The organism is Bacillus sp. LQ01 (assembly GCF_057624735.1).
In genome coordinates, this window is sequence record NZ_JBYEZL010000002.1 from 170,018 (window position 1) to 400,703 (window position 230,686).

General features: G+C 36.5%; 237 protein-coding genes, 2 tRNA genes, 5 pseudogenes and 6 other annotated features (2 of these 250 cut by a window edge). Of the genes and pseudogenes, 182 read left to right on the forward strand and 62 right to left on the reverse strand.

The genetic code is table 11. The annotated features are described in order from the left end of the window. From AC22L0_RS13225 to AC22L0_RS13255, 7 genes are all read left to right on the forward strand, one after another. Window positions 1-5, forward strand: partial view of an N-acetylmuramoyl-L-alanine amidase gene (locus AC22L0_RS13225; protein ID WP_000874039.1) — the 3' end only. It extends 949 nt beyond the left edge of the window; 5 of the gene's 954 nt are visible here — the last part of the coding sequence; the start codon falls outside the window, past its left edge; it ends in the stop codon at window positions 3-5. A gap of 154 nt (window positions 6-159) precedes the next feature. Next, window positions 160-4,023, forward strand: coding sequence for a DNA translocase FtsK (locus tag AC22L0_RS13230; RefSeq protein ID WP_487272291.1), 3,864 nt, complete (start codon window positions 160-162; stop codon window positions 4,021-4,023). Window positions 4,024-4,084: 61 nt separating this feature from the next. Next, a complete protein-coding gene (locus AC22L0_RS13235; protein WP_000658370.1) occupies window positions 4,085-5,203 on the forward strand; it encodes a nicotinate phosphoribosyltransferase in 1,119 nt (372 codons plus the stop codon). 251 nt (window positions 5,204-5,454) lie between these two features. Then, entirely contained in the window at window positions 5,455-6,765 is a 1,311-nt protein-coding gene (murC, locus tag AC22L0_RS13240) for a UDP-N-acetylmuramate--L-alanine ligase (RefSeq protein ID WP_000219468.1), read from the forward strand. A gap of 154 nt (window positions 6,766-6,919) precedes the next feature. After that, a complete protein-coding gene (locus tag AC22L0_RS13245; protein ID WP_087967221.1) occupies window positions 6,920-7,468 on the forward strand; it encodes a GNAT family N-acetyltransferase in 549 nt (182 codons plus the stop codon). After that, window positions 7,465-7,956, forward strand: coding sequence for a GNAT family N-acetyltransferase (locus AC22L0_RS13250; RefSeq protein ID WP_087967223.1), 492 nt, complete (start codon window positions 7,465-7,467; stop codon window positions 7,954-7,956). Before AC22L0_RS13245 ends, AC22L0_RS13250 begins: the two co-directional genes overlap by 4 nt. Before the next feature lie 76 nt (window positions 7,957-8,032). Continuing rightward, window positions 8,033-8,437 (forward strand): PH domain-containing protein, encoded by a 405-nt coding sequence (locus AC22L0_RS13255; protein WP_001010627.1) that lies wholly within the window; start codon window positions 8,033-8,035, stop codon window positions 8,435-8,437. A 34-nt stretch (window positions 8,438-8,471) separates the two neighbouring features. Here AC22L0_RS13255 and AC22L0_RS13260 read toward each other — a convergent pair whose 3' ends face one another. Continuing rightward, window positions 8,472-9,587 carry an aminopeptidase gene (locus AC22L0_RS13260; RefSeq protein ID WP_000654731.1) on the reverse strand — a complete coding sequence of 372 codons (1,116 nt, stop codon included), beginning with the start codon at window positions 9,585-9,587 and terminating at the stop codon, window positions 8,472-8,474. A 187-nt stretch (window positions 9,588-9,774) separates the two neighbouring features. Here AC22L0_RS13260 and AC22L0_RS13265 point away from each other — a divergent pair, with 187 nt between their 5' ends. The 5 genes from AC22L0_RS13265 to ccpA all read left to right on the forward strand — a co-directional run bounded on the left by AC22L0_RS13265 (window position 9,775) and on the right by ccpA (window position 14,481). Next, on the forward strand, window positions 9,775-10,287 hold the full coding sequence (locus AC22L0_RS13265) for a DUF948 domain-containing protein (protein ID WP_001197720.1): 513 nt from the start codon (window positions 9,775-9,777) through the stop codon (window positions 10,285-10,287). After that, window positions 10,287-10,613 (forward strand): bacillithiol system redox-active protein YtxJ, encoded by a 327-nt coding sequence (ytxJ, locus tag AC22L0_RS13270; protein WP_001057469.1) that lies wholly within the window; start codon window positions 10,287-10,289, stop codon window positions 10,611-10,613. The genes AC22L0_RS13265 and ytxJ overlap by 1 nt, the downstream gene beginning before the upstream one ends. 117 nt (window positions 10,614-10,730) lie before the next feature. After that, window positions 10,731-11,753, forward strand: coding sequence for a CamS family sex pheromone protein (locus AC22L0_RS13275; protein WP_000738025.1), 1,023 nt, complete (start codon window positions 10,731-10,733; stop codon window positions 11,751-11,753). A 164-nt stretch (window positions 11,754-11,917) separates the two neighbouring features. Further along, the gene (locus tag AC22L0_RS13280) at window positions 11,918-12,991 is read left to right on the forward strand and encodes a bifunctional 3-deoxy-7-phosphoheptulonate synthase/chorismate mutase (RefSeq protein ID WP_016110801.1); all 1,074 of its coding nucleotides are present in this window, start codon (window positions 11,918-11,920) and stop codon (window positions 12,989-12,991) included. Between the two features lie 491 nt (window positions 12,992-13,482). Next, window positions 13,483-14,481 carry a catabolite control protein A gene (gene ccpA / locus AC22L0_RS13285; RefSeq protein WP_001103297.1) on the forward strand — a complete coding sequence of 333 codons (999 nt, stop codon included), beginning with the start codon at window positions 13,483-13,485 and terminating at the stop codon, window positions 14,479-14,481. A gap of 34 nt (window positions 14,482-14,515) precedes the next feature. Here ccpA and AC22L0_RS13290 read toward each other — a convergent pair whose 3' ends face one another. The 3 genes from AC22L0_RS13290 to dhp61 form a co-directional block, all read right to left on the reverse strand. Further along, window positions 14,516-14,878 (reverse strand): DUF4288 domain-containing protein, encoded by a 363-nt coding sequence (locus AC22L0_RS13290; protein ID WP_002103708.1) that lies wholly within the window; start codon window positions 14,876-14,878, stop codon window positions 14,516-14,518. A gap of 1 nt (window position 14,879) precedes the next feature. After that, window positions 14,880-15,116 (reverse strand): DUF3949 domain-containing protein, encoded by a 237-nt coding sequence (locus AC22L0_RS13295; protein ID WP_000637899.1) that lies wholly within the window; start codon window positions 15,114-15,116, stop codon window positions 14,880-14,882. An 82-nt stretch (window positions 15,117-15,198) separates the two neighbouring features. Then, the gene (gene dhp61 / locus AC22L0_RS13300) at window positions 15,199-15,495 is read right to left on the reverse strand and encodes a protein Dhp61 (protein WP_000386756.1); all 297 of its coding nucleotides are present in this window, start codon (window positions 15,493-15,495) and stop codon (window positions 15,199-15,201) included. Between the two features lie 152 nt (window positions 15,496-15,647). Between dhp61 and AC22L0_RS13305 the strand changes: the two genes are divergently transcribed. Beyond that, window positions 15,648-15,920: a DUF3917 domain-containing protein gene (locus AC22L0_RS13305; protein WP_000636589.1), complete on the forward strand. Its 273-nt coding sequence runs from the start codon at window positions 15,648-15,650 to the stop codon at window positions 15,918-15,920. 48 nt (window positions 15,921-15,968) lie between these two features. Here the strand turns inward: AC22L0_RS13305 and mscL are convergent, their stop codons facing one another. The 3 genes from mscL to AC22L0_RS13320 all read right to left on the reverse strand — a co-directional run bounded on the left by mscL (window position 15,969) and on the right by AC22L0_RS13320 (window position 18,613). Next, window positions 15,969-16,370, reverse strand: coding sequence for a large conductance mechanosensitive channel protein MscL (mscL, locus tag AC22L0_RS13310; RefSeq protein WP_000267010.1), 402 nt, complete (start codon window positions 16,368-16,370; stop codon window positions 15,969-15,971). 128 nt (window positions 16,371-16,498) lie between these two features. Then, on the reverse strand, window positions 16,499-17,425 hold the full coding sequence (locus tag AC22L0_RS13315) for a Gfo/Idh/MocA family protein (RefSeq protein ID WP_001025050.1): 927 nt from the start codon (window positions 17,423-17,425) through the stop codon (window positions 16,499-16,501). Between the two features lie 99 nt (window positions 17,426-17,524). Further along, window positions 17,525-18,613 carry a response regulator gene (locus AC22L0_RS13320; protein WP_087967225.1) on the reverse strand — a complete coding sequence of 363 codons (1,089 nt, stop codon included), beginning with the start codon at window positions 18,611-18,613 and terminating at the stop codon, window positions 17,525-17,527. Window positions 18,614-18,932: 319 nt separating this feature from the next. On the opposite strand from AC22L0_RS13320, the gene AC22L0_RS13325 reads away from it, so the two are divergent. From AC22L0_RS13325 to AC22L0_RS13340, 4 genes are all read left to right on the forward strand, one after another. Then, the gene (locus tag AC22L0_RS13325; protein WP_087967227.1) at window positions 18,933-21,926 is read left to right on the forward strand and encodes an isopeptide-forming domain-containing fimbrial protein; all 2,994 of its coding nucleotides are present in this window, start codon (window positions 18,933-18,935) and stop codon (window positions 21,924-21,926) included. Between the two features lie 32 nt (window positions 21,927-21,958). Next, complete coding sequence (locus AC22L0_RS13330) at window positions 21,959-23,623, forward strand: SpaH/EbpB family LPXTG-anchored major pilin (RefSeq protein WP_058839720.1); 1,665 nt, start codon at window positions 21,959-21,961, stop codon at window positions 23,621-23,623. A gap of 141 nt (window positions 23,624-23,764) precedes the next feature. After that, entirely contained in the window at window positions 23,765-24,580 is an 816-nt protein-coding gene (locus tag AC22L0_RS13335) for a class C sortase (RefSeq protein WP_087967229.1), read from the forward strand. Window positions 24,581-24,697: 117 nt separating this feature from the next. Next, on the forward strand, window positions 24,698-27,754 hold the full coding sequence (locus tag AC22L0_RS13340; protein WP_000044276.1) for a hybrid sensor histidine kinase/response regulator: 3,057 nt from the start codon (window positions 24,698-24,700) through the stop codon (window positions 27,752-27,754). A 52-nt stretch (window positions 27,755-27,806) separates the two neighbouring features. On the opposite strand, the gene AC22L0_RS13345 is transcribed toward AC22L0_RS13340, so the two are convergent. Beyond that, on the reverse strand, window positions 27,807-28,487 hold the full coding sequence (locus tag AC22L0_RS13345) for an ankyrin repeat domain-containing protein (RefSeq protein WP_087967234.1): 681 nt from the start codon (window positions 28,485-28,487) through the stop codon (window positions 27,807-27,809). A gap of 149 nt (window positions 28,488-28,636) precedes the next feature. Here AC22L0_RS13345 and AC22L0_RS13350 point away from each other — a divergent pair, with 149 nt between their 5' ends. The 3 genes from AC22L0_RS13350 to AC22L0_RS13360 all read left to right on the forward strand — a co-directional run bounded on the left by AC22L0_RS13350 (window position 28,637) and on the right by AC22L0_RS13360 (window position 31,191). Further along, on the forward strand, window positions 28,637-30,091 hold the full coding sequence (locus tag AC22L0_RS13350) for a sensor histidine kinase (protein WP_000023889.1): 1,455 nt from the start codon (window positions 28,637-28,639) through the stop codon (window positions 30,089-30,091). A 1-nt stretch (window position 30,092) separates the two neighbouring features. Continuing rightward, a complete protein-coding gene (locus AC22L0_RS13355) occupies window positions 30,093-30,782 on the forward strand; it encodes a response regulator transcription factor (protein ID WP_087967478.1) in 690 nt (229 codons plus the stop codon). Window positions 30,783-30,903: 121 nt separating this feature from the next. After that, window positions 30,904-31,191 carry a hypothetical protein gene (locus AC22L0_RS13360; protein WP_000502934.1) on the forward strand — a complete coding sequence of 96 codons (288 nt, stop codon included), beginning with the start codon at window positions 30,904-30,906 and terminating at the stop codon, window positions 31,189-31,191. A 39-nt stretch (window positions 31,192-31,230) separates the two neighbouring features. Here the strand turns inward: AC22L0_RS13360 and AC22L0_RS13365 are convergent, their stop codons facing one another. From AC22L0_RS13365 to acuA, 4 genes are all read right to left on the reverse strand, one after another. Further along, window positions 31,231-32,106: an alpha/beta fold hydrolase gene (locus tag AC22L0_RS13365; protein WP_100240194.1), complete on the reverse strand. Its 876-nt coding sequence runs from the start codon at window positions 32,104-32,106 to the stop codon at window positions 31,231-31,233. Window positions 32,107-32,321: 215 nt separating this feature from the next. Then, entirely contained in the window at window positions 32,322-33,488 is a 1,167-nt protein-coding gene (gene acuC / locus AC22L0_RS13370; RefSeq protein ID WP_087967236.1) for an acetoin utilization protein AcuC, read from the reverse strand. Next, the gene (locus AC22L0_RS13375; RefSeq protein ID WP_000634578.1) at window positions 33,485-34,129 is read right to left on the reverse strand and encodes an acetoin utilization AcuB family protein; all 645 of its coding nucleotides are present in this window, start codon (window positions 34,127-34,129) and stop codon (window positions 33,485-33,487) included. The genes acuC and AC22L0_RS13375 overlap by 4 nt, the downstream gene beginning before the upstream one ends. Window positions 34,130-34,146: 17 nt before the next feature. Next, window positions 34,147-34,779 carry an acetoin utilization protein acetyltransferase AcuA gene (gene acuA / locus AC22L0_RS13380; RefSeq protein WP_000581388.1) on the reverse strand — a complete coding sequence of 211 codons (633 nt, stop codon included), beginning with the start codon at window positions 34,777-34,779 and terminating at the stop codon, window positions 34,147-34,149. Between the two features lie 176 nt (window positions 34,780-34,955). On the opposite strand from acuA, the gene acsA reads away from it, so the two are divergent. The 7 genes from acsA (at window position 34,956) to AC22L0_RS13415 (ending at window position 40,481) form a co-directional block, all read left to right on the forward strand. After that, window positions 34,956-36,674: an acetate--CoA ligase gene (gene acsA, locus AC22L0_RS13385; RefSeq protein WP_000862049.1), complete on the forward strand. Its 1,719-nt coding sequence runs from the start codon at window positions 34,956-34,958 to the stop codon at window positions 36,672-36,674. 84 nt (window positions 36,675-36,758) lie between these two features. Continuing rightward, window positions 36,759-37,319, forward strand: coding sequence for a maltose acetyltransferase domain-containing protein (locus AC22L0_RS13390; protein ID WP_016099034.1), 561 nt, complete (start codon window positions 36,759-36,761; stop codon window positions 37,317-37,319). A 66-nt stretch (window positions 37,320-37,385) separates the two neighbouring features. Then, a complete protein-coding gene (locus AC22L0_RS13395; RefSeq protein ID WP_000066457.1) occupies window positions 37,386-37,841 on the forward strand; it encodes a hypothetical protein in 456 nt (151 codons plus the stop codon). Continuing rightward, entirely contained in the window at window positions 37,822-38,367 is a 546-nt protein-coding gene (locus tag AC22L0_RS13400; protein WP_000057201.1) for an RNA polymerase sigma factor, read from the forward strand. The genes AC22L0_RS13395 and AC22L0_RS13400 overlap by 20 nt, the downstream gene beginning before the upstream one ends. Next, window positions 38,348-38,593 carry a hypothetical protein gene (locus AC22L0_RS13405; protein ID WP_001293778.1) on the forward strand — a complete coding sequence of 82 codons (246 nt, stop codon included), beginning with the start codon at window positions 38,348-38,350 and terminating at the stop codon, window positions 38,591-38,593. Before AC22L0_RS13400 ends, AC22L0_RS13405 begins: the two co-directional genes overlap by 20 nt. Before the next feature lie 77 nt (window positions 38,594-38,670). Further along, window positions 38,671-38,898: a binding site (T-box leader), on the forward strand. 70 nt (window positions 38,899-38,968) lie between these two features. After that, a complete protein-coding gene (gene tyrS, locus AC22L0_RS13410; protein ID WP_000512092.1) occupies window positions 38,969-40,225 on the forward strand; it encodes a tyrosine--tRNA ligase in 1,257 nt (418 codons plus the stop codon). Window positions 40,226-40,352: 127 nt separating this feature from the next. Further along, complete coding sequence (locus tag AC22L0_RS13415) at window positions 40,353-40,481, forward strand: hypothetical protein (RefSeq protein WP_000050940.1); 129 nt, start codon at window positions 40,353-40,355, stop codon at window positions 40,479-40,481. Window positions 40,482-40,546: 65 nt separating this feature from the next. On the opposite strand, the gene AC22L0_RS13420 is transcribed toward AC22L0_RS13415, so the two are convergent. The 5 genes from AC22L0_RS13420 to rpsD all read right to left on the reverse strand — a co-directional run bounded on the left by AC22L0_RS13420 (window position 40,547) and on the right by rpsD (window position 44,004). Then, complete coding sequence (locus tag AC22L0_RS13420) at window positions 40,547-41,011, reverse strand: hypothetical protein (protein WP_063245311.1); 465 nt, start codon at window positions 41,009-41,011, stop codon at window positions 40,547-40,549. A 285-nt stretch (window positions 41,012-41,296) separates the two neighbouring features. Further along, a complete protein-coding gene (locus AC22L0_RS13425) occupies window positions 41,297-41,584 on the reverse strand; it encodes a hypothetical protein (protein ID WP_000780767.1) in 288 nt (95 codons plus the stop codon). Window positions 41,585-41,833: 249 nt separating this feature from the next. Beyond that, window positions 41,834-42,307: a hypothetical protein gene (locus tag AC22L0_RS13430; protein ID WP_063245309.1), complete on the reverse strand. Its 474-nt coding sequence runs from the start codon at window positions 42,305-42,307 to the stop codon at window positions 41,834-41,836. Between the two features lie 71 nt (window positions 42,308-42,378). Continuing rightward, window positions 42,379-42,843 (reverse strand): hypothetical protein, encoded by a 465-nt coding sequence (locus AC22L0_RS13435; RefSeq protein WP_000312820.1) that lies wholly within the window; start codon window positions 42,841-42,843, stop codon window positions 42,379-42,381. Between the two features lie 558 nt (window positions 42,844-43,401). Then, window positions 43,402-44,004, reverse strand: coding sequence for a 30S ribosomal protein S4 (rpsD, locus tag AC22L0_RS13440; protein ID WP_000135317.1), 603 nt, complete (start codon window positions 44,002-44,004; stop codon window positions 43,402-43,404). 399 nt (window positions 44,005-44,403) lie between these two features. On the opposite strand from rpsD, the gene megL reads away from it, so the two are divergent. Next, entirely contained in the window at window positions 44,404-45,579 is a 1,176-nt protein-coding gene (gene megL, locus AC22L0_RS13445) for a methionine gamma-lyase (RefSeq protein ID WP_000726572.1), read from the forward strand. Window positions 45,580-45,641: 62 nt separating this feature from the next. Here megL and AC22L0_RS13450 read toward each other — a convergent pair whose 3' ends face one another. Further along, on the reverse strand, window positions 45,642-46,121 hold the full coding sequence (locus tag AC22L0_RS13450; protein WP_000494340.1) for a GAF domain-containing protein: 480 nt from the start codon (window positions 46,119-46,121) through the stop codon (window positions 45,642-45,644). Window positions 46,122-46,268: 147 nt separating this feature from the next. Between AC22L0_RS13450 and refZ the strand changes: the two genes are divergently transcribed. Further along, window positions 46,269-46,907, forward strand: coding sequence for a forespore capture DNA-binding protein RefZ (refZ, locus tag AC22L0_RS13455; RefSeq protein WP_000814921.1), 639 nt, complete (start codon window positions 46,269-46,271; stop codon window positions 46,905-46,907). Between the two features lie 11 nt (window positions 46,908-46,918). Here the strand turns inward: refZ and AC22L0_RS13460 are convergent, their stop codons facing one another. Continuing rightward, window positions 46,919-47,863 (reverse strand): DMT family transporter, encoded by a 945-nt coding sequence (locus AC22L0_RS13460; RefSeq protein WP_061138918.1) that lies wholly within the window; start codon window positions 47,861-47,863, stop codon window positions 46,919-46,921. A 124-nt stretch (window positions 47,864-47,987) separates the two neighbouring features. Between AC22L0_RS13460 and AC22L0_RS13465 the strand changes: the two genes are divergently transcribed. From AC22L0_RS13465 to AC22L0_RS13500, 8 genes are all read left to right on the forward strand, one after another. After that, a complete protein-coding gene (locus AC22L0_RS13465; protein WP_000362527.1) occupies window positions 47,988-48,827 on the forward strand; it encodes a LysR family transcriptional regulator in 840 nt (279 codons plus the stop codon). A gap of 210 nt (window positions 48,828-49,037) precedes the next feature. Continuing rightward, window positions 49,038-50,750 carry a septation ring formation regulator EzrA gene (gene ezrA / locus AC22L0_RS13470; RefSeq protein ID WP_000377303.1) on the forward strand — a complete coding sequence of 571 codons (1,713 nt, stop codon included), beginning with the start codon at window positions 49,038-49,040 and terminating at the stop codon, window positions 50,748-50,750. Window positions 50,751-51,128: 378 nt separating this feature from the next. Beyond that, window positions 51,129-52,271: a cysteine desulfurase family protein gene (locus AC22L0_RS13475; protein ID WP_000638992.1), complete on the forward strand. Its 1,143-nt coding sequence runs from the start codon at window positions 51,129-51,131 to the stop codon at window positions 52,269-52,271. Window positions 52,272-52,278: 7 nt separating this feature from the next. Continuing rightward, complete coding sequence (gene thiI, locus AC22L0_RS13480) at window positions 52,279-53,493, forward strand: tRNA uracil 4-sulfurtransferase ThiI (RefSeq protein ID WP_000922341.1); 1,215 nt, start codon at window positions 52,279-52,281, stop codon at window positions 53,491-53,493. A gap of 80 nt (window positions 53,494-53,573) precedes the next feature. Continuing rightward, window positions 53,574-53,771, forward strand: a complete 198-nt coding sequence (locus AC22L0_RS13485; protein WP_000091640.1) for an alpha/beta-type small acid-soluble spore protein — start codon at window positions 53,574-53,576, stop codon at window positions 53,769-53,771. Window positions 53,772-53,962: 191 nt separating this feature from the next. Then, window positions 53,963-55,549 (forward strand): acyl-CoA synthetase MbcS, encoded by a 1,587-nt coding sequence (gene mbcS / locus AC22L0_RS13490; RefSeq protein ID WP_000817757.1) that lies wholly within the window; start codon window positions 53,963-53,965, stop codon window positions 55,547-55,549. A 102-nt stretch (window positions 55,550-55,651) separates the two neighbouring features. Further along, window positions 55,652-56,083: a VOC family protein gene (locus tag AC22L0_RS13495; RefSeq protein WP_000600350.1), complete on the forward strand. Its 432-nt coding sequence runs from the start codon at window positions 55,652-55,654 to the stop codon at window positions 56,081-56,083. A 71-nt stretch (window positions 56,084-56,154) separates the two neighbouring features. Continuing rightward, window positions 56,155-57,723, forward strand: coding sequence for an amidohydrolase (locus AC22L0_RS13500; RefSeq protein ID WP_000503989.1), 1,569 nt, complete (start codon window positions 56,155-56,157; stop codon window positions 57,721-57,723). Window positions 57,724-57,957: 234 nt separating this feature from the next. Here AC22L0_RS13500 and AC22L0_RS13505 read toward each other — a convergent pair whose 3' ends face one another. Next, window positions 57,958-58,761 (reverse strand): NAD kinase, encoded by an 804-nt coding sequence (locus AC22L0_RS13505; RefSeq protein ID WP_000785187.1) that lies wholly within the window; start codon window positions 58,759-58,761, stop codon window positions 57,958-57,960. A 205-nt stretch (window positions 58,762-58,966) separates the two neighbouring features. Between AC22L0_RS13505 and AC22L0_RS13510 the strand changes: the two genes are divergently transcribed. The 5 genes from AC22L0_RS13510 to ackA all read left to right on the forward strand — a co-directional run bounded on the left by AC22L0_RS13510 (window position 58,967) and on the right by ackA (window position 63,326). Beyond that, a complete protein-coding gene (locus AC22L0_RS13510; RefSeq protein ID WP_002101410.1) occupies window positions 58,967-59,605 on the forward strand; it encodes a DUF2953 domain-containing protein in 639 nt (212 codons plus the stop codon). A 12-nt stretch (window positions 59,606-59,617) separates the two neighbouring features. Then, window positions 59,618-60,013 carry a GerW family sporulation protein gene (gene ytfJ / locus AC22L0_RS13515; RefSeq protein WP_000400935.1) on the forward strand — a complete coding sequence of 132 codons (396 nt, stop codon included), beginning with the start codon at window positions 59,618-59,620 and terminating at the stop codon, window positions 60,011-60,013. Between the two features lie 134 nt (window positions 60,014-60,147). Beyond that, window positions 60,148-60,648: a thiol peroxidase gene (gene tpx, locus AC22L0_RS13520; RefSeq protein WP_000024529.1), complete on the forward strand. Its 501-nt coding sequence runs from the start codon at window positions 60,148-60,150 to the stop codon at window positions 60,646-60,648. Window positions 60,649-60,846: 198 nt separating this feature from the next. Next, on the forward strand, window positions 60,847-61,833 hold the full coding sequence (locus tag AC22L0_RS13525) for a class I SAM-dependent methyltransferase (protein WP_000084367.1): 987 nt from the start codon (window positions 60,847-60,849) through the stop codon (window positions 61,831-61,833). 299 nt (window positions 61,834-62,132) lie between these two features. Then, on the forward strand, window positions 62,133-63,326 hold the full coding sequence (ackA, locus tag AC22L0_RS13530; RefSeq protein WP_000034575.1) for an acetate kinase: 1,194 nt from the start codon (window positions 62,133-62,135) through the stop codon (window positions 63,324-63,326). Between the two features lie 23 nt (window positions 63,327-63,349). Here the strand turns inward: ackA and AC22L0_RS13535 are convergent, their stop codons facing one another. Beyond that, on the reverse strand, window positions 63,350-63,784 hold the full coding sequence (locus AC22L0_RS13535; RefSeq protein ID WP_000283468.1) for an NUDIX hydrolase: 435 nt from the start codon (window positions 63,782-63,784) through the stop codon (window positions 63,350-63,352). A 69-nt stretch (window positions 63,785-63,853) separates the two neighbouring features. Further along, window positions 63,854-64,489: a DUF1796 family putative cysteine peptidase gene (locus AC22L0_RS13540; RefSeq protein ID WP_016110791.1), complete on the reverse strand. Its 636-nt coding sequence runs from the start codon at window positions 64,487-64,489 to the stop codon at window positions 63,854-63,856. Window positions 64,490-64,626: 137 nt separating this feature from the next. On the opposite strand from AC22L0_RS13540, the gene AC22L0_RS13545 reads away from it, so the two are divergent. After that, a complete protein-coding gene (locus tag AC22L0_RS13545) occupies window positions 64,627-65,460 on the forward strand; it encodes an EcsC family protein (RefSeq protein WP_001256853.1) in 834 nt (277 codons plus the stop codon). A gap of 31 nt (window positions 65,461-65,491) precedes the next feature. Here AC22L0_RS13545 and AC22L0_RS13550 read toward each other — a convergent pair whose 3' ends face one another. Continuing rightward, window positions 65,492-66,154, reverse strand: coding sequence for a YitT family protein (locus tag AC22L0_RS13550; protein WP_001244515.1), 663 nt, complete (start codon window positions 66,152-66,154; stop codon window positions 65,492-65,494). An 853-nt stretch (window positions 66,155-67,007) separates the two neighbouring features. On the opposite strand from AC22L0_RS13550, the gene AC22L0_RS13555 reads away from it, so the two are divergent. Beyond that, window positions 67,008-67,217, forward strand: coding sequence for a hypothetical protein (locus AC22L0_RS13555; protein WP_000911986.1), 210 nt, complete (start codon window positions 67,008-67,010; stop codon window positions 67,215-67,217). A gap of 14 nt (window positions 67,218-67,231) precedes the next feature. On the opposite strand, the gene AC22L0_RS13560 is transcribed toward AC22L0_RS13555, so the two are convergent. Continuing rightward, window positions 67,232-67,549 carry a hypothetical protein gene (locus tag AC22L0_RS13560; RefSeq protein ID WP_000417216.1) on the reverse strand — a complete coding sequence of 106 codons (318 nt, stop codon included), beginning with the start codon at window positions 67,547-67,549 and terminating at the stop codon, window positions 67,232-67,234. A 166-nt stretch (window positions 67,550-67,715) separates the two neighbouring features. On the opposite strand from AC22L0_RS13560, the gene AC22L0_RS13565 reads away from it, so the two are divergent. The 3 genes from AC22L0_RS13565 to AC22L0_RS13575 all read left to right on the forward strand — a co-directional run bounded on the left by AC22L0_RS13565 (window position 67,716) and on the right by AC22L0_RS13575 (window position 70,758). Beyond that, window positions 67,716-68,921 (forward strand): argininosuccinate synthase, encoded by a 1,206-nt coding sequence (locus AC22L0_RS13565; RefSeq protein WP_000412315.1) that lies wholly within the window; start codon window positions 67,716-67,718, stop codon window positions 68,919-68,921. After that, entirely contained in the window at window positions 68,918-70,306 is a 1,389-nt protein-coding gene (gene argH / locus AC22L0_RS13570; protein ID WP_000041281.1) for an argininosuccinate lyase, read from the forward strand. Before AC22L0_RS13565 ends, argH begins: the two co-directional genes overlap by 4 nt. 98 nt (window positions 70,307-70,404) lie before the next feature. Beyond that, window positions 70,405-70,758 carry a DUF3139 domain-containing protein gene (locus AC22L0_RS13575; protein ID WP_000724675.1) on the forward strand — a complete coding sequence of 118 codons (354 nt, stop codon included), beginning with the start codon at window positions 70,405-70,407 and terminating at the stop codon, window positions 70,756-70,758. Window positions 70,759-70,802: 44 nt separating this feature from the next. On the opposite strand, the gene AC22L0_RS13580 is transcribed toward AC22L0_RS13575, so the two are convergent. Further along, a complete protein-coding gene (locus AC22L0_RS13580) occupies window positions 70,803-70,982 on the reverse strand; it encodes a hypothetical protein (protein WP_000342765.1) in 180 nt (59 codons plus the stop codon). 95 nt (window positions 70,983-71,077) lie between these two features. Between AC22L0_RS13580 and AC22L0_RS13585 the strand changes: the two genes are divergently transcribed. Then, complete coding sequence (locus tag AC22L0_RS13585) at window positions 71,078-71,773, forward strand: hypothetical protein (RefSeq protein WP_001252890.1); 696 nt, start codon at window positions 71,078-71,080, stop codon at window positions 71,771-71,773. Between the two features lie 41 nt (window positions 71,774-71,814). On the opposite strand, the gene AC22L0_RS13590 is transcribed toward AC22L0_RS13585, so the two are convergent. Further along, window positions 71,815-72,273, reverse strand: a complete 459-nt coding sequence (locus tag AC22L0_RS13590; protein WP_001066673.1) for a universal stress protein — start codon at window positions 72,271-72,273, stop codon at window positions 71,815-71,817. A gap of 147 nt (window positions 72,274-72,420) precedes the next feature. On the opposite strand from AC22L0_RS13590, the gene AC22L0_RS13595 reads away from it, so the two are divergent. From AC22L0_RS13595 to AC22L0_RS13635, 9 genes and pseudogenes are all read left to right on the forward strand, one after another. After that, window positions 72,421-73,212, forward strand: coding sequence for an SDR family oxidoreductase (locus AC22L0_RS13595; protein WP_002062486.1), 792 nt, complete (start codon window positions 72,421-72,423; stop codon window positions 73,210-73,212). Between the two features lie 215 nt (window positions 73,213-73,427). Continuing rightward, complete coding sequence (gene ald / locus AC22L0_RS13600) at window positions 73,428-74,561, forward strand: alanine dehydrogenase (protein WP_001219402.1); 1,134 nt, start codon at window positions 73,428-73,430, stop codon at window positions 74,559-74,561. Between the two features lie 139 nt (window positions 74,562-74,700). Beyond that, window positions 74,701-75,135, forward strand: coding sequence for a hypothetical protein (locus AC22L0_RS13605; RefSeq protein WP_087967238.1), 435 nt, complete (start codon window positions 74,701-74,703; stop codon window positions 75,133-75,135). A 44-nt stretch (window positions 75,136-75,179) separates the two neighbouring features. Then, a complete protein-coding gene (locus AC22L0_RS13610) occupies window positions 75,180-75,512 on the forward strand; it encodes a cupin domain-containing protein (protein ID WP_000450931.1) in 333 nt (110 codons plus the stop codon). Then, window positions 75,509-76,297 carry a GNAT family N-acetyltransferase gene (locus tag AC22L0_RS13615; RefSeq protein WP_000736729.1) on the forward strand — a complete coding sequence of 263 codons (789 nt, stop codon included), beginning with the start codon at window positions 75,509-75,511 and terminating at the stop codon, window positions 76,295-76,297. Before AC22L0_RS13610 ends, AC22L0_RS13615 begins: the two co-directional genes overlap by 4 nt. 2 nt (window positions 76,298-76,299) lie before the next feature. Then, entirely contained in the window at window positions 76,300-76,644 is a 345-nt protein-coding gene (locus AC22L0_RS13620) for a DUF6176 family protein (RefSeq protein ID WP_001100208.1), read from the forward strand. Window positions 76,645-76,717: 73 nt separating this feature from the next. Next, window positions 76,718-77,173 (forward strand): GNAT family N-acetyltransferase, encoded by a 456-nt coding sequence (locus tag AC22L0_RS13625; protein WP_001222923.1) that lies wholly within the window; start codon window positions 76,718-76,720, stop codon window positions 77,171-77,173. A gap of 335 nt (window positions 77,174-77,508) precedes the next feature. After that, window positions 77,509-77,648: pseudogene (locus tag AC22L0_RS13630) on the forward strand (anti sigma factor C-terminal domain-containing protein); the annotation flags it as partial. 63 nt (window positions 77,649-77,711) lie between these two features. Beyond that, complete coding sequence (locus AC22L0_RS13635; protein WP_001248905.1) at window positions 77,712-77,918, forward strand: hypothetical protein; 207 nt, start codon at window positions 77,712-77,714, stop codon at window positions 77,916-77,918. Between the two features lie 14 nt (window positions 77,919-77,932). On the opposite strand, the gene AC22L0_RS13640 is transcribed toward AC22L0_RS13635, so the two are convergent. Next, on the reverse strand, window positions 77,933-78,757 hold the full coding sequence (locus tag AC22L0_RS13640) for a DUF2785 domain-containing protein (protein WP_000941455.1): 825 nt from the start codon (window positions 78,755-78,757) through the stop codon (window positions 77,933-77,935). A gap of 95 nt (window positions 78,758-78,852) precedes the next feature. Here AC22L0_RS13640 and AC22L0_RS13645 point away from each other — a divergent pair, with 95 nt between their 5' ends. Continuing rightward, window positions 78,853-79,227, forward strand: coding sequence for a hypothetical protein (locus tag AC22L0_RS13645; RefSeq protein WP_000816708.1), 375 nt, complete (start codon window positions 78,853-78,855; stop codon window positions 79,225-79,227). Window positions 79,228-79,268: 41 nt separating this feature from the next. Here AC22L0_RS13645 and pepQ read toward each other — a convergent pair whose 3' ends face one another. Continuing rightward, window positions 79,269-80,366, reverse strand: a complete 1,098-nt coding sequence (gene pepQ, locus AC22L0_RS13650) for a Xaa-Pro dipeptidase (protein WP_000994032.1) — start codon at window positions 80,364-80,366, stop codon at window positions 79,269-79,271. Window positions 80,367-80,515: 149 nt separating this feature from the next. On the opposite strand from pepQ, the gene AC22L0_RS13655 reads away from it, so the two are divergent. Then, the gene (locus tag AC22L0_RS13655; protein WP_000868920.1) at window positions 80,516-81,199 is read left to right on the forward strand and encodes a metal-dependent hydrolase; all 684 of its coding nucleotides are present in this window, start codon (window positions 80,516-80,518) and stop codon (window positions 81,197-81,199) included. 39 nt (window positions 81,200-81,238) lie between these two features. On the opposite strand, the gene AC22L0_RS13660 is transcribed toward AC22L0_RS13655, so the two are convergent. Further along, the gene (locus tag AC22L0_RS13660; protein WP_000976306.1) at window positions 81,239-81,400 is read right to left on the reverse strand and encodes a hypothetical protein; all 162 of its coding nucleotides are present in this window, start codon (window positions 81,398-81,400) and stop codon (window positions 81,239-81,241) included. Between the two features lie 244 nt (window positions 81,401-81,644). Between AC22L0_RS13660 and AC22L0_RS13665 the strand changes: the two genes are divergently transcribed. Next, the gene (locus AC22L0_RS13665; protein ID WP_000201590.1) at window positions 81,645-82,958 is read left to right on the forward strand and encodes a CBS domain-containing protein; all 1,314 of its coding nucleotides are present in this window, start codon (window positions 81,645-81,647) and stop codon (window positions 82,956-82,958) included. 210 nt (window positions 82,959-83,168) lie between these two features. Beyond that, window positions 83,169-83,432 (forward strand): DUF3949 domain-containing protein, encoded by a 264-nt coding sequence (locus AC22L0_RS13670; protein ID WP_000093045.1) that lies wholly within the window; start codon window positions 83,169-83,171, stop codon window positions 83,430-83,432. 7 nt (window positions 83,433-83,439) lie between these two features. On the opposite strand, the gene AC22L0_RS13675 is transcribed toward AC22L0_RS13670, so the two are convergent. Then, window positions 83,440-83,745 (reverse strand): YtpI family protein, encoded by a 306-nt coding sequence (locus tag AC22L0_RS13675; RefSeq protein ID WP_001144776.1) that lies wholly within the window; start codon window positions 83,743-83,745, stop codon window positions 83,440-83,442. Between the two features lie 159 nt (window positions 83,746-83,904). Between AC22L0_RS13675 and AC22L0_RS13680 the strand changes: the two genes are divergently transcribed. After that, window positions 83,905-84,837, forward strand: coding sequence for a DHH family phosphoesterase (locus AC22L0_RS13680; RefSeq protein ID WP_000545136.1), 933 nt, complete (start codon window positions 83,905-83,907; stop codon window positions 84,835-84,837). A 51-nt stretch (window positions 84,838-84,888) separates the two neighbouring features. On the opposite strand, the gene ytrI is transcribed toward AC22L0_RS13680, so the two are convergent. Beyond that, complete coding sequence (gene ytrI / locus AC22L0_RS13685) at window positions 84,889-85,392, reverse strand: sporulation membrane protein YtrI (RefSeq protein ID WP_001265740.1); 504 nt, start codon at window positions 85,390-85,392, stop codon at window positions 84,889-84,891. Continuing rightward, entirely contained in the window at window positions 85,389-85,802 is a 414-nt protein-coding gene (locus AC22L0_RS13690) for a YtrH family sporulation protein (protein WP_002005839.1), read from the reverse strand. Before AC22L0_RS13690 ends, ytrI begins: the two co-directional genes overlap by 4 nt. 42 nt (window positions 85,803-85,844) lie before the next feature. Here AC22L0_RS13690 and dnaE point away from each other — a divergent pair, with 42 nt between their 5' ends. The 8 genes from dnaE to AC22L0_RS13730 all read left to right on the forward strand — a co-directional run bounded on the left by dnaE (window position 85,845) and on the right by AC22L0_RS13730 (window position 96,673). Then, complete coding sequence (gene dnaE, locus AC22L0_RS13695; protein ID WP_000673729.1) at window positions 85,845-89,171, forward strand: DNA polymerase III subunit alpha; 3,327 nt, start codon at window positions 85,845-85,847, stop codon at window positions 89,169-89,171. 133 nt (window positions 89,172-89,304) lie between these two features. Next, window positions 89,305-90,513: an NADP-dependent malic enzyme gene (gene ystJ, locus AC22L0_RS13700; RefSeq protein WP_161508111.1), complete on the forward strand. Its 1,209-nt coding sequence runs from the start codon at window positions 89,305-89,307 to the stop codon at window positions 90,511-90,513. A gap of 14 nt (window positions 90,514-90,527) precedes the next feature. Continuing rightward, window positions 90,528-91,172 carry a FadR/GntR family transcriptional regulator gene (locus AC22L0_RS13705; protein WP_000204440.1) on the forward strand — a complete coding sequence of 215 codons (645 nt, stop codon included), beginning with the start codon at window positions 90,528-90,530 and terminating at the stop codon, window positions 91,170-91,172. A gap of 185 nt (window positions 91,173-91,357) precedes the next feature. Beyond that, the gene (gene accD / locus AC22L0_RS13710) at window positions 91,358-92,227 is read left to right on the forward strand and encodes an acetyl-CoA carboxylase, carboxyltransferase subunit beta (RefSeq protein WP_000942857.1); all 870 of its coding nucleotides are present in this window, start codon (window positions 91,358-91,360) and stop codon (window positions 92,225-92,227) included. After that, on the forward strand, window positions 92,215-93,189 hold the full coding sequence (accA, locus tag AC22L0_RS13715; protein ID WP_000818807.1) for an acetyl-CoA carboxylase carboxyl transferase subunit alpha: 975 nt from the start codon (window positions 92,215-92,217) through the stop codon (window positions 93,187-93,189). The genes accD and accA overlap by 13 nt, the downstream gene beginning before the upstream one ends. A 128-nt stretch (window positions 93,190-93,317) precedes the next feature. Next, the gene (gene pfkA / locus AC22L0_RS13720; protein ID WP_000821156.1) at window positions 93,318-94,277 is read left to right on the forward strand and encodes a 6-phosphofructokinase; all 960 of its coding nucleotides are present in this window, start codon (window positions 93,318-93,320) and stop codon (window positions 94,275-94,277) included. Window positions 94,278-94,330: 53 nt separating this feature from the next. Next, entirely contained in the window at window positions 94,331-96,088 is a 1,758-nt protein-coding gene (gene pyk, locus AC22L0_RS13725; RefSeq protein WP_087967240.1) for a pyruvate kinase, read from the forward strand. 195 nt (window positions 96,089-96,283) lie between these two features. After that, window positions 96,284-96,673 (forward strand): FxsA family protein, encoded by a 390-nt coding sequence (locus AC22L0_RS13730; RefSeq protein WP_000871631.1) that lies wholly within the window; start codon window positions 96,284-96,286, stop codon window positions 96,671-96,673. A 632-nt stretch (window positions 96,674-97,305) separates the two neighbouring features. Here the strand turns inward: AC22L0_RS13730 and ytvI are convergent. Continuing rightward, entirely contained in the window at window positions 97,306-98,424 is a 1,119-nt protein-coding gene (gene ytvI / locus AC22L0_RS13735) for a sporulation integral membrane protein YtvI (RefSeq protein ID WP_001081388.1), read from the reverse strand. A gap of 562 nt (window positions 98,425-98,986) precedes the next feature. On the opposite strand from ytvI, the gene AC22L0_RS13740 reads away from it, so the two are divergent. The 5 genes from AC22L0_RS13740 to AC22L0_RS13760 all read left to right on the forward strand — a co-directional run bounded on the left by AC22L0_RS13740 (window position 98,987) and on the right by AC22L0_RS13760 (window position 104,084). Beyond that, the gene (locus AC22L0_RS13740; protein ID WP_087875801.1) at window positions 98,987-99,448 is read left to right on the forward strand and encodes a DUF441 domain-containing protein; all 462 of its coding nucleotides are present in this window, start codon (window positions 98,987-98,989) and stop codon (window positions 99,446-99,448) included. A gap of 387 nt (window positions 99,449-99,835) precedes the next feature. Beyond that, window positions 99,836-100,984: a citrate synthase gene (gene citZ, locus AC22L0_RS13745; protein WP_487272292.1), complete on the forward strand. Its 1,149-nt coding sequence runs from the start codon at window positions 99,836-99,838 to the stop codon at window positions 100,982-100,984. 160 nt (window positions 100,985-101,144) lie between these two features. Continuing rightward, window positions 101,145-102,437: an NADP-dependent isocitrate dehydrogenase gene (gene icd / locus AC22L0_RS13750; RefSeq protein WP_016086002.1), complete on the forward strand. Its 1,293-nt coding sequence runs from the start codon at window positions 101,145-101,147 to the stop codon at window positions 102,435-102,437. Window positions 102,438-102,456: 19 nt separating this feature from the next. Next, window positions 102,457-103,395: a malate dehydrogenase gene (mdh, locus tag AC22L0_RS13755; RefSeq protein ID WP_000153232.1), complete on the forward strand. Its 939-nt coding sequence runs from the start codon at window positions 102,457-102,459 to the stop codon at window positions 103,393-103,395. A gap of 215 nt (window positions 103,396-103,610) precedes the next feature. After that, the gene (locus tag AC22L0_RS13760; RefSeq protein ID WP_087967242.1) at window positions 103,611-104,084 is read left to right on the forward strand and encodes a MaoC family dehydratase; all 474 of its coding nucleotides are present in this window, start codon (window positions 103,611-103,613) and stop codon (window positions 104,082-104,084) included. Between the two features lie 56 nt (window positions 104,085-104,140). On the opposite strand, the gene AC22L0_RS13765 is transcribed toward AC22L0_RS13760, so the two are convergent. Continuing rightward, window positions 104,141-104,272: a hypothetical protein gene (locus AC22L0_RS13765; RefSeq protein WP_001237022.1), complete on the reverse strand. Its 132-nt coding sequence runs from the start codon at window positions 104,270-104,272 to the stop codon at window positions 104,141-104,143. Between the two features lie 89 nt (window positions 104,273-104,361). On the opposite strand from AC22L0_RS13765, the pseudogene AC22L0_RS13770 reads away from it, so the two are divergent. The 12 genes and pseudogenes from AC22L0_RS13770 (at window position 104,362) to dnaI (ending at window position 117,543) form a co-directional block, all read left to right on the forward strand. Further along, window positions 104,362-104,600: pseudogene (locus tag AC22L0_RS13770) on the forward strand (hypothetical protein). Window positions 104,601-104,755: 155 nt separating this feature from the next. After that, window positions 104,756-105,475 (forward strand): two-component system response regulator PhoP, encoded by a 720-nt coding sequence (phoP, locus tag AC22L0_RS13775; protein ID WP_001065220.1) that lies wholly within the window; start codon window positions 104,756-104,758, stop codon window positions 105,473-105,475. After that, complete coding sequence (gene phoR / locus AC22L0_RS13780) at window positions 105,468-107,231, forward strand: sensory box histidine kinase PhoR (RefSeq protein WP_087967244.1); 1,764 nt, start codon at window positions 105,468-105,470, stop codon at window positions 107,229-107,231. The genes phoP and phoR overlap by 8 nt, the downstream gene beginning before the upstream one ends. 285 nt (window positions 107,232-107,516) lie before the next feature. Beyond that, on the forward strand, window positions 107,517-110,150 hold the full coding sequence (gene polA / locus AC22L0_RS13785) for a DNA polymerase I (protein ID WP_000412804.1): 2,634 nt from the start codon (window positions 107,517-107,519) through the stop codon (window positions 110,148-110,150). 12 nt (window positions 110,151-110,162) lie between these two features. Beyond that, a complete protein-coding gene (gene mutM / locus AC22L0_RS13790; RefSeq protein ID WP_001114478.1) occupies window positions 110,163-110,993 on the forward strand; it encodes a DNA-formamidopyrimidine glycosylase in 831 nt (276 codons plus the stop codon). A gap of 72 nt (window positions 110,994-111,065) precedes the next feature. Further along, the gene (gene ytaF, locus AC22L0_RS13795) at window positions 111,066-111,698 is read left to right on the forward strand and encodes a sporulation membrane protein YtaF (protein ID WP_000281743.1); all 633 of its coding nucleotides are present in this window, start codon (window positions 111,066-111,068) and stop codon (window positions 111,696-111,698) included. 51 nt (window positions 111,699-111,749) lie between these two features. Then, window positions 111,750-112,352: a dephospho-CoA kinase gene (gene coaE, locus AC22L0_RS13800; RefSeq protein WP_000219315.1), complete on the forward strand. Its 603-nt coding sequence runs from the start codon at window positions 111,750-111,752 to the stop codon at window positions 112,350-112,352. Window positions 112,353-112,461: 109 nt separating this feature from the next. Continuing rightward, on the forward strand, window positions 112,462-113,490 hold the full coding sequence (locus AC22L0_RS13805) for a glyceraldehyde-3-phosphate dehydrogenase (protein WP_000198974.1): 1,029 nt from the start codon (window positions 112,462-112,464) through the stop codon (window positions 113,488-113,490). 390 nt (window positions 113,491-113,880) lie between these two features. After that, window positions 113,881-114,264 carry an adenosylmethionine decarboxylase gene (speD, locus tag AC22L0_RS13810; protein ID WP_098413228.1) on the forward strand — a complete coding sequence of 128 codons (384 nt, stop codon included), beginning with the start codon at window positions 113,881-113,883 and terminating at the stop codon, window positions 114,262-114,264. A 283-nt stretch (window positions 114,265-114,547) separates the two neighbouring features. Next, a complete protein-coding gene (nrdR, locus tag AC22L0_RS13815; RefSeq protein WP_001203687.1) occupies window positions 114,548-115,009 on the forward strand; it encodes a transcriptional regulator NrdR in 462 nt (153 codons plus the stop codon). Between the two features lie 152 nt (window positions 115,010-115,161). Then, window positions 115,162-116,571 (forward strand): replication initiation and membrane attachment family protein, encoded by a 1,410-nt coding sequence (locus tag AC22L0_RS13820; protein WP_000415029.1) that lies wholly within the window; start codon window positions 115,162-115,164, stop codon window positions 116,569-116,571. Between the two features lie 33 nt (window positions 116,572-116,604). Then, window positions 116,605-117,543, forward strand: coding sequence for a primosomal protein DnaI (gene dnaI / locus AC22L0_RS13825; RefSeq protein ID WP_087967246.1), 939 nt, complete (start codon window positions 116,605-116,607; stop codon window positions 117,541-117,543). Window positions 117,544-117,577: 34 nt separating this feature from the next. Here the strand turns inward: dnaI and AC22L0_RS13830 are convergent, their stop codons facing one another. Then, a complete protein-coding gene (locus AC22L0_RS13830; RefSeq protein ID WP_000464456.1) occupies window positions 117,578-117,775 on the reverse strand; it encodes a DUF4177 domain-containing protein in 198 nt (65 codons plus the stop codon). Window positions 117,776-118,009: 234 nt separating this feature from the next. On the opposite strand from AC22L0_RS13830, the gene ytxC reads away from it, so the two are divergent. The 7 genes from ytxC to AC22L0_RS13865 all read left to right on the forward strand — a co-directional run bounded on the left by ytxC (window position 118,010) and on the right by AC22L0_RS13865 (window position 124,740). Beyond that, window positions 118,010-118,891: a putative sporulation protein YtxC gene (gene ytxC / locus AC22L0_RS13835; RefSeq protein WP_000569629.1), complete on the forward strand. Its 882-nt coding sequence runs from the start codon at window positions 118,010-118,012 to the stop codon at window positions 118,889-118,891. 31 nt (window positions 118,892-118,922) lie between these two features. Continuing rightward, window positions 118,923-119,151: a binding site (T-box leader), on the forward strand. A 48-nt stretch (window positions 119,152-119,199) separates the two neighbouring features. Beyond that, on the forward strand, window positions 119,200-121,137 hold the full coding sequence (gene thrS, locus AC22L0_RS13840; RefSeq protein ID WP_000786083.1) for a threonine--tRNA ligase: 1,938 nt from the start codon (window positions 119,200-119,202) through the stop codon (window positions 121,135-121,137). 210 nt (window positions 121,138-121,347) lie between these two features. Beyond that, window positions 121,348-121,468: a sequence feature (ribosomal protein L20 leader region), on the forward strand. Between the two features lie 63 nt (window positions 121,469-121,531). Continuing rightward, a complete protein-coding gene (gene infC / locus AC22L0_RS13845; RefSeq protein WP_000973215.1) occupies window positions 121,532-122,035 on the forward strand; it encodes a translation initiation factor IF-3 in 504 nt (167 codons plus the stop codon). Between the two features lie 21 nt (window positions 122,036-122,056). Then, window positions 122,057-122,257, forward strand: a complete 201-nt coding sequence (gene rpmI / locus AC22L0_RS13850; protein ID WP_001125945.1) for a 50S ribosomal protein L35 — start codon at window positions 122,057-122,059, stop codon at window positions 122,255-122,257. 37 nt (window positions 122,258-122,294) lie between these two features. Next, window positions 122,295-122,651, forward strand: coding sequence for a 50S ribosomal protein L20 (gene rplT, locus AC22L0_RS13855; protein ID WP_001138362.1), 357 nt, complete (start codon window positions 122,295-122,297; stop codon window positions 122,649-122,651). Between the two features lie 441 nt (window positions 122,652-123,092). Continuing rightward, the gene (locus AC22L0_RS13860; RefSeq protein WP_000365050.1) at window positions 123,093-123,584 is read left to right on the forward strand and encodes a dUTP diphosphatase; all 492 of its coding nucleotides are present in this window, start codon (window positions 123,093-123,095) and stop codon (window positions 123,582-123,584) included. Window positions 123,585-123,654: 70 nt separating this feature from the next. Next, window positions 123,655-124,740 carry a M42 family metallopeptidase gene (locus AC22L0_RS13865; protein ID WP_000163555.1) on the forward strand — a complete coding sequence of 362 codons (1,086 nt, stop codon included), beginning with the start codon at window positions 123,655-123,657 and terminating at the stop codon, window positions 124,738-124,740. 40 nt (window positions 124,741-124,780) lie between these two features. Here the strand turns inward: AC22L0_RS13865 and AC22L0_RS13870 are convergent, their stop codons facing one another. Further along, window positions 124,781-125,398, reverse strand: coding sequence for a TetR/AcrR family transcriptional regulator (locus AC22L0_RS13870; protein ID WP_000023672.1), 618 nt, complete (start codon window positions 125,396-125,398; stop codon window positions 124,781-124,783). Between the two features lie 297 nt (window positions 125,399-125,695). On the opposite strand from AC22L0_RS13870, the gene AC22L0_RS13875 reads away from it, so the two are divergent. Both AC22L0_RS13875 and AC22L0_RS13880 read left to right on the forward strand, forming a co-directional pair. Then, window positions 125,696-126,349 carry an HlyD family secretion protein gene (locus AC22L0_RS13875; protein ID WP_001071419.1) on the forward strand — a complete coding sequence of 218 codons (654 nt, stop codon included), beginning with the start codon at window positions 125,696-125,698 and terminating at the stop codon, window positions 126,347-126,349. A gap of 12 nt (window positions 126,350-126,361) precedes the next feature. After that, window positions 126,362-128,161 carry a DHA2 family efflux MFS transporter permease subunit gene (locus AC22L0_RS13880; RefSeq protein ID WP_000095274.1) on the forward strand — a complete coding sequence of 600 codons (1,800 nt, stop codon included), beginning with the start codon at window positions 126,362-126,364 and terminating at the stop codon, window positions 128,159-128,161. 22 nt (window positions 128,162-128,183) lie between these two features. Here the strand turns inward: AC22L0_RS13880 and AC22L0_RS13885 are convergent, their stop codons facing one another. The 5 genes from AC22L0_RS13885 to sspI form a co-directional block, all read right to left on the reverse strand. Next, window positions 128,184-128,540 carry an ammonia permease gene (locus AC22L0_RS13885; protein WP_065222750.1) on the reverse strand — a complete coding sequence of 119 codons (357 nt, stop codon included), beginning with the start codon at window positions 128,538-128,540 and terminating at the stop codon, window positions 128,184-128,186. A gap of 37 nt (window positions 128,541-128,577) precedes the next feature. Next, window positions 128,578-128,949 (reverse strand): DNA-binding protein, encoded by a 372-nt coding sequence (locus tag AC22L0_RS13890; RefSeq protein ID WP_070179522.1) that lies wholly within the window; start codon window positions 128,947-128,949, stop codon window positions 128,578-128,580. Between the two features lie 142 nt (window positions 128,950-129,091). Next, the gene (locus AC22L0_RS13895; RefSeq protein ID WP_001182122.1) at window positions 129,092-129,805 is read right to left on the reverse strand and encodes a CPBP family intramembrane glutamic endopeptidase; all 714 of its coding nucleotides are present in this window, start codon (window positions 129,803-129,805) and stop codon (window positions 129,092-129,094) included. A gap of 139 nt (window positions 129,806-129,944) precedes the next feature. Then, window positions 129,945-130,502 (reverse strand): HD domain-containing protein, encoded by a 558-nt coding sequence (locus AC22L0_RS13900; RefSeq protein WP_000554786.1) that lies wholly within the window; start codon window positions 130,500-130,502, stop codon window positions 129,945-129,947. 176 nt (window positions 130,503-130,678) lie between these two features. Beyond that, window positions 130,679-130,888 carry a small acid-soluble spore protein SspI gene (gene sspI / locus AC22L0_RS13905; protein WP_000009509.1) on the reverse strand — a complete coding sequence of 70 codons (210 nt, stop codon included), beginning with the start codon at window positions 130,886-130,888 and terminating at the stop codon, window positions 130,679-130,681. 82 nt (window positions 130,889-130,970) lie between these two features. Here sspI and AC22L0_RS13910 point away from each other — a divergent pair, with 82 nt between their 5' ends. The 5 genes from AC22L0_RS13910 (at window position 130,971) to AC22L0_RS13930 (ending at window position 137,648) form a co-directional block, all read left to right on the forward strand. After that, window positions 130,971-131,768 (forward strand): TrmH family RNA methyltransferase, encoded by a 798-nt coding sequence (locus tag AC22L0_RS13910; protein ID WP_001986644.1) that lies wholly within the window; start codon window positions 130,971-130,973, stop codon window positions 131,766-131,768. Between the two features lie 48 nt (window positions 131,769-131,816). Next, window positions 131,817-132,045: a binding site (T-box leader), on the forward strand. A gap of 44 nt (window positions 132,046-132,089) precedes the next feature. After that, the gene (gene pheS, locus AC22L0_RS13915; RefSeq protein ID WP_000388219.1) at window positions 132,090-133,124 is read left to right on the forward strand and encodes a phenylalanine--tRNA ligase subunit alpha; all 1,035 of its coding nucleotides are present in this window, start codon (window positions 132,090-132,092) and stop codon (window positions 133,122-133,124) included. Between the two features lie 18 nt (window positions 133,125-133,142). Next, entirely contained in the window at window positions 133,143-135,563 is a 2,421-nt protein-coding gene (pheT, locus tag AC22L0_RS13920) for a phenylalanine--tRNA ligase subunit beta (protein WP_487272293.1), read from the forward strand. A gap of 154 nt (window positions 135,564-135,717) precedes the next feature. Then, window positions 135,718-135,969, forward strand: a binding site (T-box leader). Between the two features lie 52 nt (window positions 135,970-136,021). Further along, window positions 136,022-137,413 (forward strand): asparagine--tRNA ligase, encoded by a 1,392-nt coding sequence (gene asnS, locus AC22L0_RS13925; protein WP_000432177.1) that lies wholly within the window; start codon window positions 136,022-136,024, stop codon window positions 137,411-137,413. A 100-nt stretch (window positions 137,414-137,513) separates the two neighbouring features. After that, window positions 137,514-137,648: a YuzL family protein gene (locus AC22L0_RS13930; protein WP_000039590.1), complete on the forward strand. Its 135-nt coding sequence runs from the start codon at window positions 137,514-137,516 to the stop codon at window positions 137,646-137,648. 41 nt (window positions 137,649-137,689) lie between these two features. Here AC22L0_RS13930 and AC22L0_RS13935 read toward each other — a convergent pair whose 3' ends face one another. The 3 genes from AC22L0_RS13935 to rnhC all read right to left on the reverse strand — a co-directional run bounded on the left by AC22L0_RS13935 (window position 137,690) and on the right by rnhC (window position 139,259). Beyond that, the gene (locus AC22L0_RS13935) at window positions 137,690-137,941 is read right to left on the reverse strand and encodes a hypothetical protein (RefSeq protein ID WP_000994758.1); all 252 of its coding nucleotides are present in this window, start codon (window positions 137,939-137,941) and stop codon (window positions 137,690-137,692) included. Then, a complete protein-coding gene (locus AC22L0_RS13940; protein ID WP_000925537.1) occupies window positions 137,938-138,207 on the reverse strand; it encodes a hypothetical protein in 270 nt (89 codons plus the stop codon). The genes AC22L0_RS13935 and AC22L0_RS13940 overlap by 4 nt, the downstream gene beginning before the upstream one ends. A 116-nt stretch (window positions 138,208-138,323) precedes the next feature. Beyond that, entirely contained in the window at window positions 138,324-139,259 is a 936-nt protein-coding gene (rnhC, locus tag AC22L0_RS13945) for a ribonuclease HIII (RefSeq protein WP_087875798.1), read from the reverse strand. Window positions 139,260-139,383: 124 nt separating this feature from the next. Here rnhC and zapA point away from each other — a divergent pair, with 124 nt between their 5' ends. From zapA to srtB, 13 genes are all read left to right on the forward strand, one after another. Next, window positions 139,384-139,653: a cell division protein ZapA gene (gene zapA / locus AC22L0_RS13950; RefSeq protein ID WP_000082701.1), complete on the forward strand. Its 270-nt coding sequence runs from the start codon at window positions 139,384-139,386 to the stop codon at window positions 139,651-139,653. Between the two features lies 1 nt (window position 139,654). Further along, window positions 139,655-140,194 (forward strand): CvpA family protein, encoded by a 540-nt coding sequence (locus AC22L0_RS13955; RefSeq protein WP_000565412.1) that lies wholly within the window; start codon window positions 139,655-139,657, stop codon window positions 140,192-140,194. A gap of 55 nt (window positions 140,195-140,249) precedes the next feature. After that, window positions 140,250-141,968 (forward strand): DNA polymerase/3'-5' exonuclease PolX, encoded by a 1,719-nt coding sequence (gene polX / locus AC22L0_RS13960; protein ID WP_087967250.1) that lies wholly within the window; start codon window positions 140,250-140,252, stop codon window positions 141,966-141,968. 19 nt (window positions 141,969-141,987) lie between these two features. Further along, window positions 141,988-144,348 carry an endonuclease MutS2 gene (locus AC22L0_RS13965; protein WP_000893716.1) on the forward strand — a complete coding sequence of 787 codons (2,361 nt, stop codon included), beginning with the start codon at window positions 141,988-141,990 and terminating at the stop codon, window positions 144,346-144,348. Window positions 144,349-144,543: 195 nt separating this feature from the next. After that, window positions 144,544-145,233: a 23S rRNA pseudouridine(2604) synthase RluF gene (locus AC22L0_RS13970; protein WP_000700746.1), complete on the forward strand. Its 690-nt coding sequence runs from the start codon at window positions 144,544-144,546 to the stop codon at window positions 145,231-145,233. A gap of 109 nt (window positions 145,234-145,342) precedes the next feature. After that, window positions 145,343-145,598 (forward strand) — a binding site (T-box leader). A 115-nt stretch (window positions 145,599-145,713) separates the two neighbouring features. Next, complete coding sequence (gene brnQ6 / locus AC22L0_RS13975; protein ID WP_000842650.1) at window positions 145,714-147,039, forward strand: branched-chain amino acid transport system II carrier protein BrnQ6; 1,326 nt, start codon at window positions 145,714-145,716, stop codon at window positions 147,037-147,039. A gap of 490 nt (window positions 147,040-147,529) precedes the next feature. Then, window positions 147,530-148,243, forward strand: coding sequence for a heme uptake protein IsdC (isdC, locus tag AC22L0_RS13980; protein ID WP_000757952.1), 714 nt, complete (start codon window positions 147,530-147,532; stop codon window positions 148,241-148,243). 23 nt (window positions 148,244-148,266) lie between these two features. After that, a complete protein-coding gene (locus tag AC22L0_RS13985; protein ID WP_000476163.1) occupies window positions 148,267-148,725 on the forward strand; it encodes an NEAT domain-containing protein in 459 nt (152 codons plus the stop codon). A 24-nt stretch (window positions 148,726-148,749) separates the two neighbouring features. Then, window positions 148,750-150,990 (forward strand): NEAT domain-containing protein, encoded by a 2,241-nt coding sequence (locus AC22L0_RS13990; protein ID WP_487272294.1) that lies wholly within the window; start codon window positions 148,750-148,752, stop codon window positions 150,988-150,990. A gap of 69 nt (window positions 150,991-151,059) precedes the next feature. Continuing rightward, window positions 151,060-151,941, forward strand: coding sequence for a heme ABC transporter substrate-binding protein IsdE (gene isdE / locus AC22L0_RS13995; RefSeq protein WP_002098036.1), 882 nt, complete (start codon window positions 151,060-151,062; stop codon window positions 151,939-151,941). A gap of 27 nt (window positions 151,942-151,968) precedes the next feature. Beyond that, window positions 151,969-152,952 carry a FecCD family ABC transporter permease gene (locus tag AC22L0_RS14000; protein WP_001036848.1) on the forward strand — a complete coding sequence of 328 codons (984 nt, stop codon included), beginning with the start codon at window positions 151,969-151,971 and terminating at the stop codon, window positions 152,950-152,952. After that, the gene (locus AC22L0_RS14005) at window positions 152,942-153,712 is read left to right on the forward strand and encodes an ABC transporter ATP-binding protein (protein WP_044306745.1); all 771 of its coding nucleotides are present in this window, start codon (window positions 152,942-152,944) and stop codon (window positions 153,710-153,712) included. The genes AC22L0_RS14000 and AC22L0_RS14005 overlap by 11 nt, the downstream gene beginning before the upstream one ends. Window positions 153,713-153,744: 32 nt before the next feature. Further along, the gene (srtB, locus tag AC22L0_RS14010) at window positions 153,745-154,509 is read left to right on the forward strand and encodes a class B sortase (RefSeq protein WP_001086123.1); all 765 of its coding nucleotides are present in this window, start codon (window positions 153,745-153,747) and stop codon (window positions 154,507-154,509) included. 72 nt (window positions 154,510-154,581) lie between these two features. Here the strand turns inward: srtB and isdG are convergent, their stop codons facing one another. Beyond that, complete coding sequence (isdG, locus tag AC22L0_RS14015; RefSeq protein WP_000587818.1) at window positions 154,582-154,905, reverse strand: heme oxygenase; 324 nt, start codon at window positions 154,903-154,905, stop codon at window positions 154,582-154,584. Between the two features lie 294 nt (window positions 154,906-155,199). On the opposite strand from isdG, the gene AC22L0_RS14020 reads away from it, so the two are divergent. After that, the gene (locus tag AC22L0_RS14020) at window positions 155,200-156,399 is read left to right on the forward strand and encodes a class I SAM-dependent rRNA methyltransferase (RefSeq protein ID WP_087875794.1); all 1,200 of its coding nucleotides are present in this window, start codon (window positions 155,200-155,202) and stop codon (window positions 156,397-156,399) included. Window positions 156,400-156,437: 38 nt separating this feature from the next. Here AC22L0_RS14020 and AC22L0_RS14025 read toward each other — a convergent pair whose 3' ends face one another. After that, window positions 156,438-156,632, reverse strand: coding sequence for a YwbE family protein (locus AC22L0_RS14025; RefSeq protein WP_001014310.1), 195 nt, complete (start codon window positions 156,630-156,632; stop codon window positions 156,438-156,440). Beyond that, a complete protein-coding gene (locus AC22L0_RS14030) occupies window positions 156,633-156,806 on the reverse strand; it encodes a hypothetical protein (protein ID WP_001293578.1) in 174 nt (57 codons plus the stop codon). A 168-nt stretch (window positions 156,807-156,974) separates the two neighbouring features. On the opposite strand from AC22L0_RS14030, the gene AC22L0_RS14035 reads away from it, so the two are divergent. The 7 genes from AC22L0_RS14035 to AC22L0_RS14065 all read left to right on the forward strand — a co-directional run bounded on the left by AC22L0_RS14035 (window position 156,975) and on the right by AC22L0_RS14065 (window position 162,173). Next, window positions 156,975-157,667, forward strand: coding sequence for a response regulator transcription factor (locus tag AC22L0_RS14035; RefSeq protein ID WP_000018029.1), 693 nt, complete (start codon window positions 156,975-156,977; stop codon window positions 157,665-157,667). A 1-nt stretch (window position 157,668) separates the two neighbouring features. Continuing rightward, a complete protein-coding gene (locus AC22L0_RS14040) occupies window positions 157,669-158,604 on the forward strand; it encodes a HAMP domain-containing histidine kinase (RefSeq protein WP_049107067.1) in 936 nt (311 codons plus the stop codon). Window positions 158,605-158,729: 125 nt separating this feature from the next. Beyond that, window positions 158,730-159,653: an ABC transporter ATP-binding protein gene (locus AC22L0_RS14045; protein WP_000221066.1), complete on the forward strand. Its 924-nt coding sequence runs from the start codon at window positions 158,730-158,732 to the stop codon at window positions 159,651-159,653. Continuing rightward, complete coding sequence (locus AC22L0_RS14050) at window positions 159,646-159,807, forward strand: hypothetical protein (protein WP_000931811.1); 162 nt, start codon at window positions 159,646-159,648, stop codon at window positions 159,805-159,807. The genes AC22L0_RS14045 and AC22L0_RS14050 overlap by 8 nt, the downstream gene beginning before the upstream one ends. Before the next feature lie 34 nt (window positions 159,808-159,841). Further along, complete coding sequence (locus AC22L0_RS14055; protein ID WP_000475530.1) at window positions 159,842-160,546, forward strand: ABC transporter permease; 705 nt, start codon at window positions 159,842-159,844, stop codon at window positions 160,544-160,546. Between the two features lie 34 nt (window positions 160,547-160,580). Beyond that, complete coding sequence (locus AC22L0_RS14060; RefSeq protein ID WP_002103665.1) at window positions 160,581-161,453, forward strand: DUF4097 family beta strand repeat-containing protein; 873 nt, start codon at window positions 160,581-160,583, stop codon at window positions 161,451-161,453. 24 nt (window positions 161,454-161,477) lie between these two features. Further along, entirely contained in the window at window positions 161,478-162,173 is a 696-nt protein-coding gene (locus AC22L0_RS14065) for an ABC transporter permease (protein ID WP_000945178.1), read from the forward strand. 61 nt (window positions 162,174-162,234) lie between these two features. Here AC22L0_RS14065 and AC22L0_RS14070 read toward each other — a convergent pair whose 3' ends face one another. Together AC22L0_RS14070 and AC22L0_RS14075 are read right to left on the reverse strand one after the other, a co-directional pair. After that, window positions 162,235-162,567: a YfjL-like protein gene (locus AC22L0_RS14070; RefSeq protein ID WP_001093293.1), complete on the reverse strand. Its 333-nt coding sequence runs from the start codon at window positions 162,565-162,567 to the stop codon at window positions 162,235-162,237. Between the two features lie 136 nt (window positions 162,568-162,703). Beyond that, complete coding sequence (locus AC22L0_RS14075) at window positions 162,704-163,207, reverse strand: DinB family protein (RefSeq protein WP_087967254.1); 504 nt, start codon at window positions 163,205-163,207, stop codon at window positions 162,704-162,706. Between the two features lie 94 nt (window positions 163,208-163,301). Here AC22L0_RS14075 and AC22L0_RS14080 point away from each other — a divergent pair. Next, window positions 163,302-163,574 (forward strand): annotated as a pseudogene (locus AC22L0_RS14080) (septation ring formation regulator EzrA); the annotation flags it as partial. A 78-nt stretch (window positions 163,575-163,652) separates the two neighbouring features. Here the strand turns inward: AC22L0_RS14080 and AC22L0_RS14085 are convergent. Next, window positions 163,653-163,839, reverse strand: a pseudogene (locus AC22L0_RS14085) (ABC transporter substrate-binding protein); the annotation flags it as partial. A 312-nt stretch (window positions 163,840-164,151) separates the two neighbouring features. Between AC22L0_RS14085 and AC22L0_RS14090 the strand changes: the two are divergent. The 8 genes from AC22L0_RS14090 to uvrC all read left to right on the forward strand — a co-directional run bounded on the left by AC22L0_RS14090 (window position 164,152) and on the right by uvrC (window position 173,375). Continuing rightward, the gene (locus AC22L0_RS14090) at window positions 164,152-165,693 is read left to right on the forward strand and encodes a BclA C-terminal domain-containing protein (protein WP_487272295.1); all 1,542 of its coding nucleotides are present in this window, start codon (window positions 164,152-164,154) and stop codon (window positions 165,691-165,693) included. 188 nt (window positions 165,694-165,881) lie between these two features. After that, on the forward strand, window positions 165,882-167,567 hold the full coding sequence (locus tag AC22L0_RS14095) for a long-chain-fatty-acid--CoA ligase (protein ID WP_000414742.1): 1,686 nt from the start codon (window positions 165,882-165,884) through the stop codon (window positions 167,565-167,567). A 106-nt stretch (window positions 167,568-167,673) separates the two neighbouring features. Then, window positions 167,674-168,261 (forward strand): fatty acid metabolism transcriptional regulator FadR, encoded by a 588-nt coding sequence (gene fadR / locus AC22L0_RS14100; RefSeq protein WP_000742223.1) that lies wholly within the window; start codon window positions 167,674-167,676, stop codon window positions 168,259-168,261. Between the two features lie 11 nt (window positions 168,262-168,272). Next, a complete protein-coding gene (locus AC22L0_RS14105; RefSeq protein ID WP_000911292.1) occupies window positions 168,273-169,049 on the forward strand; it encodes an enoyl-CoA hydratase in 777 nt (258 codons plus the stop codon). 78 nt (window positions 169,050-169,127) lie between these two features. After that, window positions 169,128-169,901, forward strand: a complete 774-nt coding sequence (etfB, locus tag AC22L0_RS14110) for an electron transfer flavoprotein subunit beta (RefSeq protein ID WP_001029028.1) — start codon at window positions 169,128-169,130, stop codon at window positions 169,899-169,901. Between the two features lie 36 nt (window positions 169,902-169,937). Next, a complete protein-coding gene (gene etfA, locus AC22L0_RS14115) occupies window positions 169,938-170,915 on the forward strand; it encodes an electron transfer flavoprotein subunit alpha (RefSeq protein ID WP_000101943.1) in 978 nt (325 codons plus the stop codon). Window positions 170,916-171,126: 211 nt separating this feature from the next. Beyond that, window positions 171,127-171,441 (forward strand): thioredoxin, encoded by a 315-nt coding sequence (gene trxA, locus AC22L0_RS14120; RefSeq protein WP_001018943.1) that lies wholly within the window; start codon window positions 171,127-171,129, stop codon window positions 171,439-171,441. 149 nt (window positions 171,442-171,590) lie between these two features. Further along, on the forward strand, window positions 171,591-173,375 hold the full coding sequence (uvrC, locus tag AC22L0_RS14125) for an excinuclease ABC subunit C (protein ID WP_000544296.1): 1,785 nt from the start codon (window positions 171,591-171,593) through the stop codon (window positions 173,373-173,375). A gap of 115 nt (window positions 173,376-173,490) precedes the next feature. Here uvrC and AC22L0_RS14130 read toward each other — a convergent pair whose 3' ends face one another. Continuing rightward, complete coding sequence (locus AC22L0_RS14130) at window positions 173,491-173,940, reverse strand: YslB family protein (RefSeq protein ID WP_000042226.1); 450 nt, start codon at window positions 173,938-173,940, stop codon at window positions 173,491-173,493. A 300-nt stretch (window positions 173,941-174,240) separates the two neighbouring features. Between AC22L0_RS14130 and sdhC the strand changes: the two genes are divergently transcribed. The 4 genes from sdhC (at window position 174,241) to AC22L0_RS14150 (ending at window position 177,967) form a co-directional block, all read left to right on the forward strand. Then, the gene (gene sdhC / locus AC22L0_RS14135) at window positions 174,241-174,867 is read left to right on the forward strand and encodes a succinate dehydrogenase cytochrome B558 (protein ID WP_000678354.1); all 627 of its coding nucleotides are present in this window, start codon (window positions 174,241-174,243) and stop codon (window positions 174,865-174,867) included. Window positions 174,868-174,880: 13 nt separating this feature from the next. Beyond that, window positions 174,881-176,674: a succinate dehydrogenase flavoprotein subunit gene (gene sdhA, locus AC22L0_RS14140; RefSeq protein WP_000676750.1), complete on the forward strand. Its 1,794-nt coding sequence runs from the start codon at window positions 174,881-174,883 to the stop codon at window positions 176,672-176,674. Beyond that, entirely contained in the window at window positions 176,667-177,428 is a 762-nt protein-coding gene (sdhB, locus tag AC22L0_RS14145) for a succinate dehydrogenase iron-sulfur subunit (RefSeq protein WP_001291827.1), read from the forward strand. Before sdhA ends, sdhB begins: the two co-directional genes overlap by 8 nt. A 92-nt stretch (window positions 177,429-177,520) precedes the next feature. Continuing rightward, on the forward strand, window positions 177,521-177,967 hold the full coding sequence (locus AC22L0_RS14150; protein ID WP_087875792.1) for an acyl-CoA thioesterase: 447 nt from the start codon (window positions 177,521-177,523) through the stop codon (window positions 177,965-177,967). 36 nt (window positions 177,968-178,003) lie between these two features. Here the strand turns inward: AC22L0_RS14150 and AC22L0_RS14155 are convergent, their stop codons facing one another. After that, entirely contained in the window at window positions 178,004-178,783 is a 780-nt protein-coding gene (locus tag AC22L0_RS14155; protein WP_000720201.1) for a M15 family metallopeptidase, read from the reverse strand. 267 nt (window positions 178,784-179,050) lie between these two features. Between AC22L0_RS14155 and motA the strand changes: the two genes are divergently transcribed. Continuing rightward, the gene (gene motA, locus AC22L0_RS14160) at window positions 179,051-179,845 is read left to right on the forward strand and encodes a flagellar motor stator protein MotA (RefSeq protein WP_000344853.1); all 795 of its coding nucleotides are present in this window, start codon (window positions 179,051-179,053) and stop codon (window positions 179,843-179,845) included. Then, window positions 179,835-180,623, forward strand: a complete 789-nt coding sequence (gene motB, locus AC22L0_RS14165; RefSeq protein WP_001256735.1) for a flagellar motor protein MotB — start codon at window positions 179,835-179,837, stop codon at window positions 180,621-180,623. Before motA ends, motB begins: the two co-directional genes overlap by 11 nt. Window positions 180,624-180,649: 26 nt before the next feature. Here the strand turns inward: motB and AC22L0_RS14170 are convergent, their stop codons facing one another. After that, window positions 180,650-181,477 carry a 5'-nucleotidase, lipoprotein e(P4) family gene (locus AC22L0_RS14170; protein ID WP_000782768.1) on the reverse strand — a complete coding sequence of 276 codons (828 nt, stop codon included), beginning with the start codon at window positions 181,475-181,477 and terminating at the stop codon, window positions 180,650-180,652. A gap of 342 nt (window positions 181,478-181,819) precedes the next feature. Between AC22L0_RS14170 and AC22L0_RS14175 the strand changes: the two genes are divergently transcribed. The 3 genes from AC22L0_RS14175 (at window position 181,820) to AC22L0_RS14185 (ending at window position 184,483) form a co-directional block, all read left to right on the forward strand. Beyond that, window positions 181,820-182,704, forward strand: a complete 885-nt coding sequence (locus AC22L0_RS14175) for an ABC transporter ATP-binding protein (RefSeq protein WP_053514512.1) — start codon at window positions 181,820-181,822, stop codon at window positions 182,702-182,704. Window positions 182,705-182,706: 2 nt separating this feature from the next. Next, entirely contained in the window at window positions 182,707-183,933 is a 1,227-nt protein-coding gene (locus AC22L0_RS14180; protein ID WP_087967258.1) for an ABC transporter permease, read from the forward strand. Between the two features lie 118 nt (window positions 183,934-184,051). Next, window positions 184,052-184,483 carry an Rrf2 family transcriptional regulator gene (locus AC22L0_RS14185; protein WP_000512998.1) on the forward strand — a complete coding sequence of 144 codons (432 nt, stop codon included), beginning with the start codon at window positions 184,052-184,054 and terminating at the stop codon, window positions 184,481-184,483. 60 nt (window positions 184,484-184,543) lie between these two features. Here AC22L0_RS14185 and AC22L0_RS14190 read toward each other — a convergent pair whose 3' ends face one another. Further along, window positions 184,544-185,209 carry an aquaporin gene (locus tag AC22L0_RS14190; RefSeq protein WP_000913213.1) on the reverse strand — a complete coding sequence of 222 codons (666 nt, stop codon included), beginning with the start codon at window positions 185,207-185,209 and terminating at the stop codon, window positions 184,544-184,546. A 143-nt stretch (window positions 185,210-185,352) separates the two neighbouring features. Continuing rightward, a complete protein-coding gene (locus tag AC22L0_RS14195) occupies window positions 185,353-186,318 on the reverse strand; it encodes a DMT family transporter (RefSeq protein ID WP_001201627.1) in 966 nt (321 codons plus the stop codon). A 100-nt stretch (window positions 186,319-186,418) separates the two neighbouring features. Between AC22L0_RS14195 and AC22L0_RS14200 the strand changes: the two genes are divergently transcribed. Next, the gene (locus AC22L0_RS14200) at window positions 186,419-186,991 is read left to right on the forward strand and encodes a helix-turn-helix domain-containing protein (RefSeq protein ID WP_000661924.1); all 573 of its coding nucleotides are present in this window, start codon (window positions 186,419-186,421) and stop codon (window positions 186,989-186,991) included. Between the two features lie 61 nt (window positions 186,992-187,052). On the opposite strand, the gene AC22L0_RS14205 is transcribed toward AC22L0_RS14200, so the two are convergent. Beyond that, window positions 187,053-187,238 carry a PspC domain-containing protein gene (locus AC22L0_RS14205; protein ID WP_000038411.1) on the reverse strand — a complete coding sequence of 62 codons (186 nt, stop codon included), beginning with the start codon at window positions 187,236-187,238 and terminating at the stop codon, window positions 187,053-187,055. Window positions 187,239-187,421: 183 nt separating this feature from the next. On the opposite strand from AC22L0_RS14205, the gene AC22L0_RS14210 reads away from it, so the two are divergent. The 17 genes from AC22L0_RS14210 to AC22L0_RS14290 all read left to right on the forward strand — a co-directional run bounded on the left by AC22L0_RS14210 (window position 187,422) and on the right by AC22L0_RS14290 (window position 200,390). Then, window positions 187,422-188,663, forward strand: coding sequence for an amidohydrolase family protein (locus AC22L0_RS14210; protein WP_000219559.1), 1,242 nt, complete (start codon window positions 187,422-187,424; stop codon window positions 188,661-188,663). Between the two features lie 97 nt (window positions 188,664-188,760). Continuing rightward, window positions 188,761-190,056, forward strand: a complete 1,296-nt coding sequence (locus AC22L0_RS14215) for a purine/pyrimidine permease (RefSeq protein ID WP_002062437.1) — start codon at window positions 188,761-188,763, stop codon at window positions 190,054-190,056. 165 nt (window positions 190,057-190,221) lie between these two features. Continuing rightward, a complete protein-coding gene (gene gerE / locus AC22L0_RS14220; RefSeq protein ID WP_000659484.1) occupies window positions 190,222-190,446 on the forward strand; it encodes a spore germination transcription factor GerE in 225 nt (74 codons plus the stop codon). A 105-nt stretch (window positions 190,447-190,551) separates the two neighbouring features. Further along, complete coding sequence (locus AC22L0_RS14225; RefSeq protein ID WP_000919606.1) at window positions 190,552-191,223, forward strand: type 1 glutamine amidotransferase domain-containing protein; 672 nt, start codon at window positions 190,552-190,554, stop codon at window positions 191,221-191,223. A 275-nt stretch (window positions 191,224-191,498) separates the two neighbouring features. Continuing rightward, the gene (gene racE, locus AC22L0_RS14230) at window positions 191,499-192,308 is read left to right on the forward strand and encodes a glutamate racemase (RefSeq protein WP_000774005.1); all 810 of its coding nucleotides are present in this window, start codon (window positions 191,499-191,501) and stop codon (window positions 192,306-192,308) included. A 181-nt stretch (window positions 192,309-192,489) separates the two neighbouring features. Then, window positions 192,490-193,539, forward strand: coding sequence for a spore germination protein GerM (gene gerM, locus AC22L0_RS14235; protein WP_001126746.1), 1,050 nt, complete (start codon window positions 192,490-192,492; stop codon window positions 193,537-193,539). A gap of 131 nt (window positions 193,540-193,670) precedes the next feature. Next, the gene (gene rph, locus AC22L0_RS14240; RefSeq protein WP_001261765.1) at window positions 193,671-194,408 is read left to right on the forward strand and encodes a ribonuclease PH; all 738 of its coding nucleotides are present in this window, start codon (window positions 193,671-193,673) and stop codon (window positions 194,406-194,408) included. Between the two features lie 11 nt (window positions 194,409-194,419). After that, on the forward strand, window positions 194,420-195,028 hold the full coding sequence (locus tag AC22L0_RS14245) for an XTP/dITP diphosphatase (RefSeq protein ID WP_140160746.1): 609 nt from the start codon (window positions 194,420-194,422) through the stop codon (window positions 195,026-195,028). Window positions 195,029-195,041: 13 nt separating this feature from the next. Next, complete coding sequence (locus AC22L0_RS14250; RefSeq protein ID WP_000645505.1) at window positions 195,042-195,545, forward strand: metallophosphoesterase; 504 nt, start codon at window positions 195,042-195,044, stop codon at window positions 195,543-195,545. Between the two features lie 108 nt (window positions 195,546-195,653). Then, window positions 195,654-195,727: transfer RNA gene (locus AC22L0_RS14255), tRNA-Gly, on the forward strand. 1 nt (window position 195,728) lies between these two features. Next, window positions 195,729-195,802 (forward strand) — tRNA-Arg (locus AC22L0_RS14260). Window positions 195,803-195,913: 111 nt separating this feature from the next. Next, on the forward strand, window positions 195,914-196,912 hold the full coding sequence (locus AC22L0_RS14265) for a tyrosine-type recombinase/integrase (RefSeq protein ID WP_048656474.1): 999 nt from the start codon (window positions 195,914-195,916) through the stop codon (window positions 196,910-196,912). Between the two features lie 703 nt (window positions 196,913-197,615). Further along, a complete protein-coding gene (locus tag AC22L0_RS14270) occupies window positions 197,616-198,299 on the forward strand; it encodes a hypothetical protein (protein ID WP_048656473.1) in 684 nt (227 codons plus the stop codon). Next, entirely contained in the window at window positions 198,296-198,496 is a 201-nt protein-coding gene (locus tag AC22L0_RS14275; protein ID WP_048656472.1) for a hypothetical protein, read from the forward strand. The genes AC22L0_RS14270 and AC22L0_RS14275 overlap by 4 nt, the downstream gene beginning before the upstream one ends. A gap of 29 nt (window positions 198,497-198,525) precedes the next feature. Then, complete coding sequence (locus AC22L0_RS14280; RefSeq protein WP_001244914.1) at window positions 198,526-198,714, forward strand: hypothetical protein; 189 nt, start codon at window positions 198,526-198,528, stop codon at window positions 198,712-198,714. A 161-nt stretch (window positions 198,715-198,875) separates the two neighbouring features. Beyond that, the gene (locus tag AC22L0_RS14285; protein ID WP_048656471.1) at window positions 198,876-199,727 is read left to right on the forward strand and encodes a hypothetical protein; all 852 of its coding nucleotides are present in this window, start codon (window positions 198,876-198,878) and stop codon (window positions 199,725-199,727) included. A 294-nt stretch (window positions 199,728-200,021) separates the two neighbouring features. Beyond that, window positions 200,022-200,390, forward strand: a complete 369-nt coding sequence (locus AC22L0_RS14290; protein ID WP_487272296.1) for a hypothetical protein — start codon at window positions 200,022-200,024, stop codon at window positions 200,388-200,390. Window positions 200,391-201,369: 979 nt separating this feature from the next. On the opposite strand, the gene AC22L0_RS14295 is transcribed toward AC22L0_RS14290, so the two are convergent. Beyond that, window positions 201,370-201,582 carry a helix-turn-helix transcriptional regulator gene (locus AC22L0_RS14295; protein WP_000472089.1) on the reverse strand — a complete coding sequence of 71 codons (213 nt, stop codon included), beginning with the start codon at window positions 201,580-201,582 and terminating at the stop codon, window positions 201,370-201,372. 945 nt (window positions 201,583-202,527) lie between these two features. Beyond that, window positions 202,528-203,109: a recombinase family protein gene (locus AC22L0_RS14300; RefSeq protein WP_048656468.1), complete on the reverse strand. Its 582-nt coding sequence runs from the start codon at window positions 203,107-203,109 to the stop codon at window positions 202,528-202,530. Window positions 203,110-203,228: 119 nt separating this feature from the next. Here AC22L0_RS14300 and AC22L0_RS14305 point away from each other — a divergent pair, with 119 nt between their 5' ends. From AC22L0_RS14305 to AC22L0_RS14340, 8 genes are all read left to right on the forward strand, one after another. Continuing rightward, the gene (locus tag AC22L0_RS14305; protein ID WP_229699495.1) at window positions 203,229-203,423 is read left to right on the forward strand and encodes a hypothetical protein; all 195 of its coding nucleotides are present in this window, start codon (window positions 203,229-203,231) and stop codon (window positions 203,421-203,423) included. A gap of 1,551 nt (window positions 203,424-204,974) precedes the next feature. Further along, window positions 204,975-205,652 carry a helix-turn-helix domain-containing protein gene (locus AC22L0_RS14310; RefSeq protein ID WP_173601236.1) on the forward strand — a complete coding sequence of 226 codons (678 nt, stop codon included), beginning with the start codon at window positions 204,975-204,977 and terminating at the stop codon, window positions 205,650-205,652. A 678-nt stretch (window positions 205,653-206,330) separates the two neighbouring features. Next, complete coding sequence (locus tag AC22L0_RS14315; RefSeq protein ID WP_252206311.1) at window positions 206,331-207,023, forward strand: phage antirepressor KilAC domain-containing protein; 693 nt, start codon at window positions 206,331-206,333, stop codon at window positions 207,021-207,023. A gap of 274 nt (window positions 207,024-207,297) precedes the next feature. Then, window positions 207,298-207,567, forward strand: coding sequence for a helix-turn-helix domain-containing protein (locus tag AC22L0_RS14320; protein ID WP_000501236.1), 270 nt, complete (start codon window positions 207,298-207,300; stop codon window positions 207,565-207,567). 127 nt (window positions 207,568-207,694) lie between these two features. Further along, window positions 207,695-208,489, forward strand: a complete 795-nt coding sequence (locus tag AC22L0_RS14325) for a hypothetical protein (protein WP_254520509.1) — start codon at window positions 207,695-207,697, stop codon at window positions 208,487-208,489. 290 nt (window positions 208,490-208,779) lie between these two features. After that, window positions 208,780-209,031: a hypothetical protein gene (locus AC22L0_RS14330; protein ID WP_044584839.1), complete on the forward strand. Its 252-nt coding sequence runs from the start codon at window positions 208,780-208,782 to the stop codon at window positions 209,029-209,031. A 34-nt stretch (window positions 209,032-209,065) separates the two neighbouring features. Continuing rightward, complete coding sequence (locus tag AC22L0_RS14335; protein WP_487272297.1) at window positions 209,066-209,299, forward strand: hypothetical protein; 234 nt, start codon at window positions 209,066-209,068, stop codon at window positions 209,297-209,299. Window positions 209,300-209,758: 459 nt separating this feature from the next. Then, on the forward strand, window positions 209,759-210,256 hold the full coding sequence (locus AC22L0_RS14340) for a hypothetical protein (protein ID WP_001100287.1): 498 nt from the start codon (window positions 209,759-209,761) through the stop codon (window positions 210,254-210,256). A 503-nt stretch (window positions 210,257-210,759) separates the two neighbouring features. Here the strand turns inward: AC22L0_RS14340 and AC22L0_RS14345 are convergent. Further along, window positions 210,760-210,852, reverse strand: a pseudogene (locus tag AC22L0_RS14345) (DUF6572 domain-containing protein); the annotation flags it as partial. Window positions 210,853-211,004: 152 nt separating this feature from the next. Between AC22L0_RS14345 and AC22L0_RS14350 the strand changes: the two are divergent. Then, entirely contained in the window at window positions 211,005-211,205 is a 201-nt protein-coding gene (locus AC22L0_RS14350; protein WP_000124460.1) for a hypothetical protein, read from the forward strand. Window positions 211,206-211,299: 94 nt separating this feature from the next. Here the strand turns inward: AC22L0_RS14350 and AC22L0_RS14355 are convergent, their stop codons facing one another. Continuing rightward, the gene (locus tag AC22L0_RS14355; RefSeq protein ID WP_000473866.1) at window positions 211,300-211,914 is read right to left on the reverse strand and encodes a PH domain-containing protein; all 615 of its coding nucleotides are present in this window, start codon (window positions 211,912-211,914) and stop codon (window positions 211,300-211,302) included. Between the two features lie 519 nt (window positions 211,915-212,433). Between AC22L0_RS14355 and AC22L0_RS14360 the strand changes: the two genes are divergently transcribed. The 7 genes from AC22L0_RS14360 to ysxC all read left to right on the forward strand — a co-directional run bounded on the left by AC22L0_RS14360 (window position 212,434) and on the right by ysxC (window position 221,871). Beyond that, window positions 212,434-212,682, forward strand: a complete 249-nt coding sequence (locus AC22L0_RS14360) for a hypothetical protein (protein WP_001983650.1) — start codon at window positions 212,434-212,436, stop codon at window positions 212,680-212,682. 197 nt (window positions 212,683-212,879) lie between these two features. Then, window positions 212,880-213,878 (forward strand): hypothetical protein, encoded by a 999-nt coding sequence (locus tag AC22L0_RS14365; protein ID WP_087967270.1) that lies wholly within the window; start codon window positions 212,880-212,882, stop codon window positions 213,876-213,878. 309 nt (window positions 213,879-214,187) lie between these two features. Then, entirely contained in the window at window positions 214,188-215,465 is a 1,278-nt protein-coding gene (gene tig, locus AC22L0_RS14370) for a trigger factor (RefSeq protein ID WP_000105215.1), read from the forward strand. Between the two features lie 264 nt (window positions 215,466-215,729). Next, window positions 215,730-216,989, forward strand: a complete 1,260-nt coding sequence (gene clpX, locus AC22L0_RS14375) for an ATP-dependent protease ATP-binding subunit ClpX (RefSeq protein ID WP_000472289.1) — start codon at window positions 215,730-215,732, stop codon at window positions 216,987-216,989. A 106-nt stretch (window positions 216,990-217,095) separates the two neighbouring features. Beyond that, a complete protein-coding gene (gene lonB, locus AC22L0_RS14380; RefSeq protein WP_000119180.1) occupies window positions 217,096-218,766 on the forward strand; it encodes an ATP-dependent protease LonB in 1,671 nt (556 codons plus the stop codon). A gap of 181 nt (window positions 218,767-218,947) precedes the next feature. Further along, window positions 218,948-221,278: an endopeptidase La gene (gene lon, locus AC22L0_RS14385; RefSeq protein WP_000097285.1), complete on the forward strand. Its 2,331-nt coding sequence runs from the start codon at window positions 218,948-218,950 to the stop codon at window positions 221,276-221,278. Beyond that, a complete protein-coding gene (ysxC, locus tag AC22L0_RS14390) occupies window positions 221,275-221,871 on the forward strand; it encodes a ribosome biogenesis GTP-binding protein YsxC (RefSeq protein WP_000869116.1) in 597 nt (198 codons plus the stop codon). Before lon ends, ysxC begins: the two co-directional genes overlap by 4 nt. A 33-nt stretch (window positions 221,872-221,904) precedes the next feature. On the opposite strand, the gene AC22L0_RS14395 is transcribed toward ysxC, so the two are convergent. Then, window positions 221,905-222,321 (reverse strand): organic hydroperoxide resistance protein, encoded by a 417-nt coding sequence (locus AC22L0_RS14395; RefSeq protein ID WP_000359781.1) that lies wholly within the window; start codon window positions 222,319-222,321, stop codon window positions 221,905-221,907. A 2-nt stretch (window positions 222,322-222,323) separates the two neighbouring features. Then, window positions 222,324-222,776 carry a MarR family winged helix-turn-helix transcriptional regulator gene (locus tag AC22L0_RS14400; RefSeq protein ID WP_000133917.1) on the reverse strand — a complete coding sequence of 151 codons (453 nt, stop codon included), beginning with the start codon at window positions 222,774-222,776 and terminating at the stop codon, window positions 222,324-222,326. Window positions 222,777-223,192: 416 nt separating this feature from the next. On the opposite strand from AC22L0_RS14400, the gene hemA reads away from it, so the two are divergent. The 8 genes from hemA to ysxE all read left to right on the forward strand — a co-directional run. Next, window positions 223,193-224,527: a glutamyl-tRNA reductase gene (gene hemA, locus AC22L0_RS14405; protein ID WP_000547867.1), complete on the forward strand. Its 1,335-nt coding sequence runs from the start codon at window positions 223,193-223,195 to the stop codon at window positions 224,525-224,527. Between the two features lie 17 nt (window positions 224,528-224,544). Further along, on the forward strand, window positions 224,545-225,378 hold the full coding sequence (locus tag AC22L0_RS14410; RefSeq protein WP_000008991.1) for a cytochrome c biogenesis protein: 834 nt from the start codon (window positions 224,545-224,547) through the stop codon (window positions 225,376-225,378). A 15-nt stretch (window positions 225,379-225,393) separates the two neighbouring features. After that, window positions 225,394-226,323 (forward strand): hydroxymethylbilane synthase, encoded by a 930-nt coding sequence (gene hemC / locus AC22L0_RS14415; RefSeq protein WP_001226396.1) that lies wholly within the window; start codon window positions 225,394-225,396, stop codon window positions 226,321-226,323. A gap of 2 nt (window positions 226,324-226,325) precedes the next feature. Beyond that, window positions 226,326-227,078, forward strand: coding sequence for a uroporphyrinogen-III synthase (gene hemD / locus AC22L0_RS14420; RefSeq protein ID WP_000992342.1), 753 nt, complete (start codon window positions 226,326-226,328; stop codon window positions 227,076-227,078). Between the two features lie 20 nt (window positions 227,079-227,098). Further along, window positions 227,099-228,088, forward strand: a complete 990-nt coding sequence (gene hemB / locus AC22L0_RS14425) for a porphobilinogen synthase (protein WP_001087065.1) — start codon at window positions 227,099-227,101, stop codon at window positions 228,086-228,088. Further along, window positions 228,088-229,377 (forward strand): glutamate-1-semialdehyde 2,1-aminomutase, encoded by a 1,290-nt coding sequence (gene hemL, locus AC22L0_RS14430; protein ID WP_000712943.1) that lies wholly within the window; start codon window positions 228,088-228,090, stop codon window positions 229,375-229,377. The genes hemB and hemL overlap by 1 nt, the downstream gene beginning before the upstream one ends. A 79-nt stretch (window positions 229,378-229,456) precedes the next feature. Continuing rightward, entirely contained in the window at window positions 229,457-230,473 is a 1,017-nt protein-coding gene (gene spoVID, locus AC22L0_RS14435; RefSeq protein WP_002062448.1) for a stage VI sporulation protein D, read from the forward strand. A 66-nt stretch (window positions 230,474-230,539) separates the two neighbouring features. Continuing rightward, window positions 230,540-230,686 carry the beginning of a spore coat protein YsxE gene (ysxE, locus tag AC22L0_RS14440; RefSeq protein WP_000350658.1) on the forward strand. It continues 879 nt past the right edge of the window, so 147 of the gene's 1,026 nt are visible here — the first part of the coding sequence; its start codon is at window positions 230,540-230,542; its stop codon lies beyond the right edge, outside the window.

The window sequence follows — 230,686 nt, forward strand, 5'->3', positions numbered from 1 at the left end:
CTTAAGCGCAGTCTTATATGAAAGGCTGCGTTTTTTCATATGAAACACTCGTAAATTAGAATATTGTGGATAAATATGACATGCTTAATTTTACCTGCACTTTTTGCCGAATGCTGATACAATAAAGGATGTTACTATTTAGTAGAAAGAGTGGTAAGCATGTTAGATTGGATGAAAAAGCTGTTTAACAAAGAGGAAGAACAAACAGCGATGAATAAAGAAGTACCAAAGCAAATTGAAAGTCAGCCGAAAATTCCTCGTGTAAACCACTACACTGAAGCAAGAGAAGCACAAATGGCAAGTAGGAATGCAGGTAAATGCCGTTTTCCTTTAGTACCGGATAATGGGTTCGATGAAGAGGATGAAAGCGAAGTAAATCGCTTCGAAGAACAACCTGTTCAAGGAGTAACATATGAAGAACCGACTGCCCAAAGAGGAATAAAGGTGGAAAGAAGCAGACGACCGTATGTGGAAAAGGTAGTTTCTACATATGAAGAGCCGGAAGTGCAATATGAACCGGTGCGGGAGTCTGTCGTTAAAAAGGCATCTGTACCTTCGCAAGAGAGTAACCGTAGACCATTTCGTCCAACAGAAATGATTTCGCCAATTTATGGATATAATCGTCCTTCAGTAGAGAAAAAGGAAGAAAAGCAGGAGGAAGTAAAGGAAAGAGAAGACCTTGAAATATCTGTAGAGGGTAAATCAGTCGTTGATGCATGGTTAGAGAAAAAAGGATATACATTATCTGATTTCTCAGAAGGACAAGCACCAACTTCTTCTAGTCATAGAGCTGCTAACCAGCAAGGGGAGCAACAATATGAAGAGAATAAAAAGGAAGAAAAGTCAGTAGTTGATCAATGGCTAGAGAAAAACGGTTATGAAATTGAACGCCAAGTGCCTTTAGTAGAAGAAAAAGAAGTGATTCAAGAAATGAGTACACCGCAGGAAGTTTCAGCGGATGAATTACTTCATAAAACAGTAGCTGAGCAGATGGAAAGTGCTAAGCTAGAAAAAGATGTAGTGGTGTTAAACAAAAACAATCTACAAGAAGAATTAGTAGCTTCTAAAGTAGAGCACGAGGATACAATATTATCAGAAGAAATTAAACGTAATACAGAAATAAAACAACCTACTATTGAAGTAGAAAAGCAAGCTCCAGAAGAATCAGTGATTGTCAAAGCAGAAGAAAAACTTGAAGAAACAATCATTGTGGAAATACTAGAAGAAGTGTCAAAAGTAGAAGTAATTGCAGAAACGGAAGAGTTTGAAGAAGTAGTTATGGAAACAGAGGCACCTGAAGAAGTGGAAGTAATTACAGAAACAGAAGAGTCAGAAGAAGCTGAAGTAATTGCGGAAGCAGAAGAGTCAGAAGAAGTGGAAGTAATTGCAGAAGCGGAAGAGTCAGAAGAAGTAGAAGTAATTACAGAAACAGAAGAGCTAGAAGAAGCTGAAGTAATTGCGGAAACAGAAGAGTCAGAAGAAGTGGAAGTAATTGCAGAAGCGGAAGAGTCAGAAGAAGTAGAAGTAATTACAGAAACAGAAGAGCTAGAAGAAGTAGAAGTAATTGCGGAAACAGAAGAGCTAGAAGAAGTAGAAGTAATTGCGGAAGCAGAAGAGTCAGAAGAAGTGGAAGTAATTGCGGAAGCAGAAGAGTCAGAAGAAGCTGAAGTAATTGCAGAAATAAACGCGCCTGTAGTAGAGACATTTGTAGCACTTGAGGAAATTCAGCAAGAAGATGAAGCAATTGAACAAAAGAGTGAATTCATATATGTTGCTGAGGCTGATGAACAAACGAAGAAAGATGTTCAAAGCTTTGCGGATGTTTTAATTGCAGAAGAACAACGAGTTGTAGAAGAAGCGCCAGTCGCAGAAGAGCAACAAGTTGTAGAAGAAGCACCGGTCGTAGAAGAGCAATCAGTTGTAGAAGAAGCGCCAGTCGTAGAAGAACAACCAGTTGCCGAGGAAACACCAGTCGCAGAAGAACAACCAGTTGTACAAAAAGAAGAACCAAAACGTGAGAAAAAGCGTCATGTACCATTTAATGTTGTTATGTTGAAACAAGATAGAACACGATTAATGGAAAGACATGCAGCTAGAGCAAATGCAATGCAGCCTTCTGCTAATGTACGAGTAGAGAATAAGCCAGTGCAACAAGAGGTAGCAGAACCACAAGTGGAAGAACGCCCAGTGCAGCAAGTAGTAGCAGAGCCACAAGTGGAAGAACGCCCAGTACAGCAAGAGGTAGCAGAACCACAAGTGGAAGAGCAACCAATGCAGCAGGTGGTAGCAGAACCACAAGTGGAAGAACGCCCAGTGCAGCAAGTAGTAGCAGAACCACAAGTGGAAGAGCAACCAATGCAGCAGGTGGTAGCAGAACCACAAGTGGAAGAACGCCCAGTGCAGCAAGTAGTAGCAGAACCACAAGTGGAAGAGCACCCAGTGCAGCAAGTAGTAGCAGAGCCACAAGTGGAAGAACAACCAATACAGCAAGTAGTGGTAGAGCAAGTACAAAAGCCAATTTCAAGTACGGAAGTACAAGAGAAAGCATATGTTGTAAATCAAAGAGAGAACGATATGCGAAATGTATTGCACACACCACCGACATACACTGTTCCGCCATTAGCGCTGTTGTCGATTCCACAGCAATCAGCGTTAGATAATACAGAATGGTTAGAGGAGCAGAAAGAATTATTAGATACAACGTTTAATAATTTTCACGTTGGAGCACATGTTATTAATGTATCGCAAGGGCCAGCAGTAACTCGTTTTGAGGTGCAGCCAGACCCAGGTGTGAAAGTAAATAAAATTACAAATTTAAGTGATGATATTAAGTTAAGCTTAGCTGCGAAAGATATTCGTATTGAAGCACCGATTCCAGGGAAGAGTGCGATTGGAATTGAAGTTCCAAATAAAGAAAGTAAGCCAGTATTTCTTCGCGAAATTTTAAGAAGTCCTGTATTCACAAAGAGTGAATCACCGCTTACTGTTGCGCTTGGACTTGATATTTCAGGGGATCCAATTGTAACGGATATTCGAAAAATGCCGCACGGACTTATTGCGGGTGCAACGGGTTCAGGTAAAAGTGTGTGTATTAACGCGATTTTAACGAGTATTTTATATAAAGCGAAACCACATGAAGTGAAGTTAATGTTAATTGATCCGAAGATGGTTGAGCTTGCACCATACAATGCTGTTCCACATCTTGTAGCACCTGTTATTACGGATGTAAAAGCAGCAACAGCTGCATTAAAATGGGCAGTTGAGGAAATGGAACGTCGTTATGAATTGTTTGCGCACGCAGGTGCTCGTGATTTAACTCGTTATAATACGATTGTAAGTGAGCGAGAAATTCCGGGAGAAACATTACCTTATATCGTTATTGTCATTGACGAGTTAGCCGACTTAATGATGGTAGCACCTGGTGATGTTGAAGAAGCGATTTGTCGTATTGCGCAAAAAGCACGTGCTTGTGGTATTCATTTATTAGTAGCGACGCAGCGTCCATCTGTAGATGTTATTACAGGTTTAATTAAGTCAAACATTCCAACGCGTATTGCGTTTACTGTATCATCTCAAGTTGATTCGCGTACGATTATCGATATTGGTGGCGCGGAGAAATTACTTGGCCGTGGTGATATGTTATTCTTAGGGAACGGTACATCTAAGCCTGTTCGTGTACAAGGTGTATATGTATCAGATGATGAGATTGAAAAGACAGTTGATCATGTGAAAAAGCAAATGAAGCCGAATTACTTATTTAAGCAAGAGGATTTATTAGCGAAAACAGAACAAGCTGAGTCGGAAGACGAATTGTTCTTCGAAGCATGTCAATTTGTTGTAGAACAAGGGGGAGCGTCCACATCTTCTGTACAGCGAAAATTCCGCATCGGTTATAATCGCGCAGCACGTCTCATTGAAGAGATGCAATCGCAAGGAATTATTTCTGAAGCAAGAGGAACGAAGCCAAGAGATGTCCTTATTTCTGAGGATGAATTCGCTGCTATGCAGGAAACAAATGTATAGTAAACGGTTATGCTGTATACTAAGAGAAAATGTTGGATAGTAAAGTAGGGAGTAAAGCGACATGAAAGAAATTGAATTAAAATTAAAAGGTGAAATAAATAGACTAACAAATAAAACATTTAAATTTGACGAACGTGTTGGAGAAGGGTGGTTCTCTGCCGTTTACTTTTTAAAGACTAGAGAAATCATCGAAGAATTTCGCCCGAAAAGTGTTGTAACGATGCAATTTTTCCAAAAGGAAAATGCAGTTCTTTGCGGAACGGATGAAGTAATTGCGTTGCTACAAACATTCGCTAAAAATCCTGAGGAACTTGAGATTAACTCTTTAAAAGATGGCGATAAAATTAGTCCATTTGAAACAGTGTTAACAATTCATGGTCCTTATGAAAATTTCGGATTTTTAGAAGGTGTCATTGATGGGATTTTAGCTCGTCGTACATCGGTTGCGACAAACGTATATAACGTTGTCCAAGCTGCGCGTAGCGTAGATAAAGAAAAACCAGTTATTTTCATGGGAGATCGTGACGATCATTATACACAACAAGCTGGTGACGGTTATGCAGCATACATCGGAGGTATGAGCGCACAAGCGACGCATGCGATGAATGAATGGTGGGGCAAAAGTGGTATGGGGACGATGCCTCACGCATTAATTCAAATGTTTAATGGTGATGTTGTAGAAGCGGCAAAAGCATATCATAAGAAATTCCCAGAAGATGAATTAGTTGTATTAATTGATTACAACAATGATGTCATTACAGATGCACTTCGCGTAGCGCGTGAATTTGGATCAACATTAAAAGGTGTACGTGTAGATACGTCCCGCACGATGATTGATCAATACTTCATTCGCCACCCAGAAGTACTTGGAACATTCGATCCACGTGGTGTAAACCCATCGCTTGTATTCGCACTTCGTAAAGCACTTGATGAAGAAGGATTCCAGCATGTAGACATCGTTGTAACTGGTGGATTTGATGAGAAGCGTATTCGTGAATTTGAAGCTCAAAACGTACCTGTTGACATATACGGGGTAGGAAGTAGCTTATTAAAAATGAATATTGGCTTTACTGGTGATAATGTAGAATTAAATGGGAAACCAGAAGCAAAAGCTGGTCGTAAATATCGTCCAAACCCACGTTTAGAGCGTGTTCAATTAGAAAAAAGAGAAGAGATGTAAAAGAGAGAAAAACTGATAGGTGATTGACCCTATCAGTTTTTCTGTTATCATAGTATAGCGGCTTCTTTTTTGCTATAATGGACTTGTTATGGATATATAAAGAAGTACGTACGAGTTTATCCTGATAAGTGAAGGGAAGAATAACTTCACTACATCAAAAATGTATGATGATTACCAAAATAAGAAAAGATTCATATACTGTCTTATAGATAGGCCGTTGTATTAGTTCGAAATGTTGGAGGTTCTTTAAGATGACAGTTTACCATTTTGTAGGAATTAAAGGAACAGGAATGAGTTCATTAGCGCAAATTCTTCATGATATGAAGCATACTGTTCAAGGGTCTGATTATGAAAAGCGTTTCTTTACACAAACAGCGTTGGAAAAGCGTAGTATCTCGATCCTTCCTTTTGATAAGAATAATGTAGAAGAAGGACAAGTGATTATTGCAGGAAATGCATTTCCTGATACGCATGAAGAAATCGTAGCAGCAAAAGAATTAAACATCCCAGTCCATCGTTACCATCATTTCTTAGGTGACCTGATGAGCCAATACACAAGTGTTGCTGTAACTGGTGCACACGGAAAAACATCAACAACAGGTTTGTTAGCCCATGTAATGCAAGGTGCACACCCAACATCTTACCTTATTGGAGATGGAACAGGGCATGGGGTAGAAAATAGTAAGTATTTTGTATTTGAAGCTTGTGAGTATCGTCGTCATTTCTTGTCTTATAATCCAGACTATGCAATTATGACGAATATTGATTTTGATCATCCAGATTATTTTGCAGACATCAATGATGTATTCAGTGCATTCCAAGAGATGGCATTGCAAGTGAAAAAAGGCATTATTGCATGTGGAGATGATGAAGAACTTCAAAAAATTCAAGCGAAAGTACCTGTTATTTTCTATGGATTTGGAGAAGATAATGATTTCCAAGCACGCAACATCCAAAAGAGAACAGATGGCACGATATTCGATGTATTCGTTCGTAACACGTACTATGATACGTTCAAAATTACAGGATACGGCAATCACAGCGTATTAAATGCGTTAGCAGTAATCGCGCTTTGCCATTATGAAAATGTTGATGTAGAAGCAGTAAAACATCAATTAACAACTTTTGAAGGCGTAAAACGTCGCTTTAATGAAAAGCCGATGGGAGAGCAAGTAATCATCGATGACTACGCACACCATCCGACAGAGATTAATGCAACGATTGAAGCTGCTCGTCAAAAACATCCAGAGCGTGAAATTGTCGCTGTATTCCAGCCACACACATTCTCACGTACAGAAAAGTTCTTAGATGAGTTCGCAGAAAGCCTAAGCAAAGCTGATCAAGTATACTTATGTGATATTTTCGGATCAGCACGCGAAAACAAAGGTGAATTAACAATCGAAGATCTGCAAAAGCGTATTGACGGTGCAGAACTAATTACAGATACAACAACGGATGTATTAAAGAAACATAAAAACGGCGTTCTAATTTTCATGGGCGCAGGAGACATCCAAAAATTCGAAGCAGCTTACGTAAAAGAAGTTCAAGTTGCAGAGAAGTAATAGGAAAGACGCATAGCTTGGCTATGCGTCTTTTTTGTGTGCTATGTTGGCATATATGATTCTTGAGGTTAGTCGATAAGTCGATATATTAGCGTGTATTTCTTTAGTTATAAATGTTAGAATAATAAGAAAAATAAAAAGGGGACCAAAAAACATGTTCACACTTCGAGTAGACGATGAAATCGAATTACAGTTATTAGAGAAGCATCATAAGGAGGAACTATATCAATTAATAGATCAAAACCGTAATCATTTACGAAAATGGCTCCCTTGGGTAGATGGGACGAAATCTGCTGATGCTTATGATGAGATTTTTCCGATGTGGTTAAAGAAATTTGCAGAGGGAGATGGTTTTGAAAGTGGCATACGTTACAAAGGAAAGCTCGTTGGGATGGTAGGTATTCATCCAGTGAGCTGGGGGAAGAAAGCGACGAGTCTTGGGTATTATCTTGCAGAAGATGCTGGCGGGAAAGGTATTATGACGCGTAGTGTGAAGGCTGTACTTCACTATGCATTTGAGAATTTAAAATTAAATAAAATGGAAATTAGATGCGGTGTTGAAAATGTGAAAAGCCGCGCTATTCCAGAACGTTTAGGATTTAAGTTAGATGGCATTTTAAGAGATGATGAATGGCTATATGATCATTTTCACGATATCGCTGTATATAGTTTACTAGCTTCAGAGTGGAAGGAGATTCGATGAACGAGAAGATACGCATTATTCCGTATGAAAGTACGTTTCAAGAGGAAGTAGTAGATCTTATCGTTCATATTCAGCAAAAAGAGTATAATGTTTCAATTACGAAAGAAGAGCAACCTGATTTACTTGAAATAGAAACATTCTATCAAAAGGATTACGGAAACTTTTGGATAGCAATTTATGATGGTAAAGTAGTTGGAACAGTAGCTTTATTAGATATTGAGAATCATCAAGTAGCGTTAAGAAAAATGTTCGTGAAGAAAGAGTTTCGCGGAAAAGAATGGGGCGCATCACATATGTTGCTTCAAACAGCAATTTCATGGGCTGAGGATAAAAAATTGAAAGATATTTACTTAGGAACAACAGTAAAATTTTTAGCGGCACATCGTTTTTATGAAAAGAATGGTTTTGAAAGTGTGAGTATAGACGAGTTGCCGAAAAACTTTCCGGTGCTACAGGTAGATAAGAAATTTTATAGGTACATTTTGTAAAAGGTCATTTAGAAATGGCCTTTTTCTATGAAGCAAAATGGAAATAGTGGTATAATTTGGGTTAGGGGGTGTAGGTATGAACTTTCCAATTCAAAGAAGTAAGTCAGTAGTCATTTTCGTTTGTCTTACGTTAGCGTTTATGTTTATATATCCAATTGTCATGCTTTTCACCAATAAAGCGCATTGGATGTCAGCGTTGATTGGGATGGGTTTATGCTTCATTGTAAATGTACCACTCGTTTGGGAAGTATTTATTAAAAAACATAAAGTAGAAAATGGCGTATTAAAGTACGGTATTTTAAATGATGATATTGTATTAAAAGATGTGAGAATTATACGTCAGGTCGGAAAGTCTCTTGAAATTACGACGAATGCATATAAAGTACATATCGTTGCGATGCCGCAAAATATGGATGAATTCTTGGGGCTTATAGAGAAAGAAAATCCACATGTGAAAATAGAAATGGTAGGAAAGAAATAAAAACGCTCGGCGAAAATTCCGAGCGTTTTTATTATTATTTTAAGTTCTCTGGGTTTAAAGCTTCTAGTTCAGGTACAACGAAGCGTCCGTCTTTACGGATTAGTACGTCGTCGAAGTAAATTTCGCCGCCGCCGTATTCAGGGCGTTGGATGCATACTAAATCCCAGTGGATGTTCGAGTTGTTGCCGTTCCATGCATCGTCGTAAGCTTGTCCAGGAGTGAAGTGGAAGCTGCCATCGATTTTTTCATCGAATAGGATGTCTCCCATTGGATGTAAGATGTATGGGTTTACGCCAATTGCGAACTCACCAACGTAGCGTGCGCCTTCGTCTGTATCGAAGATTTTGTTAATGCGCTCTGTATCGTTTGCAGTTGCTTCAACGATTTGACCGTTCTCAAACTTAAGTTGTACATTTTCAAATGTATAACCGTTGTAAGGAGATGGTGTGTTGTAAGAAACTGTACCGTTAACAGAATCACGAACTGGTGCAGAGTATACTTCACCGTCTGGAATGTTTAAATGACCTGAGCATTTAATTGCTGGAATGTCTTTAATAGAGAATGTTAAGTCAGTTCCAGGACCAGTTAAACGAACTTTATCTGTTTTATTCATTAATGTAACAAGGCTATCCATTGCCTTATCCATTTTACCGTAGTCTAAGTTACATACTTCGAAGTAGAAGTCTTCGAAAGCTTCTGTACTCATTTTAGCAAGCTGTGCCATAGAAGCATTTGGGTAGCGAAGAACAACCCAGCGTGTTTTTGGAACGCGAATGTCTCTATGAACTTTTTTACCAACTGTTTGGCCATGAACTTTCATACGCTCACTTGGAACGTCAGCTTGTTCATTAATATTATCACCAGAGCGAAGGCCGATATAAGCGTCCATGTCTTTCATTACGCTTGCTTCATATGCAGCGATTTGTTCGAAATGTTCTTCAGTAGCACCCATTAATAAAGAGCGATCTACTTGATGATCTTTTAAAGAGACGAATGGGAAACCACCAGCTGCATATGCTTCTTTTACAAGTGCAGTTACAAGTTCTTTTTGTAAGCCAAAGTTTTCAATTAATACTTTTTCACCTTTTTGTAAGCGGATAGAGTAGTTAATTAAATTGTATGCTAACTTTTCAATACGTGGATCTTTCATATGTAAAGCCTCCCTACTAATTATGTATCCTCTCCTATTGTAACCTACTTAGTGGAATTTGTTGAATGATTTATGTTACAGTTAACGAATAAGTATGAAAATTCTAATGATGAGATAGGGATTAGAATGAAACGGAAAATGATTGTATAATAGGGGAAAGTATGAAAAAGATAAAGGAAGTGATGAAATGCAAGTTCTTTTATATGTAAGTGCGGCTATTATCGCGGTTGCTTTCGCAGTATTAGTAGTGTATGTATGCAGAACGTTGTTATCGGTTCAGAAGACGTTGGAAAACGTTGCAAGCACGTTAGAAGGTTTAGAAAAGCAAATGCAAGGAATTAGCGTAGAGACAGAGCAATTATTACATAAAACGAATGCGTTAGCTGATGATATTCAACAGAAGTCACAGTCATTAAATAAAGTGGTAGCGGGTGTAGATGGGATTGGAACGACAATCCAATCTTTAAATACGAAGCTTCGTAATGTATCGGACTCTGTAACGGACGAAATTGAAAATAACGCTGATAAAGTAGCGCAAGTTGTACAGTGGAGCAGTGCGGCGATTGAAGTATACAATCATTACCGTGCGTCGAGACAAGAGAAGAAGGTTGAAAAAGAAGAGCGTAAATTAGAAAGAATTGAGAAAAAAGCTGAAAAGAAAGAGAAGCGCTCTAGATTTCGTATGAGAGGTGAATCGTGATGAATATGACAAAACTTGAAACAATTGAAGAGCTTGAAGTCTTAGTAGAAAAGAACGAACCGTATGTGCTTTTTAAACATAGTACGACATGCCCGATTAGTCACGGTGCATACACAGAATTTCAAGCGTATTGCAGCGAAGAAAGAGAAGTGCCAGCGTATTACTTATACGTACAAGATGCGAGAGATGTGTCAAATCGTGTTGCAGAACAATACAGTATTAGACATGAATCACCGCAAGTGCTATACATAAAAGATGGGATGGTAGTATGGAATACATCTCATTGGAATATTAAAAAAGATGCTTTAGAAGAGAATATAAAGTAAAAAGAAGCAAGCTAAAGGTGCTTGCTTCTTTTTTTTGTTTTTGTTGAAATATATTTAGTGGTACACTATTAATAGTTCAAACTAAATAACTAGATTGTTGAAAGTAGGTTTTAAGTAATGAAGAAAATGGCATTATCCTTCGCAGTCGTAAGTTTATTACTGGGAGCTTGTAGTAACAATAGTAATACGATTAGTAAGAAGGATGAAGTTATACAAAAAGATACAAAAGAAAAAAGTATGATTCCGAGAACTGCTGTTTCTAAAGATTATTATAGAACTGTTATTCCTTTAAAAGAACAAAAGGTTATTAATACAGCTAATATAAAAACAAATTCTAAATTAGATTTAGCAGAGTATGAAAATGGTTTAATAAATATTGCAACGCAGCAATTTGATACAGAGAGTCACGTACTGCAATTAAACCAGTATATTCCAGAGAAACTAATTGATGAACTAGTTGCGAAAGTAGAAGCGCCAGTTTTGACGAATATTATAGAACAAGACTATTTCGGAAAACAGAATTCAAATGAACTAAGTTTATCTGGTGTTATGATAGGTTTAGCTATGTCTTCAAGTGTATCGAATGAAGAAGCTATGTCTAAAGGGACTGAAGTTGCTAAACAACTTATTGAAGCTATTAACAAAAATGATAAGTATAACAAATCTCCAATTACGTTTGCTATCTTTAAGCAAGAAAGTACTAGTTCTTTAAAAAATGGTACGTATATTGCTAGTGCTACTGTTCAAAAGAATGATACGAACCTTGGAAATTGGAGTACAATTGATGAAAAGTCGTATTCATATCCTTCTGATGAATTTACACAAGCACATGGAGAAGATAATACAAAAATAAATAACTTTGCTAAGGAAATAAAAGGTTTTTCTAATGGAGATTTTATTCCAGTCAACGCTAAAGTTTCTTATAAGAAAGATCAAATGGATACATTAAATATGAATATTGTTATTAAATATAACGGTAAAACAGAATTAATGGCTCTTACCCAATTAGCTGCGCAAGGTATGTTAGACAAATTGCCTAAAGATGCGAAAGTACAATTACAGATCAAGTCCGAGAGTAAAATCGAGGCTGTGATTATAAAAGAGAAAAACAGTGATAAACCGTTTGTTTCCTTCTTGTAAAAAAGACAGTATGTAAACTGTCTTTTTTTATTTTAAATGAAAATATACAACGTTTTTTGATAGTAATTCATTGCTGTATATCGTGTGACAATCGTATATGTATCAGCTATAATAAGTTATCTTAAAAAAGTAACATATAGGAATTTGAAAGAGGTGGCTTTCTTATGGCATCACAACAATTAGGTCGTTTACGTTCTGAAATTGATCAACTTAATTTACAAATATTAGAGTTACTAAACGAAAGAGGTCGTCTCGTACAAGAAGTTGGTAATTTAAAAGAAGTACAAGGTGTGAAACGTTTTGATCCTGTACGTGAAAGAAATATGCTGGATTTAATTGCAGAGAATAATAATGGTCCATTTGAAACTTCGACTTTACAACATATTTTCAAACAAATTTTTCAAGCTGGTTTAGAATTACAAGAAGATGATCATCGTAAAGCATTACTTGTTTCTCGTAAGAAAAAAACAGAAAATACGATTGTTGAAATTAATGGTGAAAAAATTGGTGACGGAAATCAGCATTTTATTATGGGGCCGTGTGCAGTGGAAAGTTATGAACAAGTACGTCAAGTTGCTGAAGCAATGAAAGAACAAGGTCTGAAATTAATGCGTGGTGGTGCGTTCAAACCACGTACTTCACCGTATGATTTTCAAGGTCTTGGATTAGAGGGATTACAAATTTTGCGCCAGGTAGCAGATGAATATGATTTGGCTGTTATTAGTGAAATTTTAAATCCGAATGATATTGAGATGTCATTAGATTACGTTGATGTTATTCAAATTGGCGCTCGCAATATGCAAAACTTTGATTTGCTAAGGGCAGCTGGTGCTGTAAATAAACCAGTATTATTAAAACGTGGTCTATCAGCAACGATTGAAGAATTCATTAATGCGGCAGAATATATTATGGCAAAGGGAAATGGGAACATTATTTTATGTGAACGAGGTATTCGCACGTATGAAAGAGCGACGCGTAATACGCTTGATATTTCCGCTGTGCCGATTTTAAAGAAAGAAACACATTTACCTGTCGTTGTCGATGTAACGCATTCTACAGGGCGACGTGACCTTCTTTTACCAACTGCAAAAGCAGCGATGGCAATTGGTGCAGACGCAATTATGGCTGAAGTACATCCAGATCCAGCTGTAGCTTTATCTGATGCAGCGCAACAAATGAATATACCGCAGTTCAATGATTTTATGAATGAATTAAAATCATTTGGAAGTAAATTATAAAAACTTTTAATGGGCTGTTCCAAAAGGCATTTTGGAACAGCTTTCTCTTATTGTATAGCGACTGTCATTGTCGATTTTTGTTGGTAAGTTGATATATTTAAAAAATCGCTGATATAATTAGAGTTGCGGTCGATATATTTGGAAAATCGCTGATATATTTCGAGTTACAGTCGATATATTCGAAAAATCGCCGATATAAATTTCATTTACTATCGTACTGCTTAAAATAAGATTTCTACTTAGGAAACATCTATTTTTTTACAAAAAATGCCCTTTTTTCATAAAAAATACGAAAATACGAGAAAAGAAGCGAATTTTTTCGAAACTTTTGCGGGAAAATATTGTATGAGTCTGCGTTTTTATCGTATCATTAGTAAAAGGAAGAACTCGGGACGATTGGTGGCATCTGCAAATAGAGTTGATGTCTTTTTTTCATTCAAGTAACCGATACATAAAAATAGATAACAAAAATAGAAGGAGTGTGCGATGAGATGAACGTAACAATCTATGATGTAGCGCGCGAAGCAAACGTTTCAATGGCTACCGTATCTCGTGTTGTGAACGGTAACCCAAATGTAAAGCCTACAACAAGAAAGAAAGTATTAGAAGCAATTGATCGTTTAGGATACCGCCCAAATGCGGTAGCACGTGGACTAGCAAGTAAGAAGACAACTACAGTAGGTGTTATTATTCCTGATATCTCAAATACGTTTTATGCAGAACTTGCACGTGGAATTGAAGATATCGCAACAATGTACAAATATAACATTATTTTAAGTAACTCTGACCAAAACAAAGAGAAAGAGTTCCATTTATTAAATACGATGCTTGGAAAACAAGTGGACGGAATTGTTTTCATGGGTGAAGATATTACAGACATTCACATTGAAGAATTTAAAAAATCTCCAGTACCAATTGTATTAGCAGCGTCATTTGATGAGCAAAATGAAACGCCATCAGTAAATATTGATTATACACAAGCAGCTTATGATGCAATGAAGCATTTTATCGAGCAAGGACATAAACGTATCGGTTTCGTCTCTGGTCCTTTCATTGATAAAGCGGGAAGTGCGAAGAAGTTACAAGGTTATAAAAAAGCTTTAGAAGAAGCTGGTATTTCATATGATGAAAATCTTGTAATCGATGGAGATTACACATATGACTCAGGTATCGAAGCATTCGAAAAGCTTTGGAGCAATGATGAAAAGCCAACAGCAATCTTCGTGTCTTCTGATGAAATGGCACTAGGTGTAATCCATGCAGCACAAGACGCTGGATTAAACGTACCAACTGACGTAGAAGTACTTGGTTTCGATAATACACGTCTTGCATTAATGGTTCGTCCGCAGCTTTCAACAGTTGTTCAACCGATGTATGATATCGGTGCAGTAGCAATGCGTCTATTAACAAAGTATATGAACAAAGAAAAAGTGGAAGATCACACTGTTATCTTACCTCACCGTATCCAATTTAGAGATTCAACGAAGTAAGTATAAAAAAGCTCACAGCGATTGCTGTGAGCTTTTATTCGGATTCAGGATAGTATTTTTGTACGACTGCATTTACCATTTCGTCTTTCTTAATGTGTAAAAATCTTGCGTACAGTTCTTTTCCGGTTTCAAATGGTGTATCGTCTAATTCAAACACATGCAACACTTTTCGGAACTTCCACGTTATTTGCTCACCGTACACATTATCGTACGTATCTTCAGATTGCATAGCAATTTTTTTACCAAGTTCGTGAGCATCTTCTAAATTGTTTGCTTTAACAAGAATAATACTTTCTTCAAAAAGTGTATCGTGATTCTCTTCATAATGCTCATCAATTTTCGTAGGATCAGGCTCACTACAATGAACAGATTCAAACAATAATTTTACAGCGTACATATTATGCTGCATGTTTCACTTTATAAATAATACTTGCGACAAGCGAAGCAGGTATTGTAAATACGTTACTTTGATAATGGTAATGTACTTGGGATTCTTCATAAGACATATTGTCATATAGTTCGTTTTGTGAGACATTCATTTTTTTCTGTTTTTCTTTGAGCATTTTAATGTAGTTGTACTGTATTGGGACGAGAATGATGAAATAAGCTAATACGATTAGTGAAATCCAAATCATTATGAACACTCCCCTATAAAGAATATTTCTATATAACAATTATATCAATAAAAAGAAAAAATAACCATTTTTTTTGTTGGAGCTAATTTTCTTCTAAAAATGCGAACAGTTCCTTTTGGTTTTTTAAATTGTGATCAATACATGTTCGAGCAACATATTTCAATCCTTGTAATAATGCATCTACGTGAAAAGTATCATAATGAATTATATTTCCCTCTACCATCGTTTCGTCTTTTTGCAAGTTAATTGATATTTTTAGTACAGTTATATTACTTTGTAAATTTACAACTTCGATGTAAAAAAACTGTTTGTCTAAGTCAATCGTAACATAATCGAATCGTTCGGATAGCTCTAATTTATATGTAGTAGTATAGTCCAAATGAAAGCCTCCTTATTGTATAAGTGTATGTTATAATGCCTTCGCTATAGATGGGGCTATTCCTTGTTATATGTCACATAAGTGCAAATTTAACTATTATAGGGCAATGTCATGTATAATAGAAAGAAAAGGCTTGTGAGGGGGGAAAAGAGATGATCGTTCTTTGGATAATTACGCTTTGTATGACTGCTATTTTTGCATATATGACGTTAAAACAAAATGGTTTAAAGCGATTTGTTCCAGGAAGTATTCTTGCAGGAATTGCCCTTATCACGTATGTAATTTCTATTTTTATTGAAAGTGTATCAGTAGATATGAGCACAAGTTTAATGTTTATTGGTATTACACTATTTGCAGGTAGCATTATGGTACTTATGGTTGCTGGTATTATTTTATTTATTCATATGAATTCGGAAACGTTATAGCATATAGAAAAGGCATGTCCCGAGGGACATGCCTTTTTATCCGTTCAATTATGCTCTATCTTTAGAAGAGTTTTGCTGTTTTAGTAAGTCGCGAATTTCGCCAAGAAGAACTTCTTCTTTTGTTGGTTCTGGAATTTCTTCCTCTTTTTCTTCTTCTTCTTTTTTAGATGTTAGTTTGTTGAAAACTTTAACAAACATAAAGATAGAAGCTGCGATAATTAAGAAGTCAAAAATTGTTTGGATGAAGTTACCATACATAACAGCAGATTTACCGTATCCAAAGTGTAAATCTGTAAAGTCAACGCCACCTAATACCATACCAAGTAATGGTGTGATGATATCTTTTACTAAAGAACTAACGATTTTACCGAATGCAGCACCGATTACAACCCCGACAGCTAAATCAACGACATTCCCTTTGAAAGCGAATTTTTTAAACTCGTTCCACATGTGTTAATCCCATCCTTTCCACGATTCATTATGAAATTTATAATTCCTATCAACATATTCTATAGAAATTTATGAGAGAAATAAAGAGGGAATGGGAATGAAAGTAAATTCTGAAAAATGTATCCGTTTTAATTTTTGTTTACATCATCTAGTAAAGATTGTAGCATTTGCTGTGTTTTTAATCCTTCTAATCCATCTACAACGGGCTTTGTATCGCCTTGTACACACTCAATAAAATGATGAACAGCATCTTCAAAACCACGTTGTTTTAACGTCGTATCCCATGATGGGGAACCACTTTGTGAAACTGAGTTTTCCTGTTCAATTTCAAATGTATTCATATTTTTTACGCGAATGATTTTCCCTGGCGTTACAAGTTCAATTTGTTCTAAATTAGTACCGGCATGGCGATGCATTGCAGTAGAAAGTAACAGTCCACTTGGAGTTGTATATGTATGATGTCCGTAAAGAAGTTCATTCTTTTCATTGATTTGCATCATATTGTGAACGGCGTTAAGGTCATCATTAGCTAACCAGCGAGCGGTATCTACAATGTGTAAATAATCATCTAACATAGTGAAGTCGTACGTATATGGCCCGACTTTATTTGTACGATGCTTTTCAATTCGAATCCATGAAATATCATTAGCCTGTTCTTTGGCAGCGACATACATAGGAACGAATCTGCGATTAAATCCGACCATTAATTTTCGGTTATACTTCTCGCTCAACTCGACTAGTTGCTCAGCTTGTTCCACTGTAGCTGCTAGCGGTTTATCAACATAAACGTCGATCCCTTTTTTTAGAAGTTCGGAAACGATTTCATAATGCGATGCAGTTGAACTATGAACGAAGATTGCATCGCATTCCGAAGCTAACATTTCAATAGAATGAAAGTCTTGAATTCGGTATTGCTGGCAAACTTGTTTTCTTTTCTCTGCATTAGGTGTAAACGCCCCTACAAAATTCCAATCAGTTTCTTTTGTAAGTGTTGGAAGATAGGCCTTTTGCGCAATACTTCCAAGTCCAATCATTCCGATTTTAGGTATATTCATTTTATCTCCGCCTTATTATTCAATATTTATATGCCGGAATAAATGTAGCATAGGATAGCTGAGAATGGCAAAAATGAAGAATCTATATTGAGAGATTCTTTATATCATAGTAAGTTCGCTGTCGCTTAATAATTTGTGTAGCATTTTTTCTTGATTTTGTTTAGCTGTTTTATTCCCTGTTTTAGCGTATAAGGAAATTAAATGGTGATACGTATTTTCTTCAAATGGATTCATAGATTGCATACGCATGCAAATATCAATTGCTTCAGTGTAACTCGCGCTTTCTATATAAAAACGAATAAGGGAAAAGGCGTGTTGAAAATATAAGTTTTGTAATCTTGTTCTTTCTCCTTCGCTCCACCAATAGTCCATATCAATAAGGTAATCTCCAGTATATAAAGAGAGGCATGCAATGTATTTATCTAATGTATCGCTACATATTTCTTTTGGAAGAGCGGCTGCTGCTTGTTCGAATAGATCAACATCAATCAAAATGTTTTGTAAATCGAGTTTATATCCGTCATTCACTCGAGTAATGTTTACATTCATTTCGTAAGCATGGATGGTTCTTCGAATTTGATATATGGCTGAATGTAGATTTACTCTTGCTTGTTCTAAATCAGTATTTGACCAGAGTAATTCAATTAAAGTATCTCTATTAATAACTTTATTTCGATTATGAACTAAAAATAAAAATAGTTCTTTCGCTTTTTTTGTGCGCCATTTTTCTAGGGGGATTTTTTTGTCTTTTTCATGATCTACATAATATAACTCACCAAGGCAATTGAGTATCGAAGTTTCTATTGTAGAGGAATTAGTTGTTTCAATCGTCATGCTTTGCATAAGACGTTGAATAGTGTTATGCAATCTTTCCCTCGTAATAGGTTTCATAATGTAATCCAATGCATAAATTTCAAATGCTTCAACCGCATAACGGTCGTGTCCTGTAATGAAAACTATTTTTATATTTTTATGTTTTGATTGTAGTTCGCGGGCTAACATAACGCCATTTTTTTCAGGTATCTCAATATCAAGAAATGCGACATCAATTGTATGATCTTTACTATAAAAACTAAGAGATTCACAATCATCAAAGCAAACGATATCTTTAAAAATTTGAAGTTCTTTTAACATCTTTTCAAGTCTTTGGAGTATTAATGGTTCATCATCAACAATAATTGCCCTCATAGTTCATTACCTCTTTCTTACAATCTTGTTTAATGATTTAACTCAAGTCATATCATCAATAAATATTTAGACAAAATAGGACATTTTTCATTCCTCCATAAATAACCATAAATATTCCATGGTAATTATTTGTAATTACTATTATAAATGATTCTTATTAATTGTTATATACGATAAATTATTTAAATATTTATATTTTTTGATTTTTTTGTTCAGTTTTTGTTCAGTGTCCCAATTTATACTTTGAGCGTAAAAGTAATTTAGCGAAAAAGGGGGAAATGAGGCGAGATAAATTTATGTTAAGTGAGAGGATGGAACGATGAAGAAGAACGTCACATTATTTATGTTGCTTCTACTCGTATTTCAAGTGATTAGCCCAGGGATAATAGCGGTTGCTGCTAATACGGTGGAAGCGGTGCAGCATAAGGTAACAACTAAATCGACAGGGAATATGTGTTTAAGGGAGCATGAAGGGGAGCTAAGTTTTAAGTGGCCAGCACCAAAACAAAAGAAAGTTGATTTTGTTATTGTGCAAGATGCAAGTGGAAGTTTCAAAGGCACAATGCCAAATGTGAAAAAAGCATTGAGCAATATCGTAGATGAACTAAATCCTGCGACGGATCGGATTATGGTAACGAGTTATCAAGATTATAAGGGATATAAAGCTAGTGACGGTCGTGTACTTGAAAGTAGAGGTAATGGGATTAAAACAACCTTGCAAGCAGGATTAACTAATAACTTTACCTCAGCAAAGAATGGCATCAATAAAATAACTCCAGATAGCGGTACACCAACTGCCAGTGGTCTTCAGTTTGCGTTAGCTGAGTATGAGAAAGCGAAGGGACAAAATGATCCAGACCGAGAAACAGTTTTTCTGCTTGTTACAGATGGTGTTGCTAACATTCGAAAGGATGGCTATATTTACAAATTAACAAATCAACTAACGGATCAGGGCACAGGTTATAGGTCGAATGAATATGGGCAAGATTATGTAGGTGCTTTGAAGGAAGTAACTACAGAGGCTCAAAATATAAAAAACGCGGGATATAAACTTGTTACAGCTTTTTGGGAAGATAAAAGTATACTAGCAGCATCTGACCAATATTATACTAAGTACGATAAAGAAGTAGGTCCATATGCAAGGCAAGAGTTAAAAAAGATGGCAACAAAACCGGAATGGTTTGTACTGGCAAATGATATTGAAGAGTTTACAAAAAATTTAATTGAAACCGTTACAAAAGTGACAAAAAAAGAAAAAGATAAGTTGATTTTAAATATTAATAATGATTTGCTCGTAACAGGTGTGCAAGGGTCTGGTCCAAATGGTGTTAATACAAAGCCTGTTATACAAGGGAATCAGATCATTTGGGATTTAGACGGACAGCCAGAAGGAACTTATAAAGTCACTTATAAGGTGAAGGAAAAAACACCGCAATCGAAAGAATTTAATGTTGCGGATGGATATTTTATGTTCTTTGATCAAAAGTTTGATATTCAAGCCGTCAAGGCACTTCCGAATGAAAATGCTACTAAGTGTAATACGGCGGTAACGAAAAAAGTTTCTGATTCAGATCAAAAACTGGTCGATGAGGCATTGTTAAATTCATTGCATGAAGAATTTGTATATGATGTCAATTACAACTTTGGATTTGATATGGAGTCAAAACAAGAAATCGTTATACAAGATGATTTGGAAGATATTTTAGAAGTTTTAGAGACGAAATTAGTAAATGAAAAAGGCGAAGTTGTAAATATAGCGCCAGTTATAGATAAAGAAAAGTCAATTGTAACGTATAAGTTGCCAAAGCAAAATGATTCGTACGCGTATTTAGCTGGTGGACAATATCGATTAACGATTAAAGCGAAGATAAAGATTGGTACAAATATCGATGTGATCAAAGGGTACCTAGATAAAGGTGGCGTTCCGAATACGGCAAAGCTCATTATAGATAACAATCCAGTTGTTTCTAATAAAGTCATTGTGAAGCCACCAATTGAAGAACCGAAATTACGCAAGACTGTATCGGATGATGATGAAAAGAACGTGGAAAAGGCTACATTATCCAATGTAAAAGAGAAGTTTGTTTGGAATGTGCAGTATGAATTTGGAAGTTCACCAAGTGGATACGATTCTATCGTATTACAAGATGATTTAGAAGATGTTTTAGACATATTAGATGTGAAGGTCATCAATAAAAAAGGTGAAGTCGTAAATATAAAACCAAAAATTGATACTGCTAAGAAACAGGTAATGATTGAAGTACTGAAGCAAGAAGGAAGTTATGTGTATTTAACAGGTGAAGTATATACGGTGCAAATTACATCTAAAATTGCTGATGGTGTAAATCAATCAGAATTAGCACGTTATATAGTAAAAGGTGGAATCCCAAATACAGCAGAGTTAGTACTAAATAATAAGTCAGTGAAATCTAACGAAGTGTATGTGGTTCCTCCGAAGGAAAAACCGAAAGTAACAAAAACCGTTTCTACTCAAAATGAGAAAGAAGTGGAAAAGGGTACATTGCAAGAGAGAAATGAAGAGCTTACTTGGAATGTAGCATATCAATTTGGTAATGATACAGCAAATTTAGAGAAGGTTACCTTACAAGATGACTTAGAGGATATTCTAGATATTTTAGATGTGAAGCTTATGAATGAAAAAGGTGAAGTTGTAAAAGTAACACCGAACATTGATAAGCAAACAAAGAAAGTGACAATTGAGTTAGAGAAGAAAGATGGTTCATATGCGTATTTAGCTGGTTTAAAGTACACGATGCATATTAAAAGCAAGATAGCAGAAGGTACACCAGTAGAGGTGTTAGCGAAATATATTGCAAATGGCGGCGTGCCAAATATAGCAGAGCTCATATTTGATAATACGCCAATTAGTTCGAATAAAGTAGTTGTTATTCCGCCATCTATAGGTAAGATCGAAATTGAAAAGGTAGATGCAGCTGATGAAAATATTAAGTTGCAACATGCGGAATTTCAAGTTTTTAACCAAGAAGGAAAAGAAGTTGGAAAGTTAATTACAGATGAAAATGGCAAGGCTAGCTTAGAGAAACTACCGTTTGGAAAATATACGATTAAAGAAGTGAAAGCGCCGAATGGATATATGTTGCTCCGTGATCCAATTGAGGTCGAGGTAACGGCAGCGACACCTACACAAACGTTAAAAGTAGAAAACAAAAAAAGCGAGTGGGAAATTCCAAACACAGGCGGTGCTGGAACAAATGTATTTTATTTAATTGGTACTTTTTTAATGATTGTAGTTGTATTTTTGTTTTTCCATAAGAGAAATAGTAATTACTAGAATATTAAATTGGTAGAAGAGGAGAACGAGAAATGAAAAAATTTTTAAGTATGTTTTTAATCTTTTTGCTAGCATTTGCTTCATTGCCAAGTATGTTAATAAAAGCGGAATCGAAAAGTGAAAAAAAAGGCACGTTAACAATCCATAAATTTGAACAAGAGCCGCTTAATAATCCAGCTTTAAAAGAAAGTAGCTCTAAAGGAGTAGAAATTCCTAAAGATGCGAAGCCTTTAGCAGGAGTTGTGTATCAAATTAAACAAGTTGAATCATTTGGAACAATTTCAAACGATGGGAAAATTGTTAAAGAAGACATCAAACCAGTAAATGGAGTTCCAATTGAAGTTGAAACGAATGCGGATGGGATTGCATTTTTTGGCGATTTACCACTAGGTCGTTACGAAGTGAAAGAAATTTCTGGACCACCACATGTAAATATAGACACAAAAACATACAAAGTTGATATCCCGATGACAAGTGAAGATGGGAAAGTATTAACATATGATGTTAAAATTTATCCGAAAAATGAAACGAAACGTGGTGCAGTAGAATTAACAAAAATTGGTGTGGAAAATAAAGCGTTAAAGGGTGTTCAATTCTCTTTATATAAAGAAGATGGAACAGAGTTAGAAAAAGGTTTGGAGACAGATGGAAATGGTAAAATTCGTGTCGGTAACTTATCGTACGGGAAGTATTACTTTTTAGAAACGAAAGCGCTAGATGGTTATGTGTTGGATCCGAAAAAATATGAATTCTTCATTAAAGAATCTGGTGTAATTAATAAAGATGGTACAGTTACTTCTGGTGAAGTAGTTAAAGTTGATGTGAAAAACTATGAAGAACCAACAATTGATAAGAAGATTAATGGAGATTTAAACAATTTACCAATTAATACGAAGACGGATTATAACTATGATATTAAAACACTAATTCCAGAAGATATTAAGGATTATAAACATTATGTCGTAACAGATGTATTAGATAGTCGATTAGAAATTCAAGATCAACCAGTTGTAAAAATTGATGGTAAAGTAGTAGATGCAAGTGTTGTAGAAGTAGTTGTAGACGGTCAAAAAGTAACGGCTACTGTAAAAGATTTCTCTAAATTAGATAACAAAAAAGAGTTTCATTTGCAAATTAAAGCACAAATTAGAGATGGCGTAGAAACAGGAGTAGAGATTCCGAATACGGCAACAATTACATTTAAAAACAAAGATGATGTAACAGGTGAGAAGGCAACAAAACCAGTTATCGTTACTCCAACGACTGGTGGTATTACATTAACGAAAGTTGATGGGAAGGATGGTAAGAAATTAGAAGGTGCAGAATTTGCGCTGCAAGATACAAAAGGAAATCCAGTAGAAATCGATGGAAAGAAAGTAGTAGGTACATCTGATAAAAATGGTGTAATTACATGGAATAAGCTACCTTACGGTGAGTATCAAGTTGTGGAAACGAAAGCTCCAACTTATGAAAAAGAAGATGGTACAACAGGTAGTTATCAACAATTAAGAGAGCCAATTCATGTAAAGATTGATGCTGATCATAAAACAGTTACACTTACTGTAGAAAATAATAAGAGTGGATGGATTTTACCTTCAACAGGTGGTATCGGTACAATCTTATTTACTGTAGTAGGTCTTGTATTAATGATAATAGCAGCATTTGTTTTCTTTAGAAAAAAAGCAACAAATAATTAATAAGCGATTTAAACGGTAATGAAAAGAGGAGAGGGAGGCCTTTCCTCTTTTTCGGCATTTTAGCCCGTTATTTGAGGGCTAACAATCAGTGGGATGAACAAAACCTACACTGATTAAAGTTTCACTTTATAGGAGGATATGATGAAACGTAACATTATATTTGGTGCTATTTTTTTATTGGGACTTTGTATTTTCTTATATCCAACAGTTAGTAATTGGTTAGCAACACGAGCTCATTATTCAGCGGTTAGTTCGTATGATAAAAAAGTAAAAGAGTTACAGCAAAAAGAAATTGAACGTAGGGAGAAAGAAGCGAATGAATATAATAAAAATGTCCAGACGACGTCACAGTCATTTTCGGATCCATTTAATGAAAAAGGGGGCGACGAGAGTGGACGTTCATATGCAGATGTATTAAATGTAGGTGAGAGTATGGGGTATATTGAAATTCCTACAATTGATGTAAAGCTTCCAATTTATGCTGGCACATCTGAAAATGTTTTGAGCCGAGGAGTAGGACATATTAATGCTTCTTCTTTGCCAGTAGGGGGAGAAAGTACGCATGCTGTTTTAACGGGGCATCGTGGTTTGCCTTCTGCTTTATTATTTACGGACTTGGATAAGGTGAAGAAGGGAGATACTTTTTACATACATTCATTAAATAAAGTGCTTGCTTATAAGGTGGATCAAATAAAAGTTGTATTACCAAATGAAACGAATGCTTTATTAGTTGTGAAAAATAAAGATTACGTTACGTTAGTTACATGCACACCTTATGGAGTAAATACACATAGATTGATAGTTCGAGGGGAACGGGTTCCTTTTGAAGTGAAAGAAAAGGAAGCAGTTGTGGCTCAAGTGAATCCATTTGTAGTAGAAAAGTGGATGATTGGAATAGTAATTGTTCTATTATTTTTCATTGGAATGTTTCTTTATTTTAAAGTGAAAAAACGTTAAAGTACGAGTGATGGAAATATTTTTAGAATATAGTTATTATTCACTCGATAAAGAAAGTGTGATATGTTATGGTAAAGATTTGAAAAGATTCCGTAATTTTATAAAGAGGGAATAAGTATGTCTAAAAGAAAAATATTGATAGTAGTATTCTTATTTATCCTTTGTATTGTCGGTTTTCGTTCCATTTGGTTTAAACAATCTCTTTATATAAATCAACCACATGCTGAAGAAGGGATAGTAAATTTATCAGATATAACATTTGGCGAAAAAAATTTAGTTACGTTAAATGGTGAATGGAAATTTTATCCGAATGTTTTACTTACCCCGGATCAAATGAAGGAAAATAATAAAGATTATGAATATATTAATGTTCCGGGGAACTGGAAAGAAAGAGTTGATCGTACTCATCAAAAAGAATATGGCACGTATGCGCTATCTATCAAAGTGAAGAATTCGAATGAAAATTACGGCTTAAAAATACAGCGTGTTCATAATCAGTTCGATTTGTATGTAAATGGAGAACTTGTACAGGAAAGAGGAAGTATTTTTAAACCGAATGATGTACATAAAACTTCACTTACACCAACTGTCATAAAGGTAAAAGCGAATGAACAAGGGGTAATTAATCTTCTTATTCCTGTTACGAAAACGACACAAGAATCGAAACATGGCGGGATTACAGGTGGAGTGCGTTTTGGCAGTGAAAATGCTATTGTACAGGATAGCTTTAACAATCTTATGATGCAAATTATTGCAACGACAATAGTGTTTTTACATGGTATATATGCATTTATCATTTTTGTGATGAAGCCGAAAAATGTTGAGATTCTATATTTTTCACTTGGTAGTATATTTGCAGGTATTATATTTTTAATTACGGATGAACGTTTTTTGTTCTCTTTGTATGAATTTGAATTTTCAACATATATGAAAATTATATATACATCGTTTGTAGGTTTCGCTTTATTTATTTTACTGTATATGAAAAGGTTTTTACGAGGTTATGGGGACAATAAATTTATTTTATTTACCATCGTATTATGTGGAATTTATGTTTTCGTAGTATTGTTTTCTTCACCTAGACTAGTGCAAGATTTTGGATTTATATTATTTTTTACAATTATTATTCCATTCATTTTAACAGCAATTATTGTTTTACGAGTGGTGGAAAGTGGAAAGTATGATTTAATCTTTTTACTTTTTACAGTGATTAGTGCTACTTCTGGAGTATTGTGTGCGAGTTTTAAAGAGTTTGCGTTCATGTATAGCATAGGGTTTGCGAGGATATTTGATGCGGATTTTTATCCATTTGATATTTTTTTAGCAATGGTATCATTTTCGACTTTTTGGTTTATCCGATTCTTTCGCACGAGTGATGAGAATAGTGAACTGGTTGGAAAATTAAAAGAAGAGCATCATAAGAAAGATCAATTTTTAGCAAATACAGCGCACGAACTTAGAAATCCGTTACATGGGATGATGAATATTGCACAAAGTGTAATGGATGAAGAGAAAGCGATAAATGGTGAAAGTAAACAACATCTAAAACTATTAATGACAATAGGAAGGCGTATGTCGTATTTGTTGAACGATTTAATAGATGTTACAAGAATGGAGCAGAAAGGGATACCGATTCATAAGAGACCGGTTGATTTGCAACCAATTATTACAATGGTGATTGATATGCAAAAGTTTATTGGAGAAGAAAAGAAATTACAAATTATCGCGAATATCCCTGAACGGTTTCCATTTGTATTAGCTGACCAAAATCGTCTTATTCAAATTTTATTTAACCTACTTCATAATGCAGTTAAATTTACGGATGAAGGGGCTATTACAATTGATGTTGAAAAACGAAAAAATTACGCGGCTATTCAGGTTACAGATACTGGTATTGGAATTGATAAAGAAGCGCAAAAGCGAATCTTCCTTCCATATGAACAAGGTAGTGATTCATATGGTGAAAGTGGAGGATTTGGACTTGGGCTAAGTATTTGTAAACAATTAGTGGAAATGCACGGGGGAACACTTACTGTTACATCCGTTTTACATAAAGGCTCTACTTTTACATTCACATTACCACTTGCTGAAAGAGAAGAGATGCTAATTGTGTCAAAAGAAACAATTGAAAAAGTAGTGGAATTAAAACAAGTTGAAATGAAGGATAATCGAGTCGGTAATAGAAGGAGAATTCTTGCTGTTGATGATGATCCTATAAATTTAAAAGTATTAAAGAGTATATTACCACAAGATGAATATGAACTTGAAACGGTAACAACCGGAAGAGAGGTTTTGGAGCGGTTAAATATGGAGTGGGATATGATATTAGTAGATGTGATGATGCCGAAAATGTCAGGTTATGAATTAACAAAAATGATTCGTACCCAATATTCTATTGCAGAGTTGCCTATTGTACTGTTAACCGCTAGGTCGCAGCCAGAAGATATTTATACAGGATTTCTTGCTGGGGCGAATGATTACATTGTAAAGCCTATAGATGCACTGGAATTAAAAGTGAGAATTAATGCATTAACAGAGTTAAAGCAATCAATTCATGAGCGAATAAGAATGGAAGGTGCTTGGCTTCAGGCGCAAATTCAGCCGCATTTTCTTTTTAATACACTAAATACGATTGCTGCATTAGGTGAAATTGATATTGTTAGGATGGAGAAATTAATTGTTGAGTTTGGAACGTATTTAAGAGCCAGTTTTGGTGAAGAAGTGTTAGCGGAAACCGTACCTATACAGCATGAATTAGATTTACTTCAATCATACCTTTATATTGAAAGAGAGCGATTTGGAAAGAGAATACAGAGCGTGCTGGAAGTCGAAGATGGAATAGAATGTGTAGTACCACCGTTTTCTATTCAAACATTAGTAGAGAATGCTGTGCGTCATGGTATATTAAAAAAAGCAAAGGGTGGAAGCATTCATATAAAAATAGAGAGTGTGAGTGGATTTATAAACATTTCGATTGCGGATGATGGGATAGGCATGTCAGATGAAAAAATAAAAGAAATATTAGTGAAAAAACCGAATCAAAAACAGGGAATAGGTTTATTGAATACGGATGCACGATTAAAACAGTTATACGGAACTGGATTAGAAATAAAAAGTGAACTTGGAAAAGGAACGATTGTTTCATTCCAGCTTCCTGTTGTTATGGATAAATAAGGTTGTTAAAAAATCCGAAGTGATGAGCGCTTCGGATTTTTTAGTACATTTTTTACTTATTCCCCTCTAACAAAATCTTCTCTATCTCCTCAAAGTGATGAGCGCGAGCATGCTCTAGCGGAGTAACACCATCATTGTCTGGAATATTTACATCTGCACCGTGCTCAATAAGAAGGCGAATGACTTGTTGCTGTGTTTCGTTTCCGTTACTTAGTACGATGGCTTCCATTAAAGCTGTCCATCCCAGGTTATTTACATGATTTACATCAATATTTGTTCGAGTGAGGAGTTCTTTTATAACGTCAATATAGCCATGTTCTGAGGCTGGGATAAGAGCTGTTCCGCCGTAACGATTTGTAATCGTAGGATCTGCACCAGCATCAATTGTTAGTTTTAAAATGTCTAAGTAACCTTCCGCACCGGCATATAGAAAGGGATTATTTTTCATGTTATCTTGGATATTTACGTCAGCACCAGCTTCGATAAGTGCCTTTGCGGTTTTTACATCATTTTTGTATGTAGCAATCATAAGCGGAGTGTGTCCTTGACTATCCGTCGCATTTATATTTGCGCCTTGTTTTAGTAAAGATATAACAGTATTCGTTTCATTTTTTTCAGTAGCTGCTAGTAGTGCAGTCTCCATGTTTATCATCTCCTTTTTTACTTCTTGTTCTTGCGAGCATCCTTGTAAAAAAATTACGCAACATATCATACTGAATGTTTTTTTGAACATGGAATTTCAACCTCCTAATTTCAACTGTAAAATAGGAACATTAAATTTTTATAAACTGACGCTAAAATTACTATAAAATTGCTTGAGTAATTGAACATATATTTTTATGCTTATAAATAATAAGGTTTGATAAAGTGAGGATTTAAGATATGTCTATTAAAACAAGGTTTTTATTTTCTTATATTGCTGTTATCCTCGTTTCCATTACGCTTATATTAGTCACGGGATTTTTAATCGTTTTTTCGATAACAGGTGACTTGGAAGCAGTGAAAAATTTCTATAAAAGTTCTTACATTCAAAAGCCGCTTACACCAGAAGAAGAGAATGCCTATCTTGAGTTGAAGTCAGCAGCGAAACAGCATCAATCTCAATTGTTAGATGAGTCGTTTGTCTCAGCAATAGAAAAAGAGGGTGTGAAAATAGTAGTAAGAAAAGGAGAAACACTTTCATATGCTTCAAACGTATTTGAAAGTGTATCTTTAAAAGAAGCCCTTCCGAAATTTGAATCAGCAAATATTAATAGTCGTGGTACAACGGAACTAGGCGATACATTTTATCGATATGTAAAGTTTGATTTTTATTTTCCTCAGGAAGAAGAGGGAAGTATATTTGTATTAAAAAAGCAAAGTTCATTTGTAGATCTTACACAAAAATTATTTCCAATCTTATTCGTATCGCTTTTACTACTAGCCATTTTACTCATTGGATTATTAAGTTACCTCGTTTCAAGAAGTGTAATAAAACCAATTTTTGTATTGAAAGGCGCAACGGAGAAAATTAAAGAAGGAAATTTAGATTTTCAAATACCAATTACATCACACGACGAAATAGGGCAATTAAATCAAGGGTTTGAGGAAATGAGGAAGAGATTAAAAGAATCGATAGAGATGCAAACACAGTATGAAGAAAATCGAAAAGAGCTTATTTCAAACATCTCTCATGACTTAAAAACACCGATTACATCAATTATAGGATATGTAGAAGGAATAAAGGACGGGGTAGCAAATACGCCAGAAAAAATGGATAAGTATTTAACAACTATCCATACGAAGGCAAAACATATGGACACACTCATTGATGAACTATTTTTATTTTCGAAGCTCGATTTGAATCGAGTTCCATTCCAGTTTGAAACAGTTGAATTGAATACGTTTATGCAAGAATTAATAGAAGAGATGCAGATGGATTTAAGTGAAGAAGGTATAGAAGTGCGCCTACAGTTACATGCATCACCACTATATGTAACGGCTGATTGCGAAAAAATCAATAGAGTGATATCAAATTTAATTCATAATAGTGTGAAATACATGGATAAAGAAGAGAAGAAAATTACTGTAACAGTATCGAGTGATAATAATAAAATTATTGTGAAAGTGATGGACAACGGATCAGGTATAGAATCTGATACATTGCCGTATATCTTTGAACGTTTTTATCGTGCAGAGCAATCGCGGAATTCTAGCACAGGTGGAAGTGGACTTGGTTTAGCAATAGCGAAGCAAATTGTTGAAGAACATGGCGGGGAAATTTGGGCGGAAAGCGAGCTTGGTAAAGGCACAAGCATTTTCTTCTCATTGGAAAAAGTAGAGGAATGTGGTGAGTAAATTGAAAAGAATTTTATTAATAGAAGATGAAGTAAGTATTGCAGAATTACAGCGAGATTATTTAGAAATTAATGATTTCCAAGTTGATGTAGAGCATTCAGGAGAAATAGGTTTACAAACAGCCTTGCAAGAAGACTATGATTTAATTATTTTAGATATTATGCTTCCGAAAATGAACGGATTCGAAATTTGTAAACAAATACGTGCTGTAAAAGATATTCCGATTCTACTTGTTTCAGCAAAAAAAGAAGATATAGATAAAATTCGCGGACTCGGATTAGGAGCGGATGATTATATAACGAAACCGTTTAGCCCGAGTGAATTAGTCGCAAGAGTAAAAGCACATATTGCCCGTTATGAAAGATTATTAGGAAATGTAAGTAAGCAACGTGATACGTTATATATTCACGGAATTTCTATCAATCAACGAGCGAGAAAAGTTTTTATAAACAATGAAGAAGTTGCGTTTACAACGAAGGAATTTGATTTATTAACATTCTTTGTCACACATCCAAACCAAGTATTAAATAAAGAACAGTTATTTGAACGCATTTGGGGATTAGATTCCGCTGGTGATTTAGCCACTGTTGTCGTCCACATTAGAAAGCTACGTGAAAAAATTGAAAGAGATCCTGCTCACCCGCAATATATTGAAACAGTATGGGGAGCTGGTTATCGTTTTAACGTGTAATATACCTGCCGAGTAATTGGCAGGTTTTTTATGTTATTTGTTAAAAGGAAATAATAGGTAATTCGTGTTAAGATATAAAGAGAGATAAAACATAGTAGAGCATGAGAGGGTGTGCTACATTTTGGGAGATACATTACAAGATAATAAATCAAACAAGGTCTTAAGGATTGGAACTAATATTATAATTATTTTATTAATTATTGGTGCAATACAAATGTTTTATGATAAAGATTATACAAATGATCATTTCGGCTGGTTATTTTTAGTATTAGGTTGGATAGTTAGAAGCATTTTTAATATTACGATAGGTTTAAAAGAAGGAGATAAAAAGTCAGTGTTGTTTGATGTAGGTTTGGTGCTCTTTTCCTTTTATCTTTTATTTTTATATAGTACGAAATATTTCTTCTGAAAATTTAGCTCATAGTCTTATAGAGACTGTGAGCTTTCCTTAATAATAACGGTACTGGCGTAACGATTTATAAAATATTTGAGTAGTAGAAGTAAACAGGGTCGCTTCTTCTAAAAAAGGATAATGGTTGCTGTTTTCGAATGGAATGAAGATAGAATTACGTATCCCATCATGTATCTCGATAGAATATTGAACTGGACACTGCACATCATATCTTCCGCATATAATAAGTGTCTTTGTTTGGATGAAAGGTAAATACTCTCTTAAATCAAATGAAGGATATTCATTGGCGAAAGCGTTCATCCGGCTAACGGACATTGTTTTATTGATTGGTTTACAAAAATAAGAGTTGTAGTTTTCTGGTTTATACAATGATAATTTTGTTCTCTCAGTAGATAGTTCTTTTCGTTCTTTACTTGTAAGGTGAGGGCTTTTTAAGTTTTCGATGAGTTTTTGCATATAATGAAACTGTGGATGTGCTGGGTGATAAATGCAAAATGGTGTTTCGGTATAGTTACTTGCTGCAGCTCCTGCTACGACTAATGATTGTAAGGAATTTGGATATGTAATCGCATATAAAAGTCCAAGCATACCACCTGTTGAATGACCGGCGAAATGCCATGTTGGAAGTTGTAATGCTTCTCGTATTGCTTCTAAGTCGTGGATTGTTTCAATCATGCTTAATTCGTTTTCTGACTGGGCGGTTACAGAGCGACCAGTATCTCGTAAATTAATGAGAAATACACGATGCGTAGCAGTAAAAACATCCGCAAAGTAATCACCAGTTTCATTAAATTGTGAATAGTGATGTGTAATACAAAGCGATTCGCCATTTCCTTTTGTAAAGAGTTCAAATGTACCGCGTTTCGTGTTGATTATTTGTTGTGTCCACATAATATCACGACCTTTTCTCATAAAAGTTGGGCCAGACTGTTATAAAATGAAAATATATCAGCGATTATTAGAATATATCGGCGCAACTCGGAATATATCAGCGATTATCAAAATATATCGGCGTAACTCGGAATATATCAGCGATTATTAAAATATATCGACTTACCGACAGAAAACGACAATAATAGCAAGCTTTAAATAAAAGGAGGCTATTCAAAAACGAGCCTCCTTTTCTTTTAGTATAAAGATTTTGTCATATTATTCCGAATAATTTCAAGGGATTTCGCTACAGTTAATGCGTTTTTTTCTTCAATTTCTGGTTTACGGGGGATAGGTTTATACATGTTGTCTGGATCTTCCCATGTGAGGGGAAGTTCTGTTTCTGCTTGTCCTTTCCAAGCTTCAATCCATTCTGGAGGGAGATAACCTGAGATGTTTTGGATGTTGTTCATTTCGAGCCAAATGAGTGCCCATGCTCTTGGTACGACACGCCAATGGTCATAGCCGCCACCGCCGACAGCGATCCAGCGACCTTCGCAATATTCATTAGCAATTTCACGAGCGAGCTTCGGTATTTGGCGGTAAATATTCATTGTCGCACAAAGATGTGTAAGTGGGTCATAATAATGTGCGTCAGCACCATTTTGCGTTAAAATAATATCCGGTTTAAAGTACGCTGCAACTTCTTTTACAACAGTTCGATATGATTCTAAGAACGATTCATCTTCTGTAAAAGCATCGAGTGGAACATTAAAAGAATAACTATAACCATTACCTTGGCCACGTTCGTTTACAGCGCCAGTTCCAGGGAATAAATAACGACCAGTTTCATGCAGTGAAATGGTGCATACGTTAGGGTCATCATAAAACGACCACTGTACGCCATCACCGTGATGAGCATCTGTATCAATATATAAGACGCGTAAACCGTATTTCTTTTGAATATATTTCATTGCTATGGAGCTATCGTTATAAATACAAAAGCCAGATGCTTTACCACGGAAGCCATGATGTAAGCCGCCTCCTAAGTTAAGCGCGTGTTTTACTTTTCCGGAAAGAACAGCATCGACAGCTGTTAACGTACCGCCAACGAGCAATGCGCTTGCTTCGTGCATATTTGGGAACATCGGTGTATCTTCTGTTCCGAGTCCATATGTCATTGCAATTGATTTTTCTAACTTTCCTTCTCCAGCACGTTTTACCGCATTTATGTACTCCTCTGTATGAACGTAGGCGATCTCTTCATCTGTAGCCATCCGTGGTGAGATGATTTGAGAGGGAGAGATGAAACCGCCCTTTTGTAATAAATCATACGTAAGTGTGACGCGCAGTTGGTTAAAAGGATGATCAGGGCTAAATGAATAGCCCCGAAAGTCATCCGAATAAATAAACGCGCTACTCATGCCTGCATCCCCATGATGTTTGGCCATAATACGCGGTAACCTTCTGCTTCAAGTGCATCAATCACTTTTAGAGGATTCATCGTTTGAATGCGGAAAACGAGTACTTTATCATTCTCGTCTTTTGCTGGGTAGACGAGAACGCTCACGATATTTATTTGTAAATCACTAAAAATAGCAACGACTTTTCCAAGAATACCAGGTTCGTTTTTTACTTGAATTTCAATTTGCGAACTTGGTTGATGTGCTCCTGTTAATTTTACTAATGTGTGCAGTACTGTAGATTCAGAAATGATTCCAACTAACTTCCCAGCCTTTGTAACAGGAAGACAGCCAATTTTATTTTCAAAAAATAAAGTAGCAATTTCCTCAACGAAATCGAGAGGATGGCAAGTCATAACAGGATGTTTCATAATAAGTTCGAGCGGTTGCTGTAGCATATCGATTGAAACTTGTTCATCTAGAATAGACGGACTTGCATCTCTTACATCCCGATCAGAAATAATGCCTACGACGTGATTATTTTGATCGACAATTGGAATGTGCCGAATGCCTTTCGTGCGTATCGTTCGGATTGCTGTTTCGATTGTATCGTTTGGATGCAATGTAACTACATTTTGATTCATAATTTCTTCTACAATCATTCCAGTTGCCCCCTTTATTAATACATAAAACGATTGTGAAAACGTAGACGATCAAAAGCTTGAATAGAATCCGTATCAACGCGTTTACCGATGCGGACCATTAAACAGTTGGCAGGATGTGAACAAATTTCAGGATCGTCTGTAGCCATCCATTGTAACCCGCCAGCATTCATCATCTTCTCCATTACTTTTCGGTATTCCCACACATTCAATCCTGTTTGTTTCAAATCCCAGTGCCAATAATATTCAGTCGTCAATATAATGTAATCTTCCATATAATCGTCCATCATAGAAACCTCTAGTAAGTTCTTTCCGACAGAACTCCCGCGGAAGGCTGGGACTACTTCAATTGCCCCAAGCTCAATTAAGTTTTCCATTTTTCCTTCTGACCATCGTTCAAGTGGATCAGGATACAAGTATGTAACATATCCAACAATTGTTTGGTCATGTCTAGCAATAATGAGACGAGCTTCTGGTAATTTAGAAATTTCGACAATTGCTTTATATTGTTGCTCGGCAGGACGAAACGCAATTAAGTCTGGATGAAACTCATACATTTCTAAGTTATGTGTAGAGACAGGACCTTCAATAATTAAAGTGCCTTTCGCTGTTTTTAAGTTTCTAGCATTATATATTTTTTTATGAATCAATGTATTGCTCACCACCTTGAGGGTTTGTGAATCTATTAATATCGTACTTTATAATATATGCGATGTGAATCGAAATTTGTCATTAAAAATTTGTCTAAAAATCAACAAATATACTGAAAATTTTAAATAATGTCATTATAATAGATAATAGAATACATAGGAGGGGGATGTAAAGTATGAAAGTAGAAACGCTTCCTGTCATTAAAGGAGAAAATAATTTGCCGAATTATGATGAGGCATACGCGAATTTTAACTGGGAAGAGGTTAATAAAAACTTTACTTGGAATGAAACAGGCCGAGTAAATATGGCGTATGAGGCAATTGATAAGCATGCGAAATCCGATCGAAAGAATAAAGTAGCTCTTTATTATCAAGATGGATCGCGAAAAGAGAAATATACATTTAAGGAAATGAAGGATTTTTCTAATAAAGCAGGAAACGTCCTTAAGAATTATGGCGATGTAGAAAAAGGCGATCGCGTTTTTATTTTTATGCCACGTTCTCCAGAGTTATATTTCGCACTTTTAGGTGCAGTGAAATTAGGAGCAATTGTTGGACCGCTATTTGAAGCATTTATGGAAGGCGCAGTTCGCGATCGCTTAGAAGATAGCGAAGCAAAGGTGTTAATTACAACGCCTGAATTGTTAGAGCGCGTACCATTAAATGATTTACCGGCTTTAAAAACAGTTTTCCTTGTTGGAGATAATGTAGAAGAAGGCGGTAAAACGGTAGCGTTCAATCCTTTATTTGAACAAGCTTCAAAAGAATTACATATTGAATGGTTAGGCCGTGAAGACGGCTTGATTCTACATTACACGTCTGGTTCTACTGGTAAGCCAAAAGGTGTGCTTCATGCGCAAAACGCAATGGTTCAGCACTATCAAACGGCGAAGTGGGTATTAGATTTAAAAGAAGACGATGTATATTGGTGTACTGCTGACCCGGGCTGGGTAACTGGAACAGCTTACGGTATTTTCGCACCGTGGTTAGTTGGAGCGTCAAACGTTATTTTAGGTGGACGCTTTAGTCCAGAAGCTTGGTATGAAGCACTGCAAGATTACGGTGTGACGGTTTGGTACAGCGCACCAACAGCATTCCGTATGTTAATGGGAGCTGGACAAGACGCAATTAAAAAATATGACTTATCACAAGTGCGCCACGTATTAAGCGTTGGTGAGCCGTTAAATCCAGAAGTAATTCGTTGGGGTATGAACGCATTTGGACTTCGTATTCATGATACGTGGTGGATGACAGAAACAGGTGGACAAGTTATTTGTAACTACCCTTGTATGGAAATCCGTCCAGGCTCAATGGGTAAACCAATTCCAGGTGTGAAAGCAGCGATTGTTGATAATGAAGGAAATGAAGTGCCTCCTTACACAATGGGTAACTTAGCAATTGCGAAAGGTTGGCCATCTATGATGCGTGGGATCTGGAATAACCAGCAAAAATATGAATCTTATTTCATGCCGGGAGATTGGTACGTATCAGGTGACTCTGCCTATATGGATGAAGATGGATACTTCTGGTTCCAAGGGCGTATTGACGATGTAATTATGACGTCAGGTGAGCGCGTTGGTCCGTTTGAAGTAGAAAGTAAATTAATTGAGCACGCTGCTGTTGCAGAAGCTGGTGTAATTGGTATTCCTGATCCGGTGCGCGGCGAAATTATTAAAGCATTTATCGCACTTCGAGCAGGATACGAACCATCTGATGAATTAAAAGAAGAAATTCGTCAATTTGTAAAGAAAGGCCTAGCAGCTCATGCAGCGCCACGACAAATTGAATTTAGAGATAAATTACCGAAAACGAGAAGTGGTAAAATTATGCGCCGCGTATTAAAAGCGTGGGAGTTAAACTTACCAACAGGTGACTTATCAACGATGGAAGATTAAGAGAGAAAGGTCTGAACGAAAAATGTTCAGGCCTTTCTTTTTTATGATATCATGAACTTATATATATAAGTTAAAGGGGATAGTATGATGAAAACAGAAAAGGAAAAGATGATACTAGGAGAAATGTACATACCGGCTGATCCAGTTTTAGTACAAGAAAGAGAGCAAGCACGTATATTAACGAGAAAATTAAATGATACGCCAGAAGAGCAATTGAAAGAGCGTAGCGAAATCGTAAAAGAATTATTCGGAACGACAGGAGATAATATTCATCTTGAATCTTCTTTTAGATGTGATTACGGCTATAACATTCATGTCGGTGAAAATTTTTACGCGAACTTTGACTGTACGATTCTAGACGTATGCCCGGTAACAATCGGAGTGAACTGTATGTTAGCTCCAGGTGTTCACATTTATACAGCAACGCACCCACTTGATCCAATTGAGCGTATAAGCGGATCAGAATACGGAAAACCAGTTACAATTGGCGATAACGTATGGATTGGCGGAAGAGCAATTATTAATCCAGGTGTAACAATTGGAGACAATGCGGTGATCGCATCTGGTGCTGTCGTAACGAAAGATGTGCCTAATAATGTAGTAGTTGGCGGGAATCCTGCAAAGATTATAAAAAAACTAAAATAATATTTGAACGAAGTGCCTTCCTCGTCTGTATACAGTTATAAAAGAATAGATGAGGGAGGCTTTTTTATGTCTAATAAATTACTTCTTACTTTTGCTGTAATTGGAATTATAGTTGTATTTTCTTGTGGTCTTTTCTTACCGATACCAATTGGATATAGAGTATCAATGCTTACAGCTGGAGTTATAATGGGTGTTATGTTTTCAATCATTATTCCATTTGATAGAAAACATATAGTACGGAAAAATGGATATAAAATTGATTTTACAAAAACAAAAGTGTATTTTCGCTGGAATGTATTTGACACTATTTCTATCTGCCTTGCGTTGTATGCATGCATATGTGTGCAAGCGTTAAATACTTTAGTTACAATGGGATTTACGATTCAAAACCCATATGTGCAATTTTTTACAAATCAATCACAATTGTGGATTTTTATTGCGATTGCATATTTAATTTCCCGTATTTCATTAACGTTAAAAGGAATAAAGGAGATCAAAAATCATGGCGCAGATTGGGATTGAGGAGGAGCTCATGCTTGCGTATCAAAGTGGAGATAAACAAGCGGGAGAAAGACTATATGTTTTAATCAAACCAGCGCTATACACATTTTTATATCGATTTAACCGAGATGAACAATTAAGTATCGATCTTGTGCAAGATACGTTTTTGACGCTAGAGCGTAAGAAACATATGTATGAACTTGAAAAAGGTAAAATAAAAACGTATTTATTTCAAATTGGTTATCGTCTTATGATTAATAAATTAAATAGGAGAAAAAAGTGGCGTACGCTTTTGCCATTTTTAGTGCCGATTCCGGAAAAAGAATTTTCTCACGAAGATCGGCTCACAGTAAGAGAAGCAATTTTGAAAGTTCCAGAAGAGCAAAGAGCGGTCCTAATCCTTTCTTATTATCATGACATGCAGCAAAAAGAAATTGCAGAGATATTAAACATTCCGATTGGAACGGTGAAATCGAGACTTCATAACGGGATAAAGAAATTGAAACAATTGCTGGAGGTGGACGAAATTGAGCGAAAATCCCTTTAAGAGTGAATATAAGTTAAAGCAACATTTAGATAGTGATCATGTAGAAATACCAGACTTTCCAAAAACGGTAAGTCGATTCGATCGATTAATCGGGTTTCTTGGTTCCCCAGCGAAAGATCCTGTGGAGGCGACCATTGGGAATGATTTATCGATTGTGTTTCATGTATCGTTATTAGTTGGGGTTCCAATTCTTTCTCTTATTACGATACTCTTTATGGTGTTGTAAAGGATTGACAAGAAGGGAAACCTGACCTCTATTTGACACGCCTATATAAATGATGGTATAAAGAAAAGTATATGAATAATTGAGCGTGGAAAGGGAGAAGTAGTGATCATTTCCCTGTTTTAGAGAGCTGATGGCCGGTGAAAATCAGCACATAGATGATCGCGAATTACGCCCCTAGAGCATCTTTTTTCGATTGAATTGTATTCAAAAGGGAAAAGACGGTGCTAAGCCGTTATGTAAATAAGGTGGTAGGCTTTTTTGCCTGCAACTAGGGTGGTAACGCGATAATCAAAATCGTCCCTTATTTGAAGGGACGATTTTTTTATGTTTTCAACCTTCACGCCAGTAATGAACTTAAAGGAGAGTATGTAGGATATGGGTATTTTACAAGATCTTGAATTTCGCGGTCTAATTAATCAGCAAACAGATGCTGAGGGCCTTGAGCAATTATTAGAAAAAGAAAGCGTTAAATTATACTGTGGTTTTGACCCGACAGCGGATAGCTTACACATTGGTCATATGTTACCAGTATTAATGTTACGTCGTTTCCAATTAGCTGGTCACCAACCAATCGCACTTGTTGGCGGTGGTACTGGTATGATCGGTGACCCGAGTGGTAAAAAAGCAGAACGTACATTAAATACGAAAGATACAGTTGCTTACTACACAGAAAGCATTAAAAACCAACTTTCAAACTTCTTAGAGTTTGAAAACGTGGACAACCCAGCAACGATGGCTAACAACTACGACTGGCTTGGTAGCTTAGATGTAATTTCATTCTTACGCGATATCGGTAAAAACTTCGGTTTAAACTATATGTTAGCAAAAGATACAGTAGCATCTCGTTTAGAAACTGGTATTTCATTCACTGAGTTCAGTTACATGATTTTACAATCATACGACTTCTTAAACTTATACCAACAACATAATTGCCGTCTGCAAATCGGTGGTAGTGACCAATGGGGTAACATTACAGCTGGTCTTGAATTAATCCGTAAATCAGAAGAAGATGCGAAAGCATTCGGTTTAACAATTCCACTTGTTACAAAATCTGACGGTACGAAGTTTGGTAAAACAGAAGGCGGCGCAATTTGGTTAGACCCAGAGAAAACAACTCCTTACGAGTTCTACCAATTCTGGATTAACACAGATGACCGCGACGTTGTTAAATACTTAAAATACTTCACATTCTTATCTCATGAAGAAATTCTTGAGCTTGAAAAGCAAGTAGCTGAAGCGCCAGAAAAACGTGCAGCACAAAAAGCATTAGGTTCTGAAATGACAAAACTTGTTCACGGCGAAGAAGCATTAGAGCAAGCGATTAAAATTTCAGCTGCATTATTCAGCGGTTCTGTAGCAGAACTGACTGCAAGCGAAATCGAGCAAGGATTCAAAGACGTACCATCTGTAGAACGTACTGCAGAAGATACAGTATTAATCGACTTACTTGTAGAAAGCAAAATCTCTCCATCAAAACGTCAAGCACGTGAAGATGTAACGAACGGCGCAATCTACGTGAACGGTGAGCGTACACAAGCATTAGACTACGTTGTAACAGAAAACGACCGCATCGAAGGTAAATTCACAATCATTCGCCGCGGTAAGAAGAAATATTTCTTAATTCGTTACTAATAAATAAAAAGCTTTGAGGAATTTCCTCAAAGCTTTTTTGTTTTAATCTCCTTTTCGAGTTCATACGGAAATCACATGTAAGCGGTATGATAAACGTATAACAATTAGAAAGGAGTGGTAAAACGAAATGTCACTAGAAGCGTTGATTATTTTTTCTTTGCTAAACGCGGGTCAACTTGCAGAGAATTCGAAAGTTGATATACATAAAGAGCAGAAAGATGCTTATGTATATGTTCAAAAAGAGGAAAATAAATAACTTTAATATATATAAATAAAAGCTACTCGAAGTAACTGTTTTGGTGTCTTCGGTAGCTTTTTACATTATGAATAAATAGGAATCAATTCTCGCTTAAAATCTTCGTACATTTCAAAGGCAATTTTCATGATTTCTTTGAGTTCATCGTAACTGTGGAAATATAACATGGGTACTTTTCCCATGTCATTTGATAACAATCTTATAAATACGTCCCAAGGGTCTCCAACTCTAACTTCATCATTATGCCATGCTTCCCAAATTAATTCAGCAACACCATATTTTAAGCTGATGTTAAATCTAAAGGCGTAGCTATCTTTGTTTTTTACTTCACCTACAATAAAAAAGTCTGCTTTTTTATTGTAACGAGCTTTATAGCCAAGAGTCTCGAATACTTCAAATACTTTTTCATTTTCATAGTTTTCAAATGTATTTTCACTATTAGAAAATTTTTCTGATAAAGCTTTATATCTTTCTACAAAGTTAATTTTCTCAAGTACCTCTTTTATTTCAAGTTCTAAATCATATGCCATCAATTATTCCTCCCTAAATCTAATCCTAATAGCATATTTACCTTTCATTTCTTTCAAATACGTCTCAAAATTTTCCCTGAATTTGTTTCTTTTTTCGTACGTGAAATTGAAGTCTTTACAAATGTATAATTTGCTTGATACAGTTCATTTTGAAGTATCTTAGTTATAATATTTTCACCAGTAAAATCAAATATTCCTTTTCCATGATATTTGATTCGAAACAAAGGAAAAGCTAGCGTAAACGTTAGTTTAAATATTAATCAGGCGTTCTTCTTTGTGTGATTTTTATCTCCATCGCCATGCAATCGTGGTATCTTCAATGTGGATTGCTGGAATGCCGATTCCTAAATATTTCTCTTCGTTTTCATCGAAAACGGACCAATTTTCATCGTCTAGAAATTCAGGGTCAATACTTTCAAAGCCAAAAGTACTGTCTTCGTCTACCATTTCACGAAAATATTCTTGATAGGGTTTACTATTATCATTTAAATGTATTGTTCCATACATCCATGGTGTTTCTGCAAAAATGTCTCTGATTTCACCTATTTCAGTATCTTTAAAGTATAATTTCATATTTGCACCCTCTTATTCATGAATTTTGAAATAGTCTTTTGGTATCTCGCCTTTTATCAAATACTCATTATCTCTTTTTGTCTTAGAGCGAGTTTTTCCAATGAGGTGTTGTTAGTCTATCCTGCTCAATTAAACGTTCGAAATCGAATAGAACGGTATAAATTTTAGTTAAATGAAGAAATCCGGCTCTTGTGAGTCGGATTTTCTTTTTTTATATATAAGATAAGATTGCCTTTCTTATATATAAAATTATGAATAGATAGGAATTAATTCTTGTTTAAAATCTTCATACATACCTAAAGCAATTTTTAAAATTTTTTCTAAGCTGTCATAATCGCTAAATAGTACGGGCTTAATTCTAGTATCTGGAGAAATTAAAAGTCTTGAATATAGACTCCATGGACTACCTAATCTTAGTTCATCATTATGATAAACTACCCAAGTAAAATTCAGAACGTTTACTTTAATACCAATATGAAAATAAAATAAATTTTCTTTTTTATCACCTAGTTCTCCAACTTTTAAAAACTTTTCTTTTTTATCATAAACTGATTTATAACCTAGCTTTTCAAGTATTTGTTGAATTTCTTCAATATTGGGATTAGGAATGATTTCTTCGGCATCATAATTTTCTCTCGAAAAAGAAGAAAGTTCTGTGTATCTATTAACAAAGTCAATTTTTTTAAGTGCTGTTTCTATTTCTGGTTTTAATCTTAAGTTCATAATTAATTCTCCTAAAACCTTAAGTCTGTCCTTGTTTTTTAGTCATTACTTCATGTATTTTTAAGGTGAAATTATGAATAAATAGGAATTAATTCTCGCTTGAAATCTTCGTACATTTCAAAGGCGATTTTCATGATTTCTTTGAGTTCATCGTAACTGTGGAAGCATGGACGAAGTATTTTTTTTGTATCATTTGATAATATTGCTACAAACATAGCCCATGGATCTCCAGCTCTTATTGCACCATTATGTCGTGCAGACCAAATAAACTCAACAAGGCCATGTTTTAAACTAATATTAAATCTAAAAGTATAGATGTTTTTATTCTTGACCTCACCAACAATAAAAAAGTTTTCTTTTTTCATGAAACGAGCTTTATAGCCAAGAGACTCAAATACTGCAATTACTTTTTCGTTTTCATAGTTTTCAAATGTGTTTTCTCTATCTGGAAATTGTTTTGATAATGCTTTATATCTCTGAATAAAATCAATTTTCTCAAGTACCTCTTTAATTTCGGGTTCTAAATCATACGCCATCAATTATTCCTCCCTAAATCTAATATCAATATCATATTTTTCTTTTGCTAGCTTGATATATTCATCTATTTTTTTGAATTTTTTATTAGATGTTGGAATCTCTGAAATATGTCTTCCTTCTAGTAACTTTCCCTCCCCTTACAAGAAAATAATACCAATTTAAGGAAGGGGTTGTAAATTGAATATTCTAATAATTTGACAGTTAAAGAGATACTTGTTCATTAAGTTTTTTTAATCTTATTCAGATGCTCGGGTGATGAAGAGGTTTTTAAGTTGAATGTGAATAGAAAAAGGGAAGGTATAGATTATGTACAAATAAATACGTTGTAAAAATAATGTTAACAAAAGGAGAGTACAGCAAAGAAAAATGAATTATGGGGTAGGTTTTTATTAATGTGGATAAAAATGGATGAAATTTTAGAGAGAGGGCTAAGTTTTATTTTGTTACATTGTTCCGTTTTTATACATATACAGGCTATATTTAATAAAAAAAGCCCAGGTCCCTTGATAAACAAGGTTCCTAAGGCTTTTAATAATACTCTTTGCAGAGTACCGAGATTAACGAGAGTAGAACTCTACGATTAATGCTTCGTTGATTTCAGCTGGTAACTCAGAACGCTCAGCGTGACGAGTGTAAGTAGCTTCTAATTTGTCAGCATCGAAAGTTAAGTATTCTGGTACGAAGTTGTTAACTTCGATCGCTTCTTTAACAACAACAAGGCTGTTAGATTTTTCGCGAACGCTGATAGTTTGACCAGGTTTTACACGGTAAGATGGGATATCTACGCGAGCGCCATCAACCATGATGTGACCGTGGTTTACTAATTGGCGAGCTGCACGACGAGTGCGAGCTAAGCCCATACGGTAAACTAAGTTGTCAAGACGAGCTTCAAGAAGGATCATGAAGTTTTCGCCGTGCTTACCAGGCATTTTACCTGCTTGGTCAAATGTGCGACGGAATTGACGCTCAGTCATGCCGTACATGTGACGAAGTTTTTGTTTCTCTTGTAATTGTAAACCGTATTCTGAAAGTTTCTTACGTTGGTTAGGACCGTGAGGACCTGGTGCGTAAGGGCGTTTTTCTAATTCTTTTCCTGTGCCGCTTAGAGAGATTCCAAGACGACGAGACAGTTTCCAAGCTGGACCTGTATAACGAGCCATAGTTGACTCCTCCTTTAAAAATGTTTTTATTTACGTAAAATAAAAACAGACGTAATCGATATTTACGGGCATTTTGTTTTCATGTACCTTCGCTCCAGCAGCAGGGAGTTACGAGATACACCTCCGTAGAGGAACAAAATACAAACGATAAACTCACATTACAAGGCTGCCTTTTTATTTTACACAAACGCTATTATATCTTTTACCCAGAGTTTCGTCAAGCGAGTACGTTTTTGTTTTATGCATATAAATTTTGGAAATTAATATAAGAAGGAATTTAAAACAATATAGAAGAAGAGATAGAAACACAAATAAAACGTTTACATAAAATGAAGGAAAACGTTCATCAAATTTTTATGGATGAATATGCGGCAATAAAAACATAAGGGGGATGTTTTTATGAAAAAGAAGCATATGGAGACAGCGTTAATTCATCACGGTTATACACCTGAGGAACATAAAGGAAGTTTAACACCACCTTTATTTCAAACTTCTACATTTACATTTGAGACTGCGCAGCAAGGAGAGGCGAGTTTTGCGGGAGTGGATCCATCTTATATTTACTCACGGCTTGGAAATCCAACTGTGAAATTATTTGAAGAACGTATGGCGGTGTTAGAAGGAGGAGAAGAGGCACTTGCCTTCGGATCTGGTATGGCAGCTATTTCAGCGACTTTAATCGGTTTTTTAAAGGCTGGAGATCATATTATTTGTTCAAATGGATTATACGGATGCACGTACGGTTTTTTAGAAGTGTTAGAAGAAAAATTTATGATTACGCATTCGTTTTGTGATATGGAGACAGAGGTTGATATTGAAAATAAAATTCGCCCAAATACAAAGCTTATTTTCGTTGAAACACCAATTAATCCGACAATGAAATTAATTGATTTAAAACAAGTGATTCGGGTTGCGAAGCGAAAAGGCTTACTTGTTATTGTTGATAATACGTTTTGTTCACCTTATTTACAAAGGCCGCTTGAGCTTGGCTGTGACGCTGTTGTGCATAGTGCGACAAAATATATTGGTGGTCACGGTGACGTTGTAGCAGGTGTAACAATTTGTAAAACGAAAGCATTAGCTGAAAAGATTCGCCCGATGCGAAAGGATATCGGCGGTATTATGGCGCCGTTTGATGCGTGGTTATTATTACGTGGGTTAAAGACGTTAGCAGTAAGAATGGATCGTCATTGTGATAATGCAGAAAAAATTGTATCGTTCTTAAGAAAACATGATGCGGTAGAAGGTGTTTGGTATCCAGAAGGGGAGTTAGCATCTCGTCAAATGAAACGCGGGGGCGGTGTTATTTCTTTTTCAGTAAAAGGCGGAAAAGAAGAGACGCAAGCGTTTATTAATGATCTTCACTTTATTACAATTGCGGTGAGTTTAGGAGATACAGAAACGTTAATTCAGCATCCAGCAACGATGACGCACGCTGCGATTCCAGCGGAACTAAGAAAAGAAATGGGCATTTTCGATAATTTAATACGCTTATCGGTCGGTTTAGAATCGTGGGAGGATATCGTTTCTGATTTAGAGCAGGCATTAAAGAAAATATCTACTGTTAATCAATGAAAAAAGAGTGAGCTATCGGTTTTGTACAGGACGTACTAAATCGATAACTCGCTCTTTTCTTTTTACATATGTTTTAGGAGTGTTTCCACAAACTTTTCTAAATAGCGCTGATCTACTTCATCAAAACGATTTTTTTCAGGACTATCAATGTCCAGTACACCAATGACAGCTCCTTCTTTCACAATCGGTACAACGATTTCCGAATTAGAAGCACTATCGCAAGCGATGTGACCTGGGAATTGGTGAACGTCCGCTACAAGCTGCGTTGTTTTCGTTTCAGCTGCTACGCCGCAAACGCCTCGTCCAAATGGAATGCGTACGCAAGCAGGCATTCCTTGGAACGGTCCAAGGACAAGCTGATTTCCTTCTGTTACGTAAAAGCCAACCCAATTAACGCGATCTAAAAATTGGTTTAATAATGCGGACGCATTTGATAAGTTTGCGACTACGTTTGATTCGCCAGTTAATAACGCATCCAGTTGTTTAATTACTGTCTCATATTGCTGCACGCGAGATCCTGCATAACTTTCTTTAGTAAACATGGAAACAGCTCCTTTTTTATCGAGATGTGTAAAATATTAGCAAAATACGATGTATTTCACATGACTTTGTCGATAGAAAATTAAAGGAATTTGTCTTAAAAGTCAAGAAATTTAAACTATAGCTGTTCATTGAAGGGAAGTGAGCGCATGAAGCAGACGAAACAAAAAGTAATTGATGCGGCAATATCGTTGTTTAATACGAAAGGTTATGATGGAACGTCGGTGCGAGACATTGCAAAGCGAGCGGATGTGAATGTAGCGAATATTTCATATTATTTTGCTGGGAAGCAAGGTTTATTAGAACAGCTTATTACTGATTTTTTAGAAGGATATATTCATGTGATTGAAATGTCGTTTGAACAGAGAGAGTATTTGTCGGCTAAAGATGTGATGGTGCAAATGGTGCGAGGGATTTTACGATATCAATTTGAAAATAGAGAACTAACACGTTTCTTCTACCGAGAGCTTTCGCTTGATACGACATTAATTCGTGAAGTGATGACCGTTTATTTTTCTAAAGAAAGATATTATATAGAACAAATGATTAGACAAGGACAAATGAAACAAGAATTTCAGAAAGTATCATTTACAATGTTTATGACGCAATTAAAAGGTATGATAAATATGCCGTTTTTATATCCACAATATATATCAGAAGTACTGCATTCTTTCCCGTCTGAGACATTTTTTATAGAGATGTACACGAAAGAGATTGAGCAATGGATGGAACAAGCATTATGTAAAGCGAATATGTACCATGAATGGCCAAGAGCTGTTCATATGTGAAGAATCCCCACCTAACGAACTGAGGTGGGGATTTTTATGTTTACTTTTCTTTGCCATAAATTGTTACATAATAGTGCGATAATTGTTAATGCAGCTCCAGCGATTTCAATTTTATCGACTGTATAACCTCGAAAGATAGAACCAATCAGTGCAAGGATAGGAACTAAATTCATAAATAATATGCCGTTAATAGATGAAATATAGCGATTTCCCATATTCCAGCAAAATACAGCGATAACGCCTGCGATAATCGACATATAAAAGAGTTCAAAACGAACGCTCACAACTGTACGCAGTGACGGCATAGTAACTATATTTGTGTACGTTAAGAAAGTAACAATAACGATGAGTGAAATGGAGCCAAATAAACAAGTTAATGTCGTGTACCTAAGTGGTGACCAAGATTGAAAACGAGCACCCCCGTTTGTATAAATGACCCAGCAAGTAACGCCGCATAGCATCAATATATTTGTTGATAAGTGGCTTGCAGCTCCAAATAGTAATTCAATATTTCCTTTTGAAATGACAAGCATAACACCAAGTAATGCAACGAACATACAAAGGAATGTATAGTTTTGTGGGCGGCGATTTTTCGTTATCCATTGCAGTGATAAGGCAATTAGTGGCATAAGGGATTGAATCATAGCTGCATGGATTGCTCCGGAAGGTCCGGCAAGTTGTTGTCCGTAGAAAACGAGAAAACCATACCCCGCGAAACCGACTGTCCCGTAAAAGAATAGAGAAAGTGTTCTTTTTTCTAAGCGGAGTGAAGTCTTTCCTTCAGTAATTAATAGCAAAATAAGAAAAATAATAGCTGCTGATCCATAGCGAATCGTTGTGAAGAAGAATGGATCGATAAATTGCAGAGCATTTGCCATTACAGGAAACATAAATCCCCAGGCAGTGACGGCGAGTAAGCATAGAAAGGATCCGAGTAGCATTTGTTTTTTGTTCAAGAGTATCTTTCCCCTTTACATTTCGTTATAGTAAGTTGATGAAATAAGTATAAAGAGTAATTGTTTATAGGAGGAAATATCGATTTCTTATAACGGTTATAACTTTTTGTTAGAGGTGTGTACGATGGATTTGGAGGCAGTACGATCGTTTATTGAAGTGAAGCATACGCGAAGTTTATCAAAGGCAAGTAAGATTTTACATATATCGCAACCAGCGCTTAGTAAACAAATTCAAAAGTTAGAAGCGGATTTAGAGGTTACTTTACTTAAACGTTCTGCGCAAGGAGTAGAGTTAACGGAGGCAGGAGAGTTATTTATAAAAAGAATGTTACCGATTTTGGAACAAATAAATGAAGTGAAAACAGAAATGAGGGGGTATCAAGAGAACCGGAAGTTTTCAATTGGTATACTACCGAGTTTAGCGGAGCATTACATATCAGAATGTAAAGATATATTAGGTGATGAGTGCGAAGTGGAATGGCAAATCGGACATACGGAAGTATTAAGAGAGTTATTTAAAGCGCGGGAGATTGACGCGATGTTCATCGATTCAGTAGTAGAAGGTGCTACGTATATAAAAGAAGTGCAACAAGAAAAAATTGTTTGTGCCGTTTCAAATAATCATCCGTACAAAGAGAAGATAGTCATTCAAATAGAAGAGCTGCACAATGAAAAATTAATTGTATATCCAGAAATATGTGATGTAAGGAAAATGATTATGAACATGTTTCATGAAATAGGTGTAAAACCAACTATAGCTGTGGAAACATCTTACGCAGAACCGATGCTTGCAATGGTAAAAGCTGGCCTTGGTATCACGTTACTTCCAGAAAGGGCAGTAGAGCAGTCTGTAAGGCAAGGAAATGTACATGTAATTTCTGTTGAACCACCACTCATGCGGAAAATTTATTTCGTATCCCATACGAAAGATTGTTTGTTATTACAATCATTTGAGGATAGGTAGTGAGGTAGGCGGAATATTGAGAAAGATTACAATCACATTGAAAGGAACATGAAATTTTTAAAAAAACTAGGTCAAAAACAAACCATTACATGGTATGATTAGTACATTGTTAGTTGTTAAATATAGGGGAATTCCCTTTTTATACATAATGCCTTCCATTTCATAAACGGAACGGACAAAAAAAGAGATATAACTAGGAGGCTTTTTTGCATGGATTCTATCCTGACGATCGTTATCATTGTAGTAAGCTCTATTCTAGTGCTGCTCATGATAGAGCTTGTGATAAGAAATCGTTCATATAAAGATATTGAAGCACTGGAGCAGTGGAAACAAGAGATAAAAGATAAACCTGTGGCAGATGAACTAAAACGGGTAAAAGATTTAAACATGACGGGTCAAACAGAAGAACTGTTTGGTAAATGGCGTGAAGAATGGGATGAAATTGTATCAACAACCCTTCCGAAAGCTGACAAAGATTTAGCGCAAGCGCGAAAATTCGCCTCGCAATTCTCCTTCCGAAAAGCAAAGCATGCGATGAACGAATCCATAAGTGGTTTAGATGACGCTGATAATCGTATTACGGACATTTTAAATGAATTACAGCAATTGTTAGAAAGCCATGAGAAAAATAGCTCGGAAATTGAAGGGTTACGTGATACATATCGTAGTATGAAAAAGAGTGTTCTTGCTCATAGACATATGTATGGAGCAGCAGAGCAGAAAATCGAAGAGATGCTAGACGCTGAATCTGAGAAATTTAAAACCTTTGAAGAAGCAACAAACAATGGCGACTATTTAAAAGCGAGAGAAATTGTTATTAGTTTGGAAGAAGGTTTAGCAGATTTAGAAATCATTATTCACCAAATTCCAGATTTATTGGTAGAGTGCCAAGCGACGTTACCAGTTCAGCTGGAAGATTTATTACACGGACATAATGATATGGTAAGACAAGGTTATGTATTAGATTATTTGGAAGTCCCTAAAGAAGTTCGCGATATGACGAAACAACTACAAACATGTTTAATGGATATACAGGAGCTTCATATAACAGAAGCGGCTGAAAAAGTAGAAAACTTAAAAACACGTTTAGATGGCTTCTACGATCAATTGGAACAAGAAGTACATGCGAGACATTATGTGGAGCAAAAAACACTTTCTGTTTACGATGACTTAGAAGAAATGCGTATCGAAACGATTGAAACGAAAACAGAAACACAACTTGTGAAACAAAGCTATCAGTTACAAGATAAAGACATTGAGTCTCAAAAAGTAATTGAAAAGCAAATGCACATTTTAACGAAACGTTTTGAAATGCTGCAATTACGCGTTGCAGAACAAGATATTGCCTTCTCTATTATTCGTGAGGAACTAGAAGAGGTTTATGAGCAATGTGAAACGTTAAAAGTACTTCATGCAGAATACAAAGAAATGCTGCAAGCGATGCGCAAAGAAGAATTTGAAGCACGTGAGAAGTTACAAGAAATGCGAAATACTATTTTCGAAACGAAACGGTTTATGCAAAAGTCGAATTTGCCAGGTCTTCCAGAGAGTATTATGGAAGATTTAAAAAGAGGGCAAATGGCAATGCAAGCTGTATATGAACAATTAGAAGTGAAGCCGTTAAATATGAACGCTGTAAATAGCAGTTTAGAAGAAGCATACACAACTGTGAACGGTGTAGCTGAAATGACAGAAGAGTTAATTGGACAAGCATATTTAGTGGAAAAATTAATTCAGTACGGTAACCGTTACCGTAGTCATGATGAAAACCTAGCAGAAAGTTTAAATTATGCTGAGAAATTATTCCGTGAATACCAATACGATGCAGCTTTAGAACAAGCGGCTTCAGTGTTAGAGCAACTTGAACCTGGCGTTGTTCAAAAAATAGCTGAATATGTAGACAATGAACAAACCCTTTCATAAAAGGGTTTGTTTTTTTATGTAATTTTGCAGGCGATGTTGCTATAATGAATAGCGGAATACAGCAAGGTTATTCGTTTCAAAATATAGTGAAACTGTAATCGGTGGGAGGATTCATCCCCACTGATTACTAGCCTTCACCAATCGGACATTTACGGGCAGTTAATCTCTCATCTAACTTCTTTGCTCTAACTGGATTTTGAGGTGAGAGTCTTATTGCCCGTTAACGCGGGATAAAGTGAAACTGTAATGGGAGGGCATCCTCGCCAATTATTAGCCTTCACCAATCGAGATAAAACGGAACCTTTGCGTAGTCTTAGCGTAATGACACGTATTTATGATATGATTATACGATGTGATAGCGCTGAAAGGGGAAGAACGATGATCTATTTTGATAATAGTGCGACGACGAAGCCATATCCAGAAGCTCTTCAATCGTACGTGACGGTTGCTGGGAAATATTTTGGTAATCCTTCTTCTATTCATTCGCTTGGAGGAGAGGCAGAGCGTCTATTAACACAATCAAGAACGATTGCAGCGCAGCTTCTTCGTGTTAAACCTTCTGAAATTATTTTTACATCAGGTGGAACGGAAGGAAATAACCTTGCGATTAAAGGGATAGCGATGAGGAATCGTTCGCGTGGCAAACATATCATTACAACAAATATTGAACACGCGTCTGTGTTTGAAGCATATAAGCAATTAGAAGAACTCGGGTTTGATGTAACATATTTACCGGTTAACGAGCATGGTGTTGTATCGGTAGAAGATGTGAAACGAGCGCTTCGTGAAGATACGATTCTTGTGTCAATTATTCATGTGAACAACGAAACTGGAGCAATTCAACCCGTTGCTGAAATTGGAACGTTATTATCGAATCATCCGAAAATAAGATTCCATGTAGATCATGTACAAGGGATAGGAAAAGTACCGCTTGATTTATATGCTTCTCATATTGATCTTTGCTCAATATCTGGACATAAATTCCACAGTGTAAAAGGAACAGGTCTTCTTTATGTACGCGATGGCGTAAGATTAGATCCGATTTTATCAGGTGGTCAACAAGAGCTTAAGTATCGCTCTGGTACAGAGAATTTACCTGGCATTGTAGCGATGGTGAAAGCACTTCGCATGACAATGGAACAAGTGAAAGAAAAGGTAGCTCATTTGCAAAGTTTACAAGCAGAGCTTGTTCGTTTCTTTAAAGAGATGGAAGATGTAACGATTAACACGTCGCTTGCATATGCAGCACCGCACATTTTAAATGTATCATTTGTTGGTTTAAAACCAGAAGTAGTCGTTCATGCTTTAGAAGAACACGGTGTATATGTGTCAACGAAATCTGCTTGTTCTTCAAAAGCAAATGAAGTGAGCAGAGTGTTAGTGTCAATGGGAGTGCCGCATGCAGCAGCTGCAAGCGCTATTCGTATTAGTTTGGCACCAGAAAACACAATGGAAGAAGTAAAACAATTTGAAGGTATTGTAAAAGAGACGATGCCAAAATTATATGAAGTGATGAGGTAAAGAAATTATGTTGAAATATGAATATATTTTAGTGCGTTATGGAGAAATGACGACAAAAGGTAAGAACCGTTCTAAATTTGTAAGCACATTAAAAGATAACGTGAAGTTCAAACTGAAAAAATTCCCAAATATTAAAATCGATGCAACACATGACCGTATGTACATCCAATTAAATGGCGAAGATCATGAAGCGGTATCTGAAAGATTGAAAGATGTATTTGGTATTCATAAGTTTAACTTAGCGATGAAAGTACCATCAGAATTAGAAGACATTAAAAAAGGTGCATTAGCAGCTTTCTTACAAGTAAAAGGCGATGTGAAAACATTTAAAATTACTGTACACCGTTCTTATAAGCATTTCCCAATGAGAACGATGGAATTATTACCTGAGATTGGTGGACACATTCTAGAAAATACAGAAGATATTACTGTAGATGTTCATAATCCAGATGTAAATGTACGTGTAGAAATTCGCAGTGGTTATAGCTACATTATGTGTGATGAGCGTATGGGAGCTGGCGGTTTACCAGTTGGCGTTGGCGGAAAAGTAATGGTACTTCTTTCTGGTGGCATTGATAGCCCAGTAGCAGCTTACTTAACGATGAAACGTGGCGTATCTGTGGAAGCAGTTCACTTCCATAGTCCACCTTTCACAAGTGAGCGTGCAAAACAAAAAGTAATCGATTTAGCGCAAGAGTTAACGAAGTATTGTAAACGAGTAACGCTTCACCTTGTTCCGTTTACAGAAGTGCAAAAAACGATTAATAAAGAAATCCCATCTAGCTATTCAATGACGGTTATGCGCCGTATGATGATGCGTATTACAGAGCGTATTGCTGAGGAGCGTAACGCACTTGCAATTACGACTGGTGAAAGTCTTGGGCAAGTAGCAAGCCAAACGTTAGATAGTATGCATACGATTAACGAAGTAACAAACTACCCAGTTATTCGTCCGCTTATTACGATGGATAAATTAGAGATTATTAAAATCGCTGAAGAAATCGGCACGTATGATATTTCAATTCGTCCATATGAAGATTGCTGTACTGTATTTACACCAGCAAGCCCAGCGACGAAGCCGAAACGTGAAAAAGCAAATCGCTTTGAAGCGAAATACGATTTCACGCCATTAATCGATGAAGCTGTAGCGAACAAAGAAACAATGGTATTACAAACGGTAGAAGTAGTGGCGGAAGAAGAAAAATTTGAAGAACTTTTCTAAAACCATAAATTACCATATCTAAAACGTGTATGAAGTCATGTTATTTATCACACTCTATACTCACAAGGAGGTGATATAACATGTCACGTAGCACAAATAAATTAGCGGTTCCTGGTGCTGAATCAGCATTAGACCAAATGAAATACGAAATCGCTCAAGAGTTTGGTGTTCAACTTGGAGCTGATGCAACAGCTCGCGCTAACGGTTCTGTTGGTGGTGAAATCACTAAACGTCTAGTTTCACTAGCTGAGCAACAATTAGGCGGTTACCAAAAATAATCCCATATGATGGCTTAGAAAGAGCGGGTTCTCCCGCTCTTTCTTTTTTGTGTTGCCATTTGTCGGTAAGTTGATGTAATTTCATTTAGTAATTCGACAGAACTGAAAAATTTGTCAAAAGAAGAGGGTTCAAAATTAACAGAAAATTCTTTATTATATAAAGGAGGCATAAAGAAAAGGGAGGATATTTTATGAAGAGAGAAGAATTGTTGGCGCCACCGTCTTATAATTTAGTTTCTGAAATAGAGAAATATACAGGTGATAAAGAGAAGTTAGCTTTAATTTGGCAAGATGATAAAGGGAATCGAAGGGAAGTTACATACGCTGAATTAATGCAAGGTGCGAATAAAATTGGAAACGCTTTTATAAAAAGTGGTTTGCAAAAAGGGGACAAGCTTCTCATTATGATGCCGCGTTTAATTGAAGCGTACATGACGTATATTGCTGCTATTAAAGCAGGATTTGTCGTAATTCCAAGCTCGGAAATGTTACGTAAAAAAGATATAGAATATCGAATTGGACATGGAGAAGTAAAAGCGATAGTAAGCTATGAGCCGTACATTAGGCAGTTTGATGATATAAAAGCGATGGAATCTCTTCAAAAATTTGTCCTGAGCGAGCAGTCAGTAGATGGATGGATTAATTTAAAAACAGCATTAGAAACAGAGAGTGACATGTTAGAAATGGCGAAGACAGATAAAGAAGATATGGTCTTTTTATCTTACACGTCAGGAACGACAGGAAATCCGAAAGGTGTCGTTCATACACATGCGTGGGCATACGCTCATTTACGTACGAGCGCTCCAAATTGGCTCGGAATTGAAGAGAATGATATTGTATGGGCAACAGCTAGTCCAGGCTGGCAAAAGTGGATTTGGAGCCCGTTTTTAGCAACGCTAGGATCAGGGGCAACAGGATTTGTATATCACGGTAAGTTTGAACCGAAAACATACCTGAACTTATTAGACGATAATAAGGTGAATGTGCTTTGTTGTACACCGACTGAGTATAGATTAATGGCAAAGGTAGAAGATTTAAGCCAGTACAATTTAGAGGCGTTACATAGCGCTGTATCAGCAGGTGAGCCATTAAATAGAGAAGTCATTGGAACGTTCCAAAAGCACTTTCATATTACAGTAAGAGACGGCTATGGGCAAACGGAAAATACATTACTTGTTGGTGTAATGAAAGGGATGGATATTAGACCAGGATCAATGGGGAAACCAACGCCAGGTAACCACGTCGATATCGTAAATGAGGAAGGTACTCCGGTTAAAGTAGGCGAAGTTGGTGATATTGCAGTTCACATTGAAACGCCGGCCCTCTTTAAACAATATTACAAAGACGATGAACGTACAGCGATGCAATTCCGCGGTGATTATTATATTACAGGTGATAAAGCGAAGAAAGATGAAGACGGCTACTTCTGGTTTGAAGGGCGCGGTGATGATATCATTATTAGCTCTGGTTATACAATCGGGCCGTTTGAAGTAGAGGATGCACTTGTAAAACATCCTTACGTAAGAGAATGTGCAGTTGTCGCAAGTCCTGATGAAATTCGTGGAAGTGTCGTGAAGGCATTTATCGTATTAAGAGAGAATATAGAAAAGAACGAAGAAACATTAATTCCAACACTCCAACAACACGTCAAAGAACTTACTGCACCATATAAATACCCTCGCAAAATTGAATTTGTAGATGAACTACCAAAAACGATTTCTGGAAAAATTCGCCGTATTGAACTTAGAAAACAAGAGATGGAGATTCCGTCAAAATAATTTTGAAAACAGTGAAGTAAATAGTTGAATGAAATGCAAAACAATGATAATATAAAAACGAACACAAGTTCGATTTTATAAACTTAAAAAAGAGGTGTCCGTATGATTTTAGGTATTAATCCGTACTTAGTTTTAGATGGTAGTGGGCAAGAAGCTGTACAGTTTTATAAAGAGGCTTTAGATGCAAAAGTAGAAGTCATGCAAACTTTTGGTGACATGCCTGAAAATCCAGAATACCCGATTCCAGCTGAAGCGAAAGAGCGCGTTTTACACGCTACTTTAAAAGTTGGTAATACGGATCTTATGATTTCTGATACATTCCCAGGTCAAGGACATGCAATCGGATCTCAAGTAACAATCGCAATTCAAATTAGTAATGCAGAAAAAGCAAAAGAAGTATTCGATAAGTTACAAGAAGGTGGAGAAGTTATCATGCCACTTCAAGAAACATTCTGGAGCCCAGCATACGGACAAGTAAAAGATAAATTTAATATTGAATGGCAAGTTACAACGTCTACTACTGAACAAAAGTAATTTTTAGAAAAGCACCATGTTTTGAAATGGTGCTTTTTTTTATACAATAAAAAATAAAGGAGATGGGATATATGGGAGAAATTTGGTATGGCGGCACCATTTACACAATGAGAGAAGAAAATGAAAAAGTGGACGCTGTTTACGTTGAAAACGGCATAATTGTTGATGCTGGTAATAAGGGAGAATTAGAAAGCAGATATTCAAACGTAAAGTTACATGACCTAAAAGGAAAAACAATGATCCCAGGTCTCGTTGATAGCCATATGCATCTTATTGGGCATGGAGAGAGATTACTCCGTCTAGATTTATCAAATTGTACATCTTATAGCGAAGTACTGACTCTTGTTCAGAAGCGAGTGGAAGAAGCTCCAAAGGGCTCTTGGATTATTGGAGAAGGATGGAATGAAAATAACTTTACAGATACGAAAGATGTTCACGCGCGTGATTTAGATGAAATTTCGAAAGACCATCCTATTTTATTAAAGAGAGTTTGTCGTCACGTTACATGGGTGAATTCATACATACTGCAAGAAGCGAATATAACAGAAGCGACAGAAGATCCAAAAGGCGGGAAAATTGGCAGAGATTCATCAAATAAGTTAACAGGACTTTTATATGAACAAGGGCAAGAATTAATTAAACATGTTCAGCCAGAAATTGATGAAGCTTATTTACAAAGAGCTCTGCAAACAGCGATTAAAGATTGCTGGAAATACGGACTTGTTGGCGGGCATACGGAAGATTTAAATTATTATGGTGGTTTTAGAAAAACGCATAATGCGTTTTCTCATGTGATAAAAGAAATGCCATTTAAAGCCCATTTGCTCGTTCACCATGAAGTAGCACATGAACGAAAAGAATATGAAAATGAACATTATATTGAATTTGGGGCAATGAAAATTTTTTCTGACGGTTCTTTTGGCGGAAGAACAGCATTATTAAGTGAACCGTATGAAGATGCGAAGGAAACGAATGGGGTTGCGATTTTCTCATGTGAAGAACTTGCAGAATTAGTGAAGAAAGCACGAGATTTACATATGCCAGTTGCGATTCATACTATCGGTGATTTATCGCTTGAATATGTCATTGATGCACTCGAATTATATCCACCAGCAAAAGGGTTACGTGACCGCATTATTCATTGTCAGCTTGCTCGTGAGGAGTTAATTGAAAGAATGAAAAACTTGCAAGTCATTATAGATATACAGCCAGTCTTTCTTTCATCAGATTTTCCGTCAGTCATTGAAAAACTAGGAGAGCGCCGTCTTCGTTATGCGTATGCTTGGAAGACATTACTGGAAGCAGGGCTACATTGTAATGGTGGCTCAGATGCCCCCATTGAACAAGTAAATCCGTTTCTAGGTATATATAGCGCTGTTACACGTAGAAGTTTTATTGACGGTGTATGCTATATGCCTGAGGAAAGATTAACGGTATATGAGGCTGTTTCTTTATTTACAACAGGAAGTTCCTATGCAATCGGAAAAGAAGCGAAGCGAGGGCAAATTACAAAAGGATATGAAGCAGACTTTACAATATTAGACCGCAATATTTTTGAAATTGAGGCAGAAGAAATAAAAGAAGTAGAAGCAGAAATGACCGTAATAGATGGCCAAGTTGTCTATAGAAAAAATGCGTAAAAATATATCAGCGATTTTCGGAATATATCGACTGTAACTCGAAATATATAAGCGATTATTGAAATATATCTATCGTAACTCGAAATATATGAGCGATTATTAAAATATATCGACTTACCGACAAAAACTGACAAGAATAACGGGTGGATAGTAAGAGAGTATTGTCCGCGCCAATCGGGGTAAATAAATAACCGCAGAATTATGGAATTCCATAATTCTGCGGTTATTTTAATCCTATAAAAACGTTCTCTGTACTTTTTCCCAGAAAGAATTGTTTTTTAATTTAACTGTTTTAATTTGTTTATCGCTTAAGCGTACAACAGCTTTTTCCACTTGTTTAATGCTAAGCGCTTCGTTATCCATGCCGATAACAGGATAATCGTTACCGTCTGGTCTTAGTTTTAAAGTTAATGTACGTTCGTGATTTAAAATGAAAGGTGAACCGAGCGTACGGTAAGTGTTGTTGTTTAAAGATGCTAGTTCGCTTACTTGGAAACATGGAATAAGTGGGTCAACAACTGCGCCATGCAATGATTTATTGTAAGCAGTACTTCCTGTTGGGGTAGAAACTACTAAACCGTCACCTCTAAATGTTTCGAAATATAAATCATCAACGTGAACATCTACAACGAATGTTTTTATAATACTAGAACGTAATGAGAACTCATTTAAACAATGGAAAGATGTACTGTGATCTACATCTACCTGAATTGTTGGATATTTACGCACTTCAATTTCATTTTTTGTAATTTCTTGAAGGGCTGTATCAACGTGATCAATATGGAAATCGCAGTAGAACGAAGTTTCATCTTTCGTAGAAATCCCTGCGTATAAGCAATCTTCCCTAAAACCAGTTTTACGAACGGTTTGTAAGAAGGTTGCATCATCTCCAACACTGACGATAGCGTTTGCATTTTTTGGATGATCTAATATGGTAAATCCATTCTCTTCTAAAATACGATAGATTGGTTTCATTTTTTCAACGAGCGTTGCTTTGTCATCACCATAAAAGAAAAATAAATTGCGACGATCTGCCATTATGTATCCCTCCACTGCAGTTAAATTTTCTGTTTTTCGTGCTACATATCATTAGAGTCCGTTCCCTGATGATATGTTCAAATAATATATTTCGATATAAAATGTCAAAACACCTTTTTATTTTTAGAAAAATTTTTATATTCAATCTTATAGAACTCTGTTTAATGATGAATAAAGTTGTCGATAATGGGTACGGAGTGAAAGGATGATACGTATGAAGTGGCTCGTAATTGGAATAATAATTCTTCTTCTTTTTATTTTGTTTATACTATTGTCAAAAATAAAGCTTAAGGTGACATTTTTATATTCAGAAATGGAAAAGAAATGTTTGCTTCAAGTGAAAATATGGATGATTCGATATACATTTGATGTGTTGGAAAGAATTGAAAAACAGCAGAAAAAGACAGGACAGAAAATCGAAAAAGCTGAAGAGGACGGCGGACTCGATAATAAAATTATGGCGCAACTTGACAGCATTGGTGAACTGATAAAAAAGCTTCAAGAAGTTCATACTATTGTTAAAGATTTTCTCAAACGAGTGAAAATCAATGGTTGGAAATGGCATACACAAATTGGAGCAGGCGACGCAGCTAGTACTGGAATTGTCACTGGATATGCATGGGGGACAAAAGGTATGGCTGCTGGAGTTGTCGGACAATATATGCATATTGTCGACGTACCAGAATTTGAAATTACCCCAGTTTTTCAAGGAAAAGGATTTGCATCAAGATGTGAGTTAACAGCATCTTTTCGTATATTCCGCACTATAAAAACAGCGGTGAAATTGCTCATATTTATGAGGAAGCAAAGATCTGGTATGACAGAAAAATCTGTTCAAGCATAGGGGGGATATAGAATGGAACATCCAATTCAAGGTTTAATGACAACAGCAATGCAGCATTTAAAACAAATGACTGATGTAAATACAATTGTTGGTGACCCAATTAAAGCGGCAGATGGAAGTGTAATTCTTACTGTTTCGAAAGTAAGTTTCGGATTTGCTGCTGGTGGAAGTGAATTTGGTAAAGTAGAACATTCAGGCCGCCATCCATTTGGCGGGGGAAGTGGTGGAGGAGTTTCTATTAATCCTGTTGCTTTTCTTGTTATAAATGGAGATGGTGTGAAAGTATTGCACTTAGATAAACAAACACATGTCATCGATAAAATAATTGAATTAGCGCCACAAGCTGTTGATAAAGTGAAAGAAATGATGGATAAACGAAAAGAAGATGATCCTGAATTTCAAATTTAACGAATAAAGAAGCTAATCAATAGGTTAGCTTCTTTAATTTTTTTGTAAATAAAGCGATTTTATTTGCATTATCGATAGGGACAAACTATCATTTACATTGTACATATTTTGTTTAAATAAGGGAGGATTTTCAAGTGGCAAACGTAACTTTTAAAGGTAATCCAATGACTTTAGTTGGAACAGAAGTTAAAGTTGGCGATCAAGCGCCAAACTTCCAAGTATTAGCAAACGACTTATCTCCAGTAAGTTTAGAAACATACAAAGGCGAAGTGAAATTAATTAGTGTTGTACCTTCAATCGACACAGGTGTGTGTGATGCACAAACACGTCGTTTTAACCAAGATGCAGCAGGTATTGAAAACGCAAAAGTATTAACAATTAGCGCTGATTTACCATTCGCTCAAAAACGCTGGTGTGCAGCAAACGGTTTAGAAAATGTTGTAACACTTTCTGACCACCGTGACCTTTCATTCGGTGAAGCTTACGGCTTAGTAATGAAAGAACTTCGTTTACTTGCTCGTGCAGTATTCGTAGTAGATAGCAATGACAAAGTAGTTTACGTAGAATACGTAAGCGAAGGTACAAGCCATCCAAACTATGAAGCAGCATTAGAAGCAGCTAAATCTGCGAAGTAATGTGAAGAAAATGACCTCTTATAAAGAGGTCGTTTTTTCTCATATATTGCTCTGTAACGGCATCGATATATGAGAAAAAACGTTATATCATATATAACTAAAGGGGAGCTCTTTACAGGAGGTCGCTTTTTCTTTTTGGAAAAAATCACTTTGTGGTATGATATAAGTTATGTGTAAAAGAGAGAAGGAGGAATGTACGTGAGTCAGACAGTAGAAACATTATTTTCTATTTTTGATTCTTCTGCGGTAGTTTTACGTAAAGAATTAGATGTAACATATTTAGAGGCGCTTGTAGAAACAGGCGATAACTTGTTTGAGGGAGCGATTTTACAAGAGGAATTATCCGAATCAGCAATTGAAAGGCTGAATCGTGAATATAGTACGTTTAATGAAGAAACATATAAAGGTGAAGAAATTCGTAAAGCATTTCAGTTAGCCATCTTAAAAGGAATGAAAGAAGGCGTACAAGCGAATCACGAAATGACACCTGATGCAGTTGGGATGTTCATGAGTTACTTATTCCATAAATTTATGCAAGGTCAAAATGAAATTACAGTTTTAGATCCTGCAATTGGAACAGGTAACTTAATGACTACAGTGTTTAATAGCGCTAAAGAAGGACTAACAATGAGTGGATTTGGTGTAGAAGTGGATGAAGTGCTAATTAAACTTGCTTTAGTAAATGCAAATTTACAAAAGCATGCAATCGAATTCTTCCATCAAGATGGACTAGCACCACTTTATATCGATCCAGTTGATGCAGTCGTTTCAGACTTACCGGTTGGTTATTATCCAAACGAAATCGGTGCAAGTGAATATAAATTAAAAGCAGATGAAGGAATGTCGTATGCCCATCACTTATTTATTGAACAAAGTGTGAAACATACGAAAGAGGGCGGTTACTTATTCTTCTTAGTACCAAACTTCATTTTTGAAAGTGACCAAGCACCGAAATTACATGCATTTATTAAAGAAACATGCTTTATTCAAGGGTTATTACAGCTTCCTGTTTCCATGTTTAAAAACGAGAAAAATGCAAAAAGTATATTTGTTCTCCAAAAGAAAGGCGCTAATGTAACAATGCCAAAACAGGCGTTATTAGTGGAGTTGCCTAAATTCTCTAACATGAAGGCGATGGAAGACATTATGGATCAATTAAATACTTGGTTTGCAACACATAAATAAAGCTAGGTATATGTAACAGCATTAGTGATTTATGTAGTACAGTTTTATATAATATGTCATATTTTTAAATATATACAAGATTTAACTGAATTTTTTTGAAATCTGTAATATATATTTTTTCTTGGTGTTACAATTTTTTCACTTGAAATATATGTCGGACGATGTTTAAATTAAAATCGTGAGTATAAAATTTGCTAATGATGAAACGTTTTCATATTTAGTGAATTTGATCAGATAAAATCGAGCGGTTTGTGGAAACATCCACACAACTACCAAGAGAAAAAGGGGCGAAAGACTAGATGTCAAAAATCATCGCGATTAACGCAGGAAGCTCTTCCTTAAAATTCCAATTATTTGAAATGCCAAGTGAAACAGTATTAACAAAAGGTTTAGTAGAACGTATCGGTTTAGAAGATAGTATCTTCACTATTACTGTAGATGGCGAAAAACAAAAAGAAATTACAAACATTCCAGATCACGCAGTAGCAGTTAATATGCTTCTTAAAAAGTTAACTGAAAACGGAATCGTTAAATCTCTAGATGAGATTGGCGGTATCGGTCACCGTGTTGTTCACGGCGGCGAAAAATTTGCTGACTCTGTTTTAATTACTGATGAAGTATTAGCTGATATCGAAGAATTAAGCGATTTAGCACCACTTCATAACCCAGCAAACGTTGTTGGTATTAAAGCATTCCAAGAAGTATTACCAAACGTACCAGCAGTAGCAGTATTCGATACAGCATTCCACCAAACAATGCCGGAATCTGCATTCCTATACAGCTTACCATATGAGTACTATGAAAAATTCGGCATCCGTAAATACGGTTTCCACGGAACTTCTCATAAATATGTAACTGAGCGTGCGGCTGAATTATTAGGTCGTCCAATTGAAAGCTTAAGCTTACTTTCTTGTCACTTAGGTAACGGTGCAAGTATCGCAGCAGTAGAAGGCGGTAAATCTATTGATACTTCTATGGGCTTCACGCCACTTGCTGGTGTAACAATGGGTACACGTTCTGGTAACCTTGACCCTGCGTTAATTCCATACATCATGGAAAAAACAGGCCAAACAGTAGAAGAAGTAGTTAACGTATTAAACAAGAAGAGTGGTATGTTAGGTCTTACTGGTTACTCTAGTGACCTACGTGACATCATTGCGAAAGAAGAAGAAGGCGACCACCGTGCGAAAGTAGCACTTGATGTATTCGTAAGCCGTATCCACAAATACATCGGTTCTTACACTGCTCGTATGAAAGGTGTAGACGCAATCATCTTCACAGCTGGTGTAGGTGAAAACAGTGCGATTATTCGTGAGCGCGTATTAGAAGGCCTTGAGTACATGGGCGTATACTTCGATGCAAAACGTAATAACGTATTCGGTGAAGAAGCATTCATCAGCTTCCCACACTCTCCAGTAAAAATTATCGTAATTCCAACTGACGAAGAAGTTATGATTGCTCGTGACGTACTACGTCTTGGAGATATTGGTTAATATATGAAAAAAAAGACGAGATCCTATAGGATTTCGTCTTTTTTCTTTTGGATGTATTTTAAAACTCCATCCGGATATAATATTTTTTCTTTCTGAATGAATGCCGTAATAGGAATCCATTTCGCATATGCTACTGTTTCCTCATCTTGTATATTTAATATTTTCATTTCATATAGTGACGTGTCTAATAAACGCAAAGAATATAGTTGAATAATTTCATGACCAATGTCTCCATCTAGATGAAAGACATTTTCTAAACAACCTAAATAATTGGTGATTTCCACTTCTGTATGAAGCTCTTCCCTAAATTCACGAATAACGGTATGTGCTGATTGTTCACCAAGTTCAATTGAACCACCAAGAGGTCGGTAAAATGTTTCATCGGCTGAATGATATTCTTGTACGAGAAGACGCCCGTGATGTATAGCAATGCCAAAAGCCTTTGCACGTGGATACATATACAATCACTCCTTATTTTTTTGTATAAGGAAGATTATAATATGTTTTGTAGTAAAGGTGTCATGTATTTAAGAATGTGGTCTAATCGTAATTCCATCAAATAAGTCTTTCCAAAATGCTTCATTGTATTGGTATACATCCATAATAGGACATTTCATAACGCAAACACGTTGTAATCCCCAATCTTCTTGGGTGATAGTTGGTATATCGGCAGGAATTAGTAACAGGACAGAGAATGTATGTGTAACGATTTGAGATAAAATTTTTTCTAGGGAACATGCTTCTTCATATGTTCCTCCAGTTCGAATAAATAATATGGATTCTGCCGTTTCAATTGTAGCTAGAAAACGATTAATACGATGTTCATAATTTAACTTAATTTCTGTATAAGAAGGCCAAGAAGTTGGTGTGTTTACATCTGTTTTAAAGTCATGACAGGAGTCAATTTCATAAAGGTTGTCCCTTAATCTTAATTTTGCATCATCATCCCAAAATGAGATGAAGGATAAATTTTCGAAATTTAAAAAGCGGTCAAATCGATTTTGTAATAATACATTCACTTTTTCTAATGAGGGGCTTAGCATAAAATCAATAACGCCAAAAAATGGTGATAATTCTAATTGATATAATGCCCAAGCAGGCCAGCAGTTTTGTCCTAAGCTGAATACCGCATTATATTCTTTTTTTATATCGGATAGATTCATGTGATTTATCTCATCCTTTTTGTTAATATTTTATGCCATTCAAAAATGGTATGTGAATAAAGATAGACAAGCATATTTGCAAAGAATAAGCAGAAATATGTTACAATAGAAAAAAATCGAACGAGGTGGTTGTTACGATGCGATCGAAGCGAGAACAAGCCATTTTAGACAATATAAAAGAATGGGAAGCGCAATTAGTTGAGCAAGAAGCGACCGATTTTCAAAAAGTGTTTGATAAATGGTTACATACTACAGTTGCGAAATTACCTGAGAAAAAGCGAAAAGAATTCTTCACGAAAGCAGATGGATGGCTCTTTCATTTGCATGCATTTATTCAAAGTTCACAAGCACAGTTAGATGCACGTAATCGGATTTTAGGAACATCAAGATTATTTGATGAATCGATTGAACAGCTTGAAGATTTGAAAGCATTATCTATTGATCAATTAACATACATAGCAGAGCAGCAAACAGCACGTCATCGTCTATATTCATTTGTACAAGGCGGGGCAACAGGTGCTGGAGGTTTATTATTATTAACGGCGGATTTTCCGGTTATGATCGCATTAAATGTGAAGGCAGTCCAACTTATTGCAACATCATTTGGACATGATGTGAACAAGCCGTATGAAATGATGCTTGCGTTAAAGGTGTTTCATGCGTCATTACTACCAGGAAGACTTCAGCAATACGCATGGTACAATTTATTGCAAGAGCTGGAGCAAGAAGATTCGTTCTTCTACGAAGGAGACGAAGCAGTGCTACAAACAGCTTCTACTGAGGTTGTGTTAAAACAAATTTTGAAGACATTTTCGATTTATGCTCTTCGTCGTAAATTATTCCAAGGTATACCGGTAATTGGAATGGCAATTGGATCTACAGTGAATTATCGTTTAACAAGAAACGTTACTGAATTTGCAAATAGATTTTATCAAGTGCGCCATATAGTCGAGAAAGAAAAAAGAGCATAAAAAAAGCGAGAGGCCGAAGCCTTTCGCTTTTTTAATTTGTTGCATGTTTTTTGGACATTGGAACAGATACTGGCTGCTTTTCTGCTGTTTTTTCTGTTTTTGGATAATAAATTAAATCCAATGTTTTTGCCTGTACGGCAATCGAAAGAATAGTAAAAGCAATTTCTGTCCAATTTAAATAATATAATGAAAGCGCAAGAACAATCGCGTCAAAGACGAAGAAAATTTGCCCAATTGTAAAACGAGTTCGTTTACTTAATACAATTGTTAAAATATCGTCTCCACCGGTTGCACCGCCAAATCGCAATATAAAACCGAGTCCAATACCAGCTAACGCACCGCCAACTACTGCAGCTATAAATAAGTTATTTGATAAATCTACCGTAAATGGAGAATAATTTTCCATAAAGGAATAAAATACTCCGAATGAAATTGAACCTAGGAATGAATAGCCAACCATTTTTCTACCTAAAAATGAAGCACACAGTAAAATAATTGGGATATCCATTAATACAGTTGAAATAGATGGTGAAATATCATAAAAGTTTTGAATGAATAGTGCAATTCCTACAAAGCCACCTTCTGTTAAGTGGTTTTGGAAGTGAATGTGATATAGCGCTGCTGCTAAAATAAATGAACCGATTAAAACCATAAAAATTTCTTTAATAATTTGCCGACTTTGGATGTTCCTCATCGTTATTCCTTCTTTCCGTAGTTAGTAGTCCTTTTTGTGTTGTAAACTAACTACGAGCTCACATGTAGCTTTCAGTTAGTTTACGAAAAAACTAACTACGCTATATGTCGCTGAAGAAATAACGAATAATCCTCTCGTCCATCAATTCTCCCTACCTTCGTTTTAGTTTAAGTCTTAAAACGACTAAACAAAACGTGGAGTAGGATTCTTCATTTAGCAATCCTGCTCTTCTTTGTTTTGTTTAGTTAGTAACAATTAAGTCCTAAACAAAACGCTATGTGTAAGAAGAGTCTTTTTTTTGCCAAATTATCCTTCGGGCAATCATAATTTCCCCACTCTCGTATTTTTTTCGCTAGACTAAAGTATCTGAGCTGAAAAATACGCTACGTGTATGATTCGTCAATACGATGCCACATGCTCCTTCGAGCGATCATGATATCAAAATCCCTTCCTTCAAGATTTATACTATTATATCATACTTTTAAAAAATGTATGCGGATGGAAACCGACAATAAACGGAGGGAATCTACAAAAAATGTTATGTTTAAATATTTTTGTAGAAAAGCCTAAGTTATTTCGGAGGATTGGACAGTTTGTAACGGTTTGTCCAATAAGTAAGAAAAAAAGGTTTTATTCCGTTGTATTCTTTTCATCACTTTTATCTTTGAAAAACGCATCCCAACTAATCACACTTAAAAAAGTTAAAGCGATAATAACGAAAGCACGCATAAGCTGTAGACCTCCTTTTGTACATAGTATATGAATCATTCGATTCGGAATGTGTCATTTTTTTACAAGTCTTAACTATTATGAGAGTATATTAATATAGATAGATGAAGGGGAGAGTGAAGGTATGCTAAAAGGAATGTTCAAAAGAAAAGAATTAATATGTATTTCATGTCAGAAAAAAATTCAATATGAAGAAGAGCTTGTTGCTTTTGTAAAGTTGCCGAAAGAAAGAAGTATATTAGTTGGCCCTTTTGATGTGTGTTTGGCAAAAACAGCACAAGAGATATATTGTAAATCATGTTACGACAAAAAAAGCATGACCCAAAGTAATTGAGGGGCATGCTTTTTTCATTGGTGTGCTTTCCCCTCAGATACATTTTGAGTGAGTCGATACCAAAGCCAAAGGTCATTAATGATGGAAGCAAGATCGGCAATTTCTGAATTTAGTTTACAAGAAACTTCGAAGTCTTCTTCGTTATTTAAATAATGTTGTTTTTTATTAATATAGTGCTCAAGTTCTTTTATACGATCAGGAATTTTCCCGCGAACTTGTTCCCATTTTAGTAAAATAGCATGTTGCATTTTTTCGGGGATTTCTTCCCAGTCTTCTTGTAAATGTGGAATTTCAATTCCTAGATGTTCATCGTATAAGAAATACTTTTCCATAAGTTCACCCCCGTTTTCCTGCTTATATTGTACAGAAAAACAGAAAGAAGTTCGACGAAATTGTTTGAAAAAATTTGAAAATGACTCTTGATACATTTTGTGAAAGGTGTTAAAGTGTGAATTATTATAAAAGAAAATGAATATTTATTCTTTAGGGGGATGCAAAATGGAGAAGAAAAAAGTTGTATTAGCATATTCCGGAGGTCTTGATACTTCCGTTGCAATTAAATGGTTACAAGAGAAGAATTATGATATTATCGCGCTTTGTTTAGACTTAGGGGAAGGTAAAGACTTAGCATTTGTAAAGGAAAAGGCACTTTCAGTAGGTGCAATTAAATCATATATGATTGACGTTCAAGAAGAATTTGCAAACGAATATGCATTGATGGCGATGCAAGCACACACATTATACGAAGGAAAATACCCTCTTGTCTCTGCATTATCTCGTCCGCTTATTGCGAAGAAATTAGTAGAAATCGCAGAACAAGAAGGCGCAACTGCAGTTGCACACGGATGTACAGGAAAAGGAAATGACCAAGTTCGTTTTGAAGTTTCTATCCAAGCATTAAATCCTTACTTAGAAGTGATTGCGCCTGTACGTGAATGGAAATGGTCACGTGAAGAAGAAATTGCATATGCAAAAGAAAACGATGTACCAATTCCGATTAATTTAGATAGCCCGTTTTCAATCGATCAAAACTTATGGGGACGCAGCAACGAATGTGGAATTTTAGAAGATCCATGGGCAGCGCCGCCAGAAGATGCATATGAGATGACATTAGCGTTAGAAGATACACCGAATAAACCAGAGTTTGTAGAAATCGGATTTGAAGCGGGCGTACCGACTACTTTAAATGGCACTGCATATTCACTTGCAGAATTAATTAAAACGTTAAATGCGCTTGCTGGAAAACACGGCGTTGGACGTATTGATCACGTAGAAAATCGTCTTGTCGGTATTAAATCTCGTGAAGTATACGAATGCCCAGCAGCAATGACGTTAATCACTGCGCATAAAGAGTTGGAAGATTTAACACACGTAAAAGAAGTAGCGCATTTTAAACCAGTGATTGAACAGAAAATAACAGAACTTATTTATAACGGTTTATGGTTCTCACCTTTAAAACAAGCGCTTCATGCATTTTTACAAGAAACGCAAAAGAATGTAACAGGTACAGTGCGTGTGAAATTATTTAAAGGTCATGCGATTGTAGAAGGACGTAAATCTGAATACTCTTTATACGATGAAAAATTAGCAACATATACTGCCCAGGACGAATTTAATCATGATGCAGCAGTTGGATTCATTTCATTATTTGGTTTACCGACGAAAGTATACAGCCAAGTGAATCAAAAGAAGGTGGAAGCGTGAGCAAACTTTGGGGCGGACGTTTTACTGAAGAAGCGGAAGCGTGGGTTGAAGAGTTTGGAGCATCCATCTCTTTCGATCAACAATTAGTAAATCAAGATATAAACGGGAGTATTGCACACGTAACGATGCTAGCAAAGCAAGGCATCGTTACGAAAGAAGAAGCAGAGAAAATAAAGATAGGTCTTCAATATTTATTGAAAGAAGCAAAAGAGAATAAGCTACAATTTTTAGTAGAAGCAGAGGATATTCATTTAAACATCGAAAAAATGTTAATTGAACAAATTGGCGAAGTAGGAGGAAAACTTCACACTGGCCGAAGTCGTAATGATCAAGTAGCGACAGATATGCATTTGTATTTAAAAGAAAAGGTAGAACATATTATAAAAGCTACAAAACAATTGCAAACTGTTCTTGTTCATCAAGCAGAAAATAATATTGAAACGATTATGCCTGGCTATACGCATTTGCAACGTGCTCAGCCGATTTCATTTGCTCATCATATTCTCGCTTACTTTTGGATGTTAGAGCGTGATGTAAATCGTTATGAAGATTCGTTAAAGCGTATTAATATCTCCCCATTAGGAGCAGGAGCGCTAGCTGGGACGACATTCCCGATTGACCGAGAATATAGTGCGGAGCTTCTTGGATTTAATGGAATATATGAAAATAGTTTAGATGCAGTAAGCGATCGTGATTTCATCTTGGAGTTTTTAAGTAACTCATCTCTGCTTATGATGCACTTATCGCGCTTTTGTGAAGAACTTATTTTATGGAGTAGCCAAGAGTTTCAATTTATTGAAATGAGCGATCAATACGCAACTGGAAGCAGCATTATGCCGCAAAAGAAAAATCCGGATATGGCGGAACTAATCCGTGGTAAAACAGGCAGAGTATACGGTAATTTATTCAGTTTACTTACAGTAATGAAAGGATTACCGCTCGCTTACAATAAAGACTTGCAAGAAGATAAAGAAGGAATGTTTGATACAGTAAAAACAGTAGAAGGATGCCTTCATATTATGGCGGGCATGCTTGAAACGATGACTGTAAACAAAGAAAAAATGGGGCAAGCTGTGACGCAAGATTTCTCCAATGCAACAGAAATTGCCGACTATTTAGCAAACAAAGGACTACCATTCCGTCAAGCTCATGAAATTGTTGGGAAGTTAGTGCTATATTGCACACAAAAAGGAATTTATTTATTAGATGTCTCGCTTGAAACATATAAAGAAATGAGCTCTTTATTTGAAGAGGATTTGTATGAAGTTCTTTCACCATATGCGGCTGTAAAGCGTCGTAATAGTTCGGGTGGAACAGGATTTGAACAAATCAAAAACGCTTTGGAGAAGGCGAAGGGGTTAACGAAAGAATTTATTAAGAATTGAGTTGGGAAGTACGCCAGTCTAGTAAAGTCTGGCGTACTTTGTTTTTTAATAATATTTAAGTTACAATATAGTAAAAAATAACAATTTAGGGGAAGTCTATGAAAAAAATAGTGTTTATCATTGTACTGGTAATTAGTTTAATTGCAAATGCTAAAGTGTTTCTTTTGGACAAATATATGTATGTTGGTGAAAAAGAAAAGCGAGAAGAAGCGATTATCGCAACGATGTGGCATTTGCAAGATAAAGGATATAAAGAAAGTGATATTTTATATATAAAACCGGCCTTTTATAGCAAAATGGATTCGTATGGAATGAATGTGCAGTTTAAAGATGAACCAAATGAATCATATACATATAGAGTTTTAAAAGATACGAAAACAAATAAACTAACTGTACACCAAGATAGCAATGAGCAAGGTGGTATGGGCGGGAAGCATCAAGAGCTTAAATAAAGAAAGAAAACGACTGATGGCATTCGCCTGCAGTCGTTTTTCTTTTAATCATACTTATGTCGATCTTCCGTAATTCGAATATACTCAATATCCATCAAATCTCTAAGTAATGCACCGTTACTTAGTTCAACGCCATGTTTCTCTTTAAAATGAGTACGAATCGTATCTAGCATTTCGAGTTCTTTCCCATTCACATCTAAAATAATACGTTCAGAATCATCCATGTTGCATCCTCCTTTTTTACACATATATATTTTGTCCGTCTATTTCTAAAAAATGTATGTTAACGTAATGTTAGGAAATAAGAAAGGGATGAAAAATGAGACGTATTTATTTTATAGGGTTAATTTTGTACACGCTAATTGTATTACACGTTGCATTCCCAAATATCTTTTCATTTGAGGATTTAGAAACAGTACACGTTGCGATATTTATTTTTGCTCTATTTGTAGTAGATTGCATTATTTCTATATGGCTTTCGAAAAGAAAAGATATACAAGGCAAAAAAGAAATGGAACGGAAAAAGAGAAAACGTTCATTTTGGATGATGACATACTGTTTGTCTTTAGTGCTTACTGCTGCTTTTTTTAGTGAACATATTCCATTAGAAAGATTAAATATTGGATTTGGAGCGTTCGTATTCGCATACTATTTTTTTATGCACTTTCTTCCTTATATGAAAGAAAAGCGAGGAGAAGAGGAAGACCAGCTTGTAGAAGAAGCGAAAGAACAAGAGAGTAAGAGAATTGAAGGAGATATAAAGAAACTTGGAGAACAAAAATGGTATTTAAAATCAAAAATCATATATGTTCTTTGCTTCATTACGCCGCCAATCGGCTATTTGTACGTCTTCTTACTTCGTAAAAAAATGACAGAAGGTGCAAAGCAAACGTACTTAACGATCGCGACAATCATGATGGCGTTATGGTCTTTGAAGTTTCTTCCGCCTTATGTGTTGGCAATTACCGTTGTTGTCGTAGCATGTCTTGTGTTTATAGTGAAGTTTATAAAATGAAAAACACCAAGCCTATGTGGACTTGGTGTTTTATCTATAAATTAAAGCTCACCTTGCTCTTCATCACCACGAACAACAAGGACATCGCATTTCGCATAGCGAATAATATGTTCAGAGACGCTACCAATTAGGAAACGCTCAACAGCATTTAAACCAGTCGCACCACACATAATTAAATCTACTTTATGGTTTGGAGCGATTTCTTTTGAAATTTTTGATTTAGGATTACCGAATTCTAATACAGTTTCAATTTTTTCAAGACCAGCTTCAAGCGCAGTTTTTTTGTAGTCTTCTAATAAGTCTTCTGCAAATAGATTTGCCCGTTCAGCAATTGCACGGCTATAAGCTTCTACTGCTGAGTATGCTTTTACATCAACGATATGAGCAATTGTTAATGTTGCATTGTTGCGCTTTGCGACTTGAATTGCTTTTTTAAAGGCTTTTTCTGCTTCTTTAGAACCATCCACCGCGATTAAAATATTTGTATATGTATTATTCATAGTAAATTCCTCCCAATCTGTTTTATAACTGTTTACAACTTAATTATAAAACAAATTTTGGTAACGTGCTTGCCAGAAACGTTACAGAATTTTGAAAACTCTGTTTCAATTCATTTTAGTTGTAATTGGAGCGAGAACTTGTTACATATGAAGTATAGCAATTTAAAAGGGGGCAGTTTTGTGAGACATGCGCTCATTACAGCCGGTACGAAGGGTTTAGGAAAGCAAGTAACAGAAAAGTTATTGGCTAAAGGCTATTCAGTAACAGTAACGTACCATAGCGATACCACGGCTATGGAAACGATGAAAGAAACATATAAAGATGTGGAAGAGCGTCTACAATTCGTGCAAGCGGATGTCACGAAAAAGGAAGATTTACATAAAATAGTAGAAGAAGCGATGAGCCGTTTTGGCAAAATTGACTTTTTAATTAATAATGCTGGTCCATATGTATTTGAACGAAAAAAGTTAGTTGATTATGAAGAAGATGAATGGAATGAAATGATTCAGGGAAATTTAACAGCGGTATTTCATTTATTAAAACTTGTCGTTCCGGTCATGAGAAAACAGAACTTTGGCCGTATTATTAATTACGGATTTCAAGGGGCGGATAGTGCACCGGGATGGATTTATCGTTCAGCTTTTGCCGCAGCGAAAGTAGGACTTGTTTCATTAACGAAAACAGTTGCTTATGAAGAAGCGGAGTATGGTATTACTGCGAACATGGTATGTCCTGGTGATATTATAGGCGAGATGAAAGAGGCAACTATTCAAGAAGCACGTCAGCTGAAAGAGCATAACACACCGATTGGTAGATCTGGAACAGGTGAAGATATTGCAAGAACCATTTCGTTTTTATGTGAGGACGATTCCGATATGATTACCGGTACAATTATTGAAGTTACTGGTGCAGTGGATGTTATTCATAGACATCGATAGAATAAAATAAGATGAAGTTTCGAATAATTGGACAGTTTATCCATTGTGCTGAGAGGTGCGGATAATACTGTCCTTTAATATAAAATTAAATCTATCGGAAAACTCGTGTTATTTTTTTGTCAAATATTGAGATATTATGTTAAAATATAAGAGCGTAGAAAGCGCTTTAAAAAAATGATTCAGGGGTCATTTCATAACTCAAGGGGGAACTAATCATGCGTATCGGTATTCCAACAGAAATTAAAAACAATGAAAACCGTGTGGCAATGACGCCAGCGGGAGCAGTACATTTAGTACAAAATGGTCATGAAGTTTTTGTTCAAAAAGGAGCAGGTTTAGGATCTGGCTTTACGGATGAAGAATACGTACAAGCTGGTGCGAAACTTGTAGAAACTGCTGAAGAAGCATGGAATCAAGATATGGTTATGAAGGTAAAAGAGCCAGTAGCAAGTGAATACGGCTATTTCCGTGAAGGTTTAATTTTATTCACATACTTACACTTAGCTCCAGAACCAGAATTAACGAAAGCATTAATCGATAACAAAGTTGCATCAATCGCATACGAAACAGTACAATTAGACAATCGTTCTTTACCATTACTTGCACCTATGAGTGAAGTAGCTGGTCGTATGTCTGCACAAATCGGTGCACAATTCCTTGAGAAAAACAAAGGTGGTAAAGGTATTTTACTTGCAGGCGTTCCAGGGGTAAAACGCGGCAAAGTAACAATCATCGGCGGTGGTCAAGCTGGTACAAACGCAGCTAAGATTGCAGTAGGTTTAGGTGCAGATGTAACAATCATTGACTTAAGTGCAGAACGTCTTCGTCAATTAGATGATATTTTCGGTAACCAAGTAAAAACATTAATGTCTAATCCATACAACATTGCAGAAGCTGTTAAAGAATCTGACCTTGTTATTGGAGCAGTATTAATTCCAGGTGCAAAAGCGCCAAAACTTGTAACTGAAGAAATGATTCAATCAATGGAACCGGGTTCTGTCGTTGTAGATATCGCGATTGACCAAGGTGGTATTTTCGAAACAACTGATCGTATTACAACTCATGACAACCCAACTTACGAAAAACACGGCGTTGTTCATTATGCAGTTGCTAATATGCCAGGTGCAGTTCCACGTACGTCAACTCTTGCATTAACAAACGTAACAGTACCATATGCAGTACAAATTGCGAACAAAGGTTACAAAGATGCTTGCTTAGGCAACACTGCATTACTAAAAGGTATTAACACATTAGATGGCTATGTAACATTCGAAGCAGTTGCAGAAGCGCACGGCTTACAATACGCTGATGCGAAAGAGCTTCTTGAAAAAGCTCCTGCTTTATCATAATAGAAATACATTCGAGACCTTCCTTTATGAGGAGGGTCTTTTTTTATGGAGAAATAACATGTGAATAATTGTTATTTATTGGTGTAAATCATTTTTTATTATGATAATTTAGAATTATATAATAAAAAGAGGGGATTCAATGGGGAGTAAAAAGAGGAAGAAAAAGCAAGCAAAGAGACAAAAGTACATAAAGAAAAAACAGGAGCAGAACATACCTTTTTCACAAAAAGTAGTCCTTATGATAGAAAAAGTATTTCGATATATTTGTATGTTCTTGTATGTGATTTTTTGTGTGTTTTTATGTGTGTTTTTATGTGGGATGGTTAAATGTTTGGGGATAACACCTAATGTTATTGAAGGTATTTTTGGCGTTATGCTTGTTATGGTAGAAGGAATCTTATTCTTTATATTATTTGATAAGGTTTGGCCTAGTCATGAAAGTAAAAAAGATAGAAAAAGAAGCAAAAAATCTTCATCCAATTCAAGCTCATCAAGTGGATTCGGTGACTACAGTAGCAACGATTGTAGCAGCTCAAGTGATGGCGGAGGAGATTGCGGAGGTGGTGGAGACTAAGTTGGTTTTTCAGAAGAACGACTAATGGAAGGATGGGATGAAATATGGAAACTGTGAACTTAATAGAATTAACAAAAGACATTCAAGATCAACATAAAAACTTCGTCGTTTCAAACATAAACAGTCATTGCTTACGCATCGCTGTATTTACTGGTGAATATGATTGGCACTATCATTCTAATTCGGATGAATTATTTATTGTGCTAGAGGGAGAGTTACTTATTGATTTTGAAGATGGAGAAACGGCGGTTTTAAAGCCAAATGATTCTATTTTAATTCCAGCATGTACGATTCATAGAACGAGAGCATTAAAGAGGACGGTAAATCTTTGTTTTGAACATATAGAGGCTGATACGATTATAGTGGAGCAATTATGAAAAAATTATCTGTAGCCGAGTATAGAAAAATCATTCCGATTTTGGAAAGTAATACAAGAACGACGACATTTGCTTATGCGGTATGTGATCAAATGGTAGATGGTGAGGTTTTTGCCAACGAGAAGTTAACAGCAGGATTAATTCGTACAGTTAACGGTATCTATTATTTATTTGGTCATACGGATGATCAAAATTATAATGAAGATTTATTGATGTATTTAAAAATGGCTATTGAAAAAACAGAGAAGAGATTTACACTATTCGCTTCAAGTGAAGAGTGGGAAATGATGATTGAAGGGTGTTTTAGTAATGTACTTCGGAATATGCCACGAATGAAATTCCAAAGAGAAATCTTTGAAGAGCGAACACAAGATGCAAATAAAAATACATATGCAGTGAAGCGTATTGATAAAAGTGATATAGAACGAAGCAGTGAATTTACAGAGGAGTACTACAAAGGATATTGGGGATCAAAAGAAACGTTTTTGAATAGTGGTTTTGGATTTTGTATAGAACAAGATGGGATAATTGTAGCTGAATGTGTCTCAATATTTAGCGGGAATGGTTATGCTGAAATAGATATCGCAACACATGAAGCATATCAAGGAAAAGGATTAGCTCAAGCTGTTGCGACACGGTTCGTTGAGCATTGCATGCAAAATGATATTACACCGTGCTGGGATTGTTATGTAGACAATATTCCTTCGCAAAAACTAGCTAGTAAATTAAGTTTTCATAATCCGATAGAATATAGATTGTTTGTAAGTAAGAAAACGGGGGAATAAAAATGAATGTGGAATTAACGAGATTTAAAGTTAAGCCTGGTAAGAGTCATCGAGTAGATGAATGGATGCAGCTTCTTAATGACAATATGAAAGAAGTCCTTTTGACATTAAACGACGAAAAGATGTACGTTGAGACAATTTTCCGGGAAATAAGAGATGGAGAAGAGTACTTATATTGGTATTCTGTGCAAGGAGAAGGCGGGGCTCTTGTCGAAAATTCTCATTATGAAATCGATAAAAAGCACTTAGCGTTTTGGTATGAATGTATTGATGAAGAAGCAATGTCTATTGATATGAAAACAGAAGTTGTTATGATTCAAGATGTTGTGAGGGAAGCGATGGAGTAATAGAGTAATATTTTGTGAACAAAAAACAGTCTTATTTTTTTGCTGAAATATATATTATTGGAGATGCTATAGGATGAGAATTAGTAATAAATATATCACTCTCGATGAAATAGAGATAATAAGAGAATCCTTAAATAAATTGCATGAATATCATAATAATAAATCAAAATATTTTTCTGGCGATTACCCAAGAATGACATTTGAGGAACGTATTGAAAATTATAAAAAGAACTCAAAGTACGGAGAATATAGAATTGAATTATTGATTGAGTCAGAAACAGATAATATATTAGGATTTTGTATAGCGTATAGTAAAAGCGTAAGCGGAAAGATTGAAGTTTTATTTGTTGATGAAAAATACCGAAGAAACGGATTTGGTTTGAAATTAATGAATAGTGCAGTGGAATGGTTTAAAGTGAAAAAGATAGATGAAATTGAATTAACAGTAGTGTATGGAAATGAAGCTGTATCATTTTATGAAAAGCTGGGATTTTATCCTCGTTCAATTATTATGGCAACTAAGTCATAACGATAGTATGGGGAGAGATGAGTGGGAGTTTTTGTTTCAAAAAAATGGTTCATATTTTACTAAATTATATGTGAAGAGCACATCAAAATAAATGTGCTTTTTATTATGGAAAAATTTATAAAAGCTGTATTTGGATATCTTTAAGTGAAAATAAAGAGGGATATCGAGAATATTTTAGGATAAACTATAAAGTGAAACTTTAATCAGTGGGGGGGGCATCCCCTACTGATTATCAGCCCTCACCAATCGGGCTTTTACGAGCAGTCCGCCCCCCCTAACTTCTTTGCTTCCGCTGAATTTTGATGTGGGGGTCTTACTGCCTGTTAATGCGGGATAAAGAAATAAAAAACACCAAAACAAAAGACTTACCAATATACGGTGTAGTCGTAACAGGAAAACAGAGGATTTACAAAGTTTACAAGGGTCACCGTATATTAAGGCTGCTGTAAGAGGTGTAACAGTTGAGAAATATTGATTACGAGTAATTAATGTGAATAATCAGAAAACTTATGTTATAATATGGGAAAAGGAGGTTTATATGAGGCAAATACATGGAGCAATTTATATTTACATAACAATGTTTTTCGTGGCGATATCCTATGGATTGGGGCACGTGTATTCGCATCCTATACTAACTTTTTTAAGCGGAGCATGTATGGCGTTTGCGCTTCTTGTCCACCTTTTCTCAGTTTGGATCGTGAAATTTCAATTAAATATTAGTGAAATAGAAGAAGGCACTTTCTAAGTGGCCTTCTTTTTTTAATAATATTTTGGAAGGTCTTGCAGCAATTTTTCAATTTTGCATTCGGTTTCTTCACATATAGACAGTGTGCGTAGTCGGAAAAACAAACTACGTAAGAAAGATTTTATATTTCCGTATAGGTACTCGTACGATTCAGTATGTAATGTCTGTTTTTTGACGGGTAATTGAGCTACTAATTCATGAAGGGCTAATAGGAGTACCTCTTCCTTTAGACCATTTTGTAGCATTGCGACAATCGGATAAACGAGACGTTCGTCTTCTTCATATTTGTAGTAAATAGAATGGACACAAACTTTGTTTAATAAAGTTTGTAATATTTCTTCGTAATATAAAGTTTCCAGTTTAGGACTACGAACAAGCGCCTCAAATGTATCAGAAGCGTGAGCGATACTATGTGCCCAGCCGTGGTCTTGCACATATCCGCGGAAATCATGCTCGTTGTTCATATATAACACTAATCGATCTTTTACATGTAAAAGATCAGCCTGTGATAAGAAATTATGATTTGTATCGGCATCAATAATGAGTGCAATTAATAATGTTGTAAATGCACGGGTAAATACCGCATCTTCGTCATCCGAATGAATCTTATACAATAAATATTTGTCACTGATGCTTTCTAATAATAGTTTCTGTAATTGTGTGTGTGAAAGGTAGTCCTTTTTGATGAGATGGTAAAAAGTAGAGCAAATAAGTTTGTCCCTTAAATAGCTATCGGTAACACCGATATGTTTAAGCATATTGGAAATTAAAGAATCCATGTTAATTGTATCCATTACGTAATGATTATTACGAATTTCTTCTAACTGTTGTTGTAACATATAAACCACCTATTTTAGAAAATTCTGTATTTTAATAGTATAATAAGAGGAAGAAATAGACAATAAATAAATGCTTTTGAATGGAGGGGGGCATTATGAAGAGAGCATTATTCTTTTTCATTAGTATTTTCTTTTTAGGAAGCTGTTCCATTTCGTATGTTACTTTTTCTAGCGAGAGCAAAAGTTGGACTGGACAATATAAAGGGCATATTAAGGATGACAGTGAAGATGGGATGTTTACGTTTCAATATAAGGGCGGGGATGGAAAGACAGAATTTAAAAACTTAGAGATTGCTATTAATGGAGCCTTTAGTACAATGACACAAACGTCAGAAGTTCATAGAGGAGCAAAGATTGAAATGAAGTCTTCTTGTGTAAGTTGCGCGCCTATCTCTAAAGATGAACCTATAGAAGTTGTGATTAAATGGGATGATAAGTATGAGGAGAAGATGGTGCTAAATTTGAAATAGTAGAGAAATAGAAAAAGGCAGCAATCCCGCTGCCTTTTTTATTATTTTACAAATTGTAATTCTTTCGGGAATTTCGTTAAAATTTCTGATCCGTCTTTTGTGATGTAAATATCATCTTCAATACGAACGCCACCTACGTTTGGTACGTAAATACCTGGCTCGATTGTGAAGACCATACCTTCTTTTAATGGAGACTCGTTGCCAGCTTTTACATCTGGATATTCGTGTACGCTAATTCCAAGTCCGTGACCCAGGCGGTGTGGGAAGAAGTCACCGTAACCTGCATCTGCGATAACAGAACGAGCAGCGTTGTCGATTGCGCCAAGTGTAACACCTGGTTTACATGCTTCAACTGCTTGTAGTTGTCCAGCAAGTACAGTGTTGTAAATGCGAGTTTGCTCTTCAGAAATTTCACCGAATGCTACTGTACGTGTAATATCAGAGCAATAACCATCAATGATTACGCCTAAATCAAATAGTACGAAATCGCCGCGTTTCATTTTGTTTGCGCCAGGAATACCGTGTGGAAGAGCAGAGTTCGCACCTGCTAATACCATCGTATCAAATGACATTTTATGTATGCCTTTTGTTTTTAATTCGTGTTCAATAATTGCTAATACTTCTAGCTCGCTGCGGTTTTCTTTAATTGCATTTACACCAACTTCAACAGCATAGTCCGCCATTTTAGCTGCTTCGCGTAAAATAGAAAGTTCTTTTTCATCTTTAATTAAACGAAGTTCGCGAACTTTCTCCTCAGCTGATTTGAAAGCTGCATTTGGGAATAATTTCGTTAATTCTTCGTAGCGCTCTACGTTTAAATGTTCTTTTTCAATTGCAACTGCATTTGCATTGATGCCGCGGTCTTTAATTGCTTTTGCAATCATATCCCATGGTCTGTCAGTATCAGTAAATCCGATAATTTCATGTGCCCAGCCAGCGTTACGCGCTTGACCTTCTTCCATTTTAGGGCAAATTAAAATAGGTTCTTTTTCTTGGAATACAAACATACCAAGTAATCTTTCGTGTGGTTCACAGTGGAAGTTTGTCATGTAGAAGACGTTCGGTGTAGAAGTTAAGAACGCAGCTTCTACGTTTTTTTCTTTTAGCCATTGCATTAAATTTTCTAATCTAGCATTCATCGATTGGCACCCCCGAGATATTTAATTACAAATATAACTTTAACTCGGAAGAAAGTGTTATGACAAGTAAATAGATGTTAGAAAAGACAGGGAATTGAAAAATCATGTAGAATAAAAAGTGAGAATGTGAATAGGGGAGGAATGTAATAATGAAAGTATCTTATCATGGACATTCAGTTGTGAAAATTGAGGCGAATGAAAAAGTTATTTTAATTGACCCGTTTTTAACAGGTAATCCGAAAACAGATTTAAAAGCTGAAGATGTAAAAGTGGATGCAATCCTTTTATCGCATGGACACGGTGATCATGTTGGAGATACAGTAGAGCTTGCGAAGAAAAATAATGCAGTTGTTGTAGCGCCATTTGAACTAGCAACATTTTTAAGTTGGCAAGGTGTAAATACACACCCGATGCATATTGGTGGTTCACATGAATTTGACTTCGGAAAAGTGAAGTTTACACAAGCATTCCACGGCTCTAGTTATATTGATGAAGAAAATAAGACGATTACATATACAGGTATGCCAGCAGGTATTTTATTTACAGCAGAAGAGAGAACTGTATACCACGCAGGAGATACTGCACTATTCTCTGATATGAAGTTAATTGGGGAATTAAATAAAGTTGATCTAGCATTTTTACCAATTGGTGATAATTTCACAATGGGACCAGAAGATGCTGTACTAGCGGCAAAATGGATTAATGCGAAAACTGTTGTACCGATGCATTACAATACGTTCCCAGTTATTGAACAAGATCCATATCAATTTGTAGAAAAGCTACAAAATTGTACAGGGAAAGTATTAGAAGCTGGAGAAAGTATTACACTATAGAAAAGAAACCCTTCATTTGAAAAGAAAAGTGAAGGGTTTTTACGTGTGTAGGACAGCTTTTAATACTTGTATTTGTTTTGGTGATTCTTTTCTTTTGGTACGTGGCTGCTCAGGTGTTTCATTCAATTCCATTGTAACTTTTTTCCCATCTACGAAAGCTAAAAATACAGCACCTACAACCTCTAAAAGTTTTTTCATCATGTGTTCGCTCCTTTGTTTTATTTCTTGTCTTAATTGTATAGGTAATCAAGTGTGCGAACTATCGAATGAGATGACAATAGCATTACATTGTTGTAATAGAATGACTGGTGGAATGTAAGAGTCATTTTGTTATAAAAAAAATAGTACAGGTATGCAAAGAGAGAGTGTAACAGTTTTGAAAATATAGTATACTGAAAGTACAACACATGAAGAATTTAGGGAAAAGAAAGTATGGTGAAACCATTTGGCTACCAAGCATAACCAAATTTTAGAACATATTAATAGCCTGCCAGTAGGCCATAAAATTTCTGTAAGACAAATTGCGAAAGATTTGAGTGTAAGTGAAGGGACCGCTTACCGTGCAATTAAAGATGCAGAAAATAAAGGGTATGTTAGTACAATTGAACGTGTCGGAACAATTCGAATTGAACAAAAGAAGAAAGAGAATATCGAAAAACTGACATATGCAGAAGTCGTTAACATTGTCGACGGTCAAGTACTTGGAGGCAGAGAAGGACTACATAAAACGTTAAATAAATTCGTAATCGGGGCAATGAAATTAGAAGCGATGATGCGCTATACAGAAGCTGGGAACTTACTTATTGTCGGTAACCGTACGAACGCACATCAATTAGCGTTAGAAACTGGAGCCGCTGTATTAATTACGGGCGGATTTGATACGGAAGATCATGTGAAGAAATTAGCAGATGAATTAAAACTGCCGATTATTTCAAGTAGTTACGATACCTTTACAGTTGCAACGTTAATTAACCGTGCGATTTACGATCAGCTTATTAAGAAAGAAATTGTACTCGTTGAAGATATTTTAACGCCAATTGAAGAAACGTTATATTTAAAGCCAAATGATACAGTGCAGCAATGGCATGCCTATAATGAAGAGACGATGCACGGAAGGTATCCGATTGTTGATGAAAGTAACAAAGTGCTAGGAATCGTGACTTCAAAAGATATGATCGGTGTAGCGAAAGAAACACCAATTGATAAAGTGATGACAAAACACCCAATTACAGTGAACGGTAAAATGTCTGTCGCAGCTGCGGCACGTATGATGGTGTGGGAAGGTATTGAGTTACTTCCTGTTGTTGATGAAGGAAATAAACTACAAGGTATTATTAGCCGTCAAGATGTACTTCAGGCACTGCAAATGATTCAACGGCAGCCACAAGTTGGAGAAACCATTGATGATATTGTAACGAATCAATTTATGACGCCGAAAGAAGCGAAGAATGAGCATCTATATCAATTTTCGGTGACGCCGCAAATGACGAACTCAATCGGAACGTTATCGTACGGTGTATTTGCAACAATTGTGACAGAAGCGACAAATCGCGTCATTCGTGCGCAAAAGAAAAGCGATTTAATTGTTGAAAACTTAACGATTTATTTCGTAAAGCCGGTTCAAATTGATAATGTTGTATCTGTTCATCCGAAAGTATTAGAAATTGGGCGTAAATTTGGTAAGGTCGATGTAGAGGTGCATCATGAAGGTAATGTTGTTGGAAAGGCATTACTTATGGTGCAGTTAATCGATAAATAAAAAGATGGAACAAATCGTTTTGATTTGTTCCATCTTTTTTTGTTGTTTTAAATTTGAAAGGCATGATTTTAGATGGGAGTTTTAGTGAAATATGTATGGAGTGGAGTGGAAAAGTAACGTAAGAAAAGACAGAATAGTAATTCAATTTGGTTGTATATTGTGTTATGATTATATTGTAAGAAAATGGATTTCTGAAAGGTGGTATGCATTATGTCGTCAGCCGTACTCTTTTTTGGTAGTATCGCACTATTTTACTTTCTTGTAATGATACCGATCCAATATTTATATTTACAAGGTTTACATGAAAAAAAGGAAAAGACAGGATTATCTCAGCGAGAGCTATATGAAAAAATGTCTTTTGGAGAAGAACAACTACATTTTCATGTACAAGGTAACCCATTTAATATACCATCTGCGTTTGTTGCATATATGATTTTGAAAGTTAAGGGACGTAAAAAAGCATCACAATATTGATGCTTTTTTATGTTGCTTCATAGACTTCGGCTTCTTTAACTGCTAATGGCAAGAAATGTTTGTATTGGCGAAACCCGTTAAATACACTTGCACTACCAAATAGAACGAATAAAACACCAACGATAATACGAGCGGTTGAAAGTTCTAAAAAGAATTGGTTTATCCCGAAAAATAAAACGAATGAACCGAGTGCCATTGCGGATTTTCCTGAGAGCCAACCTTTCTCCATTGGGCGGTTTGTACGAAAGTATTTTGTTTTGTAAAAGAGGTACAACATAAATGAGACGATAATACAGAAGACTAATACTGGCATAGTGAACACTCCCATCGCTTTGTGAAAAATAATAGAAAAGAAAAAGAAATATCTAAACTTTCTAACTTTTATTATAAAGCAATTGTTCGCATGTATGAAATACTTTCCGTTATAATGGAGGATAAAGTGAAGAAGTTGATTAAAAAGGAGATTATACATATGCATGAGCAAATTTTAGGAGCAATTAAAGAGTTTGATACAATTATTATTCATCGCCACGTGCGTCCGGACCCAGATGCGTTAGGTTCACAGGGTGGTCTTGGTACAATTCTACAAGAATCGTTTCCAGAGAAAAATATTTATACGGTTGGGTACAATGAACCGTCACTAGCATACTTACGAGTAATGGATGATATTGAAGATAGTGTATACGAAAATGCGCTTGTTATTGTTTGTGATACTGCGAATCAAGAACGGGTTGACGATCAACGCTATACAAAAGGGAAGATGTTAATTAAAATTGATCATCATCCAAATGAAGATCCATATGGAGATATTACGTGGGTAGACACGACAGCGAGTTCTACAAGTGAAATGATTTATGAGTTTTATAACTATGGAAAAGATAAAGGATTAAAAATAACAAAAGAAGCAGCTCGCCTTATTTTAGCAGGAATTGTTGGAGATACAGGTCGTTTCTTATTCCCAAATACGACAGCAAAAACACTTCGTTACGTAAGTGAGCTTGTTGATATGGGTGTGAAATTCACAGATTTATACAATGAAATGTATAAGACAAAAGAAAAAATTGCTCGTTTAAACGGTTATATTTTACAAAACTTTACGATGGTAGAAGAAGGAGCAGCTTACATTAAATTAACGAAAGAAGTATTAGAAGAGTTTGATGTACTTCCTTCTGAAGCATCTGGTGTTGTTGGAGCGCTTGGCAATATTGATGGATTAAAGGCGTGGGTTCTATTTTTAGAGGAAGATGACGTAATTCGTGTTCGTCTTCGTTCAAAAGGACCAGTTATAAACAAATTGGCAATGCAATATAACGGCGGAGGGCATCCGATGGCTTCTGGTGCCAAGGCATCTTCTTGGGAAGAAGCGGATCGTCTTTTTGCTGATTTACGTGAGATTTGTAAATAAAAGACTATATGTTAGAACGAAAAGAAGGAGCGGCGCTAAAGCCCTCCTTCTTTATTTTTCTTTCTCTATAGTAATGCTAATTTCAAGCACTGTATCAAAAGATATTGTATCGACTTTAAAACGGTATAGGCGATCGTAATGTTTGTATGTTTTATTTTCGATTACCTTTTTTAGTAGGTCTTTATTTTTTGCGATACTTTGAATGTTTTTCGTTAAAAGATGCTGGAGATCATTATGAATAGATGTAGTCATATTTTCGAGTGTAAGATTGTCTAAATCGTATTTTTCTCGATTGATAAGTTTTATTTTAATCTCTTGAATGGTTAAGAGCCGTTTATTTTCAGTGTTCAATTTTTCTTGATCTTCGAGAAGGACGTGGAGCTTTGCTTCTTGTTTTTCTATAATTTCTCTTTGTTCTGCTATTTTACTAGCTTGTTCTTGTTGAAAAACACCGTATATGTACAAAAAAATAAACCAGCTCAACACGCCTCCAACAGCAGCACCAGCTAATACTAAGTACCATCTTTTTGCTGTATTGGCACTTGGTACTCTCATACATGTTCCTGCGTTAGCCATTTAATAATAATGAGACCTGTTTGCATACCACCAGTTGCGAAAAAAATAAGGAGAATTTGTTTTACGATATCTTTCATATCTCCGCCAAAGAAACTTCTTTCAAAGCTATAAAAGGTATCGAATGTTCCGCCGATTGCTGCAACGAGTGCCCAAATTCTTAAATTTTGGGCGAATTGATTAATGTAAGTTAGAGCTGGTTTTCCGATAAGAAACGCACCAAATCCACCAATTAATGAACCGCCAAGTATAACCCCAAAGGCAATAAAATAACTAATAATAAGCAGAGAGAAAAAAGTATGTTCTCTTACATCCATCGTCATTCCCCTTTCTTCTTCATATATATGGACAAAGTATAAGAAGTATGTTTTGATTTCCGCTTTCCTCATCACCTATAATAAAAGTAGTCAAATAGGTAAAGAGAGGGTACAACAGTGAAGTTTGTGCATTTACAATGTCAAACCGTTTTTAGTTTATTAAAAAGTGCTTGTAAAATTGATGAGCTTGTAGTCAGGGCGAAAGAACTTGGTTTTTCATCGCTAGCTATTACGGATGAAAATGTTATGTATGGTGTTATTCCGTTTTATAAAGCATGTAAGAAACATGGTATACAGCCTGTTATTGGATTAACCGCTTCTATTTTTAGTGAAGAAGAAGAAAGGTCTTATCCGCTTGTATTACTTGCTGAGAATGAAATAGGCTACCAAAATTTATTAAAGATTTCTAGCAGTATTATGACAAAGTCCAAAGAAGGTATTCCTAAGAAGTGGCTTGCGCATTATGCGAAAGGATTAATTGCTATTTCGCCAGGTAAAGATGGCGAAATTGAGCAATTATTACTAGAAGACAATGAGAGTCAGGCTGAAGAAGTAGCTCGCACGTATCAAAATATGTTCGGCCATTTTTATATGAGTTTGCAGCATCATGCAATTCAAGATGAGTTGCTTTTACAAGAGAAACTACCTGAATTTATTAGTAGGGTTAATATTCCAGTCGTTGCAACAAATGATGTGCGCTATATCAATCAAAGTGACGCGCTTGTTCACGAATGTTTACTATCTGTTGAAAGTGGAACGAAAATGACTGATCCAGATAGGCCGAGGCTGAAAACAGATCAGTATTATTTAAAGTCATCGGATGAAATGGAAGCACTATTTTCCCATGCGCCGGAAGCAATCCAAAATACAATAAAAATTGCAGAGCGTTGCCAAGTAGAAATACCGTTCCATGTAAATCAACTTCCGAAGTTTCCTGTTCCGTCTAATGAAACGAGTGATATATACTTGCGTCGTGTTTGTGAAGAAGGTTTGCGGAAACGATATGGTGAACCGAAAGAAGTGCATATAAAGCGTTTGGATCATGAATTAAATGTTATTTCTCGTATGGGATTTAGTGATTATTTCCTCATCGTATGGGATTTTATGAAGTATGCACATGAAAATCATATTCTAACAGGACCAGGTCGTGGATCGGCAGCTGGTTCACTCGTTTCATACGTTTTAGAAATTACAGATATTGATCCAATTGAATACGATCTATTATTTGAAAGGTTTTTAAATCCTGAACGTGTGACGCTTCCTGATATTGATATTGATTTTCCAGACGTAAGACGTGATGAGATGATTCGCTATGTGAAAGATAAATACGGTCAGCTCCGTGTTGCGCAAATTGTAACGTTTGGTACGCTTGCAGCAAAAGCGGCAATTAGAGACATTGCCCGCGTAATGGGGCTTCCGCCGCGAGATATTGATATATTTTCAAAACTTATCCCATCAAAGCTTGGTATAACGTTAAAAGATGCATATGAAGAATCACAATCACTTCGTGAGTTTATACAAGGGAATCTTTTGCATGAGCGTGTGTTTGAAATCGCAAAACGTGTAGAAGGTTTACCACGTCATACGTCTATTCATGCGGCTGGTGTTATTATGAGTCAAGAACCGCTAACAGGCAGTGTAGCAATTCAAGAAGGACATAACGATGTTTATGTTACGCAATATCCAGCCGATGCGCTAGAAGAACTTGGGTTGCTTAAGATGGACTTTTTAGGATTACGTAATTTAACGTTACTTGAAAATATTATAAAATTTATCGCGAACAAAACTGGGAAAGAAATCGATATAAGAAACTTACCTCTTCAAGATGAAAAGACATTCCAATTATTAGGGAGAGGAGATACAACAGGTGTATTCCAGCTTGAGTCAGGCGGTATGCGAAATGTACTTCGCGGGTTAAAACCGAATGAGTTTGAAGATATCGTAGCTGTTAACTCGTTATACAGACCAGGACCGATGGAACAGATACCGACTTTTATTGAATCGAAACATGGAAAAAGAAAAATCGAATATTTACATCCGGATTTAAAGCCAATTTTAGAAAGAACATACGGCGTCATTGTATACCAAGAACAAATTATGCAAATTGCATCGAAGTTAGCAGGGTTTTCGCTTGGAGAAGCAGATTTACTGCGCCGTGCAGTGAGTAAAAAAAATCGTGATATTTTAGATCAGGAACGTAAGCATTTCGTCCAGGGATGTTTGCGAAATGGATATGATGAGACGTCTGCTGAAAAAATTTATGATTTAATTGTAAGATTTGCGAATTACGGTTTTAACCGAAGTCACGCTGTAGCTTACAGTATGATCGGATATCAGCTTGCCTATTTGAAAGCGAACTATACGCTGGAATTTATGACGGCATTATTATCAAGCGCAATTGGAAATGAAGATAAAATTGTACAGTATATACGAGAAACGAAGCGGAAAGGTTTTCACGTTTTGCCGCCGTCTCTTCAGAGAAGTGGTTATAACTTCCAAATAGAAGGGAATGCGATACGTTACAGTTTACTTTCGATCCGAAATATTGGAATGGCTACAGTGACGGCATTATTAGAAGAACGAGAGAAAAAAATGTTCGAAGATTTATTTGAATTTTGTCTCCGTATGCCGTCAAAGTTCGTAACGGAGCGTAATTTAGAAGCTTTCGTCTGGTCGGGATGTTTTGATGATTTTGGTGTTTCGAGAACGAATTTATGGAAAAGTATTAAAGGGGCGTTAGAGTACGCGAATCTCGCACGTGATTTAGGAGATGCTGTTCCAAAATCAAAATATGTACAAGGAGAAGAGCTATCTTTTATTGAACAACTAAATAAAGAGAAAGAAGTACTTGGCTTTTATTTATCAAGTTATCCGACAGCGCAATATGTGAAGTTAGCAAAAGAATTAGAAATTCCATCTCTCGCTCAGGCGATGCGACACAAGAAAAAAGTACAAAGAGCTATTGTGTATATAACAAGTGTTAGAGTGATTCGTACGAAAAAGTTTCAAAAGATGGCATTTATTACATTCTGTGATCAAAATGATGAAATGGAAGCGGTCCTCTTCCCGGAAACGTATATACATTTCTCGGATAAGTTGCAAGAAGGAGCAATTGTTTTAGTTGACGGTACGATTGAGCTAAGAAATCATAAGCTGCAATGGATTGTAAATGGACTATATCCGCTAGAGGAAATGGATGTTTATGAAGAAAAGAAAGACGCATCTGTTTACGTGAAATTGCCATCTCAGTATGAGAAAAAGCTTTTAAATCGGGTTACGAAAATATTGTTCGACTATTCAGGTTTTGCGAAAGTACTAATTTATTATGAAAAGGAACATAAAATGGTACAATTATCTCGGAGTTTATCGATTCATCCAAGTGAAGAATGTTTAGGAGCACTTCGTGAAATTGTCGGGGAAGAAAATGTAGTTGTGAAAATATAATGGACAATTTCCCTACACTTCGATTATTATAGTAGTAGTGTTCGTGGTCAGACCACTTGGAGAAATTGATATCAGCAAGAATAATTTGAGGAGAGTGGATAGTTTGTCAACACTTCGTGAAGAAGCACTTCACATGCATAAAGTGCATCAAGGAAAATTAGAAACTGTATCAAAAGTAAAAGTAGAAAATGCAAAAGATTTAAGTCTTGCATATTCTCCAGGGGTTGCAGAACCTTGTAAAGAAATTTATGACGATAAAAGTAAGGTATATGAATATACGATGAAGGGAAATATGGTAGCAGTTGTGACAGATGGAACAGCTGTACTTGGTCTTGGTAACATTGGACCTGAAGCATCTCTTCCAGTAATGGAAGGTAAAGCTGTATTATTCAAGAGCTTTGCTGGTGTAGATGCATTCCCAATTGCCTTAAATACAAACGATGTAGATAAAATTGTTGAAACTGTAAAATTAATGGAGCCAACTTTTGGCGGCGTTAACTTAGAAGATATCGCAGCACCAAACTGCTTCATTATTGAAGAGCGTTTGAAAAAAGAAACAAATATTCCTATCTTCCATGATGATCAACACGGAACAGCTATTGTAACAGTAGCAGGTCTTGTAAATGCACTGAAATTAGTTGGAAAGAAAATGTCTGACATTAAAGTTGTCGCAAATGGCGCAGGTGCAGCAGGTATTGCAATTATTAAACTTTTATATCGCTATGGTGTACGCGACATTATTATGTGTGACCGTAAAGGGGCAATCTATGATGGTCGTCCTACAGGTATGAATCCGGTGAAGGATGAAGTTGCAAAATATACAAATAAGAATCGTATAGAAGGTTCTTTAGCTGATGTTGTACAAGGTGCAGACGTATTCATTGGTGTATCTGCAGAAGGTGCATTAACAGAAGAGATGGTTCGTACAATGAATGACGATGCGATTATTTTTGCAATGGCGAATCCAGTTCCAGAAATTATGCCAGAATTGGCAAAAGCAGCGGGCGCAGCTGTTGTTGGAACAGGTCGTTCTGATTTCCCGAACCAAGTAAATAATGTACTGGCGTTCCCTGGTATTTTCCGCGGTGCACTTGACGTACATGCGACACAAATTAACGAAGAAATGAAGATGGCAGCTGTACAGGCTATTGCTGAGCTTGTAGCAGAAGATGAGTTAAATGCAGACTATATCATTCCGGCACCATTTGACGCGCGTGTAGCGCCTCAAGTAGCGGCTTACGTTGCAAAAGCAGCAATGGAGACAGGAGTAGCTCGCCGTCAAGTAGATCCAAATGAGATCGCTGAAAAAACAAAACAATTAGCGCTGATTGGTAAAGAATAAGCGAGGAAATTCCATTGACATCATCAAATACAAAAGTATATCTCGAAATTGTAAAAAAAATCCGTTCCATTATGGAAGAGGATGGATTGGTGGCGGGGGATCGTTTGCCGTCTGAGCGTGAGTTAAGTTCACGCTTAAACGTAGGACGTTCCTCTGTAAGAGAAGCATTGCGTGCTTTAGAACTGGTAGGATTGATTGAAACGAGACGTGGTGAAGGGACTTTTATTCGAAACTTTTATGATAACGGTCTTGTACAATTAATTGCTCCGTTCTTATTGCAAGATGAGAAAACAATTCGTGATTTATTACAAACGAAACGATTACTCGAGAAAGATATGATTCGAATTGTATGTAATTTACCGAAAGAAACATTTTCTAAAGTGCTAAGTAAATTACACCAAGTACTTGAAGGAAATGAAAACTCAATCCCAACGCTTCATCAAACGTTCTTTAAAACACTTATTGAACAAGTCGATAATTATTTACTATATCGCATTTGGATGATCGTAAATGATTACGTATCAACGCTTTCTTGTAAAGTTTCAAGAGATTCTATCGATATGTATAGAAAGCTTTACGCTACTTTGGAAGAAAAACAAGAAAATGATGCACTAAAAATTTACGATGAATTAGTAGAGAATATACAGTTTCACTCGTAATGTATAAAATTTGTCGAAATGACCATGACACGTTATGACAAACATTCTACCGCGTAGCGGTTAAAGTTAAACGTAAAGAGTGAGGTTATTAGACAGATTGAGAAGATAAGGCTAACATCAAACTTTGGTGTTAGCCCCATTTTCTTCTTACGCTAACCTTAGCTCTCAACGAAGGGGGTCAAATTGTGCTAAGAGATTTATTCGTGAAAAAGAAAAAGTACGCTGCAATACCTTCAGAACAAGTACGAAAAGATGTGCCAGATGGCGTTATGACAAAATGTCCGGAATGTAAAAAAATCATGTATACGAAAGAACTTCTAAAAAATTTAAAAGTATGTGTGAATTGTGGATATCATCATCCTATGAATGCATGGGAACGTCTTGATAGTATATTGGACGAAGGGTCATTCCGTGAGTATGACAAAGAAATGGTTTCATTAAATCCACTCGAGTTTCCAGGTTATGAAGAGAAACTAGAGAGCGATCGTAAGAAGACTGAATTGAACGAAGCGGTTGTAACTGGTGAAGGAACAATTGATGACATGCTTGTTGTTGTTGCAGTAATGGATTCTCGTTTTCGAATGGGGAGCATGGGCTCTGTAGTAGGAGAAAAAATCGCCCGTGCGGTTGAAAAGGCGTACGACTTACAAGTTCCATTTATTATCTTTACTGCTTCGGGTGGTGCCCGTATGCAAGAAGGTATATTAAGTTTAATGCAAATGGCAAAAACAAGCGTAGCTTTGAAAAAGCATAGTAATGCAGGAGGATTATTTATTTCTGTTATGACTCACCCAACGACGGGCGGGGTTTCAGCGAGTTTCGCTTCACTTGGTGATTATAATCTTGCAGAACCAGGTGCACTTATCGGATTTGCTGGTAGACGTGTAATTGAACAAACGGTGCGTGAGAAACTACCGGAAGATTTCCAAACGGCAGAATTCTTACTAGATCATGGTCAATTAGATGCGGTGGTGCATCGTGATGATATGAGAGAATCGCTTCGTAAGATTTTAGAAGTTCATCAAGGAGGGGAAGTGGCTGTATGGCAGAGCTAGAATTTGAAAAACCAGTTGTTGAGCTAAGAAATAAGATTCGTGAACTGAAAGACTATACGAAAAACAGCCAGATGGACTTCAGTGAGGAGATTCGTATTTTGGAAGAAAAGCTAGAAAATTTAGAGGAAGATATATACGGCAATCTAAAAGTATGGGACCGTGTTCAAATTGCTCGTCATGCAGAACGACCGACAACGCTCGATTATATTGAGCACTTATTTACTGATTTTTTCGAATGTCATGGAGATCGTCTATTTGGCGATGATGCAGCGATTGTCGGCGGTATTGCGAAATATAAAGGGATGCCTGTAACTGTAATTGGGCATCAGCGCGGAAAAGATACGAAAGAAAATATTCGCCGTAACTTTGGAATGCCTCATCCAGAAGGATATCGAAAAGCACTGCGTCTCATGAAACAAGCGGAAAAGTTTAATCGTCCTATTATTTGTTTCATCGATACGAAGGGAGCTTATCCTGGTAAAGCAGCTGAAGAACGTGGACAAAGTGAAGCTATTGCCCGCAACCTATTTGAGATGGCAGGTTTAACGGTACCAGTTATTTGTATCGTTATCGGTGAAGGCGGTAGTGGTGGTGCGCTAGGCCTTGGAGTAGGAGATTACATTCATATGCTAGAAAATTCCACTTATTCTGTTATTACACCAGAGGGTGCAGCGGCAATTCTTTGGAAAGATGCAGGAAAAGCAAAGGAAGCTGCAGAGGCAATGAAAATTACAGCAGCAGATTTGAAAGAATTAGGTGTAATTGATGAAATTATTCCAGAGACAAAAGGTGGAGCTCACCGTAATATTTTGAAACAGTCAGAAAATATAGACTTAATAATTAGAAAAACTTTTGAACAATTAAACGGAATTTCGAAAGATGAATTAATCGAAAAACGTTATGAAAAATATATGAAAATTGGGCAAGTTTCGTTTTCAAACGCTTCCATTGGGATAAAATAAGAAAAGCGTGCGTTCCTCTTCGCGAATGCACGTTTTTATTATGAAAAGACACATCTTCTCCATTGTGTTTTTATATTTTTTCGTGTTATTTTATTATAAGGCAAATAATCTTTATGAGGTGAGTACAAATGAAACGTATTGGTGTATTAACAAGTGGTGGAGATTCACCTGGTATGAATGCTGCCATTCGTGCAGTTGTTCGTAAAGCGATTTTCCATGATATTGAAGTATATGGTATTTACCATGGATACGCTGGATTAATTTCTGGTCACATTGAAAAATTAGAACTTGGTTCTGTTGGCGATATTATCCACCGCGGTGGTACGAAATTATATACAGCAAGATGTCCTGAGTTTAAAGACCCAGAAGTACGACTAAAAGGTATCGAGCAATTAAAGAAACATGGTATCGAAGGACTTGTTGTTATTGGTGGAGATGGTTCTTACCAAGGCGCTAAAAAATTAACTGAACAAGGATTCCCATGTGTTGGTGTACCAGGTACAATCGACAATGATATCCCTGGAACAGACTTCACAATTGGTTTCGATACAGCTTTAAACACTGTTATTGATGCAATTGATAAAATCCGTGATACAGCTACATCTCATGAACGTACATATGTTATCGAAGTAATGGGACGTCATGCTGGAGATATCGCATTATGGGCTGGTTTAGCTGATGGTGCAGAAACAATCTTAATTCCAGAAGAAGAGTATGACATGGATGATGTAATCGCTCGTCTAAAACGTGGTAGCGAACGTGGTAAAAAACACAGTATTATCATTGTAGCTGAAGGTGTTGGAAGTGCAATTGACATCGGTAAGCACATTGAAGAAGCAACAAACTTTGATACTCGTGTAACTGTATTAGGTCACGTACAACGTGGTGGATCACCAAGTGCACAAGACCGTGTATTAGCAAGTCGTCTTGGTGCAAGAGCAGTTGAGTTGTTAATTGCTGGTAAAGGTGGACGTTGTGTAGGTATTCAAGATAATAAACTTGTTGATCATGACATTATCGAAGCGTTAGCTCAAAAGCATACAATCGATAAAGATATGTATCAATTATCTAAAGAATTATCCATCTAATCGGCGTAATGTCAGATATTTGGGAACGGTTTCATAATTTTCGGAGGTGCAATATGCGTAAAACTAAAATTGTATGTACTATAGGTCCTGCTAGTGAAAGTATTGAAAAATTAGAGCAATTAATCGAAGCAGGTATGAACGTTGCTCGTTTAAACTTCTCTCATGGTAGCCATGAAGAGCACGGAGCTCGTATTAAAAACATTCGTGAAGCTTCAAAGAAAACTGGTAAAACAGTTGGTATCTTACTTGATACAAAAGGTCCAGAAATCCGTACTCACGACTTCGTAGACGGACAAGCTGAGCTTGTAACAGGTGCAGAGGTAGTTCTTTCTACTGAGCAAGTATTAGGTACTGCAGAGAAGTTCTCTGTATCTTATGCTGGTCTTTATGACGATGTAGACCCGGGTTCTCGTATTCTAATCGATGACGGTCTTATCGAACTAGAAGTAATCGAAAAAGCTGATGGAAACATCCGTACAAAAGTTCTTAACAGCGGAACTGTAAAAAATAAAAAAGGTGTTAACGTACCAAACGTAAGCATTAAGCTTCCTGGTATCACTGAAAAAGACGTAAAAGATATCATCTTCGGTATCGAGCAAAAAGTTGATTTCATTGCAGCTTCATTCGTACGTAAAGCGTCTGACGTATTAGAAATCCGTGAATTATTAGAAGAGTATAACGCTCAATACATCCAAATCGTACCAAAAATCGAAAACCAAGAAGGTATCGACAACATCGATTCAATCTTAGAAGTTTCTGACGGTTTAATGGTAGCTCGTGGTGATATGGGTGTAGAAATTCCACCAGAAGAAGTACCGTTAGTACAAAAACGTCTAATTAAAAAATGTAACGTGTTAGGTAAACCGGTTATTACTGCAACACAAATGTTAGATTCTATGCAACGTAACCCACGTCCAACTCGTGCGGAAGCAAGTGACGTAGCTAACGCAATCTTCGATGGTACAGATGCAATCATGCTTTCAGGTGAAACAGCTGCTGGACAATACCCAGTAGAAGCGGTAACAATGATGGCTAACATTGCGGTACGTGTTGAAAAATCATTACAATATGAAGATATGTTCAAAAAACGTATTAAAGAGTTCACTCCAACAATTACAGATGCAATTAGCCAATCTGTTGCGCATACAGCACTTGCTCTTGATGTAGCTGCAATCGTAGCTCCAACAGAAAGTGGATATACTGCGAAAATGATCTCTAAATACCGTCCAAAATCTCCAATCGTAGCTGTAACATCTGACGAGCAAGTAGGACGTCGTCTTGCACTTGTTTGGGGTGTACAAGCATTTATGGCTGAGAAGCGCGCAGCTTCAACTGACGAAATGTTAGATACAGCAATTCAAACAGGTATGGATGCGGGTCTAATCGGACTTGGAGATACTGTAGTGATTACTGCGGGTGTTCCAGTTGCTGAAACTGGTACAACAAACTTAATGAAAATCCACGTTGTTGGTGAAGAAATTGCTAAAGGACAAGGAATTGGTCGTAAAGCTGCAAAAGGTAAAGTAGTTGTAGTAAAAACAGCTGCTGAAGCTGTAGCGAACGTAAACGAAGGTGATATCCTTGTTACAACAAGCACTGATAAAGATATGATTCCTGCAATCGAAAAAGCTGCGGCTTTAGTTGTAGAAGAAGGTGGCTTAACAAGCCATGCAGCTGTTGTAGGCGTATCAATCGGTATTCCTGTTATCGTTGGTGTAAACGGCGTAACAGCAACTTTAAAAAATGGCCAAGAAGTAACAGTTGATGCAGCACGCGGAATTGTTTATAATGGACATGCGGAAGTGCTATAAGTAATACGGAGAGAAGGATTGGAGTCCTTCTCTTTTTTTTACACAAAAACGAGATAGAATTAGCTTAAAGCGCCTAGAATTGCTTTTAAAAGCTGTTTGTTATGTGTTTTAATATGAAAGAGTATCTATATTTCATATGATGTATATAGGCGTTGTGAGGACGTTAAAAGTGAGTTGTGAGAGAGGTGTAGAACTATGAAGTGGTTACTATTCTTGTTTATTTTAATACCGGCGATTGAGATTACGGTCTTAATTGGATCAAGTCATGTAATAGGTTTATGGTCTACGTTCGCTATGATTGTATTTACAGGTGTTGTAGGTGTGTATTTGGCGAAAAGACAAGGGTTTAAAGTGCTTGGAGAGATTCAATCTAAGTTGAATAGAGGGGAAATGCCAGGTGAGGCGGTACTAGATGGTATTTTTGTATTTGTAGGAGGTATTCTCTTAGTGCTTCCTGGGTATGTGACCGATGTGCTAGGGTTTATCTGCGTGATCCCTATTACGAGAGCTTTATTGAAGCCGCTTGTTATGAAGTGGATGGAATGGAAATTTAGAAAGAACTCTACTATTATTATTCAGAAATAGCACTTAGATTGTAGAAATCTAAGTGCTATTTTTTTGTATTGTAAGAGGAGAGGAACTTTCTGATTGAAGCTTTGCTTTACCTCGCTATTTGTGGGGTGAAATTTCTATCTCAAAGCTGGGCTGCTCGTAAGCGTCTGATGTGGGGCGAATGATGAGTGGGGATGAACAAAACGTTCGCTTATTATATGTGCTATATAATTTTCGTTTGAACTCTTGTGTGTACTTCGATTAAACTTGTGATTTTTTAGTGCTATTAATTTAGATGAATAAGATGGAGGGAAACGCTGCTGAATTAAAGTTTTGCTTTCTTATATAAAGGAACGATTGGTGTAAAAAATTCATATAAAAAGGCGGAGATTGTTAGTTGAAGTCTTGTTTTATGCTATTTTGTATATTTATTCATTTACATAAAAAGTAATAAATGTAAATGATAATTATAAAATAAATAGAATAAATATGTAAAAACACCACGAAATATGCGTTTTTCATGCAAAAAAACAAGAGAATTATCTTTTCTGAGTGCAATTCTCTTGTTTTATGTAATGAGTATGAAAAATAAGTACAAGGAATAATCAGTGGGAAATTCCCACTGATTACATGTAAGTTTTTTGTTGTGTATGAATTAGAAACTATTATTTTGAAGGTGAACCTTTAATATATTTCCACAAGTCATGGAAGACATTAGCTTTGTGTAATGTATTAAGTAGTACTAAGGTGACTGGGCCGATGATTAATCCTAAAAAGCCAAAAAGTTTAAAGCCGACAAATAGAGCGACGAGTGTTGCTAATGGATCGAGACCGATGTTAGATGAAAGTACTTTCGGCTCCATAATTTGTCTTTGGACAATCACGACGATGTATAAAATGAGAAGACCAATGGCGAATGCGGTATCGCCAGTGAAAAATACGTATATAACCCATGGAACGAAGACTGCGCCTGTTCCTAAGTATGGTAGTAAATCTACAACTCCTGTAATAATCGCAATAGTAATGGCGTATGGTACGCGTAATATTAAAAGTCCGATTAGTACAATGACGGTTGTCATAGATACGAGTGTAAGTTGTGCTTTCACAAAACCAAACAAAGCTTTTCTTAAGTCGACAAAAATAGTTTTTCCATAGCCATGTACACGATTCGGTAGCAATTTTCTTGCTTTCTGAGCAAGACGGTGCCAATCGTAACTAATGAAGAAAGTGGCTAATAAAATGAATACAAGAACAGTTAAAGTTGTTGGCAGTGCACTAATGAAATTCGTTAACCCGCTTATAATGGCGGTTAAAAGTTCTTTCATTTGTGTTGTTGCTTCTGTTCCTAAGTTTTGAATGTTTTGTGTAATTGTATAGCGCTGTGGTTCTCCAAGATGATTAAATTTAGAGATTAAATCATCGTAGAGAGGCATAATATGATTAAGTGCAAATTGCTGAGCGAATGTAACGATATCTGGAAACTTTACTGTAACAAGTTGTAGTAAGTATGTTGTGGCAGATATTGCTTCAGTCACAAGATATGTAACAAGTCCAACGATAGCTCCAAATACGAGAATTAAGCTAACGAGTACTGCTAGTGCGCGAGGAAATTGTAGTTTTTGATTAAGGAAATTGACGACAGGATTAATCAAATAAGCAAATGCAAAAGCGATAATAAAAGGATAGATAAGCCCTGACATGTATAGTAATACATAGAACCCAGCTACCGTTGCTACAATGACAAATATGAGTCGCAATATCATATATAGTAAGTTTCGGTTCAAAGATGTATACCTCCCATTCCAATTTGGATTATCCTAATTCGTTCAACTTATAACGAGTGTGCTCCACTGATTAAAGTTTCACTTTACCCCGCATTAACGGGCAGTAAATCTCCTACCCGAAGTGCGGCTGGATCAAAGGAGTTAGCTGGAGATAAACTGCCCGTAAAAGCCCGATTGGTGAAGGCTAATAATCAGTGGAAAATGCCCCACTGATTAAAGTTTCACTTTATGTTATAGTGGAATGATGGATTTTTCCTGCTTTTTCAGTATATGAGTGACTGTGAAAGCTTGGTGTTGATGCTTCTACTATATGGTAAAAACTTCATTTTCTCTTCTTTTTATTTTACCTGTTTCTAATTAGAAAAGAAAGAAGAGACGCCCGTTTTTTAAAATGTATACATGCTTAAATTTTGATGGTGAAAGTCTCAGTTTGTCATTTTAAAATACATAAAAAATGAAGTGATTCATGTTGAATAGGCATCGATATAGCATGTATAACGATAGGTTTAAAGGTATTTTTGTTTGGAAATGAGTTCATTATTTTCAGAAAGGAAGTGCAAACATGATTAGTCAGTCAACGTTATTTTTATTCATACTACTTATTATAGGACTTATTGCTAAAAACCAATCGCTTACTGTAGCTATTGGCGTGTTATTTTTATTGAAGTTTACGTTTTTAGGAGATAGGGTCTTTCCTTATTTACAAACGAAAGGAATTAACCTAGGTGTAACGGTCATTACAATAGCGGTGCTCGTACCGATTGCGACAGGGGAAATAGGTTTTAAACAACTTGGAGAAGCGGCGAAATCTTATTATGCGTGGATTGCTTTAGCTTCAGGTGTAGCGGTCGCTTTGTTAGCGAAAGGCGGCGTACAATTGTTGACGACGGATCCTCACATTACAACTGCGCTTGTTTTTGGGACAATTATAGCGGTTGCGCTATTTAATGGGGTTGCTGTTGGTCCGTTAATTGGGGCTGGAATTGCCTATGCGGTTATGAGTATTATACAGATGTTTAAATAAGGAATTTTATAGTAATATAAAATTTTTGAATTCTTTCTGTTCACAAAAGTCAGATAATTGTTTATAATAGGATTAGAAACTTTGAAAAGTTACATAACAGCAGAGACTTTACACCAGATAAAATAAAAACAACATAAAACAATTTTATAATGATATTGTTTTATGTTGTTTTTATCATAAAACTCTTCGGAATGTATTTTCCTCACTAACTTGTTGTTTTGAGCGTGAGGATTCGGGGAGACATTCACGCTCATGCTTTCCATGTAAACAATGGACAATAAGAGGGGAACATCGCAACAAATTTGCATGATCGTGCATTTTGCTTGCCTAAAGAGTGAACGGGCGTTCATAATTCATAAGGGGAGCAAATAGATATAAGGAGCAAGGTTGGGAGAATTTTCAGGAAAAGGAGAGAATGTCATGACTGTTATTCGAGGTTTAGAAGGGGTAGTAGCAACAACATCATCTGTGAGCTCTATTATTGATGATACATTAACTTATGTTGGGTATAATATTGATGATTTAGCTGAGAATGCTACGTTTGAAGAAGTAGTGTACTTATTATGGCACCGCAAGCTTCCTAATGAAAAAGAACTAGCGGAATTTAATGAAATTGTATCTGAATACTATAAAGTTCCAGGTGAGATTTTAACATATTTGAAACAAGTAGATTTAAAAATTGCACATCCGATGTCTGTTTTACGAACTGCAATTTCCATGCTATCATTATACGATGAGAGCGCTGAAATTATGGATGAAAAGTCCAATTATTTGAAAGCGGTTAAATTACAGGCGCAAGTCGGAACTTTAGTTGCTGCTTACGCGAGAATCCGTAAAGGTTTAGATATTGTTGAGCCAAGAAAGGATTTATCATTAGCTGCAAACTTCTTGTACATGTTAAATAATCGCGAGCCAAATGAAGTTGAAATTGAAGCTTTTGATAAGGCGCTTGTACTTCATGCAGATCATGAGTTAAACGCTTCTACATTTACTGCACGTGTTTGCGTAGCTACACTTTCAGATGTATATTCTGGTATTACAGCAGCAATCGGTGCATTAAAAGGTCCTCTTCACGGTGGGGCAAATGAAAATGTAATGAAGATGTTAACTGAGATTGGTGAAGAAGAAAATGTAGAGTCATATATTCATAATGCTCTTCAAAATAAAGTGAAAATCATGGGCTTTGGCCACCGTGTGTATGAGCAGGGTGATCCACGTGCAAAACACTTACGTGAAATGTCTAAGAGATTATGCGTGCTTTTAGGAGAAGAGAAATGGTATAATATGTCTATCAAAATTGAAGACATTGTAACAAAAGAAAAAGGTCTTCCACCAAATGTTGATTTCTATTCAGCTTCTGTATACCATTGTTTAGGAATTGACCATGACTTATTTACACCTATTTTTGCAATTAGCCGTATGTCAGGCTGGTTAGCTCATATTCTAGAACAATATGAAAACAACCGTTTAATTCGTCCGCGTGCTGATTATAATGGACCAACGCATCAAGTGTATGTTCCAATTGCACAACGATAAGCGAATAACACTATTTTGATAGTGAAAATACGCTTTCAAAAGTCTGATTTTTTCGGAAAGATGTAATGATTAGAATATTTTAATTTGACTAACGGTTTGAACTGAGGGGTTATTCCCTCAGTTTCATACATATGAAATTTCAAACATGGGGGTTATCACATTGACGACAGGTGAAAAAATTACTGTAACTAATGGTGTTATGAATGTACCAAACAATCCGATTATTCCATTTATCGAGGGAGATGGAATTGGTCCTGATATTTGGGCAGCTGCATCTCGCGTACTAGAAGCAGCAGTTGAAAAAGCTTATGATGGTGAGAAGAAAATCGTTTGGAAAGAAGTGCTTGCAGGGGAAAAAGCATTCAACCAAACAGGCGAGTGGTTACCAGAAGAAACTTTAAACTTAATTCGTGAATATTTAATCGCGATTAAAGGTCCACTTACAACTCCAGTTGGCGGTGGTATTCGTTCTCTAAACGTAGCACTTCGTCAAGAATTAGATTTATATGTATGTCTACGTCCAGTTCGTTATTTTGAAGGTGTTCCTTCACCTGTAAAACGTCCGGAAGATACTGATATGGTTATTTTCCGTGAAAATACAGAAGACATTTATGCTGGAATTGAATATGCACAAGGATCTCCAGAAGCAGAAAAAGTTCTTGCTTTCTTAAAAGAAGCAATGGGTGTTAATAAAATCCGCTTCCCAGAAACATCTGGTATTGGTATTAAGCCGATTTCAGAAGAAGGGACAAAGCGTCTTGTTCGTGCTGCAATTCAATATGCAATTAACGAAAAACGCTCTTCTGTTACATTAGTTCATAAAGGAAACATTATGAAATTTACAGAAGGTGCTTTCAAAAACTGGGGTTACGAAGTAGCGGAACAAGAATTCGGCGACAAAGTATTTACTTGGGCTGAATACGATCGTATCGTTGAAAAAGATGGTAAAGATGTAGCGAATAAAGCGATGGCAGACGCTGAAGTGGCTGGAAAAATCATCGTAAAAGATTCTATTGCAGACATCTTCTTACAACAAATTTTAACTCGTCCACGTGAGTTCGATGTTGTTGCAACAATGAACTTAAATGGTGACTATATCTCTGATGCACTTGCTGCACAAGTAGGTGGAATTGGTATTGCACCTGGTGCAAACATTAACTATGTGACTGGACATGCTATCTTTGAAGCTACACACGGTACAGCTCCAAAATATGCAGGTTTAGATAAAGTAAACCCATCTTCTGTTCTTCTTTCAGGTGTATTATTATTAGAACACTTAGGATGGAACGAAGCTGCGAAATTAGTAACTGCTTCTGTTGAGAAAACAATTGCTTCAAAAGTAGTAACTTATGATTTCGCACGCTTAATGGAAGGTGCAACAGAAGTGAAATGTTCTGAGTTCGCTAATGAACTTATTAAAAACATGGATGTAGCGATAATCAAAAACGCATAATTAAAGCGGGGGGTAAATTATGACAATCAAACGCAAGAAGGTTTCAGTCATCGGTGCAGGATTTACAGGAGCAACAACGGCATTCTTATTAGCACAAAAAGAACTGGCAGATGTTGTATTAGTGGACATTCCACAACTGGAAAATCCAACAAAAGGGAAAGCGTTAGATATGTTAGAAGCGAGCCCAGTACAAGGTTTTGATGCTAACATTATTGGAACATCTGATTACGCAGATACTGCTGATTCTGACGTTGTCGTTATTACAGCAGGTATTGCACGTAAGCCTGGTATGAGCCGTGATGACTTAGTAGCAACAAACTCTAAAATTATGAAAAGTATTACGCGCGACATTGCAAAACATTCACCAAATGCAATTATTGTTGTGTTAACAAATCCAGTTGATGCAATGACATATTCTGTATTTAAAGAAGCAGGATTCCCGAAAGAGCGTGTTATCGGTCAATCGGGTGTATTAGATACAGCTCGTTTCCGTACATTCATCGCACAAGAATTAAATCTTTCTGTAAAAGATATTACAGGATTTGTTCTTGGTGGACACGGTGACGACATGGTACCTCTTGTGCGTTATTCATATGCAGGCGGTATTCCGTTAGAAACGTTAATTCCGAAAGAGCGTTTAGAAGCAATCGTAGAACGTACACGTAAAGGTGGCGGTGAGATTGTAGGCTTATTAGGAAACGGTAGTGCATATTACGCACCAGCAGCTTCTTTAGTTGAAATGACAGAAGCAATCTTAAAAGATCAACGCCGTGTATTACCGGCTATTGCGTACCTTGAAGGTGAGTATGGTTATAGTGACCTTTACTTAGGGGTACCAGTAATTCTAGGTGGTAACGGAATTGAAAAAATTATTGAATTAGAACTTCTTGCAGATGAAAAAGAAGCGTTAGATCGCTCTGTAGAATCTGTACGTAACGTAATGAAAGTTCTTGTTTAATAATTGAATAGTAGTGAAAAAGATTCGGGATTCCGAATCTTTTTCTACTATTTACCGAATTGTTTTTTTGAAATAATATGAAAACGCTATCATTTGTAATATCCTATAATGAAACTGTAGATTTATACTATACATTGCCCTCATCATAGTAAATTTCGGATAAGGTATCGCTTTTAGTAGGATAATAAGGTGAAAAAATCGGAGGGGGTTGTAACATGTTAAAGAAAAAAGTTCAAATTGGTCGTAAAATGGATGAAATTACAGTAGGAGAGAAATTATCTATCACTGAAAAAATTGAGGATAAAGATTTGTTATTGTACTTAGGGTTAACGAATGATGCCAATCCATTATATATTCAGCATGATTACGCATCCCAAACTCCGTATGAAAAGCCGATTGTACCAAGCGTTATGCTAACGGGAATGATTACAACGGCGGTTACGAAATATTTACCGGGTCCAGGAAGTCATATTACGAGAAAGGACCTTACATTCGTGAAACATGTTCACCATTATGAAACGTTACAAATCCACTTTGAAGTTGTGGCTGTTTCTGAGGAGGAACATACAATTGATATGCTTGTATCTGCTCATGATGAAAAAGGAGAAACTGTTGTGAAAGGTTCATTAACAGTAACGCCACCTTTTAAATCTGTTTCCATTATGGAAAAAGCATTAGATAATTTTTAAAAGATGAAAATATGAATAGCGCTAGCATACCTTTAATAAGGATGCTAGCGCTATTTTTAGTTGAAGAACCCTTCTTTGAACCCTTCAGCAAATTCTGAGCACCCCGTTTTAATCGTATCCCAGCTCGGAGCATTAAAAGCAAGGATACATGTGACTGCTAAAGATAGAATGGATAGTATTAGTCGCATAATAGACCTCCGTATATTATTAATTTATATATTAAGATTAATAATATAATTATCGGTAATTGAAGTCAATTAAAGGAGTGGTTTTTTAGGTGAGGTGGAAAAGAGAAGAGTGATCTTTGAAACGGTAAGAGAAGCTGAAGTGTGGGCAGACGGGTTTGTGAATGAAATGTACGGGAGAGTATTTGATGGATATGAAACACCAGATTATAAAATAGCGTATGCTTTATCTTTTCTCTTAGCGCAAAATCGAGAACTCAATATTCATACGGAAGTAGAATTTAATAACGATATGGAAGTATATAAAGTATGGATAACAAAACATAATTGAGGCGAACGTAATTGTTTTTAGGAATAACAATAGCACAATCCGAATCCATGAATAGACAATTATATTGAGAGGGACCTTGTTTTCTAGTATGATGAGAATAACGGGGAAAATACTAGGATGAAGAAGGTTTCAAGTCTATAACTTGGAGGAAAAGAATGAACAATCGTATTTTAGTAGTTGATGATGAGGAATTTATCTTAACTTTAATCGAATTTAATTTACAACAAGCTGGGTTTGAAGTTATAACAGCGATGGATGGAGAAATGGCGCTTCAAAAAGCGACAACAGAACGCCCAGATTTAATTATATTAGATTTAATGCTTCCGAAAATGGATGGTATGGAAGTGTGTAAAGAATTACGATTGCAGCGCGTTATGACGCCGATTTTAATGTTAACGGCAAAAGATGATGAGTTTGATAAGGTGCTAGGCCTTGAACTTGGGGCAGATGATTATATGACAAAGCCATTTAGTCCAAGAGAAGTAGTTGCTCGTGTGAAGGCGATTTTGCGCCGTACGAAATTACAACAAGAAGAACAAGTTGCAGAAGCGCCAGATGAAGATAGCATCACAATTGCAGAACTTAAAATTTTACCGGAGTTTTATGAGGCTTATTTCCAAGGAAGAAAGCTTGAATTAACACCAAAAGAATTTGAACTACTTGTGTATCTTGCGAAAAATAAAAGTCGCGTGTTGACACGTGATCAATTATTAAGTGCTGTATGGAATTATGATTTTGCTGGTGATACACGAATTGTTGATGTTCATATTAGCCATTTGCGCGATAAAATTGAACAAAATACGAAAAAACCGACGTACATTAAAACGATACGTGGTTTAGGATATAAATTAGAGGAGCCAAAAGGGAATGAATAAATTTCGTTCCAGGCTTCTTTTTACATTTGTTTCTCTTATTGTATTTATTTTAGTTGGACTAGGTTTATTACTAGAAACTGTGTTTGAAAACTACTATATAGATCATGCTAAAGAGAGAATGGTAAAAGAGACGGAGTATGTTGCGACGTTAGCAGAAGAGCAAGGTTTTGATAATGTCTTAAAAAATCCATACGTATTTGAAAAGTTAGAAGAAAAAATACCAGCTTCTATCGTATTTTTGGATGAAAAAAAGAAAGTTCAATATAGAAAAGGACAAGAATTGGCATTTAGTCCAGAGACGATTAAAGAACTTTCTTCGGAAGTGGCAAAACAACGAAGTAAAGTAATTACGAAAGAAACGGATCGAAAGAATGAATTTTATCATGCGGTGTTCGTTCAAGATGTAGAAGGAAAACAAGGATACATTTTGGTGAAAAGTATAATTGATCCTTTAAGAGACGTACATCAAAAAACGTGGGGATTATTAATTATCGGATTTGTCATTGCTTGTCTCGTAGTTGTATTTTTAGGTATGAAAATTACAGGGCAATATATTAGGCCGATTGAATCGGTTACGAAAGTTGCAATTGAATTGGCAAAGGGTAATTATAAAGCACGTGCATACGAAAGTCATTCGGATGAAACAGGAATGCTGAGTAAAGCGATTAATATTTTAGCTCGAAATTTACAAGAGATGACACTTGAACAAGAAATGCAGCAAGATCGTCTGCATACGTTAATTGAAAATATGGGAAGCGGAATGATTTTAATTGATAGCCGAGGATATATAAACCTTGTAAACCGCTCTTATAAGGAAACTTTCCACGTAACAGATGAAGAATATTTAGATCGCTTATATTATGAATCGTTTCATCATACAGAAATTATTGAGCTTGTAGAAGAAATCTTTATGACAGAAGTGAAAGTGCGTAAACAAATGTTATTGCCACTTGGAATTGAACGGAAGCATTTCGAAGTATATGGAGCGCCGATTATCGGGACAAACCATGAATGGAAAGGGATTGTTCTCGTATTCCATGACATAACAGAGTTAAAGAAATTAGAACAAATGAGAAAAGACTTTTTAGCGAATGTTTCTCATGAATTAAAGACACCGATTACTTCTATTAAAGGTTTTTCAGAAACACTCTTAGACGGAGCGATGGATAATAAAAAATTCTGCGAACATTTCTTGCACATTATTTTAAAAGAAAGTGAGCGCATGCAAGGATTAATTGAAGATTTATTAGATTTGTCGAAGATCGAACAACAAGGATTTAAATTAAATATGGGAACCGTTGACATGAAGGGGCTGCTTGAAGATATTCATATGGTGCTTGATAATAAAGCAGGAGAAAAAGAAATCTCTTTACAAGTGAATGTATTAAAGCGTGCCTCTGTTATTGGAGATCCAAGTCGTTTGAAACAAATCTTTATTAATTTAATTAATAACGCAATCGTATATACACCGGCTGGAGGCGTTGTTTCAGTAGAGTTAGTGGAAGATAAATATAATGCTTATATAAAAGTATCGGATACTGGAATTGGTATTAGTAAAGAGGAAATTCCGCGTATTTTTGAACGTTTCTACCGGGTGGATAAAGCAAGAAGTAGAAATACTGGTGGTACCGGCCTTGGATTGTCGATCGTAAAGCATTTAGTTGAGGCGCATCAAGGTACGATTACAGTAGATAGTGAAGTTGGAGAAGGGACAACGTTTACAGTTGTTTTACCGAAATCAGCAACTGAAAAATAGGATGAAGGATGTTTACAATATATTAACAATGGCTTAATTAAATATTAATAAAGCTCTGTTAATATAATACATGAAAACCCCTTCATCCAAGGAGTAATTTTGGACGAGAATAGTTAAGCTGTTCTCGTCACTTCCCTTTATGCCAATATAAGTCTGTTTTATATATGAAAGAAAATAGCCGTTATTTTTCTTCTCTCTATTAGTCATGTTAATATAGAGAGAGGAAAGGAACGGTTTTTTTCTGTGAAAAAAATCATTTCAAATTTGTATGGGGAGGTTTCAATTTTGGAAAAAAAGGTCGTATTAGTAGATGGTAATAATATCGCGTATCGTGCTTTCTTTGCACTACCGCTTTTAAATAACGACAAAGGTATACATACGAACGCAATTTACGGTTTTACAATGATGTTAATGAGAATATTAGAGGAAGAAAAGCCAACTCATATGTTAGTGGCGTTTGATGCAGGCAAAACAACGTTCCGTCATAAAACGTATAGTGAGTATAAAGGAGGGCGTCAAAAGACTCCACCTGAATTATCAGAGCAATTCCCATTTATTCGTGAGATGCTGGATGCGTTCAATGTACCGCGTTATGAATTAGAAAATTATGAAGCGGACGACATCATGGGAACGTTAGCGAAAGAAGCGAGTGAGCAAGGGGCAAGTGTAAAAGTTATTTCAGGAGATAAAGATTTACTTCAACTTGTTTCTGATAACACGCTTGTATGTATTCCGCGAAAAGGGATTACAGAAGTGGATGAATATACGAAAGAAGCTTTATTTGAAAAATACAGCTTATCACCAAAGCAAATTATCGATATGAAAGGTTTAATGGGAGACCAGTCAGATAATATACCAGGTGTACCAGGAGTTGGTGAAAAAACGGCAATTAAATTGTTAACACAGTTTGGAACGGTTGAAGCGGTGTATGAAAATATAGATCAAGTAAGTGGGAAGAAATTAAAAGAAAAACTGGAAGAAAATAAAGAACAAGCTCTTATGAGTAAGGATCTTGCAACTATTATTACAGATGCGCCGATTACAGTTCATGTGGATGATATGGCGTATAAAGGATATGAAGCAAGTGATGTCATTCCAATGTTCGAGAGTTTAGGATTTACATCTCTTTTAAATAAATTAGGCGTTACGCCAGAAGAAACTGCTCCAGCTGAATTAGATGATATTACATTTGATATTGTGGAAGAAGTTACAGAAGAAATGCTTCAGCAAGATAGTGCGCTTATCGTTGAAGTACAAGAAGATAACTATCATAAAGCAGACATTCAAGGTTTCGGTATTCAAAATGAAAATGGATGTTACTTTATTCAGACAGACATTGCTCTTAAGTCAGATGCTTTTAAAGAGTGGCTTGCAGATGGAGAAATGAGAAAGCATACATTTGATGCGAAGCGTGCAATCGTTGCACTGAAATGGAATGGGATAGATATGCAAGGGATTGACTTTGATCTATTAATCGCTGCTTATTTACTAGATCCAGCTGATACGGATAAAGACTTCCGTACTGTAGCGAAAATGAAAGAAACGCATGCTGTGAAATCTGATGAAGAAGTTTACGGAAAAGGTGCGAAGCGTGCTGTTCCAAAGTTAGAGGTAGTAGCGGAGCATGTGGCTCGTAAAGTGCATGTATTATATGATGTAAAGCAAACATTCGTTGAAGAGTTAAAGAAGAATGAGCAATATGAACTGTTTACAGAGTTAGAATTGCCGCTTGCACGTGTATTAGCTGATATGGAAGTAAAGGGTGTAAAAGTTGATACAGAGCGTCTTCGTAATATGGGAGAAGAACTTGCGGGTAGATTAAAGGAAATGGAACAGGAAATTTATAAGCTTGCGGGAACAGAATTTAATATTAATTCACCGAAGCAGCTTGGTGTTATTCTGTTTGAGAACTTAAACTTGCCGGTTATTAAAAAGACGAAAACAGGTTATTCTACGTCAGCTGATGTACTAGATAAGCTTATGAATCACCATGAAATTATTCCAAATATTTTACATTATCGTCAATTAGGGAAACTAAATTCAACTTACATTGAAGGTTTATTGAAAGTTGTACATGAAGATTCATCTAAAATTCATACTCGCTTTAATCAAGTGTTAACGCAAACAGGTCGATTAAGTTCAACGGATCCGAACTTGCAAAATATCCCAATTCGATTAGAAGAAGGAAGAAAGATTCGTCAGGCATTTGTTCCGTCAGAAGAAGGATGGATTATGTATGCGGCTGATTACTCACAAATCGAACTGCGTGTATTAGCTCATATTGCAAATGATAAAGGGCTAGTTGAAGCATTCCAACATGATATGGATATTCATACGAAAACAGCTATGGATGTATTTGGCGTTAAAAAAGATGAAGTAACTTCAAATATGAGACGACAAGCGAAAGCTGTTAACTTCGGAATTGTATATGGTATTAGTGATTATGGTCTTTCACAAAACTTAGGAATTACAAGAAAAGCAGCAGCGGAATTTATTGAAAAGTATTTAGAAAGTTTCCCTGGTGTACAAGAATACATGGAGGACATCGTAAAAGATGCGAAACAAAAAGGATATGTGGCTACATTATTAAATCGTCGCCGTTATATTCCAGAAATTACGAGTCGTAATTTCAATTTACGTAGCTTCGCTGAGCGTACAGCGATGAATACACCAATTCAAGGTACTGCCGCAGATATTATTAAAAAAGCGATGATTATTATGGCGGATCGTTTAGAAGAAGAAGGATTACAAGCACGTCTTCTTCTGCAAGTACACGATGAATTGATATTTGAAGCGCCAAAAGAAGAAATTGAAAAATTAGAGAAGCTTGTACCTGAAGTAATGGAGCATGCAATTGAACTTGCAGTTCCGCTGAAAGTTGATTATTCTTACGGTCCAACTTGGTACGACGCAAAATAAGGAAGTGATGAAATGCCTGAATTACCAGAGGTTGAAAACGTCAGACGGACACTTGAAAATCTTGTAACAGGAAAAACGATTGAAGATGTTATTGTTACTTATCCAAAAATAGTGAAACGACCGGATGATGCAGAAATCTTTAAAGAAATGCTAAAAGGCGAGAAGATTGAAAATATAAAGCGAAGAGGAAAGTTTTTGCTTTTATATGTAACGAATTATGTTATTGTTTCACATTTGCGTATGGAAGGTAAGTTTTTACTACATCAAGAGGATGAGCCGATTGATAAACATACGCACGTCCGTTTCTTATTTACAGATGGAACGGAATTACATTATAAAGATGTGAGAAAGTTTGGTACGATGCATCTCTTTAAGAAAGGTGAAGAAATGAACCAAATGCCTCTTGCGGACTTAGGTCCGGAGCCATTTGATGCTGAAATGACACCGCAGTATTTACAAGAAAGATTACAAAAGACAAATCGTAAAATAAAAGTTGTGCTACTGGATCAGCGTCTTTTAGTAGGGCTTGGAAATATATATGTAGATGAAGTTTTATTCCGTTCTCAAATTCATCCGGAACGAGAAGCTTCGTCTTTAACAGTAGAAGAAATTGAGCGAATTTATGAGGCTACCGTTACAACGCTAGGCGAAGCAGTAAAGCGTGGCGGAAGTACAATTCGGACGTATATCAACTCACAAGGGCAAATTGGTTCTTTCCAAGAACTCCTAAATGTATATGGGAAAAAAGGAGAGCCGTGCGTAACTTGTGGCACGATATTAGAAAAAACAGTTGTTGGCGGGCGAGGAACGCATTACTGCCCAATTTGTCAGCCTAGAATATAGAAAAGAGATAACATCGGATAGGCATTTGTCATATACATACAGCAGAGCTATGTATAAGGGAGGAGCTTACCGATGTACCTTTATTTATCTCTTATTTTATTAGCTTTTACATTAAGCTTGGATAGCTGTAGTGTAGGGCTAACATATGGTTTAAGAAGCGTAAGAATTCCACTAAGATCAATTATAATTATCGGAATGTGTTCAGCGGCTGTTATGCTTGTTTCAATGGGAATTGGACATATGATCGCGAAAGTATTTTCACCTGTTATCGCAACGCGTATCGGTGGGCTTGTTCTTATTGGAATAGGGATTTGGGTATTATATCAATTTTTTCGAAGTGAGAAAAAAGAAGAACCGAAGCAAGAGGAGAAGGTCTGGAAATTAGAGATTGCCTCACTAGGGCTAGTGATTCAAATTTTACGGAAACCGACTGTAGCAGATTTTGATAAATCAGGCACCATTTCTGCAGGAGAAGCATTGCTTCTTGGTATCGCTCTTTCTGTAGACTCATTTGGTGCCGGAATTGGTGCATCTTTATTAGGGTATGCACCCGCTATGATGGCGATATTAGTTGCAATTATGAGTTCTTTGTTTTTATTTATTGGAATGAAACTTGGAACGGTTTTATCGAATATGAAGTGGTTACAAAAATTTACATTCCTGCCTGGAGTATTACTCATTATTATTGGAATTTGGAAAATGTAAGTATGGGCGTGGAACATTAGTTTCGCGCCTTTTATTATGAGGAGGATTATGATGACAGTAGTAATTGGATTAACAGGAGGCATTGCAAGTGGAAAAAGTACAGTGTCTCAAATGTTTCGTGAACTGAGCATACCAGTTATTGATGCAGATATTATTGCACGAGAAGTTGTAGAGCGAGGAAAACCAGCATATAACAAAATAGTAGAAGTATTTGGAACGGAAGTGTTACAAGAAGATGGAGAACTAGATCGTCCAAAACTAGGAAGTGTCGTTTTCTATAATGAAGAAAAACGATTGCAGTTAAATAAAATTGTTCATCCTGCAGTGCGTGAGGAAATGAATAGGCAAAAGGAAATGTACATAAAAGAAGGTATGCAAGCGGTTGTGTTAGATATTCCTCTCTTATTTGAAAGCAAATTAACAAGTCTCGTTGACCGCATTTTAGTTGTAGCGGTTAAGCCGCATACGCAATTAGAACGTTTAATGAAACGAAATAACTTTTCAGAAGAAGAAGCAACAGCTCGTATTCAATCTCAAATGCCGTTAGAAGAAAAAGTGAAAAATGCAGATGAAGTGATAAATAATGATGGCACAATTATGGGAACGAAAACACAATTGCAGGTAATTTTAAAGAAGTGGAACATTATTGACTAAAAAATTGTGAAATTAATGAAAATGCTTAGTGACATATCCCCTTTTTGTGTTATACTATTATTGGGATTGGAGATAAATAGTATAACGCATTCAAGGGGGATAACATATTATGACTCGTGTGGCAATTAATGGATTTGGACGTATTGGGAGAATGGTATTTCGTCAAGCAATAAAAGAAAGCGCATTCGAAATTGTAGCAATCAATGCAAGCTATCCATCTGAAACGTTAGCACACTTAATTAAATATGATACAGTTCATGGCAAGTTTGACGGAACAGTAGAAGCATTTGAAGATCACTTATTAGTTGATGGAAAAATGATTCGCCTTTTAAACAACCGCGATCCAAAGGAATTGCCTTGGACAGATTTAGGTGTTGAAGTTGTAATTGAAGCAACTGGTAAATTTAATTCAAAAGAAAAAGCAATTCTTCACGTTGAAGCTGGAGCGAAAAAAGTAATTTTAACAGCGCCTGGTAAAAATGAAGATGTAACAATTGTAGTTGGTGTGAACGAAGACCAATTAGATATTACAAAACATACTGTTATTTCAAATGCATCTTGTACAACAAACTGTTTAGCGCCTGTTGTGAAGGTGTTAGATGAGCAGTTTGGAATTGAAAACGGTTTAATGACGACAGTTCACGCTTATACAAATGACCAAAAAAATATTGATAACCCACATAAAGATTTAAGAAGAGCACGTGCTTGCGGACAATCAATCATTCCGACAACGACAGGTGCTGCGAAAGCGCTAGCAAAAGTTCTTCCACATTTAAACGGAAAACTTCATGGTATGGCACTTCGTGTACCAACACCAAACGTGTCTCTTGTTGATTTAGTAGTAGATGTAAAACGCGATGTGACAGTTGAAGCCATTAACGATGCATTCAAAACTGTTGCAAACGGTGCGTTAAAAGGTATTGTAGAATTCAGCGAAGAGCCTTTAGTATCTATCGACTTTAATACAAATACACACTCAGCTATTATTGATGGTTTATCTACAATGGTAATGGGTGATCGTAAAGTGAAAGTACTTGCTTGGTATGATAACGAGTGGGGCTACTCTCGTCGTGTTGTAGATCTTGTAACGTTAGTTGTTGAAGAGTTAGCGAAACAAGAAAATGTGCAACACATTTAAGTGAATAAGGGAGGAGAGGGCAAGGCAACATTTGCCCTCTTTTTTTAATTTTTTCTGAAAAGGAAAAAAATTATATAAGTATATTTAAAAAAGTGGACATACCACGAAGCGTTGTGATTACTGCATTTGTGAATCGTTTATTTTTTTTAGGGAAAAGTAAAGAGGAAAATATGACAGAAAATCGAAAAAACTGTTGTTGCAAAATGAAAATAAACAAAGTATACTAACACTCGTAAACTTAAGAGCTGAGGTACGTAGTCACTACTTAAAGGGTTAGGACCTCTCTGGACTAACTTTCCCCCGTGGTAGTGGAGCAAGCCAAATTGCAAATTAGTTTTCAATTCGAACAGTTAGAATAAATTTACAAGGGGGAACTGTAGAATGGATACTATGGATACGATGGGTCGTCACGTGATTGCTGAACTTTGGGATTGCGATTTCGACAAACTGAATGACATGCCGTATATTGAACAATTATTTGTGGATGCAGCACTAAAAGCTGGTGCTGAAGTGCGTGAGGTTGCTTTCCATAAATTTGCACCACAAGGTGTAAGTGGAGTAGTAATTATCTCGGAATCACATTTAACAATTCATAGCTTTCCGGAGCACGGTTACGCAAGTATTGATGTTTATACTTGTGGGGATCGTATTGATCCAAATGTTGCTGCAGAATATATTGCAGAAGGTTTAAACGCGAAAACGCGTGAGAGCATCGAGCTTCCTCGAGGAACTGGTAGCTTCGAAATTAAGCAGAGAGAAACAAAAGCTCTTTAAAAAAGAACATAATTGATTTAAAATGTAAAGAGGTGTATAATGCACCTCTTTTTTAGTTTATAAAAAAGGAAAAATATAACGTACTCGTTAGTTGAATAAATTGGATTCTTGCAAATGAGGTAGTGCTCTATATACCATCTTATTTTTAAGGATGAGATGATAAAGTGATGCGCTGAAACTTAAAGTGGTAAGAGAGTTAGAATGAGTTATATAATATTGTATATATATTTTAGGTGAAGTGAGTAGAGAAAAATAAAGAGTATAGTGTAAAGGAGTGAATGTATTGCGTTGTCCATCCTGTTCTCATAATGGTACAAGAGTGTTAGATTCGCGTCCGGTAGACGAGGGGCGCTCTATTCGAAGAAGGAGAGAGTGTGAAAGCTGCTTAAGTCGCTTTACGACCTTTGAAAGGGTAGAAGAGTCACCTCTTATCGTTGTAAAAAAAGAAGGCACACGAGAAGAGTTTAATAAAGAAAAGATTTTACGTGGTTTAATTAAAGCGTGTGAAAAAAGACCAGTATCTTTAAGACAATTAGAAGAAGTAACACAAAGCGTGGAACGTGAACTGCGTAATTTAGGTATATCAGAAGTGAAAAGTGATATGATTGGTGAAATTGTCATGGAAGAACTTCGCGATATTGATGATGTTGCTTACGTACGTTTTGCTTCTGTATATCGTCAATTTAAAGATTTAAATGTATTTATTGAAGAATTAAAAGATATACTGCAAAAAGAAAGAGAGTAGAAGTTGTATTTTATTCTCTTTACATACCGTAAGTAATAGGATAAGAGAGCTAGAAGCGCAAGCTAATAGCTCTTTTTCACTAAGAATTTATATAATGAAGATAGAACGAATGAAGTAGAGGATAGATTGGATGAGAGAAAGGAAAAGCAAGAATGGAAAAACAGTCATGGATGGAGCTATTGCCGATTGATCGTTATAAAGTAAGTGCGAAAGGGCTACTGCACAATTACGACCGAAAAGTGTTAACGATGTTGTATCAGCCGTTAATAGGTAGTAGAGCTTTTAGCTTATACATGACACTATGGGGAGAGCTAGAGCAAGATCGTGTATTTGGAAAAGAGAATACGCATCATTCCCTTATGGTGACTATGCAAATGCAACTTCCTGAAATATATGAGGAACGAGTAAAGTTAGAGGCAATTGGGCTATTGAAGGTATATATTAAGAAAGAAAAAGATATTCGAATGTTCATATATGAGTTGCAACCACCTTTATCTCCGAAGCAGTTTTTTGATGATATTGTTTTAAGTATCTTTTTATACAATCGATTGAGCCGGACAAAATATAATCAAGTAAAGCAATATTTCTTAGAAGAAGAATTTGATTTTGCTTCTTATGAAAATGTTACGCGTTCTTTCAATGATGTGTTTGGTTCGTTTAATCCAGGACAGCTTGAGCATGCGCAAGAAGACCTTCGTATTCCAAAAACGACAACTATGCCAAGTAACGAGAAGGGAGACGCTCCGAAAGTTTGGAATGATTTCTTTGATTTCTCTTTATTTGTAGATGGATTGTCCGCTCTTGTTCCTAAAAAGGCGATTACAGATCAAGTGAGAGACTGCGTTATAACACTTGCTTACGTGTATGGTGTAGATGTGTTATCGATGCAAAATATCGTTCTTGGTGCAGTGACAGAGATGCAAACAATTGATACGGAAAGGCTTAGAAAAGGAGCGCGCGATTGGTATCAATTTGAAAATGGTCAAGCATTACCGGTATTAAGTGAAAGAGTACAGCCTCATGCTGCACGTACGATGAAAGAGAAAGAGCCTTCATCGCAAGAGGAGATGTTAATAAAGCAGCTAGAGGAAATCTCGCCAAAACAACTATTGAAAGAGATTTCTGGTGGTGCAGAGGCAACGAAAGCGGACTTGCAGATCGTTGAAGATGTCATGATTAATCAAAAATTGACACCAGGAGTTGTGAATGTACTTATTTATTACGTTATGCTACGCTCAGATATGAAACTTGCGAAAACGTATGTCGAGAAGATTGCTGGGCATTGGGCACGTAAAAAGGTCGGTACAGTAGCGGACGCGATGGCGTTAGCGAAAGAAGAGAACCGTCAATATCAAGAGTGGGCTGAGACGAAGAAAAAAGGCCGTACGGCGAAGAAAACGGTGCGGAAAGAAATGGTGCCAGATTGGCTTAAGGAAGAAGAGCCGAAAGAACAAGAGAAAGAAACAGAGAAGAAAGATACAAGTGTAGAAAAAGATGCAAGTACGCTAGAAGATGAAAGAAAACGACTAGAAGAAGTGTTAAAAAAATATAAGCGTGATTAATAGAAGAGAATGAACGCTCTTTGAGGTGAGAAAATGGAGCATATTCAAAATTCATTTGCAAAATTAATGGAAAATGAAAACTTTAAAAATAGATATGAAGTACTAAAGGCAGAAGTCATGGCGCATCCGCGTGTGAAAGAATTTATAGACGAACATAAGGGTGAAGTAACGACTTCTATGATTGAGCGCAGTCTTGTGAAGTTATATGAATATATTGGACAAAGTGTAGGTTGCGTGGATTGTCCGGATTTAGGTTCATGTAAAAATATGCTACAAGGTTATGAGCCAAAGCTTGTTATTCAAGGGAAGATGATTGATATTCAATACGATCGCTGCGTTAGAAAAGTAGCGCATGACGAGAGAAAGAAATATGAAAAACTCGTTCAAAGTGTATATATGCCAATGGATATTTTGCAGGCAACTATGGAAAACTTAGACCCTTCTGATTTAAATGCACGTATCGATGCAATTGGTGCAGCGAATGAATTTTTAAGTACATATGAACCAGGTAAAAAAGCACAAGGTTTATATTTGTACGGTAAATTTGGTGTAGGAAAAACGTACCTTTTAGGAGCAATAGCGAACGAGCTTGCTCGAAAGAAAATAAGTTCGATGCTCGTATACTTCCCGGAATTTTTACGTGAAATTAAAAGTTCAATTCAAGATAATTCGATTGGTGAAAAGATTGATGCGGTTAAACGCGTACAAGTTTTAATGTTAGACGATATCGGGGCAGAAGCGATGTCAAGCTTTGTGCGTGACGATGTGCTTGGTGCAATCTTGCAATTCCGTATGTTAGAAAACTTACCGACGTTCTTTACGTCTAATTTTGATTTTAAACAACTGGAACACCATTTAACGTATACGCAGCGTGGTGAGGCTGAAGAAATGAAAGCAGCACGTATTATGGAAAGAATTAAATATTTAGCGAAACCAATTCCAATTGGTGGGAAAAACCGTCGTCATAAGTAAAAGAGTAAGCTTCTCAGCTTGCTCTTTTTTTGTATTATAGTGATATTTTCTTTTCGAATATGAGATCGAAATATTCAGGTTGTCCAGAACTGCCAAACGTAGGGGCAACAATCTGTACGAACCTCCAGCCATCTCTAGCATGTTCTTGAATAATTTCTTGGTAGTCTTCAGCTGGTTTTGAGCGAGTGAACCCCCAATGTAATTCGACTTTTACGAATTTATATTCAAACATTCAGATACCCCCTTTTATTGATAAGTAAAGTATACAATAAAAATTCATAGTAGCTTGTATCATTTTTTTCTCCCTCCCTTAATATATATAAAATTAGCAAGCCATATTGAGTGGATTTTCTAACGATAGGAAATGTGATTCTACTAAGAGTGAAATTCACGCGGGACGGACTCTTATAGGATTTGTAACGTATAGATACAGTCCTTTAGAGCGGGGATAAAAGGGGGGACAAAAGTGATTGAAATTTGCTTCGAAGAAAAAAATGATGCTATGCACGTATATAGACAATTGCTGAAAAGAGCGGAAGTGTTATATAAGGAAACGAGTGTGTATTTACAGGAACAAAAAGTGGTGATTCACATACCAGTACGTGAATCGAATTATATTGAAAAAATCTTATTGCCAGTAATGGTGTATTTCATTGTGAATGTGAAACAAAATGAGTGGATTTATACGATTTTAAAAGAAAAGTTTTTTTATGAAGAACAAGAAGAGTGTCATCAAATATTGCACATGGCACATGAGATTTTAAAGGGAAGAAGAAAAGGTGTAGCTCAGGATTTAACGCGTAACGCATTTGAGTCATATATTAAGTCTTCTTTAAATAATTGGCTTTGTGATCCGCTCTCATTCTCGTTTTCATCATATATCCGTTTTCGTCTTCGTACATATAGGGAAATGGTGGCTAAACTTGCGGAAGTGGCAATTGATGAATATAAGATGGAGCAAGAATACCAAATGTTCATTGAGACGCTTCGGCAACAAGTAAGTAGCCGTAAATCACGTTTGTCTTGCGTGCATCTTATTTTTGATGAAAGCTTTATCTTTTATGATGATAAAGGTAGACGTTTAAAACAGGAGAAGTTGGTCCAATATATAGATGAGGAATTATTAAAGCAAAATGATGTATATATTGATACGAAAGTAATTGCGCCGCTTCTTTCTATTTCGCCTAAAAAGATTTATTTATATACGAAAGAACAAGACCATAATATGATTATTACTTTGCGAAATGTGTTCCAAGAACGGGTCCAATTACATGGATTACATGATTTTGAGCGCAATGTGAAAAATTTAAAAAATAAAGGTAACGCCCTTGATTTTCTAAGTTTTTGAGCATATAATTACCTACATAAATGAAATATATTGAAATGTCATGATGAGGACATGAGTAGTTTTCTACGATTTTCAGAGAGGGAAGCCTTAGGGTGTGAGCTTCCTAGTACGGGATTATTACTTACCACCTCTAAACTTTAGCAGTGAACGGTTTTTCTAGTAATTGCTAACGGACAACACCGTTATGTTGAACTTGAGCAATTAACAATTATGTTAATTGGAACAAGGGTGGAACCACGAATTCAACACTCGTCCCTTTTTACGGGATGAGTGTTTTTTTATTTTGAGAAAAAGAGGAGTGACCAGTGATGGCAGATGTAGTTAAAATTACTTTCCCTGATGGAGCTGTGAAGGAGTTTCCAAAAGGCGTAACAACTGAAGAAATCGCAGCTTCTATTAGCCCAGGCTTAAAGAAAAAAGCTGTAGCTGGAAAATTAAACGATGAGATGATCGATCTTGTTACACCAATCGAAGAAGATGGTGCAGTTTCTATCATTACATTAGATTCTGAAGATGGCCTATATATTTTACGCCATTCAACAGCCCACCTTTTAGCACAAGCGTTAAAACGTTTATATAAAGATGTTAAGGTTGAGCTTGGCATTGGTCCAGTAATTGAAAATGGCTTCTACTACGATATTGATATGGAAGAAGCAATTACAGTTGAAGACTTCAAGAAAATCGAAAAAGAAATGCAAAAAATCGTGAACGAGAACTTAGAAATCGTTCGTCATGAAGTACCACGTGCAGAAGCAATTCGTCGCTTTGAAGAAATCGGCGATGAGTTAAAATTAGATTTAATTAACGATCTTCCAGAAGATGCAGTTATTTCAATCTATGAGCAAGGCGAATTCTTCGACCTTTGTCGTGGTGTTCACCTTCCATCTACAGGGAAAATTAAAGTGTTTAAATTATTAAGCGTTGCAGGTGCTTACTGGCGCGGCGATAGCAATAATAAAATGCTACAACGTATTTACGGTACTGCATTCGTTAAGAAAGCAGAATTAGATGAGCACTTACGTATGCTTGAAGAAGCGAAAGAGCGCGATCACCGTAAATTAGGTAAAGAATTAAAACTATTTACTAATAGCCAAAAAGTAGGACAAGGTTTACCACTTTGGTTACCAAAAGGTGCAACAATCCGCCGCATTATCGAGCGTTACATCGTTGATAAAGAAGCAAGCTTAGGCTATGATCACGTATATACTCCAGTACTAGGGAGCAGAGAGCTTTATGAAACTTCTGGTCACTGGAACCACTACCGTGATGGCATGTTCCCATCAATGGAAATGGATAACGAAGAATTAGTTCTTCGTCCAATGAACTGTCCTCATCATATGATGGTTTATAAAAATGATATTCACAGCTACCGTGAATTACCAATCCGTATTGCAGAACTTGGAACAATGCACCGTTATGAAATGTCAGGTGCGTTATCTGGATTACAACGTGTACGCGGAATGACTTTAAACGATGCGCACATTTTCGTTCGTCCAGATCAAATTAAAGAAGAGTTAAAACGTGTTGTAAACTTAACTCTAGAAGTGTACAAAGATTTCGGTTTAGAGAACTACTCATTCCGTCTATCTTACCGCGACCCAGCAGATACTAAAAAGTATTATGCGGATGATGAGATGTGGGAAAAAGCACAAGGTATGTTAAAAGAAGCTATGGATGAAATGGGTCTTGATTACTATGAAGCTGAAGGTGAAGCGGCATTCTACGGTCCAAAACTTGATGTTCAAGTTCGTACTGCTCTTGGAAAAGACGAAACACTTTCAACTGTACAATTAGACTTCTTACTTCCAGAACGCTTTGAATTATCATACGTTGGTGAAGACGGTAAACAACATCGTCCAGTTGTAATTCACCGTGGTGTTGTATCAACTATGGAACGTTTTGTTGCCTTCTTAATTGAAGAATACAAAGGTGCATTCCCAACATGGTTAGCTCCAGTTCAAGTACAAGTAATTCCAGTTTCTCCGCAAGTACATTTAGACTATGCGAAGAAAGTACAAGACGAATTGCGTCGTGCTGGTATCCGTGTTGAATTAGACACTCGTGAAGAGAAGATCGGTTACAAAATCCGTGAAGCACAAATGCAAAAAATTCCGTACATGCTTGTAGTAGGTGACAATGAAGTAACTGAAAACGGCGTAAACGTACGTAAATATGGTGAACAAAAATCAGAAACAATCGCATTAGATGCTTTTGTTGACATGATTAAAGTAGAAGGAAAACGATAAGAAAAAGCCGCGGTATACCGCGGCTTTTTTATGTAATATACTCGAGAGAAATTAGAAAAAATAACCATGTAACACTTATCATAAAAAAGTATTGCAAGTATGTTAGTTGTTTGTTACAATATTTCTTGTTGTTAGTAAAACACATCGCGTCTTCTTGACAGACGTCATGTCCTATGATAAACTCATCAAGGATAATAGAATATTGTTTTGTGGAACAAGTAGAAGCACCCGCTTCTCACCTGATGGACGCATTCGCAGTTAACAGGTAAATGTATTTCTTACTTAAGATTTTACAAGTGTGGGTGTCGTATGCCCGCACTTTTTTTGTTCGGGTTCTATGACTACAAAATATGTTCTGAGAAAACCTTGGAGGTGGCTTACTATTAGCAAGGATATGATGATTAACGAGCAAATTCGTGCACGTGAAGTACGTTTAGTTGGCGCAAATGGCGATCAACTTGGAATCAAGTCTCGTAATGACGCTTTAGACTTAGCTGCAAATCTTAATCTTGATTTAGTATTAGTTGCTCCAAATGCGAAACCGCCAGTATGCCGCATTATGGACTACGGTAAATTCCGCTTTGAGCAACAGAAGAAAGAAAAAGAGCAGCGCAAAAATCAAAAAGTAATTAGCATGAAAGAAGTTCGTTTAAGTCCAACAATTGATGAACACGACTTTAACACAAAACTTCGTAATGCTATCAAGTTTTTAGAGAAAGGCGACAAGGTTAAAGCGTCAATTCGCTTTAAAGGACGTGCCATTACTCATAAAGAAATCGGTCAACGTGTTTTAGATCGCTTCTCAGAAGCTTGTGCTGAAGTTAGTACAGTTGAATCTAAGCCTAAAATGGAAGGACGCAGTATGTTCTTAGTTTTAGCACCGAAAAACGATAAGTAATAGATAGAGGAGGAAATACCTATGCCTAAACAAAAAACTCATCGCGGCGCTGCAAAGCGTTTCAAAAAGACTGGATCAGGTAAACTGAAACGTTCTCACGCTTACACAAGCCATTTATTCGCTAACAAATCTACAAAAGCTAAACGTAAACTACGTAAAGCTGGTGTAGTAAGCGCTGGTGACTTCAAACGCATTCGTCAAATGCTTGACAACTTAAAATAAGTTCGGCTGATATATAGAACAATTAGGAGGTAATATTATGCCAAGAGTAAAAGGTGGTACAGTTACTCGTCAACGTCGTAAAAAAGTAATTAAATTAGCAAAAGGTTACTACGGTTCAAAAAATACATTATTCAAGGTTGCTAACCAACAGGTTATGAAATCTCTAATGTATGCATTCCGTGACCGCCGTCAAAAGAAACGTGACTTCCGTAAATTATGGATTACACGTATCAACGCAGCAGCTCGTATGAATGGTCTTTCTTACAGCCGCTTAATGCACGGTCTTAAAAATGCTGGCATCGAAGTTAACCGCAAGATGCTTGCTGACTTAGCTGTTCATGACGAAAAAGCTTTCGCTGAATTAGCAACAGTTGCAAAAAACAACATTAACTAATTAATTAGTTGAAACCTTAGAAGAATTTTCTTCTAAGGTTTTTTATTTGTATTCAAATAGAAGTTAGAAGTGAAAGAAATTCTAAAGATTAACGACTATGTCGTTATCAATATGACAAAATCAATATAAAAGTTATAGCAGTATAGAAGAATATACATATGAAGTCAGGAGAATACTCCTGGCTTTTTTTAATTCTGCTCTTTTGGAAAGAAGAGTATCTTTCCTAGCCGAAACGACACTGCTATAATGGAAAGATGATATGGAACTTTCATCAGATGAACAATTTAAGAGCGATGACTGAAACGTATTTGTAAATTAAGGACAAGCTATTTTATAAAGAGGTAGATAGCTGACTTATTCATAAGAACTGAAACATAATAATGAACTTTGAGATGAAACAACATTGTTGCGTAAAATGCGATGTTGGAGGAGGACAATAGAATGGACTTACTACAACTATTTAAATTACAAAAAGAATTAGATGACCGTATTGCAAAAGAACATGACTTACAACCGAAAAAATTGTTAAAAGAAAAAATGTTAGCTCTTCTTGTAGAAATTGGAGAACTTGCAAATGAAACACGTTGTTTTAAATATTGGAGCAACAAACCAGCTTCGGAGCGTGAAGTGATATTAGAAGAGTACGTAGATGGTTTGCATTTTATTTTATCAATCGGAATTGATTTAGGTATTGATAAAAACTTCCTATTCTATAAATGTGCACAAACGAATAAAACACAAGTGGAAATTTTCTTAGACACATATGCGAAAGTAATTCGTTTTACAGATCAACCATCTATTACAAACTATATTGAATTATTTACGAGTTATCTTCGACTTGGACAAGCACTTGAATTTGAGCAAGAAGAGATTGAAAAAGCATATTTAGATAAAAATGAAGTAAATCATCAGCGTCAAACACAAGGATACTAATTTAATTTTTGAATATTTCAATTTAATTATTGTATAATGAATTGACTGAAGAAAAAGGAGGGTGTTGGCAATGACAAAATTAGACGCGACATTGACAATGCTAAAAGAATTAACGGATGCACGTGGTATTGCTGGTAACGAACGTGAACCACGTGAAGTAATGAAGAAATATATCGAGCCGTTTGCGGACGAACTTTCTACTGATAACTTAGGGAGTTTAGTTGCAAAAAAAGTAGGGGAAGAAAACGGCCCGAAAATTATGGTTGCAGGTCATTTGGATGAAGTTGGATTTATGATTACACAAATCGATGACAAAGGTTTCCTTCGCTTCCAAACGGTTGGTGGCTGGTGGTCACAAGTTATGCTTGCGCAACGCGTGACGATTGTAACGCGTAAAGGAGATGTAACAGGTGTAATTGGTTCAAAACCACCGCACATTTTACCTCCAGAAGCTCGTAAAAAGCCAGTTGAAATTAAAGACATGTTCATCGATATCGGTGCTTCTAGCCAAGAAGAAGCAATGGAGTGGGGCGTACGACCAGGAGATCAAGTTGTACCTTACTTTGAATTCCAAGTGATGAAGAATGAAAAAATGTTACTTGCAAAAGCATGGGATAACCGAATCGGTTGTGCAATTGCAATTGACGTATTAAAACAATTAAAAGATGAAAAGCATCCAAACGTTGTATACGGCGTTGGAACTGTACAAGAAGAAGTTGGTCTTCGTGGCGCAAAAACATCTGCGAATTATATTAAACCAGATATCGCGTTCGCAGTAGATGTTGGTATCGCTGGAGATACACCGGGTGTAACGTCAAAAGAAGCGCAAAGTAAAATGGGCGATGGACCACAAATCATTTTATATGATGCTTCTGTTATTGGACATACAGGTTTACGTGATTTCGTAGTTGATGTTGCTGATGAATTACAAATCCCGTATCAATATGATTCAGTAGCGGGCGGAGGAACGGATGCGGGTGCGATTCACATTGCTGTAAATGGTATTCCTTCTATGGCAATTACGATTGCAACGCGCTATATCCATTCTCATGCGGCAATGTTACACCGTGATGATTATGAAAATGCAGTAAAGTTAATTGTAGAAGTTATTAAACGTCTTGATAAAGAGGCTGTACATAACATTACATTTAATTAATAGAAAAAGCGAAGGAGATTCTCCTTCGCTTTTTTATGTTTTAAAAAGGCCGTTCTAATCCTGCTGCAGTATGAGCGCCTAAAATAATTAAACGAGTTAATTGCATCGCCATAAAATGGGGGGTATATATCATCCCTCTTTTTAGCCATGACATAATCATCCCTAGATGGGCACCAGTAACATAACTAATGAGAATATCGCGTGGAACCATTAGTTTTTCATCGTTAGGTTGTGAAATAGAGAGGCTTAATGTTAAATGCGTTTGAATTGCTTTCATCATCTTATACGTATAGTTTCCGGCCGCTTTATCACCAAGCATGACGTTATAGAAGTTAGTGTTTTCTGCAATATGTTCGAACAAGGCCAGAAAACTTGGATGTGGCGAATCAAATGTTAGTTGGAAATCTTCTTTATTTCTATTTCTTGGTTTAATTACTTCAGTTAGCTTTTCTAACATTTCTTCAATGCTTTTGTCTAGTAAGTCATATTTATCGTGGTAATGGCTATAAAATGTAGCGCGGTTTACAGGAGCGCGTTCTGCAATATGTTGAACAGTTACATTTTCAAAACCTTTTTCGCCTACTAAAGCGACAAAAGCATCCTGTATGAGTTGTCTCGTCCGTTTTACACGTGGATCATTTGTATTTTTAATAGACATTTTTATTTCCCCTCGTTTAATTTTCTATACTTAAACAACATATTGGTATTATATTGTTGTTTAACCGACATTTCATACATAAATTGTCGGTTGTAGATTCAAAATAATTATTTATAATTATAAACGATAGTCCTTCAGAAATCAGCACCGCTCGCAGGTAGATAAATTTCGATTTACGCTGCAGATGGTGTGATTTTTTTGTTAAAAGGTTAATATAATTAACAATTAAACAATCTAAACAATAAGGACATAAATAGTTTAGAAAAAAATTATATGCGATATAAGGAGAGGAATGCAATGAATCAGTTTCGAAGAATGGTAATTATCAACATTATCACATTAATTGTACTAGTTGGCGGCGGTATTGGCGGTTATTACTATTACAACCAAACGGAAAATTACTTAAAAACAGACAATGCAAAGATTGATGGGAAGGTAATTCCGGTTGCTTCACCAGTAGCAGGTAAACTAACTGACTGGAAAGCTGAAGTAGGAAAAAATTATAATGAGAACGATAAACTAGGTACTGTTACTGTAGCGGCAGCTAATGGAGAACAAACAGTAGATGTAACAATTCCACAAAATGCAACGGTTGTACAATCAAACGCAACAACAAATGCTTTCGTTGGAGCTGGTAGCCCGATTGCTTACGCATTCGATATGAACAATTTATGGGTAACAGCAAACATTGAAGAAACAGATGTTGATGATGTTCAAAAAGGTCAAGATGTAGATGTGTATGTAGATGCATACCCAGATACAACGTTAACAGGAAAAGTAGAACAAGTTGGCTTAACAACAGCGAATACATTCTCTATGTTGCCATCAAGCAACGCAACAGCGAACTATACGAAAGTAACACAAGTAGTACCAGTTAAAATTTCTTTAGATCATAGCAAATCAGTAAATATTGTTCCTGGCATGAATGTGACAGTTCGTATTCATAAGTAAGGGGGAGATGAGATGTCCTCAATTGTAATTGCAGGATATGCACTATTTTGTATAATCGTCTTCTTCCTTGTAAATCGTCTTTTACGAAAGAAAAAAACGAAAATGGGAGAAGAACAAGTCCCAGCCGTAAGTAAAATAGAAATAAGTAAAGTTGAAACAGAAGAGAAAGAAATTGAACGAAAGCAAGAATCGGAAATTTCTAATGTAGTTGAGTTAGAAACAGGAAAGCAAGAAGAAGTAAAACAAGAAAAAGAAGTGCAGAAAAAACAAATTTCTACGCCTGTAGAGAATGTGAACGTAAAAGCAGTTGTAGCTGTATTAATTCTCGGCATGTTCGTTTCTATTTTAAACCAAACAATTATTAACGTTGCATTACCTCCGTTAATGAATGAATTTAACGTATCAACTTCAACAGCACAATGGTTAATTACAGGCTTCATGCTTGTAAATGGTATTTTAGTACCGATTAGTGCCTTTTTAGTTTCACGATTTACGTATCGTAAATTATTCGTAGCAGCAATGTTATTCTTTACGGTAGGATCTATCATTTGTGCTACTTCCGGAAACTTTACGATGATGATGACGGGCCGTGTTATTCAAGCGGTTGGTGCGGGTATTTTAATGCCGGTTGGTATGAATATCTTCATGACATTATTCCCGCCTCATAAGCGCGGAGCAGCGATGGGGTTACTAGGTGTAGCGATGATTTTAGCTCCAGCTATCGGACCGACTGTAACAGGTTGGGTAATTGAAAATTACAGCTGGAACTTAATGTTCTATGCGATGTTTATTATCGGTTTAATTATTACGTTCCTATCTTTAAAATTCTTTACACTAGCTCAGCCAGTGTCTAAAACAAAATTAGATGTATTTGGTGTTGTTAGTTCAAGTATTGGGCTAGGAAGTTTGCTGTACGGATTTAGTGAGGCTGGAAATAATAGTTGGACTAGTGCAGAAGTTGTTATTTCACTTATCATTGGTGTAATTGGTTTAGCGTTATTTATTTGGAGAGAGTTAACAACGGACAATAAAATGCTTGATTTACAAGTATTCAAATATCCAGTATTTACTTTCACTTTAGTAATTAACGCAATCGTTACGATGGCATTATTCGGAGGTATGTTATTGCTTCCAGTATATCTGCAAAACATTCGTGGCTTTACGCCAATTGAATCTGGTTTACTACTTCTTCCAGGTTCATTAATTATGGGGATCATGGGACCAGTAGCGGGTAAATTATTCGATAAATATGGCATCCGTCCATTAGCGATAATTGGATTGGCAATTACGACGTATGCGACATATGAATTTACAAAATTATCGATGGATACACCGTATAGCGTTATTATGACGGATTATATTATACGTTCAATTGGTATGTCATTCATTATGATGCCAATTATGACGGCTGGTATGAACGCGCTGCCTATGAAATTAATTTCTCACGGTACAGCAACGCAAAATACGTCAAGACAAGTAGCGGGTTCAATCGGAACAGCGATTTTAATTACACTTATGACGCAACAAACGACTGCTCACGTAGCAGATTACGGCAACATGTTAACAACATCAAACCCAATTTTAGTTGATAAAATACACGGCATGGGGCAAAGTTTAGCGGCCTTAGCTGGATCAGCTCAAGCAGGAGACGCGATGAGCACACAACTATTATATGGACAAATTTCAAAGCTATCTGCAATTAACGGTATTAACGATGCCTTCTTAATTGCAACGATACTCGCAGGGATTGCTTGGGTGTTATCGTTCTTCTTACCATCAGGCAATAAACCAAATAGAAAAGCAGGGAATTAAATTCCCTGCTTTTTTGTGTTCTTTATGCAGTTAAATATAAAAGCTGGTAACCAGCTACGGAGCACAGCCCTGTTATAAACAAAATTGTTCCCATAGCACGAATACTTGATATTTGTCTGCCGCTTATAATAGCTAATAGTCCAGCTAAAGAGAAGAGACCCCAATATAAAGTTCCTGAAATTGGAATCATCCCCTCTAAATCTATTCCAGAACCTATACAAACGATAGGAACAACGATAAGCGATATGCTAATGAAACCAGCTATAATGGTAAGTGATTTACGACATTTAATACCAAAAATAATTAAAAAAATGCCAACGATGAATTCGCATACCATTAAAGTAAGAGCTAAAATCATCCAAGTTAATATTCCGAACACTTCTGTGTTACCTCCGATTTGTGAGTTTCAAAAAATATTATATATAGTATGAATCACCCACAGTCATGAGTAACCAGAAGATAACTCCTAATATACCAGCGATAAAAATAATGAATCCCATATTACGGATACTTTTAATCTTTGCTTGTAATCCACTTAATCCAGCTAATAATCCAGTTAAAGAAAATAGGGTCCAGTAAAGAGCAGTTGGAATGGGGAAGATTGTATCCATATTAATTCCTATACTTAAAAAAACAAAAGGTAGTGTGACAAAGGATAGGCTAAGTAGCCCCATTAAACCAACGAGTAATTTCCGATATTTAATTCCTGTTACTATTAAAAAAATACCACCAGCAATCCCGCATAGTAAGAGAAGTGGCGTGAAAAGCATCCAAATAACACTGAACATATGTAAACTCCTTTATATGAATTAAGTTATATTTTACTACATGAGGTTTATTTTGGATATTATTAATAAATATGTATAAATTGATAGAGATGAGAAGTGATCATACGAATTAATAAAAGAGGTATCGTGAGGATACCTCTTTCTAATTCAAGAATGCCAACAAATTATTCATAATATGAAATAACATAGCTGGAATAATGGATTTTGTTTTTTTACATAAAATAGCCATTAATAATCCCATGAAGAAAGTAATGACCATTACGCCAAGTGAGTATGTATGAGCGATACCGAAGAAGAAGCTTGTTATAATCGCTGCAATCCAAAATGGAAAGCGTTCTGAGAAAAAGCGAAGTATAAAGCCACGGAAAATAAGCTCTTCAAAAATTGGTGTGAGTATTGCAAAGCCCAGAAGTAATAATATTTGATACTGCTTAAAGACATCTAAGTTTAGTGCGGAAGATTGCTGCTTTGTTGCGTCTTGGAATACATAATTTAACAAGATGTAATTGAGTAAAATGTTTATAGCGAAGAAAAGAAGTAAGTATACGTATGTACGCCATTCTCTCAGTGCTTTAAAGTTAAATGATTGTAGTAGTAATTTTTTTGCGGGTTCGAATTTAAAAATGAAGAATAACAACACGGCTAGCTGTAATACAATACTTGCAGTATTTACGATAGATTCATACAGGGCAATTTGTTTTTTATCTGTAAGACCGGCTGTATAAATTGTTAAGGGCATTGCGAGGAACACAGTAATAAGTCCGGTTCCGAAAAAAGCGAATACAACGGAGCTAATAAATTGTCCCCATGACATAGAGTATTTCTGTTCATTAGAAAGTTGTGTAGCGGGTTGCATATGTAGAATCACCTCTTTATATTTGTATATTTAATTATAAGGCATTTTGTTTTCAGGCGTAATATTTAAATATTACATATAAAGGTGTATTTTCCATAAAATAATAAAAGAGGTATCACCCTGTAGTGATGCCTCTTTCTCATTGATAACTATGTTCTGTCTTGTTATTCAATTTTGCTTGCTCTATTTGCAATTCACGCTCTACCAATCGATCTAATTGCTGAATTGCTTTAAGTGCTTTTTCATAAGAAATTGTTCGATAATGATGCGCTCCGCCCGGTTCTTCATCTGCTTCGTCTGCCCATTTAATAATATTTTGAAGAGATGTTCTTTCAATTTCTTGTTCCACTAAGAAAGAATCTGTATGAAGAAGAATTGCAATAGAAATTTCTTTTGCTAGTTTTGGATGTTCTCCTAATCTAATAAGTAATTTATGTGCTCTTTCAGCACCTTTAATTGCATGGATATCATTCTTTTTATATAAGTCATAATCCCATTCGCCGCCTGTGTACCATGTATGATGTCCGATATCATGAAGGAAGCCAGCTTTTGTGGCAGCATCGACTGAGGCGTGATGCTTTTTGGCTAGGTGAAACGCATGGTAAGCGACAGCGATCGCGTGGACCATTCCAGAACGGTTTACGTATTTTTGTGTAATGTGGTGTTTAAAAATTTGTTCAAGCGTAATACGGTGCATAAAACATTCACTCCTTTTATCTTATGGTGTATATGAAGAAAAATCGATCGGTTTAAATGTATTTTGAACATTGTACTCCATCATAGTTCGTTAGTAAAGTAGAAATGTTTAGGAGAAGAAAAAATTTTTCCGAAAAAAAATCACCTTAGCTTATGCAAAGGTGATTTTCAAATTGCTTATTTTTTTAATCCTTGCTCTAGTGTTTCTAACATTTCGTGCTTTTCATTTTCATCAGCGTTTTTCCAAATGACTTCAAATAAAACGCCAAGACCTGGAAGCATTTTTTCTTCACCGCTTTGAATTGCATCGACGATTGTTTCTTGTAATTGATCTTGTGAATTTCCAGATACATTCGCTAATACAGCACCGCGTAAATTAAAACTCATTGCTTTCACCTCTTCTTCAGAATTGAAACTGACGTTAGTTTTTGTTCTTTTTTATGTAAATATGTATGAAAAATAGGCTATAATGATAAGACAAGAAGAGAGGGAAATACATATTATGAAAAACATTGATTCAGTACAAAATCCGCGTGTAAAGCAGTGGAAAAAGCTGCAAACGAAAAAAGAACGCGATAAAAAAGGTTTATTTTTTGTAGAAGGATTCCACTTAGTCGAGGAAGCTTTGAAGGCAGGAATTGTAACAGAACTTATCGTTTCAGATCAGACAGACCTTCCGAAAGATTGGACAGTTAATGATGTGGAAATGTATATCGTACCTGAGGCGATTGTCAAAATACTTCGTGAAACAGAAACGACACAAGGTGTATTTGCTGTTTGTGAGAAGCATGAGAAAGAAGTAGCTCTTACTGATGGGAAATTCCTTTTATTAGATGGCCTGCAAGACCCAGGTAATTTAGGAACAATTATTCGTACAGCTGATGCAGCTGGTATTCACGCCGTTGTGCTTGGAGAAGGTTGTGTTGATGTTTACAATAGTAAAGTACTCCGCTCTACACAAGGCTCTATTTTCCACTTACCAATTGTAAAAGGGAACTTAGAAGAATGGGTAGACAAGTTAAAAGAAAACAACGTTCCTGTATATGGAACAGCTCTTGAAAATGGAGTTCCGTATGGTGAAGTAACGCCGGCTGGCAGTTTTGCATTAATTGTAGGAAATGAAGGAAATGGCGTACGCCAAGAAATTCTTGCAAAAACGGATCAAAACTTGTATATTCCGATTTACGGCGGGGCAGAATCATTAAATGTTGCGGTTGCAGCAGGGATTTTAACGTATTATTTGCAAAGCCCGGTTGCGAACAAATAAAAAACTTCTTATAATAAGTTGAAGTACATTATATTAAAAGTTAAATAACGAAAAACGTTGATAGAGAAGAGTAACTTACAAAATCGCCATATAGGGAGAGAGTGCCGTAGACTGAAAGCATTCTTATGGTAGACGGAAGTGAATTCACCTCTGGAGTTGACGCCAGGACCATGTATATGTAAAGGCGTTCCGGTCAGAATTGATCGTTATAACTAATGAGTGGGCAGACTTGTTCTGTCAATTTAGGGTGGTACCGCGAATTTACCTCGTCCCTTTTTGGGAGCGAGGTTTTTTTATTTTTAAAATTAGGAGGGTTCCAAAATGGAAGCACGTTTAAAAGAGCTAAAGCAAAAAGCGTTAGAGCTTATTGAAGAAGCGAAAGAGCTAAAGGGCTTAAACGACGTACGCGTAGCGTATTTAGGAAAAAAAGGCCCAATTACAGAAGTATTACGCGGCATGGGAAAATTGTCAGCAGAAGAGCGTCCACGTATGGGAGCATTAGTAAATGAAGTGCGTGAAGCGATTCAAACGCGTTTAGATGACAAAATTAGTAACTTAGAAAAAGCAGTAATCGAAGCGAAATTAGCTACTGAAACAATCGATGTTACACTGCCAGGTCGTCCTGTTGAAACAGGTTGTCACCATCCGTTAACAGCTGTTGTTGAGCAAATTGAAGATGTATTCATCGGTATGGGTTATGAAGTAGCTGAAGGAACAGAAGTAGAAAAAGACTACTACAACTTCGAAGCACTAAACTTACCGAAAGATCACCCAGCGCGTGATATGCAAGATACATTCTACATTACAGAAGAAACGTTACTACGTACACATACATCTTCTGTGCAAGCACGTACGATGGAAAATAATAAAGAAAAAGGCCCAATCAAAATTATTTGTCCTGGTAAAGTGTATCGCCGTGATGACGACGATGCGACGCATTCACATCAGTTCATGCAAATTGAAGGTCTTGTAATTGATAAAAACATTCGTATGAGTGACTTAAAAGGTACACTGCAAGTATTCGTGAAAAAGATGTTCGGTGAAGATCGTGAAATCCGTCTTCGTCCAAGTTTCTTCCCATTCACAGAGCCATCTGTAGAGATGGATATTTCTTGTATGATGTGTCATGGCAAAGGTTGCGGCACTTGTAAAGGAACTGGCTGGATTGAAATTCTAGGCGCAGGTATGGTTCACCCGAACGTACTTGAAATGGCTGGTTATGATTCAAAAGAATATCAAGGTTTCGCATTCGGTATGGGCGCAGAGCGTATCGCAATGTTGAAATACGGAGTAGATGACATTCGTCATTTCTATACAAATGATGTACGTTTCTTACAACAATTCAAACGAGCGTAAGGGAAGGAGAGGATAAATATGTTCGTATCATATCGTTGGTTACAAGAGTATGTAGATATTAAAGATGTAACAGCACAAGAACTAGCAGACAAAATCACGAAAAGTGGTATTGAAGTAGAAGGCGTTGAAGTATTAAATAAAGGTGTAAAAGGTGTTGTAGTTGGTCACGTATTAGAATGTGAAAAACACCCAGAAGCTGATAAATTAAGCAAATGCTTAATCGATATCGGTGAAGAAGAGCCAGTTCAAATTATTTGTGGAGCTGCTAACATTGCAAAAGGTTTAAAAGTACCAGTTGCAAAAGTTGGTGCTGTACTTCCTGGTAACTTCAAAATTAAAAAAGCAAAACTACGTGGTGAAGCTTCTCACGGTATGGTTTGTGCTCTTCAAGAGCTTGGCATTGATGGAAAGTTAGTTTCAAAAGAATATGCAGATGGTATCTTCATCTTCCCAAGTGACGCTGAAGTTGGTGCAGATGCACTTGAAATTTTAAACTTACACGATGAAGTACTTGAGCTTGGTTTAACACCAAACCGTGCAGATTGCCTAAACATGTTAGGTGTTGCATATGAAGTAGCTGCTATTTATGGCCGCGAAGTAAAACTTCCAGCTATCGACTTACAAGAAACAGCAGAAAAAACTTCTGATTATATTTCTGTAAGTGTAGAAGCGAAAGAAGAAAACCCGTTATACATTGCAAAAATGGTTAAAAACGTAAAGATTGGTCCATCACCAATGTGGATGCAAACTCGTCTTATGGCAGCTGGCATTCGTCCAATTAGCAACGTAGTTGATATTACAAACTACATTTTAATGGAATACGGTCAACCGTTACATGCATTCGATTACGATAAATTAGGTTCAAAAGAAATCGTTGTTCGTCTTGCAAAAGAAGGCGAAAAAATTGAAACCTTAGATGATCAAGAGCGTACATTACAAAGCCACCATCTTGTAATTACAAACGGCACGAAAGCTTTAGCTGTTGCTGGTGTAATGGGCGGGGCGGATTCTGAAGTTACAAATGAGACAGTAAACGTTCTAATTGAGTCTGCATACTTTGCAGGTCAAACAGTACGTCGTACATCAAAAGACTTAGGTCTTCGTAGTGAATCAAGTGCACGTTTCGAAAAAGGAATCGATCCAACACGTACATTTGAAGCAATTCAACACGCAGCTGCTTTAATGGCGAAATATGCTGGCGGTGAAGCACTTGAAGGTGTAGTAGAAGCTGACAACTTACAAGTACAAGAGCGTACAGTATCTGTTACTGCTGAAAAAGTAAACCGTGTATTAGGTACAAATATTTTTGCGAGTGAAATGGGTACAATGTTCACAAACTTGAAATTCCCATTTACAGAAGTAGAAGGAACATTCCATGTAAATGTACCAGCACGTCGTCCTGATATTACAATTTCAGAAGACTTAGTAGAAGAAGTGGGCCGTCTATACGGTTATGACCACATTCCAGTTACATTACCTTCTGGAACGATGACTCGTGGTAAATTAACATCAGCACAAACGAAACGTCGTAAAGTACGCCGCTTCTTAGAGGGTGCTGGTTTATATGAAGCAATTACGTATTCATTAACAAGCGCTGACAAAGCGAAACAATATATGGTTGAGCCAAACGAAAAGGCGCCTGTAGGTCTTGCACTTCCAATGAGTGAAGAACGTAGCCAACTTCGTTTAAGCTTAGTACCGCAATTACTAGAAGCAGTTTCATACAATGTCGCTCGTAAAAACGACAGCGTTGCTTTATACGAAGTAGGTTCTATCTTCTTACCGACAGAAGAAGGAGAACTTCCGAAAGAAGAACAACATCTTGCAGGTGTTATGACAGGTCTTGCTCTTCACCATGCATGGCAAGGTGAGAAGAAAGTAGTAGACTTCTTCGTTGTGAAAGGTGTACTAGAAGGACTATTCGACGTGCTTGGCGTTTCAAATCAAATCACATATGCACCAGCAAAACGTGAAGGTATGCACCCAGGCCGTACAGCTGACATCGTATTAGATGGCGAAGTAATTGGTTTCATCGGTCAATTGCACCCAGAAGCAGAAAAACAATTAGATGTGAAAAATACATTCGTATTTGAATTATCTCTTGTAAAAGTATTCGGTGCAGACGCTGAGGAAACTTACTACTCAGCAATTCCACGTTTCCCATCTATGACACGTGACATGGCTGTTGTAGTAACAAAAGAAACAAAAGCTGGTGAAATGAAGCAAGTCATTGCTGAAGCTGGCGGAGAACTTCTGAAAGACGTAACACTATTCGACTTATACGAAGGTGAAAAAATGGAAGAAGGCAAGAAATCACTTGCATTCTCTATGACTTACTTCGATGCAGAACGTACATTAACAGACGAAGAAGTAACAGAAGCACATAACCGTGTACTAACAACGGTAGAAGAGAAATTCGGTGCGGAGTTACGTAAGTAATTAGAAAATTGCCGGATTCATTCCGGCAATTTTTTTATTGGATTGGTTGTCGGACACTGTCGGTAAGTCGATATATTACAAAAATCGCTCATATATTTTCCGACACCTTGCATCTTTCTCTCGAATGTAGTACATTAATTTTAGTTTAACAAAATGAAAGACGATGATAAGGAAAAGTAGTATATACTATAATCCAAAGCGAGTCAGGGACGGTGAGAGCCTGATGAGGCGGTATATGTGAAGAACACCTTGGAGTTGCTAACCGAAATTGAATTTTGTATTCAAGAGTAGACTTAGACGGGAATCCGGCCTGTTACAAACCGGGAAGTATGTATTACATACGAGTTAAAGTTGGTCTTTATGACAAATTGGGTGGTACCGCGAAGTTTAACCTTTCGTCCCTTTATGGATGAAAGGTTTTTTTGTATTTAAATATATGAGCAAAGGAGAATTTCACTATGGAAAACACATTAGTAAAAAGTCTGTATAGAGATACAGAAAAGTATGCAGATCAAACAGTACAAGTATCAGGGTGGATTCGTAACTTACGTGATTCAAAAGCATTTGGTTTCATCGAATTAAACGACGGTAGCTTCTTCAAAAGCGTTCAAATCGTTTTCGATACAGAATTAGAGAACTTCAAAGAAATTGCAAAACTTCCACTTAGCTCTTCAGTTAAAGTAGAAGGTAAAGTAATTGCAACGCCGGGAGCGAAGCAACCATTTGAAATTAAAGCAGAAAAAATTGATATCGAGGGCTTATCAGATTCTGATTACCCACTTCAAAAGAAGCGTCATACGTTTGAATACTTACGTACAATCGCTCACTTACGTCCAAGAACAAATGCATTCTCTGCAACGTTCCGCGTACGTTCTATCGCAGCATTTGCGATTCACCAATTCTTCCAAGAGCGTGGATTCGTACATGTCCACACACCAATCATCACTGGTAGTGATACAGAAGGTGCTGGCGAAATGTTCCGCGTAACAACGCAAGATTTAAATAACCTACCAAAAGGTGAAGACGGAAAAGTTGATGAGTCAAAAGACTTCTTCGGTAAAGAAACAAACTTAACAGTAAGTGGACAGCTGAACGCTGAAGCTTATGCATTAGCATTCCGTGATGTATACACATTCGGACCTACATTCCGTGCAGAAAACTCAAACACAACTCGTCACGCTGCTGAGTTCTGGATGGTTGAGCCTGAGATTGCATTCGCTGAACTAGGTGACGTAATGAACCTTACAGAAGATATGCTGAAATATGCAATGAAATACGTATTAGAGCATGCACCAGAAGAAATGGAATTCTTCAACAGCTTCGTTGATAAAACAGTTCTAGAGCGCATGAACAACGTAATCAACTCTGACTTCGGTCGCATCACATATACAGAAGCAATTAAAGTGCTTCAAGAATCAGGTGCTGACTTCAAATACCCAGTAGAATGGGGAATCGACTTACAAACAGAGCACGAAAGATACTTATCAGAAGAAATCTTCAAACGCCCTGTATTCGTAACTGACTATCCGAAAGACATTAAAGCATTCTACATGCGTTTAAATGAAGACGGTAAAACAGTAGCTGCTACTGACCTTCTAGTTCCTGGCATCGGCGAATTAATCGGCGGAAGCCAACGTGAAGAAAGAATGGACGTTTTAGTAGACAGAATTAAAGAATTAGGTATGAACGAAGAGGACTACTGGTGGTACTTAGAACTTAGAAAATACGGCGGTACAAAACACGCTGGATTCGGTCTAGGTTTCGAGCGCTTCCTAATGTACATCACTGGTATGGCTAACATCCGTGACGTAATTCCATTCCCAAGAACTCCAGGTTCTTCTGAATTCTAAAATATGAAAAAAGGCGAGAGGATTTCCTCTCGCTTTTTATTTTACATATTGTATAGTTTATTCCCTCGTAGCAAAAAGTAACGCGAAGGGGTGAATATAAATGAGTAAAAAAGTGAAAAAAGATCATTCAAGATCGGGCCTAGGTTCTCCAGAAGTTGAAGGACAAGGAACGACGACACATGAAACAGGTTCTCATAAAGTATCTTCATCAAATAAGAAGCAGAAACGAAGCTAACATAACAAAGGAGAGTCTTAAGGGCTCTCCTTTGTTATGTGTTACATCTTATTATCGTTAATTTCTTTTGTAATCTTATTTATGTCTTTGTCTAATCGGTCTAAATAGAAAAACCACAGTAAACTTATGAACACGTAATAGATGGCCATCACGCCAAGATTATCAGATATATTTTCGAATGTGGATTTAGTAGTGAAAAAAGCTCCCCAAATTATAGAAATAGTGAGGTAAGAAAGTGGGCCTACGAGGTGTACGAAAGCATATAGTACCTTTTTAACTTTTACAGCGTTCATATGAAAAACCTCCTTTTTCTAATCATACATTCAAGTTCTTCACAGAAGTGTTGTAGTTTTGCTGGATTATGTATTAACAAGCGTGCATCGTGTTTCCCGATAAATCTTCGAATCCGAAAGTTTAATAAGAAAGATCGACCATAACGCTCTATTAAATCGTTGAACGCTGGTTGTTCACTTAGTAGCTGAATGTTTTCTCTAATTTCGAACTGTCTTTCGTGTGGATCGCCTAGTAAAATATTTAGAATCATTTGTAGAAGTAGCAATGTAGATCTCCTCCTATGTTAGAATAATCTGTATATTATAATTATAACAAAACTATAAGGACAATAGTAGGATGAAACAAAAAACAGGAGTTTGTAGGCTCCTGTTTTTGTCGATACTATTTTAATAAGCGAAGCGCCTTCTCCGTATTAGCGAAATGCAGTTTCACAAACTCGGGTAATCGTTCTTTACCAAGCTTTAGAATTAATTTAGCAGCAGCGATATCAACTTGTTTACCAGCACCTTTCGGAAGTGGCATACCAGCTTTTTTACTTAGTTCGTCAAACTGTTTTACGAATGAGTAGCGAGCTAAAATAGAAGCAGCGGCTACTGCTAAATGGACGCTTTCACCTTTCGTAGCGAAATAAACATTTTCACGCTGTACCTGTTTTTGTTTTGCTAAATATTTGTAGTATGTATCAGGTTGTGTGAATTGGTCGATTAAGACGCCTTCAGGTTTTGTAGGTGCCATTTTAGCTAATAAGTTTGTAATAGCTTTATTGTGTAGTAAAGCTTTTAGCTTACCTTGGTTGTTTCCTTTATCAAATAGCTCGTTATATTTTTCGTTATGAAGGACAAGAGAGCTATAAGGAACAACGTGTAGAAGTTGTTTCGCAATGGCAGTAATTTGATCGTCATTTAAGTTTTTAGAGTCTTTTACACCAAGTTCTTTTAGTAGTGGAATTTGCTTCGCATCCACATATACAGCAACGACTGTCATTGGTCCGAAGAAATCACCAGTACCAACTTCATCAGACCCTACAATAGACATTGTACTGATGGAAGCAGGCGGCGCATAACGGTGTGAATCGACAGATTTTTTTACAGCTGTTTTTGGCGCGTGAGAGACAGTTTGCCAACGAGAAGCTTCTGCTTCAGCGCGGCCTCCTTGGAACATTACTTTTCCAGATTTATACGCTGTAATCGTGCAAGATGGCACCTTTGCCATGAAGATTCCGCCTTGTGGAATTTTCGGGCTAAGTGAATGTTTATATTGTTGTTTCATGTCTTCAATTACTGTAGAATTTGTTTGAATTACGATAGAATTTGACATAATGGTCGCCCCTTTTTTTATATTGTTATTTTTATCATATCGGATTGTTCTTTCTGTTTCCATATTATGAAGGTTCATGGTATGATAAACTTTAGGATTCTGTACGTGATTGGAGGCCGGTGAGTTGTCACAACAAAAGGGAAAGAAAAGTCGAATTAATGTAGAAATCTATGGTCAGCAATATTCAGTTGTTGGCGATGAAAGTACAAGTCATATCCGCATGGTAGCAGCGATTGTGGATGATAAAATGCGCGAACTCAATGCCAAGAATCCTTCGCTTGACACGAGTAGACTAGCGGTATTGACGGCGGTAAACGTCATACACGATTACATAAAATTAAAAGAAGAACATGAGAAATTGAAAGAAAGTATGACAAAAAAAGGAATGGAATAACATGATTGATATTATTATCATTTTACTGCTTGTTATGGGATTTTTCCTCGGCTTACGCAGAGGGTTTATTCTGCAACTTGTAAAGTTAACAAGCTTTATTATCGCATACCTTGTTGCATACTGGTACTGTAAAGATTTAGCGCCAGCACTTGCGAAATTTATTCCGTATCCATTTGATAAAAACGTATCTGTTCCAGAATGGATTGATGCAAATAATATTGAGACAGTATTTTATCAAGCGCTTGCGTTTATCATATTGTTTATTATTACAAAAATAGCACTTTCATTACTTGGTAATTTGTTAAATATGTTTGCAGAAATACCGGTTTTAAAGCAAGTAAATGCGTTTGCGGGGGCAATCCTCGGATTTTTAGAAGTATATATTGTTTTGTTTGTCTTAATTATCATTGGAAACATTCTTCCGATTGAACAAGTACAAACACCATTACAAAAATCATCAATTAGCAAAATAATTGTAGACGATACACCGATTCTATCTGAAAAGGTGAAGGAACTATGGCAGACAGGTAGCAGAGTATAACTTCTCTTTTTTCGGAAAGAGAAGTTTTTTTCTATGAAAGAAAGGCGGGGTAATGATGAAAGTAAATAAAAAACAAGTTATCAAATTATTAGAGACAATCGGGCTTTTTATGGAACTAAAGGGTGCGAATCCATTTAAAATATCTGCATTTCGTAAAGCGGCAGCAGCATTAGAAAGTGACGGTCGTAGTCTTTCTGAGATTGAAGATTTCACAAAGATTCCGGGCATCGGAAAAGGAACAGCAGCCGTTATTCAAGAATATATAGAATCGGGAACATCTGAAGTATTACAAGAACTTGAAAAAGAAGTACCGAGTAGCTTATTGCCGTTATTAAAACTACCAGGTCTTGGTGGTAAAAAGGTGGCTAAGTTATATAAAGAGCTAGGCGTTATTGATATGGAGACGTTAAAAGCTGCTTGTGAGGAAAATAAAGTACAAGCTTTAGCTGGTTTCGGTAAGAAGACAGAAGAGAAAATATTAGAAGCAATCGATCAAGTAGGCTCTCGTCCAGAGCGTTTACCAATTGCGATGGTATTGCCTATTGCCGGGGAAATAGAGGAGAAATTGTCGAATATTGCTGAAGTAATTCGTTTCTCTCGCGCTGGTAGTTTGCGCCGTGTTCGTGAAACAGTGAAAGATTTAGATTTTATCATTGCAACGACAGAACCAGCAGCGGTACGTGAGCATTTACTACAATTCGATAATATGATTGAGGTAATCGCAAGTGGGGATACGAAAGTTTCTGTTCGTCTTCAATATGAATATGATATTTCAATCGATTTCCGCTTAGTAAAACCAGAAGAGTTTATTACAACACTTCACCATTTCACAGGATCAAAAGACCATAACGTAAAAATGCGTCAAATCGCAAAAGATAAAGGCGAGAAAATTAGTGAGTACGGTGTAGAGAACTTAGAAACAGGTGAAGTGAAAACATTTGAGACTGAAGAAGACTTCTTTGCTCATTTCGGTCTACCATTTATTCCGCCAGAAGTGCGTGAAGATGGAAAAGAAATTGAATTAATTAAAGAGTATCCGAACTTAATTCAGTTTTCCGATATACAAGGTGATTTACATATGCATACAACTTGGAGTGACGGTGCTTTTTCTATTGAAGAAATGGTACAAGCGTGCCGTGCTCGTGGATATAAGTTTATGGCGATTACTGATCACTCGCAATACTTAAAAGTAGCGAATGGTTTAACGAAAGAGCGTCTTCGTGAGCAAGCGAAAGAAATTGAACGTATGAATGAAAAGTATCCAGACATTACAATTTTACGCGGAATTGAAATGGACATTTTACCAGATGCCTCGCTTGATTTTGATGATGAAGTATTAGAAGAATTAGACTATGTCATTGGAGCGATTCACTCTAGCTTCTCACAAGACCGTGAAACGATCATGAAGCGTCTGCGTACTGCACTTGAGAATAAACATGTCACAATGATTGCTCATCCGACAGGACGTCTTCTCGGGCGCCGTGAGGGTTATGATGTAGATACAGATTTATTAATTGAACTCGCAAAAGAGACAAATACAGTTTTAGAATTAAATGCGAATCCGAACCGTCTAGATTTAAGCGCGAAATTATTAAAACAAGCACAAGATGCTGGTGTAAAAGTAGCGATTAATACAGATGCTCATACACTTGAAATGTTAGAAGATATGGAAACAGGTGTAGCAGCAGCACGTAAAGGTTGGATTCAAAAAGATAACGTGATTAACACATGGGATATTGAACGTTTATTAGACTATATTAAACGTAATAAGTAACGCAAGGGGGACCTGCAACATGTTAGAAAGAACGTTGCGTGTATTAGAATACAATAAAGTAAAAGAACAATTACTTGAACATACAGCCTCTTCACTTGGCCGTGACAAAGTGAAGCATTTAGTGCCGAGCACTGATTTTGAAGAAATTGTAGAAATGCAAGATACAACGGATGAAGCAGCGAAAGTTATTCGTTTAAAAGGTAGTGCACCATTAGGTGGTATTACGGATATTCGCTCAAATGTGAAGCGTGCAAAAATTGGGAGTATGTTAAGTCCAAATGAATTACTTGATATTGCGAATACGATGTATGGTAGTCGTAATATGAAACGTTTCATTGAAGATATGGCTGATAACGGTGTCGAGCTTCCGATTTTAGAAACTCACGTCGCTCAAATTGTATCTTTATATGATTTAGAAAAGAAAATTACAAATTGTATCGGTGACGGCGGTGAAGTAGTCGATAGCGCAAGTGATAAACTGCGTGGTATTCGTACTCAAATTCGTACTGCGGAAAGCCGTATTCGTGAAAAATTAGAAAATATGACGCGCTCTTCAAATGCGCAAAAGATGCTGTCTGACTCGATTGTAACGATTCGTAACGAACGTTACGTAATCCCAGTAAAACAAGAATACCGCGGCGTATATGGTGGTATTGTTCACGATCAATCAGCTTCTGGACAAACGTTATTTATTGAACCGCAAGTCATTGTAGAATTAAATAACGCACTGCAAGAAGCTCGTGTGAAAGAGAAACAAGAAGTCGAACGCATCTTATTGATGTTAACAGAAGAAGTGGCAGTAGAAGCCGATATCGTTTTATCAAACGTAGAAGTAGTTGCGAATCTTGATTTCATTTTTGCGAAAGCTTTTTATGCAAAGCGAATTAAAGCAACGAAACCAATCGTAAATAACGAGCGTTATATGGATTTAAGACAAGCTCGCCATCCGCTAATCGATCCAGAAATTATTGTGCCAAATAACATTATGTTAGGTAAAGATTTCACGACAATTGTTATTACAGGACCGAATACAGGTGGTAAAACAGTTACGCTGAAAACAGTTGGTATTTGTGTTTTAATGGCGCAATCTGGTCTTCACATTCCAGTAATGGATGAGTCAGAGATTTGTGTGTTTAAAAATATATTTGCTGATATCGGTGATGAGCAATCGATTGAACAAAGTTTAAGTACGTTCTCCTCACATATGGTGAACATCGTTGATATTTTAGAAAAAGCTGATTTTGAAAGCTTAGTTTTATTCGATGAATTAGGTGCTGGAACAGACCCACAAGAAGGGGCTGCACTAGCAATTTCGATTTTAGATGAAGTATGTAATCGCGGTGCTCGCGTTGTTGCAACGACGCATTATCCAGAATTAAAAGCATACGGATATAACCGTGAGCAAGTTATTAATGCGAGTGTTGAGTTTGATGTAAATACATTAAGTCCAACTTATAAATTATTAATCGGTGTACCAGGCCGTAGTAATGCCTTTGAAATTTCGAAACGTCTTGGATTATCTGATCGCGTTATTGACCAAGCACGCAACCACATTAGTACAGATACGAATAAAATTGAAAATATGATTGCGAAGTTAGAAGAAAGCCAGAAGAACGCAGAGCGTGACTGGAACGAAGCAGAAGCACTTCGCAAACAATCTGAAAAACTTCATCGTGAATTACAACGTCAAATCATTGAATTTAACGAAGATCGCGATGAACGATTATTAAAAGCGCAAAAAGAAGGGGAAGAAAAAGTCGAAGCTGCAAAGAAAGAAGCAGAAGGCATTATTCAAGAACTTCGTCAATTGCGTAAAGCACAGCTTGCAAACGTGAAAGACCACGAGTTAATTGAAGCGAAGAGCCGTCTAGAAGGCGCAGCACCAGAGCTTGTTAAGAAACAAAAAGTAAACGTGAAAAACACTGCGCCGAAGCAACAGTTACGTGCAGGTGATGAAGTAAAAGTATTAACGTTCGGTCAAAAAGGTCAATTACTTGAAAAAGTAAGCGATACTGAGTGGAGCGTACAAATCGGTATTCTGAAGATGAAAGTAAAAGAATCTAACATGGAATACATTAACACACCGAAGCAAACAGAGAAAAAAGCAGTTGCAACGGTAAAAGGTAGAGACTATCACGTTTCATTAGAACTTGACCTTCGTGGTGAACGATTTGAAAATGCAATGGCGCGCGTTGAGAAATACTTAGACGATGCCCAGCTTGCAAGCTATCCTCGCGTATCAATTATTCACGGTAAGGGGACAGGAGCACTTCGCCAAGGTGTACAAGATTACTTGAAGAAGCATCGCGGTGTAAAAACCTTCCGTTACGGCGACATGGGCGAGGGAGGCCTAGGCGTAACAGTTGTCGAATTAAAATAGAAAACAACGAAACAAAGGGGAAACCATTATATGTTTATGGACAAACTTGCAAAAGTATTGTTAGCTTGTTGCGGAATATTTTTGGTGATTGGGGTTATTTATTTAGTTGTTTTTGCGAAGTGAAAAAGCGTCAATCGTGGCAGAATTATATTGCCATAGATTGACGCTTTTAATATATGTGAAAAGGAATAGAACATGAAAATCAACCAATACATAAGCGAAGCAAAATCATGCTCCAGACGTGAAACAGATCGCCTCATTAAAGCTGGACGCGTGGCTATTAATGGTGAAATATGTACGCACGGTGAACTTGTGAGCGATGGTGATGTTGTAACGATTGATGGGCAAGTTATTGTAAAAGAAGAGAAAGAAAAGGTGTACATAGCCTTTCATAAACCAGTCGGAATTACTTGTACAGCAGCTGATCATATTGAAGATAATATTATTGATTATATCAATTATCCAGAGCGAATCTTTCCAGTTGGACGATTAGATAAAGCATCGGAAGGACTTATCTTATTAACGAATGACGGCGGCATTGCGAATCGAATTTTACATGGTGATCATGAGCACGAGAAGGAATATGTTGTCACAGTCGATAAACCTTTTACGGACTGGTTTATTGATGAGATGTCCAGCGGTGTAAAGATTAAAGATGGAATGACGAAGCCGTGCAAAGTGACAAGAGTCGATCAATCAACATTTCGTATCGTTTTAACGCAAGGAATGAACAGGCAAATTCGTAGAATGAGTCGAGCTTTCGGGTTTACTGTAATAAAGCTAAAGCGAGTACGCATTATGAATATAGAGCTAAATGAGCTTGAAGTTGGAAAGTGGCGGAGCGTTACAGCTGAAGAGTTAGAAATTTTAATAGGGCAGTTATAGGGAGGGAAAATTTTCTCCCTATATTTTTTTTGTCAGAAAAAATAAAACTATTGATTTTTTAAAAAATAGCCCATATAATAAAAAACAACAAGTTTCGACAAGATATTTTATAAAAGTAATGATGAGGACATGAGTTGTATTTTACGATTCTCAGAGAGGGAAGCCTTAGGCTGTGAGCTTCCTAATACGAAAAGACAAGCTTACCACCTCTAAACTTCAAGAGTGAACTGCATACATGATGCATTGTAATTCTTGGCGGATAAAACCGTTATCAATTTACACGAGCTATAAAATGAGCTTATTTCGTTATAAATTCATTTTATTAGAATAAGGGTGGAACCACGATTTCAACACTCGTCCCTTTGTTAGGGACGGGTGTTTTTTGCGTTCTTTTACGGGGAAGTATGCTTGAAAGAGGATATGTGACGGATTTTAATTCAGAATATTTTGTTAATTTATTATTTTAGGAGGTTAGTAGAAATGAAATCATCTTTAAAGTTTTCGGAGATGTTTGCAATAAGTTTAATGTTATTTGCACTGTTTTTTGGTGCAGGTAATATGATTTTTCCACCAGCGTTAGGGCAAGGTGCTGGAACGGACGTATGGATCGCGCTGTTTGGTTTTATCGTAACAGGCGTTGGACTACCTTTATTAGGAGTAATTGTTATAGCTTTAAAGGGAGATATTAATGAGCTAGCAGGACGTGTACATCCTATATTCGCACTTGTTTTTATCACTGCAATTTATTTATGTTTAGGCGTATTCGTAAGTGTGCCGCGTACAGGAACAGTAGCTTATGAGATGAGTGTTGCACCGTTTTTACCAAGTGAGATAGCTGGTCAGTCATATCCACTTGTTATCTTTACACTTATTTTCTTTGCAGTCACTTTCTATTTAGCTTTAAATCCTTCGAAATTAGTGGGTCGTATTGGTAAGGTGCTAACTCCAATATTATTAGCTGTTATTGCAATTATCGTAGGTAAAGCACTTATTACACCAATTGGAGAATTTGGTGCACCGACAGAAGCGTATAGTGCTCCTCTCTTTAAAGGATTTATTGATGGATATTTAACTTTAGATGGACTTGCAGCACTGGTATTCGGAAATGTTGTAATTCATGCGTTAAAAGAAAAAGGAATTACAAATAAAAACAGTATTGCAAAAGTAACAATCTTTGCAGGATTTATTGCAGCGCTTGGTCTACTACTTGTGTATTTAGCACTTGCTTATCTTGGAGCTTCTAGTGTGTCACTTGGAATGGGCGCAAACGGAGGAATTATTTTAACAAATGTCGTGAATCATTTATTTGGTAGCTACGGAACTTTATTACTAGGGATCGCAATTACAGCAGCATGTTTAACAACTTCTGTAGGTATTGTTGCAGCTTGTGGTGATTACTTCTCTTCCTTATTACCAAAGCTTTCTTATCAAAAAGTCGTTTTCATTTTCTGTGTATTAGCATTTATGGTAGCAAACCTTGGGTTAACTCAGTTAAATGCATTAGCGTTACCAATCTTAATCGCAATTTATCCAATTGGAATCGTACTTATCGTATTATCACTTGTTGAAAACTATGTTCGTCTTCCATTAGCGATGTATGTGGGCGGGATTGTAGGAGCATTTGCAATAAGTTTCTTTGATGGATTACACAATGCAAACCTTCAAATTGCAGCGCTAGCACCTATTTTAGATAAGATTCCATTATATAGTGTAGGAATTGGTTGGTTAGTTCCAGGCATAATCGGTATAGGATTTGGTTATATAGTTTCTAAGTTTCAAAAGCAGGAAATTGCTGTAGAAAAATAGAGAAAAGAGGCTTTCTATAATAGAAAGTCTCTTTTTTTGTAAAAAAAGCCGCATATAGAGAAATTTAGATATTAAAAATTTTATACGTAATATAGTTGACAAAAAATTTATGAGTAGGCTAAGATTGACTTAGTTGTGGAAATATTGGAAGGGAAGTGAGGGAAAAGGGGTTTCTATAACTATAGTGTTGTTAGGGGAAGAGGTGAAAGAAGAGGAGAAGAGATAGTTTATTTTTTTGATTTGCATTGAGAATGATAATCAATAAATACGTTGTATCATTTTTTCTCAGTTTCTATGCCTTCGTATAAGGAATAGGGTGAGATATTATTTTTAATATTAAATGAGAATGATAATCAATAATACTTATGTTACATAAAAGAATGCTAATTAAATAATAGGTAGAAGAGATTATTTTTTTTTCTTATAAATTGAGAATAATTATCATTTTCAAAAAGTGAAATGAAAGATAACCAAGGAGGAAACAAGAAAAATGAAAAAGGTTTCTGTATTACCCGCTTTTATTATAACGTTCGTATGTATGTTAGCTTTTCTTGTAATGCCATACGGGAATGCATCAGCAAAACTAGCTGATGGTACTTACGATATTAATTACGTAATTCAAAAAGCGGAAAATGATTCAGCTTCAATGGCAAATGACTATTTTGAAAAGCCAGCAAAATTAATAGTGAAAAACGGTGAGATGAGAGTACAAGTTCCGATGAATCATAGTGCTTGGATTACAGAATTTAAAGCACCAGAGAACGGGAATTTTGTTGATGCGAAAGTTGTTAGTAAAGATGAATCGGCAGATAAAAGAACAGTAGAGTTTAAAGTAGATGATTTATCCAAACCGGCAGCTGTAAAAATTCATGTTGTTGTACCAAATGCAAACTATGACCACCACTACACAATTCGTTTTGCATTTGATGCAAATGTAAAAGCTGTAGGTGGCGATAACGGCGTAGCTGCTACAACAAAAAATAATGATCAAGCGAAAACAGATACACAAGTAAAAGAAGAGAAAACAAAAGTAGAGAGTAAGGAAACAGCTAAAGAAGTGAACAAAGAAACAAAAAATGAAAATGGAAAAGCTGAAAAAACAGATAACCCAAAAACAGGCGATGAAGCACGTATTGGATTGTTTGTAGCGTTAATTCTTATTTCAGGTGCTTTCTTAATTCGTAAAGTGAAGTTGAGTAAATAAATCTTTTGAAGGGTGATGAATATATGTTTAAACAATTTAAAATGATTATTGCCGTATTTGCTGTTTTATTTACGTTTATCGCAACACTAGGTTTACAAGATGCAAAGGCTGCTACAAAACTAGCTGATGGAAAATATAATATTGCTTTTACTGTATGGAAAGGCGATAAAGATGAATCGTCTAGAATGAATAGTTATTTTGAAAGCCCAGCAACATTAACAGTTAAAAATGGAAAACAATATGTTTCATTTAAAGTGAAAGATAGTGCTTCTATTAAAAGTTTCCAAGTAGAAAAAGATGGTCAATTTGTAGAAACAAACGTGTTAAGTGAAAACAAAAAAGATAATACTAGAGTAGTAGAATTTGAAGTTGCTGACTTGTCAAAAAAACTAAATGGAAAGGTGAAAATTAATATTCCAATTATTAATTATAATGCTTCATATGATATTCGCTTTGTATTTGATGGGAGCAGTATTAAATAATTTTCAAAAGGGAGAGTCGTTCCATTGAACAGGTATACAAAAATTATTGTTGCTATGTTTTTAATGATATTTACATTCGTATCAACATTACAACCACTTGCAGTTCAAGCAGCTACCAAGTTGGCTGACGGTGAATATTCAATTGGGTTCAAAGTTTTAAAAGATACATCAGATGAAGAATCGATGATGAATCAATATTCAGTAAGCCCAGGGACTTTAAAAGTGAAGGATGGGAAAAAGAAAGTATCCTTTACATTAACGAATAGTTCATGGATTACGAAGTTTGAAACAGAAAAAGCAGGTAAGCTAGTTGCGACAAATGTAATTAGTGAAGATAAAGAAAAAGATACAAGAGTAGTAGAATTTGATGTAGAAGATGTAGAGAAGGTATTAAATGCAAAAGTAAAAGTAGATATTGATTTTTTAAATTATCATCATGAGTACGACGTTCGTATTGCATTTGATCAAAATAGTATTACACCAATTCATGTGGAACAACCAAATGAAAAAGAGGACCCAGCTAATAAGCCAGATCCAAATGAAAAACCGGATCCAAGTCAGAAGCCCGACCAAAAGCCTGACCCAGATCAACAACCAAATTCTAACACAATTACAGATGGTGCGTACAGCATTCCATTTAAAGTGTTAAAAGATCAAACAGATGAAGAATCTAAGATGAATACTTACATGGTAAATCCAGGAGTATTAAAAGTAGAAAACGGTAAGAAAAAAGCAATTGTAACATTAAAAAGTAGCTCATTAATTAAAAATTTTCAAACGGAAAAAGATGGCACATTTGTTGATGCAAAAGTAGTAAGTGAGGATACGGAAAAAGGTACAAGAGTAGTAGAGTTTGAAGTAAACGATTTATCTAAAAAACTAAATACAAAAGTATTTATCGAAATGGCATCAAGAAATTATAAGCAAACGCATGATGTACAACTTTTATTTGAACAAGATAAACTTGAACAAATTAAAAATGAAGAGAAACAACCAGAAGTAGAAAAACCAGAAGCAGAAAAACCAGAAGCAGAAAAACCGGAAGTAGAAAAACCGGAAGTAGAAAAACCAGAAGTAGAAAAACCAGATGAAAATAAAAAACCAGATGCTGAAACAATTAAAGATGGTGAATACAGCATCAATTTCAAAGCATTAAAAGATCAAACAGACGAAATTTCAATGATGAACACATATACAAAAAGTCCAGGTGTGCTAAAAGTAAAAGATGGTAAGAAGTATGTATCATTTACGTTAACGAACAGTTCTTGGATTACAAAATTTGAATTTGAGAAAAATGGTTCGTTTGTTGATGCACATGTAATAAGTGAAGATAAAAAAGCTGATACACGCGTAGTGGAAGTAGAAGTACCAGATTTATCAAAAAAGTTAAATGCAAAAGTAAAAGTAGATATCGATTCAATGAATTATCACCATTTTTACGATATTCAATTTGCATTTGATAAAGGTAGCATTAAGCCGTTAGATAGCCAAGGCGGAAACAACAACCAAGGCGGAAACAACAACCAAGGCGGAAACGACAACCAAGGCGGAAACGACAACCAAGGCGAAAACGACAACCAAGGTGGAAACAACAACCAAGATGAAAATAATAAACCGAGAGTAATAGTTGATCCGGAAAATTTAGTAGATGGCCAATATGATATTACATTTAAAGTATTAAAAGATAAAACAGATGAGATTTCAAAGATGAATGACTATGTTGTAAATCCAGCGAAATTAATCGTAAAAGATGGTAAAAAATATATTGAGATGACGCTGAAAAATAGTGCGTGGATTACGAAATTCCAAGCGGAAAACAATGAACTATTCGCTGATGCGAAAGTAGTAAGCGAAGATAAAAATGCAAATACGCGAGTAGTACAGTTTGAAGTAGAAGATCTATTTAAAAAATTAAACGCAAAAGTAAAGGTAGACATCGATGAGATGAACTACCATCATTTCTACGATGTACAAATTCAATTTGATACAAATAATATCGGCGCGTTAGGAACTATTAAAGAGGAACCGAAAAATGAACCGAAAAATCCAGTGACTACACCGAAAGTTGATAATGTAAAAACAGTAGGTACTCCTGATTTTAATCGAAATGCAGATGGTCACAAGAAAAAAGAAGATACAAAAAATGATTCGAAAAAAGAGAAAAACTCAAAAACTGCAGATACAGCACAACTTGGTTTATACATGGTGTTACTGCTAGGTTCACTTGCTTTACTAGTTCGTAAATATAGAGCAGGTAGATTGTAATTTTTGGAGTCTTGATGCATGTTCGCGTGCATCAAGACTTGTTTCATATTGTATGGAAAGGAGTGGTGATTGAGAGTGAAGAAAATTGCAAGTGTACTAATGGCTATTATTTTGTTAATGAGTATAGCCGGGTGCTCATCACCAAAAAAAGAATCAGCAAAGCAGGTAAAGAGTGAAAGTAAAGAGCGCGTCGTTGCAACAACAGTGGCTGTTACTGAAATTATGGATGCGTTAGAAGTAGATTTAGTCGGCGTTCCAACAAGTTCTAAAACTTTACCGAAGCGATATAAAGGTTTACCTGAAGTTGGGAATCCAATGAGTCCAGATATGGAAAAGGTAAAGTCATTAAAGCCTTCAGAAGTGTTATCTGTGACAACACTTGAATATGAATTAAAGCCAGTTTTTGATGGTGTGGGTATGAAAGCAAACTTTTTAGATTTAACGAGTTTGAAAAATATGCAAAGTTCTATTAGCGATTTAGGTAAGAAATATGGGCGTGAAAAACAGGCCGAAGCAGTAGTAACTAAATTAGATAAAAAGGTTGCTAGCATTCAAAAAGAAGTAAAAGGAAAGAAAGAACCGACAGTGCTTATTTTATTAGGTGTGCCGGGAAGTTATTTAGTAGCAACAGAGCATTCTTATATTGGAGATTTAGTGAAACAACTAGGTGGTAAAAATATTGTGCAAGGTGAACAAGTAGAATATTTAGCTTCTAATACAGAGTATTTAAAGAAAGCTGATCCAGATATTATTTTACGAGCAGCTCATGGTATGCCTGATGAAGTTGTAAAAATGTTTGATAAAGAATTTAAAACAAATGATATTTGGAAACACTTTGCTGCGGTTAAAAATAACCGTGTTTACGATTTAGAAGAGCGCTTATTTGGAACGACAGGTAATTTAGCAGCAATTGAAGCATTAGATGAATTGAAAAAAATGATGTATCCGTGATGCATTTTAATATAAAGGAAGAGTAGAATGAATAAAAAAACTTGGAGTTTCCTCATTGTTACTGCATTGCTTATTGTTATGACATCATTGTCAGCGATGAAAGGTAGTTTAGAAGTAGGTATTGTTGAACTTGTACAAGGGATATTTACAGGTGGAAATGAAGATGTTGAAGTCATTAAAGATTTACGTTTTCCGCGTATTATTATTGCGTTGTTCACTGGAGCGGCTCTCGCTGTTTCAGGTGTGCTTTTTCAAGCTGTTATGAAAAATCCACTCGCTGATGCTGGGGTAATCGGTATATCTTCAGGAGCAAGTTTTATGACTCTTGTTATTATTACGTTATTCCCGCAATTCTTTTTCTGGACACCTGTATTCGCCTTTTTAGGTGGTGCGCTTGCATGTTATCTCGTTTATTCGTTTTCATGGAAATCAGGATTAAGCCCGCTTCGCATTATTTTAATTGGTATTGCCATTAATGCAATGTTTACTGGATTAAATGAATCATTCGTTACGATTTGTGGATATTTTATTAAGAGTATTAAGCAAACGACGACTTCTAACATAACAATGAAGACGTGGGGCGATGTAGAAATAATGGTGACTTATGGAACGATTGGTCTTATTCTTGCTCTGTTCGTAGGAGCTTGGTGTAACTTATTATCGCTACAAGATAAGACTGCGAAAAACTTAGGCTTGCACGTGACGAGAGTTCGTCTTATTATTTCTGCCATTGCAGTACTCTTAGCGGCAGTATCAACAGCGATTGCAGGTGTTATTGCTTTCGTAGGATTACTAGTTCCGCATATTTCAAGACAATTAGTCGGTTCAGACCATAAAGTATTAATTCCATTTTCTGCTCTTGCAGGGGCGTTATTAATTTTGACGGCAGATACGATTGGAAGGTTAATTGTGCCACCTAACGAAATTCCAGCAGCAACAATTATGGCGGTTATTGGTGGTCCATTCTTAATATTCTTGCTTAGAAAGAGTGATAAAGTTCATGGAAATTAAAAATGTAACCTTTTCATACGATAACGTAACAAATCGATTAAAGTCTGTTAGTAGTGAAATAGAAATTGGGAAAATTACAACAATCATTGGACCGAATGGATGTGGGAAATCAACATTACTTAGTGTCATGTCTAGAAACCACGCTCCTAGCAGTGGAGAAGTAATACTTGATGGGAAAGCGATTAGTGAATATAAACCGAAAGAGTTTGCTAGAAAACTAGCGGTTGTCCATCAACAAAATGAGGCTCCAGCAGATATTACAGTGGAAAAGCTAATAAGCTTCGGGCGTATGCCATATAAAAATATATTCTCTTCGCAAACAGATGAAGATAGAGAAGCGATTGAGCGTGCGCTAGTATGTACGAATTTACAAAGTAAGCGTGATAAGCCAATTTATGCTTTATCTGGTGGAGAGAGGCAGCGAGTTTGGATCGCAATGACATTAGCTCAAAATACACCAATGCTCTTCTTAGATGAGCCGACCACATATTTAGATATTTACTATCAGCTAGAAATATTAGAGTTAGTGAAAGAGTTAAATGAAGTGCATGGACTAACGATTGTAATGGTATTACATGATATTAATCAAGCCATTCGTTATAGCGACCATATTATCGTTATGAAAGATGGAGAAATCATTACGAAAGGTAATCCTAATGATGTAATAACAGAAGAAATGGTTAAAGCAATATATGGTGTAGATGTCATTGTAAAGCAGGATGAAGATACCGGATTGTACATGGTACCTATGGGAATCTAAAAGCTGAGCATAATCCGTTTTGAGGTGATAATTTGAATAGTAAGAAAGGACGGAAAAAGAATTCTTTTTTTCAACGCATACTTACAATTGTGTTTTTAGGAATCTTTTTCTATTCAATGTATGAGTTGGGCGGGATTTTCATGGATTATTATGAAAATCGTAAAGTAATGGCTGAGGCACAACATATTTATAAAAGAAGTCCAATGGAAGAAAAATCAGAAGATGGAGAGGTACGTAAACAGTTTCAGGATCTCCAGAAAATTAATCCAGAGATAGTCGGATGGATTACGATGGATGATACACAAATTAATTATCCAATCGTTCAAGCAAAAGATAATGATTACTATTTATTTCGTAATTATAAAGGTGAAGATATGAGAGCGGGAAGCATTTTTATGGACCATCGTAATGATGTGAAATCTCAAAATCGAAATACGATTTTATATGGCCATCGTATGAAAGACGGTTCTATGTTTGGTAGTTTAAAAAAGATGTTGGATGAAGACTTTTTTATGTCTCATCGTAAATTATATTACGATACATTATTTGAAGGATACGACGTGGAAGTTTTTTCAGTATACACGACAACAACGGACTTTTATTACATTGAAACGGATTTTGAAAATGATGCAGCATATACATCGTTCTTAAAGGAGATTCAAGGAAAATCACTGTACAAAACGGATACGGAATTGACGGCTAATGATGAAATCGTAACACTTTCTACTTGTGACTATGCGCTTGATCCAGAGGCTGGAAGGCTAGTTGTACACGCAAAATTAATAAAAAGAAATTAAAGAAAAAAGTATAGAATATGAGAAGTGATAGATAACGCTTCTCATATTCTATACTTTAAAAAAGGACTGTTTTTACTGTGCTGCAGCCATTGGCATACGTACAACTTTTACATCATAGTAAGCAATTTTATTATCAAGAATATATTCTGGCATTCCGCCTTGGTGTGAGTGAGCATCTTTAAATGCAGCGCTCTTTGTCCAACCTTGGAAATCTTCTTTTGCATTCCAGCGAGTGCTAATTGTTACTTCATCATAATCAACTGTATTTTGCGTTAAAAGAACTTCTAGACCTAAAAAGCCTGGCATCGTTTCAACTTTACCTACTTTATTAAAACGCTCAATTAATTTATGTCCATTTCCCTTTGTAATTTTAGCTGTATTTGTAACGATAATCATGTTTATTCCTCCTATAAATGTAGCTATATTTTCAAGAATTCATATACATTAAATGATAATGAAAATCATTATCATTGTCAATGCTAAATGTGAAATATAAAAGTTTTTTATATTATATTGGACAGTAAGATTTCCAGTTCAAAATGTAGTAAATATGTGGCAGTTAAGTGAGAGAATGAGCGAGTTGTACTAGCAAAGCAATAATATGGTATAGTGAAACGAGGCTGTTTTTTCAGTCTCGTTTTTCAAATGCTTCCTATAGAGAAAGCATGCAAATGGAAAGGAAGTTATTATATGCGATCAGAAGTAACTGTAAAAATAAAACCGAAATTTATAAAAGAAATTAAAAGTGGATATCCGCTTATTTTAAAAGATGCGATTCAAAATTTAAATGATGTTCGTGAAGAAGGAACAATCATTAAAGTAGTAGATGAGAAGAACCACTTTGTCGGAAAAGGCTATTATGGAAAACAAAATAAAGGATACGGCTGGATTTTAACAAGAAAAGAGAGTGAACAAATTAATCAATCTTTCTTTGAAAGTAAAATAAAATCTGCCTTACATAAACGAAAGCAATTTTACAAATCAAGTGATACGACAGCATTCCGTGTGGTGAATGGTGAAGGTGATGGTCTTGGAGGACTAATTATCGATTATTATGATGGCTACTACGTAGTAAGTTGGTATAGTGAAGGGATTTATACTTTCAGAGATGAGATTATAGCCGCTCTTCAAAAAGTAGCAAACTTTAAAGGTATTTATGAGAAAAAGCGTTTTGATACGAAAGGGAAATATATTGAGGGTGATGATTTCGTAGCAGGAGAGCGCGGCGAGTTCCCACTTATCGTAAAAGAGAACGGTGTAAACTTTGCGGTTTATTTAAATGATGGGGCAATGGTTGGGGTATTTTTAGATCAACGTAACGTTCGAAAACAAATTCGTGATAAATATGCAAAAGGAAGAACAGTGTTAAATATGTTCTCTTATACAGGTGCTTTCTCTGTATTTGCAGCGCTTGGCGGAGCGAGTAAAACGACGAGTGTTGACCTTGCAAATCGTAGTTTAAGTAAAACGATTGAGCAGTTTAGTGTAAATGAAGTTGATTATGAAGCGCAAGATATTATTGTAGAAGATGTATTTCTTTACTTCAAATATGCAGCGAAGAAAAAAATGAAATTTGATATGGTCGTACTTGATCCTCCAAGCTTTGCACGCTCAAAAAAATATACATTTAGTGCAGCAAAAGATTATAAAAATTTATTAAAAGAAACAATTGCTATTACAGAAAATAACGGTATTATCGTTGCTTCTACAAATTGTAGCGCATTCGATATGAAAAAGTTTAAAGGCTTTATCGATACAGCCTTTAAAGAAATGAATGGCAAATATAAAATATTAGAAGAACATTCTTTACCAGAAGATTTCCGTACCATTGATCAATTTAAAGAAGGAGACTACTTAAAAGTAGTTTTCATCGAGAAAATTAAAGGTTAATAAAGAAAAGGAGCTCGAGTTTACTTGAGCTCCTTTTCTTATTGAACGATATTTTGTACTCTACCGACTTGCCCGTCCTGCAATCGCACTTTAATGCCATGCGGATGGGAAGGGGAGTTTGTTAAAATATCTTTTACAATTCCACGTGTTAATTTGCCTGTTCGTTGATCTTGTTTTAATACAATATCAACTTCAAGACCGGGGGCGATATTAGAACGTTTTTGTCCGTTCATTTATACACCTGTACGTCTACGTTGGTTGTTTGTTTTCTTTGTTTGTTGGTTTTGTAATTTTTTTGTTTCTTGGCTTTGATTTTTTGCATTTTGACCATTTCCATTTCCTTGCTTTTTCTTAGCAAGTTGTTCACGCATTAAATCAGCTAAGCTTACTTTTTTGTTTTCTGACATGATAAGTCTCCTTTATATAAAGTTAATTATGAACAATCGTAGTGAATTTCATCATATCATTGTTAAGGAAGGAAGGGAAGTTGGTTTGAAAATTCATATAATTGTTTCCAGTCTGTAGTAGTTACGATACAATTGGATTGTTAACGTTTGTAAAAAGGGGATAGACATATGTCACATCATATTTTATTAGTTGAAGATGATATCTCAATTCAAGAGATGGTGGAAAAGTATTTAATAAAGGAAGGCTTTCAAGTTACGATTGCGTCTGATGGAGAAGAAGGCGTGAACACATATTTAAAAGGTTCATTTGATTTGATTATCCTTGACATTATGATGCCAAAGCTAGATGGCTTAGAGGTTGTACGAATCATTCGAGAAAAAAGTGCAGTTCCGATTTTAATGATGTCGGCAAAAGATACAGATGTTGATAAAGCTGTTGGATTAGGACTTGGAGCAGATGATTACATTTGTAAGCCGTTTTCTATGATTGAATTGGCTGCACGTGTAAAAGCAGGTATTCGGAGGTCTACGAAATACTCGGCTACAGAAACAATAGAAAAAATGATTCAAATTGGTGATTTAACAATTGATCCAATTAATTTTACTGTAGAAAAAAACGGGAAGCCTCTCAAACTTACTTTAAAAGAATTTGAGATTTTAAAGCTATTCGTAAAGAACCAAAATCGTGTATTTACGAAAGCGCAAATATATACGTTAGTTTGGAATGAAGAGTATTACGGTGACGATAACGTTATTAATGTTCATATGAGAAGATTGCGTGAGAAAATCGAAAGTGATCCATCTAATCCAGAATATATTAAAACGCTATGGGGCATCGGCTATAAGCTGGAAGTGATGTAATATGATCAATTTGTTAATAGGTATTATTTTTATATTGTTATGTGTTATTTATATGCAATATAAAATGAGAAAAAATAGTAGTAAAAATTTACGATACACATATGAAAAGTTAGAAAGTATTGTAAATGAAAAAACAGGTGAGACGTTACTCGTTATGACAGATGATCTAGAATTGCAAAAATTATTAGTGGCGATTAATCAATTATTAGATGCAAAACAGAAAACGAATGCAGATCATGCAAAAGTAGAAATTTCGATGAGAAAAATGCTTTCAAATATTTCGCATGACTTGAAAACACCACTAACAGTTATTCTTGGATATACAGAAATGTTAAATAAGGATAAAACGATAAATAAAGAAGAACAACAAATATTACTTGAGAAAGTGCATACGAAAACACTAGAAGTGATGGAATTAATTCATAAGTTTTTTGATTTAGCGAAATTAGAATCTGGTGACAAAGCAATTGAAATGACAAAAATAAATATGAATGAAGTTTGCCGCGAGAAGATTTTATCATTTTATGATTTAGTGACGACGAAAGGTTTTCAGGTTCATATTGATATACCAGAAAGAAATATATATGCACTTGGAAATGTAGAAGTATTAGGTAGGGTATTGAATAATTTAATATCAAATGCAATTACATATGGAGACGATGGAAAGGCACTCGGTATGACGTTAAGAGATGATGACACGGGCGTGTATATAGATGTATGGGATAAAGGAAAAGGGATTGATGAATCTCATATTGATAAAGTGTTTGAGCGTATGTACACACTTGAAGATTCAAGAAATAGATTGTACCAAGGAAGCGGTCTAGGATTAACGATTACGAAACGGCTTGTGGAAGCGATGGACGGAAAAATTCATCTTTCTAGTAAACCGTATGAAAAAACAATTTTTACAATTGCATTAACAAAGATACAGTTTTAGCTTGTAGAGCAGTAGATTCTACAAGCTTTTTTTCAGCGTAAGGAATTTGTAAGAAACGGGTAAGAAAAAAGAGATTTCCGTTGTCTATTATAGAAATATAGAGTATTGCGAAAGGGGAAAGTAACATGACATATATATTAAAAACAAACCAGTTAACGAAAGTGTTTAAAGGGAAAGAAGTTATTTCCGGTGTTAACATGCATGTGAAAAAAGGAGAAATTTACGGTTTTTTAGGACCAAACGGTGCTGGTAAAACAACGATTATGAAAATGATTACAAATTTAATAAAACCGACGAGTGGTGATATTGAAATCTTCGGTGAGAAATTAACAGATACATCTTATGAAGTATTAAAAAGAATGGGGACAATTATTGAATACCCAATCTTTTATGATAAATTAACGGCGAAAGAAAACTTAGACCTACATTGTGAATACATGGGCTACTACGATAAAAATGCAATTGACCATGCTTTACATTTAGTGAAACTACAAGGGGTAGATAATAAAAAAGTAAAAGATTTTTCATTAGGAATGAAACAACGACTCGGTATTGCAAGAGCAATCGTGACAAAGCCAGAATTGCTCATTTTAGATGAACCAATTAACGGTTTAGATCCAATTGGTATTAAAGAGTTACGAGACTTATTTAAAATGCTCTGCAAAGAATATGGCATTACATTATTAGTTTCTAGTCATATTTTAGGTGAAATGGAACTAATGGCCGATACAATTGGTGTGATTCAAAATGGAAAACTAATAAAAGAAGTTTCAATGAAGAGTATTAACGGAAAACAAACAGAGTACATTGAAATCACTGTTCCTGATGTGAAACGTGCAGCTTATATTTTAGAAGATAAACTTGGTATAAAAAACTACAAAATAATGAGTGGAACCATGATTCGTGTGTATGATACGTTAGCGTCTCAGCAGGCCATTTCAAAAGCACTTATTATGAACGATGTGGAAATTGAAAGTATTAATAAGAAACATAGTTCCTTAGAAGAATATTTCTTAAATGTAATGGATGGAGAAGGTATTCATGCTTAATGGACTATGGCTGAACCTGATAAGTGGATTTATCGTAATGCTAATAAGTGGAATTTTATATTATAGAAAACCAGAGCGGAAATGGTTGTTCATTGTACTAGTGATAGGAATGTTAAGCTCCGTTACTGCTGGAATTAGAATGTTAGCAGCGTAGAGACAGGTATATAAAGAATGGAGGCGTAATTTATATGTTTAAATTAATGAAGCTCGAATGGAAGAAACATAAATTATCTCGTTACTTTAAAAGTGTAGCAATTTGTATTATAGCAATTTTCGCTGCAGTAAGCCTTATGGCATTGGGAATGAAAGCCGAGGAAAACATGCTCTTCTCTGACTTCACACAGAACATGGCTGCAGCAAATATTTTTATTAGGATAACATTCATTATTTTTAGTTCGGTCATTTTATCACGTTTAGTAATTGATGAGTATAAGAACAAAACGATGCAATTATCGTTTATGTACCCGCTGCAAAGGAAAATGCTAATGAGGGCGAAATTAACAATTGTTTTTTGTTTTTGTTTTGTGAGCACCATTATCGCTACTTTTATTATTAGTTTACTCGTATATTTTGTGAGTCCAATGATGGGACTGATTGAAACGCCAGCTACGATGGGTGAAATAATAGCTATCGTTCCAGATACTTTTATAAGTGCATTTATGATATCTGGTATAAGTTTAATTCCTTTATTTTTTGGAATGAGAAAGAAATCGACACCGACAACGATTACTTCGGCAGTAATAATTGGTATGCTGATTAGTGGTAACGTTGGTCCTGGAAACGATCAAGTAAGTATGTTTGATTTTATAGCTATCCCAATCGTGCTCTGTTTATTAGGGATCTTCATTAGTTATTTATCGTTTCGTAAAATCGATAAGATTGATGTGGTGTGAAGCAAGCTTAAAACAACAATGAACTGGGGTATGAATGGTGAAAAAGATAATAGTAATTGCAATATTATTCATTACAATTGCTAGTGTAGTTTTTGGTTTTAAGGTGTTTCAGGGGAAAGGTTTTAAGAAAGAAAAGTCTTTTGAGATAAATAATATAAAAGAAATAGAAGTAGATAATGAAAACTGGAATCTTGAATTTAAAAGTACAGACGCTAATAAAATAGTAATTTCCGCTCAAGGTGAACAAGTAGATAAAGAGATAGATCCTGTCAAAATAGAAAATGATGAAAATAAAATTGTGATTAAACAAAAACAAAAGATGAACAGATTTTTTAATGGTTTCACGTTTAGGAAGAAAAATAGTATATCTATAGCTATTCCGAAGAAAGAAATAGATAAAATTGCATTAAATAATAAATCGGGTGATGTGAAAATAAGAGATATAGTAGTAAAAAATATCATGACAAAAGGCAAGTCTGGAGATGAAATGATTGTAGGACTATCAGCCGAGAAAGGTGAATTTATATCGCAAAGTGGAGAGTTAGTTTTAAAAGGTAGTTCAGTACAAGAATTAAATATAAAGTCTACGACTGGTGATAACTATATAACAAATGTAAGTAACTCAAATATGAACATCACTTCAACATCTGGGGAAGTATTACTGAAAGATATGACAGAAGGAAAATCATTATTTATAGAAACAAAATCAGGTGATATTGGCGTACGGTATAAAGGTGTCCCTGCATCATTGAAGCTTATGGCTAAAAGTAATTCGGCTGACGTAATAGTGGATTTAAAAGGACTTAAGAAAGATAAAAATACAGACAAAATAAAAGTAGGAACGATTGGTGATGCAAAAAATGAAGCGAAGATTTTAAGTGAAACAGGAGTCATTTATATTGATTAAGTCCAAGGAGGAAGGAGGAATATCATGCTACGTCTTATGAAGTTAGAATTGAAGAAGTTTAAGTTTGGATGGTATGTGAGGGGAGCAGTTATTGCAAATATTATTATACTGGCATTATTAATCTTTGTTAGTTTCATTGCACAAATAGAAGGAGATCCAGAAATAAGAGATCCGCAGATGATTTTGTTAATGGCTAGTACAGTAGTAAGAGCAACATTTATTATTTTTGGTAGTGTATTAATAGCAAGGTTAATAATTGACGAATATAAAAATAAAACAATACTACTCATGTTTTCTTATCCCATTAATCGAAAGAAAATGATGGCTAGTAAGTTGGCTATTACAGCGATAGTAACATTTATAACAGTTATTGTATCTAACATTTTAGTAGTAGGAATTTTCTTTGGGATAGATAGTTGTTTTTCAATTATTCCTCATTCATTCACAGTAGATCAATTGGTGCAAGAAGGAATAAAACTAGTTCCTTTAGCCATTGCAACTGCGGGGATGAGTTTAATCCCATTATATTTCGGAATGCGTAAACGTTCAGTGCCAACTACAATTGTTTCATCTCTTATCGTTGTCTCAATTGCAATGAATACCAACCCAGAGTTTCCTACAGCAACTTTACTTCCCCTTCAACTAGCATTGGCGGCAATTGGAGTTGTGATTGCATATTACGGCATTAAAAATATAGAGAAGGAAGATATAACTGTATGAAAAGAATAAGAAAAAGAGTTGGCGTTACACCAACTCTTTTTTGTATATGTATGTTTCGGTACTACTCTGTAAATTTAGAGTGTGTGCTTAAATACTTTTGCACTCCTGGAGAAATGTTAAAGTTATTAGGACTTTTATATTCGATAGTAAACTCTCCGTCTCCACTTGTTTCAAAGGCGATTGCATAGCTATTCATTTTAGCATCGTAAGAAGTGTTTTTGACTTCTGCATCTAGATTAAAATATTTTGTAATATATTCTTTTGATTCCGTAATTGCTGCTTGTTTTCCCCAAGGGGTACCATAATAGGTGAAATAAAGAGATACACTAATAACTCCAATAATAGAAGTTAATAAAATAGTGCCCATAGCTATTTTTTTATTCTTTGTATTCAATTTGGTTACTCCTCTTCATAGTATGTATTCATTTTAACCTATCTTTTCCATAAAACAACTATTAAGAAAAAATAGTTTCACATGAAACAAGTTACAGAAAAAGACAAGATATGTAAACATCTTGTCTTTTTTGTCGTTACATTTTAGGAGCTTCCATTCCAGCCGCAGCCCATTCTTCTTTTGCGGGGCCATATACGCCAGGAACTGTTAAGCTAGCTTGTCGCATTAAAACCGTCATTTGTCCGCGGTGGTGATTTTGATGATTAATGAGTGTCATTAAAAATATAGAATTCGGCATAGGGCGACCAAAGAAGTCATTAATAGTAGCTAAGTCTTTATCAGTCCATTTACTTTGAAGTGTTTCAACAAAAGCCGCGTTTACTTTACGGTATTCATCTGCAATTGTTTTTGCAGAAGTTGGAACAGGATAATCTTTCGTTTCTCCTTCAAACTTTAGCCCTGTGCCAGATAGTATCACAGGAACTGCCGTCACGATGTGCCAAGCAATTCTTCCTAACGTCCAGTGCCCAGGTGCAATTTCCTGTGATAAAGATGCATCGGTTAATGAATCAAGCATTTTCTGAGTAGACTCAGCCTCGTATGTCCATGATTGTAAAAAGCCTTCAATTGTTTGGTACATAGTTATCCCTCCTATTTTTGTTCATAGATTAAATTCGTGAGAGATAATATAATCCCTGTTCCACAAGAAATAATTAATTAAGCATTGCTACAATATGAAAACAATATTAGACCGTAAAGGTGGAAGCGAGTTTCTGCATATAAAGTATAAAAATGATAAGGAATACGTATTATTGGGAAATGCTGATGATTACAGAGAGTTATTTCAAATAGTAGGTAGGTTGAAAATAGCAAATGGAATAGAATTGAGATTACAAGATAAGAAATTAAAGAGAAAGTTAACTTTAAAACGAAGTGTATTCAATATAATCATGTATTCACTTGTTATATATATTATGTACAAAGCCTATATTAATTTTCTGCCATAATAGGAAAAGACGGCTTCACATATATGAAGTCGTCTTTTAATTAACTTTCTTCCCACTTTTCCTCATCAACCATAAGAAATAAGGTGTTCCAAGTATAGCAACTTTTTTCGCCGGTTTATCTAATTTTGTTTCCCCTTCAGTATGTTTAATTGTTATAGTTTGCTTTTTATCTTCTATCGTTGTTACCTTTTTCTCCTCTTTTTTGCTGTCCGCATTCAACAGCGAATAGAAGAACAACCATGAAAATACTAAGAATTTTCTTCATCTTCTTTCCCAAAATAAGTTTTTTATTCGTAATTATATTTTTAAAATTTTGCTGAAAAATAACGAATTATACGAATATCGTTATGTAAGATTAAAATCCATATGTGTATGAAGAATTTAGAAAAGGAATTTCATTTAACTAGAGAGGCGAAAGTACAAGCAAAAGGAGATAGTATCGCATGTAATAATTATTAGAATGTACGGGATAAATCTATATTTATCTCCACTGAATAAAGCTTTCGGTCTGATTTGATAAATGTTTTTTAATTTCTTACTTGTACTTATAAGATTGAATTTGAAGGAAGGAATCAACATGTCTTCATGGCTCAATAATACAAATGGATATTGTAGTTGTAATAATCAAAATGGTGTACATGTTGATTCGTGTTGTTTTAGTTGTGATGGGACAGTCCCTAAGCTTGGTCCAACAGGTCCAACAGGTCCAATGGGTTCAACAGGTCCAACGGGAGCAACCGGTTCAACAGGATCAACGGGTTCAACAGGTCCAACCGGAGCGACAGGTTCAACAGGTCCGACGGGTTCAACAGGTCCAACAGGTCCAACGGGATCAACGGGTTCAACGGGTTCAACAGGAGCAACAGGTCCGACGGGTTCAACAGGTCCGACGGGAGCAACAGGAGCAACAGGTCCAACCGGAGCAACGGGAGCAACAGGAGCAACAGGTTCAACAGGATCAACGGGAGCAACAGGCCCAACGGGAGCGACAGGAATAACGGGAGTAACAGGTCCAACGGGAGCGACAGGAATAACGGGAGTAACAGGAATAACGGGAGTAACAGGTCCAACGGGAGCAACAGGTCCGACGGGAGCAACAGGTCCGACGGGAGCAACAGGTCCAACGGGTTCAACAGGTCCGACGGGTTCAACCGGTTCAACAGGTCCAACAGGAGCGACAGGTTCAACAGGAGCAACAGGTTCAACAGGAGCAACAGGTTCAACCGGTCCGACGGGAGCGACAGGTTCAACAGGAGTGACAGGTTCAACAGGAGCAACGGGAGCAACAGGTCCGACGGGAGCGACAGGTTCAACAGGAGTGACAGGTTCAACAGGAGCAACAGGTCCAACGGGAGCAACGGGTTCAACGGGTTCAACAGGTCCAACGGGAGCAACAGGTCCAACAGGATCAACGGGAGCAACAGGTCCGACGGGTTCAACAGGTCCAACGGGTTCAACAGGTCCAACAGGAGCGACGGGAGCAACAGGTCCAACGGGTTCAACAGGATCAACAGGTCCGACGGGATCAACAGGTCCAACGGGATCAACAGGTCCAACAGGATCGACAGGATCAACAGGTCCGACGGGAGCAACAGGTCCAACAGGATCGACGGGAGCAACAGGTCCAACGGGTTCAACAGGATCAACAGGTCCGACGGGAGCAACAGGATCAACGGGTTCAACAGGTCCAACCGGAGCAACAGGTACAAGTATCACGGCGACATATGCATTTGCAAATAATACGTCGGGAACAGCGATATCTGTAGTTCTTGGTGGAACGAATGTCCCGCTTCCAAATAATCAAAACATCGGTCCAGGAATTACTGTTTCTGGTGGAAACACAGTATTTACGGTTGCAAATGCTGGTAATTATTATATTTCATATACAATTAATATAACGGCTTCATTATTAGTCAGTTCACGGATTACAATTAATGGAGGGGCACTTGCTGGGACGATTAATGCTCCTGCGGTAGCAACCACATCATTTAGTGCAACAATCATTACAACTCTCGCAGCAGGAGATGCTATTAGCTTGCAATTATTTGGTTTGTTAGCTGTCGCAACATTATCAACAACTACTCCAGGAGCAGTGTTAACGATAATAAGATTAAGTTAAACTATAACTCTCTTACTCTTTTAAGATTAAGAGAGTTTCTACATATAATAAGAAGTTAATGAAGTAAAGCATAGTTATACAAAAGTCAGAATATTATGATTGTAACGCTATGGTGACTATAATATAATGAAAATAACCATCATGAATGAACATTCATTTATTTTTATGTATTTGAAGGGGGAATGAAGGTGGAAAAACCATGGTTGAAAAGTTATCCAGAGGAAATTCCGAGTACGATTTCTTATGATATTCAGCCGCTTCATAGATATGTAGAACAGATGGCTTCTCGCTACCCAGAAAAGAAAGCGCTTCACTTTTTAGGGAAGGATATTACGTTTTCGGACTTCCATGATAAGGTGAAGAGGTTTGCAAATTATCTTCAAAAGCTCGGTGTGGAAAAGGGTGATCGAGTTGCTATTATGTTGCCGAATTGTCCGCAAGCTGTAATTGGTTATTACGGCACATTACTTGCGGGAGGTATCGTAGTACAAACAAATCCACTGTATACAGAGAGAGAATTAGAATATCAGCTTCATGACTCGGGAGCAAAAGTAATTCTTTGTCTCGATTTAGTGTTTCCAAGAGTAACGAATGTTCAATCTGCTACAAAAATTGAGCATATTATCGTAACTCGTATTGCGGACTTTTTACCATTCCCTAAAAATCTATTGTATCCATTTGTGCAGAAAAAACAGTCAAATTTAGTTGTGAAAGTATCAGAGAGTGAAACGATTCATCTTTGGAATTCAGTAGAAAAAGAAGTGAATACGGATGTTGAGGAGCCTTGTGATCCTGAAAATGATCTAGCTCTTTTACAGTACACAGGAGGAACAACCGGATTTCCGAAAGGCGTTATGTTAACGCATAAAAACCTCGTCTCTAACACGTTAATGGGAGTTCAATGGTTATATAATTGCAAAGAAGGAGAAGAAGTCGTTCTTGGGGTTCTTCCATTTTTCCACGTGTACGGCATGACGGCTGTTATGAATTTGAGTGTTATGCAAGGATACAAAATGGTCCTTATTCCAAAGTTTGATATGAAAATGGTTTTTGAAGCGATTAAGAAGCATAAAGTGACACTATTTCCAGGGGCACCAACTATTTATATAGCTCTTTTAAATAGCCCACTTTTAAAAGAATACGATATTTCTTCTATTCGTGCTTGTATTAGTGGATCAGCACCACTGCCAGTAGAAGTACAGGAAAAGTTCGAAACAGTTACAGGTGGTAAACTAGTAGAGGGATATGGTTTAACAGAATCCTCTCCAGTTACACATAGTAATTTTTTATGGGAAAAGCGAGTGCCAGGTAGCATTGGAGTTCCGTGGCCAGATACAGAAGCAATCATTATGTCACTTGAGACTGGTGAGGCATTACCGCCAGGAGAAATAGGGGAAATTGTAGTGAAAGGCCCTCAAATTATGAAAGGATACTGGAATAAGCCAGAGGAAACAGCGGCTGTATTGCAAGATGGCTGGCTCCATACAGGTGATGTTGGCTACATGGATGAAGATGGATTTTTCTATGTAAAAGATCGCAAGAAAGATATGATTGTCGCGAGTGGATTTAATGTGTATCCTCGTGAAGTTGAAGAAGTATTATATGAGCATGAAAAAGTGCAAGAAGTAGTGACAATTGGAGTTCCAGATCCGTACCGAGGAGAGACAGTTAAAGCATTTGTTGTGTTAAAAGAAGGTACGGAGTGCTCTGAGGAAGAATTAAATCAGTTTGCACGTAAATATTTAGCGGCTTATAAAGTGCCGAAAGTATATGAGTTTAGAGATGAATTGCCGAAAACGACAGTAGGGAAAATTTTGCGCCGTGTTCTAATAGATGAAGAGAAGAGAAAGAATGAGGATGAGCAAACGGGCTAAGGCCCTTTCTTTTTGAAAAAATAGGATTGACACTTTTCTAAATAGTCAGTATTATAAGAATATGAATGACTATTCATTCAGTCATCTTCTTGAAGGGGACAGTAAAGTGAAGAAAAATAGACCGAAATACAATCAAATTATTGATGCGGCAGTCATTGTGATTGCGGAGAATGGGTACCACCAAGCGCAAGTTTCTAAAATCGCAAAGCAAGCTGGGGTAGCTGATGGCACGATTTATTTATATTTTAAAAATAAAGAAGATATATTAATATCCTTATTCCAAGAGAAGATGGGAGAATTTGTCGAAACAATTCGTCAAAAAACAGCAGGAATTGAAAGCGCTGTATCGAAGTTATTCATGTTGGTAGAAACGCACTTCTTGCTGTTGTCGCAAAATGATCCTCTTGCTATCGTTACGCAATTAGAGCTGAGGCAGTCCAATCAAGACTTGCGCCTTAAAATAAATGAAGTATTAAAAGGCTACTTACAAGTTATGGATGAGATTTTAGAGACTGGTATAAAACAAGGTGAATTTCAAGCAGATTTAAATGTTCGCGTGGCAAGACAAATGATCTTTGGAACAGTGGATGAAGTTGTGACCAATTGGGTAATGAGCGATCATAAGTATGATCTGGTCGCACTTTCAAAAACGGTACACGGGCTACTTATTGCAGCTTGTGGTTATCGTCAATAATGGGAGGGATCATGTTGAAATTCCTATCTGTAAGAGTTGAAGATCATATCGCGGTGGCGACGTTAAATCACGCACCAGCGAATGCGATGTCTTCACAAGTTATGCATGACGTTACTGAATTAATTGATCAAGTGGAAAAGGATGATAACATTCGTGTTGTTGTTATTCATGGTGAAGGACGTTTCTTCTCAGCGGGAGCAGATATTAAAGAATTTACATCTGTTACTGAAGCGAAGCAAGCAACAGAATTAGCACAGCTTGGACAAGTTACGTTTGAGCGTGTTGAAAAATGTTCAAAACCAGTTATTGCGGCAATTCATGGAGCGGCACTGGGCGGCGGCCTTGAGTTTGCTATGTCTTGCCACATGCGCTTTGCAACTGAAAGTGCAAAACTTGGTTTACCTGAATTAACACTTGGATTAATTCCTGGCTTTGCAGGTACACAGCGCTTACCACGTTATGTTGGGAAAGCGAAAGCTTGTGAAATGATGTTAACAAGCACACCAATTACTGGTGCAGAAGCATTAAAGTGGGGACTTGTTAACGGATTGTTCTCTGAAGAATCTCTTTTAGATGATACGCTTAAAGTTGCAAAACAAATTGCTGGAAAAAGTCCAGCAACAACTCGTGCTGTACTAGAGTTATTGCAAACGACAAAATCGTCTCATTACTATGAAGGTGTACAACGTGAATCACAGATTTTTGGTGAAGTATTTACGAGTGAAGATGGAAGAGAAGGTGTAGCTGCATTTTTAGAAAAGCGTAAACCTTCATTTAGTGGCAGGTAGTTCAATTATTTTTTTAATATAAATTAACAGAAAATTAAAATTGATAGAATCTTTCTGAAAAACAAGGGGGTAAATGGAATGAACATCTACGTACTCATGAAACGAACATTTGATACAGAAGAAAAAATCGTAATTAAAAACGGTGCAATTTACGATGGCGAAGCGGAATTCATCATCAACCCTTACGATGAATATGCAATTGAAGAAGCAATTCAAGTAAGAGACGCACAAGGTGGAGAAGTTACAGTTGTAACAGTCGGTGGCGAAGATAGTGAGAAAGAACTTCGTACTGCATTAGCAATGGGCTGTGATAAAGCTGTATTAATTAATATTGAAGATGACGTAGAAAATGGTGACCAGTTCACGACAGCAAAAGTGCTTGCTGAATATTTAAAAGATAAAGATGCAGATTTAATTTTAGGCGGAAACGTTGCAATTGATGGTGCATCTGGACAAGTAGGACCACGCGTAGCTGAAGCGTTAAATATTCCGTATGTAACGACAATTACAAAACTTGAAATTGACGGTACAAATGTGAAGATTGAGCGTGATGTTGAAGGTGATACAGAAGTGATTGCAACTTCATTACCAGTTTTAGTAACAGCACAGCAAGGTTTAAATGAACCGCGTTACCCATCGCTTCCAGGTATTATGAAAGCGAAGAAAAAGCCGCTAGAAGAATTAGAATTAGATGATTTAGATTTAGAAGAAGATGATGTGGAAGCAAAGACAAAAACAATTGAAATCTATTTGCCTCCTAAGAAAGATGCAGGAAAAGTGTTACAAGGCGAGCTGCAAGATCAAGTAAAAGAACTTGTATCGTTGCTCCATACAGAAGCGAAAGTAATCTAATAAAATACGAAATTATATATGCAGGAGGGAAAATCTATGGCTCGTAAAGTATTAGTAATGGGTGAAGTTCGTGATGGATCGCTACGTAACGTTTCTTTTGAAGCGGTAGCAGCAGCAAAAACAATTGCAGAAGGCGGTGAAGTAGTAGGTCTTCTAATTGGAGACAGCGTTGCCTCTTTTGCAAATGAATTGATTCATTACGGTGCAGATCGCGTTGTGACAGTTGAAAATGATAAATTAAAATCATATACATCTGATGGTTATGCACAAGCGTTTTTAGCTGTACATGCTGAAGAAAATCCAGAAGGTATTGTCTTTGGACATACAGCACTTGGCAAAGATTTATCACCAAAATTAGCAGCGAAGCTTGAAGCTGGTTTAATTTCTGACGTAACTGCTTTAGAGGTTGAAGGTGGAAATGTTATCTTCACTCGTCCAATTTACTCTGGTAAAGCATTCGAGAAGAAGATTGTAACAGACGGCATCTTATTTGCGACAGTGCGTCCAAATAACATTGCAACTCTGGAAAAAGATGAGTCTCGCAGCGGTGACGTATCTTCTATTACAGTTGATGTGAAAGATTTACGTACAATCATTCAAGATGTTGTCCGTAAAACGGCAGAAGGTGTGGATCTTTCTGAAGCGAAAGTTATTATCGCTGGTGGACGCGGTGTGAAGAGTGAAGAAGGCTTTAAACCATTAAAAGAGTTGGCTGACGTACTAGGCGGCGCTGTTGGGGCATCTCGTGGTGCTTGTGACGCTGAATACTGTGATTACTCATTACAAATTGGTCAAACTGGTAAAGTTGTTACCCCAGACTTATACATTGCATGTGGTATTTCTGGTGCGATTCAGCATTTAGCAGGTATGTCTAACTCAAAAATAATCGTTGCGATTAATAAAGATCCAGAAGCAAGTATCTTTAAAGTAGCTGACTACGGTATTGTCGGTGACTTATTCGAAGTTGTACCTCTTTTAACAGAAGAGTTTAAAAAGTTAAAAGTACATTCATGATTTTAGTACCCTTGAGTTCCAAGTGAAGTACCCCTATATATAGAAAAAGGTGAGAGATCCCCTGTCTCTCATCTTTTTAGTATTTAATCCGTATTTTTATATAGTATAAAGGAACATTTTTTTGTTACAATACATAACGATACATATTATTCGCCACGTATATAAGTTAATGATATACTCTTGGTAGAATATACTTGAAGGAGGAAATAAAATGGCAATTGTAAACGCAAATGACCAAAGCTTCGCAGCTGAAACTAGCGAAGGTGTTGTATTATTAGATTTCTGGGCACCTTGGTGTGGACCTTGTAAAATGATCGCTCCTGTATTAGAGGAAATCGATGCAGAACTAGGCGAAAAAGTAAAAGTAGTAAAAGTAGACGTTGATGAAAACCAAGAAACTGCTCGTCAATTCGAAGTAATGAGCATTCCAGCTCTTTTCGTATTAAAAGACGGTAAAGTAGTTGATCAAGCGTTAGGTTACAAACCGAAAGAAGCGTTAGTAGAATTAGTTTCTAAACACTTCTAAAATAAAAAAAGCTACCATTTGGTAGCTTTTTTTATTTTCTTTTTTACAGTCTTTCCGTTACAATAAAAGAACGTATGTTGGGTGTTTGGGCATAGTATGTTTTCAAGGGAAAATAAAAATGCTAAGTATGTAGAAATGGAGGGAGACGAGTGCACGAACATTTGAAAGAGAAGTTGGCTATTTTACCAGATCAACCTGGTTGTTATTTGATGAAAGATAAGCAAGGAACGGTTATATATGTCGGAAAGGCAAAAGTGCTTAAAAATCGTGTGCGCTCGTACTTTACTGGTTCACATGATGGGAAAACACTGCGGCTTGTAGGAGAAATTGTTGATTTTGAATATATTGTAACCTCTTCGAATTTAGAAGCACTTATTTTAGAGTTAAATCTAATTAAAAAATATGATCCGAAATATAATATTCAATTAAAAGATGATAAAACATATCCTTTTATTAAAATTACGGCGGAGAAGCAACCGCGCTTACTCATTACTCGAAACGTAAAAAAGGATAAAGGGAAATATTTTGGTCCTTATCCAAATGCACAATCTGCTCATGAAACGAAAAAACTGCTAGATCGTATGTATCCACTTCGGAAATGCACGAATATGCCAGATAAAGTTTGTTTGTATTATCATATGGGTCAATGTTTAGCACCTTGTGTGAAAGAAGTGACGGAAGAACAAAATAAAGAAATTGTAGATGAAATTATTAAGTTTTTAAATGGTGGACATAAAGAAGTTCGTTCAGAACTAGAAATAAAAATGTATGAGGCTTCAGAGAAACTAGAGTTTGAACGTGCAAAAGAGTTGCGTGATCAAATTGCTCATATTGATGCGATTATGGAAAAACAAAAGATGATTATGAGTGACTTAGTGGATCGTGATGTGTTTGGATATGCAGTGGATAAAGGATGGATGTGTGTTCAAGTTTTCTTCGTTCGAAAAGGAAAGCTAATTGAACGTGATGTTTCTATGTTTCCAATTTACGATGAACCAGAAGAGGGTTTTTTAACGTTTATCGGCCAATTTTATGAAAACAGTAGTCATTTTAAGCCGAAGGAAATTGTCGTTCCAGGAAGTATAGACTCGGAATTAGTAGAGCGCTTTTTAGAAGTGGAAGCGACGCAGCCGAAACGTGGTAAGAAAAAAGACCTTGTAGAATTGGCAAATAAAAATGCGAAGATTGCTCTTGAAGAGAAGTTTTACTTAATTGAACGTGATGAAGAACGAACGATTAAAGCGGTAGATCATTTAGGGAAGCAGCTTGGGATTGAAACGCCATATCGTATTGAAGCGTTTGATAACTCAAATATTCAAGGAACAAATCCCGTTTCTGCAATGATTGCTTTTATCGATGGGAAACCGGCGAAGAAAGAGTATCGAAAATATAAAATTAAAACGGTTCAAGGACCAGATGATTATGAGTCTATGAGAGAAGTTGTGAGGCGCCGTTATACAAGGGCGCTTAAAGAAAATTCACCTTTACCTGATTTGATTATTATTGATGGAGGAAAAGGCCATCTAGCGGCTGCAAGTGATATTTTAGAGAATGAGCTCGGATTATATATTCCGATGGCAGGTCTTGTAAAAGATGATAAACATAAAACCTCCCATTTAATTATTGGGGATCCACCGGAACCTGTGATGCTTGAGAGAAATAGCCAAGAATTTTATTTATTGCAGCGTATTCAAGATGAGGTGCATCGATTTGCGATTACATTCCATCGTCAATTACATGGGAAATCTGTCATTCAATCAGCATTGGATGATATTCCAGGAATCGGTGATAAACGGAAAAAGGTATTGTTAAAACATTTTGGTTCATTAAAGAAGATGAAAGAAGCTTCTATAGAGGAATTTGTCGAAGCGGGTATGCCGAAAAATGTCGCGGAGACGATTTATACGTATTTAACAGATAAGAAGACGTTGTAGTTTACAACGTCTTCTGTTTTTTGGTATAATTTCTGAAGATTTAAAATAAATGAATCTGAATGAAAATACAAAAAAGTCAACTAAACTGATATGTCTAGTTGACTGTAGGTAATGCTTACACTTCAATGAGATCTTTTATATCCCATTTTACAAGAAATGTAATAGAGTCAGAACGTTTTTTCTTTTCTTCGTATGACTCTGCAACGACGTTCCGTTGCTTTTGGATTTGTTCAGCGATGAATCCGGCTTCTAGTTGATAAGAAGAATGTCGTTTTTGTTTTTGACGTTCTGCGATGAGTGTGCCTTTAAGTTGGAACTGCATTTCACGACGCTTATGTTCAACAATGCTTAAAGTGCCCCAGCCAGCTTTTTCAAAGAACTGAATGACTTCTTCAATTGTTTCTAGCGGATATTTTCTTGCAAGGTTTCTACCAGACCAGTATAAAATACCATCTAAATCGTTGCCGATTAAATCAGGTAGTAATTCTTCACGTAGCAATTCATAAGCGAAGGCGTTCAATGAAACATCTTCTAAAGATGTTGTATCGATTGTATTTTTACTCACAATATTCCCCTCTTTCTATAGGGATTATTATATAACATTTCACATTTATAAAAACAGATTTTTCTTTAGGAAAATCTGAATATATAAGAAGAAAAAAAGAATTGGCAAATTATATGCAAATTATGTATACGTTTTCTTGACGCTTCGACAAAAATAGGAGTAAAATGAACTTGGTATCAAATTATGCTGAAATATTTCGAATAATTTTTTCAGTTTTTCTTATGCCAATAGTGAAAAAACATTATTGTCATAAACTAATCTGAAAACAGCAGTCAAACATTCAAGGGGGGTAATGGGGACATGAAAGGCCGCGAGTATACGTTTCGTAAGTGGCACTCATTAATGGGGGTCATCCCGGTTGGTGTCTTTTTGACGCAACATTTAATTGTAAACAACTTTGCAACACGAGGAGCAGAGGCTTTTAACAAAGCTGCAGGCTTTATGGAGCTCCTTCCATTCCGGTATGCGCTAGAAATTTTCATCATCTTTTTACCGATACTGTACCATGCTATATATGGCTTATATATTGCATTTACAGCTAAGAACAATGCGGTTTCTTACGGTTATTTCCGTAACTGGATGTTCGTTTTCCAAAGAATTTCAGGTATCGTTACGCTGATCTTCATTTCTTGGCACGTCTGGGAAACTCGTATTCAAGCAATGTTAGGTAAAGAGGTAAACTATGATATGATGGCAGATATTTTAAACAATCCAGCTATGTTTGCATTCTACTTAGTTGGTGTTGTTTCAACAATTTTCCACTTTGCAAATGGACTATGGACATTCTGCATCAGCTGGGGAATTACAGTATCTCCACGTTCACAAAGAATCTCTACTTATGTAACATTAGCTATTTTCTTAGGTTTATCTTATGTAGGTGTGAGTGCATTATTAGCGTTCATCGATCCACAGCTAGCAAACCAGTAAGGAGTGGGAGAGCATGAAAGGGAAACTTATAGTAGTCGGCGGTGGCTTGGCTGGCTTAATGGCAACGATTAAAGCGGCAGAAGCAGGAGTAAATGTTGAACTGTTTTCTTTAGTACCAGTAAAACGTTCACATTCTGTATGTGCTCAGGGCGGAATTAACGGTGCCGTAAATACAAAAGGTGAAGGGGATTCTCCATGGATCCACTTTGATGATACAATTTATGGTGGGGACTTCTTAGCGAACCAACCACCAGTTAAAGCAATGTGTGAAGCAGCACCTGGTATCATTCATTTAATGGACCGTATGGGTGTTATGTTCAACCGTACGGAAGAAGGACTTCTTGATTTCCGTCGATTTGGTGGAACGCAACATCACCGTACAGCATTTGCTGGTGCAACAACTGGACAGCAATTACTTTACGCATTAGATGAGCAAGTACGTCGTCACGAAGTAGCAGGACTTGTAACGAAATATGAAGGTTGGGATTTCTTACGAGCTGTTGTTGATGATGAAGGTGTGTGCCGAGGAATCGTTGCACAAGACTTACAAACTATGGAGATTAGAAGTTTCGGAGCAGATGCCGTGATTATGGCAACAGGGGGCCCTGGTATCATTTTCGGAAAATCAACAAACTCCATTATCAATACAGGTACAGCAGCTTCTGCTGTATATCAACAAGGCGCATATTATGCAAACGGTGAGTTCATTCAAATTCACCCAACGGCAATTCCTGGAGACGATAAATTACGTCTTATGAGTGAATCTGCACGTGGTGAAGGTGGACGTGTTTGGACATATAAAGATGGTAAACCATGGTACTTCTTAGAAGAAAAATATCCGGCTTACGGAAACCTTGTACCTCGTGACATCGCGACGCGTGAAATCTTTGATGTTTGCGTAGAGCAAAAACTAGGTATTAACGGTGAAAACATGGTGTACTTAGATCTTTCTCATAAAGATCCAAAAGAACTAGATATTAAACTAGGTGGAATTATTGAAATCTATGAGAAATTTACAGGGGATGATCCTCGTAAACTACCGATGAAAATCTTCCCAGCTGTTCACTATTCAATGGGCGGACTATGGGTTGATTATAAACAGATGACAAATATTCCAGGTTTATTTGCAGCAGGTGAGTGTGATTATTCTATGCACGGTGGTAACCGTCTTGGTGCAAACTCACTATTATCAGCAATTTATGGTGGTATGGTAGCAGGACCAAACGCAATTGAGTATATGAAAGGTCTTTCTAAATCATCTGATGCTGTTTCATCTACTGTATATGAGCAAAATGAATTAATCGAAACAGAGAAATTTAACAATATTTTAACGATGGATGGTAACGAAAATGCGTATGTTCTTCATAAAGAGCTTGGAGAATGGATGACAGATAACGTTACAGTAGTTCGTGAAAATAAAAAATTATTAGAAACAGATGCGAAAATTGAAGAATTAATGGCTCGTTACAAACGTATTAACATTAACGATACAGCAAGATGGAGTAACCAAGGTGCTTCATTTACACGCCAACTTGCAAATATGTTTGAGTTAGCACGTGTTATTACAATTGGCGCATATAACCGTAATGAGAGCCGTGGGGCGCATTACAAACCTGAATTCCCAAATCGTGATGATGCAAACTTCTTAAAAACTACGATGGCAAAATTTGAGGGAGAAGGAAATGCACCAGCATTCCATTACGAGGACGTTGATATTTCGTTAATTAAACCACGTAAACGTGATTATTCTTCAAAACACGATGTAGCTGCTAAGGGTGAAGAGAAGGGGGATAAACAACATGTCTGAGAAAACAATCCGCCTCATCATTACGAGACAAGACGGGCCAGATGCGCAAGCGTTTGACCAAGAGTTTGAAATTCCATATCGTCCGAATATGAATATTATCTCAGCACTTATGGAAATCCGTCGTAATCCTGTTGATTCAAAAGGGAACCAAACAACTCCGATTGCATGGGATATGAACTGCTTAGAGGAAGTATGTGGTGCATGTTCGATGGTGATTAACGGAAAACCACGTCAATCATGTACGGCACTTATCGATCAATTAGAGCAACCAATTCGCTTAAAACCGATGAAGACATTCCCGGTTGTACGTGACTTGCAAGTTGATCGTAGTCGCATGTTTAATGCTCTAAAACGCGTTAAAGCGTGGATTCCAATTGATGGTACGTATGACCTAGGTCCAGGACCAAGAATGCCTGAGAAAAAGCGTCAATGGGCTTATGAGCTTTCAAAATGCATGACATGTGGTGTTTGCTTAGAATCATGTCCAAACGTAAACAGTAAGTCTGACTTTATTGGACCAGCACCGTTATCACAAGCTCGCTTATTCAACTCACATCCAACGGGTGAAATGCATAAAGCAGATCGCTTACGTGCAATTATGGGAGATGGAGGACTAGCAAACTGTGGTAACTCTCAAAACTGTGTGCAATCATGTCCGAAGGGTATTCCTTTAACAACTTCAATTGCGGCATTAAACCGTGATACAACAATTCAATCGTTCAAAGATTTCTTTGGTAGCGATAATAACTATTAATAAATATTGCCTCTTCATATCGAAGAGGCAATATTTATAACTTTATTTTTCTGTTTATTCTGTTTATTTAAAGGTGAAAAGGGGAGATAACAATGAAGAGGATTTCTTATATTGAAGACTTTGAGCAATGGGAAAGTGGTTTTTCGTTTTACAACCCTGTAAAGGTTCGTTTTGGTGAAGTAGATATGTTTGGACATGTAAATAATGTCGTTGCTTTTACTTATTTTGAAGAAGCTCGTATTGCGTTGTTTAAAGAACTTGGATTTATGCAAGAGTGGACACATGCATCATCAGAAACGATGATCGTTGTTGCGGATTTACAATGTAATTTTATTAAGCAAATATATTTTGATGAACAGCTGAAGGTGTATGTAAAGGCAGGATCGATCGGGAATTCTTCTTTAGATTTACATTATATGGTGAAGAATGCAGCAGGAGAGGTTTGTTTAGTAGGTCGTGGAATGATGGTTCAAGCGTCGAAAAAAACAGGAAGAGGCGAACCATGGCCTGAAGAATGGAAGAAGAAATTACTACAATAATAGAGTGAAAGAAAAATAAGAGAGCAATTTGCTCTCTTATTTTTTGTCTTCCATCGCTTCTTCTAATGTTAAGTGATGTTTATATAGGTATGTAGCGTATGGATTACCAACGTAGCGTAAGTGCCATGGTTCATATGCATATTCTGTTGTATCTGTTTTATCTTCTAAGTAACGAATGACAAAGCCGAATTCATGAGCGTGTTCTGCGACCCATTTTCCTTCTGCTGTCTCCCCGAAGATAGGCTCTAATTGAAATTTAGCTGATTTTGAACTAATATCCATTGCTAAACCCGTTTGGTGTTCACTTGTACCAGGAATTGCGCTTACCGAATTAGCTTCGGCTTTTCCTTGGCGTCTAACGTATGTATCATGCAACGATTTTTGGCGTTTGTATGAACGATAACCAGATACAGCTGTAAGATCAAGCCCTTCTTTTTTCGCAGCTTTAAACATGTTTTCAAGTGCCTCTGCAGCATCTTTTCGCAGCAATGTTTTTTCTTTATCTTTTGGACTAATAAATGGTACATTTGGTCTCGTTAAGTCTTCAGGAATGTATCCATCTGGTAGTTTTCGATGTTTATTAATTAAGACAAGATTAGATTTGGGATTTGTTACCACTGAAAAGTCATTGTCTATTTTCTTTGCATTATGATCAGCTTTTGGAAAAGCAGGAATCTCTTCTTTTTTATGGTTATTATGCTTTTGACTTTCGACAGCTTTTGCTTCATTATGTAGTGGTGTTTTAGAACCAAAGTAAGCGAAAGATGTGATCCCGATTACAATAGTAGTGGCAGAAATAATTATTATCTTTTTCATGATGCCTTGTAATCACAGTCCCTTCTTAATAAAATGTGTAATGTTTTTTTTATTATAAATCTAGTTTGTTGGAAAAGGAATATAAGAGTCATAACGTAATAGAAATGCAAAGAAAATGTCAGAAAATGTGTGAATTTGTAGTATTTTTTTATATAATTCATTTCTTATCTTTCATGAAATGCATTTTTTATGTAATATATATACATAAGAAGATGTAGCGATTATCGAGAATAGAGAACTTCTTGTATAGACTGGGAGTGAATGGGAATGGATTTTGCAACAATTATTGGACTTATTTTAGGATTTGTAGCAGTGGTAGTAGGGATGGTCGTCAAGGGCGCTGACATAACAGCCTTATTAAATCCTGCCGCAGCATTAATTATTTTTATCGGTACATTTGCTGCAGTATGTATTGCATTTCCGATGAATCAACTAAAAAGGGTTCCAAAACTATTTAAAGTTCTTTTTGGTTCAAATAAAAAGGATTTAAGTTATGAACAGTTGCTAGAATTATTTGTTCATTGGACATCTGAAAGTAGAAAATACGGTATTTTGTCTTTAGAGCAACAATTAGACAAAATTCAAGATGAATTTCTTTTGCGCGGTATGAAATTTGTGATTGATGGCGTATCCGCAGAAGATTTGGAGCAGATTTTGGAATCTGAATTAGAGGCAATTGAAGAAAGACATGCAAAGGGAGCTGCTATTTTTTCACAAGCTGGTACGTATGCACCGACATTAGGAGTTTTAGGTGCTGTTATCGGTCTTGTAGCTGCGCTTGGTAACTTAACTGATATTGAAAAGTTAGGTCATGCTATTTCGGGTGCGTTTATTGCAACGATTTTTGGTATTTTTTCAGGTTATGTATTATGGCATCCATTTGCAAATAAGTTAAAGCAAAAATCTTCAGCTGAAATTGAGAAAAAACGTTTAATCATTGATTGTTTATTAATGTTACAAGAAGGTACATATCCGTTTATTATGAAGAACCGCATTTTAGGTGCACTTTCTGCAACTGAGCGTAAAAAGCTAGAAAAAGGAGCAGAAAAAAATGCGGAGTAAGAAAAATAGAAGAGGCAAAAAGAAAAAACATGATGAGCATATCGATGAAACATGGTTAATCCCATATTCTGATATGTTAACGTTGTTATTTGCATTGTTTATCGTTTTATTCGCAATGAGTAGTATAGATGCTGCGAAGTTTAAACAGATGGCAGTTGCTTTTCGAAGTGAATTAGCTGGGGGAACAGGTAACAAAGAATTTTTAAGTGATCAAAAGCCAAATGATGAAAAAGAATTATCAGCAAGTAGCCTTGAGGCAGAACAAACAAAAAAACAAGAAGAAGCTAGAGCTAAAGAAAAAAAAGAGATGGATGAATTGAAAGCATTACAAAAAAAGATTGATCAATATATTAATGAAAAACAATTATCCTCTTCTTTTCAAACTAAATTAACTGAAAAGGGATTAATGGTGACAATATTAGAAAATATACTGTTTGATTCGGGGAAAGCAGATGTGAAATTAGAATCTTTAGGGATTGCAAAAGAGATGTCTAGCTTACTTGTTTCAGCGTCACCTCGTGAAATTACAGTATCGGGTCATACGGATAATGTCCCTATTGCCAATGCGCAGTTTGCGTCGAATTGGGAATTAAGTACGCAGCGGGCAGTTAATTTTATGCAAGTATTACTGCAAAATAAAGAATTACAACCAGAAAAATTTAGTGCGATTGGATACGGAGAATACCGTTCAATTGCTCCAAACGATACACAAGAAGGAAAGGCAAAGAATAGACGTGTGGAAGTATTTATCTTGCCTTTAACAGAGAAAGTAAAATAAAAGAGGATGGCGAATGCCATCCTCTTTTATTTTACTTCAAATGATTTTAAGTTGTCGCGACGGATTTTATCTTTTTCTGCATCTGATTTTTTGAAATCATAATCATATAAAGCGCCTTCCCAATCGCCATACATTGGATTCGGGAAAATAATGAATTTCTCACCAAATTGTGCTTTTGAATCTGCTACTGTTTGGTTACGATCTTTTACAGATTTTCCATCAAAACCTGTGAAATCAGATAAGTTATCACCGAAGAATAAGACAATATCATGAGTTTGAGAAACGAGTTCACGGCGTTTTTCTTTTCCTTTTTCTTTCGGATCTTGTAGTAATATATGTTCTTTCGTTGCTTGAGGAGCACCTACACGCTCAAGATTTTTAATTGTCGCATCTAGTTGATTCGTTTTACGATTTGAGATGTAGTAAATATCTACACCTTTAGACTCTGTATATTTTAAGAAATCAATTGCGCCTGGAAGGGCTTCAGCCTCAGCTTTGTTAATCCAATCATCCCATTTGTAAGGATAGCCTTTGCCTGTTTTTACGCTCATTGCTTGATGAGGACTGTTATCTAAAACAGTTTCGTCTAAATCAAGCACGATAGCAGGTTTTTTCTCTGTCCCTTTTGCAAGAATTGCATCAAGCTTTAATTGACCAATGTTGTACCCTTGGTAGTAAAGTGCTTTCGTTTCACCGGCTGTTTGATACCATAAATCAGCCATTAATTGTTGTTCTGTTAATTTTACTTTCTCTTCTTTTGCCACTGTTTTCTCTGGTGTTCCTGAACATGCTACAAGTGATGTAGATAGAACCGCTACAGATAATAAAGTGGTAATGCCCCTCTTCATCTTCATATGTATCCTCCTTGATGTTAGAAAATCATTTTATATTATATATTAAAATATAATATTTTTATATGAACATTTGCATATTGTCTTTTGTATATATAGTAGTATGTCCTATATTAGAAAGATGAGCAAAATAATAATAGTTGTTTTGACAATTTTTATTGTCGTAATGACAATTATAATTGACAAAAAGAACTTTGTTATTTACAATTTTAACTAAATAGAACAAATGATGGATTAATGACGATGTTTACATATAAGAGGATGAAGCGTGGTGCTATATTTTGTCTTGAATAAACATAGTCTTTGAAAGAGAGTACGAATGATACTAAAGGGGAGGCTTTATACTTGAGTTTACAAATTCAAAACTTAACGAAACAATTTGGGGAATCAAAAGCAGTTAACGGTTTGCAAATTTTGTTACCAAAAGGTGAAGTACTAGGGTTACTTGGACGAAATGGTGCAGGGAAAACAACAACAATCAAAATGCTTCTCGGATTATTAACGCCTAATGAAGGTTCGATTACATGGGATGGAAAAGCATTTGGAAATAGTGGTGTAACAATTGGGTATTTACCAGAAGAAAGAGGTTTATATACAAAAAGTAGAGTAATAGATCAGCTGCGATATTTTGGTAGATTAGAAGGAATGTCGAAGAAAGAAGTAGATCATGCTATTGATCACTGGTTAGAGCGTTTAGCGATACCAGAATATAAATTTAAAACGGCTGGAGAACTTTCAAAAGGGAATCAGCAAAAAATCCAATTAATTGCTGCTCTTCTTCATAATCCGGAACTTCTCATTTTAGATGAACCATTCAGCGGTCTTGATCCAGTTAATGCTGGGATGTTAGCTAGTATTATTGAAGAACAAGTACAGAGCGGAAAGACGATTATTTTATCAAGTCATCGTATGGAACAAGTAGAGGCTTTTTGCCAACATGTATGTATTTTGAAAAAAGGTGAAGCAGTCGTAAAAGGACAGCTAAGTGATATTAAGAAAGAATACGGTTTCCGTAATTTAACGATTGAAGATACAGTAGAGAATGAAAAGGGATTAGAAGCTATACATGTATCGTATGAAAAACAACAAGGCCTTCTTTATGTGAAAGTACAAGACGATGCGGAAGCTCTCAAGATTTTGCAACAGTTGCAAGAGCAAGGTGTTAGCTTACGACAATTCAAAATGTTAGAGCCGACGTTAAACGAAATCTTTGTAGAGAGGGCGAAATAACGATGCGTAAATTTTCTCACGTATTTTCATTTTATTTTAGGGAAGCATTTTTATCTAAAAAATCATTAATTACGAGTGCGATTTTATTTTTAGTTGTGTTTGGGATTTTTGCATTTAATCATTTTACTTCAGGCGATGATAAAAATAAGGATAAAGATAAAATTGCAGTTGTAGTAGAGAGTTCCACATATAAAGTACAAAAAGATGAGCTAAATAAGCTATTGCCATCAGCAAAAATAACAATTGGTTCAAAGGATGATTTTGATAAACTGCATAAGCAAGTAGAAGAAGGCGATTTAGATGGTCTATTCCATGTGACGGAAAAGGATGGGGCTCCATCGATTACATATATGTATAATGGATTTCCAAGCCAAGCAACTTCTGCAATTATGGCAGGATATTTAAAGCAACAATATACGATGGTGACGATTGCCAAAAATAATGTTTCACCAGAAATTGCACAGCAATTACAAACAGAAATTCAAGTAAAGCAAGAAGCGATAAAAGATCGTACATCTTCTTTCGGAATTGCCTATTTCTTTACATTTGCTTTATATATGTTTATTGTAGCGTTCGGAAATACAATCGCAATGAATATTGCATCTGAAAAGGCGTCACGTGTAATGGAAGTAATGCTTCCGAAAGTGAAGCCTCTTACGATGATGTATGCGAAAATTTTAGCGGTTGTTTCAACGGCATTATTGCAACTTGTCATATTGGCGTGTGGTTATCTTATTCCATATTTGTTAGGTTGGGTCGATTTAGAAAGTGCCTCACTATTTGGTATTCCAATTGACTTTACGAAATTAGATGTAAAGGTTATCAGCATGTTTCTTGTTTATTTCATTACGGGATATTTACTTTATGCGATGATGTATGCTGCTGCTGGAGCTGTCGTGTCTAAGACGGAGGATTTACAAGCTGTATCTTTCCCGGTAATGATTTTAATTATGGCTGCATTCTTTATTAGTATTAAATCATTAAGTGATCCGAATAGTACTATCGTCGTTGTAAGTTCTTACATTCCATTCTTTACACCGATGGTTACCTTCTCACGTATTGTAGCTGGTGAAGCAGGTATGCTAGAAATTACGATAACATTAGCAGTCTTATTGGCGACAATTGCGGTATTAAATGCTGTTACAAGCCGCATTTACGTAAACGGCGTAATGAATTACTCAGATAAAGTGAAATTTAAAGATTTAGCGAAATTTATAAAGCGTCAATAATGAGAGAAAAGCGTGATTTCTTATTGAAATCATGCTTTTTCTTTATGTATAAATTAAAAATAGTATATAATGATAAGAGTCGTCTTTTAATAGAATGAATAAAAAGGAGGGTGTGCAGATGGGGATTAGTAGTCGTTTTACAGTAGGTGTTCATATGCTGACATTACTTGCGATAGATCGAAACTCTCGCTGTACCTCTGAATGGATTGCCGGTAGTGTGAATACAAATCCAGTTGTGATTCGTCGCATTACAGGAATGTTGAAGAGAGCAGGACTTGTTGATGTACAAGCTGGTAAAGGTGGTACGACACTTGCTCGAGATTTAGAAGAAATTACATTACTTGATGTATATAAAGCAGTGGAAGTTGTAGAAGAAGGACAGCTATTTTCCTTCCATGAAAATCCCAACATTGAATGTCCAGTAGGAGCTAATATTCAATCAGTATTAGAAATTATTTTAATGCAAGCGCAAGAAGCGATGGAAAACGTACTTGCAAATGTAACGGTAGATCAATTAGTTACAAATTTAAAGTCTAAAATGAAAGAATAAAAAAAGCGAGCTTCCTCATAATGAGGGCTCGCCTTTTTTTATTCAGAAATATTGAAAATTCTATTTTTCAGTATTTAAAATGAATTTACCTACGATAGCTGCGAAGATACCACCAAGAATTGGTGCTACGATGAATACCCATAGTTGAGAAAGTGCTTCTCCACCAACAAATAAAGCTGGTGCGATACTACGAGCTGGGTTAACAGATGTTCCAGTTAACGGAATTCCTAATAAGTGAATTAAAACTAATGTGAAACCAATTACTAGTCCAGCTAAAGAAGAACTTCCTTTTTTACCTGTTACAGCAACGATAACTAAAATAAATACGAAAGTTAAAATGAACTCAACTAAAAATGCTCCAGATAAACCAAGAGTTCCGAAACCATTTTGTCCTAAATTATCTAAAGGTGTTTTAGCAGATTTTAAAATTGTTACTAACGTTGCAGTTCCTAATAAACCACCTAAAATTTGAGCTAATACATAATAACAAAGTTCCATAGCGTTCATTCGTTTGTTGATGAACATAGCTACTGATACTGCTGGGTTAATGTGACATCCAGAAATTGTTCCGATGCTATATGCCATAGCTACAATAGATAGACCGAAAGCCATAGCGATTCCTAATGTTCCAATTCCTTCAATTCCGCCGCCAGTGACAGCTACTCCAGTTCCGAATAATACAAGTACAAATGTACCAATAAATTCAGCGATTGCTTTTTTTAACATAATTTACCTCCTATTAATGCGCATGAAACGTATTATAACATAAGTTTTAGTATAAGCAGCCAATGAAATACTATTCTGATAAGGCGAAATAGGGGGACAATAAAAAAGAGTATGGTTCATCTCTATAGAACCATACCCTTTTTTTATGCTGATTTTTTCTGTTTAACGACTGGAACAGAACGGTTTAAAATACTATTTGCAACCATTCCTAATATGATAATAATCATTCCGATGAGAGAAAGTCCTCCAGGGAGTGAACCATTTAAGAAAATGATTTCTCCAAGTACGGTAAAGACCATCGTTCCAGCTTGTGTTGCTTCAACAGCTCCAAGTAGAGCGAGGTTATCTTTTGCTAAGTCAGTAGCAAAGAAAAATGTCATCGTTGCAATAACGCCGGAACATAATGCTAACAAAAATCCTTGAAGTATTTGGTTGGATGTTGGAATGCCAGTAGTAGAAAATCCGTATATACCAAGCAAGATTGTTATAGGAAGACTTCCAATTGCCATTCCTAATACACGTTGGAACGTATCAAGGCGTCCACCAACAAGCTCCATCATTTTTCGGTTACCGAACGGATATAAGAAAGCGGCTAATACGACAGGTAAAAAACCTGAAATGAACTGAGTCATTGTAATATGGCCTGCGGCAGTTGCTTGCATACAAATTACACCAAGTAAAATAAATAATGCAACATATAAGCTACGAAGTGGAATTTTTCCACGTACAAGTTTCGTACCTGATTTTGTTTCTATTTTCACGAAAAATAGTGGTGATAGTAGTAAACCAGCTAAAATCGTAACTTGCCAAGTTCCAGCAACGAGCCAAGCTGGAGAAAAGACAGCTGCGAAACTTAATAAAGAATAAAAACCAATACCGGCAACAGAACCCCATCCGATCCATGCCAATGGATGTTTTTTTAACTCTTCCCATAATCCCCTAAAGTTTTTGCGAAATAAAACGATAAGGAATAAAATAGGAAGAGCAAATAAAAAACGGAAGGAAGCTGTCCAAGCCCAGCTCGTTCCAGATACATTCATTGCTCTATTAATAATAAAGGTTGCAGAAAAAAAGGCCGATGATAAAAGACCTAATAAAATTGCGCGCATGAAGTATAACACTCCTTTCGAAAATAAATAATTATGTATAGTATGATATACTTTTAATTATTAAAAGTAAACTATTTTATACTTTAAGGTGGTTTTATATATGAAAGAAAATGAAGATATGCAAACGAAAGAAGTCATTCAACAAGTTGGACAGTTATTGAGACAAATTCGAAATGAACAGAAATTAAGTTTAGAAGAATTAGCTCATAAAACAGGAGTTAGTAAATTAACATTAGGAAAGATCGAAAGAGGGGAAACAAATCCGACACTAGCTGTCATTTGGAAAATAACGAAAGGGTTATCAATTCCTTTATCCAGATTAATGGTTGTTGGAGAACCTGTAGCTGTTGCGCGCTGTGGAGAAGGATTTGCAGTAGATGAAGGACAAGCGTGGCATTTAGAAACGATGTTCCGTTATACGAAAGAAACAGGGATGGAAATGCACCGTGCTTGTTTACGATCAAATAGTATATATGAGCCAGAAGCTCATCATGAAGGTGCGATTGAGCTTGTAACGGTAATGAAAGGGAAAGTGTCTATTCAAGTGGAGAATGATGTATACGAATTAAATGAGTTTGATTCCATTCAATTTGAAGCGAATAAGAAGCATATTTATAAAAATGAAGAAGAAGAAGTAGCGGTATTACATTTAACGATGAAATATTCTTCATGAAAAAATCACCTATAGGATTCTATAGGTGATTTGCTCTTCTTAAGTATGTGAAATAATGCCGTTAGTACGAACGTGGCATAAGTAATAAACAAATGAAATAAACTAAAAATCCTGTCCCAAAACATAAAACAGCAATAACCCAAATGATACGAATAAGAGTAGAGCTAATATCAAAATATTCTCCTAAACCACCACATATACCAAATAGCATTTTATCAGTTTCGGATTTACATAACTTTTTTGACATATTCCAATCAACTCCTTTTTATATCAAACTGCATACTTTTATTCTATATGGAAATTTATGAGAAGACTATGGGGTTGTATTACATTTTTTTGTGAGAAGTGATCGTATTAATTGTCTTAATTTTCAGTGGATATTAAACTTGTAGTTATGAGGTGATTTTTAATAAAGGGTGGGGAAATAGAGATGACAGTATATTGGTTGACTAACGTAATGCTTGAATCAGGATATACATATGAAGAAGAGAGAATTTCACAAACAGAAACAGAATTATGCAGTTTACTTATTGAAGATGGTCGAATTAAAAAAATTATAAAAGGGATTGTTCAAGAGGAAGATATAGTAACTTTTGATGCTAAAAACTTATTAATGTTGCCAGCTTTCAAAGAGATGCACATTCACATTGATAAAACATATTATAGTGGCCCATGGAAAGCTTGTATGCCAGCAGAAAGTATTTTTACACGTTTTAATGAAGAAGAAAAAATTTTACCAAAGCAATTAGCGACTGCCCAAAATAGAGCGGAAAATATGCTAGAGTTACTACTGCAAAATGGTGCAACGAATATTAGAACGCATTGTAATGTCGATCCGATTATTGGGCTTGGTAATCTGGAGGCGACGTTAGCGGCATTAGAAACATATAAAAATCGAGTGTCTAGTAGAATTGTTGCGTTTCCGCAACATGGATTATTGCGCAGTGATTCTGTGCAACTCGTGAAAGATGCGATGCGTATGGGTGCTCATCTAGTCGGAGGAGTAGATCCAGCTACAGTAGATAATGACATTGAAAAGTCATTACATACAATTATGGATATCGCAGTAGAATTTAATGCGGATGTTGATATTCATTTGCACGATGCGAATAATCTTGGAACGTTTACGATGAAGAGATTGGCAAGTTTAACAGAAGAAGCAGGATGGCAAGGCCGTGTAACGATTAGTCATGCACTTGGACTTGGTGGTGTTACTGATAAAGAGGCTGAAGAAGTGGCAGAAAGACTCGCAAATGTAAATATTGATATTACTTCAACAGTGCCAATTGGTAAACAAGTAATCCCAATTCCGTTATTAGATAAAAAAGGTGTTAAGGTTGCATTAGGCAATGATAGCATTACAGATCATTGGTCACCGTTTGGAACAGGTGATATGCTTCAAAAGGCGAATCGATTAGCAGAGCGTTTTGGGTGGAGTGACGAAAGGTCTTTAGGAAAAGCACTCCGCTTTATTACAGGAGGAAAAGAAACGTTAAATAATGAAGGGAAGCGAGTATGGCCGAATGTAGGGGATGAAGCGAGCTTTGTTTTGACGAATGCGACATGCGCTGCTGAAGCAGTAGCGCGTCAAACAGAAAAACGTTTAGTCGTGTATAAAGGAAATATTGTTGTTGGAAGTTTAAATGAGGTGGAATTAAATAATCTTGTGTAGAAGAATCGTTTAAATATTTTGAGGAGGGTTCTAATGGTGAGTATAGAACTCTTCTTTTTTATTCTTACAATATATTTTTATAGGAAAGCTAGAAGGGATGAAAAAATTGGACAATCAACATAACCAAAATCATATTATGGGAACTTTGCAATGGTTTATATTTTTATTAGCAAATTCAATCGCACTACCAATTGTCGTTGGCGGATTATTTCATCTTACGACGGAAGAAATATTTTATTTAATGCAGCGTACGTTTTTTGTAGTTGGTATATCTTCTTTTTTACAAGGGTGGCTTGGGCATAGACTGCCAATTGCGGATGGGCCGGCTGGATCTTGGGTTGGTGTATTTACCGTACTTGCTTATGCAACGGCCGGACAGGATCAATTACATAGTACACTGCAAATTTTAGAATTAGGAATGATAATCTCCGGTGTTATTTTAATAGGATTAGGAGTAACTGGTTTTATAGGACGTATTTTATTTTTATTTACGCCGCTTGTGACAGGGACGTTTTTACTTTTATTATGTTTACAATTAAGTGGTGTATTTTTAAAAGGAATGTTAGGAATTACAGCTACTATTTCTCAAATCGACGGATTTACAGCAATGATCGCGTTTAGTATATTTCTGTTCGTTATTATACTATCTAATTTTGGAAAAGGCTTTGTCAAAAGTTATGCAGTTTTAATAGGATTAATTAGTGGGTGGATTATTTTTCTCATTGCAGGAAAAGTGACAATCCCATCTCAAGTAACTCATTTTGTGCAACTTCCACATATATTTGCTTGGGGACTTCCAAAATGGAATACAGGTATGGCTGTATCAAGTTTCGTTATGGTATGTATTTTAGTTTCGAATACGGTGGCAGCTATTATAGCAATTAATCAAGCAACTATTCATAAAGCGACTATTGAACAAAAACAGTTGAAAGATGGAACATGGGTTGGGGGGATTTCACATCTCATCTCTTCTGTATTTTCAACTGTAGGTGTCGTTCCGTTACCAGCAACGGCAGGATTTATACGTTTAACAAAACAAAAGTATATACGATCGTTCTTAATGGCATGTGCGTTACTAGTCGTAATGTCTCTTTTTCCAAGTATTATTCGTTACTTAGCATCTTTACCATCAGCTGTTGCATCGGCTGTTTTAATGGCTTCGTTCGTACAGTTAATTGGAATTGGATTTAATAATATAAAACAAGTGCCGATGAGTGAAAGGAATGTAACGATCTTAGGCGTTGCAGTATTATTTGGCAGCGGCGTAATGTTTTTACCGTCTGGAGCACTCCAATCCTTGCCGTCTATTATGCAATATATATTCGGTAATGGTTTATTTGTAGGTACGGTTGTAAGTATATTGCTAGAACAAATATGGCGCGTTGGAAAGTAAGTGGATAAAAAGAGTGTACGCACTGTATAAAAGTCTAAAATAACATAGGAAATAAAGCCCATTTTTATTCACCACCTGCACATTTCGTTCATACAATATCTTGACTAAATAAACACCCAACTTACACATACACAGCTCTGGCTTAAGCAAGGAGGGTTATACCAGTTGAAGGAAAAAGCGTATCAATCTAAACCTTTACTCACAAAGAGAGAGAGAGAAGTATTTGAATTGCTGGTTCAAGATAAAACAACGAAGGAAATTGCAGGTGAACTTTTTATAAGTGAAAAGACAGTTCGCAACCATATCTCAAACGCAATGCAAAAGCTAGGGGTTAAAGGACGTTCACAAGCAGTTGTGGAGCTTCTTCGTATGGGAGAGCTCGAATTATAAGAAAGCAGCCGACTTTTATATAAAAGTCGGCTATTTTTTGTTTGCTTCACTTGCTATATGAATGATAAGAACACTCCATACATAAATAGGTAATAAGGAGGGGATATGTTGAAAAGGATACTGTTAGTTTCAACAAGTGCTCATGATATGAATGGACACCCGACTGGTTTGTGGCTGGAAGAGCTCGCAGCTCCTTATCATGTATTTAAAAAGGCTAAGTTTGATGTTGATATTGTGTCAATAAAAGGTGGGAGAGTACCTATAGATAGAGTGTCTATTCCGAATGGTATACCTCGCGAATTCAAGCATGTAGCTTCTTTATTGCAAAATACGAGGCCGATTTCAAATGTTCATTTTTCGGATTATGATGCGGTTTTATTTGGTGGTGGGCACGGGGCGATTGTAGATTTTCCAGGTAATCCATATGTAGTAAATTTGATTGAGAATATGTATAACAATAACCGGATTGTAGCGGCTGTTTGTCACGGAGTAAGCTCCTTAGTCGGTGTGAAAAATCAGGATGGCTCGTTTTTTGTTGCGGGTAAGCGTATAACAGGTTATACAAACGATGAAGAAAGAGCTGTACATTTAGAAAAGCGCGTTCCGTTTTTGCTAGAAAGTAAGTTGAAAGAAGAAGGAGCTTTGTTTTATGTAGCCCCCAATTTTACGCCGCATGTAGTAGTAGATGGTCATTTAATTACAGGACAAAATCCACAGTCTAGCGTGGAAATAGGTAAGGCTATAAAAAGGGCTGTAAATAAATTATCGTCATTTTAATTTCTGCTCATTTCTTCTTATTAATGGGAATGTCTTCTTTTCAAAAAAAGATGGAGCAATGAATATGCACTTTATATAGAAGAAACCGACTTTCTTATAGAAGGTCGGTTATTTTTCTATCTTGCAAATTACGAAAAAAAGGAGCAAAATAAAAAAGGTCCTAGTCTATACATGGGAAAATGAAAATTTTCATACAGAAGCATTTGAAGTGAGCGAACTTAAAGTGTGTAAAATATAATGATAAGCATAAAAGATGATGAATGAGAAAACGGGTGATGAAGTTGAATAGAGCAATCGGTGTTATCGATTCAGGAGTTGGCGGTTTAACAGTAGCAAAGGAATTAATTCGTCAGTTGCCGAAAGAGCGTATCATATATTTAGGAGATACAGCACGTTGTCCTTATGGTCCACGTTCTCGAGAAGAAGTACGTCAATTTACGTGGGAAATGACGGAGCATTTACTAGATTTAAATATTAAAATGTTAGTTATTGCGTGTAATACAGCAACTGCAGTTGTATTAGAAGAGATGCAAAAACAATTACCAATTCCAGTAGTAGGAGTTATTCACCCAGGATCACGTACAGCTTTAAAAGTGACAAACACGTATCACGTTGGGATTATTGGAACGATTGGAACGGTGAAAAGTGGTGCATACGAAGAGGCGTTAAAGTCTATTAATAACCGTGTTATGGTAGAAAGTTTAGCTTGTCCACCTTTCGTTGAACTTGTAGAGAGTGGGAATTTCGAAAGTGAAATGGCGTATGAAGTTGTAAGAGAAACGCTGCAACCACTGAAAAGTACCGATATTGATACACTTATATTAGGGTGTACACATTATCCGATTTTAGGACCTGTTATTAAAAAAGTAATGGGAGATAAAGTGCAACTAATTAGTTCTGGTGATGAAACAGCACGTGAAGTAAGTACAATCTTATATCATAGTAAAATGTTGAATGAAGGAGAAGAACAAAGCGATCATCTCTTCTTAACAACAGGAAAAATAGGCTTGTTTAAAGAAATTGCATCAAAATGGTTCGGTCAACCGATTGAAAATGTGAAGCATATTCATTTAGAAAAAGAATAATAGTAGAATTTATATAAGTGAGCTCCTGAGAAATCAGGAGTTTTTGTTTTATCTTGCTATTTGCTGGGTAGTAAGCCCCCTGCTGATTAAAGTTTCAATTTATAAGAGGCACAGCTTGTTCTAAAACGTGAAACAGCTCGTATACATAATAGTACAAACTTAGATTTTAGGGGGGAATGGCATGCCTAAATCCACTTTTAAATGGGTTGTTGGTGCTACTGTGAGCGCTGTTTTACTAACAGGGTGTGGCTTTATAAATCAAGAGAAAGCAACTGAACAAATTGATCCGCCAAAACAAGTTACGTATACAGAGGGTGGGAAGAAAGAAGTAGCTAAAAAAGATAAGCAAGGGCAAATGGTAAATAGAGAACTATACCTTGTTGATAAAAATGGTTATGTTGTACCACAAACGTTAGCTATACCTACTCCGAAAGCAAATGAGACTGTGAAGCAAACGTTAGAATACCTTGTGAAAGATGGACCGGTAACGAATTTATTACCGAATGGGTTTCGTGCAGTCATTCCGGCGAATACAACGATGACCTTAGATTTGAAAAAGGACGGAACGGCAGTTATTGATTTCTCTAAAGAAATGAAAAACTATGCGAAAGAAGAAGAGCGTCAAATCGTTGAATCTATAGCTTGGACGTTGACGCAATTTACAGAGATAAAACAAGTGCAGTTCCAAATAAATGGTGAGAAATTGGCAAAGATGCCGGTTGGTGGTACACCGCTTGGTGAAGGAGTGAGCCGTGCAAATGGTATTAACTTCGATGATGAACAAGTAGCAGATGTAACAAATACAAAACCAGTCACACTGTATTTTATGGCGCAAAATAATAATAAACAGCAATACTACGTACCAGTCACACGCCGCGTTGCGGAAGGTAAAGAAAATGACTATGCAGCAATTATAGATGAACTTGTAAAAGGTCCGATCCATCAATCGCTCCTGAATGATTTTAATCCAGGCGTTAAGCTTATTACGAATCCGAAATTACAAGACGGAAACCTTACATTAAACTTTAATGAAAATATATTTGTAAACCCAGATAAAAATATGATTTCAAATTACGTATTGAAGTCGTTAGTTTTATCTTTAACAGAAAAGAAAGGTGTGAAAAATATTTCTATTGAAGTAAATGGAAAAGCAAATCTTATAGATGAAAAGGGCGGAAAGTTAATAAAACCTGTAGATCGTCCAGAAAACGTGAATACAGGTAGTTTTTAATCGTCAATAATTTGATATACTTAAGTAAGAAAGAGGAATTGCTTTTTGGGTTCCTCTTCTTTTATTGTATACATATCATACATTTAAATTTGGCTATACTAACGAGTAGTAATTAAGAGGAGGTTATTTTTATGCGAGTAGATGGTAGAGAGAAAACAGAATTACGCCATATACATATTCATACGAATTATTTAAAACATCCAGAGGGATCTGTATTAATTGAAGTTGGGGATACAAAGGTGATTTGCTCAGCAACAATTGAAGAGCGTGTCCCGCCATTTATGCGTGGAGAAGGAAAAGGATGGGTAACAGCTGAATACGCGATGATTCCACGTGCGACAGAACAACGTACAATTAGGGAGTCAAGTAAAGGGAAAGTAACAGGACGTACAATGGAAATCCAGCGCTTAATTGGACGAGCATTACGTGCGGTAGTTGACTTAGAAGCGCTTGGTGAGAGAACGGTTTGGATTGATTGTGATGTTATTCAAGCGGATGGTGGAACGAGAACAGCTTCTATTACAGGTGCATATGTAGCGATGGTATTAGCGTTTGAGAAGTTATTACAAGCAGAAAAAGTATCTAAAATTCCAGTAAAAGATTATTTAGCAGCAACGTCAGTAGGGATTGTTGAAGAACAAGGTGTTGTTTTAGATTTAAACTATGCAGAAGATTCTAAAGCAGACGTTGATATGAACGTGATTATGACTGGAAAAGGCCAGTTTGTTGAAGTGCAAGGAACTGGAGAAGAAGCGACGTTTAGTAGAGCGCAGTTAAATGAACTACTTGATGCAGCAGAACAAGGCATTTTCCAACTGATTGATATGCAAAAAGAAGCTTTAGGTGACATCGTATCTCATATAGAGTAGAGGTGGAAAGTATGAAACAAGTTGTTGTAGCGACAAAAAATATGGGGAAAGTACGTGAGTTTGCTGAGTTATTTGAGCGATTTGATTTAGAAGTGAAATCATTACACGATTTTCCTCATATTGAAGAAGTCGAAGAAACTGGTGAAACATTTGAAGAAAATGCGATCTTAAAAGCGGATAGTTTGAGTAGACAGTTGAATGCAATTGTAATTGCGGATGATTCAGGTCTTATTGTAGATGCGTTAAACGGCAAACCAGGCGTGTATTCAGCTCGTTTTGCTGGAGAGCCGAAAGATGATCAAGCGAATATTGATAAAGTGTTACAAGAATTAAATGAAGTAGCGTTTGAAAAGCGTAAAGCTCGTTTCTATTGTGCATTAGCAGTTGCTTTCCCTGAAGATGATAAAAAGCCTGTCATTGTAAACGGGACATGTGAAGGATTTATTTTAGAACAACGCCGCGGGGAAAACGGCTTTGGATATGATCCGATTTTTTATGTGGAAGAATATAAAAAAGCGATGGCGGAACTAAGTTCAGATGAGAAAAATGCTATTAGCCATCGTGGCCGTGCTCTTCGTAAATTAGAAGAAAAAATCCCGGAATGGTTTTTAGGAGAATAAGGGAGAGAGAATGATGAAAGCTTTAATCGTAAGTGATAGTCATAGCTCTGTGAAGGAATTACAGCAGTTGAAAGAGAAATATGAAGGGAAAGTAGATATCATGATTCATTGCGGTGATTCAGAGCTAACGCCTGCTCATGAAGAACTGCAAGGTTTCCGTGTTGTAAAAGGAAACTGTGATTATGCTAACTTTCAAGATGAAATTGTAACTGATGTAGATGGAATTCGCTTCTTAGTTGTGCATGGACATCGCCATAATGTGAAAATGACATTACAAACGCTAGCGTACCATGCTGAAGAAGTGGGAGCGCAAGTTGCATGCTTTGGACATTCTCACGTATTAGGTGCGGAATTAATCGAGGGCGTTTTATTTATTAATCCAGGCAGTATTTTATTACCACGTCAGCGTGTAGAAAAGACATTTGCTTTATTAGAAATGGATGAAAATCAAATGGAAGTTCGTTTTGAAACGTTAGACGGACAACTAGTTGAACAAGCAGTTTTTAAAAGAGGATAAGAAAATTTATCCTCTTTTAAAAAAGGTGTTGACTTTATGTGTGGTTATACATATAATAAATATTGTCGATAGGGCAACGGCGCTAACGAAGAAAAGAAAATAACATATGCGGGTGTAGTTTAGTGGTAAAACAAGAGCCTTCCAAGCTCTGGTCGAGAGTTCGATTCTCTTCACCCGCTCCATGTCCCAGTAGCTCAGCCGGATAGAGCATACGCCTTCTAAGCGTACGGTCGGGAGTTCGAATCTCTCCTGGGACGCTAACAAAACCTTTTGCGGTGACGTCAAAGTCCGCAATATATAAGCTCTCTAATTCGTAAGTTGAATCGTACAATGTGCGGTCGCTAACGAGTTAGGGGGCTTATTTTTTTATGTCTAAAAGACGTGATTCTTTAACGATTAGTGAGGATTTATCGAATGTTTTTGGCGATAGATTGAAAAGCGATCAGCGAAAGAAAGAGACCGCAGAAAATCGTTATACGTTCAATTTAACAATCGACAAAGCGCTCGAGATAATTGTGCGTCAAATGAAAGCGACAGGCTTACGCGAGCGTACGATAAACGATTATTACATACACGTTAGTCATTTTGCGAAAATAACAGACACGCACTATATAGAAGAGTTGAACGTTAATCATATTTACGAGTGGTTGTCGTCTATGAATGTTAGTAATCAAACGAAATTAACTCGTTTGAAGTGTCTAAAGGCATTTCTAGGACGTTGCCATGATAATGGATGGATTGATATTAACTTTTGGCGCAATGTGAAGATAAAGGTGGATACGCCTGTTAAAGAAGGTGCGACAGACCGTGAAATTAATATCTTGTTATCGGTACTCGACTTAACACGATTCTTAGATTTACGAGATGCTACCGCTATCTTACTTATGTATCAGACGGGGATACGTGTCGGCACATTGGCGCAACTCGAACATAAACACGTCGATTTAGAAGCGAAAGTATTGAGTGTTGATGGCGGTATTATTAAGAATCATGAATCCATATATTTGCCGTTTGACGACGCTCTCGCAAGATTATTAGATGTTCTTATGAAACAAAACGAAATCATTCGCAGAGAGTACCAAGCGAAAAATGATTATCTCTTTATTACGAAGAGCGGTGGAAGTGTTTTAACTAGTCCGACGAATAACATTATATCAAAACGAATGACTAAACATGCGAAGGAATACGGGCTTAAAAATATTAATCCGCACGCCATACGTAGAGGTTTTGCGAAGAATCTCTTAAAGAAAGGTGCAAATGTCGCGCTGATATCAAAGGCGCTAGGGCATAGTGATATATCCGTTACAACGCGTTATCTGCATTTAGATAAAAACGAAGTGGCGGAAAGTCTACGAAATTTCTTGTAAATAAAAAGTCCCCGACGGCAATCGGAGACTCAAAACATACACAAATCAAACTAAATACAGGACAAGCCGTATCAGTCCGAATTTCTACCTTCATTCTATCGAAAAAAATCGAGGATTGCAAGGTGTCTTTAGTGATGTCTTTTTTAGGTACTGATGCGGTAGTAAGTTGAAAAGCGGAAGCCGTACCGCTTAAAAAACGTAAAAGGTGAGCGAGAGCCGACGCAAATAAATCAGCGCTATACAATCAACATGTATCCCCTTCCGCATGCGTATAGGCTAGGTGATTGCGACCATAAACGGCAAGGAGTGGCAATACGTTGTTCTAAGGAGCAGGGTGTACTATCGGGCTTAATCGTAAGATTGAGCACATATTGGGACGTATGGATATGAGATAGTGTGTGCGAAAGTGCAGGGACGGAAGGGGCGTTACTACGATACACTACAAGCGATCCGACGCTAGTAAAACGCCTTACCCCTTATTTGCATAGATACTACGAAATTATGACAAAGTTTAACCGCTTTGTTATTTTTTTATCGATGCCAATAGGGGTGAAAACTGCGCCCAACTCAACCTAGCTTCGCTCACCTCGGCTAGTCGGTGTCCACCAATCGTCAATAGCATCAATCCAATATTGAACGCCACTAGCGGAAGTGAGTTGAATATCGGAGGATGCAGGTGCTATAAGAGGTGGAAGACTTACGTATGGAAAGCAGACTTACTATAAGACGATACGCAAATAAAGACGAGGACACAAACGAAACATTAAATAGAATAGCGATACTAGCTAAAGAAGAAGTGGAAGATTATTACACTGGAATATGCGATAATAAGTATGTAGAAAAAATTGAAGCGCACTACATACCGTTAATAGAGCACCTAGCCAACGATAACTGGCATAAGATGAATAACGAAGTACACTTTATAGACGATTGTTTCCGTAGAATAAGATATGCGATTAGAACGTTTGATATAAATAAGGGCGATTTCGATAAGAGAGTTAAGAGTTTTATTTATCAAGCATTACGTAAATATTGCGGAGAAAGAGGAAAAAGAAGAACGGTACTAACACTTATAAGTGATATTAACGTACTTGAAACGCTAGAGGGTTGTACAGAAACTGCGGAAGAGGAAGCGATCTGCAATATAATGACTAACCGAGATACTTACGCAAAGCTATATGAAAATATATGCAAGAAGAAAATAGATTTTATTGTACTAGATACTATGATACATACGGCAGAGCATAACGAAAAGGTTACGGAGGTTGCGATTTCTAGAGCATTATCGAAGAAGACGGGGCGATCATTTGATTCCGCTAGAAGTACGATAAGAAGCTTTAAGGAGAGACTGCGTAAAAGAAATATTAGAAAGGAAGATAGGGCGTGAAGGATAGAAAGAAAGAGAAAAATACAAGGGCGAACCTGTTAATAGTTGCATTTGTATTGCTGGTTGTTACAAATATAATCGGAAACGCCATTATAGGTGGGCTAGCAGTATTGTTTGCGATGGCTGTAGTCGCATCGCTTATTACTGCGAGAATAGGGGACTTTAGGCGGAAGAGAAAAGAAGAAGAGGACGTATAAAGATTCGGAAAAGATGGAGGAATTATGCTATGAGGAATAAGCGTAAAGAGAGATATTTAATTATATTCGCATTTTTATTTATGTGCGCAGCGAAGGCATTCGGCAACCTATATGTAGCAGCATTCGGTGTTGTATTTGGATTATCGGTAGGTTTGGCGTGTGTTACTGAGATGGTTGGCGATTTTATACGCAAGAGGAAAGGAGAGGGAGACGCCTGATGAATTGATTTAATAAAGATTGTGGTGGAATAATACATAAAGGGTAATATCGAAGTATGTTACGTATGGGAATTTGAGTGTCCTTTTTGAAATCTACTATTAATATATAACGAATTAAAATAGGTTGATTGATATGCATTAAAATACACGGGGGAATTACTATGAAGCCATTGAAGAAAGTAGTTTTATTAGGTGTGGCGACAATGTCAATCTTTAGTGCTTGCTCTACGAAAGAAAAAGCGGATTATGAGCCATATAAGAAACACGAATCTGTTGAAACTGCGCAAGGAGAAGAGGAAACATCCAATCCGACCAAGGTCGAGAAGGTTGAAGAAGAACCTACGAAGGATGAGAAGCCGCAACAATTGGAGGAATCAACGAAGGAAGATGTGGAGATTAACGACAGACGTCCATATTATAAAGATGCAAATAACGACGCGCCAACCGTATCACTAGAACAGTATGACGGCATCAAGGTCGGAATGTCTGCGAATAAAGTCAAGGAGATAGCGGGAACGCCTAGATTCATCGAGAAATATAAGTCGTTCTCTATCTACGGATATTTAGGGCGTGGTGGAGAAGGCACGATGACTATAACGTTTAATCCTGATGGTAGTGTAACGAAGAAAGAGCAAGATGGTCTTAGAAATACTCAAGTTAATGAAAATAGTTCAACTGGTAATGGTGACCGTAATTCTAAACCTGCTACGAAATCTAGTACTAAAATTCCGAACGATTATTGCGGACACGGACACGATGAAACGAAGGAACCAGAGCATGACTGCGATAAGATTATTGATGAAGAGGCACACCGAAGACATCTAGAGCAACAGGAAAGAGAATATGAAGAACAGCAACGTAAGGAAGCGAAAAAGTACCAAGATGAAATGACCGAGGAAGATAAGGCGAGAATCCTACGTCAAGAAAAACGTTGGAATACGCCTAGCGGTGGTATTGGCGCTACTTGGCAAGATGAAATGAAGGAGATGGAAGAGAAGGAAGATGCGCGTTAAAGCTAGATTTAGTAAAGAAGGCGCATTAGAAAAGCGTTAGAAAAAGAGTTTACTATTGTTACGGTTAATTTATACGGAAACGATACGCCGAGGAATTCGTTAGAATTGTTACACTAAAGAAAAGTGGAGCGAAGAACAGATTCACATAATATGCGATGAGTATAACGAAGGGTACGAAGCCGACCGCATTAATATGAGTTTGGTTGAATGGTTGTCACGTCAAGGTGTGGGATTTACTATATTTTAAGCTATAGCGGAATAGATGCTGAATAGGAAAGTAAAAACTGATTGAGAATGAAACGACAAAGGAGTGGCAAAATGTATAAACCTGCTGAAAGTTTTGCGGAACTGAAAGATTGGTATATTGATGTTGAGAAACTATCAACTTTAGTTGAGTATCACGCATTTAATGGGCGGACTATTAGGGTCGCGAAGATATCGGACGGTGTCGACCGTATGGTGATAGCGTTAAAGGAAGAAGGCGGAAAAATCGTTCTTGACCGTAGTAGAAATGGTTCGATTAATACGAAGTATATTGCAGTAACGCTCGAGGAATTAGCGCAATTATTAGGCTCTATTGGAGTCGGTATCGAAGGCAGACGCCAGCGGGAATTGTTCCAAATGGCAGTAAGAGAGGAAGCGGAACGACGTCGCTTTATATAAATTAATAACTAATCACAATTGCGGAAATCGAGGTGGAAATATCCAAATGCGTAAAGGTAAACAAAAGTAAGTTACATTAATATCCGCAATTTTAACGTCTGTTTTCGTCTTCTTATCGATAGTTAACTGTTGTAATGAATATATTTGCTATCATGTAATAACATACGTACTTGTGGCGTTGCCTGTTTCGGATATGATCGCTGATTTTATATGAAACAGAAAAGAAGTACGTGAGTAATTGTAACAGAACGTAGGTGACGCAAACAGAACGATAGCCACGGCAATTGCGTCGGCGCATGTGCAATGTTAGTTGTTGTTAAGTTGTTGTTATTTGAATGTTTTGTATTGAAATGTTGCTTATAGCAACGTTATAATAGAGATAGTTGTACTGGAATCAAACTAAAATCCGAATTAAATCGGAACTTAATCAGATTTTATTCAGAACTTAGTCAGAATAAAATCAGACTAGAAGAATAGTTATTACTATTTAAAGGAATACTATATAAAGAAAAAAGCCTTTTAGTGCGCCAACACTGAAAGACTTTCAATAAAAATATTACTTTTTTCCTTTGCTCATGTTAATCATTCCCATAACGACCATGAGTAAGGAACAAACCGCAGTAACGGTGATAGCATCCATGTATGTATTCACCACCTTACGAAGCTTGTCGTACTACCAATACGACGGGCTTTTTTCGTATATTCGTATTATAACCCAACTTGGTTATAGATTCCAAAAGTTATTTTCTATACAAAAAACTAAATCTTTATTTTGAAACTAATAGGAACAAGCCTAAAGTAATCATGAACTACTATGCTTTGAGGTATGCGAAACTGTATAATAATTTCCTAACACTTCTAAGCGAAGCGGTACGCATTAATTTGCGCCCACTTCGTTTTTTGTTTTATTGTTTAGTAATGTATCTCGCCATTCTTTCTATAAATTACCAATAATTAGGCGGTGTGCACAAACTGCTTTTTACTTTCTCATTTTTTCTTTTCTTGTCAAAATATCTTGTTTATAAAATAATTTATCGCGAGTTGTCTCTTTAATCGGTGTTATTTTCCCCTCTTTTACCAATTTGTTTAAATACTGTCTAGAACACCCGAGAATATCTAATGCTTCCGATGAATTTAAAATTTCATCTTGTATAAATTTTGTTAGTTGTTCTTTTGTTTCAAATTTAAACATTCTTCTTCTCCTTTATATACAGGATAATTATATTAACCAACATTAAAAATACAGCTATTCCAGTAAAAATAATGTAGGTATAGCTCCCCGTATCTAGATTGTTATAATCAAGGGTTGTTAAAACAAAAATTAAAAATATAGCAACAGGGACATTTGTCCAGATGAATTTTTTCATAATTAGTATGAATGTGTTATAATCTTAGGTATAGGAGAGGCTTCTCTCTCCCTGTGGTTACTTGGAGTCGTCTTCTTGGTGGGAGCGACTCTTTTCTCTTTAACCTTGTAGTATATGTATCTACACTGTTTTCACTTAGTGATGATAACTGACTCAAGGCTACTATTACAGCACCTAAGACTATCCACAAATTCATGCTTTCACCTCCATTTCCTTATAACCTTATTATACAATATAGTTGATATGAGGCAATTGATTCGTATGCTTTTTCCTTAAGTTGATTAAAAACGCAAGTAGCAAAAATCTATTTCTCTTAAAAGACTACTAAATAACTGATAAAAGGGTGCTAGGTTGATTAGTCTATTTACTATTTTCCACCTTTCCCGCATTTGTTTCGTACCTCTGTTTATTTATATTTCATACTGTATAAATCGAATGTTAATATTAATGTAAACTCGTGTAATATTTTCGGTGAAACGGCGAATCCCTTGCGGCTGTAATGTTTACGGTGGTTTACGTGTAACGTGAATAGTTACATGTGTTTACGCATATACGAAACTCATAGGGATTGGTACACTTCGCTACATTTCGGTAGTGATCGCTAGTGATTTATGATAGATTGCGTATAGTAATCGTTGTACATCGATACTTATGTGTAGTACTTTGTGTAGATTTGTAGTTATCGCTATACATCAGCAGAAGCTGATTGTGGAGGTCTATTCGAAATTTCAGGGGGTGAAGAAATCAGAGCATAATAAAAAGACACCGACCTATTCTGCCGATGCTTCTTGCTGGTCACGTTGCTTTCTAGCGAATCGTTGTAGCGTACTCATGCTAATACCAGTTGCGTCCGATAACTGGCGGAATGAGTAGCCCATTTTCTCTTTCATACGCATAGCTTCGACTAGTTTTTTATCTGAATGCGACTTCGGGCGACCTTCCCTGTAATTCGGATTCTGTCTAGCTACTATTTTACCTTCCTGCGTTCTTTCTAAGATTAGGTTACGCTCCATTTCTGCGACTGCTAATAACGTTTGTAAGAAGAATCGCCCCATTGTCGTATCTTCTAGTAGCCCTACGTTGAGAACGTGAACCCTTATACCTCTTTTAAATAGCGCTTCAATTATCTCGATACCTTCCTTTGTATTACGTGCAAGGCGATCTAGCTTTGTTACTGTCAGTGTATCACCTTTGCTTAATACTGTGAGTACCTTCGATAGTTCGGGGCGGTCTGTCGTCGTTCCCGTAAACTTTTCCGAATAAATGACCTCGCACCCTTCTGCTTTTAACGTTTGTAATTGTGATTCTAAATCTTGAGTTACCGTTGAGACACGAGCGTATCCATATTTCATAATTAATCCGTCCTTTCTGCGTCACTATTTTTGACATAAGGTTATGACACAACAAGATGATGCTATATTACTACACTTTAAAATCTGTGTCAAATCTCGAGAGTTATGACATATGACATATGACATATGACATCGCAGCTATTGACCAAGGCGCTACTATATCCACGGATAGCCCGCCATATGTTTCGTATTTACCAAGCGCTTATATCCTTCGACCAACAGGCAGATACATATTACCAACAGCCCGATACCTAATCCGTACACCACGGCATGCCTATGCCATCATACAAGGCGCATACATAGTCGTTACATAATTCGTAATACATTAAGTATCTATTCATCTTAACTACTCGAAGACTAAGTGTATGAAGACGAGAGGTCATAGGGATACAGGCGATCATAAGCCAGCGCACCATACATCGCAGTAGCTACACTATGTCACACGGTAACAGCGTGAGAGTGTTGTGAGCAGTCGATGAGGAAAGCGTAAGTTGTTTGTTGTTCATTCTGTTTATTATATGCGAGAGAAAAAATATTGAAAGTCTTGCAACTTCTTCAGTTGTTCTTCTTCTAATTGTCTTCTTTGATTGTCTTTGCTCTTCGTTATTGTTGTTGTCTTCTTTCTTATCTAACTTAATCAAGAGAATGGAAGGGAATCAAATTAGTTTCTTCTATTAAATTGTTCGCATCGAATTGAATGAATTGTTTCTTTTAATCTTTCTTTGTTTCTTCTTCTGCGAGAGAAAAGAATCTTCTTTTTTTTGTGACTCGCTTTTGTCCGCTGATAATCAAGAACGAAGCAAGAACCGAAGCCGAGTCGTCGTCCCAAATCGAAATTTTAGCCAAACCCTCCAAGCGGGGGTCAATACCACCGTCAGCAGTGGACTAGAAATAGTGCGCACCATTTTTGACTCAGGGTGTTTGACGCATCTACCCAAGGCAAGTCGTGTCCAGCCGATTGTATTCCGAAAAATATTTGCGCACTGTTGCGGAACTCAGGAGGGGTATAACGTCCTCCTGACGCTCACCTGACGTCCCCATCACGCTTACCTGAAAAAATGTGCCTGAATGGCAGTGAAGCGCGTTATAAGTAAATCTGAGTGTCCTCACGTGCATTCTAGGCGTTCTTAATGTGTTAATCCCGCATCCTATCAAGTCCTATTGTGAGTTTTAACACCCCCAGCATCCCTTATAACGACTTTTAACTTTATTTCGCATAATGACACCAATAAACGACCTCACTAGCGCCTATCTCTTCGTACGAGTCAAAACATTACGCTCTATTGCTTAGCCGTATCGCCCTTATGTACATGTAGGTATCACCGCAATATCGAAAAAGTATATTCGAGTTTGTTGATGTAATACCCGATAACGATTTTATTCGTGCCTATGTTTGCGAGAACGCTTTTAACCGATTCGCAATGTTATCAGCGTTTATGTACGTGTACCAAAAAGGCTCATACGTTGCGCCAATAGATACGTAAGGGGATGAAGGAAAACGACTTATATCGTATTAACCTTTTTAGCGAGTGTCACGCCCCTATATAAACGTAAGCGACGCAATACACTACGTCGTCAATTACTATCACTGAGTGGGCGCTTTTCCCGTCGCCCTTCCCTCTTTCTATTCCATTAGTAATGCGTGCCGATCTTTTAACTAAGTAAGTACGTTATTACTATTATTGCGTTAGCTTTAGCTACGCTCTTACGAAGTAAGACGATATATTCTCTAGTTACATAAATATCGTTATATAAATCTAGTTTAACCAGAAGAATACTGCCGAGAGTTGAGCGATATTCCGCCGAGAGTTTGGCGATATAATGCCACAAGTGAAATTCTGCTCAACTCTAGCAATAAAAAGAAAGTGAGATGGTTATTAATGGTAGAAGAAACAACGAAGCAAGAAGAACGAGAAGTATCAATCGAAGCAATAACGCAAACAATCGAGGCACTAAAGGACGACAAACCGCTATTAAATACAGACGTCGAAACACTAGCCGTAGGTTTAAAGAATCGACCTGTATTCGATAAGTCACTGGACAATCCCGACAAGAAGCCCGAATTAATGTTTATTAAGATGCCGACATATCTACGAAACTACGTGTATATGCAAGATTACGGGATAAATGATAGTGCGTTGATGCTATATCAAATTATTGTCGATAAATTCAATAGAGATACAAAGAAGGCGTACCCTTCTCAATACAAGCTAGCACTAGAGACGGGGAAAAGTGTACGAACGATTAATCAAAACTTAAAAGCGCTCGCTAGTGTTGGTTTAATCGAAATTAATCGTACGGGCATACGTCAAAATAACGAATACAAGCCAAAGTTACCGCTAGACCTAGACGAGTTGCTACAAAGATTTCCTAAAGCCCGCCTACGCTATTTAAAGCACACGCTAGCGGTCGAGAAACTTCGAAGAAGAGACGTCGAAAAGAGAAATGAATTACTATCAAGAATCGTAAAAAACGGCGGGAAACCAGCCAGCGCACCGAAGCAAGGCGAAACGCAAACGGACTACGACGATATTACGTTCTAAGGGGCGATCCATATGCGAAAAGAAATAACAAGTACGTACGGTTTCATAGAAATACCCGCAAGCGCTACGAGATATCTAGACCTTCCCGAGAGTGTGAAAGCCGAACTCTATGCGAAGAAAAGAAGGCGAAGACGTCGCAGGAAACCTACGAGAAGCACCGCAGAAACGTCGCAAGATGGCGTTAATATATTCGAAGGTAATAACGAAGTAAAGACGAAGAGGAAGCGAACTGAAACGCAAAAACAAGCGGAAAGGGAGCGCAGTACAAGGCGAAACAAGATGCCCAAACTAGTAATAACGTTCAATGGCGGGAAACCGCTGGAAGACGATGGGCAAGCGATTATAAAACGACTAAATTAAAGGAGAGGTTAAAAGATGAAACTAGAACTAGTAATCAATAAGGATGTAGTGCAAGGAACGGTTAACGAAGTGGAATTAATCGAATCAAAGGCGCAACGTGACGAACTGGCAGGGCGTGTTGGCGTACTAGAAAAGGTCAAAGGGTTGCTATTATTTCCTAACATGGAATTTGCAACGAATAGACAGATTGCGGAATTCTACGAGGTACCTGTTAAGACTATACAAAAGATATATACCCGACACATTGCGGAAATTCGAGAAGATGGATATACGACCATGACAGGAAAAATGTTGGCGGAGAATTTAGCCACCGACATGATGTCTACGGCTAAAGTTACGAGAGAAAAAGGTCACATTCTAATAGAATTTGATGGAATGGCGACACAAATTCCATATTCAACGATTGGGCTATATCCTAAACGCGCAATTCTTCGTATCGGCATGTTGCTACGAGATAGCGAAGTTGCGAGGGAAGTCCGCACCCAGTTACTAAATATCGAAGAGAAGGCGAGCAAAGAGGTCAAAGTAGCCGAAATCAATAACGAACTAGAGTTACAAATGGAACTAGCGAGGGCACTTATGAACGGTGACGTACAAGCCGTTGCCTTAGTTAATGCGAAAATCATCGAATATAAAAACCGCCATATCGCAAAAGTAGAAGCGAAACTAAACGAAGTCACAGAAGAAAGGGATTCACTAGGCGAAAAGGTATCGGCATTCATCGAATCTGATGAAGTATATACGTTTGGTGAGGTCGCAGAAGGAATCGATGGACTGTCCGCACAAGCATTGCGTGAATTCCTACAAGTACATGGCGTACTGGGTCATAAGTCGAGAGGTGAAGTGTATCGACCAATTGGAAAGTATAAGGGACTAGGCTGGTTCAGTACACAAACAAGAGTGGCAAAGTGGTCGGGAGTTACGTTTACTAACACGTACATTACGACGAAGGGACGCATGGAAATCGCTGAATTCTATAAGAAGGTGCAAGCGCAGGAGATGAGTGCGTAAAACTGACCGAGAACAGGTGAGAAGGTGCGCCCATACATACGAAGCGGAGATAATTTCATTTACCGTAAATAAAATAGAAAAATATTACGGTGAGTATGCAAATTATATACCCTCAGTCACCAATATATAACGTAGGGAACTACGAGCGGATACGATTAGATGATGCATAGGGGGGTTTTTCCTTTATAGTCCGTCTTCCTCCTTTATTTATCCGCTAAGTATGGAGAACACAAAACCCCAGTATGTAATTAACAATGCCAGGAGGTATAGGAAAATGGGAGCAAGAGACATCAAAGCACTTCGTCAACTCATAGGGTTGTCACAAAATGAATTCGCACGACTTATTGGCGTGTCGGAATTAACGGTGAATCGCTGGGAATGCGGTCATGTACAACCGAAACTAGCAAGCATTAAACGAATCGAGTCGTTAGTAGGTGCAAAAAACTTACAGGTTATACAATCGACACTCATTTATAATATGCCGTTGCTAGAAGTGGCGGAAGATATTCAGAAACGTATACAGGCAAAGAGGTGTGAGCGTTAAAATGCCAACACACGAAATAAAAAAGAGCAAACGGATCGCCAGCAGCCATTTCATAAAATGGTGCAAAAGGCTATTCAAACACATGCAGGTATAAACCAAACTAAACTAATTAAGGGGATGTATTAATATGACAAACACTAAATCAATCAATGAGTTAATCGTAGAAGCAAGAGAAATCAAAAGTGCTACACCTAGTTTCGTAGTCGAACTGGTACGAGGTCAAGGCGGACTATACGAAACAACAAGTAAAATCGATACAGACGCAAATCTAACGTTCCAAGGCAAGCAAGCGAAGAAAGGGCGAGTAAAGAAAGTTGCTGAATATGTGCTAATGACTGAAATGAAAGAGCGCCGAGAGAAATACGACGCACTACTAGATGAAGCTGAAAAGCAAGTACGAGCGAAGTTAACACCGCAATTCGAAGACCTAGAGGAAAGCGACCGTATTTTATATGATGCGGAAATCAGCGACCTAAAAACGAAGGTGTTATTATCAGTCGACGAAAAACTATCAATGCAATACCTAGAGAAAATGGTAAATCTAGCGAGCAAGAATGGAAAGACGGCGCACGAGTTACAGGGATATCTAACTGGGCAACTAGCGGAAATGGTCGGCAAGAGCCAGAATCTAGCACATATCCGTCCGCAACTACTAACGATGTCCAAGAAACTAGCACGGGCGTCACAGGTCGACGATTTCGACGGCATCAAGGCGCAACTAAACGATATTAACGAAATGAGAGAGGTTGCATTTGCGATAGGTCAAACGCAAACAGCTATCACAGAAAATATCGGACACGTTGCAGGTCGATACGTAAATAATCCTACGAAGTATTTCGAAGACCATTCGGAAACAGTCGAGTTCGTAGAAGGCAAGATTGAGAATCATAAAAGATTCGGTCACGACCTATATAGCGAGTAAGACAGGAAGAGGGCGTTATGCCCTCGCCTATCTCGTAAATTATAAATATATTGGAGGGAAACGAAACTATGAAAACTATCATCGAAATCGAAGCAACAAAAGGCGAGCAAATCAATCACGACAACATTAAGCGCCAAATGTACGCACTAAACGAGAAGTACGGTAATGATATTACTGTTAAATTCTCGGCGAATGGTACGGCAAACGCTGTCGTAGTTAATGCGAAATAACCAACGTAACGGGGCGGACGATATCGCCCCACCTATTTTATTAATCGGAGGGAAAACGGAATGAGCAAAAGACATGGCGAAGCATTTCTGCATAATCTCGACCAACTAACGAAATCAGATAAGGAAGACGTAAACACAATGCTACGAATAGGGACGCATCTACACGGGCGTGACGGATTCAACTTAATGCGAAATAAAGATACGAATGAGTGGGGAATTATAAAGAAGGTCAATAAAGGAAATGCGGGGGTTGACGAATTCGAACGACGCCACCGAGGTTACACAAGTAACGAATTAAGTTTCGCAATCTAAAACAGATCGCTGGGAGAAGAAGGGGAGAGATAACATGACGAGAGTAAACAAAACAACGCTAAGATTACATAATGCAGACATTGTCGAGGATATCGGCGAAGCATTACGAAGCAAGATAGAGTTAGTACCATCGGCACACACGGAAATAGATAGAATCACAAAAGAAGACGAAGGCGCATCGCTTTCAGACGTTGTACTACTAAAAGCGGTTGGACGAGTGCTAGAGTTAGAAAAAGAAGTTAAACGGCTAAGCGAAGGGGAGAGATAATATGAAGAAACAAGATGCGCAAAAGGTAGCGACCCAAATGACATCGAGAGATATTCAGCCGAAAGGGAACGACGCACCACGAGAGAAAACTATTGTTCGAGGTATGGCGACGTCTAGGCATCTGAATTCGAATTAATAGACTTGCGTGAAACGAATGGCGGTGTTTAATGGCATCGCCTTTCTTTTTATATCGTACATTCAAAAAATACAATGTCGAGAAACGCAATTCTAGGCGATTAGATTTAATGTGATGAACAGTTTATACGCCTATATGCGCTCTATGGCGATTTAAATAGATTAGGAGAATGATGAAATTGAGGGGACAGCAGACTCGTTACATTTTTTATTTTTATGTGTTATATTTAGAAAATGAAATTAATTATTTGAATAATATAATAATTTAGCAACTTGCGAAATTATATACTTAAATATAATCCTAAAAAGAAACGAGGAATAAATATGAATGTGGAATATATAGTGAATGAATTGAAAGCGAATGGGACTGTGGCAGTGGCGGAAAAAATTGATATGAATGACAAAAAGTTGCGTAAAGCATTAAAAGCCGCAGGTTATGAATATAGTCGAAATAGTGGCAGAGGTTGGTATTTTGCGGGTGCAGGCGAACCACCTTTAAAAGCGGATATCCGAGAATTTATAACAGGCACTGACGATACGCAGGCGGAAAATACAGATAATACTCTTAAGAAAAAAAAGGTAAGTGGGCTACGGAAAATGCAACAAAAGGAAAAGGTTTTGGCACAGAAGAATACTAATTCGATTCATTCGTTAAATGAGCGTATTAGGAAAAGTGGGTCGAAAGAAAAGGTTAGTAGGACGGTGTATCTCGGCAAGGAGACATGTTCGAAATTAGGTATAGCCGAAGATGTGCTTCGAATCAATCGTGATGATATTATAGAGATTGCGCTTCGTGAGTTCTTTGAGAAATATAAGGTGTAATAGCGGTGAGAGGGACGTGGGATTTATAATCTGCGTCTTTTTTCGGCTGTAATTGCGTAAAGGTTCGCCGAGATTCGCATTTTAAGCAGATTATCTTTTCTCTCGTGTATATAGTATCATCTAAATGCATCAGAGTCTTCGAGAGGGAATCGATAGAATAAGAGTGCTTTCAACATTGACGCAGAACTACTGTATAGCGTATAATATTAATTAACAAAAACGGTCAGTTGACCGCACAAATGAACGTTCAGCAAGCGATGAAAGAATCGTTTATATATCGTAGGTAATTGACGGGTCGGGAGTTCGAATCTCTCCTGGGACGCTAAAAAAACCTTGTTATCTTTTGATAACAAGGTTTTTTGTTTGTCTAAAATTTGATGTTTGGGTTATAGGTGTAGTTCATTCTTAATATTTGCGACCTTTCCTTTGATATTAAGCAGTTGCATATGTACTTCTTTTTCTTAAATAAAAAGAGCGCCATTTATGCGCCCTATTCCTCTTATTTAATTTAAAGAATCAATAGGTTTATGATGGAACTCAAATCCATATCCAGATTCTCTTAATTGTTTACTTACAATATTATAAAACTCTTTACCATTCTAGTACAATTCAGCAGCAGTTATCGGAACTTATTCCCGGTAGTGTGTTACAATTAATAGAAGCGGAAAACGAGAATCTCCAATTGACTGGACCTGTGATTGGTTAGATGGTTTAAGAAGGTCGTATAAAAAAGGGAGATGGCGCAAAGATGGCGAGATCAAATGAGAATGATTTAACGGAGAAATTGGCGGAAGGTCACCGGAAATATGGTGATGGCAATTTTACAGTACAGAACATCGGTGATGAAACTAACCCGAATTGGACTGTCGTAAAAAATGTGAGGAAAGGATCGGCAGGCATTCGCGAAGGAGAAGATATATTAAGACTGCGATCAAAATATATAAAATAGTACGGAAATGGGCGGAGTGGGAGTTCGAATCTCTCCTGGGACGCTAAGAAAACCTTGTTATCTTTTGATAACAAGGTTTTTTGTTTGTTTTAAATTAGTTGTTAATAAACTTGTCAAAGACAAAACCATAATCTTTCACATTATATTGTTTCTTCGTATCAACGAGCCAGTTAAAAGCGATTTCGTTTATTTCTTTAAACTGTTCTGCTAAATTTACTTGTGCGTTTGAAATACGGCTGAAAGCGTTAGATGCCATATCTAAACTTTTATGTGCATACTGCAATGTAATATCGTTGTCGTATGAGATTTCTTCTATTTTAAGTAAAGCTTTATATAAATCTTTTAATTCTTCAATATGTTTTTTATGGACATCAATTGAATAGTGTTCATCGCCCATTTGGAACTTAATTTCTACATCTAAATCAATCGTTCCCGCAGTTTCAAGCGCTACGTTTTTAATTTGATATTTACTATAGCTAAAGCGGCGTAGTGTACGTTTTTTACTTGTTGCGCTTGTACCGTCTAAGTGAATTAACCCTTTGTTTGTGAAGCAATATTCATCTGATTTCGATTTAATTAGAAAGTAAATTTTCTCCCCATCTTCATGCATTACATAATCATCGGCATCGACCTTATCATAGTCTTTAGGTGTAATAACAGAACCTACATCGCTTAGTCCTAATACATCTGCGGCCATTTTTTTAAACATATATAATCCCCCTTGTAAATTAAAGTCTTAATTGTACAAAAATATATTAACATGATCTTCATCCTTTGTTTTCTTGTAATACGAAAATATCTGAAGGTAAGTTAAGAAAAGTAATGAATAATTATTTTGATCCTAAATTATTTAGTAAATCTATTAGTTTAAGAGTGGATTCTCCGAAAAATAACCAAGAGAAAAAAGTTAATTTTGCAAGTGATTATAAATAAATTCCGTGAAAGCCCCTCAAGCGATATGAGGTGTTTTTCAATCTCTTTTTGAAATCTTACAATTCTGTAAGGTAACTGTAAGGTAGTTCGATGGTAAGAAATTGCTAATCTTTTATAATGAAGATAACAACGATAAAACGAGGAGGCAGAAATGATGAAAGGATTAGTTGTAACGGGCTTGACGGTTGCTTTTGGATTTGTAGCGTATGAGAAATTAACGTATGTAGTTGATGTTGTGAAACATTTGATTGCTTAGAGAAAACAGCCATGAGAGGGAAAGGGAATGAGTGAATGAATGGAATGGTTATTTGGAATTATAGGTACTTGTAGTGTAGTGTTATTGTTCTTTGTCCCAAGTGGTATACTTAGTTCGACAACAAGTTTGTTCTTCTTAAGTTTGTTTGCTTGTACGATGCTTATTATTATGTTTTTAATGAAGCGAAGTAAACCAATCTTCTATTTTAGCATGATTGTTATGGCAATTATTGTTCTCCAAATTATTACCCTTGTAATATACCCCACAATTATAAAAGCTTTCCATTAATGATGAATCCTCTGCGTTTGTTGCTGGGGATTTTTATTTGTACAATTTTAATTTTTAGTAGAGATTTATTTGTATTGGAATGTAAAAATTAAATATTTTCATATTTCAAACAAATAATTTGGGGATGTTGTGTTCTCATTACGCATTTGATATATTTACTTTGAACATAATTAAAATCAAGAAAAAGAGGCGGACGTATGGATAAAAAAGAAAATACGGTCGTATTGTTTCCGCAGCTATCAGAGCGCTATATTGATGAAGGTTTTTTAGCGTTGAAAGAGCGGAAGTTCGAAGATGCATTGCGCTGCTTTGAAATATTACGTCAGTATAATGCGGAAACGGAACAAACGGAATTAGCTTCAGTTATTTGTTTACTCGAATTAAAACGTATGGAAGAAGCGAAAGACAAATGTGAACAGTTGCTTAAAACAGGAGTTGTCTTATTTGGTGATATTCTTGAAACGTACGTGACTATTTTAGTTCAAACAAATGATTATGAAGGTGTTATTGAAACTGTTGAAAAGGTTTTACAAACGAAAGATATAATGCCTGATCAAAAGGAAAAATTAGCGCAGCTTGCTTTATTTGCAGAAGGTATGCTAAATGAGGGAGACGCATCGCTAGTGGATTCAAATTTTGAGTTGAATGAGTTTACTAATGAAATTTTTGGAGAAAACTTTGGACAGAAGCTAAGAGCGATTCAGCGACTTTCATTAAAAGACTTAGATCTTGCATTACCTGTTTTAAAGAAATTTTTAATAGATGAAGAGCAACACCCCTATTTGAAAACTTCTATTTTGTATAAAATGATAGAAAGTCAGGTAGAAGAGGAAATAGAGGTAGAAAAGTTTGGGAATATGATTAAGGTAATTCCAGCATTTACAGGTCATAATGAGGAGCAATCCAATAACATTATACATAAATTATCAAGTCGATTAGAGCAAAATTATCCCGATATATTTGAAGCGATGGTTACATATTGGAAAGAATTGCAAATTAGCATTTTCCCATTCGCTCTATTAATGGATAAAGAAGAGATTTGGTCAGCTGTTTTAGAGAGAATTGGAAGAAAGCGTTTCGGATTGGCTATTGATGAAGAAGAGCTTATGGCAGCATACAATATCGAATTGGAAGAGTTTCATATTGCCTATCAATGGTTATTACGTGTTGAAAGAGAAGGATATTTGCCCGTATAATTATGAAAAAGAATCGTTCAGTTCTTGAAACGAGCATATTCTATGTTATAATGTAAGGGTTGCAAAAGGCAGAAAACTGCCTGTTTGTAAGAGAAGAGAAGTGTAATTCTCTTACTTAATATGTTTCATATTATTCTCGAACAAAATATACCGTAGTTGTCTTCTGGGCAATTAGTAGATTGGAACATTATATCTGAAAGCTTTTGCTAGAGGATTATTTGTGTATTTGTTATTTCAAAAAAGAGATAATGAAGATCTTAATCTATAGAGGTATGTGCATACATTATTATAGTTGGAGGGAAAGAATAAATGTCTACAAAATGGGAAAAATTAGAAGGTAACGTTGGCGTTTTAACAATCGAAGTTGATGCTAAAGAAGTAAACAACTCTATCGACGCTGCGTTCAAAAAAGTAGTAAAAACAATTAACGTACCAGGTTTCCGTAAAGGAAAAATGCCTCGTCCATTATTCGAACAACGCTTTGGTATTGAATCTTTATACCAAGATGCTTTAGATATCATTTTACCAAAAGCATACGGTGAAGCGATTGAAGAAGCTGGTATCTTCCCAGTTGATCATCCTGAAATCGACATCGAGAAGTTCGAAAAAAATGCTAACCTTATCTTCACTGCAAAAGTTACAGTGAAACCTGAAGTTAAATTAGGTGAGTACAAAGGTTTAGCAGTAGAAAAAGTTGAAACAACTGTAACTGACGAAGATGTAGAGAACGAATTAAAATCTTTACAAGAGCGTCAAGCTGAACTAGTTGTTAAAGAAGAAGGAACTGTTGAAAACGGTGATACAGCTGTAATCGACTTCGAAGGTTTCGTTGATGGCGAAGCATTTGAAGGCGGAAAAGGCGAAAACTACTCTCTAGCAATCGGTTCTGGTACATTCATCCCAGGTTTCGAAGAGCAAGTAATCGGTCTTAAATCTGGTGAGTCTAAAGACGTTGAAGTATCATTCCCAGAAGAGTACCATGCTGCTGAATTAGCTGGCAAACCAGCAACATTCAAAGTAACAATTCACGAAATCAAAACAAAAGAACTTCCTGAGTTAAACGACGAGTTCGCTAAAGAAGCAGACGAAGCGGTTGCAACTCTTGATGAATTAAAAGCAAAACTTCGCACAAACTTAGAAGAAGGCAAAAAGCACGAAGCTGAGCACAAAGTACGTGACGAAGTAGTAGAATTAGCTGCTGCTAACGCTGAAATCGAAATTCCAGAAGCTATGATCAACACTGAGTTAGATCGTATGGTTCGTGAATTCGAGCAACGTTTAAGCCAACAAGGTATGAACCTTGAGCTTTACTACCAATTCACAGGTACTGATGCTGACAAATTAAAAGAGCAAATGAAAGAAGATGCACAAAAACGTGTAAGAATCAATCTTGTTCTTGAAGCTATCATTGAAGCTGAAAACATCGAAGTTACTGAAGAAGAAGTAACTGCAGAAGTTGAAAAAATGGCTGAAATGTACGGTATGCCAGTAGACGCTATCAAGCAAGCTCTTGGAAGCGTAGACGCTTTAGCTGAAGATCTTAAAGTGCGTAAAGCTGTAGACTTCTTAGTAGAAAACGCTGCATAATAAAATAACAAGGCACGATTAAAATCGTGCCTTGTTTTATAAATATAGAAATATATTTATAAAACTTTTCGATGGAGAAGGAAAAGTTCCTTTACAAGTCGAATATACATATTTCAAAAGTTTTAAAATTTTTTTATTTGTACATAACTAGTCATATTATTTGTATTTCTCGCCACGTAGTGACATAATATGTATTTACATACGATACATTTATCGTGTACATACGAAGGCAAGAGGTTAGCACTTTGTAAGGGGTGTGAAAATATGTTTAAATTTAATGATGAAAAAGGGCAATTAAAATGTTCTTTCTGTGGTAAAACACAAACGCAAGTTCGAAAGTTAGTGGCAGGTCCAGGTGTTTACATTTGTGACGAGTGTATCGAACTTTGTACTGAAATTGTACAAGAGGAGCTTGCGAAGGACGAAGAAGTAGAATTCAAAGATGTACCGAAACCGGTAGAAATTCGTGAAATCTTAGATGAGTATGTCATCGGGCAAGATAGCGCGAAAAAAGCACTAGCGGTAGCGGTATATAACCATTACAAACGCATTAATTCTAACAGCAAAATTGATGATGTAGAATTAGCGAAGAGTAATATCGCACTTATCGGGCCAACAGGTAGTGGTAAAACATTACTTGCACAAACGTTAGCGCGTATTCTAAATGTTCCATTTGCAATCGCGGACGCAACATCTTTAACAGAAGCTGGATATGTTGGAGAAGATGTAGAAAATATCTTACTAAAATTAATTCAAGCAGCTGATTATGATGTAGAGAAAGCGGAAAAAGGAATCATTTATATTGATGAGATTGATAAAGTGGCACGTAAGTCCGAAAATCCATCAATTACACGTGATGTATCTGGTGAAGGTGTGCAGCAAGCACTTCTGAAAATTTTAGAAGGTACTGTAGCAAGCGTTCCACCTCAAGGTGGTCGTAAGCATCCGCACCAAGAGTTTATTCAAATTGATACAACGAACATCTTATTCATTTGTGGTGGAGCGTTTGATGGCATTGAGCCGATTATTAAACGCCGCCTTGGTGAAAAAGTAATTGGATTTGGTTCTGAGAAGAAAAATGCTGATGTAAATGAGAAGCATGTTTTATCTCACGTATTACCAGAGGATCTTTTAAGATTTGGTTTAATTCCAGAGTTTATCGGTCGTCTTCCAGTTATTGCGAACCTAGAGCCACTTGATGAAGATGCTCTTGTTGATATTTTAACGAAACCGAAAAATGCACTTGTTAAGCAATTCCAAAAACTATTGGAGCTTGACGATGTTGAGTTAGAGTTTGAAGAAGGTGCACTAATCGAAATTGCGAAAAAAGCAATTGAACGTAAAACGGGTGCTCGTGGACTTCGTTCTATTATTGAAGGCTTAATGCTTGATGTAATGTTCGAACTTCCATCTCGTAAAGATATCGAGAAGTGTATTCTTACAAAAGAAACAGTAGCTGATAATGAGCCGCCAAAATTGGTGTTACAAGACGGTACTGTACTTGATACAAAAACATCTGCATAATGCGAAAGGGAAACAGCAATTTTTATAATTGCTGTTTTTCTTTATGTTTAGCTACGTTCCTCCGCGGAAATACTAAGAGATAAAATATTGCGGGAGGAAATAAATAATGAGCTGGACAAATATATTTTTAGTTGTTCAACTTGTTTTTGGTGTAATTGTCGGATTGTATTTCTGGCATTTACTTCGAAATCAACGAACACAAAAAGTTTCAATTGATCGAGAATCGAAAAAAGAATTAGAACAACTTCGTAAAATGCGTGAGATTTCTTTAACAGAGCCGCTAGCAGAAAAGGTGCGTCCTACAACCTTTTTAGATATTGTAGGGCAAGAGGACGGGATTAAGTCGTTAAAAGCGGCTCTTTGTGGTCCGAATCCGCAACATGTAATCATATATGGCCCACCAGGTGTTGGGAAAACAGCGGCAGCACGTCTTGTATTAGAAGAAGCGAAACGAAATCCTAAATCTCCATTTCGTACGAATGCAACATTTATTGAACTTGATGCGACAACAGCTCGGTTTGATGAACGTGGTATCGCAGACCCTTTAATTGGTTCGGTGCATGATCCGATTTATCAAGGTGCTGGGGCGATGGGGCAAGCAGGTATTCCGCAACCGAAAAAAGGTGCTGTAACAGATGCACATGGTGGTATTTTGTTTATTGATGAGATTGGCGAGCTCCATCCGATTCAAATGAACAAAATGTTAAAGGTGTTAGAAGATCGAAAAGTATTTTTAGAAAGTGCGTACTATAGTGAAGAAAATACAATGATCCCAACATATATACATGATATTTTCCAAAAAGGCTTACCGGCAGATTTTCGCTTAGTTGGAGCAACGACACGTTCGCCAGAGGAAATTCCTCCTGCTATTCGGTCACGTTGCTTAGAAGTATTTTTCCGTGAATTAGATACGGAAGAAATTCAAAAAGTAGCGAAAAATGCCGCGGAAAAAGTGGAAATGCAAATAGGTGAAAATGGTATTGAGATGATTGGGATGTATGCAAGGAATGGACGAGAAGCGATTAATCTCGTGCAAATCTCTGCGGGTATGGCGATAAATGAAGAACGTTCTTTCATTAAGGATGAAGATATAGAGTGGGTTGTTCATTCAAGTCAGCTTACACCGAAATATGAAAAGCGCATTTATCCGATTCCAAGGATTGGTCTTGTAAATGGTCTTGCTGTATACGGACCAAATACAGGTGCGTTATTAGAAATTGAAGTAACAGCAATTCCGGCGAAAGATAAAGGATCGGTAAATGTTACCGGAATTGTGGAAGAAGAAAGTATTGGTAGTCAAACGAAATCTATTCGTCGTAAAAGTATGGCGAAAGGCTCTGTTGATAATGTATTAACAGTACTTCGTTCTTTAGATGTGTTGCCAGAAGGATACGATATACATATTAATTTTCCAGGGGGTATCCCAATTGATGGCCCTTCTGCAGGAATCGCTATGGCAACAGGTGTATATTCTGCGGTGCATCGCACGTATGTAAATAATGAAGTAGCGATGACAGGTGAAATAAGTATACACGGAGAAGTAAAGCCTATTGGTGGTGTATACGCAAAAATAAAAGCTGCGAAAAAAGCGGGAGCTAAGAAAGTCATTATTCCTGCTGAAAATATGCAACCATTTTTGTATACGATCAAGGGAATTGAAATTATTCCTGTCCGTAAGTTAAAAGAAGTATTTGAGTTAACGTTTATGCAAGGAAATATGCATAGAGAGCTAGATGTACATACTAACGTAGACGAAACAGATGCACAATCTATGTAAAAATAAACAATAATAAAATTTGCCAGACTTCGTTTAAGTTTGTATGCTTAATCGGAGTCTTTTTCTTTTCGTGAGGTAGAAAAACAAGCTATTTACAATTGCGCGGAATCTCAGCAATTGCATCTAGGTGTATTGTAATATAAAATAGTTGAACAGGAGTTTAATTTATTATGGAGGTGCTATGTCTAGTATGAATACGAACGAAAGAATCGTGCCCCTCCTACCATTAAGAGGCGTTCTCGTATATCCAACGATGGTTTTGCATCTTGATGTAGGACGTGATAAATCGATACAAGCACTAGAGCAGGCGGCAATGGATGAAAATATCATCTTTTTAGCAATGCAAAAAGAAATGAATATCGATGATCCGAAAGAAGATGACATATATAGTGTAGGTACAGTGGCGAAAGTGAAGCAAATGTTAAAATTGCCGAACGGTACGCTTCGTGTCCTTGTGGAAGGTTTACATAGAGCAGAAGTAATAGAGTTTATCGAAGAAGAAAATGTAGTACAAGTGTCTATTAAAACGGTAACTGAAGAAGTAGAAGATGATTTAGAAGAGAAAGCTTTTATGCGTACGTTACTGGAGCATTTCGAACAATATATTAAAGTTTCGAAAAAAGTTTCAAATGAAACTTTTGCAACGGTAGCTGATGTGGAAGAACCAGGGAGATTAGCTGATTTAATTGCTTCTCACTTGCCGATTAAAACGAAGCAGAAACAAGAGATTTTAGAGATTGTATCTGTAAAAGAACGATTACAAACACTTATTTCAATTATTCAAGATGAACAAGAGTTACTTAGCCTAGAAAAGAAAATTGGGCAAAAAGTGAAACGTTCCATGGAGCGCACGCAAAAAGAATATTTCTTACGTGAGCAAATGAAGGCGATTCAAACTGAACTTGGCGACAAAGAAGGCAAGGGCGGAGAAGTAGAAGAACTTCGTGAGAAAATTGAACAGTCAGGAATGCCGGAAGAAACAATGAAGGCTGCCCTGAAAGAATTAGATCGTTATGAAAAGTTACCAGCAAGTTCTGCGGAGAGTGGTGTTATTCGCAATTATATTGATTGGTTATTAGCGCTTCCGTGGACAGAGGCAACAGAAGATATAATTGATCTTGCTCATTCGGAAGAGATTTTAAATAACGATCATTACGGTCTTGAAAAAGTGAAAGAGCGTGTACTTGAATATTTAGCTGTACAGAAGTTAACGAATTCATTAAAAGGACCTATCCTTTGTTTAGTAGGCCCTCCTGGGGTCGGCAAAACTTCATTAGCGCGTTCAATTGCAACATCATTGAATCGTAACTTCGTCCGTGTATCTCTTGGTGGTGTGCGTGATGAATCTGAAATTCGTGGTCACCGTCGTACATATGTTGGAGCAATGCCAGGACGCATTATTCAAGGTATGAAAAAGGCGAAAACAGTTAATCCAGTCTTCTTATTAGATGAGATTGATAAAATGTCTAACGATTTCCGTGGAGATCCATCAGCGGCATTACTTGAAGTATTAGATCCAGAACAAAACCATAACTTCAGTGATCATTACATTGAAGAACCATATGATCTATCAAAAGTTATGTTTGTAGCAACTGCTAATACACTTTCAAGTATTCCAGGTCCATTACTTGACCGCATGGAAATCATTTCGATTGCTGGCTATACAGAACTTGAAAAAGTACACATTGCTCGTGAGCATTTATTGCCGAAACAATTAAAAGAACATGGCTTACGAAAAGGTAATTTACAAGTGCGTGATGAAGCGCTTCTTGAGATTATTCGTTATTATACACGTGAGGCTGGTGTTCGTACGCTAGAGCGCCAAATTGCAAAAGTTTGCCGTAAAGTAGCGAAGATTATCGTTACAGCAGAACGTAAACGTATCGTTGTGACAGAGAAAAAGATTGTTGATTTACTTGGTAAACACATATTCCGTTATGGGCAAGCTGAAAAAACAGACCAAGTTGGTATGGCAACAGGTCTAGCTTACACAGCAGCAGGCGGCGATACACTTGCCATTGAAGTTTCTGTAGCGCCAGGAAAAGGGAAACTAATTTTAACAGGGAAACTTGGGGATGTTATGAAAGAATCAGCACAAGCTGCGTTTAGTTATATACGTTCTCGTGCAGAAGAGCTTCAGATCGATCCGAATTTCCATGAGAAAAATGATATTCATATTCACGTTCCAGAAGGAGCAGTTCCAAAAGACGGACCGTCAGCAGGTATTACGATGGCAACGGCACTTATTTCTGCGCTAACAGGTATTCCTGTAAGTAAAGAAGTGGGTATGACAGGTGAAATTACACTTCGTGGTCGTGTATTACCAATTGGTGGTTTAAAAGAAAAAACATTAAGTGCTCACCGCGCAGGCTTAACAAAAATTATTTTGCCAGCAGAAAACGAGAAAGATTTAGATGATATTCCAGAGAGCGTAAAAGAAAACCTTACGTTTGTGCTTGCATCTCATTTAGATGAAGTATTGGAGCACGCATTAGTAGGAGTGAAACAATGAAAGTAACAAAAGCAGATATTGTAATTAGTGCTGTTAAACCAGAACAATATCCAGACAGTGATTTACCAGAAATTGCATTAGCAGGTCGTTCAAATGTGGGGAAGTCTTCCTTTATTAATAAAATTTTAAATCGTAAAAAGTTAGTGCGTATTTCTTCTAAACCAGGAAAAACGCAAACGCTGAACTTTTTCTTAATCAATGAGATGATGCACTTTGTTGACGTTCCAGGTTATGGATATGCAAAAGTATCTAAATCAGAGCGCGCTGCATGGGGGAAAATGATTGAAACGTACTTTACAACTCGTGAGCAATTAGACGCAGCTGTATTAGTAGTTGATTTACGTCACCAACCAACAAGTGATGACGTGATGATGTATGATTTCTTAAAGCATTATGAAATCCCAACAATTATTATTGCGACGAAAGCCGATAAAATTCCGAAAGGGAAATGGCAAAAGCATTTAAAAGTTGTAAAAGAAACGCTTGCTGTTGAAATTGGCGATGAAATTGTTCTATTCTCTTCTGAAACAGGACTTGGAAAAGAAGAAGCGTGGAAAGCAATTCATAAATTTACAAAAACAAAAAACGCGTGACGAATGTCGCGCGTTTTTGTTTTGCTAAATTTTTTAGCGTACGTTTAATGTAACTTCAATATTTCCTCGTGTTGCTTTCGAGTAAGGACATACACCGTGAGCCGCTTCTACAAGTTCTTGTGCTTCGCTATGTGAAACGCCAGCCACATGTACATCAAGTACAGCAGATAGACCGAAACCACCATCTGTATCTTTTCCGATAGAAACGTGAGCAGTTACTTCTGTACTTTCTACTTTCACACGTTTTGTACGAATGACAAGTTGTAATGCACTATCGAAACAAGCTGCATAACCAGCTGCAAATAGTTGTTCTGGATTTGTTGCTTCTCCGCCTGCACCACCTAGTGCTTTCGGCATTTTTACATCAAGATTTAATATGCCATCATCTGAAACTACTTTCCCATTTCTTCCACCTGTTGCTGTTACTGAAGCAGTATATAATTTATCCATATTTATTCCCCTTTTCCATCATTAATTGTTTTCATTGTGTCAATTAGTTTATTTAGTTGAATTAATAAAGAGCGATATTCTTGCTCTGTAATTCCTAAGTTTGTAGCCATCGTTGTCGGTAATGAACAAGCCTTTTCCTTTAAATCGTTGCCTTGTTCTGTTAATTCAATACAAACTTTTCGCTCGTCTTCTTTGGAACGAACACGTTTTACAAGTTTTAATGATTCCATGCGTTTTAACATAGGTGTTAACGTACCAGAATCTAAAAATAGACGTTCTCCAATTTCTTTTACTGTTAGTCCATCTTGCTCCCATAGTACGAGTAAAGTAATGTACTGGGGATACGTAATACCCATTTCTTCTAAATAAGGTCGATAAAAACGAGTAACCTCTCTAGAGCAGGCGTAAATAGAAAAACAAAGTTGGTTATCTAGATGCAAAGAGTCCTCTGTCATAAATAACTCCCTTCTAATTAAGTTGTGCACAATTTAATTTTGTAAAACCAATATAACGAAAAAGAAATACAATGTCAAATACATTGTATTGAGAAAGTCTTTGTTGCATTTTGGAACAATCATACATATTTTCCTTCATGATGAAAGAAGATAGGGAAGATGATGTTATAATTTATATGGAATAGTTTCCATCACTTGATTATGAGGGCTTTTTTTGGTAACGTACAAATAGAGTTATTAATTTATAATCATTATAAAGTAGAAGTTTTTTTATTAGTGTTACTGAATCTCCTTTATTACATACGGAGAATAATTAAAAAATAATCGGTTGTTCACACGATTGTCAGATTCATAAGAGGAAAGTTGTATTATGATAGTAGATAAAGTGATAAAACGGGTGAAGGGGGACATGCTGCGTGCATATTCTTGTTGTTAGTGTAAATTATCGAACAGCCCCTGTAGAATTTCGTGAGAAACTCACATTTCAGGCAGCAGAACTAGAGCGAGCGATGACTACATTACAAAATCAAAAGAGCGTGTTAGAGAATGTCATTGTATCAACTTGTAATCGCACTGAGATTTATGCTGTTGTCGATCAATTACACACGGGACGGTATTATATTAAGAAGTTTTTAGCTGATTGGTTTCAGCTTGAAATAGAAGAAGTCGCGCCATATTTAACTATTTTTGAACAAGATGGTGCAATAGATCATTTATTCCGCGTAACGTGCGGTTTAGATTCTATGGTAGTCGGAGAAACGCAGATTTTAGGTCAAATAAAAGATAGCTTTTTAGAAGCGCAACAAGTTAAAGCAACAGGCACAATTTTTAATGAATTGTTTAAGCAAGTCATTACATTAGCAAAACGTGCCCACTCAGAAACAACAATCGGGGAAAGTGCGATGTCTGTTAGTTATGCTGCTGTTGAGCTTGGAAAGAAAATATTTGGCGAGTTAACAGATTGTCATGTGCTTATTCTTGGTGCTGGTAAAATGGGCGAACTTGCACTGCAAAACTTATATGGAAGTGGTGCTCGTAAAGTAACAGTTATGAATAGGACGCTTTCGAAAGCAGAAGTAATGGCTGAGAAATATATGGGACATGCAAAATCGTTAAGCGAATTACAATGTGCATTATTAGAAGCAGATATTTTAATTAGTTCAACTGGTGCATCGGAGTATGTCATTACGAAAGAGATGATGACGAAGGTAGAGAAAATGCGCTCTGGTCGCCCTTTGTTTATGGTTGACATTGCAGTGCCACGTGATATTGATCCAGCGATTGATGAGCTAGAAGGTTCTTTCTTGTATGATATTGATGATTTACAAGGAGTAGTGGAGGCAAACCGTGCTGAGCGTTTGAAAGAAGCAGAGAAAATTCAATTTATGATTGAAGAGGAAATTGTTCTATTTAAAACGTGGTTAAGTACACTTGGTGTTGTTCCATTAATATCAGCTCTTCGTGATAAGGCACTTGCAATCCAAAGTGAAACGATGGTAAGCCTAGAGCGAAAAATACCAAACCTTAGTGATCGTGAGAAAAAAGTCATTAGTAAGCATACGAAAAGTATTATTAATCAATTATTAAAAGACCCAATTTTAGTAGCGAAAGAAATAGCTGCTGAAGAGGGAGCGAGCGAAAAATTAGCGTTATTTGCGAAGATTTTCGATTTAGAAACGGAAGACGTAGAGAGTTGTGCGGAAGAAGTAGAACATAAAAAAGTGTGGACACCATCCGTTCCATCTTTATAATTTGGAAGGATGATCGGATGAGTTTTTTAAATAACAGTATTATTTATCATATTGCAATTATTTTATATGCTTGTAGCATTAGTTTATATTTTATAGATTATTTCCAAAGTAACCGAAAGGCGAACCGATTTGCTTTTTGGTTACTTGCGATTGTATGGGTCCTGCAGTCTATTTTTATGTTGCTTAGGGCTACAGATTCAGAAACGAATCCTATTTTAACTTTATTATCAGGGATTTATTTTTATGTTTGGTTATTGATTACGATGTCGTTAGTCATTAATCGATTTATGAGAATCGACTTTTTAGTCTTTTTTACAAATGTTGTTGCATTTGGCGTAAGCGCTTTTTCTATTTTTACACCGCTCGGAAAGATGTCGCCAGTACTTGCGGAACAATTAGTTTCAGAACTTGTATACGTGCATGTCGGTATGGCAATTATTTCTTACGCAACGTTTACTGTATCGTTCATTTTTTCTATTATGTACTTATTACAATATCGCCTATTAAAAAAGAAAAAATGGAATGCGAGATTAAGAAGGTTAGGGAATTTACCGAAGCTAGAATCTATGTCTTACGGATTAAATTTATTTTCTGTTCCATTTTTCTTACTAGCAATTTTATTAGGATGTATATGGGGATATACAAAATTGGATAATTTCCATTGGTATGATACGAAAGTAATCGGATCTTTTGTCGTTCTATTTGTGTATTGCACAGGTTTATATTTACGAGCGGCAGATGTGTTGCAAGGTAAGAAAATTGTACAGTGGAATATCGGATCGTTTCTCGTAATGCTAGTAAACATTTTTCTATTAAGCAGTTTATCCAATTTCCACTTTTGGTATTTATAATGAGGAGAGAGAATTATGCGCAAAATTATTGTAGGATCACGAAAGAGTAAACTAGCATTAACGCAAACAAACTGGTTTATTGATCAGTTAAAAGCCCTAGGTCTACCATATGAATTTGAAGTGAAAGAAATTGTCACAAAAGGTGATGTTATTTTAGATGTTACTCTTTCAAAAGTAGGCGGCAAAGGCTTGTTTGTAAAAGAGATTGAACACGCGCTACTTACGAAAGAAATCGATATGGCTGTACATAGTATGAAAGATATGCCAGCCGTACTTCCAGAAGGTTTAATGATTGGCTGTACACCAAAGCGTGTTGACCCTCGTGATGCTTTTATCTCAAAAAATGGAGCATCGTTTAAAGAGTTAGCGGAAGGTGCTATTTTAGGTACGAGTAGTTTAAGACGTAGTGCACAGCTACTCGCTGCGAGACCAGATTTACAAGTTAAGTGGATTCGCGGGAATATCGATACACGTTTACGTAAATTAAAAGAAGAAGATTACGATGCGATTATTTTAGCGACAGCTGGATTACAAAGAATGGGCTGGGATGATGAAGTTATTACAGAACATTTAGATGAAGCGTTATGTGTACCTGCTGTAGGACAAGGTGCATTAGCGATTGAGTGTCGTGAGGATGATAAGGATTTATTGCAATTGTTAGCGCATATTAATGATACGATAACAGAAAGAACAGTGGCAGCGGAGCGAGTATTTCTTCATAAACTTGAAGGTGGATGCCAAGTTCCAATTGCTGGATATGCAACCCTTACAGAAAACGATGCAATCGAATTAACAGCTCTTGTCGGCTCTATGGATGGCTCTGTTTTATTAAAAGAGACAGTAGTGGGTACTAATCCTGAGGAAGTAGGATTAGAGGCCGCGGACCGTTTAATTAAGCAAGGCGCCAAAGAACTCATTCTTGCTGCAAATAAGGAGCAACAATAAATATGAACGCTCTCGCTGGAAAAACGGTATTGATTACACGTGCCCAGCATCAAGCGAAACAAATGAGTGTAGCAGTGAAAGAAAAGAGCGGAATTCCATTGGAAATTCCGCTTTTGCGTATGGAAGGTATGTCTCATAGGCAAATTCAACATATTGAAGAGCAGCTACATTCATACGACTGGGTTATTTTTACGAGCAGAAATGGTGTAGCTTTTTTTCTGGATAGTTTAAAAAAGAAACTACCACTAACCATTAAAATCGCTGCGGTAGGTGTGAAAACAAAATTAGAGTTAGAAAAAAGGGGCTATCAAGTTCATTTTGTTCCGACTTTATTTGTTGCAGAAGCATTTGCAGAAGAGTTTCTAAAAGAATTAAGTGGAAATGAACGTATTTTATTTCCGAAAGGGAATTTAGCAAGAGAGGTAATTCCGGTTGCACTTCGGGAAATTGGTATTTCTCTAGATGAGCTAACCGTATACGGTACGAAAGTGAATATAGAAAAAAAGCAAGAGCTTATAGCGGCATTGAAGTTAGGGAAAGTAGACATTATTACATTTACGAGCCCTTCAACTGTTACTAGTTTTGTTCGTTTACTTGAGGGTACAAACTGGAGAGAATGGACAAAAAAATGTACAATTGCTTGTATAGGACCTATTACGGAAAAAGAGGCAAGTCTTTATTTTCCGTCTGTTATTGTGCCGAAAGAGTACACTGTAGAAGCATTACTACAATGTGTTTGTGAATCTATAAAATGAAAGAATGGGGATAGAAATCTATGAACTCTTTACAATTTAATCGTCATCGTCGTTTAAGACAAAGCGGGGGCATGCGTGCGCTTGTGCGTGAAACGTTTTTACATACGGAAGATTTTATTTACCCTATTTTTGTATTAGAAGGTGAAAATGTTCGTAATGAAGTTCCTTCTATGCCAGGCGTATATCAAATGTCTTTAGATTTATTGCAAGCTGAAATGCAAGAAGTTGTTGATTTAGGTATTCGTTCTGTTATTGTATTTGGTTTACCTGCTGAAAAGGATGAAGTTGGATCATCAGCATATTGTGATCATGGAATTGTACAACGTGCTATTCAGCAAATTAAAGGTGATTTCCCTGAGCTAGTAGTAGTTGCAGACACATGTTTATGTCAATTTACAAGCCATGGTCATTGCGGTGTAATTGAAGATGGTATTATTTTAAATGACGAGTCTCTTGCAGTTCTTGCGAAAACAGCTGTAAGTCAAGCGAAAGCAGGAGCGGACATTATTGCGCCATCAAACATGATGGATGGCTTCGTAACAGCAATTCGCCATGCATTAGACGAAAATGGTTTTGGACACGTGCCAGTTATGTCGTACGCTGTGAAATATTCATCAGCATTTTATGGACCATTCCGTGATGCTGCGCACGGTGCACCGCAATTTGGTGACCGTAAAACATATCAAATGGATCCGGCAAACCGTATGGAAGCATTCCGTGAAGCAGAATCGGATGTAATGGAAGGTGCAGATTTCTTAATCGTAAAACCAGCTCTTTCTTACTTAGATATCGTTCGTGATGTGAAAAATAACTTTAATTTACCAGTTGTCGCTTATAATGTAAGTGGTGAATATTCGATGATTAAAGCGGCAGCGCAAAATGGTTGGATTAATGAAAAAGAAGTTGTTCTTGAAAAATTAATTAGTATGAAACGTGCAGGAGCAGATTTAATTATTACGTATCATGCAAAAGATGCAGCAAGATGGTTACAAGAAGGAGGCGCTAAATAATGAAAAAGTTTGATAAGTCAATTGCAGCGTTTGAAGAGGCGCAAGACTTAATGCCTGGTGGCGTAAATAGCCCGGTTCGTGCCTTTAAGTCTGTTGGGATGAATCCGTTGTTTATGGAGCGTGGAAAAGGCTCTAAAGTATATGATATCGATGGGAATGAATATATCGACTACGTATTATCATGGGGTCCTTTAATTCATGGTCATGCAAATGATCGTGTTGTAGAAGCGTTAAAATCTGTTGCTGAAAGAGGTACAAGCTTCGGTGCACCAACAGAAATTGAAAATAAATTAGCAAAACTTGTTATTGAGCGCGTGCCATCAATTGAGATTGTGCGTATGGTTAACTCTGGAACGGAAGCAACAATGAGTGCACTACGTTTAGCTCGTGGTTATACAGGTCGTAATAAAATCTTGAAATTTATCGGTTGTTACCACGGTCATGGTGATTCGTTATTAATTAAAGCTGGTTCTGGTGTGGCGACTTTAGGTTTACCAGATAGTCCTGGTGTACCAGAAGGTGTAGCGAAAAATACGATTACAGTAGCTTATAACGATTTAGAAAGCGTAAAATACGCGTTTGAACAATTCGGTGATGATATTGCTTGTGTAATTGTAGAACCAGTAGCAGGAAATATGGGGGTTGTTCCTCCACAGCCTGGATTTTTAGAAGGTCTTCGTGAAGTAACAGAACAAAACGGTGCATTGCTTATTTTTGATGAAGTAATGACAGGGTTCCGAGTAGCTTATAATTGTGGCCAAGGTTATTATGGCGTAACGCCTGATTTAACATGCTTAGGTAAAGTAATCGGTGGTGGTTTACCAGTAGGAGCATACGGTGGTAAAGCGGAAATTATGCGCCAAGTTGCGCCAAGCGGACCGATTTACCAAGCTGGTACTTTATCAGGTAACCCACTTGCAATGGCGGCAGGTTATGAAACGTTAGTACAGTTAACGCCAGAATCATATGTAGAATTTGAGCGTAAAGCTGAAATGTTAGAAGCTGGATTACGTAAAGCAGCTGAAAAACATGGCATTCCTCACCATATTAACCGTGCAGGCTCTATGATTGGTATTTTCTTTACAGATGAACCCGTTATTAATTACGATGCAGCAAAATCTTCAAACTTAGAATTCTTTGCGGCTTACTATCGTGAAATGGTAGAACAAGGTGTATTCTTACCGCCATCTCAATTCGAAGGTTTATTCTTATCGACAGCACATAGTGATGCAGATATTGAAGCGACGATTGCAGCAGCTGAAATTGCAATGTCAAAATTAAAAGCGTAATGTATTAGAGAAAATCGCTCTCCGTAAGGGGAGCGATTTTTTTTATTCATAAAGTAAGCTTTCCGCACATAAATCTGTAATGACATATAGTTTGGGAGGGGGAAAAGAAGTGGCTGCAGATCATTCATTACGATTTTCATTAAAAGAATCTGTGTGGTTCCAAAAAGGACAGGAAGTCGAAGAACTTTTGTCAATTTCGTTAGATCCAGACGTTGAGATAGAAGAGCTTGATCATGAAGTAATCGTGAGAGGACAATTAGATTTAACGGGAGAGTATGTTGCACGAAAAGATGATTCGGCGTATTCATTAAGAGAACTATCGCCAGCAAAGTCAATTGATTATGTAGAAACAAGAGAAGATGGGGTTAATGAACTTGTTCATTCCTTTCCACTTGAAATATCAATTCCGAGAAATCGAGTGAAAGTAATTGAAGAGCTATATGTATCAATCGAGGAATTTGATTATGAATTAAAGGAAAATGGTTGCTTACAATTATTAGCGGATATATCTATTACCGGTTTGTGTGATGAAGAGAGAAGCGAGGATGAAGTTGAAGAGGAAGAGGAAGAAACGGTGTATGCTGAGTTAGAAGAAGATTCAGCGCAAGAGGATGAAAATAGACCGGCGCCGCATGTAGAAGAACCAGCATATAAGGAATCAGATGAGTGGGAAGATTACGCATTTGAACCGTTCCAATTAGAGGAAAGAAAAGAGCAGGAATTAGAAGAAGAGAAAATAGAAGAACATGAATTTGTGGAACGTGAAGAGGAGCAAGAAACAACGCCACAATTTGAACTGTTCGGACGAAAAGATTTCAAGAAAGAAAAAGCGAAAAAGCAGGAAGAACAAGAAGAAGAGTACTCACAGCGAGATGAAAATGCGCTTTATTTAACAAAACTATTTACGAAAGAACCGGAAGAAGAATTTACAAAGTTAAGAATGTATTTCGTGCAAGAAGGGGATACAATTGAATCTATTGCAGACCGTTATGAAACGTCTGTACAAAATTTACACCGTGTCAATCAAACAGAAGATATATTTTTAAATACGGGGCAAATTATTTATATTCCCGTTTCAAGGGTAAAGACGAAATAAGGAAGTGAGTGTTTTCACTCACTTCCTTTCTTAGAGGCTATGTTTTGAATAGAAAGGGTTATTCGTATGGATATTGAGTTGCGAAATCACTATGAACCTATTGTGAGGCAATATAGATTGGATACGCAGCATATGGAAGAGCACGGAAATGTAATGAAAATTTATACGAATCAAGGTCCATATGCACTCAAGAAAATAGAAGGCAGAAAGTTA

Coding starts and splice junctions, on each gene's coding strand:
- AC22L0_RS13230 (WP_487272291.1), top strand. CDS start 160: ATGTTAGATTGGATGAAAAAGCTGTTTAACAAAGAGGAAGAACAAACA.
- AC22L0_RS13235 (WP_000658370.1), top strand. CDS start 4,085: ATGAAAGAAATTGAATTAAAATTAAAAGGTGAAATAAATAGACTAACA.
- murC (WP_000219468.1), top strand. CDS start 5,455: ATGACAGTTTACCATTTTGTAGGAATTAAAGGAACAGGAATGAGTTCA.
- AC22L0_RS13245 (WP_087967221.1), top strand. CDS start 6,920: ATGTTCACACTTCGAGTAGACGATGAAATCGAATTACAGTTATTAGAG.
- AC22L0_RS13250 (WP_087967223.1), top strand. CDS start 7,465: ATGAACGAGAAGATACGCATTATTCCGTATGAAAGTACGTTTCAAGAG.
- AC22L0_RS13255 (WP_001010627.1), top strand. CDS start 8,033: ATGAACTTTCCAATTCAAAGAAGTAAGTCAGTAGTCATTTTCGTTTGT.
- AC22L0_RS13260 (WP_000654731.1), bottom strand. CDS start 9,587: ATGAAAGATCCACGTATTGAAAAGTTAGCATACAATTTAATTAACTAC.
- AC22L0_RS13265 (WP_001197720.1), top strand. CDS start 9,775: ATGCAAGTTCTTTTATATGTAAGTGCGGCTATTATCGCGGTTGCTTTC.
- ytxJ (WP_001057469.1), top strand. CDS start 10,287: ATGAATATGACAAAACTTGAAACAATTGAAGAGCTTGAAGTCTTAGTA.
- AC22L0_RS13275 (WP_000738025.1), top strand. CDS start 10,731: ATGAAGAAAATGGCATTATCCTTCGCAGTCGTAAGTTTATTACTGGGA.
- AC22L0_RS13280 (WP_016110801.1), top strand. CDS start 11,918: ATGGCATCACAACAATTAGGTCGTTTACGTTCTGAAATTGATCAACTT.
- ccpA (WP_001103297.1), top strand. CDS start 13,483: ATGAACGTAACAATCTATGATGTAGCGCGCGAAGCAAACGTTTCAATG.
- AC22L0_RS13290 (WP_002103708.1), bottom strand. CDS start 14,878: ATGTACGCTGTAAAATTATTGTTTGAATCTGTTCATTGTAGTGAGCCT.
- AC22L0_RS13295 (WP_000637899.1), bottom strand. CDS start 15,116: ATGATTTGGATTTCACTAATCGTATTAGCTTATTTCATCATTCTCGTC.
- AC22L0_RS13305 (WP_000636589.1), top strand. CDS start 15,648: ATGATCGTTCTTTGGATAATTACGCTTTGTATGACTGCTATTTTTGCA.
- mscL (WP_000267010.1), bottom strand. CDS start 16,370: ATGTGGAACGAGTTTAAAAAATTCGCTTTCAAAGGGAATGTCGTTGAT.
- AC22L0_RS13315 (WP_001025050.1), bottom strand. CDS start 17,425: ATGAATATACCTAAAATCGGAATGATTGGACTTGGAAGTATTGCGCAA.
- AC22L0_RS13320 (WP_087967225.1), bottom strand. CDS start 18,613: ATGAGGGCAATTATTGTTGATGATGAACCATTAATACTCCAAAGACTT.
- AC22L0_RS13325 (WP_087967227.1), top strand. CDS start 18,933: ATGAAGAAGAACGTCACATTATTTATGTTGCTTCTACTCGTATTTCAA.
- AC22L0_RS13330 (WP_058839720.1), top strand. CDS start 21,959: ATGAAAAAATTTTTAAGTATGTTTTTAATCTTTTTGCTAGCATTTGCT.
- AC22L0_RS13335 (WP_087967229.1), top strand. CDS start 23,765: ATGAAACGTAACATTATATTTGGTGCTATTTTTTTATTGGGACTTTGT.
- AC22L0_RS13340 (WP_000044276.1), top strand. CDS start 24,698: ATGTCTAAAAGAAAAATATTGATAGTAGTATTCTTATTTATCCTTTGT.
- AC22L0_RS13345 (WP_087967234.1), bottom strand. CDS start 28,487: ATGTTCAAAAAAACATTCAGTATGATATGTTGCGTAATTTTTTTACAA.
- AC22L0_RS13350 (WP_000023889.1), top strand. CDS start 28,637: ATGTCTATTAAAACAAGGTTTTTATTTTCTTATATTGCTGTTATCCTC.
- AC22L0_RS13365 (WP_100240194.1), bottom strand. CDS start 32,106: ATGAGAAAAGGTCGTGATATTATGTGGACACAACAAATAATCAACACG.
- acuC (WP_087967236.1), bottom strand. CDS start 33,488: ATGAGTAGCGCGTTTATTTATTCGGATGACTTTCGGGGCTATTCATTT.
- AC22L0_RS13375 (WP_000634578.1), bottom strand. CDS start 34,129: ATGATTGTAGAAGAAATTATGAATCAAAATGTAGTTACATTGCATCCA.
- acsA (WP_000862049.1), top strand. CDS start 34,956: ATGAAAGTAGAAACGCTTCCTGTCATTAAAGGAGAAAATAATTTGCCG.
- AC22L0_RS13390 (WP_016099034.1), top strand. CDS start 36,759: ATGATGAAAACAGAAAAGGAAAAGATGATACTAGGAGAAATGTACATA.
- AC22L0_RS13395 (WP_000066457.1), top strand. CDS start 37,386: ATGTCTAATAAATTACTTCTTACTTTTGCTGTAATTGGAATTATAGTT.
- AC22L0_RS13400 (WP_000057201.1), top strand. CDS start 37,822: ATGGCGCAGATTGGGATTGAGGAGGAGCTCATGCTTGCGTATCAAAGT.
- tyrS (WP_000512092.1), top strand. CDS start 38,969: ATGGGTATTTTACAAGATCTTGAATTTCGCGGTCTAATTAATCAGCAA.
- AC22L0_RS13415 (WP_000050940.1), top strand. CDS start 40,353: ATGTCACTAGAAGCGTTGATTATTTTTTCTTTGCTAAACGCGGGTCAA.
- AC22L0_RS13420 (WP_063245311.1), bottom strand. CDS start 41,011: ATGGCATATGATTTAGAACTTGAAATAAAAGAGGTACTTGAGAAAATT.
- AC22L0_RS13425 (WP_000780767.1), bottom strand. CDS start 41,584: ATGAAATTATACTTTAAAGATACTGAAATAGGTGAAATCAGAGACATT.
- AC22L0_RS13430 (WP_063245309.1), bottom strand. CDS start 42,307: ATGAACTTAAGATTAAAACCAGAAATAGAAACAGCACTTAAAAAAATT.
- AC22L0_RS13435 (WP_000312820.1), bottom strand. CDS start 42,843: ATGGCGTATGATTTAGAACCCGAAATTAAAGAGGTACTTGAGAAAATT.
- rpsD (WP_000135317.1), bottom strand. CDS start 44,004: ATGGCTCGTTATACAGGTCCAGCTTGGAAACTGTCTCGTCGTCTTGGA.
- megL (WP_000726572.1), top strand. CDS start 44,404: ATGAAAAAGAAGCATATGGAGACAGCGTTAATTCATCACGGTTATACA.
- AC22L0_RS13450 (WP_000494340.1), bottom strand. CDS start 46,121: ATGTTTACTAAAGAAAGTTATGCAGGATCTCGCGTGCAGCAATATGAG.
- refZ (WP_000814921.1), top strand. CDS start 46,269: ATGAAGCAGACGAAACAAAAAGTAATTGATGCGGCAATATCGTTGTTT.
- AC22L0_RS13465 (WP_000362527.1), top strand. CDS start 47,988: ATGGATTTGGAGGCAGTACGATCGTTTATTGAAGTGAAGCATACGCGA.
- ezrA (WP_000377303.1), top strand. CDS start 49,038: ATGGATTCTATCCTGACGATCGTTATCATTGTAGTAAGCTCTATTCTA.
- AC22L0_RS13475 (WP_000638992.1), top strand. CDS start 51,129: ATGATCTATTTTGATAATAGTGCGACGACGAAGCCATATCCAGAAGCT.
- thiI (WP_000922341.1), top strand. CDS start 52,279: ATGTTGAAATATGAATATATTTTAGTGCGTTATGGAGAAATGACGACA.
- AC22L0_RS13485 (WP_000091640.1), top strand. CDS start 53,574: ATGTCACGTAGCACAAATAAATTAGCGGTTCCTGGTGCTGAATCAGCA.
- mbcS (WP_000817757.1), top strand. CDS start 53,963: ATGAAGAGAGAAGAATTGTTGGCGCCACCGTCTTATAATTTAGTTTCT.
- AC22L0_RS13495 (WP_000600350.1), top strand. CDS start 55,652: ATGATTTTAGGTATTAATCCGTACTTAGTTTTAGATGGTAGTGGGCAA.
- AC22L0_RS13500 (WP_000503989.1), top strand. CDS start 56,155: ATGGGAGAAATTTGGTATGGCGGCACCATTTACACAATGAGAGAAGAA.
- AC22L0_RS13505 (WP_000785187.1), bottom strand. CDS start 58,761: ATGGCAGATCGTCGCAATTTATTTTTCTTTTATGGTGATGACAAAGCA.
- AC22L0_RS13510 (WP_002101410.1), top strand. CDS start 58,967: ATGATACGTATGAAGTGGCTCGTAATTGGAATAATAATTCTTCTTCTT.
- ytfJ (WP_000400935.1), top strand. CDS start 59,618: ATGGAACATCCAATTCAAGGTTTAATGACAACAGCAATGCAGCATTTA.
- ackA (WP_000034575.1), top strand. CDS start 62,133: ATGTCAAAAATCATCGCGATTAACGCAGGAAGCTCTTCCTTAAAATTC.
- AC22L0_RS13535 (WP_000283468.1), bottom strand. CDS start 63,784: ATGTATCCACGTGCAAAGGCTTTTGGCATTGCTATACATCACGGGCGT.
- AC22L0_RS13540 (WP_016110791.1), bottom strand. CDS start 64,489: ATGAATCTATCCGATATAAAAAAAGAATATAATGCGGTATTCAGCTTA.
- AC22L0_RS13545 (WP_001256853.1), top strand. CDS start 64,627: ATGCGATCGAAGCGAGAACAAGCCATTTTAGACAATATAAAAGAATGG.
- AC22L0_RS13550 (WP_001244515.1), bottom strand. CDS start 66,154: ATGAGGAACATCCAAAGTCGGCAAATTATTAAAGAAATTTTTATGGTT.
- AC22L0_RS13555 (WP_000911986.1), top strand. CDS start 67,008: ATGCTAAAAGGAATGTTCAAAAGAAAAGAATTAATATGTATTTCATGT.
- AC22L0_RS13560 (WP_000417216.1), bottom strand. CDS start 67,549: ATGGAAAAGTATTTCTTATACGATGAACATCTAGGAATTGAAATTCCA.
- AC22L0_RS13565 (WP_000412315.1), top strand. CDS start 67,716: ATGGAGAAGAAAAAAGTTGTATTAGCATATTCCGGAGGTCTTGATACT.
- AC22L0_RS13575 (WP_000724675.1), top strand. CDS start 70,405: ATGAAAAAAATAGTGTTTATCATTGTACTGGTAATTAGTTTAATTGCA.
- AC22L0_RS13580 (WP_000342765.1), bottom strand. CDS start 70,982: ATGGATGATTCTGAACGTATTATTTTAGATGTGAATGGGAAAGAACTC.
- AC22L0_RS13585 (WP_001252890.1), top strand. CDS start 71,078: ATGAGACGTATTTATTTTATAGGGTTAATTTTGTACACGCTAATTGTA.
- AC22L0_RS13590 (WP_001066673.1), bottom strand. CDS start 72,273: ATGAATAATACATATACAAATATTTTAATCGCGGTGGATGGTTCTAAA.
- AC22L0_RS13595 (WP_002062486.1), top strand. CDS start 72,421: ATGAAGTATAGCAATTTAAAAGGGGGCAGTTTTGTGAGACATGCGCTC.
- ald (WP_001219402.1), top strand. CDS start 73,428: ATGCGTATCGGTATTCCAACAGAAATTAAAAACAATGAAAACCGTGTG.
- AC22L0_RS13605 (WP_087967238.1), top strand. CDS start 74,701: ATGGGGAGTAAAAAGAGGAAGAAAAAGCAAGCAAAGAGACAAAAGTAC.
- AC22L0_RS13610 (WP_000450931.1), top strand. CDS start 75,180: ATGGAAACTGTGAACTTAATAGAATTAACAAAAGACATTCAAGATCAA.
- AC22L0_RS13615 (WP_000736729.1), top strand. CDS start 75,509: ATGAAAAAATTATCTGTAGCCGAGTATAGAAAAATCATTCCGATTTTG.
- AC22L0_RS13620 (WP_001100208.1), top strand. CDS start 76,300: ATGAATGTGGAATTAACGAGATTTAAAGTTAAGCCTGGTAAGAGTCAT.
- AC22L0_RS13625 (WP_001222923.1), top strand. CDS start 76,718: ATGAGAATTAGTAATAAATATATCACTCTCGATGAAATAGAGATAATA.
- AC22L0_RS13635 (WP_001248905.1), top strand. CDS start 77,712: ATGAGGCAAATACATGGAGCAATTTATATTTACATAACAATGTTTTTC.
- AC22L0_RS13640 (WP_000941455.1), bottom strand. CDS start 78,757: ATGTTACAACAACAGTTAGAAGAAATTCGTAATAATCATTACGTAATG.
- AC22L0_RS13645 (WP_000816708.1), top strand. CDS start 78,853: ATGAAGAGAGCATTATTCTTTTTCATTAGTATTTTCTTTTTAGGAAGC.
- pepQ (WP_000994032.1), bottom strand. CDS start 80,366: ATGAATGCTAGATTAGAAAATTTAATGCAATGGCTAAAAGAAAAAAAC.
- AC22L0_RS13655 (WP_000868920.1), top strand. CDS start 80,516: ATGAAAGTATCTTATCATGGACATTCAGTTGTGAAAATTGAGGCGAAT.
- AC22L0_RS13660 (WP_000976306.1), bottom strand. CDS start 81,400: ATGATGAAAAAACTTTTAGAGGTTGTAGGTGCTGTATTTTTAGCTTTC.
- AC22L0_RS13670 (WP_000093045.1), top strand. CDS start 83,169: ATGTCGTCAGCCGTACTCTTTTTTGGTAGTATCGCACTATTTTACTTT.
- AC22L0_RS13675 (WP_001144776.1), bottom strand. CDS start 83,745: ATGCCAGTATTAGTCTTCTGTATTATCGTCTCATTTATGTTGTACCTC.
- AC22L0_RS13680 (WP_000545136.1), top strand. CDS start 83,905: ATGCATGAGCAAATTTTAGGAGCAATTAAAGAGTTTGATACAATTATT.
- ytrI (WP_001265740.1), bottom strand. CDS start 85,392: ATGAGAGTACCAAGTGCCAATACAGCAAAAAGATGGTACTTAGTATTA.
- ystJ (WP_161508111.1), top strand. CDS start 89,305: ATGCATAAAGTGCATCAAGGAAAATTAGAAACTGTATCAAAAGTAAAA.
- accA (WP_000818807.1), top strand. CDS start 92,215: ATGGCAGAGCTAGAATTTGAAAAACCAGTTGTTGAGCTAAGAAATAAG.
- pfkA (WP_000821156.1), top strand. CDS start 93,318: ATGAAACGTATTGGTGTATTAACAAGTGGTGGAGATTCACCTGGTATG.
- pyk (WP_087967240.1), top strand. CDS start 94,331: ATGCGTAAAACTAAAATTGTATGTACTATAGGTCCTGCTAGTGAAAGT.
- AC22L0_RS13730 (WP_000871631.1), top strand. CDS start 96,284: ATGAAGTGGTTACTATTCTTGTTTATTTTAATACCGGCGATTGAGATT.
- AC22L0_RS13740 (WP_087875801.1), top strand. CDS start 98,987: ATGATTAGTCAGTCAACGTTATTTTTATTCATACTACTTATTATAGGA.
- mdh (WP_000153232.1), top strand. CDS start 102,457: ATGACAATCAAACGCAAGAAGGTTTCAGTCATCGGTGCAGGATTTACA.
- AC22L0_RS13760 (WP_087967242.1), top strand. CDS start 103,611: ATGTTAAAGAAAAAAGTTCAAATTGGTCGTAAAATGGATGAAATTACA.
- AC22L0_RS13765 (WP_001237022.1), bottom strand. CDS start 104,272: ATGCGACTAATACTATCCATTCTATCTTTAGCAGTCACATGTATCCTT.
- phoP (WP_001065220.1), top strand. CDS start 104,756: ATGAACAATCGTATTTTAGTAGTTGATGATGAGGAATTTATCTTAACT.
- phoR (WP_087967244.1), top strand. CDS start 105,468: ATGAATAAATTTCGTTCCAGGCTTCTTTTTACATTTGTTTCTCTTATT.
- mutM (WP_001114478.1), top strand. CDS start 110,163: ATGCCTGAATTACCAGAGGTTGAAAACGTCAGACGGACACTTGAAAAT.
- ytaF (WP_000281743.1), top strand. CDS start 111,066: ATGTACCTTTATTTATCTCTTATTTTATTAGCTTTTACATTAAGCTTG.
- coaE (WP_000219315.1), top strand. CDS start 111,750: ATGACAGTAGTAATTGGATTAACAGGAGGCATTGCAAGTGGAAAAAGT.
- AC22L0_RS13805 (WP_000198974.1), top strand. CDS start 112,462: ATGACTCGTGTGGCAATTAATGGATTTGGACGTATTGGGAGAATGGTA.
- speD (WP_098413228.1), top strand. CDS start 113,881: ATGGATACGATGGGTCGTCACGTGATTGCTGAACTTTGGGATTGCGAT.
- AC22L0_RS13820 (WP_000415029.1), top strand. CDS start 115,162: ATGGAAAAACAGTCATGGATGGAGCTATTGCCGATTGATCGTTATAAA.
- dnaI (WP_087967246.1), top strand. CDS start 116,605: ATGGAGCATATTCAAAATTCATTTGCAAAATTAATGGAAAATGAAAAC.
- AC22L0_RS13830 (WP_000464456.1), bottom strand. CDS start 117,775: ATGTTTGAATATAAATTCGTAAAAGTCGAATTACATTGGGGGTTCACT.
- thrS (WP_000786083.1), top strand. CDS start 119,200: ATGGCAGATGTAGTTAAAATTACTTTCCCTGATGGAGCTGTGAAGGAG.
- infC (WP_000973215.1), top strand. CDS start 121,532: ATGATGATTAACGAGCAAATTCGTGCACGTGAAGTACGTTTAGTTGGC.
- rpmI (WP_001125945.1), top strand. CDS start 122,057: ATGCCTAAACAAAAAACTCATCGCGGCGCTGCAAAGCGTTTCAAAAAG.
- rplT (WP_001138362.1), top strand. CDS start 122,295: ATGCCAAGAGTAAAAGGTGGTACAGTTACTCGTCAACGTCGTAAAAAA.
- AC22L0_RS13860 (WP_000365050.1), top strand. CDS start 123,093: ATGGACTTACTACAACTATTTAAATTACAAAAAGAATTAGATGACCGT.
- AC22L0_RS13865 (WP_000163555.1), top strand. CDS start 123,655: ATGACAAAATTAGACGCGACATTGACAATGCTAAAAGAATTAACGGAT.
- AC22L0_RS13870 (WP_000023672.1), bottom strand. CDS start 125,398: ATGTCTATTAAAAATACAAATGATCCACGTGTAAAACGGACGAGACAA.
- AC22L0_RS13875 (WP_001071419.1), top strand. CDS start 125,696: ATGAATCAGTTTCGAAGAATGGTAATTATCAACATTATCACATTAATT.
- AC22L0_RS13880 (WP_000095274.1), top strand. CDS start 126,362: ATGTCCTCAATTGTAATTGCAGGATATGCACTATTTTGTATAATCGTC.
- AC22L0_RS13890 (WP_070179522.1), bottom strand. CDS start 128,949: ATGTTCAGTGTTATTTGGATGCTTTTCACGCCACTTCTCTTACTATGC.
- AC22L0_RS13895 (WP_001182122.1), bottom strand. CDS start 129,805: ATGCAACCCGCTACACAACTTTCTAATGAACAGAAATACTCTATGTCA.
- AC22L0_RS13900 (WP_000554786.1), bottom strand. CDS start 130,502: ATGCACCGTATTACGCTTGAACAAATTTTTAAACACCACATTACACAA.
- sspI (WP_000009509.1), bottom strand. CDS start 130,888: ATGAGTTTTAATTTACGCGGTGCTGTATTAGCGAATGTATCTGGAAAT.
- AC22L0_RS13910 (WP_001986644.1), top strand. CDS start 130,971: ATGATAAGACAAGAAGAGAGGGAAATACATATTATGAAAAACATTGAT.
- pheS (WP_000388219.1), top strand. CDS start 132,090: ATGGAAGCACGTTTAAAAGAGCTAAAGCAAAAAGCGTTAGAGCTTATT.
- pheT (WP_487272293.1), top strand. CDS start 133,143: ATGTTCGTATCATATCGTTGGTTACAAGAGTATGTAGATATTAAAGAT.
- asnS (WP_000432177.1), top strand. CDS start 136,022: ATGGAAAACACATTAGTAAAAAGTCTGTATAGAGATACAGAAAAGTAT.
- AC22L0_RS13930 (WP_000039590.1), top strand. CDS start 137,514: ATGAGTAAAAAAGTGAAAAAAGATCATTCAAGATCGGGCCTAGGTTCT.
- AC22L0_RS13935 (WP_000994758.1), bottom strand. CDS start 137,941: ATGAACGCTGTAAAAGTTAAAAAGGTACTATATGCTTTCGTACACCTC.
- rnhC (WP_087875798.1), bottom strand. CDS start 139,259: ATGTCAAATTCTATCGTAATTCAAACAAATTCTACAGTAATTGAAGAC.
- AC22L0_RS13955 (WP_000565412.1), top strand. CDS start 139,655: ATGATTGATATTATTATCATTTTACTGCTTGTTATGGGATTTTTCCTC.
- polX (WP_087967250.1), top strand. CDS start 140,250: ATGAAAGTAAATAAAAAACAAGTTATCAAATTATTAGAGACAATCGGG.
- AC22L0_RS13965 (WP_000893716.1), top strand. CDS start 141,988: ATGTTAGAAAGAACGTTGCGTGTATTAGAATACAATAAAGTAAAAGAA.
- AC22L0_RS13970 (WP_000700746.1), top strand. CDS start 144,544: ATGAAAATCAACCAATACATAAGCGAAGCAAAATCATGCTCCAGACGT.
- brnQ6 (WP_000842650.1), top strand. CDS start 145,714: ATGAAATCATCTTTAAAGTTTTCGGAGATGTTTGCAATAAGTTTAATG.
- isdC (WP_000757952.1), top strand. CDS start 147,530: ATGAAAAAGGTTTCTGTATTACCCGCTTTTATTATAACGTTCGTATGT.
- AC22L0_RS13985 (WP_000476163.1), top strand. CDS start 148,267: ATGTTTAAACAATTTAAAATGATTATTGCCGTATTTGCTGTTTTATTT.
- AC22L0_RS14000 (WP_001036848.1), top strand. CDS start 151,969: ATGAATAAAAAAACTTGGAGTTTCCTCATTGTTACTGCATTGCTTATT.
- AC22L0_RS14005 (WP_044306745.1), top strand. CDS start 152,942: ATGGAAATTAAAAATGTAACCTTTTCATACGATAACGTAACAAATCGA.
- isdG (WP_000587818.1), bottom strand. CDS start 154,905: ATGATTATCGTTACAAATACAGCTAAAATTACAAAGGGAAATGGACAT.
- AC22L0_RS14020 (WP_087875794.1), top strand. CDS start 155,200: ATGCGATCAGAAGTAACTGTAAAAATAAAACCGAAATTTATAAAAGAA.
- AC22L0_RS14025 (WP_001014310.1), bottom strand. CDS start 156,632: ATGAACGGACAAAAACGTTCTAATATCGCCCCCGGTCTTGAAGTTGAT.
- AC22L0_RS14030 (WP_001293578.1), bottom strand. CDS start 156,806: ATGTCAGAAAACAAAAAAGTAAGCTTAGCTGATTTAATGCGTGAACAA.
- AC22L0_RS14035 (WP_000018029.1), top strand. CDS start 156,975: ATGTCACATCATATTTTATTAGTTGAAGATGATATCTCAATTCAAGAG.
- AC22L0_RS14040 (WP_049107067.1), top strand. CDS start 157,669: ATGATCAATTTGTTAATAGGTATTATTTTTATATTGTTATGTGTTATT.
- AC22L0_RS14045 (WP_000221066.1), top strand. CDS start 158,730: ATGACATATATATTAAAAACAAACCAGTTAACGAAAGTGTTTAAAGGG.
- AC22L0_RS14050 (WP_000931811.1), top strand. CDS start 159,646: ATGCTTAATGGACTATGGCTGAACCTGATAAGTGGATTTATCGTAATG.
- AC22L0_RS14055 (WP_000475530.1), top strand. CDS start 159,842: ATGTTTAAATTAATGAAGCTCGAATGGAAGAAACATAAATTATCTCGT.
- AC22L0_RS14060 (WP_002103665.1), top strand. CDS start 160,581: ATGGTGAAAAAGATAATAGTAATTGCAATATTATTCATTACAATTGCT.
- AC22L0_RS14065 (WP_000945178.1), top strand. CDS start 161,478: ATGCTACGTCTTATGAAGTTAGAATTGAAGAAGTTTAAGTTTGGATGG.
- AC22L0_RS14075 (WP_087967254.1), bottom strand. CDS start 163,207: ATGTACCAAACAATTGAAGGCTTTTTACAATCATGGACATACGAGGCT.
- AC22L0_RS14090 (WP_487272295.1), top strand. CDS start 164,152: ATGTCTTCATGGCTCAATAATACAAATGGATATTGTAGTTGTAATAAT.
- AC22L0_RS14105 (WP_000911292.1), top strand. CDS start 168,273: ATGTTGAAATTCCTATCTGTAAGAGTTGAAGATCATATCGCGGTGGCG.
- etfB (WP_001029028.1), top strand. CDS start 169,128: ATGAACATCTACGTACTCATGAAACGAACATTTGATACAGAAGAAAAA.
- etfA (WP_000101943.1), top strand. CDS start 169,938: ATGGCTCGTAAAGTATTAGTAATGGGTGAAGTTCGTGATGGATCGCTA.
- trxA (WP_001018943.1), top strand. CDS start 171,127: ATGGCAATTGTAAACGCAAATGACCAAAGCTTCGCAGCTGAAACTAGC.
- sdhC (WP_000678354.1), top strand. CDS start 174,241: ATGAAAGGCCGCGAGTATACGTTTCGTAAGTGGCACTCATTAATGGGG.
- sdhA (WP_000676750.1), top strand. CDS start 174,881: ATGAAAGGGAAACTTATAGTAGTCGGCGGTGGCTTGGCTGGCTTAATG.
- sdhB (WP_001291827.1), top strand. CDS start 176,667: ATGTCTGAGAAAACAATCCGCCTCATCATTACGAGACAAGACGGGCCA.
- AC22L0_RS14150 (WP_087875792.1), top strand. CDS start 177,521: ATGAAGAGGATTTCTTATATTGAAGACTTTGAGCAATGGGAAAGTGGT.
- AC22L0_RS14155 (WP_000720201.1), bottom strand. CDS start 178,783: ATGAAAAAGATAATAATTATTTCTGCCACTACTATTGTAATCGGGATC.
- motA (WP_000344853.1), top strand. CDS start 179,051: ATGGATTTTGCAACAATTATTGGACTTATTTTAGGATTTGTAGCAGTG.
- motB (WP_001256735.1), top strand. CDS start 179,835: ATGCGGAGTAAGAAAAATAGAAGAGGCAAAAAGAAAAAACATGATGAG.
- AC22L0_RS14170 (WP_000782768.1), bottom strand. CDS start 181,477: ATGAAGATGAAGAGGGGCATTACCACTTTATTATCTGTAGCGGTTCTA.
- AC22L0_RS14180 (WP_087967258.1), top strand. CDS start 182,707: ATGCGTAAATTTTCTCACGTATTTTCATTTTATTTTAGGGAAGCATTT.
- AC22L0_RS14185 (WP_000512998.1), top strand. CDS start 184,052: ATGGGGATTAGTAGTCGTTTTACAGTAGGTGTTCATATGCTGACATTA.
- AC22L0_RS14190 (WP_000913213.1), bottom strand. CDS start 185,209: ATGTTAAAAAAAGCAATCGCTGAATTTATTGGTACATTTGTACTTGTA.
- AC22L0_RS14195 (WP_001201627.1), bottom strand. CDS start 186,318: ATGCGCGCAATTTTATTAGGTCTTTTATCATCGGCCTTTTTTTCTGCA.
- AC22L0_RS14200 (WP_000661924.1), top strand. CDS start 186,419: ATGAAAGAAAATGAAGATATGCAAACGAAAGAAGTCATTCAACAAGTT.
- AC22L0_RS14205 (WP_000038411.1), bottom strand. CDS start 187,238: ATGTCAAAAAAGTTATGTAAATCCGAAACTGATAAAATGCTATTTGGT.
- AC22L0_RS14210 (WP_000219559.1), top strand. CDS start 187,422: ATGACAGTATATTGGTTGACTAACGTAATGCTTGAATCAGGATATACA.
- AC22L0_RS14215 (WP_002062437.1), top strand. CDS start 188,761: ATGAAAAAATTGGACAATCAACATAACCAAAATCATATTATGGGAACT.
- AC22L0_RS14225 (WP_000919606.1), top strand. CDS start 190,552: ATGTTGAAAAGGATACTGTTAGTTTCAACAAGTGCTCATGATATGAAT.
- racE (WP_000774005.1), top strand. CDS start 191,499: ATGAAGTTGAATAGAGCAATCGGTGTTATCGATTCAGGAGTTGGCGGT.
- gerM (WP_001126746.1), top strand. CDS start 192,490: ATGCCTAAATCCACTTTTAAATGGGTTGTTGGTGCTACTGTGAGCGCT.
- rph (WP_001261765.1), top strand. CDS start 193,671: ATGCGAGTAGATGGTAGAGAGAAAACAGAATTACGCCATATACATATT.
- AC22L0_RS14245 (WP_140160746.1), top strand. CDS start 194,420: ATGAAACAAGTTGTTGTAGCGACAAAAAATATGGGGAAAGTACGTGAG.
- AC22L0_RS14250 (WP_000645505.1), top strand. CDS start 195,042: ATGAAAGCTTTAATCGTAAGTGATAGTCATAGCTCTGTGAAGGAATTA.
- AC22L0_RS14265 (WP_048656474.1), top strand. CDS start 195,914: ATGTCTAAAAGACGTGATTCTTTAACGATTAGTGAGGATTTATCGAAT.
- AC22L0_RS14270 (WP_048656473.1), top strand. CDS start 197,616: ATGGAAAGCAGACTTACTATAAGACGATACGCAAATAAAGACGAGGAC.
- AC22L0_RS14280 (WP_001244914.1), top strand. CDS start 198,526: ATGAGGAATAAGCGTAAAGAGAGATATTTAATTATATTCGCATTTTTA.
- AC22L0_RS14285 (WP_048656471.1), top strand. CDS start 198,876: ATGAAGCCATTGAAGAAAGTAGTTTTATTAGGTGTGGCGACAATGTCA.
- AC22L0_RS14290 (WP_487272296.1), top strand. CDS start 200,022: ATGAAACGACAAAGGAGTGGCAAAATGTATAAACCTGCTGAAAGTTTT.
- AC22L0_RS14295 (WP_000472089.1), bottom strand. CDS start 201,582: ATGTTTAAATTTGAAACAAAAGAACAACTAACAAAATTTATACAAGAT.
- AC22L0_RS14300 (WP_048656468.1), bottom strand. CDS start 203,109: ATGAAATATGGATACGCTCGTGTCTCAACGGTAACTCAAGATTTAGAA.
- AC22L0_RS14305 (WP_229699495.1), top strand. CDS start 203,229: ATGACATATGACATCGCAGCTATTGACCAAGGCGCTACTATATCCACG.
- AC22L0_RS14315 (WP_252206311.1), top strand. CDS start 206,331: ATGTCTACGGCTAAAGTTACGAGAGAAAAAGGTCACATTCTAATAGAA.
- AC22L0_RS14320 (WP_000501236.1), top strand. CDS start 207,298: ATGGGAGCAAGAGACATCAAAGCACTTCGTCAACTCATAGGGTTGTCA.
- AC22L0_RS14325 (WP_254520509.1), top strand. CDS start 207,695: ATGACAAACACTAAATCAATCAATGAGTTAATCGTAGAAGCAAGAGAA.
- AC22L0_RS14330 (WP_044584839.1), top strand. CDS start 208,780: ATGAGCAAAAGACATGGCGAAGCATTTCTGCATAATCTCGACCAACTA.
- AC22L0_RS14335 (WP_487272297.1), top strand. CDS start 209,066: ATGACGAGAGTAAACAAAACAACGCTAAGATTACATAATGCAGACATT.
- AC22L0_RS14340 (WP_001100287.1), top strand. CDS start 209,759: ATGAATGTGGAATATATAGTGAATGAATTGAAAGCGAATGGGACTGTG.
- AC22L0_RS14350 (WP_000124460.1), top strand. CDS start 211,005: ATGGCGAGATCAAATGAGAATGATTTAACGGAGAAATTGGCGGAAGGT.
- AC22L0_RS14355 (WP_000473866.1), bottom strand. CDS start 211,914: ATGTTTAAAAAAATGGCCGCAGATGTATTAGGACTAAGCGATGTAGGT.
- AC22L0_RS14360 (WP_001983650.1), top strand. CDS start 212,434: ATGGAATGGTTATTTGGAATTATAGGTACTTGTAGTGTAGTGTTATTG.
- AC22L0_RS14365 (WP_087967270.1), top strand. CDS start 212,880: ATGGATAAAAAAGAAAATACGGTCGTATTGTTTCCGCAGCTATCAGAG.
- tig (WP_000105215.1), top strand. CDS start 214,188: ATGTCTACAAAATGGGAAAAATTAGAAGGTAACGTTGGCGTTTTAACA.
- clpX (WP_000472289.1), top strand. CDS start 215,730: ATGTTTAAATTTAATGATGAAAAAGGGCAATTAAAATGTTCTTTCTGT.
- lonB (WP_000119180.1), top strand. CDS start 217,096: ATGAGCTGGACAAATATATTTTTAGTTGTTCAACTTGTTTTTGGTGTA.
- lon (WP_000097285.1), top strand. CDS start 218,948: ATGTCTAGTATGAATACGAACGAAAGAATCGTGCCCCTCCTACCATTA.
- ysxC (WP_000869116.1), top strand. CDS start 221,275: ATGAAAGTAACAAAAGCAGATATTGTAATTAGTGCTGTTAAACCAGAA.
- AC22L0_RS14395 (WP_000359781.1), bottom strand. CDS start 222,321: ATGGATAAATTATATACTGCTTCAGTAACAGCAACAGGTGGAAGAAAT.
- AC22L0_RS14400 (WP_000133917.1), bottom strand. CDS start 222,776: ATGACAGAGGACTCTTTGCATCTAGATAACCAACTTTGTTTTTCTATT.
- AC22L0_RS14410 (WP_000008991.1), top strand. CDS start 224,545: ATGAGTTTTTTAAATAACAGTATTATTTATCATATTGCAATTATTTTA.
- hemC (WP_001226396.1), top strand. CDS start 225,394: ATGCGCAAAATTATTGTAGGATCACGAAAGAGTAAACTAGCATTAACG.
- hemD (WP_000992342.1), top strand. CDS start 226,326: ATGAACGCTCTCGCTGGAAAAACGGTATTGATTACACGTGCCCAGCAT.
- hemB (WP_001087065.1), top strand. CDS start 227,099: ATGAACTCTTTACAATTTAATCGTCATCGTCGTTTAAGACAAAGCGGG.
- hemL (WP_000712943.1), top strand. CDS start 228,088: ATGAAAAAGTTTGATAAGTCAATTGCAGCGTTTGAAGAGGCGCAAGAC.
- spoVID (WP_002062448.1), top strand. CDS start 229,457: ATGACATATAGTTTGGGAGGGGGAAAAGAAGTGGCTGCAGATCATTCA.